General features: G+C 60.3%; 171 protein-coding genes, 1 other RNA gene and 9 pseudogenes (1 of these 181 cut by a window edge). 75 read left to right on the top strand and 106 right to left on the bottom strand.

The annotated features are described in order from the left end of the window. Positions 1 to 87 precede the first annotated feature (87 nt). From EHF33_RS16185 to EHF33_RS16105, 19 genes are all read right to left on the bottom strand, one after another. Positions 88 to 312 carry a hypothetical protein gene (locus EHF33_RS16185; RefSeq protein WP_124874022.1) on the bottom strand — a complete coding sequence of 75 codons (225 nt, stop codon included), beginning with the start codon at positions 310 to 312 and terminating at the stop codon, positions 88 to 90. Further along, entirely contained in the window at positions 293 to 763 is a 471-nt protein-coding gene (locus EHF33_RS16180; RefSeq protein ID WP_124874020.1) for a hypothetical protein, read from the bottom strand. Before EHF33_RS16180 ends, EHF33_RS16185 begins: the two co-directional genes overlap by 20 nt. Beyond that, positions 721 to 927: an NADPH-dependent FMN reductase gene (locus tag EHF33_RS21585; protein ID WP_277425539.1), complete on the bottom strand. Its 207-nt coding sequence runs from the start codon at positions 925 to 927 to the stop codon at positions 721 to 723. The genes EHF33_RS16180 and EHF33_RS21585 overlap by 43 nt, the downstream gene beginning before the upstream one ends. Positions 928 to 1,426: 499 nt before the next feature. After that, complete coding sequence (locus tag EHF33_RS21985) at positions 1,427 to 1,885, bottom strand: transposase family protein (protein ID WP_241191350.1); 459 nt, start codon at positions 1,883 to 1,885, stop codon at positions 1,427 to 1,429. Beyond that, positions 1,822 to 2,127, bottom strand: a complete 306-nt coding sequence (locus EHF33_RS21980; protein ID WP_241191349.1) for a helix-turn-helix domain-containing protein — start codon at positions 2,125 to 2,127, stop codon at positions 1,822 to 1,824. Before EHF33_RS21980 ends, EHF33_RS21985 begins: the two co-directional genes overlap by 64 nt. 322 nt (positions 2,128 to 2,449) lie before the next feature. Beyond that, positions 2,450 to 2,584, bottom strand: coding sequence for a DUF1211 domain-containing protein (locus EHF33_RS21570; protein WP_241191348.1), 135 nt, complete (start codon positions 2,582 to 2,584; stop codon positions 2,450 to 2,452). A 2-nt stretch (positions 2,585 to 2,586) separates the two neighbouring features. Beyond that, a complete protein-coding gene (locus EHF33_RS16165; RefSeq protein WP_124874018.1) occupies positions 2,587 to 3,249 on the bottom strand; it encodes an alpha/beta hydrolase in 663 nt (220 codons plus the stop codon). Between the two features lie 12 nt (positions 3,250 to 3,261). After that, complete coding sequence (locus EHF33_RS16160) at positions 3,262 to 4,230, bottom strand: ring-cleaving dioxygenase (protein WP_124874016.1); 969 nt, start codon at positions 4,228 to 4,230, stop codon at positions 3,262 to 3,264. Between the two features lie 201 nt (positions 4,231 to 4,431). Beyond that, complete coding sequence (locus EHF33_RS16155) at positions 4,432 to 5,970, bottom strand: MFS transporter (protein WP_164473573.1); 1,539 nt, start codon at positions 5,968 to 5,970, stop codon at positions 4,432 to 4,434. A gap of 230 nt (positions 5,971 to 6,200) precedes the next feature. Beyond that, positions 6,201 to 8,603, bottom strand: a complete 2,403-nt coding sequence (locus EHF33_RS16150; protein ID WP_124874012.1) for a phosphoketolase family protein — start codon at positions 8,601 to 8,603, stop codon at positions 6,201 to 6,203. Positions 8,604 to 8,649: 46 nt separating this feature from the next. Next, on the bottom strand, positions 8,650 to 8,958 hold the full coding sequence (locus EHF33_RS16145; protein ID WP_124874010.1) for a ubiquitin carboxyl-terminal hydrolase 14: 309 nt from the start codon (positions 8,956 to 8,958) through the stop codon (positions 8,650 to 8,652). A gap of 135 nt (positions 8,959 to 9,093) precedes the next feature. Next, positions 9,094 to 10,071 (bottom strand): DUF5996 family protein, encoded by a 978-nt coding sequence (locus EHF33_RS16140; protein WP_124874008.1) that lies wholly within the window; start codon positions 10,069 to 10,071, stop codon positions 9,094 to 9,096. A 95-nt stretch (positions 10,072 to 10,166) separates the two neighbouring features. Then, complete coding sequence (locus EHF33_RS16135) at positions 10,167 to 10,772, bottom strand: NADPH-dependent FMN reductase (RefSeq protein ID WP_124874006.1); 606 nt, start codon at positions 10,770 to 10,772, stop codon at positions 10,167 to 10,169. 24 nt (positions 10,773 to 10,796) lie between these two features. After that, positions 10,797 to 11,186 (bottom strand): luciferase domain-containing protein, encoded by a 390-nt coding sequence (locus EHF33_RS16130; protein ID WP_124874004.1) that lies wholly within the window; start codon positions 11,184 to 11,186, stop codon positions 10,797 to 10,799. 5 nt (positions 11,187 to 11,191) lie between these two features. Next, positions 11,192 to 11,737: a hypothetical protein gene (locus EHF33_RS16125; protein WP_124874002.1), complete on the bottom strand. Its 546-nt coding sequence runs from the start codon at positions 11,735 to 11,737 to the stop codon at positions 11,192 to 11,194. Between the two features lie 208 nt (positions 11,738 to 11,945). After that, positions 11,946 to 14,633 carry an ATP-binding protein gene (locus tag EHF33_RS16120; protein WP_124874000.1) on the bottom strand — a complete coding sequence of 896 codons (2,688 nt, stop codon included), beginning with the start codon at positions 14,631 to 14,633 and terminating at the stop codon, positions 11,946 to 11,948. Between the two features lie 132 nt (positions 14,634 to 14,765). Beyond that, positions 14,766 to 16,103, bottom strand: a complete 1,338-nt coding sequence (locus EHF33_RS16115; RefSeq protein WP_164473572.1) for a LysR family substrate-binding domain-containing protein — start codon at positions 16,101 to 16,103, stop codon at positions 14,766 to 14,768. A 56-nt stretch (positions 16,104 to 16,159) separates the two neighbouring features. Further along, positions 16,160 to 16,861, bottom strand: coding sequence for a tetratricopeptide repeat protein (locus EHF33_RS16110; RefSeq protein WP_420889967.1), 702 nt, complete (start codon positions 16,859 to 16,861; stop codon positions 16,160 to 16,162). 87 nt (positions 16,862 to 16,948) lie between these two features. Next, positions 16,949 to 18,874, bottom strand: a complete 1,926-nt coding sequence (locus EHF33_RS16105) for an ATP-binding protein (protein ID WP_124873994.1) — start codon at positions 18,872 to 18,874, stop codon at positions 16,949 to 16,951. A gap of 232 nt (positions 18,875 to 19,106) precedes the next feature. On the opposite strand from EHF33_RS16105, the gene EHF33_RS16100 reads away from it, so the two are divergent. From EHF33_RS16100 to EHF33_RS16075, 6 genes are all read left to right on the top strand, one after another. Continuing rightward, positions 19,107 to 19,565, top strand: a complete 459-nt coding sequence (locus tag EHF33_RS16100) for a carboxymuconolactone decarboxylase family protein (protein WP_124873992.1) — start codon at positions 19,107 to 19,109, stop codon at positions 19,563 to 19,565. A 139-nt stretch (positions 19,566 to 19,704) separates the two neighbouring features. After that, positions 19,705 to 20,415: an alpha/beta fold hydrolase gene (locus EHF33_RS16095; protein ID WP_206431640.1), complete on the top strand. Its 711-nt coding sequence runs from the start codon at positions 19,705 to 19,707 to the stop codon at positions 20,413 to 20,415. A gap of 30 nt (positions 20,416 to 20,445) precedes the next feature. Continuing rightward, complete coding sequence (locus EHF33_RS16090; RefSeq protein WP_124873990.1) at positions 20,446 to 21,288, top strand: alpha/beta hydrolase; 843 nt, start codon at positions 20,446 to 20,448, stop codon at positions 21,286 to 21,288. 57 nt (positions 21,289 to 21,345) lie between these two features. Then, entirely contained in the window at positions 21,346 to 22,110 is a 765-nt protein-coding gene (locus EHF33_RS16085; RefSeq protein ID WP_124873988.1) for an alpha/beta hydrolase, read from the top strand. Between the two features lie 30 nt (positions 22,111 to 22,140). Continuing rightward, positions 22,141 to 22,458: a hexameric tyrosine-coordinated heme protein gene (locus EHF33_RS16080; protein WP_206431639.1), complete on the top strand. Its 318-nt coding sequence runs from the start codon at positions 22,141 to 22,143 to the stop codon at positions 22,456 to 22,458. 100 nt (positions 22,459 to 22,558) lie between these two features. Further along, positions 22,559 to 22,969 (top strand): hypothetical protein, encoded by a 411-nt coding sequence (locus tag EHF33_RS16075; RefSeq protein ID WP_124873986.1) that lies wholly within the window; start codon positions 22,559 to 22,561, stop codon positions 22,967 to 22,969. 286 nt (positions 22,970 to 23,255) lie between these two features. On the opposite strand, the gene EHF33_RS16070 is transcribed toward EHF33_RS16075, so the two are convergent. Further along, entirely contained in the window at positions 23,256 to 23,774 is a 519-nt protein-coding gene (locus tag EHF33_RS16070) for a hypothetical protein (protein ID WP_124873984.1), read from the bottom strand. Between the two features lie 37 nt (positions 23,775 to 23,811). Between EHF33_RS16070 and EHF33_RS16065 the strand changes: the two genes are divergently transcribed. The 3 genes from EHF33_RS16065 to EHF33_RS16055 all read left to right on the top strand — a co-directional run bounded on the left by EHF33_RS16065 (position 23,812) and on the right by EHF33_RS16055 (position 27,289). Continuing rightward, positions 23,812 to 25,038, top strand: a complete 1,227-nt coding sequence (locus EHF33_RS16065; protein WP_241191347.1) for a flavin-containing monooxygenase — start codon at positions 23,812 to 23,814, stop codon at positions 25,036 to 25,038. 365 nt (positions 25,039 to 25,403) lie between these two features. Then, positions 25,404 to 26,375 (top strand): aldo/keto reductase, encoded by a 972-nt coding sequence (locus EHF33_RS16060; protein WP_124873982.1) that lies wholly within the window; start codon positions 25,404 to 25,406, stop codon positions 26,373 to 26,375. Next, complete coding sequence (locus EHF33_RS16055) at positions 26,369 to 27,289, top strand: NAD-dependent epimerase/dehydratase family protein (RefSeq protein WP_241191346.1); 921 nt, start codon at positions 26,369 to 26,371, stop codon at positions 27,287 to 27,289. Before EHF33_RS16060 ends, EHF33_RS16055 begins: the two co-directional genes overlap by 7 nt. Positions 27,290 to 27,642: 353 nt before the next feature. On the opposite strand, the gene EHF33_RS16050 is transcribed toward EHF33_RS16055, so the two are convergent. Together EHF33_RS16050 and EHF33_RS16045 are read right to left on the bottom strand one after the other, a co-directional pair. Beyond that, a complete protein-coding gene (locus EHF33_RS16050; protein ID WP_124873980.1) occupies positions 27,643 to 28,359 on the bottom strand; it encodes a VIT1/CCC1 transporter family protein in 717 nt (238 codons plus the stop codon). Between the two features lie 272 nt (positions 28,360 to 28,631). After that, the gene (locus tag EHF33_RS16045; protein ID WP_124873978.1) at positions 28,632 to 29,369 is read right to left on the bottom strand and encodes an MIP/aquaporin family protein; all 738 of its coding nucleotides are present in this window, start codon (positions 29,367 to 29,369) and stop codon (positions 28,632 to 28,634) included. 245 nt (positions 29,370 to 29,614) lie between these two features. On the opposite strand from EHF33_RS16045, the gene EHF33_RS16040 reads away from it, so the two are divergent. Next, positions 29,615 to 30,844 carry a glycosyltransferase gene (locus EHF33_RS16040; RefSeq protein WP_124873976.1) on the top strand — a complete coding sequence of 410 codons (1,230 nt, stop codon included), beginning with the start codon at positions 29,615 to 29,617 and terminating at the stop codon, positions 30,842 to 30,844. Positions 30,845 to 30,902: 58 nt separating this feature from the next. On the opposite strand, the gene EHF33_RS16035 is transcribed toward EHF33_RS16040, so the two are convergent. The 3 genes from EHF33_RS16035 to EHF33_RS16025 all read right to left on the bottom strand — a co-directional run bounded on the left by EHF33_RS16035 (position 30,903) and on the right by EHF33_RS16025 (position 32,894). Further along, entirely contained in the window at positions 30,903 to 31,370 is a 468-nt protein-coding gene (locus tag EHF33_RS16035; RefSeq protein ID WP_124873974.1) for a glycosyl-4,4'-diaponeurosporenoate acyltransferase CrtO family protein, read from the bottom strand. 396 nt (positions 31,371 to 31,766) lie between these two features. Then, on the bottom strand, positions 31,767 to 32,270 hold the full coding sequence (locus EHF33_RS16030) for a Rieske (2Fe-2S) protein (RefSeq protein ID WP_124873972.1): 504 nt from the start codon (positions 32,268 to 32,270) through the stop codon (positions 31,767 to 31,769). Positions 32,271 to 32,300: 30 nt separating this feature from the next. Further along, the gene (locus EHF33_RS16025; RefSeq protein ID WP_124873970.1) at positions 32,301 to 32,894 is read right to left on the bottom strand and encodes a ferric reductase-like transmembrane domain-containing protein; all 594 of its coding nucleotides are present in this window, start codon (positions 32,892 to 32,894) and stop codon (positions 32,301 to 32,303) included. Positions 32,895 to 33,026: 132 nt separating this feature from the next. Between EHF33_RS16025 and EHF33_RS16020 the strand changes: the two genes are divergently transcribed. Beyond that, on the top strand, positions 33,027 to 33,722 hold the full coding sequence (locus tag EHF33_RS16020; RefSeq protein ID WP_241191334.1) for a response regulator transcription factor: 696 nt from the start codon (positions 33,027 to 33,029) through the stop codon (positions 33,720 to 33,722). Then, positions 33,719 to 35,005: a HAMP domain-containing sensor histidine kinase gene (locus EHF33_RS16015; RefSeq protein ID WP_124873968.1), complete on the top strand. Its 1,287-nt coding sequence runs from the start codon at positions 33,719 to 33,721 to the stop codon at positions 35,003 to 35,005. Before EHF33_RS16020 ends, EHF33_RS16015 begins: the two co-directional genes overlap by 4 nt. Before the next feature lie 49 nt (positions 35,006 to 35,054). On the opposite strand, the gene EHF33_RS16010 is transcribed toward EHF33_RS16015, so the two are convergent. Both EHF33_RS16010 and EHF33_RS16005 read right to left on the bottom strand, forming a co-directional pair. Then, positions 35,055 to 35,591 carry a Dps family protein gene (locus EHF33_RS16010; protein WP_124873966.1) on the bottom strand — a complete coding sequence of 179 codons (537 nt, stop codon included), beginning with the start codon at positions 35,589 to 35,591 and terminating at the stop codon, positions 35,055 to 35,057. Positions 35,592 to 35,762: 171 nt separating this feature from the next. Next, positions 35,763 to 35,978 carry a hypothetical protein gene (locus EHF33_RS16005; RefSeq protein WP_124873964.1) on the bottom strand — a complete coding sequence of 72 codons (216 nt, stop codon included), beginning with the start codon at positions 35,976 to 35,978 and terminating at the stop codon, positions 35,763 to 35,765. Positions 35,979 to 36,217: 239 nt separating this feature from the next. On the opposite strand from EHF33_RS16005, the gene EHF33_RS16000 reads away from it, so the two are divergent. Further along, complete coding sequence (locus EHF33_RS16000; protein ID WP_124873962.1) at positions 36,218 to 38,878, top strand: PcfJ domain-containing protein; 2,661 nt, start codon at positions 36,218 to 36,220, stop codon at positions 38,876 to 38,878. A 189-nt stretch (positions 38,879 to 39,067) separates the two neighbouring features. Here EHF33_RS16000 and EHF33_RS15995 read toward each other — a convergent pair whose 3' ends face one another. From EHF33_RS15995 to EHF33_RS15950, 11 genes are all read right to left on the bottom strand, one after another. After that, a complete protein-coding gene (locus EHF33_RS15995; protein WP_124873960.1) occupies positions 39,068 to 39,541 on the bottom strand; it encodes a DUF4262 domain-containing protein in 474 nt (157 codons plus the stop codon). Between the two features lie 271 nt (positions 39,542 to 39,812). Continuing rightward, positions 39,813 to 40,496 carry a hypothetical protein gene (locus EHF33_RS15990; protein ID WP_124873958.1) on the bottom strand — a complete coding sequence of 228 codons (684 nt, stop codon included), beginning with the start codon at positions 40,494 to 40,496 and terminating at the stop codon, positions 39,813 to 39,815. A 37-nt stretch (positions 40,497 to 40,533) separates the two neighbouring features. Continuing rightward, complete coding sequence (locus EHF33_RS15985) at positions 40,534 to 41,175, bottom strand: hypothetical protein (protein WP_124873956.1); 642 nt, start codon at positions 41,173 to 41,175, stop codon at positions 40,534 to 40,536. Positions 41,176 to 41,308: 133 nt separating this feature from the next. Continuing rightward, entirely contained in the window at positions 41,309 to 41,452 is a 144-nt protein-coding gene (locus EHF33_RS21205) for a hypothetical protein (protein ID WP_164473570.1), read from the bottom strand. A gap of 200 nt (positions 41,453 to 41,652) precedes the next feature. Next, entirely contained in the window at positions 41,653 to 42,384 is a 732-nt protein-coding gene (locus tag EHF33_RS21975; protein WP_420889966.1) for an HNH endonuclease, read from the bottom strand. Positions 42,385 to 42,444: 60 nt separating this feature from the next. Continuing rightward, a protein-coding gene (locus tag EHF33_RS15975) for an IS3 family transposase (protein WP_124873932.1) occupies positions 42,445 to 43,604 on the bottom strand; the annotation gives its coding sequence in 2 pieces (ribosomal slippage) (positions 42,445 to 43,337 and positions 43,337 to 43,604; 1,161 coding nt in all). A 512-nt stretch (positions 43,605 to 44,116) separates the two neighbouring features. Next, the gene (locus EHF33_RS15970; protein WP_124873954.1) at positions 44,117 to 45,382 is read right to left on the bottom strand and encodes a DUF790 family protein; all 1,266 of its coding nucleotides are present in this window, start codon (positions 45,380 to 45,382) and stop codon (positions 44,117 to 44,119) included. Beyond that, the gene (locus tag EHF33_RS15965) at positions 45,369 to 46,778 is read right to left on the bottom strand and encodes a DEAD/DEAH box helicase family protein (protein WP_124873952.1); all 1,410 of its coding nucleotides are present in this window, start codon (positions 46,776 to 46,778) and stop codon (positions 45,369 to 45,371) included. Before EHF33_RS15965 ends, EHF33_RS15970 begins: the two co-directional genes overlap by 14 nt. A 56-nt stretch (positions 46,779 to 46,834) precedes the next feature. After that, positions 46,835 to 47,854 carry an excalibur calcium-binding domain-containing protein gene (locus EHF33_RS15960; protein ID WP_124873950.1) on the bottom strand — a complete coding sequence of 340 codons (1,020 nt, stop codon included), beginning with the start codon at positions 47,852 to 47,854 and terminating at the stop codon, positions 46,835 to 46,837. Further along, entirely contained in the window at positions 47,851 to 48,141 is a 291-nt protein-coding gene (locus EHF33_RS15955) for a DUF3006 domain-containing protein (RefSeq protein ID WP_124873948.1), read from the bottom strand. The genes EHF33_RS15960 and EHF33_RS15955 overlap by 4 nt, the downstream gene beginning before the upstream one ends. Positions 48,142 to 48,640: 499 nt before the next feature. Further along, complete coding sequence (locus EHF33_RS15950; RefSeq protein ID WP_124873946.1) at positions 48,641 to 49,939, bottom strand: amylo-alpha-1,6-glucosidase; 1,299 nt, start codon at positions 49,937 to 49,939, stop codon at positions 48,641 to 48,643. 366 nt (positions 49,940 to 50,305) lie between these two features. Between EHF33_RS15950 and EHF33_RS15945 the strand changes: the two genes are divergently transcribed. From EHF33_RS15945 to EHF33_RS15925, 5 genes are all read left to right on the top strand, one after another. Then, positions 50,306 to 51,403 carry an ROK family protein gene (locus EHF33_RS15945; RefSeq protein ID WP_164473569.1) on the top strand — a complete coding sequence of 366 codons (1,098 nt, stop codon included), beginning with the start codon at positions 50,306 to 50,308 and terminating at the stop codon, positions 51,401 to 51,403. Positions 51,404 to 51,478: 75 nt separating this feature from the next. Continuing rightward, positions 51,479 to 52,702, top strand: a complete 1,224-nt coding sequence (locus EHF33_RS15940; protein WP_124873942.1) for an ABC transporter substrate-binding protein — start codon at positions 51,479 to 51,481, stop codon at positions 52,700 to 52,702. A gap of 77 nt (positions 52,703 to 52,779) precedes the next feature. Beyond that, a complete protein-coding gene (locus EHF33_RS15935; RefSeq protein ID WP_124873940.1) occupies positions 52,780 to 53,658 on the top strand; it encodes an amidohydrolase family protein in 879 nt (292 codons plus the stop codon). Continuing rightward, positions 53,655 to 54,542 carry a carbohydrate ABC transporter permease gene (locus tag EHF33_RS15930; protein WP_124873938.1) on the top strand — a complete coding sequence of 296 codons (888 nt, stop codon included), beginning with the start codon at positions 53,655 to 53,657 and terminating at the stop codon, positions 54,540 to 54,542. The genes EHF33_RS15935 and EHF33_RS15930 overlap by 4 nt, the downstream gene beginning before the upstream one ends. 93 nt (positions 54,543 to 54,635) lie before the next feature. Further along, entirely contained in the window at positions 54,636 to 55,475 is an 840-nt protein-coding gene (locus tag EHF33_RS15925; protein WP_206431638.1) for a carbohydrate ABC transporter permease, read from the top strand. Positions 55,476 to 55,972: 497 nt separating this feature from the next. Here the strand turns inward: EHF33_RS15925 and EHF33_RS21790 are convergent, their stop codons facing one another. Next, positions 55,973 to 56,098: a hypothetical protein gene (locus EHF33_RS21790; RefSeq protein ID WP_277425538.1), complete on the bottom strand. Its 126-nt coding sequence runs from the start codon at positions 56,096 to 56,098 to the stop codon at positions 55,973 to 55,975. 39 nt (positions 56,099 to 56,137) lie between these two features. Here EHF33_RS21790 and EHF33_RS15920 point away from each other — a divergent pair, with 39 nt between their 5' ends. Together EHF33_RS15920 and EHF33_RS15915 are read left to right on the top strand one after the other, a co-directional pair. Next, on the top strand, positions 56,138 to 56,326 hold the full coding sequence (locus EHF33_RS15920) for a hypothetical protein (protein ID WP_124873936.1): 189 nt from the start codon (positions 56,138 to 56,140) through the stop codon (positions 56,324 to 56,326). A gap of 19 nt (positions 56,327 to 56,345) precedes the next feature. Beyond that, entirely contained in the window at positions 56,346 to 56,657 is a 312-nt protein-coding gene (locus EHF33_RS15915; protein ID WP_124873934.1) for a hypothetical protein, read from the top strand. Between the two features lie 300 nt (positions 56,658 to 56,957). On the opposite strand, the gene EHF33_RS15910 is transcribed toward EHF33_RS15915, so the two are convergent. From EHF33_RS15910 to EHF33_RS15900, 3 genes are all read right to left on the bottom strand, one after another. After that, positions 56,958 to 57,803 (bottom strand): IS3 family transposase, encoded by an 846-nt coding sequence (locus tag EHF33_RS15910; RefSeq protein WP_124867809.1) that lies wholly within the window; start codon positions 57,801 to 57,803, stop codon positions 56,958 to 56,960. Further along, positions 57,800 to 58,099 carry a transposase gene (locus EHF33_RS15905; RefSeq protein WP_124867807.1) on the bottom strand — a complete coding sequence of 100 codons (300 nt, stop codon included), beginning with the start codon at positions 58,097 to 58,099 and terminating at the stop codon, positions 57,800 to 57,802. Before EHF33_RS15905 ends, EHF33_RS15910 begins: the two co-directional genes overlap by 4 nt. 323 nt (positions 58,100 to 58,422) lie before the next feature. Beyond that, a protein-coding gene (locus tag EHF33_RS15900; RefSeq protein WP_124873932.1) for an IS3 family transposase occupies positions 58,423 to 59,582 on the bottom strand; the annotation gives its coding sequence in 2 pieces (ribosomal slippage) (positions 58,423 to 59,315 and positions 59,315 to 59,582; 1,161 coding nt in all). Positions 59,583 to 59,721: 139 nt separating this feature from the next. On the opposite strand from EHF33_RS15900, the gene EHF33_RS15895 reads away from it, so the two are divergent. Beyond that, entirely contained in the window at positions 59,722 to 59,901 is a 180-nt protein-coding gene (locus EHF33_RS15895; protein WP_124873930.1) for a hypothetical protein, read from the top strand. A gap of 57 nt (positions 59,902 to 59,958) precedes the next feature. Here the strand turns inward: EHF33_RS15895 and EHF33_RS15890 are convergent, their stop codons facing one another. The 5 genes from EHF33_RS15890 to EHF33_RS15870 all read right to left on the bottom strand — a co-directional run bounded on the left by EHF33_RS15890 (position 59,959) and on the right by EHF33_RS15870 (position 62,416). Next, positions 59,959 to 60,432 (bottom strand): hypothetical protein, encoded by a 474-nt coding sequence (locus tag EHF33_RS15890; RefSeq protein WP_124873928.1) that lies wholly within the window; start codon positions 60,430 to 60,432, stop codon positions 59,959 to 59,961. Between the two features lie 67 nt (positions 60,433 to 60,499). Then, positions 60,500 to 60,841 carry a hypothetical protein gene (locus tag EHF33_RS15885; RefSeq protein ID WP_124873926.1) on the bottom strand — a complete coding sequence of 114 codons (342 nt, stop codon included), beginning with the start codon at positions 60,839 to 60,841 and terminating at the stop codon, positions 60,500 to 60,502. Continuing rightward, positions 60,838 to 61,035 carry a hypothetical protein gene (locus tag EHF33_RS15880; protein ID WP_124873924.1) on the bottom strand — a complete coding sequence of 66 codons (198 nt, stop codon included), beginning with the start codon at positions 61,033 to 61,035 and terminating at the stop codon, positions 60,838 to 60,840. Before EHF33_RS15880 ends, EHF33_RS15885 begins: the two co-directional genes overlap by 4 nt. After that, a complete protein-coding gene (locus EHF33_RS15875) occupies positions 61,032 to 61,547 on the bottom strand; it encodes a hypothetical protein (protein ID WP_124873922.1) in 516 nt (171 codons plus the stop codon). Before EHF33_RS15875 ends, EHF33_RS15880 begins: the two co-directional genes overlap by 4 nt. Before the next feature lie 83 nt (positions 61,548 to 61,630). Then, positions 61,631 to 62,416, bottom strand: a complete 786-nt coding sequence (locus tag EHF33_RS15870; RefSeq protein WP_164473568.1) for a M15 family metallopeptidase — start codon at positions 62,414 to 62,416, stop codon at positions 61,631 to 61,633. Positions 62,417 to 62,529: 113 nt separating this feature from the next. Here EHF33_RS15870 and EHF33_RS15865 point away from each other — a divergent pair. Continuing rightward, positions 62,530 to 63,398, top strand: a pseudogene (locus EHF33_RS15865) (IS6 family transposase). Positions 63,399 to 63,779: 381 nt separating this feature from the next. Here the strand turns inward: EHF33_RS15865 and EHF33_RS15860 are convergent. From EHF33_RS15860 to EHF33_RS15850, 3 genes are all read right to left on the bottom strand, one after another. Continuing rightward, positions 63,780 to 64,580: a hypothetical protein gene (locus tag EHF33_RS15860; protein ID WP_124873918.1), complete on the bottom strand. Its 801-nt coding sequence runs from the start codon at positions 64,578 to 64,580 to the stop codon at positions 63,780 to 63,782. A 99-nt stretch (positions 64,581 to 64,679) separates the two neighbouring features. Further along, positions 64,680 to 64,934 carry a hypothetical protein gene (locus tag EHF33_RS15855; protein WP_124873916.1) on the bottom strand — a complete coding sequence of 85 codons (255 nt, stop codon included), beginning with the start codon at positions 64,932 to 64,934 and terminating at the stop codon, positions 64,680 to 64,682. Positions 64,935 to 65,036: 102 nt separating this feature from the next. Continuing rightward, positions 65,037 to 65,315 carry a hypothetical protein gene (locus tag EHF33_RS15850; protein ID WP_124873914.1) on the bottom strand — a complete coding sequence of 93 codons (279 nt, stop codon included), beginning with the start codon at positions 65,313 to 65,315 and terminating at the stop codon, positions 65,037 to 65,039. Positions 65,316 to 65,514: 199 nt separating this feature from the next. On the opposite strand from EHF33_RS15850, the gene EHF33_RS15845 reads away from it, so the two are divergent. Both EHF33_RS15845 and EHF33_RS15840 read left to right on the top strand, forming a co-directional pair. Then, positions 65,515 to 66,825: a hypothetical protein gene (locus EHF33_RS15845; RefSeq protein WP_124873912.1), complete on the top strand. Its 1,311-nt coding sequence runs from the start codon at positions 65,515 to 65,517 to the stop codon at positions 66,823 to 66,825. A 166-nt stretch (positions 66,826 to 66,991) separates the two neighbouring features. Further along, positions 66,992 to 67,285, top strand: coding sequence for a hypothetical protein (locus EHF33_RS15840; protein ID WP_124873910.1), 294 nt, complete (start codon positions 66,992 to 66,994; stop codon positions 67,283 to 67,285). A 147-nt stretch (positions 67,286 to 67,432) separates the two neighbouring features. Here EHF33_RS15840 and EHF33_RS15835 read toward each other — a convergent pair whose 3' ends face one another. The 3 genes from EHF33_RS15835 to EHF33_RS15825 are packed head-to-tail and all read right to left on the bottom strand — an operon-like array spanning position 67,433 to position 70,903. Continuing rightward, a complete protein-coding gene (locus EHF33_RS15835; RefSeq protein WP_124873908.1) occupies positions 67,433 to 68,017 on the bottom strand; it encodes a hypothetical protein in 585 nt (194 codons plus the stop codon). Further along, a complete protein-coding gene (locus tag EHF33_RS15830) occupies positions 68,014 to 68,886 on the bottom strand; it encodes a CapA family protein (protein WP_241191344.1) in 873 nt (290 codons plus the stop codon). Before EHF33_RS15830 ends, EHF33_RS15835 begins: the two co-directional genes overlap by 4 nt. 10 nt (positions 68,887 to 68,896) lie before the next feature. Beyond that, positions 68,897 to 70,903, bottom strand: coding sequence for a DUF3160 domain-containing protein (locus tag EHF33_RS15825; RefSeq protein WP_241191343.1), 2,007 nt, complete (start codon positions 70,901 to 70,903; stop codon positions 68,897 to 68,899). 223 nt (positions 70,904 to 71,126) lie between these two features. Here EHF33_RS15825 and EHF33_RS21970 point away from each other — a divergent pair. From EHF33_RS21970 to EHF33_RS15815, 3 genes and pseudogenes are all read left to right on the top strand, one after another. Next, positions 71,127 to 71,822 (top strand): annotated as a pseudogene (locus EHF33_RS21970) (IS4 family transposase); the annotation flags it as partial. Between the two features lie 119 nt (positions 71,823 to 71,941). Continuing rightward, on the top strand, positions 71,942 to 72,115 hold the full coding sequence (locus tag EHF33_RS21555; protein ID WP_241191341.1) for a hypothetical protein: 174 nt from the start codon (positions 71,942 to 71,944) through the stop codon (positions 72,113 to 72,115). 204 nt (positions 72,116 to 72,319) lie between these two features. Then, positions 72,320 to 72,553: a hypothetical protein gene (locus EHF33_RS15815; RefSeq protein ID WP_124873902.1), complete on the top strand. Its 234-nt coding sequence runs from the start codon at positions 72,320 to 72,322 to the stop codon at positions 72,551 to 72,553. A 116-nt stretch (positions 72,554 to 72,669) separates the two neighbouring features. Here the strand turns inward: EHF33_RS15815 and EHF33_RS15810 are convergent, their stop codons facing one another. The 5 genes from EHF33_RS15810 to EHF33_RS15790 all read right to left on the bottom strand — a co-directional run bounded on the left by EHF33_RS15810 (position 72,670) and on the right by EHF33_RS15790 (position 78,278). Further along, complete coding sequence (locus EHF33_RS15810) at positions 72,670 to 74,085, bottom strand: glycoside hydrolase family 32 protein (RefSeq protein WP_124873900.1); 1,416 nt, start codon at positions 74,083 to 74,085, stop codon at positions 72,670 to 72,672. A 5-nt stretch (positions 74,086 to 74,090) separates the two neighbouring features. Next, on the bottom strand, positions 74,091 to 74,915 hold the full coding sequence (locus EHF33_RS15805; protein ID WP_124873898.1) for a carbohydrate ABC transporter permease: 825 nt from the start codon (positions 74,913 to 74,915) through the stop codon (positions 74,091 to 74,093). A gap of 7 nt (positions 74,916 to 74,922) precedes the next feature. Continuing rightward, positions 74,923 to 75,846, bottom strand: coding sequence for a carbohydrate ABC transporter permease (locus tag EHF33_RS15800; protein ID WP_241191340.1), 924 nt, complete (start codon positions 75,844 to 75,846; stop codon positions 74,923 to 74,925). Between the two features lie 59 nt (positions 75,847 to 75,905). Beyond that, a complete protein-coding gene (locus EHF33_RS15795; RefSeq protein ID WP_124873896.1) occupies positions 75,906 to 77,177 on the bottom strand; it encodes an ABC transporter substrate-binding protein in 1,272 nt (423 codons plus the stop codon). A gap of 66 nt (positions 77,178 to 77,243) precedes the next feature. Beyond that, entirely contained in the window at positions 77,244 to 78,278 is a 1,035-nt protein-coding gene (locus EHF33_RS15790; protein WP_124873894.1) for a LacI family DNA-binding transcriptional regulator, read from the bottom strand. Positions 78,279 to 78,586: 308 nt separating this feature from the next. Between EHF33_RS15790 and EHF33_RS15785 the strand changes: the two are divergent. Continuing rightward, positions 78,587 to 79,497 (top strand): annotated as a pseudogene (locus EHF33_RS15785) (IS6 family transposase). Between the two features lie 261 nt (positions 79,498 to 79,758). Here EHF33_RS15785 and EHF33_RS15780 read toward each other — a convergent pair. Beyond that, positions 79,759 to 80,382 carry a TetR/AcrR family transcriptional regulator gene (locus EHF33_RS15780; RefSeq protein WP_124873892.1) on the bottom strand — a complete coding sequence of 208 codons (624 nt, stop codon included), beginning with the start codon at positions 80,380 to 80,382 and terminating at the stop codon, positions 79,759 to 79,761. A 55-nt stretch (positions 80,383 to 80,437) separates the two neighbouring features. On the opposite strand from EHF33_RS15780, the gene EHF33_RS15775 reads away from it, so the two are divergent. After that, the gene (locus EHF33_RS15775) at positions 80,438 to 80,866 is read left to right on the top strand and encodes an ester cyclase (RefSeq protein ID WP_124873890.1); all 429 of its coding nucleotides are present in this window, start codon (positions 80,438 to 80,440) and stop codon (positions 80,864 to 80,866) included. A gap of 407 nt (positions 80,867 to 81,273) precedes the next feature. Here the strand turns inward: EHF33_RS15775 and EHF33_RS21200 are convergent, their stop codons facing one another. The 5 genes from EHF33_RS21200 to EHF33_RS15755 all read right to left on the bottom strand — a co-directional run bounded on the left by EHF33_RS21200 (position 81,274) and on the right by EHF33_RS15755 (position 83,968). Next, positions 81,274 to 81,438 (bottom strand): hypothetical protein, encoded by a 165-nt coding sequence (locus EHF33_RS21200; protein WP_164473567.1) that lies wholly within the window; start codon positions 81,436 to 81,438, stop codon positions 81,274 to 81,276. An 11-nt stretch (positions 81,439 to 81,449) separates the two neighbouring features. Continuing rightward, the gene (locus tag EHF33_RS15770; protein ID WP_124873888.1) at positions 81,450 to 81,668 is read right to left on the bottom strand and encodes a hypothetical protein; all 219 of its coding nucleotides are present in this window, start codon (positions 81,666 to 81,668) and stop codon (positions 81,450 to 81,452) included. Continuing rightward, positions 81,665 to 81,997 (bottom strand): diguanylate cyclase domain-containing protein, encoded by a 333-nt coding sequence (locus EHF33_RS15765; RefSeq protein ID WP_124873886.1) that lies wholly within the window; start codon positions 81,995 to 81,997, stop codon positions 81,665 to 81,667. The genes EHF33_RS15770 and EHF33_RS15765 overlap by 4 nt, the downstream gene beginning before the upstream one ends. 67 nt (positions 81,998 to 82,064) lie before the next feature. Then, on the bottom strand, positions 82,065 to 83,339 hold the full coding sequence (locus EHF33_RS15760; RefSeq protein WP_124873884.1) for an AAA family ATPase: 1,275 nt from the start codon (positions 83,337 to 83,339) through the stop codon (positions 82,065 to 82,067). Beyond that, positions 83,336 to 83,968: an RNA ligase family protein gene (locus EHF33_RS15755; RefSeq protein WP_124873882.1), complete on the bottom strand. Its 633-nt coding sequence runs from the start codon at positions 83,966 to 83,968 to the stop codon at positions 83,336 to 83,338. The genes EHF33_RS15760 and EHF33_RS15755 overlap by 4 nt, the downstream gene beginning before the upstream one ends. 339 nt (positions 83,969 to 84,307) lie before the next feature. Here EHF33_RS15755 and EHF33_RS15750 point away from each other — a divergent pair, with 339 nt between their 5' ends. The 5 genes and pseudogenes from EHF33_RS15750 to EHF33_RS15730 all read left to right on the top strand — a co-directional run bounded on the left by EHF33_RS15750 (position 84,308) and on the right by EHF33_RS15730 (position 90,722). Continuing rightward, the gene (locus EHF33_RS15750) at positions 84,308 to 85,537 is read left to right on the top strand and encodes an MFS transporter (RefSeq protein WP_124873880.1); all 1,230 of its coding nucleotides are present in this window, start codon (positions 84,308 to 84,310) and stop codon (positions 85,535 to 85,537) included. Positions 85,538 to 86,051: 514 nt separating this feature from the next. Further along, positions 86,052 to 86,812, top strand: a pseudogene (locus EHF33_RS15745) (IS6 family transposase). A gap of 60 nt (positions 86,813 to 86,872) precedes the next feature. Beyond that, positions 86,873 to 87,115 (top strand): annotated as a pseudogene (locus EHF33_RS15740) (IS6 family transposase); the annotation flags it as partial. 210 nt (positions 87,116 to 87,325) lie between these two features. Beyond that, the gene (locus EHF33_RS15735) at positions 87,326 to 88,477 is read left to right on the top strand and encodes an ATP-binding protein (protein ID WP_124873878.1); all 1,152 of its coding nucleotides are present in this window, start codon (positions 87,326 to 87,328) and stop codon (positions 88,475 to 88,477) included. A gap of 7 nt (positions 88,478 to 88,484) precedes the next feature. Beyond that, entirely contained in the window at positions 88,485 to 90,722 is a 2,238-nt protein-coding gene (locus EHF33_RS15730; protein WP_164473566.1) for a vWA domain-containing protein, read from the top strand. A gap of 275 nt (positions 90,723 to 90,997) precedes the next feature. Here EHF33_RS15730 and EHF33_RS15725 read toward each other — a convergent pair. Continuing rightward, positions 90,998 to 91,764, bottom strand: a protein-coding gene (locus tag EHF33_RS15725; protein ID WP_124873874.1) for an IS5 family transposase whose coding sequence is annotated in 2 segments (ribosomal slippage) — positions 90,998 to 91,422 and positions 91,422 to 91,764 — 768 coding nt in all. Because the reading frame shifts where the segments join, the coding sequence is not laid out codon by codon here. Between the two features lie 400 nt (positions 91,765 to 92,164). Here EHF33_RS15725 and EHF33_RS15720 point away from each other — a divergent pair. From EHF33_RS15720 to EHF33_RS15700, 5 genes are all read left to right on the top strand, one after another. After that, positions 92,165 to 92,779: a gamma-glutamyl-gamma-aminobutyrate hydrolase family protein gene (locus EHF33_RS15720; RefSeq protein WP_164473565.1), complete on the top strand. Its 615-nt coding sequence runs from the start codon at positions 92,165 to 92,167 to the stop codon at positions 92,777 to 92,779. Beyond that, complete coding sequence (locus EHF33_RS15715; protein ID WP_124873870.1) at positions 92,776 to 93,405, top strand: gamma-glutamylcyclotransferase; 630 nt, start codon at positions 92,776 to 92,778, stop codon at positions 93,403 to 93,405. Before EHF33_RS15720 ends, EHF33_RS15715 begins: the two co-directional genes overlap by 4 nt. Next, complete coding sequence (locus EHF33_RS15710) at positions 93,402 to 93,650, top strand: hypothetical protein (RefSeq protein ID WP_124873868.1); 249 nt, start codon at positions 93,402 to 93,404, stop codon at positions 93,648 to 93,650. The genes EHF33_RS15715 and EHF33_RS15710 overlap by 4 nt, the downstream gene beginning before the upstream one ends. Next, positions 93,643 to 94,641: a GIY-YIG nuclease family protein gene (locus tag EHF33_RS15705; RefSeq protein WP_124873866.1), complete on the top strand. Its 999-nt coding sequence runs from the start codon at positions 93,643 to 93,645 to the stop codon at positions 94,639 to 94,641. The genes EHF33_RS15710 and EHF33_RS15705 overlap by 8 nt, the downstream gene beginning before the upstream one ends. A gap of 184 nt (positions 94,642 to 94,825) precedes the next feature. After that, the gene (locus EHF33_RS15700) at positions 94,826 to 96,094 is read left to right on the top strand and encodes a hypothetical protein (protein WP_124873864.1); all 1,269 of its coding nucleotides are present in this window, start codon (positions 94,826 to 94,828) and stop codon (positions 96,092 to 96,094) included. A 7-nt stretch (positions 96,095 to 96,101) separates the two neighbouring features. Here the strand turns inward: EHF33_RS15700 and EHF33_RS15695 are convergent, their stop codons facing one another. After that, entirely contained in the window at positions 96,102 to 97,508 is a 1,407-nt protein-coding gene (locus tag EHF33_RS15695; RefSeq protein WP_124873862.1) for an HsdM family class I SAM-dependent methyltransferase, read from the bottom strand. A 1-nt stretch (position 97,509) separates the two neighbouring features. After that, on the bottom strand, positions 97,510 to 97,740 hold the full coding sequence (locus EHF33_RS15690; RefSeq protein WP_124873860.1) for a hypothetical protein: 231 nt from the start codon (positions 97,738 to 97,740) through the stop codon (positions 97,510 to 97,512). Between the two features lie 179 nt (positions 97,741 to 97,919). On the opposite strand from EHF33_RS15690, the gene EHF33_RS15685 reads away from it, so the two are divergent. Next, positions 97,920 to 98,717, top strand: coding sequence for an IS3 family transposase (locus tag EHF33_RS15685; RefSeq protein WP_338135040.1), 798 nt, complete (start codon positions 97,920 to 97,922; stop codon positions 98,715 to 98,717). A gap of 180 nt (positions 98,718 to 98,897) precedes the next feature. Here EHF33_RS15685 and EHF33_RS15680 read toward each other — a convergent pair whose 3' ends face one another. Then, positions 98,898 to 99,914 carry an NADP-dependent oxidoreductase gene (locus EHF33_RS15680; RefSeq protein WP_124873856.1) on the bottom strand — a complete coding sequence of 339 codons (1,017 nt, stop codon included), beginning with the start codon at positions 99,912 to 99,914 and terminating at the stop codon, positions 98,898 to 98,900. A gap of 371 nt (positions 99,915 to 100,285) precedes the next feature. On the opposite strand from EHF33_RS15680, the gene EHF33_RS15675 reads away from it, so the two are divergent. Continuing rightward, positions 100,286 to 100,513: a hypothetical protein gene (locus EHF33_RS15675; RefSeq protein WP_124873854.1), complete on the top strand. Its 228-nt coding sequence runs from the start codon at positions 100,286 to 100,288 to the stop codon at positions 100,511 to 100,513. 70 nt (positions 100,514 to 100,583) lie between these two features. Then, positions 100,584 to 100,916 (top strand): hypothetical protein, encoded by a 333-nt coding sequence (locus tag EHF33_RS15670; protein WP_164473564.1) that lies wholly within the window; start codon positions 100,584 to 100,586, stop codon positions 100,914 to 100,916. Between the two features lie 710 nt (positions 100,917 to 101,626). Here EHF33_RS15670 and EHF33_RS15665 read toward each other — a convergent pair. The 5 genes from EHF33_RS15665 to EHF33_RS15645 all read right to left on the bottom strand — a co-directional run bounded on the left by EHF33_RS15665 (position 101,627) and on the right by EHF33_RS15645 (position 107,674). Continuing rightward, on the bottom strand, positions 101,627 to 103,351 hold the full coding sequence (locus tag EHF33_RS15665; RefSeq protein WP_124873850.1) for a glycoside hydrolase family 125 protein: 1,725 nt from the start codon (positions 103,349 to 103,351) through the stop codon (positions 101,627 to 101,629). Continuing rightward, positions 103,348 to 104,214, bottom strand: coding sequence for a carbohydrate ABC transporter permease (locus EHF33_RS15660; protein ID WP_206431636.1), 867 nt, complete (start codon positions 104,212 to 104,214; stop codon positions 103,348 to 103,350). The genes EHF33_RS15665 and EHF33_RS15660 overlap by 4 nt, the downstream gene beginning before the upstream one ends. Continuing rightward, a complete protein-coding gene (locus EHF33_RS15655) occupies positions 104,211 to 105,113 on the bottom strand; it encodes a carbohydrate ABC transporter permease (RefSeq protein WP_124873848.1) in 903 nt (300 codons plus the stop codon). Before EHF33_RS15655 ends, EHF33_RS15660 begins: the two co-directional genes overlap by 4 nt. Positions 105,114 to 105,156: 43 nt before the next feature. Next, positions 105,157 to 106,389, bottom strand: a complete 1,233-nt coding sequence (locus EHF33_RS15650) for an extracellular solute-binding protein (protein ID WP_124873846.1) — start codon at positions 106,387 to 106,389, stop codon at positions 105,157 to 105,159. 184 nt (positions 106,390 to 106,573) lie between these two features. Then, a complete protein-coding gene (locus tag EHF33_RS15645; RefSeq protein WP_124873844.1) occupies positions 106,574 to 107,674 on the bottom strand; it encodes an ROK family transcriptional regulator in 1,101 nt (366 codons plus the stop codon). A gap of 406 nt (positions 107,675 to 108,080) precedes the next feature. On the opposite strand from EHF33_RS15645, the gene EHF33_RS15640 reads away from it, so the two are divergent. From EHF33_RS15640 to gabT, 3 genes are read left to right on the top strand one after another with little or no spacing between them, the layout of a single operon-like run. After that, positions 108,081 to 108,926, top strand: a complete 846-nt coding sequence (locus EHF33_RS15640; RefSeq protein WP_124873842.1) for a PIG-L deacetylase family protein — start codon at positions 108,081 to 108,083, stop codon at positions 108,924 to 108,926. After that, a complete protein-coding gene (locus EHF33_RS21965) occupies positions 108,923 to 109,216 on the top strand; it encodes a Gfo/Idh/MocA family oxidoreductase (protein WP_124873840.1) in 294 nt (97 codons plus the stop codon). The genes EHF33_RS15640 and EHF33_RS21965 overlap by 4 nt, the downstream gene beginning before the upstream one ends. Continuing rightward, positions 109,213 to 110,520, top strand: coding sequence for a 4-aminobutyrate--2-oxoglutarate transaminase (gene gabT / locus EHF33_RS15630; protein WP_124873838.1), 1,308 nt, complete (start codon positions 109,213 to 109,215; stop codon positions 110,518 to 110,520). The genes EHF33_RS21965 and gabT overlap by 4 nt, the downstream gene beginning before the upstream one ends. 226 nt (positions 110,521 to 110,746) lie before the next feature. On the opposite strand, the gene EHF33_RS15625 is transcribed toward gabT, so the two are convergent. Beyond that, the gene (locus EHF33_RS15625; protein ID WP_277425546.1) at positions 110,747 to 111,064 is read right to left on the bottom strand and encodes an SDR family NAD(P)-dependent oxidoreductase; all 318 of its coding nucleotides are present in this window, start codon (positions 111,062 to 111,064) and stop codon (positions 110,747 to 110,749) included. 55 nt (positions 111,065 to 111,119) lie between these two features. On the opposite strand from EHF33_RS15625, the gene EHF33_RS15620 reads away from it, so the two are divergent. The 10 genes and pseudogenes from EHF33_RS15620 (at position 111,120) to vapC (ending at position 116,621) form a co-directional block, all read left to right on the top strand. Next, the gene (locus EHF33_RS15620; protein ID WP_164473562.1) at positions 111,120 to 111,677 is read left to right on the top strand and encodes a TetR/AcrR family transcriptional regulator; all 558 of its coding nucleotides are present in this window, start codon (positions 111,120 to 111,122) and stop codon (positions 111,675 to 111,677) included. Positions 111,678 to 111,786: 109 nt separating this feature from the next. Continuing rightward, positions 111,787 to 112,839 (top strand): medium chain dehydrogenase/reductase family protein, encoded by a 1,053-nt coding sequence (locus tag EHF33_RS15615; protein ID WP_124873834.1) that lies wholly within the window; start codon positions 111,787 to 111,789, stop codon positions 112,837 to 112,839. A 71-nt stretch (positions 112,840 to 112,910) separates the two neighbouring features. Beyond that, positions 112,911 to 113,054, top strand: a complete 144-nt coding sequence (locus EHF33_RS21195; RefSeq protein ID WP_164473561.1) for a hypothetical protein — start codon at positions 112,911 to 112,913, stop codon at positions 113,052 to 113,054. 55 nt (positions 113,055 to 113,109) lie between these two features. Then, entirely contained in the window at positions 113,110 to 113,634 is a 525-nt protein-coding gene (locus EHF33_RS15610; protein ID WP_124873832.1) for a nuclear transport factor 2 family protein, read from the top strand. A 342-nt stretch (positions 113,635 to 113,976) separates the two neighbouring features. After that, entirely contained in the window at positions 113,977 to 114,225 is a 249-nt protein-coding gene (locus tag EHF33_RS15605; protein WP_124873830.1) for a hypothetical protein, read from the top strand. Then, positions 114,222 to 114,401 carry a PIN domain-containing protein gene (locus EHF33_RS15600; protein WP_124873828.1) on the top strand — a complete coding sequence of 60 codons (180 nt, stop codon included), beginning with the start codon at positions 114,222 to 114,224 and terminating at the stop codon, positions 114,399 to 114,401. Before EHF33_RS15605 ends, EHF33_RS15600 begins: the two co-directional genes overlap by 4 nt. A 593-nt stretch (positions 114,402 to 114,994) precedes the next feature. Further along, positions 114,995 to 115,273 (top strand): annotated as a pseudogene (locus EHF33_RS15595) (DDE-type integrase/transposase/recombinase); the annotation flags it as partial. 116 nt (positions 115,274 to 115,389) lie between these two features. Then, positions 115,390 to 115,633 (top strand): annotated as a pseudogene (locus tag EHF33_RS21550) (hypothetical protein); the annotation flags it as partial. Positions 115,634 to 115,962: 329 nt separating this feature from the next. After that, complete coding sequence (locus tag EHF33_RS15590; protein ID WP_124873824.1) at positions 115,963 to 116,199, top strand: antitoxin; 237 nt, start codon at positions 115,963 to 115,965, stop codon at positions 116,197 to 116,199. After that, complete coding sequence (vapC, locus tag EHF33_RS15585) at positions 116,196 to 116,621, top strand: type II toxin-antitoxin system tRNA(fMet)-specific endonuclease VapC (RefSeq protein ID WP_241191339.1); 426 nt, start codon at positions 116,196 to 116,198, stop codon at positions 116,619 to 116,621. Before EHF33_RS15590 ends, vapC begins: the two co-directional genes overlap by 4 nt. A 177-nt stretch (positions 116,622 to 116,798) precedes the next feature. On the opposite strand, the gene EHF33_RS15580 is transcribed toward vapC, so the two are convergent. After that, a complete protein-coding gene (locus EHF33_RS15580) occupies positions 116,799 to 117,536 on the bottom strand; it encodes a hypothetical protein (RefSeq protein WP_124873822.1) in 738 nt (245 codons plus the stop codon). 415 nt (positions 117,537 to 117,951) lie between these two features. Here EHF33_RS15580 and EHF33_RS15575 point away from each other — a divergent pair, with 415 nt between their 5' ends. After that, positions 117,952 to 120,291: a COG1470 family protein gene (locus EHF33_RS15575; RefSeq protein WP_124873820.1), complete on the top strand. Its 2,340-nt coding sequence runs from the start codon at positions 117,952 to 117,954 to the stop codon at positions 120,289 to 120,291. Between the two features lie 86 nt (positions 120,292 to 120,377). Here the strand turns inward: EHF33_RS15575 and EHF33_RS15570 are convergent, their stop codons facing one another. The 16 genes from EHF33_RS15570 to EHF33_RS15495 all read right to left on the bottom strand — a co-directional run bounded on the left by EHF33_RS15570 (position 120,378) and on the right by EHF33_RS15495 (position 139,815). Beyond that, a complete protein-coding gene (locus tag EHF33_RS15570) occupies positions 120,378 to 121,970 on the bottom strand; it encodes a hypothetical protein (protein ID WP_124873818.1) in 1,593 nt (530 codons plus the stop codon). Then, the gene (locus EHF33_RS15565) at positions 121,967 to 124,330 is read right to left on the bottom strand and encodes a prepilin-type N-terminal cleavage/methylation domain-containing protein (protein ID WP_124873816.1); all 2,364 of its coding nucleotides are present in this window, start codon (positions 124,328 to 124,330) and stop codon (positions 121,967 to 121,969) included. Before EHF33_RS15565 ends, EHF33_RS15570 begins: the two co-directional genes overlap by 4 nt. Positions 124,331 to 124,342: 12 nt before the next feature. After that, on the bottom strand, positions 124,343 to 124,723 hold the full coding sequence (locus EHF33_RS15560; RefSeq protein ID WP_124873814.1) for a prepilin-type N-terminal cleavage/methylation domain-containing protein: 381 nt from the start codon (positions 124,721 to 124,723) through the stop codon (positions 124,343 to 124,345). Next, the gene (locus tag EHF33_RS15555) at positions 124,719 to 125,261 is read right to left on the bottom strand and encodes a prepilin-type N-terminal cleavage/methylation domain-containing protein (RefSeq protein ID WP_124873812.1); all 543 of its coding nucleotides are present in this window, start codon (positions 125,259 to 125,261) and stop codon (positions 124,719 to 124,721) included. Before EHF33_RS15555 ends, EHF33_RS15560 begins: the two co-directional genes overlap by 5 nt. A gap of 9 nt (positions 125,262 to 125,270) precedes the next feature. After that, the gene (locus tag EHF33_RS21545) at positions 125,271 to 125,675 is read right to left on the bottom strand and encodes a prepilin-type N-terminal cleavage/methylation domain-containing protein (protein ID WP_124873810.1); all 405 of its coding nucleotides are present in this window, start codon (positions 125,673 to 125,675) and stop codon (positions 125,271 to 125,273) included. Continuing rightward, entirely contained in the window at positions 125,672 to 126,886 is a 1,215-nt protein-coding gene (locus EHF33_RS15545; RefSeq protein ID WP_124873808.1) for a type II secretion system F family protein, read from the bottom strand. The genes EHF33_RS21545 and EHF33_RS15545 overlap by 4 nt, the downstream gene beginning before the upstream one ends. Further along, positions 126,886 to 128,085, bottom strand: coding sequence for a hypothetical protein (locus EHF33_RS15540; RefSeq protein WP_124873806.1), 1,200 nt, complete (start codon positions 128,083 to 128,085; stop codon positions 126,886 to 126,888). Before EHF33_RS15540 ends, EHF33_RS15545 begins: the two co-directional genes overlap by 1 nt. Then, complete coding sequence (locus EHF33_RS15535; protein WP_124873804.1) at positions 128,082 to 130,868, bottom strand: type II secretion system protein GspD; 2,787 nt, start codon at positions 130,866 to 130,868, stop codon at positions 128,082 to 128,084. The genes EHF33_RS15540 and EHF33_RS15535 overlap by 4 nt, the downstream gene beginning before the upstream one ends. Positions 130,869 to 130,974: 106 nt before the next feature. Beyond that, a complete protein-coding gene (locus EHF33_RS15530) occupies positions 130,975 to 132,117 on the bottom strand; it encodes a hypothetical protein (protein WP_124873802.1) in 1,143 nt (380 codons plus the stop codon). Further along, a complete protein-coding gene (pilO, locus tag EHF33_RS15525) occupies positions 132,114 to 132,650 on the bottom strand; it encodes a type 4a pilus biogenesis protein PilO (RefSeq protein WP_124873800.1) in 537 nt (178 codons plus the stop codon). The genes EHF33_RS15530 and pilO overlap by 4 nt, the downstream gene beginning before the upstream one ends. After that, positions 132,647 to 134,128 carry a hypothetical protein gene (locus EHF33_RS15520; protein ID WP_124873798.1) on the bottom strand — a complete coding sequence of 494 codons (1,482 nt, stop codon included), beginning with the start codon at positions 134,126 to 134,128 and terminating at the stop codon, positions 132,647 to 132,649. The genes pilO and EHF33_RS15520 overlap by 4 nt, the downstream gene beginning before the upstream one ends. A 164-nt stretch (positions 134,129 to 134,292) precedes the next feature. Next, the gene (locus EHF33_RS15515; RefSeq protein WP_124873796.1) at positions 134,293 to 135,468 is read right to left on the bottom strand and encodes a type IV pilus twitching motility protein PilT; all 1,176 of its coding nucleotides are present in this window, start codon (positions 135,466 to 135,468) and stop codon (positions 134,293 to 134,295) included. Further along, the gene (locus tag EHF33_RS15510) at positions 135,465 to 137,846 is read right to left on the bottom strand and encodes a GspE/PulE family protein (RefSeq protein ID WP_124873794.1); all 2,382 of its coding nucleotides are present in this window, start codon (positions 137,844 to 137,846) and stop codon (positions 135,465 to 135,467) included. Before EHF33_RS15510 ends, EHF33_RS15515 begins: the two co-directional genes overlap by 4 nt. Positions 137,847 to 138,239: 393 nt before the next feature. Then, entirely contained in the window at positions 138,240 to 138,476 is a 237-nt protein-coding gene (locus tag EHF33_RS21960) for a DUF2227 family putative metal-binding protein (RefSeq protein WP_124873792.1), read from the bottom strand. After that, positions 138,476 to 139,300 carry a hypothetical protein gene (locus EHF33_RS15500; RefSeq protein WP_124873790.1) on the bottom strand — a complete coding sequence of 275 codons (825 nt, stop codon included), beginning with the start codon at positions 139,298 to 139,300 and terminating at the stop codon, positions 138,476 to 138,478. Before EHF33_RS15500 ends, EHF33_RS21960 begins: the two co-directional genes overlap by 1 nt. A gap of 143 nt (positions 139,301 to 139,443) precedes the next feature. Then, complete coding sequence (locus EHF33_RS15495; RefSeq protein WP_124873788.1) at positions 139,444 to 139,815, bottom strand: hypothetical protein; 372 nt, start codon at positions 139,813 to 139,815, stop codon at positions 139,444 to 139,446. A gap of 262 nt (positions 139,816 to 140,077) precedes the next feature. On the opposite strand from EHF33_RS15495, the gene EHF33_RS15490 reads away from it, so the two are divergent. Beyond that, complete coding sequence (locus EHF33_RS15490) at positions 140,078 to 142,249, top strand: AAA family ATPase (RefSeq protein ID WP_124873786.1); 2,172 nt, start codon at positions 140,078 to 140,080, stop codon at positions 142,247 to 142,249. On the opposite strand, the gene EHF33_RS15485 is transcribed toward EHF33_RS15490, so the two are convergent. After that, positions 142,246 to 142,848 (bottom strand): IS3 family transposase, encoded by a 603-nt coding sequence (locus EHF33_RS15485; RefSeq protein WP_277425545.1) that lies wholly within the window; start codon positions 142,846 to 142,848, stop codon positions 142,246 to 142,248. The two genes, EHF33_RS15490 and EHF33_RS15485, sit on opposite strands and share 4 nt — an antisense overlap. Between EHF33_RS15485 and EHF33_RS15480 the strand changes: the two genes are divergently transcribed. Further along, positions 142,847 to 143,964 (top strand): IS3 family transposase gene (locus EHF33_RS15480; RefSeq protein WP_124873238.1). Its coding sequence is split into 2 segments (ribosomal slippage): positions 142,847 to 143,099 and positions 143,099 to 143,964, totalling 1,119 coding nucleotides; the frame shifts between segments, so codons are not numbered across the junction. The genes EHF33_RS15485 and EHF33_RS15480 overlap by 2 nt on opposite strands. A gap of 24 nt (positions 143,965 to 143,988) precedes the next feature. Here the strand turns inward: EHF33_RS15480 and EHF33_RS15475 are convergent. Then, entirely contained in the window at positions 143,989 to 144,318 is a 330-nt protein-coding gene (locus EHF33_RS15475; RefSeq protein ID WP_124873782.1) for an IS3 family transposase, read from the bottom strand. Continuing rightward, positions 144,315 to 144,614, bottom strand: a complete 300-nt coding sequence (locus EHF33_RS15470; protein ID WP_124867807.1) for a transposase — start codon at positions 144,612 to 144,614, stop codon at positions 144,315 to 144,317. Before EHF33_RS15470 ends, EHF33_RS15475 begins: the two co-directional genes overlap by 4 nt. A gap of 128 nt (positions 144,615 to 144,742) precedes the next feature. Here EHF33_RS15470 and EHF33_RS15465 point away from each other — a divergent pair, with 128 nt between their 5' ends. Then, positions 144,743 to 145,708, top strand: a complete 966-nt coding sequence (locus tag EHF33_RS15465) for a hypothetical protein (RefSeq protein ID WP_124873780.1) — start codon at positions 144,743 to 144,745, stop codon at positions 145,706 to 145,708. Between the two features lie 122 nt (positions 145,709 to 145,830). On the opposite strand, the gene ssrA is transcribed toward EHF33_RS15465, so the two are convergent. From ssrA to EHF33_RS15445, 4 genes and pseudogenes are all read right to left on the bottom strand, one after another. Next, positions 145,831 to 146,193, bottom strand: a transfer-messenger RNA (tmRNA) gene (ssrA, locus tag EHF33_RS15460). A 33-nt stretch (positions 146,194 to 146,226) separates the two neighbouring features. Beyond that, positions 146,227 to 146,796: a hypothetical protein gene (locus EHF33_RS15455; RefSeq protein WP_124873778.1), complete on the bottom strand. Its 570-nt coding sequence runs from the start codon at positions 146,794 to 146,796 to the stop codon at positions 146,227 to 146,229. A gap of 425 nt (positions 146,797 to 147,221) precedes the next feature. Beyond that, positions 147,222 to 147,809 (bottom strand): annotated as a pseudogene (locus EHF33_RS15450) (IS6 family transposase); the annotation flags it as partial. Between the two features lie 286 nt (positions 147,810 to 148,095). Further along, a complete protein-coding gene (locus EHF33_RS15445) occupies positions 148,096 to 149,328 on the bottom strand; it encodes an MFS transporter (protein ID WP_124873774.1) in 1,233 nt (410 codons plus the stop codon). A gap of 73 nt (positions 149,329 to 149,401) precedes the next feature. Here EHF33_RS15445 and EHF33_RS15440 point away from each other — a divergent pair, with 73 nt between their 5' ends. Beyond that, entirely contained in the window at positions 149,402 to 150,028 is a 627-nt protein-coding gene (locus tag EHF33_RS15440) for a helix-turn-helix domain-containing protein (RefSeq protein WP_124873772.1), read from the top strand. A 425-nt stretch (positions 150,029 to 150,453) separates the two neighbouring features. Here the strand turns inward: EHF33_RS15440 and EHF33_RS15435 are convergent, their stop codons facing one another. After that, a complete protein-coding gene (locus EHF33_RS15435) occupies positions 150,454 to 151,473 on the bottom strand; it encodes a sugar-binding transcriptional regulator (RefSeq protein WP_124873770.1) in 1,020 nt (339 codons plus the stop codon). A gap of 480 nt (positions 151,474 to 151,953) precedes the next feature. Between EHF33_RS15435 and EHF33_RS15430 the strand changes: the two genes are divergently transcribed. The 11 genes from EHF33_RS15430 to EHF33_RS15385 all read left to right on the top strand — a co-directional run bounded on the left by EHF33_RS15430 (position 151,954) and on the right by EHF33_RS15385 (position 161,951). Next, positions 151,954 to 153,015 (top strand): ABC transporter substrate-binding protein, encoded by a 1,062-nt coding sequence (locus tag EHF33_RS15430; RefSeq protein WP_124873768.1) that lies wholly within the window; start codon positions 151,954 to 151,956, stop codon positions 153,013 to 153,015. Positions 153,016 to 153,099: 84 nt separating this feature from the next. Next, entirely contained in the window at positions 153,100 to 153,918 is an 819-nt protein-coding gene (locus tag EHF33_RS15425; protein WP_124873766.1) for an ATP-binding cassette domain-containing protein, read from the top strand. Next, complete coding sequence (locus tag EHF33_RS15420) at positions 153,915 to 155,171, top strand: sugar ABC transporter permease (protein WP_124873764.1); 1,257 nt, start codon at positions 153,915 to 153,917, stop codon at positions 155,169 to 155,171. Before EHF33_RS15425 ends, EHF33_RS15420 begins: the two co-directional genes overlap by 4 nt. A gap of 26 nt (positions 155,172 to 155,197) precedes the next feature. Continuing rightward, on the top strand, positions 155,198 to 155,926 hold the full coding sequence (locus EHF33_RS15415) for an SDR family oxidoreductase (protein ID WP_124873762.1): 729 nt from the start codon (positions 155,198 to 155,200) through the stop codon (positions 155,924 to 155,926). A gap of 485 nt (positions 155,927 to 156,411) precedes the next feature. Next, the gene (locus tag EHF33_RS15410; RefSeq protein WP_164473558.1) at positions 156,412 to 157,485 is read left to right on the top strand and encodes a zinc-dependent alcohol dehydrogenase; all 1,074 of its coding nucleotides are present in this window, start codon (positions 156,412 to 156,414) and stop codon (positions 157,483 to 157,485) included. A gap of 223 nt (positions 157,486 to 157,708) precedes the next feature. Then, entirely contained in the window at positions 157,709 to 159,223 is a 1,515-nt protein-coding gene (locus EHF33_RS15405) for an FGGY-family carbohydrate kinase (RefSeq protein ID WP_124873758.1), read from the top strand. Between the two features lie 318 nt (positions 159,224 to 159,541). After that, complete coding sequence (locus EHF33_RS21190; protein WP_164473557.1) at positions 159,542 to 159,697, top strand: hypothetical protein; 156 nt, start codon at positions 159,542 to 159,544, stop codon at positions 159,695 to 159,697. Positions 159,698 to 159,795: 98 nt separating this feature from the next. Then, the gene (locus tag EHF33_RS15400; protein WP_124873756.1) at positions 159,796 to 160,335 is read left to right on the top strand and encodes a redoxin domain-containing protein; all 540 of its coding nucleotides are present in this window, start codon (positions 159,796 to 159,798) and stop codon (positions 160,333 to 160,335) included. Next, positions 160,332 to 160,769 carry a hypothetical protein gene (locus tag EHF33_RS15395; protein ID WP_124873754.1) on the top strand — a complete coding sequence of 146 codons (438 nt, stop codon included), beginning with the start codon at positions 160,332 to 160,334 and terminating at the stop codon, positions 160,767 to 160,769. Before EHF33_RS15400 ends, EHF33_RS15395 begins: the two co-directional genes overlap by 4 nt. Before the next feature lie 35 nt (positions 160,770 to 160,804). Further along, positions 160,805 to 161,212 carry a thioredoxin family protein gene (locus EHF33_RS15390; RefSeq protein ID WP_124873752.1) on the top strand — a complete coding sequence of 136 codons (408 nt, stop codon included), beginning with the start codon at positions 160,805 to 160,807 and terminating at the stop codon, positions 161,210 to 161,212. A gap of 1 nt (position 161,213) precedes the next feature. After that, positions 161,214 to 161,951 (top strand): cytochrome c biogenesis CcdA family protein, encoded by a 738-nt coding sequence (locus EHF33_RS15385; protein ID WP_124873750.1) that lies wholly within the window; start codon positions 161,214 to 161,216, stop codon positions 161,949 to 161,951. Positions 161,952 to 162,068: 117 nt separating this feature from the next. On the opposite strand, the pseudogene EHF33_RS15380 reads toward EHF33_RS15385, so the two are convergent. Further along, a pseudogene (locus EHF33_RS15380) lies at positions 162,069 to 162,783 on the bottom strand (IS6 family transposase). Positions 162,784 to 162,959: 176 nt separating this feature from the next. Here EHF33_RS15380 and EHF33_RS15375 point away from each other — a divergent pair. The 3 genes from EHF33_RS15375 to EHF33_RS15365 all read left to right on the top strand — a co-directional run bounded on the left by EHF33_RS15375 (position 162,960) and on the right by EHF33_RS15365 (position 169,627). Further along, a complete protein-coding gene (locus EHF33_RS15375) occupies positions 162,960 to 166,097 on the top strand; it encodes a hypothetical protein (RefSeq protein ID WP_124873748.1) in 3,138 nt (1,045 codons plus the stop codon). Between the two features lie 626 nt (positions 166,098 to 166,723). After that, the gene (locus tag EHF33_RS15370; RefSeq protein WP_124873746.1) at positions 166,724 to 167,278 is read left to right on the top strand and encodes a cupin domain-containing protein; all 555 of its coding nucleotides are present in this window, start codon (positions 166,724 to 166,726) and stop codon (positions 167,276 to 167,278) included. Between the two features lie 90 nt (positions 167,279 to 167,368). After that, positions 167,369 to 169,627 (top strand): hypothetical protein, encoded by a 2,259-nt coding sequence (locus tag EHF33_RS15365; RefSeq protein ID WP_164473556.1) that lies wholly within the window; start codon positions 167,369 to 167,371, stop codon positions 169,625 to 169,627. An 898-nt stretch (positions 169,628 to 170,525) separates the two neighbouring features. Here the strand turns inward: EHF33_RS15365 and EHF33_RS15355 are convergent. Together EHF33_RS15355 and EHF33_RS15350 are read right to left on the bottom strand one after the other, a co-directional pair. Beyond that, positions 170,526 to 170,744, bottom strand: a complete 219-nt coding sequence (locus tag EHF33_RS15355) for a hypothetical protein (protein WP_124873740.1) — start codon at positions 170,742 to 170,744, stop codon at positions 170,526 to 170,528. A gap of 116 nt (positions 170,745 to 170,860) precedes the next feature. Further along, positions 170,861 to 172,204 (bottom strand): TrkH family potassium uptake protein, encoded by a 1,344-nt coding sequence (locus tag EHF33_RS15350; RefSeq protein ID WP_124873738.1) that lies wholly within the window; start codon positions 172,202 to 172,204, stop codon positions 170,861 to 170,863. Between the two features lie 192 nt (positions 172,205 to 172,396). Between EHF33_RS15350 and EHF33_RS21185 the strand changes: the two genes are divergently transcribed. Continuing rightward, the gene (locus tag EHF33_RS21185; protein ID WP_164473554.1) at positions 172,397 to 172,543 is read left to right on the top strand and encodes a hypothetical protein; all 147 of its coding nucleotides are present in this window, start codon (positions 172,397 to 172,399) and stop codon (positions 172,541 to 172,543) included. A gap of 15 nt (positions 172,544 to 172,558) precedes the next feature. On the opposite strand, the gene EHF33_RS15345 is transcribed toward EHF33_RS21185, so the two are convergent. From EHF33_RS15345 to EHF33_RS15330, 4 genes are all read right to left on the bottom strand, one after another. Then, on the bottom strand, positions 172,559 to 172,810 hold the full coding sequence (locus EHF33_RS15345; protein ID WP_124873736.1) for a hypothetical protein: 252 nt from the start codon (positions 172,808 to 172,810) through the stop codon (positions 172,559 to 172,561). A 25-nt stretch (positions 172,811 to 172,835) separates the two neighbouring features. Next, positions 172,836 to 173,060 carry a hypothetical protein gene (locus EHF33_RS15340; RefSeq protein WP_124873734.1) on the bottom strand — a complete coding sequence of 75 codons (225 nt, stop codon included), beginning with the start codon at positions 173,058 to 173,060 and terminating at the stop codon, positions 172,836 to 172,838. A gap of 16 nt (positions 173,061 to 173,076) precedes the next feature. After that, on the bottom strand, positions 173,077 to 173,274 hold the full coding sequence (locus EHF33_RS15335; RefSeq protein ID WP_124873732.1) for a hypothetical protein: 198 nt from the start codon (positions 173,272 to 173,274) through the stop codon (positions 173,077 to 173,079). Positions 173,275 to 173,373: 99 nt separating this feature from the next. Beyond that, positions 173,374 to 173,705, bottom strand: partial view of a sensor histidine kinase KdpD gene (locus EHF33_RS15330; protein ID WP_124873730.1) — the 3' portion only. Its footprint extends 826 nt past the window's final position; the window shows 332 of its 1,158 coding nt (coding positions 827-1,158); its start codon lies off the right edge, out of view; it ends in the stop codon at positions 173,374 to 173,376.

Raw genomic sequence — 173,705 nt, 5'->3', positions numbered from 1 at the left:
CCGGCTCAAGACCGCTTCGAGCAGACACGCTGGGGTCTGCCTTGGGTCTGCTGGAGGCTGAGCAGTCTGAACGCGGTCGGTGGCCGCCTAGATTAAGCGGTGCTGGAATTCGGTAAAGGGCTGCTGGCTCCATCCAGCAACATGAAGTTGCTCCAGCATCGCGGGAAGTGTTGAGCCTGAAGGTCTGGTGGTGCCGAGAAGTTTACCGCTGGGCATCTGCACCATCAGCAGCTTACCGCCAAGTGGGATAAGGCCGAAGGTGCGAGGAGTGGCGGTCAGAAGAAAGGTCAGGTCAAGCGGCATGGTCGTCATAAGCTCCTTGTGGCGCGGCGAGGGGTTGGACGCTGAGGGCGCGGACAGCATTCAGATAGGCGTGCATCCCCTGGAGACGGGCGAGCATCGTGTGAACGTCTGGGTCATGACACAGGGTCACCGGGTCGAGGTCTTGCAGCGGCACGAACACGCCGCCGTTCGGCAGGCAGATTCCCCGGACTGCTTGATAGCCCCAAGTCCACAGCACAGGCTGCGGGGCATGGCAAGTCAGCCACGCCTCCCAGACCGGACGTGCAGCCAGGTGGCCCGGTAACTCGGCTGTCAACGCACCGAGATGTTCGGGTTGGGTGTAGAGGTCCAGACGATGGGCCGCCGTGCCGATCCGGCCCTTGAGATGCAACGGCGCAGGCCCCCACTGGCAGTGCGCCAGGTTCAGACCTAGGTGCGTCAGCGACGGAAGTCTCGGGTGGAGCAGGGGAGGGGAGAGCATCGCCCTGCCTTACCCGACTCGTTCGGGTGAGGGTCTGACATTGATCGGACATGGAGTAAAGCGCAAGCACCGCCGGGAACGCTGTAGTTGTACTCGGGTGTGGCAATCAGCAGGGCGTCGGTGGCCTGAGTGGCGTCTTTCAGCGCATGCACGCTTTCGGCCACGCCCTCGGCCTCGGTATAGGCGTTTTAGAGCGAGATGTCACCCAGCCGCTCAAAGAATCGGATGTTCAGCCCATCCGGGGCGACCTCCTGTGCCGCATGGAGCAGAGCGCAGTTATAAGAACCTTGGCGGAGGTAAGAATGGTCGCCCAGTACAGCCACGGAATCAGCAGGATCACACATTCCAGAGAACCACCAACAGCGCGGCGACGTAGGGAAAGAACCACAGTGCGTCCGTCCGCCCGATCTTCCTGACCTGATCTGCCGGTGTGTTACTGGACAGCAGGTGACGGTGGGAACTGACGGTGAATCATGTCAGGTTGAAGCCGAGGTTGACCAGCATGGACAAGCCGCTGTAGTAGACCAGACCTGCCACTCCACCGGCAGGCTTACGGAGATACGCGGTGAGCAGCGTAGTGGCGAATGGAACAGCCGCCCCCAGAAGCATTAACAGGCCATTTGCCAGCAACAGGGCCTCGTTGCAGTAGACCTCTTGCGAAAGTCATGATTGGCAGGCTCGCGTGAGGTTGCAGAGGGCTGCAATGAGCTGAGCTTGGAGAGCAAATCGACGACGTCGATGTCGATAAATGCCCTTCAGAACGCGAAAAACTTTCATGCGACGGATCACGTGCTCTATCCCTTGACGGGTATGTGTTAATTCCCGGTTCTCTTGACGCTGTTCAGCAGAGAGAGGCGACGCCCGCGTCGCCTTGTGCGTGGTGATGGCGTGCCCGTGGCTTCTCCACAAGCCCTGATACCCGGCATCTCCGACCAAGGCCGTGTCGTGAGGAAAGCGCACGCCAGATTGACGGAAAAGCTTCAGATCATGAATCGCCCCAGCACTCGTGGCTACGCCTAGGATCTGCTGCGTCACGGTGCAGATGAGCAGCTGAAACTTCAGGGTGTGCTGCTTTTGCTTGCCGCTGTACCAACGACGCTGCTGTCTTGTGCAGAACGGCACCTATCGGGCCTGCACGCTTTTTTAGGTCGTTCGCACGGCACTTCAGAGGCATCGACTGCGACAATGCTACAGACGATCTGCGCTTCTTGAAACACGCGCTTTTTGGGCATTTGGAATTGGGCGCTGGTGATCAGCGCTGCTTCGACACGCTCCACCGTGCACCGCACGGTGGGTTCATGGACACCCCAGTCATTGCCCAGGTGCGCGAACGTACGGTATTCACACCAGAATTCTAGAGTCATCAGGAGTTGCTCAGCTACGCTGAGTGCCGCTGGGCGGCCAGATTTCTTTTTCCGTCCCTCTCATTCAGTTAGGACGGCTTCCATCTCAGCGAAGGTCTCAGGATATACCCCAGTGTGACGACGGAATTGCTTGCGGTTCATCTTCAACGTGCGTGTCAGGCGTTCTCGCTCCACCCCGCAAGCTTAGCCTGCGACTTTCGCAAGAGGTCTAGTGAATCCGCCAGAAGATCGCGTGGTGGTTGATTCAGATGATCAAGACCGAGAGAAAGCTTAGCGCGTAAGCCAGGTCGACTGGTCACTGTGCACTCAGAGGGTTGGTCAGTCAGCGGACACTGACATTCCCCCACAGTTCTGGCACGGTCAGATCCAAGCTGAGCAGCGTGATCACGGTGGCAAACATGCCGTCGCTGAACACCTCAATCCGCCCAGTTCCTTTCTCGTCATTCCGGCGAGTCACCCTCATGTTCGCTGTGGATGTGTGGCCAGGCGCAGCGTCTGGTCTCGGAGCCACCCGGCGGTCACTTCAAGGTCTTGCGGCGTCAGCTCATGTCCCGCCTCAAGCCAGTGCTCCTGAACATCGGCATGCATCCGGCGCAGGTAAGGTGTCAGCGACTCCGCCAGGGGCCGGAAGGGATCGCGTTTGCCGTGCACGAGAAGTACCGGCATCCCCTTCAGGTCGATCTGTGGTGGGGCGTCAAAAGGCATCACCGGGCGCAGCAACACCGCTCCAGCAAATGCGGATGGCCAGCGAACGAGACTTGCCAGGGCGATATTGGCTCCATTGGAGTACCCCAAGGCGATGACCTGCCGTCCATCTAAGCCGTAGAGGATGACCGCGTCCTGCACGAACTGAGCCAGTGCATCGGCCTCATCCATAAGATGTGTCTGGTCATACTGGGTGGCGCTGAAGCGGCGGAAGAATCGGGGCGATCCCTCCTCCAGCGACCGGCCCCTGACACTGAGTAGATTCGCTCCCGGGGCGAGTTGCTTTCCCAGTGTGAGCAGCGACATTTCATCGCCGCCAGTGCCATGCAAAAGCAGAAGGGTCAGGGCGTCGTCACCAGATTCAAAGCGGTGAATCCAGTTCAGTTCGGCGGTCGTCTGGTGCACGCTGCTGGTCATTTCTCAACCTCCTCAGTCGACGGGCTTGAGACCGGCCAGGATCTGTGCCCGTCTGCTCTCGAAACGGGGCGGTAAAATGGTCTTCTCTCCCAGCGTCGCCATATCCTCGTCCACCCCGAAGCCAGGGCCATCGGTGGCAATCTCGAACAGCACACCGTTCGGTTCGCGGAAGTACAGGCTGCGGAAGTAATAGCGGTCCACCTCACCGCTGCTATGCAGACCGAAATGGCTGAGGTGCTCGTTCCAGGCATGGTATTCCTGTTCGTTGGGCGTCCGGAAAGCAACGTGATGTACCCCGCCCGCGCCGGATTGAACTGGAGACATATCAGGGCGCACTGCCACGTGCAGTTCTGCGTGCGGGCCACCTGCACCCATCTCGTAGACATGCACGGTGTGCGCGGGACTCGTCGGATCCGGGTATTCGCGTACCGGACGCAGATGCATGACCTGTTGCAGCACTTTGTCCGTATTGGCCAAAGTCGGAATGGTGATGGTGATCGGCCCTAGACCGCGTACCTGATACTCGGCAGGCACCGGGCTGCGCTCCCAGGGAACAGGCGGATCGCCTGCCCCACCGTCCACCACGAGAGCCAGCCGCTGGCCCTCCGGATCCTCAAAATCGAGGGTGAGCCGCCCGCCGCGTTCGGTGATCTCCGCGTGCTGAATACCAAGCTCCTGAAAACGGCCCTGCCAGTACCGCAGACTTGCCTCGTCCCTGACGCGCAGGGCAGTACAGGTCACGCTGTGGCTCCCCCGGCGCTCGCGGCCCACCGACCAGTCGAAGAAGGTAAGGTCCATACCAGGCGTACCGACTTTGTCAGAGTAGAAGAGGTGGTAAGCGCTGGTGTCGTCCTGATTGACGCTGCGTTTAACCAGGCGCATGCCCAGATCCTGGGTGTAGAAGCGTTTGTTTTCACGAATGTTGGCGGACACGGCGGTCAGGTGGTGGATGCCGCTGAGTTGCAATTCGGGAGTAGGCATGATCAGGCTCCTTGATAGTCTTTCGATGAACGTCGTTGATTGTGTTTCCGAATGGAACTGATTGAGGAAGCGTCCATGTTAGCCTGACAACCGCCGTCTGCTTTGTCCAGCTGAAACCGCATTCCGTCCCCGAATGCCGTTTTGCTTTGTGCAGCGGCGCTGAGGTGTCGAATGCCATATGAAGCACCGACAGATCTCGTTTCATTCTGATGGTCGAGCCATGCGCCTGCGCCCAGCCAAGAAGAAGAACCCAGCTGCCCCGCCTAACACGCTGAGCGCTCCCGCTGAGAACGTCACATTGCGAAAAGCGTCACCAAACGCGGCATTGACGGCCCGTCTGGTCGATGGGGCCGCGCTGTCCGGTAATTTCAGATCGGTCAGGCGGCTGGCCTGCTGTACGGCGCTCTGGCGAGTTTCGGCGCTCGCTCCGGCAACTTCCAGACGGGTGGTTAGGGCGCTCCGGTAACTGCTCACGAGCAGCAGTCCCAGTGCGGCCACGGCCAGCAGTCCGGCGGCGCGCGATACGGCGTTGTTGACCCCACTGGTCACGCCGCTCAGCTCGCGTCCCGCGCTTCCCATGACCGCGCTGGAGAGCGGCGCAACCGTCAGTGACATGCCCAATCCCAGCACCAATGCTCCTGGTAAGATGGCCGTCCAGTAACCGCCGCCGCTCCAGTTGCGCCCGAACCCCAGCAGCGCGAAGCCCACCCCAGCCAGAATCGGCCCGGCGGTTAGGAAGAGTCTCGGGCCGTGCTTATCGGCCAGTCCTCCGAACCACCCGGACAGGCCAGCCAACAGAAGAGACAACGGCAGCAGCGACGCCCCAGCAGCGGTGGCGCTGTAGCCCAGTGAGCCGATCAGGTACAGCGGCAGATAGAGCCCCACCGCTCCTAACGCTCCGTAAAGCAAAAAGGTCAGCAGGTTGGTTCCAGCGAAGACTGGATTGAGAAACAGCGTCAGTGGCAGCATGGGTTTCTCAGTGTGCGCCTCGTGCCACAGGAAGGAGACAAAACCCACAGCGGATACGCCCAGCGAGATCCAGGTTAGAGCGTCCCAACCGCTTGCTCCCGCCCGCGTCAAGGCGTACGCCAGCCCGCCCAACCCCGCCGTGATGCTCACAGATCCCAGCCAGTCCGGACGTGCGCCGGGGGTCTGCGTTTCAGGAACGCGCCGCAGCAACCACAGCACCATCACGGCCAGCGGCAGGTTGATGAAAAACACCCAGCGCCACGAACCCGCGTCCACCAGCAGCCCGCCAATCACTGGTCCCAGCAGGGTCACCACTGAGCTGGCCGCGCTCCACAGGCCTACGCCTCGCCCGCGCCGTGCCGGGTCAAACACTGCCCCAATCATGGCCAAGCTGCCGGGCACCAGCAGCGCCGCGCCGATCCCCTGGAGTGTCCGCGCTGCGATCAAGGACGGCAGATTGGGAGCCAGGCCGCAGGCCAGCGAGGCCAGTGAGAAGATCACTACCCCGATCCCGTAGATTTTCTTGCGCCCGTAAGCGTCCCCCAGCGCACCCCCGGTCAGGGTCAGCGCCGCCAGCAGCAACGCGTAGGCGTTGACCACCCACTGCACCCCCGCCGCCGTGGCATTCAGATCGGCCTGAAGAGACGCCAGGGCGACGTTGACCACACTGCCGTCCAGGAAAGCCAGGCTGGAGCCCAGCACCGTTGCCGCCAGTGTCCAGCGTTCCGCAGAGGTGAGCGGGGTGGGTCGGGCGGCGGTCTGCTCAGTCATGACGGCTCCTGGGTAAAGATGAGGTGGGGGCGCGGCAGTTGACAGTTCGGTCAGGTTCATCAAACTCTACGATCACGAACGGCTCGGAAGGCTAGGGAAGACAAGTTCCCGCCCCCCGCTCACAGATACGGCCAGACACGGCACCCTGACGTGGTACCCGCATTCCCACATGTACTGAACGCCAAGTTGGGGGAGCACAACCGGTCCAGCAACTGGCCTGGCCCGCGCCTTCATCCGCTGCGCTCACCTGACCCAAACGGCCAGCGCCAGTTCAGCACTTCGGGTATGTCCTGGCCCGTCTCACGCACGTACCGGCGGTGCTCGGTCAGCTTGTCCTGAAAAAGCTGTTTGACGTCTGCTCCGATTTCTTGGAGTCTCGGTACATGGTCAATCACGTCGGTGGCCAGATGAAAGCGGTCAAGGTCATTGAGCACCGTCATGTCGAAGGGCGTGGTGGTGCTCCCCTCCTCCTTGTACCCGTGTACATGCAGGTTGGCGTGTCCGTGGCGTCTGTAGGTCAGGCGGTGGATCAGCCAGGGATAGCCGTGATACGCAAAAATGATGGGTTTATCCCGGGTGAACAGGCTATCGAAATCAAGATCGGACAGGCCGTGGGGATGCTCGCTCTGCGGCTGCAAGGTCATCAGATCGACCACATTGACCACCCGGATGCCCAGATCGGGGAACTGCTCGCGGAGCAGGGCCACAGCGGCCAGTGTTTCCAGGGTCGGCACATCGCCCGCGCAGGCCATCACCACGTCAGGTTCCACCCCCTCACTGGTTCCGGCCCATTCCCAGATACCCAGTCCGGCGGCGCAGTGCTTGACTGCCGCGTCCATCTCGAGCCACTGTGGGGCGAGCTGTTTGCCAGCCACCACCACGTTCACGTACTGGCGGCTGCGCAGACAGTGGTCCATCACCGAGAGCAGGCAATTGGCGTCTGGCGGCAGATACACCCGCACCACACCTGCTTTCTTGTTCATCACGTGGTCGATAAAGCCTGGATCCTGATGCGAGTTGCCGTTGTGGTCTTGCCGCCAGACGTGCGAGGTCAGCAGAATGTTGAGTGACGGGACAGGCCGCCGCCAGTGCAGGGCCGAGCTGGTCTTGAGCCACTTGGCATGCTGGTTGAACATCGAGTCGACGATGTGAATGAACGCCTCGTAGCATGAAAACAGGCCGTGCCGCCCGGTCAGGGTGTAGCCTTCCAGCCAGCCCTCGCACAGATGCTCGCTCAGCACTTCCATCACCCGCCCGCCGCGTTCCAGATGCTCGTCGGTGGGCAGCAGGGCTTCCTCCCAGGTCTTGCCACTGACCTCGTACACGCTGTCCAGGCGGTTGCTAGCGGTCTCGTCCGGTCCGAAGAGCCGGAAGCGGGTCATGTTGGCCTTCATCACGTCCCGCAGGAAGCCGCCCAGCGTGCGGGTCGCCTCGCCGTCCACACTTCCAGGGTGCGGCACCGCCACGGCGTAGTTGCGGAAGTCCGGGAGTTCCAGACCGCGCGTGAGCAGACCGCCGCCGCCGTTGGCGTGTGGATTGGCTCCCATCCGGCGCTCCCCGCTGGGGGCCAGGGCGGCCAGTTCAGGGATCAGGCGACCTGTTTGGTCAAAAAGTTCTTCCGGACGGTAGCTCCGCATCCAGGCTTCGAGTTGCCGCAGGTGTTCCGGGTTCTCGGCCAGATTCGCCAGTGGCACTTGATGCGAGCGCCAACTGCCCTCGGTCGGCTTGCCGTCCACGGTCTTGGGTCCAGTCCAGCCTTTGGGGGTTCGCAGCACAATCATGGGCCAGCGGGGACGCTCAGCGCTCCACTCACGCCGCGCCCGCCGCTGAATCCCCTGAATATCGGTCCAGACCTGCTCCAGGGTGCGGGCCATCTGCTGATGCACGTCTGCCGGATCTGAACCCTCCACGTAATAGGGCTGGTGACCGTAGCCGCGCAGCAGGGTATCCAGTTCCTGAGGCTCCAGCCGGGCCAGAAGCGCCGGATTGGCGATCTTGTAGCCGTTCAGATGCAGAATCGGCAGCACCGCGCCGTCGGTCACGGGGTTCAGGAATTTATTGCCGTGCCAACTTCCGGCCAGCGGCCCAGTCTCCGCCTCACCGTCGCCGATGACGCAGGCCACCAGCAGGCCGGGATTGTCGAACGCTGCGCCGTAGGCGTGTGCCAAGCTGTAGCCCAGCTCGCCGCCCTCATGAATTGATCCCGGCGTCTCAGGCGCGACGTGGCTGGGAATGCCGCCGGGAAACGAGAACTGCTTGAACAGCCGCCGCATGCCCACCTCGTCTTGTGAGACGCCAGGATAAATCTCACTGTAGGTGCCTTCGAGGTAGGTGTTGGCGACCATGCCGGGGCCACCGTGGCCGGGACCGGCAATGTAGAGGATGTCCGCGCCCTGCTCGCGGATTAGACGGTTGAGGTGGACATAGATGAAATTCAGTCCCGGTGTGGTGCCCCAGTGCCCCAGGAGGCGGGGCTTGATGTGTGCGAGGGTCAGCGGCACATTCAGGAGTGGATTGTCCAGCAAGTAGATCTGCCCCACCGAGAGGTAGTTGGCCGCCCGCCAGTAGGCATCAAGCAGGTGAAGTTCCTGCGGGCTGAGTGGGTCTGGATCGGTGATCATTGGACTGGTCATGGTGGCCTCCTTCAAAGAACGCAGTACAGAGGGGGCGATCGTCACGTCATCGGGGCGTCACATGCCAGTCACCGCTCCACAGCGCTCCGGTGCCGGGTTCCATCGTGAGTTCGTCGACATAGCAGTAGAGCCAGTCCTCGCCGGGCTCGGCGCTCTGAACCAGCGGATGCCGTGTGGCGTGAAAATGGGCGGTGGCGTGCTTGTTTTTGCTGGAATCGCAGCAGCCGACATGTCCGCAGATCAGGCACAGGCGCAGGTGAATCCAAGTGTCGCCCAGTTTCAGGCATTCCTCGCAGCCATCGGCGCTGGGTGTCACGGAGCGGTCAATTTGATCGAGGTGCGTGCAGGTCATCATGGGTGAAGCCTCCAGCGGCGGAGTGCAGTGGTCTTGGGCACCAGCCTTGACGCGTTGCCACGCTCCATCTTGTCTGGTGCGGAGATGTTCAGCAGATTGGTTTTTCGCAGAGCGGCAGCTCCACTCTGGGAAAATTCAGGTTTGGTGGTGGCTTGCGCCTTGCCCAGAAATCACCTGCCGTACCGTCGCAGCGGGCCAGGGCGTGTAGTCCAGCGCCACGCGGTTCCAGCGGCCCAACTCCGCCGCCGCCACGTAGGTGCTTTGCAGGAACTCCAGCAGCGCCGCGTCCGGGTCCGCCGCTAAGCGCACCGTCTCGTAGGGCAGGATGAACTCGCCCAGCCCCGCGTGATACACCGCCCCCACCGGACCCACCCGCGCCGTTTTAAAGCCGGGCGGCTCAGGATAGGCGTAAGCGTAGAACGCCGCCTCCCCCAGTCCGGTGCCTGGCCAGAACCCCGCGCTCGATAGCTCGTGGGAGTAGGCTTCTTCCATCACCCAGTCCGGGCAGTGGGGAACGCCGCCGGGATACTTTGGGGCCGTGCGACCAGAAAAGCGGGTCACGGCCAGATCGAAGGCCCCCCAGAAGAAATGCACCGGGCTGACCTTGCCACAAAACCCCGCCCGAAAGACATTCAGCACGCGGTGGACGCTCAACAGGGCCTGCCAGTAGCGCGTCACGGCCTCAGGGTCATAGGCCGCGTGCTGCTCGTCTTCAGGAAACGCCAGGATGGGATCGGGCAGTTCGGTGGGGCTGGGCCAGATCTCGACGCCCAGGCCGAGTTCGTCCAGGGTGTCCATCAGCGTCTGATAGAACCCGGCGACTCTTAAACCCTGGAGAGCAAAGGATCGGCGCTCTCCCGCTCCCGTCACCACCAGGAGGCAGTGACGCCGGAAATCGAACTCGATCTCGAAGGCCCCGTGCGGGTGGTGGATGAGGCCGGTAGTCAGGCCGCGGGCACTGAGGCTCAGCGTGAGATGCCAGGAATGGTTGACCCAGGGGGTCAGGGCCAGACGAACCTTGCCGACGATCTGGGTCCACAGGTGCACGGTCTCCAGGGTGTCCTGCCAGGGGGCGAGCGGGAGCGGCGGCCAGGCGTCGTGATTTGAAGTCATGCGTCCTCCAGAGCGTGTACCCAGCAGAGCATTCCTCTGCAGCCTCGTCCTGCATCGCCCAGAACAAAAACCAGGAGCGCCGCTACAGACAAGGCTCAAGCAGGGGTCAGATTCGCTTGCTCCGTGGTCACCGGGGGACGGCCCACCCGGTGGGTCCAGGCAGCCAGCGCCACCAGCAGGCCGTGGACGAAGGTCCGGGTCGCTTCATCGACAAGGTGGCCCTCCGCATCAAACTTGCCGGTGGCGTTGGCCACCAAGACTTCGGGCTGAGACAGCACCAGGGCGCTGGGGAAAACCAATGTCTGCCGGAGGTGCGCCTGGGCGCGGGCGGTGCCCCAGGTGTACGGACTGGCACCCATGATCGCCACCGGCAGGCCGCTGAGTGGCTGGTGCTGGGGCGGGCGTGAGGCCCAGTCCAGCGCATTCTTGAGGACGCCGGGAACGCCGTGGTTGTATTCGGGTGTGGAAATCAGCAGGGCGTCAGCGGACCACAGTGCATCCCGGAACGCTTGGACAGCGGGTGGGGCGGCCTCCGTGTCGATGTCTTGGTCATACAGCGGCAGCGGCGCGAGGTCAAAGATGTCGAGCGTCACGCCGCCTGGGCACAGCTCCCGTGCGGCGGCCAGCAGGGCGCGGTTGTACGAGGCGCGGCGCAGGCTGCCTGCGATGCCGAGAAACTTGAGGGGGGTGGGCTGGGTCATATCCGTTCTCCTTAAATGTGATTCTCAAACCTGAGTCGAAAGGGGCGAATCCATACTTGGATAAGCTATTCGCTGCCGTTGACCGGCCTGGCACTGCCACGCTTCCCGCAGCAGCCTCGCTGCCAGCGCAAGATCGGCGGGGTGGTCGAGGGTCAAGATGATCCACGGCGCATCCGGGTTGTCGTGGTGAGGGCGAACCAGTCCTTGCTGAATCAGGGTGTCCCGCACCGCAACGGAGCAGGCGAGACCCACCACACCGCTGCGGTGCAGATGCCCGATCAGGAGGCCCTGATGGAAAACGCCCTCCTGACCGTAAGCGTAGGGGCTGATCTGAACGTACTTCAAGCTGAGGGCTGTGCGGCGCAACTCCTCCAGGGCCGAGTCGCACGGCCCGCTGTGATCTGGGATCGTCATGGCGATCAGGGCAGTGCGGGCCGCGCCGCCGTGGACGCACCGGGCCAGTACGGCAGCGGATCGCTGGCGAGAAAGGTCTCTTCCAGTGCCTCGTCCAGATCCACCTCACGCGGTTCGGTGCCGGGTTCAGCCTCGGGCAGGTCAGCGCTGTTGATCCGGTTGTTCTCCGGCAGTAGATCAGGAAAAAAAAGCTCTAGGCGGCCTCCTCCCGCATGCTGCTGGACTTCCTCCACGGCGCGCAGCAGCCGTGAAGCCACCTGGACGAACGCACTGGGCGTCAGCGGGATCAGGGCCACCACTGAAACGGCGGCGTTGATCCCCCGCCCTGCTGTGCGCAGGGCGGCGAACGCGATGGGCAAGCGGTGCGCTTCTTCGAGCACAAACAGTTTCGCGCTGGGTTCGCACAGCGCCGCGAGCTGCTGGGCCGCGTCACTGCCCACATCCAAGCTCAGGAATGCCTCGGCCTGGATGTGGGCGACGAGATGCAGATCTTCCGTCGGCCCGGTTCGCAGCATCCACGTTTCCGGCGGGGTCAGGGAGCGGCCTCTCATGGTCGCCGCTGCACGGTAGGACAGGGACGAGCAGGCAGCGCAGACGAAGTGTTCATCTTAACCTCCAGTAAAGTGGCCTATTAAACGGGCCAATGGTCACGCTCCTGACCCCGAATGATCAGTGCTGCACAGAGGTTCGCACTGACCCCGTGTCCTGGCCGTGTCCGGCGGTCAGCTCTATAAATGGAGCACTTGCGGCAACTCCGAATCAGGGTTGAAGTTCCAGCGCATACGCCACCGCCTGCTCCAGCGTCATGGCGTGGCCCTCGTTCCAGGCGTCGGCAAAGCTCATTTCACCTAACGCGGTGCGGATGGGCGTCAGTTCCTTCCCGAACTCACTCCATTCGTCAGCAGTTAAGCTTACATTGAGCGCCTTGCGTTGAGCTTCAGTTGCGCCCCACAACACAGCTGCGCGGCGTACGTTTTTCTGCCTTGCAAAGACGAATCCAAAACCCTCCAGAGCGTCTGGAATCAGTGAGTAGTGCCCTGTTTCAAGAAGCCCTTTCAGGGCCTGGGTGAGGTAATCCGCTGACAGCACCTCGTTGTTCAGTTTCTGGTGCAGGGTCGCCAGGTTGATCAATGCGGCCTCGACATCTCCACCCAACTCACGCTTCAACCGAAGGGATTCTTCAAAGGTGTTCCGGGCACCGCTGAAATCTTTGAGCTGCATCTGAACAGCCCCGAGATTATTCAGACTGGACGCGACACCCGCCTGTTCTCCAGTCACGCGAAATTCTTCCAACGCCCGCCGGTAGTAATCACGTGCTGCTTGAAGATCGCCGAGACCGGACGCAACCAAACCCAGATGCAGCGCGGTCAGTGGAACGACTCCTCCACGTGACTCGGTGAGTGCCAGCGACGCCTCCAACTGCCGTTTGGCTGCGGCGTAGTCATGCATATTGCGGGCCATTTCACCATCCGCGTGTAGTGCTTGCTCAAGAGCTTCAGGGCCAAGGTCACCACGCGAGAGGCCCAGCGCATACCACCGCCGGGCCTCATGTGTTCTCCCTGTCCTGATCCAGAAATTCCGAAGCTTGCTGACGCAGTGCAGGGCCACCTCCGCCTGCCCGCGCTCAAACCAGCGCGTCAGCGCTCCCCGAATATTCTCTACATCGTCATCCATGCGCTCCAACCAGTGCCTGCTGTCCTGATTCTGTCGGATGGCCGTTTGGAACTGGTGACAGACACCCAGGACATACCCTCCACGTGCACTGAGTGTTCGTTCCTCGTCTTGGGCCTGCCCCGCCAGCCGCTCGCGGGCGAACTGCTGGAGCAGTGCGTGAATGTCATAGCGGCCATGCTCAGCCACCCGGATCAGCGACTTATCCACCAGGGCCGCGAGCAGCGGCAGGTTTGTTCCAGCCACTGCGCCTGCCGCCTCGCGGGTAAAGCCGCCGCGAAACACCGAGAGCCGGGCGAAGGTCTGCGCTTCGGCAGGAGTCAAACGCGCCCAGGTCTGCTCGAACACGGCCCGCACGCTGTGATGCCGGGCGGGGATATCTTCTCCTGCCGCTTCCAGAAAGTCCAGACTGCGCCCGATCTCTCCGGCAATCTCAGCAGGCGACATCAATTTCACCCAGGCGGCAGCCAGCTCCAGCCCCAGGGGGGAGCCGCCGACGAGTTCCCCGATGCGGCGTACCGGAGGGAGATCATCTGGCGTCAGGTCAAAGCTCAAACGGGCACGTTTGGCCCGCTGCGCGAACAGGTGGACAGCCTCGGTCTCACGCGCCGCCTCAAATGATGTATTGACCTCAGGCAGGCCCAACCCGCTCAGGGTCAGCGCCCACTCCTCCTCCAGACCCAGCCGCTCGCGGGAGGTGACCAGTAGCTTGATCCTCGGACACGCCAAGAGCAGCGTGGTCAGGTACGGTGCGCCTACCAGCAGGTGTTCGGCGCTGTCTAGAACGATCAGAATGGGCCGCACACCCAGCGCCGAGAGCAGCGCTTCAAAGGGCGGCTGCTCGGCGGGCAGGATCAGCCCCAGGGCGTCGGCGATGGATCCCGGCAGTGAAGCCAGAGAAGCAGTGGCCTCCAGCGAGACGAAGACCACCTCCCCCTGTTGCTGCGCTACCTCCAGCGCTAGCCGGGTCTTGCCAATCCCGCCTGGCCCCACCAGGGTCAGTAGGCGCACTTCGGGGCGAGCGAGTGAACGCAGAATCTCGGCGCGTTCTTTCGCGCGCCCCACGAACGATGTGCCGCGCAGGGGCAGGCCTGGACGCACCAGTGCTGCCGAAAGTTCCGACTTGAACAGGGTCTGACGCGCCTCTTCCAGCGTCAACGTCAGCTCGATCTCATAGTCGCGGGCCTGCTGCCGCAGCCGCCCGAACAGCGGACTCTGTCCGGCCAGTAGCAGGGTGAGCAGCCGCGCGAACTGTTCGGGTTCCGGGTCTGCCGCGCCGGGCAGCCAGCAGGCGCGTTCGGCCAGCGTTGCGCCCGCCGCAAAATCGCCCCGCGCCGCCCCACGTTCGGCCAGTGTCATCAGCGCTCCCCGCACCTGAGCGGCGATAAATTCGCGGGTGGCAAAGATCCATTCCTCCAGCTCCACACCTGCGTCCGGCAGATGAACGCCTGCCAGGAACGGCCCGGTGTACAGGTCCACGCTGACCTCCAGTTCGCCCTCGTCCAGATGCGAAAGCACCCTGGAGGCGTCGCAGGTCACGCAGGCCCGCAGGCGATCACCGTCTGCCTCCAGGGTACCGGGCGCTTCCCGCCGCAGCCGACGCAGAGTGGACCGCAGGCTTCCCAGAGGATCGGCGGCCTGACCAAAAAAAACTTCACTTAGAACGTGGCGGGGACGCTCGCCTTCCAGCCCCAGGTAGGCGAGCAGCAGCAGGGATTTGGGCCGCGAATACGCCGCTCCCTGCAATGCCAGTCCCCCCAGAGTTTTTAGGTGCATGACTCATTTTAGGCCCGCCGACTCCCTGGAAGTGTCATGGCCCGGAGCGTAGAGAGCCACGCTCAGCATGCTCTGAACACGCCTTCAACCGGGCGTATCAGGCAGCGGGAGCAGCGCTGTGACTTTTGCAGATCAATCTCTACTCGCGCCAGACGTCCCCAGGGCCAGCACGATCTCGACGAATGCGGCAGCGTGCGCAGAGAGGCGGGTGCGGTGCCAGGCGACTGCGCCGTCCATGACCATCGGCTGCTGATGGTCGGCGTAACGGATGGGTCGCCGGACCAGTCCAGGTAACTCTGCGGGCCATGAGGGCAGGGCCAGGGTGTAGCCGAAGCCTCCCGCCACGAACTGATTGCGCGTTTGTGGAATGGCTCCCTCCAGCAAGCGCGGCGGCACAATGCCGTTCTGGCCCAGCAGCTTCAGCACATGGTCGTGTAGTGGCGGATTGATCGGGCGTGGGTGGATCACCAGCGTCTCACCGGCCAGCGCCGAGAGCGGCACCTCGCGCTGCCGGGCCAGGGGATGGCTGGCGGGCAGCAGGGCGATGTAGGCCTCGCGCCAGAGCAGCGCCCAGGCGATCTGATCATCCTCGATTGGAAGGGTGACAAAGCCCACATCCAGCGTGCCGCGTGTCAGCGCCTCGAGCTGGGCGACACTGAACAGTTCCCTGAAGGAAAGCCTAGCCGATGGATACCGCTCGGCGTAGCGCCGCAGCGCCCTGGGAACCACCGCGTGATTGAGAAATCCATTGGTGCCCAGTACCAGGTCTCCGGCTCCAAGGGGGTCGGCAGTGCTGGGTCTGGGCAACGCAGTCGGCTTGAGCGGCAGCGGGGCGCTGAGCGCACGCTGGGCTTCTGCGACGGACCAACCAGAGGGGCTGAATGGCGGCCTGAGCTGGCCGAGCAGCACGCTCTGCCCGGCGGTCAGGAGGAGCAGCAAGCGCTCGAGGGCCTCGCCGCTGGGTGCGGGGGCACCCGTCAGGGAGTAGGCCTGCTCGGCCAGGCTGCCCGCCTGCGCAAATTCACCCCGCGCTGCCGCACGCTCGCCCAGGGTGACGAGACTCCTCCGCACGCGCTGAGCGATGATGGCGCGGCGGTCATACACCCAGTCTTCGAGCAGCCCGCTCCAATCCGGCAGATGCACCCCGGCCAGAAACGCGCCCGTGTAGAGCGCCACGCCGCCGGGTAAATCACCCGCATCAAGGCAGTTAAGGAGGCGCTGGACGTCGCAGAGCAAGGTGGCCCGCACGCGGCTGCCTTCCGTCTGGACGGCACCGGGTACCTCGCGGCGCAGCCGGTGCAGGGTGGTCCGCAGACTGCCCAATGGATTGACGGCTCGCCTGAAAAATAGCTGACTGAGGTGGGCACGTTCCTGCGGGCCTTCCAGTGTCAGATAACTGAGCAGCAGCAGCGACTTGGAGCGTGAGGAACTCCCCCCTTGCAGCTCCAGTTTCCCAAGCGTCTGTAACACCACACCGTATGTTAACGCCGACGCAGACCAGCCCATTCCCAATTGTGTTCCAAGATCTAATTCGTGTCGCCCTGAACATAAGCCACGGCCTGCTCCAGCGTCATTGTCCGCCCGGTTGTCCAGGCGGCCTCGAAGGCGGCGTCCCGGCAATCTGCCCCGCTGCCCCAGATCCGGCACTGCTCAAGGTGGGGGATATCCAGTGAAATGCGGCGGCCCAGACGCTCTTCGAGGGCCGTGGCCGCACCCAGCAACACGACGCCCCGGTTGCCCTGTCCCAGATCGATGAAGAGGCGTCCGAGGCCCTCGAGCACGTCCGGAATCAGCAGGGAGGAGCCGCGCTCCAGCAGCCCACCCAGCGCGCGGAGAAAATAGGTTTGGGCAGCCTGCAACTCCCCGCGCTGGCGGCAGAGGTCGCCGAGGTTCTTGAGCAGCCCGTCGATGTCGCCGCCGATTTCGAGCTTGTAGCGCAGTGACTGCTCGTAAACGGCCTGCGCTCCGGCAAAATCACCGCTCAGTAACATCAGGCTGCCGAGGTTTTTGAGGCTCGAGGCCAGGCCGTGCCGTTCATTCGCGGCCTGGAAGCCAGCCTTTGCCTGCTCGTACCATCGGCGGGCCTCGGCCAGTTCACCCGTTTCCATGGCGACGTTGCCGAGGTGCAGCCAGGTGATCGGCGAGGCCAGGCCGAGCTGCTCACGCAGCGCCAGGGACGCTTCGAGCCGCCGCCGGGCTTCAGCGTAGTCGCCCATGTCCATCGCCAGTTCGCCCTGGACGGCAAGCGCCTGTTCCCGTACGTCGGGGGGCGTGTCCTGTCCTGCCGCCAGTCCCAGAGAAAGCCAGCGGCGACCTTACCGCGCCCGGCCTGTACGGCCCCAGTAGACCCGCAGCCGGGTCACGCAGCGCAGGACTTCTTCCACTTCGCCCCATTCCAGCCAGGCATTCAACACCACGCGCAGATTGTCGAGTTCCAGCGTGAGGCGCTCCATCCACTGCTTTTCGCCGTGCAAACTCAGAAAGGCCCCGTTGGCGTGCTGGGTCAGCGTCCGGTAAAACCCGGTGTGGGCGAGCTGGGCATGGCGCTTTTCGCGAATATCCTGTCCCAGCCGCTCCCGGGTAAATTGCAAGATCAGGGCGTGCAGGTCGTAGCGTCCCGCGCCCATCACGCGGATCAGGGATTTATCCAGCAGTCGGGCCAGCACCGGCAGGGTGGCTCCCGCCACCTCGCCCGCCGCCTCACGGGTAAAGCCGCCGTGGAACACGGAGAGACGCGCCATCACCGCCTGGTCACCCTCGCTGAGCCGCGCCCAAGTCTGCTCGAAGACTGCCCGCACGCTCTGATGCCGCCGGGGTACACTGGGGCCTTCAGCCTGAAGAAAGTCCAGACTGCGCTGGGTTTCGCGGAAAATCTCGCCTAACGGCATCAGCCGAATCCAGGCGGCAGCCAGTTCGACTCCCAGCGGTGACCCACCGACCAACTCAGCAATCTGCACGATGACCGGCCAGTCCGTTTCACCCGGCATAAAGTCCAGTGAGGCCCGCCTGGCCCGCATCACGAAGAGGTCTACCGCATCTGAGTCCTTGATCTGCTGAATGGACGCGCCCAGCGGCGGCAGATTCAGTCCGCCGATGGTCAGCGCCCACTCCTCTTCCAGGCCCAGCCGCTCACGTGAGGTCAGCAGCAGGGTCAGGTTGGGACAGCCCTGAAGGAGGGTGTGCAGTGCGCCAGCACCGTCCAGCAGATGCTCGACGCCGTCGAGGATGAGCAGCAGCGGCGGCCCCTGCAGGCAGGCTTGCAGCGCGGTCAGCGGCGGCTGATCGTCAGGCAGGTTCAGACCTGCCGCCTGCGCGATCACGCGTGGCAGATCGCGCAGCGCCGCCACCGGCTCTAATGAGGCGAAGGCCACCGCCTGCTGCGCCTGAGCGGTGCGGGCCACCTCCAGGGCCAGGCGGGTCTTGCCGATGCCGCCGGGGCCGACCAGGGTCAGCAACCGAACCTCGGGGCGCGCCAAGGCCCGGACAATCTCGCCGCGCTCCACGCTCCGGCCCACGAACGCTGTGGCCCGCTCTGGCAATCGGAGACGTCCGTCCGTACCCAGACTGTTGACGGCGGTGGCGGCTTGGGCCAGCAGCGACCGTCGGGCGTCCTCAACCGAGTGGCGCAGCTCGAGGCCAAACTCCTCGGCCCGCTGCCGCAAGCGGGTCACCAGTGTGCTGTGTCCGGCAACCAGCAAACAGTCCAGCCGCTTAAAGGTCTCAGATTCCGGTTCAGCCGCGCCGTCCAGGTTCAGGGCACGCTCGGCCAAATCCGCCGCCGTGACGAAACTGCCGTTGGCCGCCTGCCGCTCGGCCAGGGTCAGCAGGGCGCTGCGAATCCGCGCGGCCAGGTACTCGCGGGTCGAATAGACCCACTCTTCCAGCTCGATGCCCCAGTCCGAACTGTGCAGGCCCGCCAGGAACGGCCCGGTGTACAGCGCCGCGCCCTGCTCTAGTTCGCCCGCATCCAGCTGGGTCAGCAGGGCCTGGGCGTCGCAGGTCAGGGCCGTCCGCAAGAAATCACCGTCCGGCTCCAGACTGCCCGGCGCTTCTCGCCGGAGTCGCCGAAGGGTGCTGCGGAGGCTGCCATGCGGGTCTTGGGCCTGACCAAAAAACACCTCGCTCAGGTGACGGCGGTCACGGGCACCTTCCAGGGCCAGGTAGCACAGCAGCAGCAGCGACTTGGGCCGCGCGTAGGTCGCACCCTGGAGTTCGAGTTTCCCCAGCGTCCGGAGATACACCTTTCAGCTTAGATCCAAGTGCGGCAAGGCATGTTCAGCGGACACGCCCAGGACACGCCTCCAAGCCCAAGGTGGCAGACAGGGGCAACGACAACGCCCTCTCCACCGCCACGCCGCCAGGGCACATCTGTTCAACAAGGAGCCACTCATGAACTGTCCAGACCGCGTCCAACCTGCCATTGTGAGCCTTTTCGCAGCAGCGACTATCAGCCGCCAGGGGAGGAGATAAACGGTGGGCGTGCCGATTGATTACGTCCGAATCGAGCCGGGGATCGGCCAAGCCCTGGGGGCACTCCACACCTACGTTCGCAAAACGGCCCTCGATCCCCGGCTCCTCCACCTGATTGACATCCGGGTCTCGCAGATCAACGGCTGCGCCTACTGCCTTGACCTGCACTGTGAGGAGGCCCGCCGAGACGGTGAAGCGCAGCAGCGACTGGATGTACTGGCGGCGTGGTGGGAGACCGAGCTGTTCACGCCAACCGAGCAGGCCGCTTTGAGATTCGCCGAGCACGTCACCCGAATCCCGACGGATAAAGGTACAGACGAGTCGTACGCCCAGCTCAAGGAGCTGTTCAGCGACCAGGAAATCGTTCAGCTCCTCGGCGCGGTCATCGATATCAACGCCTGGAACCGCCTGGCGATCACCACGAGTCGCCAGCCGAAACGCCGGAACACCGCTGGAAGCTGAGGAGTGGGGCCACTGCCGTGTTTGAGAGACACGCCCAGGACACGCGCCCCGGCGCACGCTTCAGAAGCGCGGGGCAGTGGCACCGGCCACACCCGGCGCACAGGGGAGGCGCGACACACATGAATTGGCAGGTTGCCTGGTGACTGAGTCCGGCGTGGGTGAGCCGCTGACCGCCGTACTGGTTCACGGAGCTTTTACGGACGCTTCGAGCTGGGCCGCCGTCACTGACCGGCTCCAGAGTGCCGGGGCCGCCGTGTGGGTTCCGGCCAACCCACTGCGGGGCCTGAATCGCGACGGCGAGTCCATCGCCCGTCTCGTTCGTCAGATTGCGGGGCCGGTGCTGCTGGTGGGCCACGCTTACGGTGGAGCGGTGATCACTCACGCAGGGAGCCGGGCGGGCAACGTGCGCGGTCTGGTGTTCGTCGCTTCCTACGGCCTAGAGCGGGGACAGAGCATCGCCGGTTCAGCGGCAACCTGGCTTACCTCGCTGGAATGGGCGACGGACGCTGCAGATGGAGCTGCGGAACTGCTGATCCCACTGGCCCGCTTCGGGGACATGTTCGCCGCTGATCTGTCTCTCCACCGCCAAGACGTGCTGGCCGTCAGCCAGCGACCCATCGCCGCGGCCGCCTTCACCGAAGTCCTCGGACTTGCACCTGCCTGGAAGTCGCTGCCGTCCTGGTTTCTGATCACCACTGAAGACCGGATGATCCCGCCCGCTGCCCAGTGGACCGCCGCAAAACGTATGGGCGCAACCACGCTGGAAGTGGCCGCCTCACACGCCGTTCTCCTGAGTCAGCCCGAAACCGTGACGGTGTTCATCCTCAAAGCGCTCGCCGCCCTTCGCTAACCCGCCATCACTCACGGTAAGGAGGCTTTTATGACCGCACCCAGAACGCCCGTTCTCTTTATTCACGGTTTGTGGCTGCACCACAGCAGCTGGCAACCCTGGCTCGACCTGTTCCGGTCACGCGGCTACGAACCCGTCGCCCCCGGCTGGCCTGACGAACCCGGCACTATAGAGGAGGCCAGAGCCCAGCCCGAGCAGGTCGCCAACCAGAGCCTGAAAACGGTGGTGGAGTATTTCCGAGAGGTGGCCGCCTCTTTGCCGTCCAAGCCCATTCTGGTCGGCCATTCGTTCGGCGGGTTGATCGCCGAGAAGCTGCTGGGCGAGGATGTCGGCATTGCAGGCGTGGCCATCGACCCGGCCCAGATCAAGGGTGTACTGCCGCTTCCGCTGGCCGAGTTGCGCTCCGGCCTGCCCGCCCTGGGTAACCCGGCCAACATCTCGCGGGCCGTGGCGCTCACCAGCAAGGAATTCAAGTTCAGCTTCGGCAACGCCCTGGAGCAGAGTGAATCTGACGCGTTGTTCGAGCGCTGGACGATTCCTTCCCCCGCCCGCCCGCTGTTCGAGGTCGCGATCGCCAACTTCAATCCGCACGCCGAATCGAAGGTCAACACCCACAACGACGGGCGTGGGCCGCTGCTGCTGATCTCCGGCACGGCCGACCACACTGCGCCGGATGTGGCGACGCGGGCGGCCTTCCGGCTCTACCGCGACTCACTGGCGGTGACAAATCTGGAGACGTTTGAGGGACGTGGGCACGCGCTGGTCATCGATCACGGCTGGCAGGACGTGGCTGAGCGGGTGCTGAGCTGGCTTGAAGAGCAGCATCTGGGGCCGTCCAGTCCGTCCCCAAGACTGGTGGTCGGAACCGACTGACCTGGACTGCGCACGACCGAACCAGATCAATGTTCCCGCCACTCAGGAGGTCTACTCATGAACCGTTCCCGTTTCGCCGCGCTTGCCCTGAGCGCCCTGCTGTCCTCCGCACTGGCTGCACCTGCCGGAGCTGTCAAGAACGTTGTGCTGGTTCACGGCGCATATGCCGACGGCTCCGGCTGGGCCGGGGTCTACCGCATCCTTAGCGCGGACGGCTACACCGTCACGGTGGTGCAAAATCCGCTGACCTCGCTGGAAGACGACGTGGCTGCTGTGAACCGCGCCCTGGCCCGGCAGGACGGCCCGGTGGTGCTGGTGGGCCACTCCTACGGCGGAGCCGTCATCACCCAGGCCGGTGTCGATCCCAAGGTTGTGGGGCTGGTCTATATCGCGGCCTTCCAGCCTGACGTGGGTGAATCGGCCCTGCAGTGGGCGGTCTCGGAGCCGCCTGCGCCGGAGAACGGCACCCTGCCGCCCGACGCCTCGGGGTACTCGTATTACGACGTGGCCAAATTTCATGTGGGTTTTGCCACGGGCCTCTCCGACGAGCAGTCGGCTTTCATGGCCGCGTCCCAGATTCCGGTGGCCGCCAAGGCGCTGGGCACACCGCTGACCCAAGCGGCTTGGAACAGCAAGCCGTCGTGGGGCGTCGTGCCGATGGATGACAAGAGCATCAATCCGTCCATCCAGCGCAAGATGTACGCCCGCTCGAAGACCGACGTGACAGAACTGCCTGGCGGGCACACCATCTACATCGCCCAGTCCCAGGCTGTCGCCGACGTGATTGAGCGTGCAGCGCAGCAGCTCTCGCAGGGCAAGTAATTCTCTTTCGATTGACCAAGGAGATGGTTTATGACCGACATGCAGACGACCCAGACCGCCGCCCAGCCTCAGCCTGCTCCCGCTTCGACCAGTTCATCTGGCTTGGTGCCCGGTAACACCCTCATCACCGCGACGCCTGATGAGGGCCGGGTATTGGCCGTGCGGATGGCCCAACTGATCATCAAATTTACCCAACCAGACGCGAAGGTACGCGAGACCATCCGGCCCGGTTACTCCACCAATGCCGCCGATCTGATCGCCATCACGCACACTGTGGCGCTGGAATTCGCCACCATTGCTGCTGCAAATCACTACTGGCGTCCGTTGGCCAATCTGCCGCAGGGCTGAGTCTGTATGCCTCTTCACTCAGCCAGGAGGCACACCAATTCGGGGCGAAGCTGAAGATAAGTCGTTGGCTTCTCTCCTTCAGCCGCACAGGAGGATCATCATGTCCGTTGACGTTAACCGGGGCCGCTTCGCGTTTTATCCGGAGAACCAGCTCATCGGTGTGACTGCTGGAGAGCAGCCTGCACGCACTTTACTGAACGAACTGGTCGCCTTAGGTATAGCCGAAACGGACCTGAGTGTGTTCTCCAACGAGGCGGGCCTGCGCCTGCTCGACGAAGAGGGTTTCGAGCACGGCTGGCTGGGTCATTTCAGGCGCTGGATTCAATCGCTGACCGACGAGCGTGAGGAGTGGCGCACTTATGGGGAGGCCCTGGCCAGCGGACAGTCTCTGGTTACCTTGCAGATCGACCGTCGGAGCGCCGCTTACCAGGACGCCCTCGACGCCTACCACCGGGCCGGGGCGACCCTGATCCGCTACTTCGGCCCGGCAGTTATCGAGGAAGTTGATTGATCTGACTGCTAGAAAGGCTAGGCGACGCTGCCGGGCGGCGAATTGTCACTCGCCTTAAGGTCAGGTCGTCGGCGAATTGCCCAGTGCATGACCTGGCGGAGTTCTGGCAAGTTGACAGAGGTAGATGAAAAACAGGAAAAGCAGGTGGCCTGATATTCAGGCCACCTGCTGCACAACGGTGTTCCAGCTTCGCGGTGCGGTTCTCAGAGAAAATCGGCAGTCGTTGGCGGGCACCTCAAGCCCTTGACCAGATGCGGGCCGTTCCGGCTGCCTTGCAGGGGCACACTCACCGCACAGTCCGCACTGCCAGAAACACTCCGTTCAAGACCACGATGCTCACCAGCAGCACCCCCCAGACCGCCAACGTATGCTTGAGCGCCGCACCGAAACGCGTGCCGTTCGCCAAACTCAGGCCATGCGCGAAGACGGTGGTACTCGCCACACACGCCACCCCTGCCCACAACGGCACCCACCCCAGCGTCCCCAGCAGCGTTCCGAGAATCACCGGCATCAAGCTCAAGGCACTGATCGACCGCACCTCGGCCAGCAACGTCTCGGCCCCGAACCGGCGACTGAGCCACGTAAAGACCAGCGGAAAGAGCAGCAACGCCAAACTGGCATTCACGATCCCCGACAGGCCACTCAGCACCCACAAGCCCGTGTTGAGGCTTCCCAACCCAGCCGCACGGGCTTCCAGCCCCACGTAGACGCTCACCAACGTATACGCCCCAAAGGCCATTCCGGTCAGGAGATTGCTTTTACTCTGGATCAGATACAACTGATCATCCTCTGGAATCATCATCATGACTCCACCTTAAGCAGGGTCATGGCGCAACACGTCATTGCCCAAGTCGAGTGAATCGAAGATCGCCAAGAAATCCCCGAAGTGCCTCCGACTGCTTTCAGGCCTGGCCCTGATCCGTCAGCAGCGCCAGCAGCACACCCATGTCGGCGTGGTAGCCCGTCCAGACGCTCTGCGCGCCAATCGCCGCTTCAACCTCAGAAAAACTGCCGACGAGCAGGGCTTGCGCCCGCACATCCGCTTCAACACCGAGATGGAGGAGGCCCGCTGGGACGAAGAGGAAGGTTTGTGGCGTATCCGCACCAGTCGGGGCGATTTCACGACCCGCGTCCTGATCTCCGGTCACGGCCCCCTGATCGAGCCGAAATGGCCGGACATTCCGGGGATGGAAGATTTTGAAGGCGAACGCTTTCACTCCGCGCAGTGGAACCATGCTGTGAACCTGAGCGGCAAACGGGTGGCGGTGATCGGCACTGGGGCCTCGGCCATTCAGTTCATTCCTGAAATTCAGCCGCTCGTGGGACAGCTGAGCGTCTTTCAGCGCACGCCGCCTTGGGTGATGCCGCGCATGGACGAGGCCATCACGCCGCGCCGCCGCGAGTTGTTCCGGCGTTACCCAGTGTTTCAGCGCCTGGCGCGTCAGCGGGTGTTCCTGAACGCGGAGGTGAGGCATCTGGGGTTTTCCAACCCGAGGGTGGGCGCACTGATGGAGAAGTTCGGCCACCAGCACCTTGAGGGGCGGGTAGCAGATCCGGAGCTGCGCCGCAAACTGACGCCTGACTACCGTCTAGGCTGCAAACGCATCCTGGTCAGCGACGACGACTACCCGGCCATTCAGCAACCCAATGTGGAACTGGTGACGGAGACCATCACCGAGATTCGCGGCGACGAGATTCTGACAGTGGATGGCCAGGTTCGCGCTTTCGACGTGCTGATCGGCGGCACCGGCTTCAACGCCACGCAGCCGCCGATGGCGCGTCGGATATTCGGGAGAGGCGGCCTGCGTCTCGCGGACGCCTGGGACAGCCACATGGAAGCGCTGCACGGCACGGCAGTCGCTGGATTTCCGAACTTCTTTTTGCTGGTGGGGCCGAACACCGCGCTGGGCCACAACTCCATCGTGTACATCATTGAGGCACAAATCGGGTACATCCTACGGACGCTGAAGTACATGGACGCCGCGCACCTGCTGAGCCTGGAACCTACCCCAGAAGCGCAGCGCGAGTACAGTGACGCCCTGCAAGACAAGCTGCGCGAGTCGGTGTGAGTGAAGGGGGGCTGCACCAGCTATTATTTGGACGCAGGGGGGCGCAACAGCACCCTGTGGCCGGAGCGGACAGCCAACTTCCGGCGCACGCTGGGCCGGTTTGATGCCGCGCTATACCGCGTCCGCCTCAGCCTGCGTCTGCTGCCGCCGCCGCTGAATGGGGGAATCAATCATTGAAACCTTTCCTTCTGATCACGGGGCAAGCCTAATTGCTGGGAACTCCAGGAACTCAGTGAGGACTGACCAGAAGCGGCCTAGCTACTCACCCCTCGCTGCTGAAACCATGAAGACTGTCCCAGGGTGACGCCGCCAGGTCTGCGGGTGTAGCGTCGGAAGCAGATAAAGCATTCAAGGAGGCGTCAATCATGGACTACCGTCATTTAGGCCGCACCGGCCTGCAAGTCAGCCCACTGTGTCTGGGCACGATGAACTTTGGCCCCGAAACCAGCGAACAGGATAGCCACAAGATCATGGACGCGGCACTGGCAAAAGGCGTCAACTTCTTCGACACCGCCAACGTATATGGTCGCCAGCCCGGCGAGGGCGTGACCGAGCAGATCGTGGGCCGCTGGCTGGAGCACAATCCTAGCAACCGTGAGCGCATCGTGCTGGCCACCAAGGTCTACGGGAAGATGGGCGACGGCCCCAACGATCAGAAACTCTCGGCGTACCACATCCGTAAGGCCTGCGAGGATAGCCTGCGCCGCCTCAAGACGGACCATATCGATTTGTACCAGATGCACCATATTCACCGGGCCACTCCCTGGGAAGAAATCTGGCAGGCGATGGAGCAACTGGTGCGCGAGGGCAAGGTGCTGTATGTGGGCAGCAGCAACTTCGCGGGCTGGAACATCGCGCAGGCCAATACGCTGGCCGCCCGGCGCCACTTCATGGGCCTAGTGTCCGAGCAGAGCCTGTACAACCTGTCGGCACGGATGATCGAGCTGGAAGTCATCCCGGCCTGTCAGGCGCTGGGGCTAGGCCTGATTCCCTGGAGTCCGCTGGGCGGCGGCCTGCTGGGCGGGGCTTTGCAAAAAGCCAGTGAAGGCCGCCGCGCCAGCGAGAATATGCAAAAGCAGATCGACAAGTACCGCCCGCAACTCGAGCAGTACGAGGCGCTGTGCAAGGAACTGAGCGAGTCCCCAGCGGATGTGGCGCTGGCCTGGCTACTTCACCAGCCAGCCGTGACCGCCCCGATCATCGGGCCGCGCACCGCTGAGCAACTGGACGGGGCGCTGAAGGCCATCGAGATCAAGCTGAGCGACGAGACGCTCAAAAAGCTGGATGACATCTGGCCCGGCCCCGGCGGACAGGCCCCCGAAGCCTACGCGTGGTAAACGCGACTACCCAGATACATTCAGCAGGGTCACCTCCAACCAGTCCAGTGGTGCTGACCGGTGCGGCAGGCCGGGCCGGACGCGCGGTTCTGAAGCATCTGCTGGAACACGGCTTTGAGGTCATTGCCGTGGACATCCAGCCTATCCTCAAGCCAGACGGCGATTTTCCCGGTTCACTCAAGGCTTCATTACGGGTCGATCTGACCGATCTGGGCCAGACGCTGGAAGTCATGCAGGGGGCGGGCAGCGTGATTCATCTGGCCAATATTCCTGCCCCTGACCTTCAGGCCCCACACCATACTTTTGTGCAGAACGTGACCATGAACCACAGCGTCTTCACGGCGGCCACCCAGCTCGGTCTGGAGCGGGTGGTTTGGGCGTCCAGCGAAACCACGCTGGGCTTGCCGTTCGACGTGCCGCCCCAGTACGCCCCGGTAGACGAGGCGCACTATCCACATCCGGAGTCGTCGTATGCGCTGAGTAAGGTGGTCACCGAGACGATGGCGCAGGATTTCTCACGCCATTCGGGCATTCCCTTCGTGGCCCTACGCTTTTCCAACATCCTGGGGCCGGACGAGTACCGCCGTTTTCCGGAGCTGGCCTGGCCGTCCCTGCACGCCCGTAAGTGGAATTTGTGGGGCTACATTGACGAGCGAGATGCCGCGCTGGCCTGCCATCTGGCTTTGGGTGCCCCGTTGACGGGGGCGAGCAGTTTCATCATCGCTGCCGCCGATACGGTGATGCCAGTGCCTTCACGCACGCTGATGGAGCAGGTCTTTCCGGGGGTGCCGCTGCGTGAATCGCTGGACGGCTTCCAGACCCTGCTCAGCATCGAGTCCGCCCGGCAGCTTCTCGGCTTTGAACCTCAACACCGCTGGCGGGATACGCTGGACGAGTACGGTGCAGACGTTTAGGGCGGGAGGTCATGCAAGTCCTCTCTGCCGTGTCCGAACGCCACATGAGCGTGGTACGGCGGACTGAAGCGCTGGGCCTCGCCGTCTCCGTGGCCCTAAGTCTGGGCACGGCTACACTGGCCCATCCGGGCGTCGAACGGATGACTAATTGTTAGTGCTCGGCCGCATCGCTCTGGCACTCGTACGCGGCCTGACTGAGTGTGACCCAGTGTTATGCGAAGGATCAGGTTCAGATGCACGCCTTTAACGACGGAAGCCAGCCCCTGACACGGCAGGCGGGACGTTGGCAGGCGGCGAACGCCATTTGTGAGACGCACCAGTGAGGCGGCGGTATACATCCAGAGCCGCAGGATCTACACTCTGCCCGAACCGGACACCAGCCTCGCGATCAGGAAGGCCGCGCCGGAAGCCACCGCACCCACGAACATGGTCTGAACGGCACTTTTGAGCACCGACGAACCCGTGAAGCGGCCCTTGAGCGCTCCGAAGGCAAATAGGGCGATGAGGGTCAAGACCACCGACAGCAGCAGCGCTCGACTGAGCGTCAGGTTGAGCGCGTAAGGCGTCAGCGGGATGATGCCGCCCGCGATGTACGCCAGCCCGATGGTCAGGGCTGACCTCAATGCCCGTTTCGGATCCGGTTCCTCTAGGCCCAGTGCTTCTTTCATCATGAAACCGACCCAGGTCGTGCGGTTGCTGGTAATGGCGGTGGTGGCCGCCTCCAGTGCATCGCCGCTCAGCCCGTACTTCTGGAACACGGCCCGCACCTCTCCGGTCTCTGCATCTCTCTTCCCGTCAATTTCCTTCTCCTCGCGGGCACGTTCCGAGATGTAGGACTCGTTTTCGCTGCGGGCCGCCAGGTACCCACCCAGGCCCATGGCAATGCTTCCAGCGGCCATCTCGGCGATCCCGGCGATCGGCACCACATGTCCACTGGCAACTGCGCCCGACAGTCCGGCGGCCAGTGCGAAAGGGACGGTCAGGCCGTCACTCATGCCGATCACGATGTCGCGCACCATCTCCGAGCCGGTGAAATGGGTTTCTCTGTGACTGTTGACCGCTCTGTACATGGGCCTCTGGTGCCAGCGCAGTGGAGCTGATGTGAAAGATGATTCTTCCCTTTGCAAGCTTGGTCGGTCTGATGGTCGGCACCACAAGGCTACGGTGGATTAGGGGAAGATCCGGTGTGCTATTCGACTTCTTGCGAGAGTGTCCGGGGAAGTTGGCAAAAGGAGTTGGCGCGAGATCAGCAGGGGTGACTTGAAATGGCCTCTATTCTATCGGTACAACTGTGAGCGTGGAATTTCCCTATCAACGGCTTCTACGCGGATCGACTGACACATCAAAACTTAACTGAACTGCTCCTCCCCTTTTTCTGCCTGTTCTCCTCCTCCGCCTTACCGTTGGCCGTTTCGGCTTCCTGCGGGTTAAGCGGGCCGCGCAGCAGATAGGTCAGTCCTGTCGCCAACGCACCACCCGCAAACGGCCCCAGCAGATGTGGCCAGGCCGCCAGCACCGTGCCGCTGAACAAAGCGGCGGCCAGCGTGCGGCTGGGGTTGACGCCGATGGTGGAAATGCTGCCCGCCGTGAACAAGCACAGCCCCAGCGTTCCGGCGATCACCAACCCCGCCTGAGAGCCGACCTCGGCCTTGCGCTTGGCGGTGGCCAGAATCACCAGCAACAGCAGCGCGGTGCAGATCGTCTCTAGCTCGAACGCGCCCCAGGGTCTGACCAGCTCATGTGCTTTGGGCAGCGGTACGCAGGCCGCCACCAGCCACACCCCGCCGCAGGCTCCCAGGAACTGCGCTATTAAGTAGCCCGGCACCCGCGCCCACGGAAAGCTGCCACGCACCGCGAAAGCTAAGGTCACAACAGGATTGAAGTACGCCCCGGACAGATCGCTCAGACCGTAGACCAGCGCCAAGATCACCAGGCCCGGCACCAGCGCGTCGGCAGCCAGGGCAGGCAGCACGCCGAGCTGGGCCAGCACCGCTGCACTCAGACTAAAGGTCACGAAGACGGCGAGGCCCAAGGCTTCGGCCAACCAGCGACGCAGCGTGGCCAGGTGGGATTCTGACATTGCAGGGATGCTGCATGTCTCCGGTGGTCAGACTGAACGCTATACGCAGCTTGCAGGTCTGCCCATCCGCATCTACCCTTACACCGCTGCGTTGACCACCGATCTTAAGTGGGCCACCGGGGCGTCAGCTGTCTGACCGAGTCAACGGGTACACTATCCGCTGACGGCCAAAGACACCCACTCCCTTTAGAGAGGCTCTCCTGACCAATATTCTGATCGCCTCACAACCCATCGCTGGACACATCATGCCCCTGGTTCCGATTGTCCGCGAATTACGCTCGCGTGGGCACGCCGTGCGCTGGTATACCGGGCGTAAATACGCTCAGGCAGTGGAGGCTAGCGGCGCTGCCTTTGAGCCTTTCGTCCATGCCCGCGATTATGACGACGCCCATTTCGAGGGCGCGTTTCCAGGCCGGAACGGGCGAGCGGGGCTGCGGCAGATTCAGTTTGATATGGAGCACATCTTCGTCGGGCAGATCGAAGGGCAACTTCAGGACCTGCGGAACGTGGCGCGGAGCTGGCCCCATGACCTCGTGCTGGCCGATCAGACCGTCGCGGCGGCGCTGCTGCACGAAGAACTCGGCGGCCCTCCCTGCGCTCTGCTGGGCGTCTTGCCGCTGGGCATTCCCAGCCGGGAGACCGGCCCCTTCGGCCTGGGTCTCGCTCCGGACGCCTCGGCGCTGGGCCAGCTCCGGAACGGCTTGCTGTCCTGGGCGGCGCAGCGTGTGATCTTTGGCCGCATCTCACGCGAACTGCAAGCGGTCTGCCGCCGCATCGGAGTGCGTTCACGGGATTTTGAGTTCGCGGTTGCGCCTACCCTGATGCTGCAACCCAGCGTACCCGCCTTCGAGTATCCCAGGAGCGACCTGCCCCCGCAACTGCATTTTATCGGCCCGCTGATCCCCGAACCGCCCGCCCGGCCCCTCCCCACCTGGTGGCCGGACGTGCTGGCCTCACAGCGTCCGGTGGTTCTGGTGACGCAGGGAACGCTCGCCACCAACCCCCGGCAGCTCATCATCCCGACGCTGGAAGCGCTGGCGAATGAAGACGTGCTGGTGATCGCAGCAGGTGTGCGGGACGCAGCTGCGCTTGGCCCACTGCCAAAAAACGTGCGGGTCGCGGATTTCGTCCCCTTCTTTCAGCTGCTCCCGCATGTCTCGGCGTACGTGACCAATGGCGGGTACGGAGGCGTGCAGCAGGCGCTGACGTGCGGCGTTCCCTGCGTGGTGGCGGGCAAAAGTGAGGATAAGGCCGAGGTAGCTGCCCGCGTCGCCTACGCTGGGGTGGGCCTTAACCTCAGAACTGACCGCCCCAGCCCGCAGCGGCTGCGCGGAGCGGTACGGACGCTGCTGGAAGACGCACGTTTCCGTGAGCAGGCCCAGAAGCTGAGCGCACACTTGCGTTCCCATGACGCCCCGCGCGAGGCGGCGCAGCTTCTGGAGGCGCTGATTGTGCGGGGAGAGAGAACAATCTGACTCAATCCACAGCAGCAGGTGTAGGGGGGTTCTACCGTTTCCCGAAGTTGCAGATTTGTCAAGACGAGCCTGGAATAACCAGGCGCTGAAGGCGTTCACGGAGGGTGCGCTGAAGCATGACGGGGTAAACGTGCAAAAAAAGGCCAGTGGCCAGCAGCCAGCCTGCCGTGTCCACCTGTCCACGCAAGTTGCTGATCAGTATGAGCATCAGGTTGACCCCGCTCAGCAGGACGTGGCTGAACTCGGCCTCGCGGGTGCGGCGCTCGTAGGGCTGCAGGCTGGCCCGCGTGCCATCAAAACCCTGAGCCTGACGGCGTAGGCGTTCCCAACCCATAACTCTCAGCAAATCTCTGTAGGCGTAGATTCCCAGGCGGCGGTAAAGCGGCGTTTCCCAGGGACGCACCCGGAACCAGTCCACACGCAGCGGTAGCGGCATGGCCCACAGGAGATAAAGTGCCCACCACATCAGCAGCACCTGCACGGTGAGGGCCAGCGGCAGGCCGTGCCAACCGAGACATCGCTGCATCCAGTCACTCGAAGCCAGGACGACAAGTAGGCTGAGCAGGACACCCAGAATACGCGCGATCAGGGCTGCCTGACTGGTTGCATGACGCTCATCCGTAGCAGGCCAAGTGACAAGATCAGCCACGACAACAGGGATGTAAGAGTTGCGCCGCCAAATGCAGCGATCTGCCGCGTCATCCTGTTCATCGTTCCAATACCTGACCGACTGAGGAACGCGCCTGTAAGCGGTAGGAATCGCCTCCATACAATTCTGGCGTAGAGAGAGAAAATCTGCTTGATCGGGGTGGCCATCAGGGTGATCTTAGCAACACGTTGCGTCAACGACTTGGGCAGTTCGTCAGGAAAACACTCAACTTCTCGAAATGCCCACGGATACACTTAACCCGAAAAGCGCAGTTCACCCCGCTTGCGGACGAATCAGTCCAGTGATCCAGACCGACTGATCAGGTCTTACCTGAAGACCGTACTGAGCCAGCGGGTCTGAAGTACGGTGGACATAGCCTGTCGGTTGCCCAGTGGCGAGGTCGTATGCTTGATGATGTTTGGGGCAGGTCATGACCTGATTCTGCGGCGGATCAATCACCACGGTACTGCGGTGTGAGCAGATACGGGAATAGACGGTCAGCCAGACCTGCCCCCGCTTCACGCCGCCTACGATTTGGGTTTTGCTGGCATACAGAATCGCCGGATCACCCGCCACTGACATCAGCTTGAACTCGTCAGCGGCCAGCGTCTCAGTAGGCTTGAGAAGGTTGAGAGGCGCACTCAACGACTGGGCCTGAGCCTGTGACCAGACGGCAGGTACGGCAGCAGCACACAGCAAGCAGCCGATCACGCGCAGAGCGTCGCGGCGGCCCAAGTCAGCTTCTGTCATCTGATCGATCTGTGGAGACTTGAACATATCTTTTCTCCTTGGCGGTGAATCTGTGCTTCAGTTGCGATTAAGCAACTTGAAGGTGAGCGGGCGTTGGTTTAGCAAGCGGCGCATCGGCGGGAGGCGCATCAGCAGCCCGGCCAGCAAAATCAGTGCGAAGAGTTGATACTCGACTTTGATGTGCGGCAGCAGCAACAAGTGGGCGATCAGCAAGCCCACCACCGCATACGAGGCTTGCTGAAGGCGCTTCCAGTTGCGCTTGAGCAGTTTCATCGCCGCTTTGTTGGAGGTCAGCGCCAGCGGCAGCATCACCAGCAGGGCCGCCAGACCCCACAGGTACGAGGGCTTATGAAGAGTTTCGTTCACACTGTCTTGGATGGTGCCCAGATCCACAGCGTAGGCCAGCAAGTGCAGTGCGCCGTAGCCGAAGGCCAGTACCCCCAGAGGGCGTTTGAGTTTGAGCAGCCAGGCCTGACGAATCAGCAAATACAGCGGCGTACACGACATACAACCCACAAACGCCAGCGTGGAGAGGGTTCCAGCCGGGTTCATGATCTCAAACGCGCCGCCCTGATAAGCCCGGAATGCCAGGACTGGCAGGGGCAGCAGACCCAGCATCAGCAGCCAGTAACGTAAAATCCAGTTCTTCATCTCGTCTCCTTGATGGTCTTTCTGGAGCAACCGTAAAACGCGGCGGTTATAGCCTGGTTACGTTTAACCCCTTACATTTAACCCAGTCGTAACCCCACCCGCGCATGCTGAACAGGTGAACAGACATGCCAGGTGTTGCCGGAGATCAGGGTGCTGATCTTGCTGGTAGAAGATGAGGAGGCGATTGCCTTGCCGCTGCGGCGAGCACTGGCCGCGCAAGGTTACACGGTAAACTACGCCGCTGATCTGACCCACGCGCGGGCCGCTGTGCTGACCCTGGAACCCGATCTGGCGGTGCTGGATGTGCAGCTCCCCGAAGACGAGGCCGGCGGGTTTGTGCTGGCCCGTGAGATGCGGGCAGCGGGCTACCGGGGCAGTCTGCTGTTTCTGACGGCCCGCGACAGCCTGGATGATCGCCTGGAGGGGCTGGATCTCGGTGGCGACGATTACCTGACCAAGCCGTTTCATCTCTCCGAACTGCTTTCGCGGGTTCGGGCGCTGCTGCGGCGGGTCAGCGAGGCCAAGACCGATCTGCTGAGCTACGGCCCGTTGTCGCTCGATTTGGTGACGCACCGAGTCGAATGGGAGGGCCGCACCGTGATGCTCAGCTTGCGGGAATACGACGTGCTGGAACGTCTGGCCCGCGCACCCGGACGCGTCTTCTCGGCAGAGGAACTGATGGATGTGGTCTGGGGTGAGCGGGCCAGCGACCCCGGCGTGGTCAAAGTCTGTGTTCATCATCTGCGGGCCAAACTCAGTCCCGAGGTGATCCAGACGGTTCAGCGCGGCTATCAACTGGGCCTGGCGAATCTGGAGCGCCGACCATGAAGCTGGGCGTCCGACTGGCGCTGCTGATCGCCCTGATTGTCACGGGAGCGCTGTTGGCTCAGGGCTTTTTCGGTTTCCTGACCTTCCGCCAGACTGCCAATGCGGCCCTGCGCAACGACCTGAGTACCTACCTTGCCGCGCTGGCCCATGATCGCAAGGAAGGGGACACCCCGACCTACCTGCCCAACGAGAACGGTATCCGCGCCCGCTTGATCCGGCGTGAAAAGGTGATTCAGGAATACGGCGGTCCCTTTCCCCAGACCGCCACCCAGCACGGCGACGACGACAAGCACAGCGACGAGTGGTTGACCCAGCAACTCGCGGTGCCAGATCTGGGAGCAGGGACGCTCTTACAGGCCAGTATTCCGCTGCGGTCTTACCATCAGGGCTTGGCCGCTTATCTGGCCACCGTCACGCTGTCGGTGGTGGTGATGTCGCTGCTGGGTGTGGCGGCGGCGCTGCTGGTGAGCCGGAGCATGGTGCGGCCCATCAGTGATCTCTCGCGGGCCGCCGAACGGGTAGCGCAATCTGGGCAACTGGATGAACGGGTGGACGCGCCACAAGGTCAAGTCGAAATCGCCCGACTGGCCCGCAGCTTCAATACCATGCTCCAGCGGCTTTCAGCCTTTCGGCAGCGTGAAACAGAATTCGTGCGCCACGCCTCCCACGAGTTCCGCACGCCACTTGCGGCGCTGCGGGCGCAGGTGGACGCCAACGCCCAAGGCTGGATCAGTGACGCCGAACTGATCGCCACGGTCGACCAGCAAGTCGAGCGGCTCGCCGCCCTGACGGGAGCGCTGCTGCTGCTCTCCCGCGAGAACAGTGCCGAGCATGAAATCTTCGACCTGGGCGAGATCAGCGGTGCACTGGCCCAGCAACACGGCGCAGCGTACTGCGGCCCGGCCCACCTGCCATTTTCCGGAAGTCAGGCGTTGATCAGTCAGGTTCTGATCAATCTATTGATCAACGTCAATAAATACGCGCCCAGAGCGGCAGCCACCGTAGGCTTAGCTGCTGCCGATCAGCAGATCGTTTTGTCGGTCAGCGACGCGGGCCCCGGTGTGCCACCGGACGCGCTGCCCCGCTTGATGGAGGCGTTTTACCGTGTGCCCGGCACCCGTGAGAGCGGGAGTGGCCTGGGCCTGGCCATCGTGCAGCGCGTCGCGGAGGTTCACGGCGGTACGGTGCGACTGGCGTCCAATTCACCTCAAGGCTTAACGGTGCAGCTGCACTTGCCTAACATTCCGGCCAACCTCGAAGGTAGCGCAAAACCGCCGAGTTGATGGTTCTCCTGGGCGGTTATGGTCTAGAACAAACTTAAAAGAAAGGGTGTTAGCGGGTCTGTTCGCCGCCCTGCACCACCTCAAACAAAAACCAGGTGCGGCGCTCGGTCTCGTCGATCAACACTTCCAGCAAGCTGGAGGTGGCGTAGTCACGGGCGTCGTCACACACTTCATGCGCCTTTCGCATGCTGGCGGCGATGCTCTGGTTATCGGCCATCAGTTCGCGCAGCATATCTAAAGGAGCCACGAAGTCGGCGTTGTTGTCTTGCACGGTCTGGAGGCCCGAGATGTGCGAGATGGATCGAAGCGTAGTGCCGCCCAGCTTGCGAACACGCTCGGCCAGCGGATCGGTGCTGCCGATGAGCTGGTCGGCCTGCTCGTCGAGCATTAGGTGATAATCGCGGAAGTGGCTGCCAGACAGATGCCAGTGAAAGTTCTTGGTCTTCAGGTAGACCGCGTAAGCGTCAGCGATGATCGGATTGATAGCTTCGACAATCTTCTGAATCCCCTCGGCCTTCAGGTCGGTTGGGGTCTTCAGGGCTTCTGGGGCGGGATAAGCAGCGGTCTTGGGGGTGGTCTGGGTCATGGGATTCTCCCAAAAAATCAAGAAGGCGAGCGTGTTGGACTTCAAACACGGTTTTTCATGGTCTTCCTCTTTGATAGGGGACAGATGGAAGTGGGCGCAGAAAACTTCATGGAGCTGATGTGAATGTCTGGTCGGATAGCTTGCCAGCCACCTGGTCAGCACCACTTTCAGTCAGCACTTGCCGCGCTGCTCACGCAGATGAAAGCACCAGCCGCGTTCCTGCTGGACAACGATGGGCTGTATCGTCCTAGACTGCTCAGTGCGGTGCTGGAACCACGTCTCGTCCGTTTCCTGCTCCAGACGGATAACGTCCTGTACCGTGCACTTTTCCTGAAGTTTGAGCGCTGGGACAAAGGCGTGGAGCGGCATCAGCATTGGTTTGATCATGCTGTTGCTCCCCCCCAGCGTCGTTCTGGGGACGGGCAAACGTCTCCAGATCGTAACTACTCAGCGGCCCCCTTGCGGAGCAGGAGCAATGACTGCTTGACACGTCTTGATTCGTGCTGAGCAGTTACGTTTCACTTACTGCCAAACTGGGCCATCTAGCGGATGTCGGGGTGCTAGGTTGGCCAGTAAACTACGAACAGATGCCTGCTGCACCTCCTCTCCCAGAATCTTCGTCTCCCATGCGGGCCTGGCCTGACGCGCCGCAAGTGGTTCAGGCTCTTGAAGTACAAGTCGCTCTAGGACGCAGCGCCACCCACGTGGTGATTGGCTCAGGACCGGAGTTGCCAGCAGGCGCGGTGCTGCATGCCGGGCCGCGCGCGGTTCGCGTGACGTTCGGGCAGGAAGCGCCGCTTGCCTGGCAACGCGCTGATCCTCAGCAACTGGACGCAGCGCTGGTAGCGCTGCACGGGCAGATTCTCGAAGAGGCCGACCAACTTCCTGAGCTGCTGGTGCGCGAGCAAACTGCTGAACAGCGGGGTAGCCGGGCTGTGGAACGCCGGTTGGGACGGATGTTAGCGTTGCGGGGGGTACTCGACCTCTCGGCCGCCTGGGATGAGGGCAAGGGCTGGGACGGAAATCCCAAACGAGCCGCTTGCACCGCCCTCCCCTGGCATCCGCTCAACAGGGCCTTCGGGGCTCAGGCCACACTCAGCGAAACCTGGCAACTGCATGACCTCCGCCGTTGGTCGCTCCCTCACCCGCAGCAGGCGTTGGCCATCACCGCTCATGTGACGTGTGCGGCGCTCCTGCAGCAGTCCAGCTTCGGATCATCACAGTTGGTTCCGCCTCCACTGCCACGTGACCCGGCAGCACGGCTGACGTTGCGCCTACGACTTCAAGACCAGCTCTTCAACACCCACTCGAAGGTGAAGCAAAGAATGGCTGCACCGGCCCTCTTGAACGTCGATCCAGATGCTGACTCATTCGTCCGCCGGGTCCGCTGGGCGCTCGCAGCGGTGCTCGACCCGGCCCTATTGGCGTTTGACGAAGCGGACGTCCGGCAAGCCGTGCAGGGTGCCCTGGGCGCTTCGGTGGCCCTGAGGCGGCTGCTGCCGAAGGTGCATCACGGGCCGGTGGCGGCCCTAGCGGTAAAGGTGCGCCGAAACCTGCAGGAGGACCTTTTCTTCGAGGCAGGTAAGGGAAGCCTCCCCGCCAGAAGGGCCGGAAAGGAAGCGGTGCGCCGCAGCTGCTGGACGGCTGCGTGGGCAGCGGACGCTCATCTCCAGGACTGTCTGGCGGCAGAAGCCATCGGCGGACCACTGCATCAGCTGATTCCAGGCCTGGATACGGCTGGGCCGACGTGGTTACCGGTGCGCGAGCGAGTGCTGGACCGAACCTTCGAAGAACTCAAAGATCTGTTCGCTGCGGTGCTGGCACTGCTGGAAGAAACGCGCCTTCCCCTTCAGGACTTGAGTGCGCTGCTGACGGGCCGTGGTGTCTTGCGCCTGGGAAGTGCCGCTTCAGCAGGCACCCTTCAAACGGCATTTTCTGAGCTTCAGACCGCTCTGGACGCCTTGCCTGACCACGCCAAATCGAGTCAGGCGCAGTCCGAAGTGCGCTGGGCCTGGAAAGAGCAATTGGCGCTGCGGTGCGCTCCAGGTCTTGAAGAAGCCATTTCCAATCTCAAAAGCGTGATGGCTGAGCACCACCGGCAACTGAGGCGCCTGAAAACCGAGGTATGCCAATCGACTGGAGTGAGCGAATCAGCCTTGGAGGAGGTGCTCGGCGGCGAAGAGCGCTTCACGTTGGATGCTGCGGACCTGGCACTCGAACGCCGCGTGGTCTGGGCAGACGGCTGCTGGGACGTCCGGGTGGCACGCCATCCGCAGGAACTGGTGGAAGACGGTCAGCTGCTGGGGCACTGTGTCGGCTGGGGCGGGTGTGCCCAAAGCGTGCGGGCCGGGCACATCCGAATTATCCGCATCCTCGAACAGCTGCCAGGCGAGGTGATTCAGCCCCGATTGACGCTGGAATTGACCACTGAACCGAATCGGGTTGGATGGACAATCGTTCAGGCACGTGGATTCAAGAACCGCTCCCCCACCGTAGAAGAGCAGGCGCTCCTGAACTTATGGAGCCAGACAACCGGCGTGCAGCCAGAGTGCTCTCCCGTGCCTGAACTGCAGCGGGCCCTGCAGCGGCTGAATGCACGCACCGAAGCGCTGGAGGGGCTTGAGGAAGGCGCACTGGTGTGCCCTCCTCAATTAGTGAAGGAAGCTGCGATACAATTCGAAGCGGCTTGCGCTGCGCAGTGGACCCACGTAGCCACTCGCCAGCACCAGGAAACGCTGCGGCGCATCGCTCGTCTGAGGGGGCGTGCCCAGGATCATCTCGAACAGGAGCTCGCTCGTCTCCACGCTGCCGGTGATCCTGGCTTGGTTGGGACGCTTCACGATTCGTATCTGCTTCCGGGCGTGCCTTCGTTGCAGTTGCCTGTAGATCAGCGCTCTGTGATGCAGCCGGAAGCGAACGGCGTGGGGATCCAGATCGCCCACCGCTCCGAACTGACGCTCGGCCACTTCCTGGAGGCGTACGAAGTCTGGCAGACGCTGACTGTGAGAACAGTGAAGCGCTCAAGCAACCTGGGGTTGCTGTTCAAGTACGGGACGGGTTCAGAGCAGCGCTTTGTCCTGACCCCGCAAATGTGGCGCTCCGAAACACTGCCACCGCAGGGCCAATCCGCATCTACCCGGCGTCAGGAGATATTCTGGCAAGTCCTCGAGATTCTGAAGGCCGTGATGGACGTCCCGCTTGGGCCACTGGAAGCGCCTCTTAGCGCCTTGACGCGGCGGTCAGGAGCAACCTTGAAGGCGCAATTCACCGCCTGGTCGTTCTGCTGACTGCCCGGAAGCAGACTTGTCCCTCCTGCACGTTTGGAGAAAGCAGACGAGCGTCTCTTTAACGTCCATGTTTCAGGAGCTCAGTGGAGTGGCAGACGGACGGCAGCAACACCTGATCATTAATAGAAGGTGACTACGTAGCACGATCTTACCCTGTGCTGCGTAGTCACCCTCATTGAAAAGTAGGAGTCAGTTTCTCCCGAGAATAGGCTGGTGACTACGCAGCTCTTCAAGGAAGCCAGCGTGCCAGGGAAAGAAGCCCTGACGGTCCGGCCACACGCATTGCAGCACTGGAAACATCTGCTTGCGGTACAGCCACTGGGCGTACCCAAGGTACTCATCGTATGCCTCGGAACCGACATCCATGAAGGTGCAGGAGTGATCCTCTATGAGACCCTCTGCCTGCTGACCGGACTCAAACCGGCGCATTTTACGGCTGACTTCGTTCCCAGCGAGATTGAGAATCTCGTGCATGACCTTAAGACTGAGGCCAAACATGATCAGTTCAGGATGCAGGTAGTTCGCCCAAAGGCCGACGGTGAAGGCGAAACCTGGATCTTCGGCATCTTCAGGCACTTTGAGTACGAACCATCCGTACTCTTGAATGCCACGAAGGACATCCACATCGAAGTCGTTCTCTGGTTCAGGGAACTGCGGGTTCATACCATCAGTTTCTCATGGCTTCGGCACGACAGGTGTGAGGGTGAAGGTGACTGCTCAGCACAACCAGCTCCTTGCTGAGCAATCACTCCAGATCTTGGTCAAGCAGAAGAACGCACTGGCGCGTTCCTGGTTCCGTGCCCCGCGCAGGGCGGGGGACCGAATGAGGAACGCGGATCCTGAAGGCCGCGTTCGCCGCCCGCCGGGGCGGCTTAGCTGGCCTTGAAGAAGCGGCCCAGCCAGCCGAGCCGGATGGTTTTGGCTGGTTGGGCGGTCAGGGCCACGTAGACGTGCTTGGGGGTGACGCGCCTGTGGGCAGACGCAGGTTTGCCAGGCGTTCAATGTGCTGCGCGACACGAATCGCCAGTTGAGGGCAGAGCCACACCGCTCTCTGATTCTGGCCTTCCAGAATGATGGTCGCGCCGCTGCTGAAGATCGGGATGGGGGTCGTTTCGTCGAGATTGTGCCCGGCGGCGGCGCGGTGGAGGTGATCGGCGAGGAGCAAGGCTTCGGTGACGCTCAGGGTTGCGGTGGCGAACCCGAGTTCGAGCGTGAGTTGCGCCGCTGCATTCATGGTGAGGGTGACCGGCAGGGTCAGGGGCAAGGGGGCAGAGACCGACTGGCTGGGCTTGAGCCAACTTAACGCCGCCGCGCGGCAGGCGTGCGGTGCAAGTTCCGCCACCCGCTTCGCCTGCTGGCTGGGGAAGATAATCCACACATGCAGCACGTCATCCTGCGACTGCTCGGCGAAGATGACCTGGTACCCAGCCTTCAGGTAAGCCTCGACCTCTTCCCGGCAGGGCGTCGACTGGAAGTGGCCAATGCCGGACGCGTTCTGTACCCAGCTGCGCCAGGTCATCCTGGCCGCTGCATTCGGGCAGAGCGGGAGGTCGGCGAGCAGTACTCGCGCTTCTTCGCGGGAGAGCAATGTTAAACCAATCTGGGTCGTCTCATTCATGACTTCATCCTGGGAGGGGTGATGGTTGAACATCAATTCAGGCCAGAACCGCGCTGCTGCGAGCTTCGAGAACCGTGAAGTAACGCTTCTTCCCGTCGATCATGGCGCTGTCGGTCTTGACGAGCACTTCCGCGACGGTCACGACGCCTTTGGCCTGACCACTCATTGGGGTGTGTCCCCAGCTCTCGACCTTCAGATAGTGCGGACGGGTCGCGCTGCTGCGCCCTTCGGGAAGGTTGACAACGATGGCCCCTTCGGTCACAGTCGTTGCGCCTACCGTTTTCATCTTGGGTGCGTCAGCGAGGCGGCCCCGGATGGTGAAACTGTTCACCGCTTGCAGGAGCACGCGGTGCTCACCCATCATTTTGCTGGTCGTGCCGCGCAGACGGGTCATGCTCAAGCCCCGGACGACCAGCTGTGCGCGTGGTTCATTGCTGGCGCGTTCCACCCAGGTCTGCTGTTCAATCACCGCCTGGTCGAAGAGCACGGCGTCACCCGACTGGAGGGCCAGGGCAGCGGTGGCGGTGTGGCCGGAGACGCGGATCTGCTCGAAGTACACCAGCGGCTTGTTCTCCCGGTGCGTTTCGCCCGCGATGGTGACGATGCAGGCGGGGAAGCCTGCGGCTTGGCTCTTATCTTCCACACGGACGATGCTGCCGCTGATCATGCCTTGATTCATGGTGGTTCTCCTTGATGGTCCGCTGTGTTGGGCGGTAGGGGAGGGCGTCGCTTAAGGGGGTGGACCCGATGTTGAGCAAAGGGTTCTGTTCTGCTGTGCCCCGGCGTTGTTGGCCGGGGAGGGCCACGGTCGTTTAGGTGAGGTTGACGGCCTGGCCCTGGTGGGTGGCGCGGGTCGTTTCGGCGTGGTCGAGGACGCGGCAGGTGACGCCGCCGCCGATGAGGATGTCGCCGGGCAGGATGCGGAGTCTGTCGGCATTCGGTTGCGCGTGAAACAACAAGAGATCCGGCGCGAGGGTGGGGCTGATGTTCAGTCCGAGCGCCGCACGATCCATTGCCTGCCGGGGTGACGTGCCGAGGCAGAGGATGGTGGCCAGTGGTAAGAGCTGAGAGCCGACACCGCGCAGCAGTTAAAAATCATACAAACCTCCGAGATACCCCAGAATTTATTCTGGGGAGGAAAGGAGCCATGCCAAGGCTAAAAACCATAGCTATAGCCGTCTTGTCTTTGGAGTGTTCTGAAGAAGCGGCGATGCAGTCCATCTTTTTTCTCCTTTTTTCCTTCCGTGTCTCGCCCAATGCTCAGGCAAAATTGCCCGCTCTTCCGCATAGAAACCCGCCCTACATACACGCCTGTATGTTTTCCCGTCAGAACATGTGCGATCACCATGTCGCCCGTCTGGAAGCCGAAAAAGACTTTCTGCCGGGTCCGCCATTTGTTCGGAAACCCGTATTTGTCTGTCTTACACGCCTTGCGATTTCCACGTTCCATGCACTTGATCAGCAGCGGTTTGAGGTGAGGGATGGCGACGTGTTCGCCCGACTCGCCAACGCAGGCCGCGTCAATCCAGTGGGCCTTCTTAAAGCCCTGAGTTCGGCGGTTGAACTTGGTGCGTCCACCTGTGCCAATCTCAACCGGAAATCCGTAAGATTTCAGCGTCTCATACAGCTTCCAGCGTGTTGAATTGACCGCTGCCGCGTCCCGCAGAGAGGCTTTGGCTTGACCCAGAATCTTCTTGAGGATTTCCGGTTTCTTTGCTAAGAATTCGTTGACGTCCCGACTGCTTTTCTTTTGGTTGCAGGGAACGCAAGCCAGTGTCAGATTGTTGACTCGGTTGGAGCCGCCTTTGCTTCTGGGGATGATGTGCTCAATCTCTAAGGGGGTCTGTTCAGCGCCGCAGTAAGCACACTTGCGACCCCATTTCTCCAGCAGATACTCGCGTACCTCGTAGTTCAGTAGTGGGCTTGCCCCGATTTTGCGTAGTTGAGGTTAAGCGGCTGTAGCTTGGCGTTCGAAGTCAGCGGGTGTCAAGTAGCCTAGAGACGAGTGGCGGCGCTGACGGTTATAAAAGACCTCAATGAACTCGAAAATGGCTTGTCTGGCAACTGCTCGGGTCTCGAAGATCGTCTCCTCGAACAGCTCCCGTTTCAGGGAGCTGAAAAAGCTCTCCACAACGGCGTTATCCCAGCATTCCCCTTTGCGGCTCATACTGCACTTCGCCTGAATCTGTGCGAGTGCAGATTGAAACAGATGGCTCGTATACTGACTTCCTTGGTCGCTGTGATGCAGCAAACCTGGTGGTGGATTTCGGCGCTGGACAGCCATGTGCAACGCTGCCAGTGGCAGCGTTGCAGGCATGTACGCATCCATTGCATACCCCACTACCGTTCGGGAAAACAGATCGAGGGTAACAGCCAAGTAGAGCCAGCCTTCTTTCGTGGGAATGTAGGTCAAATCGGCGGCCCAGATCTGGTTGGGCTGCTGGACGTTGAACTGGCGATCAAGCAGGTTTGGGCAGACTGGATCGCTGTGATTACGGTTGGTCGTGCGTACTGAGCGGTGCTTTCCTTTAGCTCGCAGCCCACCAATACGCATCAAACGGGCAATCCTCTTCTTGGAGACCGACAATCCTTCGGCTTTCAGCTCCGCATGAATCCGTGGGGCACCGTAGCGTGCCTTGCGGTGGTGGTAGACATCGTGGATGCGCTGCTTCAGCAGCGCGTCCTGTTGCTGCTGATTGGAGATGGGCCTTCTTCGCCAACTGTGGTAGCCGCTCACTGAAACCTCCAGCACCCGACACATGATGTCCAAGCGGTACTGGGATCGGTAGTCATGAATGAAGCGGAATCTCAGTACGTAGTTTCTTTGGCAAAGAAGGCCGTCGCTTTTTTCAGGATTTCACGTTCTTGGCGCAGGACTTTAACTTCCTTGCGGAGCCTGCGAATCTCTTGTTGGTCGGCGGTCAGTAGTTGCTGACCATGACCGGGGAATGCGGCATGGCCAACCTCTTGCTCAGCGCTCATCCATTTACGGATGAGCGAAACACTGACGCTCAGGTCGCGGGCGGTACTGGAGACGTTGCCGTTCGTTCGGGCAAGCTGCACGGCGTCTCGTTTGAAGTCAGCGGTATGGATTCTGCGGTTTGTCATGATGGGCCTCCTATTGTCGAGGCTTATCTCCATCTACGCAAAACTGGGCCACTCTCAGTAGTCACTATGGCCTCGAATAGTCGCTTTGGCCTCCTGCCGACGTCAGCCCGTATCTCCACTTGCCCGGTAATGCGACTGGTGGGCTTGCCCCGATTTTGCGGCTCTTCCGGCATTTCCGTGCAATGGTGAGGTCTGAGGCTCTATCGCAGTTTCAAAACCCGAAGACATGACGTCGAAGACGGCGTTGCGCCACCGAAGTTCAGCGAACTTACCTCTGGAATGGCCTTAATGCACGGAATCAGCGGAAGAGCCAAACTGGGTCACCTTCACTTCGATATTGTGACGGCCCTGCGGATCAGCGAACTGAACGCCCGGCGCAGAGGGGCAGGGGAGACCAAGCAGGCTGAGAAGCTCGCCAACTGCACGCCTGCTCGCGAGGACAGCTTGCGCATCCGCCAGTGGGCATGGTTGCGGCCATCTGAAGAACAGTCCTCAGAAGATGGAGAACGGATTCATTGGAGCTTCCCTTTGATCCGTTTCTTCTTTGCCCGTTCGGTTGGCTGCACCGCCAATACCTCAGCCAATTCCAGCACCCGCTTTGGATCTAGGACGCCCTTAAATGAAATGACCTGCTCACTGAAAGCGTCCAACTTGATCCCGGCTTTCTCCAGATTCAGCCGCTCGCTGATTGCCACGATGATGTCCATCCGGCCCGACTTCTTGAGCCGGTCAAACTTCTTGGTCAGGTAATCAGGCCGCCAGTAGCCCACGATCTCCAGCAGCACGCTGCGCCCGTCTTCGTGCAGCAAGCGGAAATCGGGAATGATCACGCCGCCGGGGATGGGCACCAAGTCCACCTCGCGTTCCAGTGTCCAAGGTGACTTGAGTTTGGCAAAGCGGTCAGCAAAGCCCGACTCCAGAGCTGAATCGAACTCTTTAGGCGGCGGGTAGTGGCTGACGTAACCGTCCTCGCTGGTGAGTTGAAACGACCACTCGGTATCGGTGGGATCGATCCACGCCAGGTCTTTGCGGGGTTTGAGAGCGGCAGATAAATCCCACTCGGTCACGTGAAGCAGCGCCGGTAGAAACTTAGCCAAGCTCAATCCGTAGCGGGTCGTGCCGCCAAACAAAGACGTCGGGCCGTCGAGGGTCAGGGTGAAGCCGTAATCCGAATCCCCTTCCACCGTGACCATCAATCCGAAGAACTTGACGTAGGAGATCAACTGCCGGTACCGGGCTGGTTCGTTGCGGCGGGCGGTGATGATCAGGCTGTAAGCGCGGTAGAGCAGCCCCTGTGCCTGTGCCAGGTTGTAGCGGTCGAGCAGTATCTGAGGGTCAGGGGCTTCAAAGCTTACCAGCGTCTGCTGATCCGGCAGGTCGGCGTACAGCGCGTCGGCCACCTCCTGCGGGTCAGCTCCCAGACTGCGTCCCACCTGTTCGAGGAGGTCTTGACGGCGAAACCGTGCCGGTGGGTGCGCCTGGCTGAGTTCGAAGAGTCGGGCCCGCACCAGTGGCGGGGAGAGAACCCCCCCGGTGGCAAAGGTGCTGTGATCCCCAGCGAGGATGTGCGCCAACCCACGCACCACCCGGTAGTCCCGGCGACCTTCCTCCAAAGTCTTGAGTTCCTCGCTCAGTTCAAAACGCCGCTTGCCCACGCTGGTTTCAAACAACTCGATCAAGCGGGCGATCAGTGCGGTGTGGGTCGGGTTAGGCTTGAGTAATCTCGGCTCGACGATCCCGGCCTTGACCTTGAACATCAGCAGCTCAGTGGGGAGCATTCACATCCTCCCAGGTGGCGGTGGGGACAGACGGCCCGCGTTGGCTGTTCCACTCGCCCCGGCGCTGCTGGCTGACCCGCTCTTCGCTGGTGCCCTCGGTGACGACTTCGTACAGCACCGCTTTCTTTCCTTCCGATTTCCGCAGGATGCGCCCCAGCCGCTGAATGTACTCGCGCTCCGTGGCTGTGCCGGAGAGGACGACAGCGATGCTCGCTTCCGGAACGTCGACGCCCTCGTTTAGAACCCGGCTGGCCGCCAAAATGCGGTAGGTGCCTGCCTTGAACTGCTGCAACAGGTCGTGGCGCTCCTTGACGGGCGTATGGTGCGTAATCACTGGGATGAAGAACTCGCGGCTGATCCGGTAGACCATCGCGTTGTCGTCTGCAAAGATCAACGTGCGCTCGGTCGGGTGGTTGGCCAGCACTTCCTCCAGTACCCGTAATTTGCCGTCGGTGCCGAAGGCGATAGACCGCGCTTCCCGGTGGGCCAGCATGGCTTTGCGCCCTTCCAAGGTACCGCTGGCGTTGATGAACTTCTGCCAGCCTTCAGGCGAGCCGAGTTTGATATGCATCCGCCACAGGAACGCGTTGCGCTGGGCAATCAGCTCGTCGTAACGGGCCTGCTCAGTGGCGCTCAGGCGAATCCGAATCTGCACTTCCTGATAGTCGGCCAACGTGCCGCCACCCAGCTCGGCGGGGGTCTTGTGGTAAACGACTGGGCCAACCAGGGCGTCCAGATCTGCCTCGCGTCCGTCGCCGCGCTTGGGCGTCGCGGTCAGGCCCAAGCGGTAGGGAGCCAGGCTCATGGTGGCGATGGTGCGGTAGTAATCAGAGGGTAAATGGTGAACCTCGTCAAAGATGATCAGCGCGTACCGGGTGGCCAGCTCCTCGGCGTAGATAGTTGCGGATTCATAGATGGCGATCAGAATGGGCGTCTGGTCTTTATTGCCGTCACCCAGCAGGCCGATGTTGGCGTCGGGAAAGGCGGCCAGCAGCCCCGAATACCACTGGTGCATCAACACTTTGGTGGGAACGCAGATGAGCGTGCTGCGGGGCGTGTCGCGCATCGCCAGCTGAGCGACAAAGGTTTTCCCCGACCCGGTGGGCAACACCACCACCCCTTGCCGCCCGGCCTGCTTCCAAGCGGCCAGCGCTTCGGTCTGATGGAGGTAGGGCTCGACTTCCCGGCTGACGCGCAGCTCCAGAGTTTTGAACTCAGTCGCCTCGTCCTGGTGCTTGACGCCGTGCGCCCGCAGCGTCTCGACGACTTGCCGGTAGCACTGCCCCGGTGCCCGGTAGAGCTGTGAGCGGTCGTCCCAGGTGAACAGCGGGGCGATCACCTGGGGGGTTTCCCAGGTGATCAGCGTTCCCCGGTCATATTTGAGTTTCACAGTCACGGGCGCATGCTAGAGGAAGCGAACTGGAGTAACAGTCATTCTCGTCAGCAGGTCGGTCACTCGCACCCGATCCCGTCTCCGTCACGGTCAAGCTTGCGGCTGTAGCCCGGCTCGCCCACCCGGATCGGCGCTTTGCCCGCCGCCCGGACTGCCGTACAGTTTGCATAACTGACATTGACACCTGCCGGTGGCGTGGCGGGGATGACCAGTGGAGTGGATTGAGATCGTGGCTGGGTAGTGGGCGTCGGCGTACTCTTCCCGCGCTCGGTCTTGATGGTGTACTGGCCGCCCGGCTGCACCGTCACGGTCACGGTGCCGTTTAGGTCGGTGCGGTAGACCGCTGCGCCTGCTTTGGCGTAGAGAGCGAGGGCTTGCGTCGTCGGATGGCCGTAGTTGTTCGGGCCGACGCTGATCACCACATTGCTGGGGCGCACTGCCGAGAGCCAGGCCGGGTGGTCACCGTTCTTCGCGCCGTGGTGAATGGATTTGTACACGTCGATGGGACCGAGGGCACTAGCCGGATACGTTTTGAGCCAGCCTTCGGTTTCCGCCGTCTCGGAGTCGCCCGTCATCAGCGCTTTGAAAGTGCCGTACTGGATGAGCAGCCCGACCGAATGGGTGTTCTGCTCTCCGGCTTTCATGCCGGGTGGCGGGGGAATGACCGTCACCTTGACGCTGCCCAGGTTGATGACCTGATCCTGTGCCACCAGCCCCTTGGTTCCTGCTTGCTGCGCTGCACTGGTGAGCTTGCTCCAGATCCGGGTCGTTCCAGCCAGGCCATTATTCAAGAAGAGCTGGGGCCTGAACTGCTCGACCACCGGCACCAAACCGGTGATGTGATCAGCGTCGGCGTGGCTGGCCGCGACCAGCGAGACGTTTTTGATCTGGTACTGCTGGATCAACTCGCGCATGCGGGTTTCGCTGCGGCCCCCGTCATAGATCAGGCTCTTGCCTTCCGGGGAGGTGATGAGCACCGCGTCACCCTGACCGACGTCAAGGAAGCGGATGATCAGATTGCCTTGGGCAGCAGCAGTGGAGGCCAGCAACAACAACCCCGTTGTCAGCCAGCGCGTCACAGGTCAATCTCCCCACTCGGCGCTTGGGCATTCAGGGCGTCAAGCTGGGTCTGGGCACCCTCGCGGCGGCGCTGGGTTTCGGTATGGTCGATCACTGCGCCCGCCTCGGTGACGAGCAGCACGTCACCTTCCTTGAGGCCAGCGGGCAATTGACTCAGCACAATATCTTGGGTACCGCCGTTGGGTAACTCGACTCGGGCGAGGTCTCCTTCGAGGCCGTCGATGATCAGCAGCCCGAGGGGCAAGGGGTCAGGGTGAGGCGCTGACTTGCGTTTGTGGCGAGACATGGGGATCAGAGTAGCGTGCTCACCGTCAGGAAAGCGCAGAAACGACAACTCAGGCTTCAGCGAGTGAAAACGCTGGAGTGTCCGCTCTTCATTCAAGGCTGGCCAGGAAGGGCTTACACGGGGCTGCTACGCGTTGAGATCAACTTGACTACTCAACCGTCGTCCTGAAGGCTTGCCAGGAGTTTTAGCTCTCCCACACCATCATCGGCGCAGCCGCCTCACTCGGCCGCCTCGTCGGTATGAACCCTGCGGCGCACACTGCCCTCATCGGATGAGCAGCTCAGCCCGTCAGCGAGGCTGGTTGCGGTCTAGCACTCACCTGCCTGCTGAAAGCGGCGTGATCTGGAATTCAAGACGAGCAACATAACCGCTGGAGGACACCGCCCAGCGTCGCCATATCCCCGAATGTCATTTCTAACCCACTGCGCGGAGAACCATAAAAACGGGTTAGGCCCACTGTGACCTGCTCCTGATCTCCGCACGGCTTAGGCCGGGATTTTTAAGGCTCGAAACTGGGAATCTGCCCGCCCAGTTGCGTTGAATGGAGATTGAGGGGAAGTGCTGGAATTTTCCCGAGTCTGACCGCTTGGTAGGCGCAGACGTACATCCCTGCCGACCAAGCCTGCAGGGGATGCCCCATCGGCCTGCCGGAGCGTCCGTGCAGCCATTCGTTGAATTCCCAGGGGCGGGTGCGGCCTTTTTCGTTGGCCAGCGCCAGACTATGCAGCGCTTCCTCTGCACGGCCACGCATGCCGACTTGTTGCAGGGTCAGCACGTAGAATCCGCCCAGAAATGGCCAGATGCCGCCGTTGTGGTACTGATCGGGCAGGTTCAGGTTGCGGCTGCGGAAGTGCTCTCGCCAGTCGCGCTCACCGGGATAGATCGGCGGAAAAAAGGCCTTCAGTGGAGCAGGATCGTCGGTGCCCGCCGCGTGGGCGTAATCCAGAATGCTGCTCGTCTGCTCAGAATCAGCCACGCCGAACAAGATGGCCAGCATGTTGCCAAACCCGTCGAAAGTGTTGCCAAATTCGCGGAAGCCTGCCCAGGACAGGTAAAACGGCTTCTCGGTCAGGGTGGCGGTATTCTGATAGAGGAAAAACCATTCCAGCCGCATGGCCCTGAGTTCCTCGAGTTGCTGCCCGAACTCGTGACCATTCCAGGGCCGGTCCAGCCACAGCAGCAAGTTGATCTTGCGCCGCACGTCGGCGGCCTGTTCCCGGAGCTGCTGACCCTCGCCTGATGCGCTGTCCAATGCAGCGCTGAGCTGCGCGGCGGCTTCCAAGGTGCCGACATAGAGCGCATTGGCATACAGCGTGTTGTAACGGGTCGAGTATAAGTCGGCCCAGTCGGCGGCCTCCGGCGCTTCGAGCAGGCCGCAGCCGTTCATGTCCTGGTACGCCAGCCAGGTCAGCGCCGCTTGAAGGCGCGGCCAGGCTGCCCGCAAAAAAGCCGCATCGCCGGTGGTCTGGTGATAAGCGAAGTGGCCCAGCACAAACCACATGTTGGCGTCGATGGCCCCGGCATTTTCGGTGGTCACTTCCCCGGTGCGCGTGTCTACATTCAGTGGAATCATGCCTAGTGCGCTCTGATGTGCGCCCAGCGTCTCTAAGCTGACCCGTACCGCCTGAATCAGCTCCTCGTCCCCGGTCATCAGCGCGCCCAGAGCCGTGATCGGCGCGTCTCTGGCCCACACCTGTGGATAGCCGCTGCCCAGCGAACTGGCTTTGAGGCCTAGCGGAGAGGCGCAGCCGCGCAGCACTTGAAGAGCTTCTTGGTATGCCTGCTCAACTTTGTCCATGTGATCCTCCATCCTCTGATCGCGCTGGGCGCAAATCTGCTTCGGAGCAGGCCGCCAGACAGGAAAAAAGGCAAATACACCCAGTCATCGTGCTCTGCTTTGCTCCTCTGACGCTCCCACAAAAATCCCTGAAGTGTGCCCCGCCCTGACGCTGATTTGAAGTGGCCTAACTATAGACGGTTATCCGCAAAGGGCCAATCAGGAGACATGCTGAGGATGCACTCGGTACAACGAACAAACAGGCCACTCTTGCTTGACTTGCCCGCACTTCAGGGCTACGCTTTCAGGTATCTCACCTAACTAAAGGCAACGTTGTCACGCTCCTCTCTGCAGATTGTTGGTTCGTTTGGACTCCACTGGAGGACTGTGAATATCGCTCAGCAGGTCTGGCTTCACATTCAGCAGTACGGCCCAGGTTCGCGCGCAGATTTGGCGCGGCATCTGCGGCGCTCCAAGCCTGCAACTTCAGCGGCCATCGACACGCTGCTGCAGCAAGATCTGCTGCTGGAACTGGGTCAGGGACGCAGCACACTCGGCAGGCCGCCCAAGCTGGTGAACCTCAACCACCGCTCCCGGCTGGTGGTGGGCGCGGAAGTGGACGTGCATGAACTGCGGTTAGGTCTGGGCGATTTGCGCGGCGACTTGTTGGAACAGCGTTCAGTTCCCTGGCGTGGCGGGGAAGCCAGCGGTGAACTGGGGCCAGCCTTGAAACGCGCAATCGACGCTCTCTGCGGGCCACAGGGCCAAGTCCCGCGTGCGCTGGCCCTGGGTCTGCCGGGTGTGGTCCGGGACGGCGTGGTGAGTCACGCTCCCAATTTGCCTGAACTCGAAGACCCCGCCACGCTCACGCGGCTGCGCAGTGAACTGAGCTTCCCCGTCTTGCTTTACAACGACGTCAATCTGGCCGCCGTCAGTGAAGCGCGCCCCGGTGAGTTGCTGGCCTTCGTCTCAATCGGCAGCGGCTTCGGTGTGGGCATCACCCAGGGCCGGGAGCTGCTGGACGGCCATCAAGGCAGAGCGGGAGAGCTCGGCTACCTGCCCGGCGCGGGCGGCGAGAATCTAGAACAGTTGCTGTCTGAAACCGGTTTGGCCCGTCTGCTGGGTTTGCAGGCCACGCAGCTGCTCCCGCTGCTGGCGGGGCGCTCCCCGGCCATCCTGGAGCGCGCGGCCATGCGCCCCTTCCTGAGCGCCCTTCTGAGCGCTCTGCAGGTGCTGACCCTCACGCTCGATCCTGCCCGGATCGTGATCGGCGGCAGGATCGGCAGCAAGTTGCTGGCGCAGCTTCCCAGTCTTCAGCGTCAGTTGCAGGAGAGCTTGCCGTTCGCGCCGCAGTTGTGCATTTCGCAGTTTCCAGACAGCGCGGTGGTGCAGGGAGCCGCACAGATGGCTGCCGCGAGGGCCAGCGCTGATCTGCTCGAGGAGTTGAGTGACCGTGCAAGACCACACCAGTCCGCCCACGCCTGAAAAGCGTACCGCACTCCCGACCGCGTTTAGCCGCCCGCTCATGCTCTCACGCCCGTTGCGGGCCGGAGGTTCCAAATGAAAAAAGCCACCTTGACGCTCCTCGCCAGCTTGATGCTGACCTCATCGGCCTCAGCGGCCACCAAGCTGGTGTTCTCGTTCTGGGGCGATCCCGCTGAAGCGCCGCCCTTTTTGGAGATCGTCAAGAATTTCAACGCCACCCATCCCGATATTCAGGTGGACTACCAGCAGACCCCTTGGAGTGGATACTGGACGAAACTGGACGCTCAACTGGCCGCCAAGGCTGGGCCGGACGTGATGTTCATCACCAACGTTCCCACTTATGCCAGCCGCGCTCAGTTGGAGCGCCTGGATTCATACATCGCTAAGGACAAATTCCCTATCGCGGACTACAACCCCGAATTTCTGGCGATTCACAAGTATAAAGGCGGCCTCTTTTCCATTCCGCGTGACAACGACACCATGGTGTTGTATTACAACAAAGACGCCTTCGACGCCGCCAAGCTTGCCTATCCCACCGACAAATGGAAGTGGGCTGATCTGCGGACCGCCGCCCTGAAACTCACGCAGCGCAGTGGCAGCCGGGTCAGCCGCTACGGCGTGATCCTGGAGAACAACAAGTGGCCGACGTTTGTGTATCAGAACGGCGGCAAGGTCTTCGACGATCCCTTCAACCCGACCAAATTCATGCTCAATGACCCCAAAGGCGTGCAGGCCATTCAGTTCCTGGGCGACCTCATCAACAAAGACAAAGTGGCTCCAGCGTTCCAAGAGATGGCGCAGATTGGCGACAGCACCCAACTGTTCAGCAGTGGTCAGGCGGCGATGGTGATGACCAACGCCGCCCGCCTGACCACTTTCAAGACTGCGCCGTTCAAGTGGGCGGTGGCTCCGCTGCCCACCGGTCCCAGCGGCCTGCGGGCCAACACGGTGGGCGGCGCGGGCTTCGCGATGAATGCCAACAGCCAGCACAAAGCCGAAGCTTGGACATTCCTTCAGTATTTGGCCGGTCAGCAAGGGCAAATCATCTTCGCCAAAGCGGGCGGGGCCGTGCCCGCCATGAACCGCGACAAAGCCGTCGCCGCCGCTTTCGATGTGCCATTCAAATCTGTTTTTCTGGCCGAGAGTGACCGTAAGGGCGTCTATCCCAACTTCGCCGCTTATGTCCAGATCACCAACACCATGCTCAACCCAGCGCTCGACACGGTCTGGAACGGTGAAAGCACCGCTAAAGCTGCGCTTGATAAGATCGCGCCCGACGTCAACAAGATGCTCAAGTAAACCTGAGCGGGGCGGTGGACTGGGGAACGCTCTCCGGCCACCGCCCCGATTCCTTTAATCCACAGGAGGTTTTGCCCTTGAAGATTATCGACGCACACGTTCACTACGGCCACTGGGATCGCCTGACGACGCGCGGCGCGGAGGACGGCTTTTTAGAAGAGATGGCTGAGGTCTGCGAGCAGGTGGGCATCGTCAAAATCGGGCTGCTGGCCAATCCGGGACGGGGCAACGACGCACTGGCGCGGGCGCTCGAGCAGCGGCCCGATCTGGTGATCGCCATGGGCCGACTCGACTTAGACCGCGACCCGGTCAGCACCGTCGAGGACTTTTATCAACGCGGCTTTCACGGCATCAAGGTGATCGGCGTGTCCAAAAACTACGACGATGAAGCCTACTACCCCTTCTATGAGCAGGCCCAGGCGCGGGGACTACGGATTCTGTTTCACACCGGGATTCTGGGCGGCCCGGTGGACTACCTGATGGGGGCGAAGGAAGACGCCTGGAAAGCGCCGCCCGAAGGTGAGGCAGAGGAGAAGTTGGTTCAGGAGCTTGGTCGGCAGATTCGCACCCGGCCCTACGGCTTTTCCAGTGCCCGGATGCAGCCGATCTACCTGGACACCATCGCCTTTTACTTTCCTGAGCTGTTCATGATCGGCGCACATCTGGGATGGCCGGATTACCGCACCGCCTGCGCGATCGCCCGCTGGCGGCCCCGGCTGTACTTCGATGTCAGCGGCGGGGACGTGGTGCACCACCACATCGTCGAGGGAGGCTACATTGGCCGCGAGATCTCGCCGCGCAAACTGGTCTACGGCAGCGACAGTGATCTCAACCGCATCGCCGGAGACGTCAAGCGCTGGAGAGACGCTTTTGACGCCATGGGGTTGAGCGCCGACGATCAAGAGCAGATCTTTTACCGTAACGCTGCCCATATCTTTGGTATCGGCGGCGCATGAGCGGCAGGATGGCCCGTGAGGAGACCCGCAGCGCGTGGCTCTTCTTGGCCCCCAGCCTGCTGCTGTTCATGGTGTTCGTACTGCTGCCGGTACTGGCGGCCTTCGGCATTTCGTTTTCCAGCTGGGATCTGTTTACCGCGCCGCACTGGGCCGGGTTGGACAATTACCGCCAGTTGCTGTTTGAGGACAAGCTGTTTCACAAGGTTATGCGCAACACCTTCTTCTACGTGATCTGGACGGTACCGGTACAGATGATCTTGGCGTTTTTCGTGGCGCTGCTGCTCAACCGGGGCGTCTGGGGCCAGAACGCCCTGCGCGTCATCTATTTTCTGCCGGTGGTGTCGTCCACGGTAGCAGTCGCGCTGATCTGGTCGTGGATCTTTAACAGCAACTTCGGCGTCCTTAATGCTCTGCTCAGTGCCGTGGGCGTACAGGACTTGCCGGGCTGGCTGAATTCGTCGAAGTATGCACTGCCTGCTTTGATTATCGTTGCCATCTGGCAGGGGCTGGGCTACTCGATGGTACTGTTCTTGGCGGGTTTGCAGGGCATCCCCCGCGAGGCTTACGAAGCGGGCGAGATCGACGGCGCGGTGGGCTGGAAAAAGCACCGCTTCATCACCCTGCCGCTCTTGTCACCCACCACTTTTTTCGTCGCCATCGTCAGTTTGATCGGCTCGTTTCAGGTGTTCGATTTGGCGTTCGTGATGACCCAGGGCGGCCCCGCGAACGCCACCAACACCATCGTGTACTACGTCTACCAGAACGCCTTCCAGTTTTACCGCATGGGCTACGCCAGCGCCGCTGCCATGATCTTGTTCGCTATTATCTTGGCCTTTACGCTGGTGCAGTACCGCTTGCAACATCGGTGGGTTCATTATGATTAAGGCTTGGATAGAGAAGCAGACCCGTTTTATTTGGGGAGAAGGGGGCGTCTGGTGACGGTAGAGACCACGCAACCACCTCAGACTCAGCTTCAAGTGAGCGGACGGCGCAGCCGGAACCCTACGCTCAACTGGGTCATTTTCGGCGTCCTGCTGCTGGGAGCACTCAGCATGTCCGCACCGTTTATCTGGATGATCTCCAGCAGTCTTAAAGCCCCCACCGAAATCTTCAAGTACCCGCCCGCGCTGCTGCCTGCCGAGGCGCAGTGGCAAAACTACACCCGCATCTTCAGCCTGATTCCATTCGGGCGGTTGATGCTCAACAGCTTGTTTGTGTCGCTGGCCGTCACGGCTTTGCAACTGCTGGTGTGCAGTATGGCCGCCTACGCTTTTGCCCGCCTGCACTTCCGGGGGCGTGAACTGCTGTTCTTGCTGTACCTCAGTGCCCTGATGATTCCCTCGCAGGTCACGCTGATTCCCAATTTCATCCTGGTAAGGCAACTCGGTTGGATTGACACGTACGCTGCGCTGATCTTGCCATTTGCTTTCAGCAGCTTCGGCACATTTCTACTGCGTCAGGCGTTTCTGACCATCCCCAGAGAGCTGGAGGAGGCCGCCCGCATCGACGGCGCGAGTTACGCGCAGGTGTTCTGGCGCATCATGCTGCCGCTGGCGCGGCCCGCGCTGGGTGCATTGGGGATTTTTACCTTCATCGCGCAGTGGAACAATTTTCTGTGGCCGTTGATCACCACCACCAGACCGGAGATGCAGACACTGACGGTGGGCTTGGCGGGTCTGCGTGGGCAGTACAACACCGACTGGGCGCTGCTGATGACGGGCAGCGTGCTGGCAATTTTGCCCATCTTCGTGGTGTTCGCCGTCGGCAACAAGTCCTTTATCCAGGGCATCACCGCTGGGGGATTCGGCGGACGCTGAAACCCCCTAGCCAAGTCATAGCTTTATCTGCTGGGTGCAATGGTTATGGTCTGAAATGCAGATGAAAGTCCGCAACTTTAAAATGCTCCGGGTTCGGTGCATCCTTAATCCATGAAGACCTACGTGCCGTTTGGCGCGTTCTCACGCCACCTCTAACCGTTCCAGCCGCTCTTCGGTGACCGCCGTTTGTTCAAGGGTTTCTCGAGTACCCTGCACGGCATTCTCGGCTCTGGGACTTCGTATCTCGCAGATCGCCCGTTGTGCGCCGACAACCACCCGCACCGAGCATGCCGAACGCTGTTTGCGCCGCTTGGTCCACAACCAAAATGCCTGTGCCCATCTGCGCAGGCCGCACAGTGAATGGACCGATTCTCTCAACCGGGTACGTTCACTGGACGGTCTTTCCGTGGTTTCCACGCCTGCGCCTTCCCCTCTTCAGTCATTAGTCCCCGTAGCAGGTGCTCGAGCACGTGGTGCTTTTGCAGCCCGCGCCAGCCTTAGCTCTGCAACTCAGCAACGAACGCTTCCAACTCCGAGCGGAACACAGGCTGCACGCGGACGCTCAACGTCTCGCGGGGCGGCGGCTGGACAGCCCAGGCGGCGGGGACTTCATGGGTGGTCATGACCTGAAATTTACCACGCGCAACTTCTATCTTTGATTCATGCCCCGCACTCAGCTCATCGACACCATTACCGGCGAGATCGGCTGGTTCGATATGGCTAGCCAAGCCCGCATTGCCTGCGCCATGCATGCCAGACAGATGCTGATCTGGGAACGCAGCCCGGATGACGTGTGGATTGCCGAGGGTGAGGAAGAGGCGTACCACGTCGAAGCGGACGCGCCGGAGTAACCCTTGCTACCATTACGTCATGTCCAGAAATGTCCTTATCCGTTTTGTTCGGCCACCACCCGTCAAAATCTCTGTGAGCAAAGCCGTCACCCGGACTCGCCAGTGGGACGGCGAGAAGATGGCCGCGTTCCTGCAAGAGGGCCTAGAGATCTGGGCAGCCGACAAGTATCCAGAATTCGAGATGCGAGTGGCTACATCACGCCAAGCCGAAATCCGCTTTGAGAACTGGAAGCCAGAGAAGAAAGACGCCGAGGAGCTGCGTGCTGAGATCGGAGAGCAGATCGGCTTGGTGATGGAAGGGATCGAACCGGAAGATTACCTGAGCGAGTGAGAGGAAGGTCACCTACCTGTCTCGATCGACCCTATGTTCTAACGCCTGCGGTCTATCTAAGCTTTTGACGACCGTTTGACGCTCCTCCTCTTATTCTTGCCTCTCAGATGTGAAACTATTCGTCCATTCGAGTTCAAGACTTTTTGGAGGTTGATGATGCAACGCAAAATGATCATGCTCAGTCTGCTTGCGCTCTGCGGTTTTTCGCAGGCCGCCCAACCCTGGTATGTCGGTGACTGGAAGTGCAACATCGATGGTCTGGAGTGAACCCAAAGCGCAGGACCAGCAGGCAAGTCACTTCTAGGCTGGATGATAGCGGGCGGCGAACTCGGCAGGTGGGACGTAGCCGAGACTGGAATGCAGGCGTTCTTGGTTGTAAAGCTTACCGATGAAGTGGTTCACATGGCGCTGTGCATCGTCCAGATCAGCATAATCTTGAAGATCAACCTCCTCTGTTTTGAGAGTTTTGTAGAAACTTTCCATGCGAGCGTTGTCGTAGGGATTGCCTCTTCTGGACATACTTGGCGTGATACCCATCGCCCGCAGGCGGGCGATATAGAGCCGGCTGGCATATTGGACACCTTGATCAGAGTGATGAAGGAGTCCAGGTGCTGGATTGCGAGCAGCAAGCGCGTTATTCAGCGCGGCCAGTGATAGGTCGGCGTCGATAAACTTTGACATTGACCAGCCCACGATCTCACGCGTGAAACTGTCCAGCACGCATGCCAAGTAGACGAAACCCTGCTTCACCCTCACATACGTCAGATCAGCTTGCCAGACCTGATCTGGTTGGGTTGGAATCACTTGTGGGAGCAGATTGGGGAAGCGTTTCTCGCTGTGAGTGGAATCGGTGGTGCGCTGGTAACGCCGCTTGGGTCGACACAATAAGCGATGTTCCCGCATGACCCGCAGAACGCGTTTGTGATTGATGGACTGCCCGCTGCGTGCCAGTTCGCGAGTGACCCGCCGATACCCATAGCCGTTCCACTTCAGCACCACTGCTTCAATGTCAGTAGCGAGTCGTTGATCTTGGTCGATGACTGCGCGGTTTCGTTGACGGAGGTACCACGACCGACTGACCGCATGCAGCTCACACAGGCGACGCACCGACACCGTGGGATGCGCGTGTCGCGCATCCGAGATCATTTGGTGCCTTTGTTCAAGCGGTACGTCGCCAGCGATTTTTTCAAGATGGTGTTTTCTAAGGCAAGTTGGCCGCAATACCGCTCCAGCTCAGCAATCCGCAGCTCGGCGCTGCGATCTGTGGCCACGCCGTCGGTGAAGGCGGCTTCTCCGCGCGCCTCGACCTCTTTGCGCCAACGGTGGATCAGGCTGGGCACTAAACCATGTTCCCGGCTGAGTTGAGCGGTCGTTCGCTGGCTTGAATTGATTTGGTTGACGACCTGAAGCTTGAATTCACGGCTGTGATTGCGTCCTGGCATGAATGCTCCTTCGCGCTGTGATCAGCCTAACGGCTGGTCGGGGCAAAGTGGCTTGGCCGTTGGTCCTCTCTAGGGGGTTCATTCCAGTCGAGCGGGTTGGATGGTCTGGCACGCAGAAGATAGTTCTCAGCCAGTGTGCAGCAAGGGGTCGTGCACCCGCATGGTCTACGGTGCGTTTAAGGATAGTCGAGGCCCAGGCAGCTGGATCAAACTTGCCGCTGGCAGTCAGTCTACGAACGACCTGCATTTCATCTACATGGGTGACCTGATGCCCTGGTTTCTGAGATACGACCTGGGCTTGCCCCGATTTTGCGTAGTTGAGGTTAAGCGGCTGTAGCTTGGCGTTCGAAGTCAGCGGGTGTCAAGTAGCCTAGAGACGAGTGGCGGCGCTGACGGTTATAAAAGACCTCAATGAACTCGAAAATGGCTTGTCTGGCAACTGCTCGGGTCTCGAAGATCGTCTCCTCGAACAGCTCCCGTTTCAGGGAGCTGAAAAAGCTCTCCACAACGGCGTTATCCCAGCATTCCCCTTTGCGGCTCATACTGCACTTCGCCTGAATCTGTGCGAGTGCAGATTGAAACAGATGGCTCGTATACTGACTTCCTTGGTCGCTGTGATGCAGCAAACCTGGTGGTGGATTTCGGCGCTGGACAGCCATGTGCAACGCTGCCAGTGGCAGCGTTGCAGGCATGTACGCATCCATTGCATACCCCACTACCGTTCGGGAAAACAGATCGAGGGTGACAGCCAAGTAGAGCCAGCCTTCTTTCGTGGGAATGTAGGTCAAATCGGCGGCCCAGATCTGGTTGGGCTGCTGGACGTTGAACTGGCGATCAAGCAGGTTTGGGCAGACTGGATCGCTGTGATTACGGTTGGTCGTGCGTACTGAGCGGTGCTTTCCTTTAGCTCGCAGCCCACCAATACGCATCAAACGGGCAATCCTCTTCTTGGAGACCGACAATCCTTCGGCTTTCAGCTCCGCATGAATCCGTGGGGCACCGTAGCGTGCCTTGCGGTGGTGGTAGACATCGTGGATGCGCTGCTTCAGCAGCGCGTCCTGTTGCTGCTGATTGGAGATGGGCCTTCTTCGCCAACTGTGGTAGCCGCTCACTGAAACCTCCAGCACCCGACACATGATGTCCAAGCGGTACTGGGATCGGTAGTCATGAATGAAGCGGAATCTCAGTACGTAGTTTCTTTGGCAAAGAAGGCCGTCGCTTTTTTCAGGATTTCACGTTCTTGGCGCAGGACTTTAACTTCCTTGCGGAGCCTGCGAATCTCTTGTTGGTCGGCGGTCAGTAGTTGCTGACCATGACCGGGGAATGCGGCATGGCCAACCTCTTGCTCAGCGCTCATCCATTTACGGATGAGCGAAACACTGACGCTCAGGTCGCGGGCGGTACTGGAGACGTTGCCGTTCGTTCGGGCAAGCTGCACGGCGTCTCGTTTGAAGTCAGCGGTATGGATTCTGCGGTTTGTCATGATGGGCCTCCTATTGTCGAGGCTTATCTCCATCTACGCAAAACTGGGCCACTCTCAGTTTTGCTTAGGTAAGGATACGCACCGCTGGGCTGATTGGATTCACCCAGATGATTTGTGTAAAGCAGATTCGCTGATTGGCATGAACCTCCAGTTGTGCCGCCCTCTTTCCGGCCCCATCATGCTGGTGCCGACCGATGAAGATCTGCAGGCCCGGCGGCAGTGGCAGACGCACGACTTCGGGCGGCTGGACGCGCTCGCCCTGAGCCTGAGCAGTGAGGAAGAGGCAAGGCTGGGATTCATGATCGACGTCAGAAACTGAAGGCGACAAGAAAAGCCCCCGCTCGGCTCAGGCTGGTGCGGGGGCGCTTTTGGTGATTCACTTCGGCCAGACCACTTCCCCCCGCACGGTGATGACCGCACTCACCGGCTCGACAATTCCGGCCCGCTTCTGCACGAGGATCAAATCCTGCTCGCCGACTTTTTGCGGTGTGGTCTGCCCAGCCAGTGCCACGTAGACCGTCGCGGTGCTGGTTTCGCCGCAGTTGGCCGCGCGGATCGTCATGCTCTTGTCTTCGCCCTCACTCGCCATTGCTGTGCAGCCTGCGCCATTGCCGGGTGAGCGGCCCGCTTCGAGCGCCGTGACGTAGAGGTAAGGCGCTGAGGTGCTGGTTGGGTTACCGATCACCGTCACGCTCAGCGGTGCTGGTGCAGGAGTGGCCGCCGGGTAAGTCACGACCACCGGCTCGGCTTTCGTCGGCGGGTCGGTGCGGGTGGGGACGGGCAGCGGAGCAGAGCAGGCGGCGAGAGCGATCACTCCGGTCAAGGCCAGCAGGCCAAGGTTCTTTTTCATGGTGCTCCTTTGAAACGACATCGACCCGCCGAATGTCACGGGCGAGCCGACAGTTGAAGGATTAGATTCAGCGGTTCAGCAAGGTGGCCCGGAGTTTGCCCTTCGGCGTTCGCCAGGTCGCATTGGCGTCCACGATCTTGCCGGTGTACGTCAATGAGGCGGCATTGTTCGCCGGCACATCGCCGAGTTTGCAGACCGTAATCCCGTCGCGTGGAAGGGCGCAGCGTGCGTCACTGAATGACGCGCCGTCCACTGCGATGACTACTTTTCCGGCAGTCTGCGAGTCGCCATTGCTGAAGGTCAGGGCGGTACCGGAGGCAGTGAGGGTCGAGGCCGTACCCTGAGCCGCGCTGATGATCGGGGCGCAGGAAGCCAGCAAGAGGAAAGGCAAAATCAGAAGGCGTTTCACTTGAACTCCCTCTGGAGCCGGAGAACCGCGCCTTGTGCCGCGCCGCGCTTGGACTCATCATCTGGGGCAGCTGCAACCTCAATTGCACTCAGGGCAAAGCGGGCCAGGAAGATAGGATCAGTGAACACGTGCTGGGCGTGACTGAAGGCGCTCAGCACATCGTTGGCAAAACCGGACGCGGCGGCAAGATTCATGGCTGCTCCTTTGGCGCTGGATTGATGACGACTTCTGCCGTTGGTGGCAGAGCGGGCGAGGTGTCGGTGGCAGGCTGGGCGGCAGTCGCGGTGGCCGTGACAGTGCGGCTGTTGGTTTTACTGAGCAGCTGCGCCAGCACCGCGTACCCACCGGACGCGATCAGGAAGGCAGAGAACCCGAACAGAATCCAGATGAACGGTGGCTGATAGGCGGCGTAGGTCTGGTCAGTCAGCAAATTGGCGGCGTAGAGAACATAAGAACCCACCTCAGAGAGTGCCAGCGAGACCGCCAGCACCCACCAGCCACTGAGCGCCGGGAAGCGGGCCTTGATCAGCGTTACGGCCGGCGCAACGCCGAGCGCAGCAAAGACGGCAGCACTTGAGCCCCAGGCTCGGAAATCAAGGCCGCTGCCGAGCTGTACGTCTTGGGCGAAGGCAGAACCGCAGGCCAGCAGCACCACGGCCACGAAGAATCTGAGATGAATGTCAATCAAACGAAAGAATTGGCGCATCTTGGCTCCATGAACGGACACGGCCTCGCTGGTGAAGGCAGGGCCGGAAGAGGGTGGATTTTCAGCACCGAAGTGCGGCGAGCTTAGGTCGGGGTAACGCTCAGATCGAAGGTGCTCGGATCGAGATTCAGCAGCAGCCCCCGGTAGACAGCGTGGCCTGAGAAGGGCGTCCATTCCCCAGCCTGGTCTTGCAGGGTGACCCACCCACTGTTGCCGGTCACGGGCTCACCTGGTGCAATGGTGCCTTGCTGCTCGGCCAGGTTGGCCGGACGCATCCAGATACTGCCGTCGGCCTGCACGGCGGTGCGGGCCATCGCATCCTGCCAGGGCTGAACGGCGGTACCGGGCAGCGGGTCGCTCCACTGGAAGTGCATCCCGTCGGCGTATGGCCCACCCCACGTCCAGCCGCACTCCTCCACGCAGCGCACGAAGTCGCGGTCAATCTGCATCCGGGCGAAGGGCAGCCCATAGCCGTTGGTGCTGGCGTCGAAATCAATCGCCGCGCCCCACGAATGCATCGAGAGCGGGCGGCCCGGTGTCCAGACCATGTGGCGCGGCACGTAGCAGCCGTTGTATTCCTGCAGCTTACTCAGCAGGCCGCTCCGCACGGCTTCCTGCATGGTGGCGATGAAGACCGGCGCGACCTGAACGTGCATCCACAGGCGTTTGGCGGGCTTGCCCCCGGGCGATGGCAACCCAGCAAACTGTGTCAAGTCGACCTCGACCAGGTGGGTAGCAGCCCAGGCGGGATCGGGAATCACGGCTCCGCGCTGCTCGGGGTTGTCACGGTATGAAAAGCGCCCCAAGGCGAACGGGAGTTCGGTATCCGAGGGGCGCTGGGCAATGGCAGCGGCAAAATTAGACGTCATGGTGTTCCTCCAAATGGGTGAGCAAGGTCTCATGGAGGTTGTGTTGCCTTAATCGGGTGGGGGTAGGCTGAATGTCCGTGACTGACGCCAAGCCATAGCGCCACCGTTTTCGCATGATCATCATCCAGCACGCCGTCTGGCTCTATCACCGCTTTCCTTTGAGTGACTGGGACGTTCAGGAATTGCTCCACCAGCGCGGTATCCAGGTCAGTATCGTCGTGAACGGACGCCCTTGAGGACGCCACTCCTCCACGAAACCCTCCGCGAATGGTGCATAAAATTCGAATCTCTCTTTGCCGAAGACCTGCGCCATCCGGAACCCCGTCGGGGTTCTCGATGGCATCTCGACGAGGTCTGTACGAGCGTCGATGGCGCTTCGACACTGGCTCTTCTTGGGCAGAACGGACGCGCCTGGGCACGCCTGCCCGCTGGAGGGCCGTGGACGAGTACGGTTTCGTGCTCGACATCTTTCCTCCAGCGTCACCGTAATACCGAGGCCGCGAAGACGTTCCTGGCCCGACTCTTGGGTGAATACGATGTCCCAGAGGTCATCCATACCGACCAGCTCAGGAGTTCCGGAGCCGCGATTCGAGAGATCCCCGGCCTCGCTGACGTCGACCACCAGCAGGTGATCTCCACGGCACGTTGCAACAACGTCATTGAGCAGCGGGCAGGCCCCATACGGGTGTATCGTCATGAACGGACACCCGTGTGGGGCCATTCCTCCCGTTCTGCCCAAGACAAGAACACCGATCCACACGGCGACAAGAGCGATCCCAGCAAGGATTCAAAAGGCAAAAACGCACTCAAGAATTCCTGAGTTTACATGCTCGAATCAGCGGGCAAGCGTCGTCATCGGCGCTGTTCTGCCCAAGACGCCAATCTTCACCATTATTCCCGCACTCGCGTCACCGCCGCCACCCGAAGAAGTGGGCAGGCGTCCTCATGTGCGTCCGTTCTGCCCAAGAAACAACCAAAATAAAGCGTTCCAGACGTGGTCAACTGTCGCGGCAGGGGTGATCTGAACTTCAGATCGCCACTTCAGATCGCCCCTGCCCTCAGCCTGCCGTGCCGCCAGTTAAGGCAACACAACCTCCATACGAGATCTAAAGTGGATCCCACTGTGAGAACGTTCTATCTTGCGCTTGGCAACGATGCTTTTAGACCGTCGTCAGTATTTGTGATAAGTGTCGACCTGGGGTATAGCCCAGGTCGACACTGGGCTAGGTCGCTCCGATCCTGCCGAGCGTTAGGCCCTTCTTCCTGTCACACGGCTCCCAAGTAGCATTCGTGTCACCAAGTGCAGAACTCCATCGGAGATCAGTCAGATTTATCTAGTCAGGGGGATTCTGATCATCGGATCCTATTCAGCGGAAAACGTCGCGTCGCCGATAAACAGATGCTTTTTGTCCTTCTCCCAGAAAAAGAACAGCAGCCGCTGAGTTTTGCCGCTGGCGTCCCGGAATTCAGCCGTGTAGCCGTCCAGTTTGTAGCGACCTTGGTTGTCTTTGCCGCAGCTTGAGTTGCTGTTGCTGCTGCCCCCTGCGGCGGCGGTAGAGCTGACGCTGGTGGCACTGGAGCAGCCATCCTTCCCTGAGGTCTTGGTGCTGGCCACCGAGACACCACCCGTGGCCTGTGCGCTGCCGCTCCCACCGACGGTCATCCCTGATCTCTCGAAAGTGCCATCCTTGTTGAAGATCAAGGTGTTGAAAGAGCTGAACCCACCAAATCCACCGAAGCTGACTGAACTGGCCGCCTGCGCCGTGATCTTGATCCGCTCGTTCGGAGCGGCAGGGACGACCTTGAAGCCGGAAATCTCATCCCACTTCCCGGTATCGGGGTCTTGAACCAGTACCTTCTGCCCCTGCCGTTTCCATTTCCCCCACTCGTCCGGTTCATTCTTGCGTGAGGCGGCCACGTTCAAGTCGGCGGGCGACACCTGAAGCCCGGAGTAAAACGTGCCGTCCTTCAGGAGCAGCATGGTGTCTTCCTGGAACATGGTTCCCGTTACCGTAGTCGTCAGATACCCGTCGTAATAAATGCTGTCGATCTGGGCCATCTGTAGGCCCTTACCAGGTTTGGTCACCCATTTGAAGGCGGTATCGTCCTGAGCGGCGACGGTCTCACACCACAACAGCGCGGCGAGCCAGGCTGATTTGTTCATGTCCTCACCTTACCCCTGCGCCAATGAGATGAGCTATAACTCTCCAAAACCAAATCATTCACCTGAGTCAGACCCCAATTGAACAGACGTGCAGATTCCTTACTTACACTTCAGCGCAAATTCCATGTTGCTGATGGGCGCAAAGGGCAGACCGTCTTTCCGGCCATTTTTGAGGGTATCTTCGTCGGGACGGTACAGAATACGGGTAACCTTGAAACTGGGCGTGTCGGAAAGTACAGCTTCCTCTACGACGTTAGCTCCCGGTGTAACATTCACGTTGCCGTAAAGAGCGGAGTTATCCCCACTGGGAGCGCCAAATTGCAATACCTGCCCATCGTCACTGGCAGCGTACATACTGTCGTAAAAAGCACCGGCATCGCCGTTTGGATTGATGGTTTTCTGCGTTCCGTTGGCAACTTTGAACTTGATAGTGTATTTGTCTCCTTTGAGTTTGGCTTACAGCAGGGTGATTCTGACCACGCCATTGAAGAGTGTCTGATTGATACAGCCCTGAATAGCCTTGACCGGCGCTGAGCCGCCCGATACCAGTGCGCCAGACTTTTGCAAGTCGGTCAGCGGAAGCTGCACCATCTGTTTGCCGCCCACCGTGACCAACGTGCCCTTGATCGGCTGGCCGTTGATGTACACGGTGGGATTTTTGGCGCTCTGGGCCAGGGCCGCTGCCGAAAGCGAGAGCCAGGCGGCCAGTGACAGCTTGATCAGGCGGGAAGTCATTTGCCAAGTTTAACGGATATCTTGCAACTGACGTGATGAAGATACAGACGTGTGCTGGAAGGCGTTTCTAGGAGCTGACTCCATTTGAAACGCGCGACGATACTTCTGGGGACAGACGAGAACTGAAGGTGATCCAGTAAAGTTCAGTCACCGTTGCTGTATAAGACATCCCATCCTTACTCTGTCAGGAGGAGAATCCATGCCACTGCCAAACCGCCGGATCGCCCGCACACTGCTGCTCGCCACGCTGACCCTGCCCGTCTGGGCACAGGCCGCCACGCCCCGTTATGCGGGCGTGACTTGGACCGCCCCTGCCGACATGAAGCTCTCGGACAGGAACCACGATTGCCCCAGCCGCTGTGTGGTGTACGAGGACAAGGATCATGAATTTCCGCTGCTGCGTGTGCATGAAGCCGTGGTCGGCAGCGCCCCGCAGACCCTGAAAACCTTAATGGCTTGGATGAAAAACAGCCGGGGAGAGACGGTCACAGTCGTGAAAAATGCTCTCGATCAAGAGGTGACCAAGGATGGCCCCAACACGGTGTATTTTTATTTTCTGGAGCGGGGCGACAGTCCCGACGACAGCAGTCCAGACTATTCGCTTTTCCTGCTGGTAGAGAATGGCGGCGTGACCCTGCCGCTGGAGCAGTTTGGTCTGAGTCGGAGCCAGATGGAGGGCGGCATTCAGGCGGCGGTGAAGTTCTACAATTCCGTCAAACTTGATCCGGCGGCCATCAAGAAAGACCTTGCAGCCCGCACCCAGGTATTTACCCAGGCAGCCCAGGCCATTAAAAACGGGTATGCACGCGGCGAGAAGGTCAGGTTATACACCTGGTCTGAATCTGGTGTCAGGAACGTCTATAAGCCCAATGGCATGCAGCTTCAGGCCTTCAACAACACCGGCAGTCTGGCCTTTTTGCCTGGCGGCGTTTTCCTTGAGGATTCCAGGGCGGATTACCGTTCGCCAGACCTGAAGGCAGTTGACAACGGCGAGTTGCCTGCCCGTTGGAAGAGCGTGGGCGGCGGCTATCAGGTGACATCGCCGAACGGTAAAACCAAGTTGTACAAGATCGAAAAAGGCACCCAATCTCTCATTCGCGAAGGCGACCGCAACTATCAGGAAATCCCCGCTTTGACTGCCAAAGACGTGATCGGTACCTTCAGCACAAAGTATTCGAATACTTCCGGGATAGGCGAGACGGCGGTCAATTCCAGTGGTGATCTGGACTTGAAGCTGCTGCTTGACGGGCGCTACGAAGACAGCAGCCAGAGCTTTACCGCCGTGACCAGTCCGAATATCACGGCGGGTTCGGGCAACAAGAAGGCGACAGGCGGCAAATGGAGCTACGACGCGGCCTCGTATACGCTGACCCTTAAGCCAGACGGCGGAGGCGTCCGCAGCGGTCCCACCTACACCCAGGTCTTTACCCCGGCGGCGCGGCAGATCAAGGGGGCCAAAAGTGTGGACTGGCTGGTACTTGGCAACACCGCTTGGTGGAAGAGCAAATAGGAGCGCATCAAAAAGCGGGGGGGAACACTTTCCCAGGGCGAATGGGCAGCACAATGTGGCGTGTCGAATTCGACTCTTCTGCTGATGCCCCCATACTCGATGAGTGGGATTTCGCACGGCTGACTTATCACCAGGTCACTATCCACTGGGTCGGGGTACTGCCCCAGTGGATAGTGACATCTGCCTAAAGCACAACGGCGAGTGGGGCAGCATTACCGACATCAAGGATCAGAGAGTGAGCATCCTCAAAGACGATGGTTCAATCCCGGCATTATCGCCGTGGAATGTCACGAAAGGCAACGACTTTCAGGTGTCGCAGGACGACGCGCAGTTCGCCGAAGCTGCGGCATTCAGCACACCGATTCTGAGCATAGCCCAGAACGCTTCAGTGTATGTGCTGGGTATGTGCTGGACGCCCGACGGGTCAATCCGCTGCCTAAAAACACCCAGGTCGCCGTGACCTTCAGCGTCCAGAACGGGTGGGTGACATGCAACTGCACCCTGAACCGAACCTGGGCGAGATCTGCACGAGTGTTAATGGCGTCCGGTATTGTTTGTGAAAGGCTAGTGAAGTTGCCCTACCTCTAATCCCAAGCTACCATTGCCGTCAACGTACGGCGGGTTGCCCGGCAGCGTCGACGCTGAGCTGTTTGGCGCTCAGCAGCACGCGGCGTTCCAGCCGGAAGCCGAAGCCGGTCCAGCTCCACTCGCTCAGGGCCACTGCTGGCGCGTTCCGTCCGTTGGCGTAACGACCCTCCAGCGTCACCATCCGTCCACCCGGCAGCACGGTCAGGGCCGTGACAGGTTGGAGCAGCGCACTGCCTACCCAGATTTCACGGTAGCTCCCGCCCGACTCAGGCTTGAGAACCGCGACGTGGGCGCTATAGCCGCGTGCGTCGTGGTTGGCGGTGATAGGCGAGCCAGAAGAAGACCAACGCGTGATCGGCCAGTCGTGCCAGGGCCGCCACACAGCCAGGACGCATTCGGGACTGCCGTCACCCGTCACGTCGGCGTAGACCTGCGAGCGCACGTCCCAGGACTTCGGCAGCTTCAGAGGAGGGCAGGCCAAGGGAGGACGCAGCGCCCCTGTAGAAATGAGCGTGCCATCTGCCCGAAGCGTGTACCAGCCGCCCTTAGCCCCACCGGCCAGCGCTACACCGATCAGCAGCAATGTGGGCAGAAAGGGCTTCACCCGCAGCCGTCCAGCCCCAGCCGGGCGAGAATCCGGGGGCGCTCCTTCCCGTTGGCGGGCGAGATGCGGCCTGCCCGGTAGCGGGTGGGGACGGCGCAGGCGCTCCAGCCTGCCAGTTCCCGCGTGACCCGCACCACCGCCCCCACCCGCGCGTCCGGGTAAGGTTGATCCAAGAGCAGGTTGCCCAGGCTATACAGCACCAGGGTGTTGCCTATCCGCTCATGGCCTTGCAGGACGTGTGGCCCGCTGCCTACGATCAGGTCTGCCCCCGCTGCGGCCAACGCGTGGGCCAGCCAGCGCTGCTGCGCCGTGACCGGGCCATATTCCGCTCCCCAGTGAACCCCCACCACCACTATCTGTGCCCTCCGCCTACCCTCCCGGATGGCGGCCAGGGGGGGCAGTGTGTGGCCGTCGTCAAAGAACGCTGTCCAGGCGACGGGAACGCCGCGCACCCGCGTTACAGTCAACCTACGCGTTACCGGGGTCACACCGTTTTTCTCAAGCACCGTCCGGGTCTGCGTCTGTCCCGCTACGCCGCCGTCCAGCGCGTGATTGTTCTCCACACCCAGATGGGTGAAGGCGGCCAGGGCAGCCACCCCGGCAGGTGGCGCACGCAGATCCAGGCCGCTTCCCCGGTGAGGCTGCGTGGTCAGAGGCGACTCGAGGTTGCCGAAGGTGGCGTCGGCCTTGAGCGCCGCCTGAACATCTGAAAGAGCAGCGCCCCAGTTTGCGGCGTTGATCTGAGCCACTCCACGCCCCACGCTCACGTCCCCCACCAACGCGAACGTCAGCGGTATCGTGTTTTCCCGCCCGCCAGAAGTCAGGGCCAGCAGGCCGAGGACAGACAGCAGCGTGGTGCTGGCATTCACGTCACGGCCCTCACTTCACCACGATACCGTCCAGCCACGGGTGCGTCGGCGGCAGTTTTCCCTCTTTCAGCCGCGCCCGCCACGTCTCGTCGGTCAGGCGCTGAGAAACAGGAACCGTGAACTCGTACTGCGAATACACCCCGCCCCGCGCGATCTGCTGCCCGCCGCGCCCGTCCGGCACGACAGCGTACAACTCGTGAACGGTGCCGGTGCCCTCCTCCAGAGCCACACCGTTCGCCGTCGCCACGTCTGCCACCACGCCCGCATAGGGCTGCTCATCGAAGGAGGGCGTACCACCGTCATCGCCACCCTCGGGATCGGTGCTGGCAATTTTGAGCTGCTCCAGCCAGCCGCCGAAAAAGTGGATGCGGTCATAACTGTCGCGGCTCAGCGGCTGTCCGGCCAGTTGTTTGGCGCTGACCGTCTTCAGAAACTCCAGCATGTCGCGGAGTTCCGTCAAGTTGTTATCGGTGCGCTCGGAAAGAATCTTCTGATTGGTAAGCACGCGGCGGGTCAGGGCTTCCAGCGCCAGTAACCGGGTCCAGACCTGGGCGTTTGGCTCCACATACCCGTGCGGGTGTTCGGGTTCCTCGCCCCCACCCATCTCGACCATGACCTGTTTGGCGTACAGCAGTGTGTCATGCCGCAGTTCAGTCCACGATCCCAGCGCGGTGAGCATCTCCTTGCGCGTCCACGCCGGGGTCCGCATGAAGGCCGGATAGCGGCTGTCTCGCGCTTCCGGTTTCGCCAGCGCCTGTAGCACATATAACCAGCCGCTGTAGACGTTGGCGTTCCAGTCGGCGGGTTGCAGCGCCGTGAACTGGGCGCGGGTCTTTTGCATCTGCGGCCCGTAGTTGGCATAGGCCGCGTCGCCCAGTGTCCGCAACTCGTTCAGCGCGGGGTCGCTGCCCATGGCGGCGAGCAGGTCCAGCCCGCGTGGGAGGACGCGGGGCTTTTGTTCGGTGCCGACCTCGCGGTAGATAAGCTGCTGCAGCGCCGCGCCGTCCAGCGTGAAGCGCTGCCCCATCAGCCGGAAACCCAGCGTTTCGCGCTGGCGAACGTCCGCGCCTTCGCTGGGTTTCGCCACCACGAAGACGCTGTTGACGCGCGGTGGTGGCAGCTTGGCCAGACTGGCCTGGAACGCTTCCAGAGTGGCCGGATCGCCCAGCTTGCGGATGTTCCCGCCCGTGACCTCCTGGAGGGCCTGTGCGTACTGCCGGTAATTCAGGTCGTCGCCCGCGCCGATCAGCAGCGCTGTGGGATCGTACAGCCTCGCCCACAGTTTTTGCGCCTGCGCGTCTCCGGTCATTAGGTGCGTGATCAGGGCCGCCGTGCGCGTCTCGCCGGGCTTTGTGACCCGCAGGTTCATGCGGCCCAGCCAGGTCAGTGTGCGGAAATAGCGTTTCAGTGTCTCGGAGCGGGTGTAATGGCCGCGCGGCACGTACTGTGAGTAATCCTCCAGCATCTCTGAAGCCGCGAAGATGGGCGAGGACGCGCTCCCGGCGTGGGCGTCGATCAGTTTCAGTTCCGCCGCCACCAGCGCCGCGACTTCCACCGGGACCGGAGCCGCTGGATCTGCCAGTTTCTCCGCTACCGCCAGATAAGCCAGCGCCCGCCGCGCGTCTTCTTCCAAAGGCGTGCCGCCCAGCGCCTTCAGTTGACGCTGTGCGCTCACCACCAGCCGCGCCGTGAGCTGCCGGGCCGTCGGCGCGAGCGTTTCGCGTTCCAGGTCGCGTAGCATTTTGTCGAAGACGAGGTGGTAGATATGCAGCACCGAGTCCGTGGTCACGAAGACTGGCTGCTCGGCGTAGCGGGTGGCCTCGTAGAGCGCGTCGAACTGCCGCCACCTGGCAGGCGCGATCACAAAGCCTTGGCGGGCGAGGGCCGTTCGCTGCGCCGCGTTCAGGGCAGGCAAGCCCAGGTCCGGGTTGCCTTTGAGCAGGCCGGGGTTGCTGAGCGCACCGAGGTTGATCGGCAGCGTGGAGGCTGCCACCCCCGCACCAGCAGAAAGAGTCACGAGACAGGTGAGGACTGTGATCAGGCGGGAAGGTGTCATGGTCTCCATACAGTACACGAGGTGTAACTGGCATTGAATTCCGGTGGTCGAGTCACGGTTCCATCAACTTCGATCTGAGCAGTTTTCCCGCCACGCTTTCAAGCGCTACTGGATCTATTGTCTCAACTGCAATGCCAGTAAGTTAAGGGGTTCGGGCGGACTAACGATGGTATCAAGATGAAGGATGAATCTTGGCACCCCATTCCTGACCACGGCCCGCAATCAGCCACTCGATCATCTCGCCACCTTCGCGACGAGCCTCAATGCTACGTTGGTGACGCAAGCCCTTGAGGCTACGGGGACCGCTTCAGTTCGTCGCCGAAAGCTCCCCGCAGAACGGGCCGCATGGCTGATGCTTGGCATGGCGCTCTTGCGTGACCGGTCAATTCAGGCGGTGTGTAACCATTTGCATCTGATCCTCCCTGATCACACCGGAAAGACGACGATCAGTTCGGCGGGCTTGGTACAGGCACGCGACCGACTGGGAATCGCCCCCCTCAAACACCTGTTCGATGCTGTTGTCACTCGTCATGGTCGCGAGCAGCTTGACGCCAACCGTTGGCGGGGCCTGGCGGTACTCGGCATTGATGGCACGACTCTCCGGGTACCGGACAGTGACGAGAATCGCGCGCATTTCACTCTGCCTTCGAGTGGTGCACACCGCGAGAGTGCATATCCGCAACCGAGGGTCGTTGGTCTGATGGCGCTCGGGTCGCATTTCCTGCTGGATCTGAAGGTCGGCGCGTACACGGAGAGCGATTCCTCGCTCTCCAGCAGCTTCGATGAACATCTGCCTGACCACTGTGTGCTGATGGTCGACCGGGGGCTCTTGGATTACAGGCGGTTTTACCGCCATCAGCAGCGGGGCGAAGAGCGCCACTGGCTCGTACGAGCTAAAAGCAACTTGGTGTGGACGGTGTTGGAAATCCTGGGACCGAATGAGGTTATCGCTGAAGTTCCCTTTCGCAGACCTGCGCGCAGATCTGACCCTACGAGGCATTGCGCTCTCAGACGCCAGACCGAATTCGCCAAGAACTGTTCGCGCTGGCCGTGGTGTACAACTTGGTGCGTCTGGAAATGGCCCGGGTGGCCGGTCACTTGGAGGTCAGTCCTTTACGAATTTCGTACTGGATCAGTCTGCTGCTGATCCGGACGTTGTGGCTCAGCGCATAGGTGGTGGCAGCGGGTCGTCTTCCGCAGTATCTGGAGCAACTGACCAGTGACATCGCGTTGCTCGTACTTCCAGCAACACGACCTCGCTCGTACCCTCGAGCCGTCAAAATCAAGATGACCCGCTATCCAAAGAAAGTACGTGCCAGTGCCCCTCTCCCTTCTTAACTTACCGGCATTGCAGTTAAGGCAACATAACTGTTCCAGATGCTGCTGGTGACTGTAAGGCACATGTCGGAAGCGTTCGAGTTCATCGAGAGCGTGCTGGCGCATAGCCCGGATAACTGCACGAATATTCCAGATGTAGTAATTAAAAAATCGGCTGACTGCCGAGGGAGATTTGACAGTGGCCAATTGGGGGAGCGGTTGGCCTTGACCAGCCAGAAAGAGGTTCATCACGACCTCGAACGTCTCGCGGTGCTGCTTTCGCTGAAATGTTGACAAGATAGCCGAAAAAAGCTGTCCAGCACACTGCTTGCCTAAATCCATCTATGAATTCTGCACTGGAAAACCGTGCTGGACAGTATTTTGCTGATCTGACTGAAAACCGCAAGATCTCAGGTACTGAAGTCGGCTTGGCTCAACGGCCAGAGTGCTCCCGTGAAGGACCCATGATCTAAACCTTTAATGGTGCAGGTCGCCTCACAAATGGGCTGAGCAGGAAACAGCAGGTCGGTGATAATTGCCCGTCCACCCCCAGCAAATACTTCCAATGAGCTCGCGTCCAGGAAAAGATGCAGGTCATACGCCCCCAGCGGCGGCAACGGTGCGCGGTGTTCCCCTGCATAGCCGTCCAAGCCGGCCGTGACCACCGTCTTGGGACGGCGCACGACGACCTCTTCTGGCGTGACCTCCACGCTCACCTCGATGCCTGCCTCCGAGCGGAACTCCAGCCGCACGTGGAAGGATTCGGCTGCGGACCAGTTCAGGAGAAATTCATGTGCCTGATCAACTTGCAGGGATGTCACTCCCAGATGCAAGGGACGCAGCGTCTGCCTCAATATCTGCAATTCAGGTACCGGTCGCTGAACCAGTATCGGTCCGTCTGCGTCAACGCTGACGCCCACCTCACGGGGCAGGCTCATGGCCCCGCGCCATCCCTCAGTCGCAGTTGGGACATGATGGGCATACTGCCAGTTGCTCATCCAGCTGAGCCAGACCCGGCGCTCCGGAAGATCATGCCACGTGATCGCTGCGTAGAAGTCCTGGCCATGATCCACCCACCGGGAAGGCGTGCGGGTTGTGAAACGCTGACCATCAAAGTCCCCCAACCAGTACTGCACCCCTGAACCGCCATACGGCCCACCAGGATTCAGGTCCACTTTCAGCACCCAGTGCTCCTGCCCATCATCATCCAGTACCGGAAAGAGATCCGGCACCTCCCAGATGCCGCCTGTCTCACCTGTTGGGCCAAAAACGCTCAGCGACGTCCAGGTATGCAGATCTGCCGAACGCAACAGCTCCACTTCCCGCTCAATCGGATGAACCACCGTCATGATCCAGGCGGCCGACGGCGCATGCCAGAACACCTTCGGATCACGGAAGTCCTGCTTCCCCCGGTCCAGAACCGCATCTGGATGAAGCGTCCAGGTTTCCCCTCTATCCTGGCTACTTGCAAGGTATTGCGCTTGGTGGGTCTCGGTGTGCCCGGTATAGCAGGCCACTAAGAAAGGAGACGTGCCGTCACCTAATCCGCTGCTGTTCTTCCAGTCCACCACAGCGCTGCCGGAGAAGATCTGGTGTTCCCCTTCTGTCAGGGCAACACCCCGCTCTTGCCAATGCACCAGATCTGTACTGACGGCCTGCCCCCAGTGCATATGGGCGTGGGAACTGGAGTAAGGGTTGTACTGATAGAACAAGTGGTACTGCCCGCCGAAGTACACCAGCCCGTTCGGATCGTTGATCCAGTTGGCAGCCGGCGTGTAATGCACATGTGGACGATAAGGATCCTGACGGACGGCATTTCTGCTCATGACACTCAACCCTTCACGCCGGAACCGATCACAGAGGCAACGAACCAACGCTGGAAGATCAGGAAGACAATGATGACAGGCAGCGCCATCAGCACCGCAAAGGCAGACACATTACCCCAGTAAGATTGCTGACTGCCAAAGAACGCGGCCATTGCCACACTCAGTGGGCGGTATTCCACACCACGCGTCACCATGCTCGGCCATAGGTAACTGTTCCATACGTCCAGGAAACCCAGGATGGCAGTTGTGGCGATCACTGGCTTACTCAAGGGCAGCGCGATCTTCAAGAAGATGGTCGGCAGATGGGCACCGTCAATGCGCGCAGCCTCAATGAGTTCAGCGGGAATTTTCGAGAAGAACTGATAAAAGAGAAAGATCGAGAAGGCGCTGGCAATGAAGGGCACAATCTGCACCTGATAGCTGTCCAGCCAGCCGAGGCGGCTCATCATTAGGATGAGCGGAATGAGCAGGCCCTCCCCGGGGATGACGAAAACGGCAATGATCACTGCCAAGTAAAACTTGCGGTACGTTCCATGGCCCCAGGCGAGAGCGAAAGCAGCCGAAGAATTAACCAGCACACCCAGTCCCACCGTGCAGATCGTCACGAATAGCGTGTTGAAGAGGTACCGCATAAAAGGCTGGTACGGATCGGTAATGACCTCCTTGTAATTTTGGAGGGACAGAGCCGTCGGAATAAACGCCTTAGCGGTGCCCAAGATAGCGTTGATGGCAGCTTCATCCGGATTGAGGCTGATAGAAATCATCATCATGAGCGGCCCAAGTATCAGGAGGGTCAGAAGCACACCGAGAATCATTCGTACTAATTTCATGAGCCACCTACTCGTTTTTGACTAGGACGCGCTGGAAAATGGCCAGAGCACCAACGATGATCACGAAAATCACGGCCATCGCCGAGCCGTACCCAACTAACTGGCTGGAGTACCCCTGCTGAATCATGTACCGAACCAAGGTGTTGGTCGAGCCGATCGGCCCGCCCCGCGTCAGGATGTCCACCTGCGTGAATAGCTTGAACGCTCCAATGGTCGTGGTGATCAGGACCAGGATGTTGGTATTGCGAAGACCAGGGAAAGTGATGTACCAGAACTGCTGCCAGCCGTTGGCACCGTCAATACGGGCCGCCTCGTAGCGCTCGCTGGGAATGTCCTGAAGGCCGGCGAGGTAGAGCAGCATTTGAAAGGGGAAGGTAGCCCACGCAGAGAGCAGCACGATGGCCGGCATGGCCCACGCAGCGCTCCCCAGCCAATCCACATAAGTCGACGCACCGAAAGCTTTGATGAGGTTGTTGAACAGGCCGTCTGGGATGCGGTAAAAAGCAGACCAGATGACGATGACCACAGTCATGGGTGTCATCAGCGGCAGGATGGCCATGCTCCGGAAGAAAGACCGGAGTGGAAAGTTGGAATTGAGAAAAACCGCGACCAACAGAGAAATTCCACACTGAAACGGAACAACCAGCAGGGCAAAATACGCGGTGTTTCTGAAAGCTTGCCAGAACTCCGGATCGGTCAGAATCTGGACGTAATTCTGAAAGCCCACCAGCCCTGTAGGCACCGGATTGGGAATCAGACGCTGGTCAGTGAACGACAGATAGATGGCCATTACGAAGGGCACGATCAGAAAGCCCACCAGCAGCACGGTGGCGGGCAGCAGTAGCAGCAACTCTTCGCTCAGGGATTGACGTTTATCTTTGGATTTGCCCTTGGACTTGGCCACGAGCACTTGGGGAGACTGGCTTTGCACGGTCGCTCCTTCACTAAAACAGCAAAAAGAGAGGGCCAATACGCCCCCTCTGGCTCAAATTATTTGCCGAACGGTGGGTAGCCCTTGTTTGCAGCAATGTCTTTGTCAATGGCTGCCGCTGCTTTGTCGAGTTCTGACTTAACATTTGCGCCGTTTAAGATGTTCAGCACGGCGTCCCCGAAGGACTTGGAGATCACCGGGTAGGCTGGATACACCGGGCGCACCACAGCGATGGTGGCAGCCTGTTCGGCCATCAATTCACCCTCGCCACCCTTGCCGTACACCTTGCTTAGGGGCGTGGCAGACTTGCGGGCAGGAATATAGCCGGTGATGTCCGCGTACTGCGCCACCTGGCGCGTGGACATGGCGAAGTTAATGAAAGTGCCAGCGTCCGCCTTATTCGAAGAACTGGCGGGAATGGCCCAGCTCCAGCCGCCGTTAGGCGAGACTTGCTTATTCCCGCAGAACTTCGGCGCGGGAATAAGCACCAGATCGTCCTTGAGGCCAGCTTTGTGATCGCGCCACATCCAGTTGCCGACCCACGCGAGGGCAGCCGTTTTATCGCCGTAAAAACGGTTGTCACCGCCACTCTGTGGCACGATCCATTTCTTGTTCTTCCAATCCTGCAAGGTGGTAAGTATCTTGACCGACGCCGGGGAGTTCAGGGTGCCAGTAGCCTGCCAGGTCTTGCGGTTGATCAGGTCAGCGCCGCAGGATTGCAGCAAAGGAGCAAAGCCGAAACTGAGCCACTCGCCACTGTAGTTCAGCTTGAGATCCAGGGGCCATGTGACGCCCTTGACCTTGCTGAGTTTACTCAGGGCATCTTGGAATTCAGTCAAGGTCCATGCATCGTTGACGTTCTTCGGAATGCGGACGCCAGCAGCTTTGAGGTACTTTTTATTGCCCCAGAGCAGCACAGTGGAGTCGTAAGGACTGACGGAGTACATCTTGCCGTCCGGGCTGTACGTACCCTGAGCGCGGATGGCAGGAAGCAAATCACTCAACATGGCCTTGTCGAGGTAGGAATTGAGAGGGGTGAGCTGGCCAGACCAGACGTAGTTGGCCATGTTGGGGCCGTCGAGCATGATGACGTCGGGAAGTTTCTTGCTGAGAAAGCCGGCCTTGAGAGCGTCGTTGATGTTGGGGATCGGGGTGACCTTGGCGGTAATGCCTTTGCTGGCGTTTGCGGCGTTGAAGGCCTTTTCGAGCTGGAGGAAATAGGGGCGCTCGGAGGTTCCGTCGATGACCCAGACGGTGATGTCTTTAGCCTGTGCAAGAGAAAGGGCGAGGGTGGCGGCGAGAGCGGCAGTGAGGGTCAGGGTACGGCGCATAGAGTCCTCCAGGACAGAGTGATGGTGAATTCAGATGAGATAACGTTATCTTGGGGCGATAAAAAATTAGGGAGCCATAGTGGGAACCTCCTGCGGGGGTGCTGTTGAAGAACGCACAATGAGTTGCGCCGAGAGTCGATGAACACGGGAACCAGCGGGAAGTTCCGCTGAGTCGTCAAGGGTCTGGATAAGGAGCTGTCCGGCCTGATAGCCCATGTTGTATGCAGGCTGTACGATGACCGTGAGTGGTGGTTCCATCAGTCTTGTCCAGCGAGCGTCATCCATTCCGATGAGGGAGACGTCGTTGGGGAGCCGAAGCCCGAGAAGTCGGATCGCCTGAACAGCGCCGGCCAGCATCTCGTTGGTGGTGACGATCAGGGCGGTCGGGGGCGTGTCTTGCGTGAGTAAAAAAGTGGTGGCGCGCATGCCGCCAGCTTCAGAGAACACGTCAGAGACGAGTCGCCCTGGATTGATGGGTAAGCCGTGAGCAGCCAGACTCTCCAGAAAACCGGCATGCCGTTCGACTTCCGTACTCACTGGTGCATCACCGTAGATCAGCCCGATGTCGCTGTGGCCGAGCTGGACGAGATGATCGACCGCCTGGGCAATGGCGTTGCGGTTGTCGAGAAGCACTGCGTATCGGCTGAAATCACCGAGCGTGCGGTCAACTTCAACGATGGGCATTTGACGGGATAGGGATTCTAGGTACGGATCACTGTCTGAGGACGGTATGACAATTAGCCCGTCGACGTGGTAGCCCTCAAAGATCTGAGCGTACATAATCTCTCGCTCAAGAGAACTCCCATGACCAGTAATGACGGCGTAGCCTCGTTCAAGAGCAGCGTCCTGAATTCCCTGAGCAAGAATGTTATGGAATGTGGCTGTGTTACCGGCGGAGAGGTACCCGATGATATTCGTTCGTTGTTCGCGAAGACTTTTAGCGAGACGGTTAGGCCGGTAGCCCAGTATGGTTACGGACTGATCAACCCTGGCCTTGAGTTCAGGGGCAACGTTGGGCACGCCCCGGAGCACACGGCTCACTGTCGGAACCGAAACTCCAGCGTGGTGCGCAACGTCAGACAACTTAATAGTCCTAGACATCTTCACCTCAGATAACGTTATCTCGTTTGAATGAAGTGTTGCATGGAGGCTAGTCGCTGTCAAGTAACTTGTTGGTTCCTGCGAAGGCGTTCGCCTTTCAGCGCCAGCCTGATGGTTTCGATGGTCTGCTGTTGCAGATCGCGGGTGCCCTCGCCCAGCAGGTTCAGCGGGTGCTTGGGGTCGCCAGTGTACCCGCGAACTCACTCGCAACCCGGAAGTGCAGGCTCGAAACTCTGCTGACCTACTCAGCGTCTCGTTTTCTTCACACGCGACGGTTGTGTTGCCTCAATCGGGTGGGGGTAGGCTGAATGTCCGTGACTGACGCCAAGCCATACCGCCACCGTTTTCGCATGATCATCATCCAGCACGCCGTCTGGCTCTATCACCGCTTTCCTTTGAGTGACTGGGACGTTCAGGAATTGCTCCACCAGCGCGGTATCCAGGTCAGTATCGTCGTGAACGGACGCCCTTGAGGACGCCACTCCTCCACGAAACCCTCCGCGAATGGTGCATAAAATTCGGATCTCTCTTTGCCGAAGACCTGCGCCATCCGGAACCCCGTCGGGGTTCTCGATGGTACCTCGACGAGGTCTGTACGAGCGTCGATGGCGCTTCGACACTGGCTCTTCTTGGGCAGAACGGACGCGCCTGGGCACGCCTGCCCGCTGGAGGGCCGTGGACGAGTACGGTTTCGTGCTCGACATCTTTCCTCCAGCGTCACCGTAATACCGAGGCCGCGAAGACGTTCCTGGCCCGACTCTTGGGTGAATACGATGTCCCAGAGGTCATCCATACCGACCAGCTCAGGAGTTCCGGAGCCGCGATTCGAGAGATCCCCGGCCTCGCTGACGTCGACCACCAGCAGATGATCTCCACGGCACGTTGCAACAACGTCATTGAGCAGCGGGCAGGCCCCAAACGGGTGTATCGTCATGAACGGACACCCGTGTGGGGCCATTCCTCCCGTTCTGCCCAAGACAAGAACACCGATCCACACGGCGACAAGAGCGATCCCAGCAAGGATTCAAAAGGCAAAAACGCACTCAAGAATTCCTGAGTTTACATGCTCGAATCAGCAGGCAAGCGTCGTCATCGGCGCTGTTCTGCCCAAGACGCCAATCTTCACCATTATTCCCGCACTCGCGTCACCGCCGCCACCCGAAGAAGCGGGCAGGCGTCCTCATGGGCGTCCGTTCTGCCCAAGAAACAACCAAAATAAAGCGTTCCAGACGTGGTCAACTGTCGCGGCAGGGGTGATCTGAACTTCAGATCGCCACTTCAGATCGCCCCTGCCCTCAGCCTGCCGTGCCGCCAGTTAAGGCAACACAACCGTCGATCTCACCCACGTCAAGTTGTCTTCCCATATCAGCGATGCTGGTGGACGATCTCCATCACGGTGTTTTTGCCCAAACTCAGATCACGCGCGATCTGGCGGCTGCGAGCCGCCTGCGGTCTGCAAGTTGAACACTCCGGCCGCACATCAGTCCGCAGTCCTGGACTGATGGAACTGCGATTGTAGGACATCGGCCAGCCACCGCTCGTACCGCTGGGGTGTCCAGCCCCACTCGCCAACCAGTTCCTGGTACACCTCGGCGCGCGTCAGGGCCAGGAAGCTGGCGGCGGCCTCTTCCGGATCAAGTCCGAACTCCTGTGCCCAGCGCCGCATGGTCTGGCCCAGAGCGGCGCGTCTGCCGCTCATGGCCTCTTGAAGTTCAGCAGCCGCTTCCAGATCCACAGCCGCCGCCGTGGTGTAGACCCGGATCATCTGTCCGCCAGTTTCCCACTGTCGCCGGGTGGCGTGTGCAGCCAACTCAAGGCGTTGTGCGAGGTCAGGTTTGGTGCTGGCCTGTGTGTACAATGCACGTTGCTCAGAGTCCTGATGCCAGTTCTCCCGAATGGCTTGAAGCAATCCCCGTTTGCTGGTAAAGGCGCTGTACACGGTACTCACCGCCACCCCAGCCTGGGTAGCAATGGACTCCATGGTGGCGTTGCCATAGCCATCCTGAAGAAACCGCTCGGTAGCGGCCTGCACGATTAATTGTCGGGTCTGGAGGGCTTGGCGCTGTCGGTGGGTCAGCTGAGGAACCGCCTTGATTTCGGACATTGAGAGGAGTATAACATGGTTAAGTGTAGTTAAGCTCTATCGAAGGAGGTTTAGCATGTCGGGCAACGCGCATGAAGAAGTGGTTCGTCAGATAATCGAGCGAGCGTTTAACGGGGGAGACCTGAGCGCTGTCGATGAATTGCTCCAGCCAGAGGCCGTTGATCATCAGGAAGCGCCGGGAGCAAACTTTCCCACACACCTGAAACAGGTCATTTCAATGCTGCGAACCGCCTTCCCCGATCTCCATTTCGAGATTCAGCATTTGATGTCCAGCGGAGATGTCGTGGCGATGAATTCGGTCATGACGGGTACGCATCTGGGGCCTTTCCGTGACCTGCCGCCCAGCGGACGGCAGATCCAGGTGCGGCACATGCATTTTGTCCGGGTGGTGGACGGCAGGGGCGACGATCTGTGGCATCTGTGGGACATGCCCGGACTGCTGAGACAACTTGCGCCTGCGCGGAGTGCCGAGCCTGCTGCTTGATCTATGGCGCACATCTTTCTGACCTGCAACACGGGTCTTTCCCAAAACTTGAAGCGAACAAACTTCACAGACAGAAAGGAAACAAGTTCCCCTTCCAGAGGATGGAGATGACATCCTACTTAAGCATGTGTCCCGGCTGGGCTGGGGACACATCGGTCTAACGAGGGATTATTCCTGGCAGACGCAAGAAGTTCCTGCTCCTGGGCTGTTCAGGCCCTTGCGGAAGCCAGCAGATTGAACTCGTGCTGAACGTCTTTTAGCCCTTAGCGTAGCAGGGCGCACGAATCTTGAAGTGACCCGATTCACGGCAAAGCACTCTGCGATACATTTTAGCTGAATTTAGCTTTGAACGGTCTTGAATTGCATCCTGATCTTTGCTGCTTTCAGGACAATCTTAAGATTTAAACTCAACTGAAACTTTTCGGCATCAGCCGCATTTCTACGTCCATCTCCAGCACTTTGGCCATGCGGCGCAAAGTTTCCATACTTTTCGCGTGGTCATCGAGACCGAGCCGGTGTGACACCACCGGTAGTGTCACACTGAGTGGCGGGGCCACCTGAGTGCCACTCATCCGCCGCAGTCTTAGTGCTCGCCGTAGCTCCCCACGACCGGATCAGGAGCAGAGGCGAGCACTGCGTACTGGAGTTCCAGCACCGGCGTGTTCGGCGCGGCGGCCTCAACAGCTTGGGCCATCAGGAGATCCAGATCGCGCATCACTTTGAGATCAAAACCGAGTTCCTCCTGACCCAGCACCTTTTGCAGCAGGTCTACTGCTCGGCCACTCGTGCCACAAGGGTTCAAGTTGGCGTGCGGAAACGGCGACGTTCCTGAGTGGCCGTCGTAGGAGCGTCAGCTTTCTTGACCGCGTACATCCGCTCATCTGCCAGCCCCAACACCGCCCGGACATTCTCACACTCATGCCGCCACGCAATCCCAATTGCTGCACTCACGTCGTCGACAAAAGGAATTTGCAGACGGTTCATCGCCCAGGCTGAGAACGCTTCCGGCGACAGCAGCGTGTGACGCACCAAGACGACGAACTCATCGCCTCCCAGGCGGTAGACCTGAGCGCGTTCATGCGTCACGCGCGAGAGCCAGACTCCATAGCCCCGCAGGAGCGAGTCGCCCATGTTCGGAGCGGCACCTCAAGGGTCTGTGCCACCGTACGGCGAGGATTGGGTGAGTCAGCAGATGCGCTTACAGGCGACCCACTGCTGATAAGGAAAATCCTGCCTGCCCCGTGATCCGGTGGTCTTCGTCGAGCAAGAGGGTACGGTGCGCCTCGGGCAAGTACGGAAACTCGGCATTCTCGACCTGCTGGGCCAGTACTTGCGGTGGAACAGCGTGCAGGCGACCTGGATTGCGCCCGAATACAGCACTCACGGGCGGCTGAAAGACCACCAGGCTCGTGAGTGCGCCGTAGTCGAAGCCCAATCCTAGGGGCACTCTCCGAAAGTCACGCCGGGTGTTCGTTGCGTCCCAGACGACCTTTCCTTTGCGCCGCAGTACGCTTCGCAACCGCTCCTTGGCCTCCTGAAGCACGTGTCCGTTGAGTGATTGATCGGCCCGCTTTCCAGCCAGCTCGGCTCTCAGGGCGTCGAGCGAGACCACCGCATGATCGGGCAGCTGTTCGGCGATCCAGCTGCTTTTCCCCGATCCGCTCGGCCCACAGGTCACCACCAGTTCCGGAAACCCGGCGCGGGCAGGGTAGGATCGGGCGACTGCTTCCTGAGGCGTCTGGATCAGCCCAGCCTCGAAATCGAGGATGCCTTGCTGGAGCGTGAGGTCGGTCAGTTCAGAAGAGCCATCATTCAAATCGCCCTGAATCAGGGCCAGCCAGCCGCTGTACGGGTCTTCTCCGCTCCAGAGACCATACTCCTCGGCCTGAAGGCGGAACAGTTCCAGGTCTTCAAGGCGGGAATCCTGATCAGCGCTGATGCGTCCACGGAGATCGGCCTGCTCGAGCAGATACAGCAGCCGCAGATCAACCTGCCGGGCCAGTCGGCGGTAAGCAGCCAACGTTCCGGCCTCGTAGGTGCGGCCCAGGTTGTGGTGGTGACCGACCAGAGCCATGATGCCCTGCTGTATTCCGGCCGGCAGCTCCAACTCTGGCAAGCGGTAAGCCAGATAAGAGCGGCCCCGGTCAGCGTGGCGCGGCGAGATGATGCGTGTCTGCCCGTTCAGGTCTTCTGAACGTCTGGTGGTCAACGGCTTTCCGATGTCGTGCAGCAGGGCCGCCAGAATCAGTGTCAGGCGCGTGTCCGAGTCCAGTCCTGCCGTTTCAGCGACCCGGTAAGCCTCTTGCAGCACCTGGCTGGTATGCGCGGCCACGCTTCCCTCGGCGTGCCAGAGCGGTTCCTGCTCAGTTCCCGCCAGCTGGTCGAGTAAGGGCAGCACGTCGCCCAGGGCCGCCTGAAAGACGGCCAGATCAGGTGAAGCTCCGCGCCGGAGGCTTTCCAGTAGCGGTCTCATGGTTCTTTCCTCAATCTGTTGGGCGTGACCGCCTGATGCATCCAGTGTTCGTCCGTCTGAACATGGCCCGCGCGCACGTATTTGGCGAGGTGATCCTGAAAGGCGGCGTAAGCAAAGCCCCGCACCGTGCGAACCACGTAGCCTTCCATCACCTCCGGATCTACTGGCAGGGCACGGATCAGCCGTTCGTCCCAGAATCCCCGGTAGAGCTGGCGAGGGGTAGGCACACCGAGACGTTCGGCCCAGGCGAGGGTCTCATCCCAATTCAGGCTCGTGTTGGTTTCATCCCAGATGCTGAAAAGGTAGAAGTGGCTGTCCAGCTCGTGGTAACCAAGCGAGTGCCGGGCGTAAAGGTTTTCGCCGCACACCCGCCACCCATCGGGAATCAGGTAACCGACTCGGCTCTGAAGTCCCTTCACCCAGTCGCGCGACGGGTGCGGCCTGGGGTCGAGCGAACGGGCATGCAGACCACGGCGGTAGAGGGTGGTGTTCTCGCCGTCGAGCTTCTCGGTCACCACGACCTCCTGACCGACGAAGGCGTGGGTATTTGGCAATGAATCGTCGTCAGTGCCCACGCCTGACGACCAGGGCAGGTGAGGTGTGCGAGGGTATTTGCGCCGGGCGTCCATACGTATCGGCCACAGGTTAGCGGCTTGAGACGTGGCAACACAGCGCCATTTGAACAGGCCGGGGTAAGCTGAAGTACTTATGGCCGGCAGATGCTTCCCCGCTTTACGCTGTGATCTGGCAAGCTGTTTGCACGCTACCTGGAACGTCTTCTGCAATGCTCTTCGTTGTCAGAGGTATTTGCTGGACGTGGCCTGACGCTGGAGCAGTTCAGAAACTTTGAGCTTGGTCTCGGCGAAGACCGAGTGTCCGTTGAGGCCATCTTGAGATTGCTTCTTCTATCGGCGAGCTATAGGTGCTAGAGGCGCTCCAGCGCAATGTGGAGCTCTATGCTGGAATCCATGTCCGTAACTTCTCCTCCACATGTAGCATCTGGACGCTGGTCGGCGCTCGCCGGGCTGGCCACCGGTTTGTTCTTCACCATGGCACCGTGGTTCTCAGCGGCGGCACTGTTGCCGCAGTTGCGTGAGCTGTGGACACTGACTGATGTGGCTTCGGCATGGTTGACCTTGGCCGTCCAACTGGGATTCGTGCTGGGTGCCGTGCTCAGCGCTGCCTTCAACCTCGCTGACCGGGTGACGCCTCAACGATTGATTCTGGTGGGTGGCCTCCTCGCCGCCGCGAGTAATTTAGGCCTGCTGTTTGCCAGCGGTCTCGGCTCTGCCACGCTGCTGCGCGCGTTGACTGGGGCCGCATTGGCACTGGTCTACCCTTCGGCGCTGAAAGCCATGTCGGCCTGGTTTGTCACTGGGCGTGGGGTCGCGCTCGGCGTGATGGTCGGAGGACTGACACTCGGCTCGGCCTTGCCTCATTTGATCAACGGCTTCGGCGGTGCCAATTGGCGCGTGGTCATCGTGGCTACCAGTGTGCTGGCAGCGCTCGGCGGATTGATTGCCGTGCGGGTGGGAGAGGGGCCTTACCGGTTTCCGGCAGCTGTTTTCCAGCCGTCTCAGGCTTGGAAGATGCTCAGCGGGCGGGGCATGCGGCTGGCCACTTTGGGCTACCTGGGCCACATGTGGGAGTTGTATGCCATGTGGGCCTGGTTCGCCGCTTTCTTCAGTCAGGTGCTTGCAGGCCCCGCTGATTCTGAGCACCGTGAAGCGGCGTTTGCCACCTTCGCCGTGATCGGTATTGGCGCGCTCGGCTGCGTTCTGGGCGGTGTTCTCGGTGATCGGTGGGGCCGGACTCGCCTCGTGATTCTGGCGTTGGCATGCTCGGGTGGTTGTGCATTGGTTCTCTCCGGGCTGCTGTTGCTGGGCGCTTCACCGATGGTTCTGCTGGCCGTGAGTCTCATCTGGGGGTTCTGGATCATTGCGGATTCCGCTCAGTTCTCGGCTATCACCAGCGAGATCAGCGATTCTGCCTACGTCGGAACGGCCCTGACCGCGCAGTTGGGACTGGGCTATACCTTGACAGCCGTGAGTATCGCGCTGGTGCCCATCTTGGTGCGTGCGAGCGGTTGGCCAGCGACGTTTGTGTTGCTGGCCCTGGGACCGGTGGTGGGTATTTTCGCTCTTCGTCTGTTGTCCAGGCTGCCTGAGGCCACTCGAATCGCCGGTGGACGTGGCTGAACGTTTTTCCCCTCAGCGAGCGTAAGGATTCCTCCATCAGCGCGGGATTATTCCTGGTCACGAAGGTTGCGCTGCCTTGATCAGGGGGACAGACTGTGCCGACGATGATCTGGCCAGCCGTGTGTGAATCTCTGCGACTGAGGGGTGCTGCTAATCCCATGGCGTACTAATCAGCGTCAGGATGCTCAGGCAGTATCTGGTGTGGAAGCGGTAGTGCCTCTCGGGCAGAAGGGGTGGCTTGCACCTGGGGCCCACGGCGTGCCGGAACGCCGAATCTTGATAATGCAGTGTAGGCTGCTGGTCAAGAGGATCAGGCGGGCCTGCGATATTCCGGCAAGCCCATTTTGTCGTCGTGGAATCGATCAGAATTGATGCGGCTAGCCAGTCCCGGTCGTCAAAGATGATGCGTCAGCGACGCTGGCGCTCAAGCCGATGTTGCTCGGCCTCGGCTTGGCTTCACAGTCGGTATGGTCTACTGATGGTTCTGGCAGGCTAACCGGTATGGTGGTGGTCAGTGACTGACCGTAAGCCCTACCGACACCGTTTCCCGATCAGCATCATCCAGCATGCAGTTTGGCTGTACCATCGCTTCCCGCTGAGTTACCGAGATGTACAGGAACTGCTTCAGGAGCGTGGTATTGAGGTTCGCCACGACACGCTTGGCGAGTGGAACATCAAATTCTCGCCGCTCATCGCTGAAGATCTGCGCCACCGGGACGAAGTCTGTACCACGGTCGGCGGTGTCCGTCACTGGCTCTTCTTGGGCAGAACGGACGCGCCTGGGCACGCCTGCCCGCTGGAGAGCCGTGGACGAGCACGGGGGCGTGCTCGACGTCTTGCTACAGCGCCACCGAGATACCGAAGCGGCAAGAACGTTCATGACTCGCCTGCTCGACGAATATCACGTCTCAGAGACGATCTGTACCGACAAACTGGCCAGTTATGGGGCCGCGATCCGAGAACTTCCAGCCCTTCAGGAGGTCGATTATCAGCAAGTGATTTCGACCGCCCGCTGCAATAATCTCATCGAGCAGCAGGCAAGCGTCGTCATCGGCGCTGCTCTGCCCAAGACAATCACACCGTGCCACACGACAACAAGAGCGGAGTCAGCTTAGTTCTAGAACACTCGAACGGATCCAAGAATTCCTGAATCTTCACGCCCGAGTCACCAACCTTCACCGCCATGTCAGAACTACGGTTCCCGCCCACATCAGAAGAAGCAACCAACACCGGGCATTTCAGATGTGGGGTGAGGTTGGCGCAGGGATAGCCTGAACTTCAGGCTATCCCTGCTGTTCGTCTGCCAGCAACACGACTAACCTGACAGAACCCCGCCAAGTCATTTCCTCTGCGCGCTGCAACAATTTGATTGAACAATCGCATCGCCCGACCCGGGAACAGGAGCGAGGTCAGCTGGGCTTCAAGAAACCGCGACGAACGCAGGAATTTCTGGCCCTGCATGCCCGCGTTTCGAACCTTCACCAGCACACCCGAACCACTGTCACCGCGCACAATCGAAGAACGCATCAGACGAAGGCCCACCTAGCTTGGCACCATGCCGTTAATGCGGTGGTCTGAATGTCAGACCGCCGCAGGGTAGATTCGGCTCGCTCGCGATTAAGTCGCTCCGACTTACAATTGATATTGGCCGAAAACACGCGCTTTAAGGCGGTTTTCTGACGCTCATCGAGGCGCTGTTGGCGTAAGGGCAATGGCGGATGCGTTCATGCTGCTGCGCCCTCAGAATGGACTTCTGGGCAATGACGTTACTGCCCCGCTTGGAGCCACATGATTGATCTCAACAAACTCCCCGCCGTCGACCACGACAGCTTCGGTGAGCTGATGCTCGACCTCGGCGATCGCCAGTCGGTGATGCTGTGGGGGCCGCCAGGCCTGGGCAAGACCGAAGCGGCCACCCGTTTCGCTCAGGACTACGGTTATCACTTCTTCAATCTGGTCGCGCCGATGATGGACGCCACCGACCTGCTGGTGCCCAGATTCATGCCCGGCACCAACACGACGGTGCGCTGCCCACCGCACGAACTGGTTCACCATCCACTGCCCGGCGAGGCGCAGCAGCCCAGCTTCGTGCTGCTCGATGAACTCAACGCCGCTGAGGTCAGCACCATCAAGGCACTGTTCTCATTGATCAACGAGCGCCGACTCGGCAACGTGGTGCTGCCCGAGCATTCCATTGTGGTATGTATCGGCAATCCGCCCGAAACCAACTCGGGAGCCAGACCACTGCTTGCGCCGATCATGAACCGGCTGCTGCACGTGCAGTTCCGGTTGAAGAACACCCACAGTTGGCTGACCTGGTTCGCCGAGCGTCAGGCGCGCGATCGGTTGGAGCCGCTGATCGCCCGTTACATCCAGGAGAGCGGCCTGACTAAACTCGTCGGGCGGCCCGGCGATGACGGCGAGATCAGCACCTCGCCCCGTGCCTGGACGATGCTGGCCCGCGCCCTGTCGGCACAGAGTCTCGGCTGGCCCGCCGCGCTGGAACAGGTGGCCCTCGGTGACGCCGCCGGTTTAAGACATGCCAGCGACACCCTGCGAACCATCGCCAGCGGAGCCGTATCAGAGAATGACGCCGTGCTGCTGGCCAACTGGTGGATGACGCAAGCCCGCAGCATCCGGCTGGAACCAATCTTGCGCGGCGAGTTGCCCGCTCCCTTTGACGCTGCTGACCGCCTGACGTTGTTGACGGTACTCAGTCAACTGCGGGTCAAGCTGGTGAGCGAGTTGCCTGCTCTGGAAACCCAGCTCAATGCGGGCAGCCGCCTGCTGGCTGAGCAGGCCGTGCGCGTGCTGCGGCAGACTGAACTGCGGGCACCGGAGGCCCTGCAAGCCTTCTTGGTCGGTAAGGAGCACGAAGCGCTGCTGCCCGGCTGGTTCCTGGACGATCTGCTTCAGACCACCGCCAACAGCGGAAACTGAGGCCCGTATGACCCTGCCGAAATTTAACTTGCCCAGGCTCAACATTCGCCAGCGCCCGGACGGAGCCACCGCGCTGGGCGACGGCCAATTTCAGGCCATCATCCAGCTTCTGAGCAGTCAGTGGCCGCATCAGCGCAACGCCACACGCCGCTTTGGTCAGCAAACACTCAAACAACTCAAAGCCTCAGACCGCGAACTCATCGACCTCTTGCCCATCAGCGGCCCCATCCTCGTCTCGCCTTGCGGGTGGAGTGTGGTTCCCGCCTCTAGTGAAAATGTACTGCCGAGAGTGGCGGGTTTAGACATCACCGAGTTGGCCGCTTGGAGTCACTGGATGCGGGAGGCTCATCTGGCAGCAGTGCGCCGTAACCCGGCGTTGATCGCGCAGGCCAGCGACCTCTTGCTGACGAAACTGGAGGCGCAAGGCTTCCAGACGCAGGAACAGGCCTTAAAAGCAGGGCGGCTGACAGAGCCGTTGCGACTGGTATCGGCGGCGCTCAGCCTCAGCGTGTACGCCAGTTTTCCAGGCAAAGCAGCCATTCAGCCGTTGCCGCCCGCACGTCTCAAGCTGACTGACAACCTCAAGCGGCTTGAAGCAGGTGAAGTGACTTGGCAAGAAGTGGAGCCTTGGGGGCCAGCGTTGTGGCCGTTTGCCTGGCATCCCGTTTTGACTCAGCTTGGCCGCGACGAGGACGCCAACCAGTTGCGAGCACTGCACAGTCTCGGCGGCGCGGTGTGGCATCACCCAGACATGAAAGCGCTGATGGAGAAGGCCGCACAGTTCCAACAGCAGCAGACTCTGGAGCTGCTCAAGTACCGTGCCGAACAGCGCTTACAAGACACTCAACTCACCGCTGGCCTGCTGGGAGCGGCAAACGATACGATCATCACCAAGTCCAACTCCCGCGCCAATGCCCTGCAACTCAGTCTTCAAGAAACCGCCGCTGCCATTCAGGCCGCCGTGCTGGGCCACGAGCATCCTAAAAAGACATCGGTGGAATCCAGCGTTCAGAAATGGCTCTCGGCCTGGGGCCAGCTGGATACGCTGCTGCCCGAGCTGCGCCACCTGCGCTCCATGCTGCGCCTCGACCTTGATCCCCGCACGGCTGAGCGGCTGCACGTCCGGCTGGCGGCGTATGATCCCCGGCCCCGTTCAGGTCGGCCCTGGGGTGAGATTGTGGTCAATGTCATGAACGCTGAGCGCGGCCAGGGCAGCGACCTCGCCCGCGTGCTGTGCCGATTGGTGGTGTCGGCGGCGCTGCGGCAGCCCGAACGTGGGCAACGTCGCCACGCCGTGCTGTGGTCGGCGGCCTGCGCCATGATCAACGAAGCCTGGTTTGACGAACTCGGCTTGCCACCGCTCAGCTCACAGCTTGACCCTCAACCCAACCGTGACACTGAACTGGAGCGCTTGGGCAGCGCGGAAGCCATCTACGCCGAACTCCTGAGGCGGCAAGGGCGGGAACGTTCGCTGAGCGGCTCACGCGGCGCAGGGCTAAGCGACTTTATTGCCGATGACGAGAATGCTTCGGCGCTGAGTGAAGCCGAAGAAGGTGCACTGCGAAAAGCCATTGGGCGCGGCTTGGAGGAGGCCGTCTTTTTACGGAGCGCTGGGGAAGGTCACGGCGGACTGGTGCGCGAACTGCGGGCGGTGGCCGCCGACCCGGTGGCCTGGCGACCCAAACTGTTGGAATGGGCTTCACCGCATTACCCCAGACCTCAGCGCAAGGCACGCTGGGACCGGCTGTCTCGGCGCACGCCCTCTGATAGCCAGATGGCGCTGCCGAGCTTCCGTGGTGAGGAGCGCAGCGGCGTGCAACTGGTGGTGATTGCCGACACTTCAGCCAGCATGGACGACGAGACGCTTGAGGAAGGGCTGGGGGCCATCGTGCAAACCTGCGCTGTGCTGGAAATTGGGGCGCTGCGGCTCATTTCCTGTGACACGCAGGCCACCGACCACGGAGTGATGAGTCCTTGGCTTCTGAGGCAAGCAGTCAAACTCAGCGGCGGGGGCGGTACTGAATTGCAAGACGGTGTAGAACTGCTCAATTCGCTTTCAAGGCCATCTTCAGATCTGCGTTTCCCGTCCGTGCCGCTCTCGACGCCGCTGCTGATTCTGACCGATGGCCTATTCTGGAAGAAAGTAGAGATCAAGTCTGGCCGTCCACACGCCTGGCTGCTGCCCAGGAACGCCCGTCTGCCTTTTCATACCACTGCGCCGGTGTTCACGATCCGCAAACGGTAGTGGAGAGTCAGGCAAGGCCGTGGGCGAGTCATGGGGTTGAATCCGCCGAAGGTGATCTCGAAAGCTGAGGAGAAAAACAGCACCCCACGCACAGTGCCGCGTACTTGGTTCCAGCAGAGCGGTAGCTGGAGATAACGGCAGCCAAAGAATTCAGTGCGTCTACAGTCGGCGGCGGTGGCGCTGATTTCTCACGTGGGAACTTCACCTCAAATGTCGTCTGCAGTCCATGAAACATCGAAGGAGTACGCCAAGTACTTTGATTGGTAGTCTAGAACTTATCCGGAAATTCTGCGAAGGAGCAGGAGGACGCAGGCAAGCTGAACAAAGCTCAGGAAGTGCTCGGCAAGACGTTCATATCGGGTCACGATTCGTCTAAAATTCTGAAGCCAAGCAATGGTTCGCTCCACTTTCCAACGTTTTCGATATCGCCGCAGTGGGCGACCATCTTGGGTTTGACGACGGTTGCGCCGGTTCGGCGCAATCATCTCAATGCCACGGTGTGCCATCTCGCTGTCTAAGCCGTCACTGTCATAGGCCTTATCGCCAATAAGCCGTTCCGGGTAATCCCAACCGAACATGCTGTCCAGTGTGTTCTGGACGAGCGTGACTTCACTCGGACTGGCGCTGGTGGTGAAGACGCTGATGGGCAGGCCACTGGCCTCGACCATCAGCATGACTTTGGTTCCTTTGCCTTTCTTGGTCTTCCCGACATCAAAGCCCCCTTTTTGGCGGCACTGAAAGTGCCGTCAATAAAGCTTTCGCGGAGATCGAGCAAGCCTTGATCATCAAGCTGTTCATACAGGGCCTCAAGCAGCGCCGGAAAGATAGTTCTGTTGTTCCATTCCTGAAAACGCTCAAAGCAAGTGGACTTCGGCGGGTACGTCGTGGGCAGCTGATTCCATTGGGCACCCGTATGGAGCACCCAGAGGATGCCTTCGAACACTTCGCGGTCTGGTCTTCTGGGTCGTCCACGCAGCGTCTTCTTCTCCGGGGGTGGAATGAGTGGGCCGAGGACGGCCCACTGTTCGTCCGTCAATCGCATCCCGCAAGTATTTCAAGCCTTCACGAACCAAACTGGAATTTCCGGATCACTTCTAGCCTGCGACTTTCGCAAGAGCTCTAATGATGAATTCGCGGATCTGCTGTAAAGGTTTGAGATTTAAAGACCTGTATCAGCTGATATATCTTCGTTTCAGCGAAAATATTCCCTGAAATACATAAACTAGCCGAAAACTCGTCCAATCACCTGTGTTGACAATGCTATGAACAGTGGCGTTCTTTCGAGTCTAGCGGCCTGAGAATCCAGAGGAGCGGGGATGGATCAAGCAGTCGTTGATCTTGTCGACCACGCCTGCTTTGGCTGCCTTGCCTGTATCTCGCTGCACATAGATTCTTGAAACTTTCACTTGACGAACATAATGTATACCTTTATTCTGTCAAGTATGAAAATGCAGATAGGGATTCTAGAGAGCAGTCGGAAGGATGATATTAGGGATCTGTTCGGCACCCACTATCCACAGATCACCTGCCGAGTAATCAATTCACACTTGACAATCGGCGAGATGGATGCTGTTCTCGCGGGCGGTGGCCCTGACCTGACGCCCAGCCTCTACGGACAGGAGAACCGTGCCAGCCGCGGAGTCAATCCCAAACGCGACATGGGCGAACTGGCGATCATAGAGGCGGTCCTCGCCGCCAGGGTGCCCTTTCTCGGACTCTGCCGGGGTGCCCAACTGCTCAACGTCGCCCTCGGCGGGACGCTCTGGCAAGATCTGGAGACTGAACGCGGTTCCCCTCATCCTGAGAGGCATCTGGTGAGGTTCAGTGGTAGAGGAGCACAGCGCCTTGGTGATGAAGCCCAGGTCAACTCCACCCATCATCAGGGGATCGACCGGGTCGCTTCCGGCTTGGAAATCATCGCTACTGCCGAAGATGGTCTGCCGGAAGCCTGGTACCGTCCGGGAGCCATCGGCGTCCAGTTTCACCCGGAGACACTGATCAAGGACGATCTCCGCTGGCTCCAGCTCTTCGACTGGTGGTTGGGAGGCGCGGCATGAAAGGCCTGCTTGACGGCCAGGAGATCCGGCGCAGACGCGAGAACCTCGGCCTTACCCTGCAGGAGGTCGCAGAAAAGGCAGGCGTGACCCGGCAATACGTCAGTTCCGTTGAGAGCAACAAGATCCAACTCATTCCGTCCGGTGTGGCGCGCATCATCGAAACGGTCGGCCTGATGGTCAGATTCGAGCAGCCGGGGCAGGGTGACTTTCCCGTTCACTTCTTCACCTACGGCAGCATGAAACCCGGCTTCATCAGGTACGGCTTGGTGGAAGGCAGCCTCCCGGAAGGTCATCGCTCAGCGGTGCTGGCCGGGTATCTGCTCTACGACAGCGGCATGGACTATCCCTGTCTGGTGCGCGGCGCGCGTGCGACTGACACTGTAGAGGGGGTCGTTTTCGAGTTCACTGGAAAGACCATCTTCAAGGCGTTGGAGCTCTTCGATGTCATCGAAGGAACGCAGAACGACCCACCGCTGTTTATCAGGCACCGCACTGTGGCCCTCGTCAACGGGGGGAGCGACCAGATGACCGTGCCGTGCTGGGTCTACCTCTATGGACAGTCCGTCGAGGGTATGAAGCCCGTCAAGGGCGGGAACTGGTTGAAAGAGAAAGGGAGGAGAAAATGAACGGCCAAAACAGTTTTCAATACGGCCTCGTCGTTGAGATCAGGCTGGCGGCTCTCAAACGCCGCTGGGGCACGCCACGTCAGGAGATCCTGGCACTCGCTCTGCAGGCGTGCCGTGGCGTCCGTTCGGAGCTGGACGCCACGCTCAAAGCATGGATGTACCCGACGCCCGATGTACTACGTCAAGAAGGCGAACGACTGTTCGGTGAAGGCGGCTGGACGATCCGAAGGAAGACCCATGTCTGACCATCTCCTGGCAGAACTCGGTTTCCCGGCCTTTCATGACGTTGTGGGGCAGGCTTCAGTTGCTCGCCTGTACGCAGCCGGACAGCGTTGCGGAATCTACGTTCTCGGATTCGCGGACGGCGAACGGTATGTCGGTCAGGCGCTCGATGTCACCAAACGCTATTTGAACCACCGCAAGACCTACGCCGACTTGATTCAGCTGAGCTTCAAGCGTGTGTCCGCAGAGGCGTTGGATGCCGAAGAGCAGCGCTGCATCCATACTTTGGAGGCTGGAGGCATGCTCCTGCGAAACTTCACGCACATGAGCGTAGTTCGCGGTAGCCGGGCGTTCGACGAGGTGGTCACGCCCGAGGAACAGGCAGCTTGGCTGCGGAGCGATCCAGATTTTCAGGATGATGAAGCGCACGTCCATGACGAATCGCTCAGGCGACGGCAGCGCCACAAATTCGAGCAGTTCATGACTTTGCCGCACGCGCAGGAGGCGCTCACACTCCTGGGCCTCTATTTGATGTCAACGTTGCCCTTCCCGCGCCGCACCGAACAGGACTTCTGGATCGTGAGCTGTCTGCCAGGGGGGGTCGGCAAGGAGTACAGCCTTTACTGCCGGGTCACGGTCAACATGCAGGAGAACTTTTCCATGTACGGCAACGAGAATGGCCTCGAATCATCCTTTCATATGGCCATCTCTCCACTCAAGGAGCTGCTGGGTGAGGACTGGCAACGGCAACTTGAGGAGAACGAGTATGAGGTTTCGGGTCACCGTTACAAATCTGGTGGGCACGATCAAACTCAAGTCTCTGCCTTCGAGTATGACCACGCGAGAGTCCTGCTCACCTCAAGAGAGACATTGCAGGCCATGGCCATTCTGAACTCCAGATTGATGCGTAGAGGCGGAACTCACCAGCCAGGTTCGCACTGCCCGCAACTGGTTGATGCGGCGATCGCTGCTGCCAGACAGGCCCTCGAGATGGAGATGAACCAAGGGGAGTAAGCACAGGCTCCAACTTCGTTTCTCATATGCTGTGAGATGGCCACACAGCTGCCCAGTGAATACAGCTGGAACGTGTGCCTTATTTGACGGCACTGGTACGGCTCCACGGTTAGCGCGTGATGGTCTCCAGTCGCTTTTGGCATCTGTGATGCTCTCGTATGAAGTGCCCCACTACCTTACTGGCATGACTGAGCGTTCTGAACTGATCTTGACCAACGGTCTGGGCGATCCCCTGATCAAACTCCGGGAAGCCCAATCCATCGATCTCCTAGACTGCCAGCCGTTTGCCTTATCCGCAGAGCAAAAACAGCAATTGGGCAACGCCATTCAGGGGGCCGCGCGGGCGGCTGTCTCCTCCGCGCCCGCTTTGGCTGCCGCCAACACGTACCGGCTGGTGTTGAGTCCGGAGATGCACTCCGCTCTGCAAAAAGGTGTTGGCGAGTTCATGCGTGTCGACGGGGGCTTGGTCGGCCACGTGCGCAACATCGAGACCGGCAAATTGATCGGTGCCGGCCACTTCAAGCCGCTCCAACTCACAAGGTTTGCCGCGGTCGCGACGATCGCGTTTCAAGTCGCCTCGATGGTCACCGCCCAGTACTACCTACACAACATCAACCAGAACCTGAAGTCCATCAACCACAAGTTGGACGGGCTGCAGGAGTTTCTCGAGACCCAGGCGACCGGGCGCATCATCGCGCTGCTCAAGGCGGTCGAGCGCAACTTCAAATTACTGCAGGCTCGGCCCCTCGACGTCGAAGAGCGGCACGCAACCTTCGAGGACATCCGGCACATCATCCGTGAGGCCGAAGGCCAGATGGCCCAGCATTCCATGCCGCTTCAGAACCTCCAGGCGGCCCTCGAAACCAGCACGCAGTTCAATCTCGAGGCGGCCAAGCAGTCTCTGGTCGAGCACAGCAAACACATGAACACGGCGCTGTTCGCGGCGCGGGCAAACCTGATGGCCCTGCACGTGGGTCTCCAGGCCGGCTGGGCCCTCGACCGCCTCAACCTGCACCGGGAAAGTCTCAGCGAAGCGCTCAGCGTGCTTGATGCGGCCACGACCACCTTCGACCGCGCACTCAAGCATGTGGAATCTCGAGTCGAGACCAAAAAGGTCGTCGGCGATCAGCCGTCGTTCTGGGTCTCACTGGCCATGGTGACTCCAGTGGTGAGCGCCCTGTTGATGGGAACCCGGATGGTCCAGGAGCACCAGAAGAAACGCACTGGGCAGCAGCGCGATCAGTTCGTGACCGAGCGGACGCCCGCCCTCAAACTGCACCGGGAAATGATTGCTCAGCTCCGTCAGGATCTGGAAGGTCTCCAAGAGCACGCCGCCAAGATGCAGGAGCGGAGTCGGCAGCCCGTGGCACTGGTGGCCCATATCGACAACAGCGGCGTGATTACCCAGGCCTACGAAGTGATCGACCGAGAAAAAGTGACGGTCGCGGTCTGAGTAGACGTCAGGCGATCAGTCCTCGGGGCAGCGCGTCGAATGCCTGTTGAAGATCCTGTTCTACGGCCTTCAGGTGTTCCAGTTGTTGCTGCAGATCGGCTTCGATGACCTTCAAGTCGCGCGTCTGGTCGGGTTCGAAATCCAGGTACTGGTTGGGTTGCCAGGCGTCTTTGTTCTCGAAGATGCGCTCGGATTCGACCAAAGCCGTATAGGGCTCACTCGGGGCGCGATCCCGAATCAAGGTGGTCAGTTGCTGGCGGACGTTTTCCGAGAGAACGTTGATCCGTGCTTCGCGGGTTCCCGAGGTGCTGGCGTCGATCATCAAGACATCCTGGCGACCGCGCGCTCCCTCTTCAGGTCGCTCAAAGATAGTCATGACCAGCGGCAAGGCCAGATTCGGGTACAGGGCGCTGGGCAAGGCGAAGACGGCACTTACCCAGCCTGCACTCAGGATGTCTCGGCGAATCGCTGCCTCGGCACCGCTCCGGAACATGGAACCGTGGGCGGTGATGAACACCGCACGGCCGCCTGGCTTGAGGGCGACGAGGCCGTGCTGCACAAATAACCAGTCCGCCGTTTTCGGCAGCGGCGCTCCACCAAAAGTGAAACGCGCGTCTCCCTGCAAGTCAGAAACAAGGTGGGGGATGGCCAGAGCGACGGGCGGATCGCCAGCGACGCGGTCAAAATCTTCGGCCTTGAGGGTGGACTGCGTCAAGCTGTCTTCCACTTGGATCTGAAAACGAACCACCCCGTGAAGCATCAAGTGAAGCGCGCCCAGCAAAGCCGCGTTTGGATCGATTTCCTGGCCGACATATTCCAGATCGTTGGGATCTTTGTGCTGCTGGACTTGTTCCTTGACCACTTCGACCAGAACACGCGCCACTCCACAAGTGGGATCCAGAACGCGCATGCCAGCCTGAGCGTCCAGCTGCGCGGCCATCAGCTTAGCGACACTGCTGGGAGTCTGACTGGTAACAACTGAGCGTCCACCATGATCGAGCAGGTCGCTACAGGCTTCTCCAAGTTCAACCAGGGCGTTCTGTGCAGATTTACCGCTGCTGACTTGCGCGACGAATAAGACAATCTTGCGCGAACTGCGGGCAATGGCCGCAGGATCGGTGGCCGGCACCGTGACCGAACTCCAACCTGTTTTAAGGCGCTTGTGGAACTTGAGGCGCTGGCCGAGTACGGTTTCCAGGCTCTCAAAAACGTCGTGTGCTGAGAGCTTGAGCTGGGTCAACTGACTCGCCGCCGCTTCGGGGAAGGGAACCCCCAGTTGCCCGAAGTGATCTTCAAATCGCCGGATGGTGTGTAGCAGGAGCAGGGCGCTCACCAAGGGGACGGCGTTGTTGAGCCCATCGTTACGCAGCTCATTCACCGCGTTGGACAAGGTACTGGAATAGGGCTGTTCCATCTTAGCCACGCTCCTTGACGATAAAGGCGGTCAGACGAGCGCTCAAGCTTTCGCTTCTCAGCGCAATGACCTTCTCGACCGTTTCCCGGTAATCGGCGGCGGCTTGAAAAGCTGCCGCGTAGTCCCGCTGCACCGCGAGCGGCGGCAGCTGAATCTGGATGTCTTTGAAGCGGTGGAGCGGAATGCCCTGCACGGTTAACCCGGTGAAGAGTGGCGCGACTTGGGTCTGCATGGCCTCTGAAGAGAATAGCCCCGCCAGGAACCTCGGATCTGCCAGTTCTGGCCGTACCTCGAGAATGGTTAGGCTGCTGCTGATCACGGCGTCTCTCAAGCCATCAGGAACAACGGCCCAGGTACGTTTTGAGCCAGCCTTCGGTTTCCGCCGTATCGGAGTCGCCCATCATCAGTTCAGTGAGCGGCGGGCGTACCGGGTGCTCAAAGTGGTGGCGCTCGGTTCAACGCTATCAACCGCTGGTGGACGCCCAGGAACCGGTCATCTTGAAACGGATGACCGGAATCGCTCAAACGAGGGTACGGTACGGCTACCGCCGCATTCATGTCCTAATGGCCCGTGAGGGCTGGAAGATCAACCACAAGCGACTTCACCGGCTCTACCAACAGGCCGGATTGAATCTGTGGCTGAAGCGGCTCCGATGCCGGGTATGTGCCGCGCACCGCGCGGCGCGTGAGCAACCCACTCAGGCCAACCAGGTCTGGGCGATGGATTTCGTCTCAGACGCATTGTTTAATGGGAAACGCTTTCGAACCCTGACCTTAATCGACATTTTCACGCGGGAATGTCTGGCGATCCACGCGGATCAGAGCATCAAGGCTGAGCGGGTCGTTGAGATCGTCACGGAGGCCGCCAAGGGCCGGGGTACCCCTGGCAAGATTCGAGTAGATAACGGCAGTGAATTCATCAGTAAAACGCTGGATCTGTGGGCCTATCAGCGTCAGGTCACTCTTGATTTTTCTCGTCCAAGACGTTCTCAAGACAACGGCCATATCGAATCGTTCAATGGGAGTTTCAGGGATGAATGCCTCAACACCCACTGGTTTTTGTCGCTAGACGACGCCGCTGAGAAGATTGAGAAATGGAGGATCGACTCTAATGACGTCAGGCCGCATTCGTCGCTGGAAAATCTCGCTCCAAAAGCGTTCGCAGCGCAGTTTGCCTTGGCCCACCGCCCGCCGAAGGCTTCATCCTGACACGGATCGGTTTTTGGGAGCACCTCAGCTGCATCGCCGCTTCTTCAGAACACTCCAACGTCAAGACGGTTAGAGCTATGATTTTTAGCCTCGGCGTGGCTCCTTTCCACCCCAGAGTAAGTTCTGGGGTATCTCGGAATTTTGTCTGATGGTTGGTCAGTGGCTTTTCTCAATTCTGAGTTAGAGCTTGATCACCATTTTTCCGGTGTTTTGGCCATCTAGCATTCCCATGAAGGCTTCCGGCGTATTCTCAATTCCCTCTACGACCGTCTCGTCATGGTGCAGTTCACCGGACAAGAGCCAGCCGCTGACGTCCTTCGTAAACTGCGGAAACAGGTGGCTGTAGCTGCTGACGATGAAGCCTCTGAGCGTTAATTGCTTGCCAATGGCTAGCGCTAGATTGCGCGGGCCGCTGGGCGGCTGGGCTGCGTTGTATTGGCTGATGGCTCCGCACAGCGCCGCGCGACCAAAAGGGTTGAAGGCAAAGAGTGCCGCTTCAAGGTGATCACCGCCTACATTGTCGAAATACACATCAATGCCGTCCGGAGCAGTTTGACGCAGTTGCTTAGCAACCGAACTGTCTTTGTAATTAAAAGCGGCATCAAAGCCTAAGACGTTGGTCAGGTGTGCCACCTTCGCAGCTGACCCGGCACTGCCAATCACCTCCCTAGCTCCCTTGAGTCGCGCGATCTGCCCCACCGCGCTGCCGACGGCTCCTGCCGCGCCCGACACGAACACCACATCGCCGGGTTTGAAGCTGGCAACCTCAAGGAGCCCGGCGTAAGCGGTCAGGCCGGGCATCCCCAGAATGCCCAGATACATTCTGGGAGAGAGGCCACTGTGGACTTCTACCTTGCGGGCCGCCTGTGCAGGAAGAAGCGCATGGGTACGCCAGCCCTGATCGTGAAGAACCAAATCACCGACGCTCAGGCCATCCGCGCCCGATGCGATCACTTCGCCCACTGCACCGCCGGTCATGGTTTGGTTGAGTGCAAAAGGTGGGGTGTACGACTTGACATCGTTCATGCGTCCGCGCATGTAAGGATCTACGCTCAGATACAGATTGCGAACCAGTACCTCACCCGCACCCGGCTGGCCCAATTCGCGCTCCACCATCGAAAAATCGCTGTCTTTTGGCGCTCCTTGAGGGCGGGCGGCGAGTTGAACCTCACGGGAAAGGGTGCGTTGAGCAGTCATGTAAGTATTGGGCCGCCTGAGTGACCAGCCAAATGTGATTTGAGACATAGTGACAAGCGAGGGATATGCGAGCTCCGCTGACCAGACGTGGCGGGCCGCTTGTCCTGTTTGGTCGTCTGGGCCAATGGGCGGGTGTCTGCTCGCGGCGCGCCTGAGAGCGATTGGCTGCCAGGTGGGCCGAAACCACAACTCGAAACGGCGCTTGAGATCGCTGAGCAAATCGCTGGCGCGGACGTAGGCAAGCTGGCCCCAGTTAGCTGATTGGGCGCGGAGGATGCTTGAGTTGGACAGAACACCTTAAGTAGAAGGCGTGGGCACCCCTCGCCGAGGCCCACCCGAGTTGCAGCTGGCTTTGGCCTTGCGCCACGTCCATGCCCGAGCTTGCCGTCTTCTGGCCGCTCTCACCCACCGCCCGTAGTCTGGGCCTGTTGCTGCTGCGCTGCAACGACTGGGTTTCTCCCATCCGCGCTGAAGCCCGCGCTGCTCTGGACGTCTACGATCAGCCTGCTCTGGCCTTCTGGTGGATCGAGTACCTGCCTCTGGTTCTGAGGTTCGGGCCCCCTTCCCCGCACTATTCGGGCGGGTTCAGACCCTGCTGAAAGAACTGCCGGGGCCCCACGGGAAGGCTGGCACTTCCCAGATGTGGCCGTGCGCCGTGCACTGCTCCAGATGCTCGGCTCCCAAGGGGTGAGGGCTGAGGTTCAGGTACTGCTTATCGGCGATCCAGAAGTGCGTATCTGCCGGGTGCTCGCGCCGCTGATCTCCTTAGACGCCTCGAGGGGGCTGCTGTGCGACCCGGACGCGGGGGTGCGCTCATCGGCTCTTATCCGTTCGCTTCCTACTTTGATCACTGACTCCAAAGCTGGCGAGATCCAGTGGGCGCTACTGGACACGCACAACAGCGTCCGTTTACAGGTGCAGTACACCCTAAGGCAGGCAGGCCATGACGTCCGGCAGATCTACCTCGACATAGTGGACTTAAGGCTGTCGCCGCGCGAGTAACTGGAGTTCTTTAGGAGGGCTGGCTGACATTGGTAAACCCGTAGACAGTGAGCGCGTGCTGCCCTACCTGAACTCGTCCGGGTTGGTGAGACTGCGGGCAGAGGCGCTGGGAGCCCTAGCGGCGCTGGATGTTGGGAGAGCGAACCCGCTGCTGTGGGAAGTGCTCTTCCAGACGGGCTAGGTGGCCCGGCAAGCCGGATGCAGCATCAAACAGCGTGATCTGGTGACGCAGCCGCTGCTAAGGACATTCTGGGAAGAGAAGCAGTCCAACGTCCACAGGCAATGCGCCCTCCACTTGGTGCTGCATCTTCCGTTTCGAGGCGGCGGTACTGCTGGAGTGGCGGCACACTGCGCTCAATCTGGCTCTTCCTTTAAAGAAGATCAATCAAGCCAGCTAAGCGCAGAGGAAGACTCGGAGAGACTCCTGCTCTGATCCCCTCCAGCAGCGCCACTCCCGGATGCGTGAAGTACGTCGCCCCGAATCCTGCCAGCAAGCTCTCTAAGTGAGCGTCAATCTGAGGTGGCGGCAGAACCCTTATAATTACAGAGGAGCGCCGATTAGATAGTGCCAGCAGATTGCGGCGGTCATCTCTCTTCTCGTCAGGACTCAAATGCGCTCTGAGAACCGTTTCTTAGCGTGTTTGGTCTCCGATTGGTAGGTGTGGAACATCCACTGTGCAGACGAACAAATGCGCTGAGCTACATCAAACTCAGCGCATTTGTTCGTCAACCGCCGCCCACGCTAGAAATCCGCTGCACGCCGCAAACCCCGCTCCGGTTCTCACCTCGCCGCTGTTTACGTCGTAGCCTTCACATGCCAGTCCGGCGTCCAGCGGCGCACGAACCAGCACGTCTTGGGCCACTTCCCCCTGGCCAGATAACAGCATGTTGGCCAGCGAAAAACAACTCGGATACGGAAAGTGCGGACTGCCTTGACCTGAAAACGTCCCTGAATAGTGGTAAGGATTTTCATTTGTAATCCAACGCTCCGTCTGGCGGTAGACGTCATGTTCAGCGTTACAAAAGCCCAGATGCGGCAGTAAGGTCAGGCTGCCCGCCGGTTCGTCATGAAGCTGATACTGCCCTGCGCCGTCTGTGGCCCAAACGAATTGCTGGCCATGGAGACCATCCCCTACGCAGCGCTTCCAAATGGCTTGTTCCAATGCGCCCGCCTGAGTACTCAGCGCTTCCTTTTGGTACCCAAGTCTGGCCAGTCCGCGCCAACCTGAGGCCAGCAGCACATTGTCATAGGTCAGCAGTGGATAAGTTACCGGATCGTCGGTGGGGCCGAGCATGGTGGCGTAAAGGCCGCTGGGATGCGCTGCCCGCCCGATTCGGCGGTGCACCCGCTCAAGGGCGCGGCGCACTTGCGGATCTTGCAGGAAATCAAACCGCTCGGTGTGCTGCACGAAGCGGGCCACTGCCCAGGGAAAAGCCGCCGCCTCGTCAAGTTCAAACCCCGGATAGAGTGGACGCCCGTTCAGGTACTGCGCGTGTTCGCCCGGCGTCCAGGTGTGGCGCTCCAGCGCCGTAAGCAGCCGGGACTCCGCCGTATCCACGTCGGCGTACAGAACGGCTGGGAAGCTCCACAGCAGCGCGTCACGTGCCCAGAATGCTCCGGCCACGTAATAGCGGGGGCTGCGCGAAGTCATCAGCGCCTGACCCACACCGTCTACCTCATCGCCTGCTGAGAAGAAATAGTTATGCAGCGCATGCCGCTTGACCAATGGAGGAAACGGCCCGGCCAATCGGGCCAGTTCGGTAGCGCTGCGCTCCAGTTCAGCCTGAAATCCCAGTCGGGCCAGGTGGACGCTGGTGGTTCTCGCGCCATCAGCGTCAGCGGCCACGCCCACGTAGACGGTGCAGTCGGCGCTCTGCGAGATCAGCAGGTTATCTTGCCGGGTCAGGGCAGATTCGCCGCGTAGGCCTAGGGCCAGCAAGGGCACGCCTGCCCGAACTTCCAGAACATATGCGCCTGTCCAGGAGTCAAACGTTTCGGTCAGGCTGACGTCCAGCGGATCGTTTCGGAAACGCTGTAGATGCACGGTGGTCGGGCGAAACCGTAAGGCTGCCTGGGCCTCCGGATGGCCGGTTACGCTGAGATGCAGCATTAGGCCCTGCTCGCCCGGAGGCGTGAGGATGATCCACTTCACCGTCAAGTCCCCAGCTTGGGCGCTGAATTCAGGAATCCAGCCCTCGCGCAAGTTGACCTGCCAATTCTCGAGCGTAACCACTTGACCGCCTAAGAGAACCACCGGTTCAAAGAGCGGTTCTCCCAGCAGAGCCAGTAACCCGCTGACGCCTTGATGCGTCACGTTCAGGCTGCGAACCTGACCCTCGAGCGTGATATCTGGCAAGGCTACCCAGGTATTGCCCGTTGGCACAACGGGGCTGCGGTCAGTGACCGGAGGTGCGAAAGTCGTCGGTCCACTCATCCTTTCACTCCCGTCAGGGCAATGCCCTCGATGAACTGCTTTTGCAACAGCAGAAATCCAAGAATTACCGGCAAGGCGGCCAAGGTACTGCCCGCCATCTGAAGGTCAATCCGAGTACCGTACTGCTCGGCGAAATACTGTAGTCCGATGGGGATAGTGCGGGTCGCGTCACTGGAGGTGATGATACTCGGCCACAAAAACTCCTCCCAAGCGGAGCTAAATTCCAGAATGGTCAGGGCCGCCAGCGCTGGCCCCAGGAGCGGCAGGATGACGCTCATTAAAATTCTGGGTTCACTGGCTCCGTCAATCCGTGCCGCTTCGATCAGCTCGCTGGGCAGATCAGAAATGAACTGCCGCATCAAAAAAATTCCTGTGGCGCTGAATAAAAAGGGATACACCACCCCCGCGTAGGTGTTGACCAGATGGAGCGACACCATCAACTGATAGGTGGGCACCATCAAGCTCTGAAATGGCACCATTAGGGCCAGTAAAAACAGAATCAAAATCACGTGCTGGCCTGGCAAGCGGAACTTCGCCAGCGCGTACCCGCCACTGACACTGCTGATCAGCACGCTGAGGATGATCAGCAGTGTCGTGACGACGCTGTTGAGAAAGTAGCGGGCGAATGGGAACTCGGCGAACACCTGCTGATAGTTCCTGAAGGTAAAGTGCTGCGGAATCCAGGTTGGAGGTACTTGGATGATCTCACTCATCGGCTTGAAGCTGGCCGAGACCATCCACGCCAGTGGCAGCATCATCACCACGCCCCCAATGCCGATCAGGAGGTAAGCCAGTAGGGTTAATGGCGGCAGGGAGGAGCGGGTACGGGGATGTTCTTGGGCATTAACGTGACGGGTGATCACTCTGCACTCCCAGGACGTCCGACCAGACGAAACTGAAGCAGCGTCAGCAGCATGGTCAGCAGGAGCAGGGCCACCGCCGCTGCGGACGCCGCGCCCATTTGATGGGCTTTGAAGCCGAGATCGTAGATATGAATCGCGAAGACGCGGGTGCTGTCCAGCGGCCCGCCCGGCGTGCCGTAGGTCAGGCCACCGGCGCTCATCACGTAGGGAATGGTAAAGACCCGGAAAGCGTTGACCGTCAGCAGCACCAGAACGAAAATCAGCGTGGCGTTGAGGAGGGGCAGCTTCACGAACCAGAACGCCTGAGATGAGCTGGCCCCATCAATGCGGGCCGCGTCCAGCACCTCGCGGGGCAGCCCCTGCAAACCAGCCAGAAACAGCACCATGGCAAAGCCCAACTGCTTCCAGATGCCCACCACCATCATGGCGCTCAGGGCGTACTTCGGATCGGCCAGCCAGCCGGGCTGAGCGAGGTGCAGCGAAGCAGCAAAATAATTGACCACGCCGTTGGTCGGCTCAAACAACCATTTCCAGACGAACGAGGCGGCCACCATGTTGGTCACCACCGGAATGAAGTACACCACCCGGAAAAAGCCGGTGAAGCGGGCTGCGCCTTGATTGAGCAGCAGGGCGACGAGCAGGCCGAGCACCAGCGTGAGTGGTACGACCCCCAGCGTCCAGATCAGCGTGACTTTGAGCGACTGGTAAAACTGAGGTTGCTCCAGCATCTTGACGTAATTGTCAATCCCGACAAAGCGCGTGCCGGTAAATAAACCGGACTCAAAAGTGCTCAGGCGAAACAGATTCAGCAGCGGATAGGCCACCACTGCCGCGAACAGCAAGACGCTCGGCAGTAAGAAGGCGTAGCCCCATAAACGCAGTCTGGTTTGGTACCGCATCGGCCTCCTTCAAGAGCGGCTTAGCGCTGCTCGGCTCGGCGCTTTACTTCAGGATGCTTTGGATAAGCTGCGTTTCTGCTCCGCTTTGCTGCTTGACTAGGGCCGCGAGATCAATTTTGGCATCGGACGTCAGCACCAATTTGTCCCAGATCTCTTGCCGGATGGCGTCCACCGGATCACCGCCCACTTCCTGCGGCGTATAGACGTATTTGAGCGATTGCTGCACGACTTTAGCGTTGGCATCTGGGAAGAGCGCAGGGTCATTGACCAACTTCTTGAGGCCCGGTAGGTCGCCGCCGTCCTTAACCCACTGGCGCTGCGAGGCTTCGCTGGAGATGTACATGATCCACTTCCAGGCCGCGTCCACGTTCTTGCTGCGGGCATTGACCATGTACACCCAGCTTGAGGCGATGGTGCTGGGTTTGCCGTCTGGACTGGGCGGCAGTGCGATGGTGTATTTCAGATCGGGACTCATGTCGCTGAGGCGTGAGCGGGTGGTTGGGTGATTGAAGTAAAAGGCGGCCTTGCCCAGTTCGAATTTGAATTGCCCGGTCATGAACGTAGGCAAATCTACGGCTTGGGAACCTGAAAACAACGTCTGCATCAGGTTCCATGACTTCATGCCGCCCGCGCTGTCCCAGAGTGCTTTCTTGGCCGCCGGGCTGACCACTTTGCCGCCCGTTCCTTGATACAAAAAGGTTGTAAACAAAGCCCATTTGTAGCGGGTGTCGACGCCTGCCTGTGTCATCTTGCCGCTCGCGTCGCGCTTGGTGCAGGCTTGAGCGAGTTTGGTAAAGGCTGCCCAGGTTCGCGGCGGCTGGGCGGCGTTTCCTCCGCAGGCCTTGACCAGATCGTTGTTGATGTACATCACGACGGTCTGCACATCAGTGGGCAGGCCGTAGAGTTGGTTATTCTGCACAGCCGGATTGACGGCCCAGGTCAAGTAGTCTTTCTTCGCCTGCGCGGCGGTGTAGAGATTGGTCGGTGCTGGCGCGGCGAGGCCCGCTTTGATGAACTGATACGACATGGTTGACGGCACCTTGAAGATATCCGGGCCGTTGTTGCTGGACAGGGCGGTGGTGAGTTTATCGAAGTACGAGTCGTAGGGGATGGCCTCAAATGTTACGCTGTCGCCACTGCTTTTTTGATAAGCGGCGATCATGTCCTTGAGTACGGCGGCGCGGGGCGCGTACTGGTGCTCCCAGTGGGTGAGGGTGACGGCCTGTGCGCTGGACAGCAGGGCCAGGGTCAGGGCGGCGCAAGCGAGGTGCTTCATGAAGTCTCCTTGGCGCACAGCCGCGCCGGGGCAGGGGAGGGGGGGATGTCTCGGGCCGGTTGATGTTGCCCGCGCAGAAGGCAGGCCGAGTCGACCTGCACTTCTACGCGCCTTGTACTGCGTGTCTGATGTTGAGACCGCCGGGCTTGAAATTTGACGCAGCTCGAAGTGTTTGGTCTGTGCATCAGGCGTTCTCCAAAGTACTCAGAATCTGCTCAGCACTGACGCGTGCCGCTTTAATCAAGCCGCCGCACAATGCCGCGTCATCACCCAAAGAACTGATGGCCAGTGGAACGGTGAAGGGAAACTGCTTAAAAATTTGAATAGACACCGCATTCAGGTCGACGGGGAGGTGTAGGCCGACCCCACCGCCGAGGAAAATGCATTCTGGATCGTAACTGACGCTCAGTAGCCCCAGCAGCCAGGCCAGCCCGGCGAGAAACGTGTCAGTCACGGCTCTGGCGTCAGCGTTGCTGTTCGCCGCTCCGAGAATAAAGTGGGCGTCGCGCCACTGACCGGTGCGGGCCTGATAAGCCGCTTGCAGTCCTGCACCGGAAACGATGTCCTCGATGGTTCCGTGTCCGTACGGAACGTAACCGATCTCGCCGGCCCGTCCACGGTGCCCACTGTGAACTTCGCTGTTGAGTACCACTCCAACGCCCAGACCAGTGCCGATGCCGAGGAAGATAGAAGAGCGCAGATCCCCAGATTGAAGGTGTTGCCCGTAGGCTGCCAAGTTCACGTCGTTCTCAATTAAAAAGGGAAAAGGAAAGTGTCGGGACAGCAGTTCAAACAGGGGCACGCCCTCAAGGTGGGGTAGGTTGGGGACGAAATTCAGCGCTCCGGTGTCTGGATCGACCACGCCGGGCAGACCGAGCACTACAGTCTTAAGCGCTTCAAACGGAATGGAAACTGCCGCCACCGCTTCACGGAGGCCGCGCTGAATCAACGCTATCAGTTGCTGTGCGGTCAGCGTGGCGTTCGTTTTGAAAGCCAGGCGGTGCAGATGCTGCCCGGACGCGTCACCCACGCTCAAGCGGATCTGGGTGCCGCCTAAGTCGATGGCGGCCACGGCCCACTGTTTGGAATTGAGGCGCAGCAACGTTCTGGGACGCCCGACCTGTCCCTGGGACAAGGGCAGTTGCTCGACGACAAGGTCGCGCTGGTAGAGCCGCTCGATGGTATGGGAGATGGTGGGCTTGCTCAGGCCAGTCACGCGTGACAAGTCTGCGCGGGAGAGGGCTCCGTGACGTTGAAGCGCTTGAATGACCGTGTCGAGTGACATTCGTTCCCCTAAAAGCACGGCGGGTACCACGGCGAATTTGTTTGGAAAGGTACCTAACAAATTAGGCGCTGAGTGGTCTCTTGTCAAGCGGCCATCAGCACCGTTCGAAAGCAGACCAACCGCAACCAACTGAGATTGACAAACCCACCGCAGCCTCTACAGTGAGTTGAGGAGTAACGAAATAGAAAAGAGTGAATGTCATTGACGCGCGTGGCCCGTAAGCTGTTCGCCGCTGGCCTAATCTGTGAGCAGGCCGAAGACGATAAACGCCAGCACATAGTCACACTTCCAGCGTCTTGGTGAGTGCATCGACTTGGCTATCAGCCTTAAGACGCAGTGATCGCCCTCGCCTTCAATGTATGCCCCGCCCTGCTCTCACTGGAGACTGCAATGCTGAAAAGATCACATGGCTGAGACTTCCGCATTTTCCCTTCTCGTGATCGGAGCGCATCCGGACGACTGCGAGTTCGGTGCTGGTGGACTTGCGGCGCTGTGCCGCCGGGCCGGACACCAGGTCATGTTCATCTCCGTGACCAACGGCGACGCCGGGCACCACCTTGAAGGAGGCGGCCCGCTGGCGCGGCGACGACTTGCCGAAACAAGGGCGGTTGCTGAACTGATGCAGCTTGACTATCTCGTCCTTGACCACCACGACGGCGAACTCGAACCCAGCCTTGCCAACCGTTGGGAGCTGGTGGACATCATCCGGCGCATTGCCCCTGACTTGGTCTTAACTCACCGGTTGGGCGATTACCACCCCGATCACCGGGCCACGGCTCAGTTGGTTTTGGACGCCTCGTATTTGGCCAAAGTTCCTAACATCCGGGCGCTCACACCCGCACTCCGGCAAAAACCGGTGATCGGCTATCTCTACGATGACTTTCAGCGGCCCGTCCCCTTTCAGCCCGATCTAGTCATTGACATCGGCTCAGTGGTTGAGCAAAAACTTCAGATGCTGGACGCCCACACTTCACAGGTCTACGAATGGTTGCCCTTCGCGTCTGGCCAAGCCGAGCCTGTCTTCCCGGACGCGGCGGCCCGGCAGTCCTGGCTTCAAAGCACCTATCTGGATACCGATCAACGCCTTGCCGAGCGCTTGAGGCCGCAACTGGCGGTTCGTTACGGCGAAACTCACGCGGCTCAGGTGCGCTTTGCCGAAGCGTTTGAGATTTCAGAGTACGGCCAGCCTTGGTCAAAAGAGCTGGAGGCCAAGCTTGGCTCAGTGCTGCCCACCCCAGCCGGTCAAGCATGATTCGGATTGGTCTGTTAGGCGCTGGAACGATGACGGTGGTTCATAACAAAGTCTGGCAGGAGGCGAGCTTGGCAATCACGGCCGTCTGGTCACCTTCACGGCGCAGACAACGACTGGCCGAACATCAACCTCCTTATCGTCAGCGAGGCTTCGGAGCGCTTTGCCATCATGCCAATATTCTTAACATTTGTACACCGATGAGCAGCCACCAGGCGTATACCGTGTGCGCCGCTGAAGCTGGCTTACACATGGTAGGCGAGCGGCCTACTGGTAAAAGGACTTCATCATGACCCAGCTCCAGCAGCCCCACGACTGGCTCACCGACCGTCAAACCTACGTCGCACGGGGCGTGAACAACGCCCATCCGGTCGTGATAGCCCGAGCCGAGAATGCCCGGGTGTGGGACATCACGGGCCGTGAATACATTGATTTCGTGGGCGGGATCGGCGTGCTCAATGTCGGACACAACCACCCCCGGGTGGTGGCGGCCATTCAGGCCCAAGCGGAGCAGTTCCTGCACCCCTGTTTTCAGGTGGCGCTCTATCCGGGATACATCGAGCTGTGCCGCCGCCTTTGCGTTCGTGCGCCCATCCGAGGTCCAGTCAAAGGGGCGCTGTTTTCTACCGGGGCCGAGGCCACGGAGAACGCCGTCAAGATGGCCCGCAGCTACACGGGTAGGAGCGCCGTCATCTCCCTGACCCATTCGTTTCATGGACGCACCTTGATGGGGATGTCGCTGACCGGAAAAGCCAGCACTTACAAGCAGAATTTTGGCCCTTTCGCTCCGGAGGTCTACCACACGGCCGCGCCCTATTCCTACCGGGGTGTCAGCGCCGAGCAGGCCCTCGACCGACTCGATGAGCTGCTGATCACCACTGTCGGTGCCGATCAGGTGGCGGCCATTATCGTGGAGCCGGTGTTGGGTGAGGGAGGCTTTCTGCCGCTGCCCGCTGCTTTTCTGCGCGGCCTGCGCGAGCGGTGCACGCAGCACGGCATGGTGCTGATCGCGGACGAGATTCAGTCCGGTGTGGGCCGGACTGGAACGTTCTTTGCCATTGAGCACAGCGGTACCGAACCGGACTTGGTGCTGGTTGCCAAGAGCCTCGGTGGGGGACTGCCAATTTCAGCAGTCATTGGCAAAGCGGACATCGTCGACGCGCCTGCTCCTGGTGGGCTTGGGGGAACTTACGCGGGTAACCCGCTGGCCTGCGCCGCTGCCAACGCCGTCCTCGACCTCTTCGACGATGGTGAACTCCTCCCTCAAGCGGCGGCCCTTGGTGAGCAGTTGCGGGCGGGGTTAGACAAGCTGGCAGTTGGGTTTCCTCAAATTGGAGAGGTGCGGGGAATCGGCGCGATGTTGGCGCTGGAACTGGTTGAAGACCCGCTCACCAAGACGCCCGCGACTGCCCTGACCCAGCGGGTGGTGGAACAGGCCCGTGAGCGAGGGCTGCTGCTACTCAAAGCTGGGCTGTATGGCAACGTGATTCGGGTGCTGGTACCGCTCACGGCCACGCCGCGCGACATCCATGAGGGCCTGCTCAGGCTAGAAGCTGCTCTGGAAGCAGCGGTGGAGCGCCGACACGTGGTGGGATAGATAGCTCAACATCGTCTCGGGTAAGGGCTACAGCACCGACGAAACCGAAGGGCGAGCGCTCTATGACCAGGTCGCTGAGCGTCTGCGCTTGCAAGCCACCGACCCGGCACCGGCCACCCTCGCCGCCATCGCGACACCCCGCTACGGTCAGCCGCAGCTCGTCCAACCCCTACTGGGCCAGTGCAGCTTTCCGTGCCCTTGTCACTGAGGCTCACAGACACCCTATTTACCGAACATAGGACGTGCCGTTGATGTCCAAAGTTGTGCCCGTCATGTGCGGCACCATGCCTGAAGCCAAGAAGACCACCGTGTTGGCGACGTCTTCTGGTGGCGCGGCCTGCCCCATAGGCAATTCCCGGCGCAATTCCTCTGCGTGCTCTGCCAGATACGCTTCGGCCATCTCAGTTTTGACCCAGCCGGGTGCGACCGAATACGCCAGGACACCCTGGCCAGCAAAGCCCCGCGCAATCGATTTGGTCAGGGTGATGACGGCTCCTTTGGAGGCGGCGTAGTGCATTGCGTCAGGGTTGGTAACTTGAGGAATCCAAGTACAAGCCTCCTCGCTTGACTTCTATATTGAGTGAGCGTACACTCACCTCGTGCCTTCCCCGCTGACCCTTTCCACTTCAGAAGCCCGGCGTGAGACAGTCATCTCCAGTGCCCTCACCGTCTTTGCCCGCGCGGGCTACCTCGGTACGCCGGTCAGTGCTGTGGCCGAGCACGCCCAGATCTCGACGGCTTACGTCTTCAAGCTCTTTCCTCGCAAAGAAGAACTCTTCGTCGCCGCCCTAGAGCGCTGCTTCGCGCTGATTCGGGTGGCCCTCGAAGCTGGAGCCAAGATAGCCCCAGATGAGTCTCCCGAAGTTGTCCTGAAGGCGATGGGGGCGGCCTACGCCGCCCTGATCGCCGACCGCTCCCTGCTGATGCTTCAGGTGCATGCTCAGTCTGCTTCAACAGTGCCAGAGATCGCTGCCGCCTTACGAGACGGCCTGGCCCTGATCGTCACCTTCGTCAAAACCCGCTCCCAGGCTCCAGACGTCGCCGTGCAGCAGTTCATCGCTTACGGGCAACTGTGTCACCTGATCACGGTCGCCGGACTCGATGACGACGCCACCGACTGGGCCAGACTGCTCACGAACGGCATCCAACACTTCTGATTAAGGGAGGAGAGGAGGAAAGCGATAAAGAGTTATCTCCGAAAGTGAGTGAGCAATCAAACATCCATAAAACACACGACTATGCCTCTCGACCACAAGGAGAATTATCATGACCCAGACTTTACCCAGAACACGCACCATACGGATCACCGAGATCGTTTTGCCAGGACTCGTCGAACCTTCCGGCCTTCAGGTTCAGCAGCGGACTCTGGCCGCACTCGCTGCAGGCCAGGCGCTGGTACAGGTGGAGGCCAGTGGCATCTCTTTCGCCGAGCAAGGGATGCGGCGGGGACGTTACCCCGGTCAGCCGAAGTTTCCGTTCGTGCCCGGCTACGATCTCGTCGGAACGGTTCAGGAAGTCGGGACTGGCGTCGATCCAGCACTAATCGGTACGCGGGTCGCCGTCGCCACCAAGATCGGTGGCTGGGCCAGCCACGCCCTGGTAAATGCTGCTGACTTGGTCGCGGTTCCCGCGTCCGTCGATTCCGCTGAAGCTGAGACGGCCATCGTCAACGGCGTCACCGCCTGGCAGATGCTGTACGGCAGTGCCCGTGCCAAACCGGGTCAGACCATCCTGGTTCACGGTGCGAACGGCGGTGTGGGCACTGTGCTAGTGCAACTGGCTCGGCACGCCGGCATACGGGTCATCGGCACCGCTTCGCCACGGCACCACGCCGCGCTGCTTGAACTGGGCGTGGAACCGCTTGATTACCACGCCCCCGACCTCACAGCCCAGATTCGGCGACTGGCCCCAGGCGGCGTGGACGCCGCCTTCGATCACTTGGGACTTGAAAGTGCCCGGCGCTCGTTCGATTTGCTGGCTAAGGGCGGCACATTGGTCGCTTACGGTATGGCCGCCGACCTGAATGAAGCTGGCCCTGTGCTCCCGATGTTTCTCAAGATGGTCGTTCAGATCATCGGTTGGACTGCGTTGCCGAATGGTCGCCGGGCTTCCTTCTACGATTTCTGGAGCGGCAAGACAATCAGCCCCAGAAAATTTCGTCAGCGCCAACACGAAGCGCTCAGCCAGGTGCTAGACCTGCTCGCTCAGGGCGTCATCCGGCCTTACGTTGCGGCCCGATTTCCCTTGAGCGAAGTGCGGCAGGCCATGGAACTCGCCGAGTCACGCACCGTGATGGGCAAGGTGGTGCTGATCCCCTGACACAGAGGACTGATGAACAGACCTGCTTCTCTGTCCGCTAACCACTCGACCTAAAGACCAAAGGAATTGGCATGACTGACCTCGAACGCACCCAGATGAAATTGCAGCACCTCCAACTCGGCACCCTGCTCGGCCTGCTCATTCTCGTCCCTGCCCTACTAAGCATTGGTGCCGGGAGAGAGCGCCGTTCTCACGGAGGAACACTGCGCCGTTGAAAGCTCCTGCAAACTCGACCCTTCGCTCTCACCCGATCCATCCAAGGAGAACACCATGTCCACCCTGCGCACCCTGACCGCTCTCGTCGCCCTGACCGTCCCTGGCCTGTCGCTGGCTCTTCCTTATCCGACTGGGTCTACACTTCCAGTTGCCACCAGTCGCCCGGTGCCCCCAATTGTCCAGCAGTGGGCAGACGCCTGGAACAAAGCCGACGCGGCGGGCATGGCAAGGTTGTTTACCGAGGACGGCGTGTATCAGGATTTTGCCTTCCAGGCCAAAAACACCGGGAAAGACGGTATCGCTGGCTGGGTAACGCTGACCCTGAAAAGCATTCCCGATGCCCACGCGGTCTTGCTGGACGCCTTTCAGATTGGCGACCGTGCCGCCGTCCAGTGGGTATTTAGCGGCACGCCCGTCGGCTTCGGTGATCTCGGCGGAAAATCGTTCTCGGTACCAGTCAGCTCCGTCTTTGAACTCAGAGACGGAAAGATCGAGCAGGTCATTGATTACTACAACCGTGCCGACCTGTTTCACCAGCTCGGCTTGCCTTCCGACAACTGGGCCGCTCCCAAACCGTAAAACGCTGTAAACAGACGTTGCGGCATTGAGTAACTCAACATCGTCTAGATTCGCTCAGCGTGGTCAGCCACCTGAGCGTGGTCTGGTTCAAGGTTTGATGCGTGCATATGTTGGATGTTTCGGCACCAGCTGCATTTCCACCTCATCTCCGCTCAGCTCGCTGCAACCCTGCAGCGCAGGCCCACTGACCACGTTCTTCACTCGAGCTAAGGCAGCAGCACTGGCGTGTGCAGAGAGCCTGGGAGCAGCTATTGGGCCTGCGGTGCGGGGGAGAAGAGCGAATGAATGGACGTACGGGTCTGGATCACGGCACAGACCCGAGAAACAGGCAACACTCTGTCTATGACCAAGATCTGGAGCCTAGAGGATGCACAGACGTACTTTGAGCAGCTAATCAAGGCGGCCCATGACGAGCCGCGGCTCATCACTCAGTGCGGCACGCCGCTGGTCACGGTTCAGCGGGCCCCCATTGCCCACCCCGCACCGCACAACGCCCTGGAGGCCATCACAGGCAGCTTCGACTGGAGCGACCTGCCGGACGAGGATCTCTTTGAGCTCCACCCCAGCCCAGGACGCACGCTAGACCTGTGAATCCACCAGCGGCGCGGGTGTTGCTCGATATCAACGTGATCAGCGAGCCAACCCGCTCACGACCCAGCCCAGCAGTTCTGGCTTACCTGGCCTCACTCCCAGCAGACGCCTCGTACCTCAGCCTGATCACCCTGGGCGAGATCGAAACCGGGATAGTGCTCGCCAAAGATCCCTGACGCGCGATCAAGCTCAGGCGCTGGCTGGACGTCCAGAGCAAGCCCGTTTACGCTGGCCGCATCTTGGCACTGGACGACACGGTAATCCAGTGCTGGGTCGATTTCATGGCTCTGCTTGCTGTGCGTGCGCGTCAGACTAGACCGGTTCTTACTGCCTGAACTACAGCCCAGTAGGGACCGCTTTCGAGCAACACCCCGAATTCCGGCTGCTGACGTGTCTGAAAGATCTCTTAGCTTGGCTTGTTCCACCCGCTCTGATCGCCTCCATGCTGCTCTCGCTGATGCAGCGCCGCTGGAGTGTTTGGCAAATCGTCGCCCTGGTTTTGCTGCTGTTGTTGATCAGTCATAGCGTGAGGATGGGCCTGCGGAAGTAATCCAACTCCTCCACAACGCACTGTGGAGGTTGTTCTGAGGCAAAGGATGGTTCTTAACTTTAACTGTTTGCTGCCTGCGCCAGAGCTTTCAATCGGGTCCTGTAACTGTACCTGTGGGGTTGTGTTGCCTTAACAGGTCTGGGGTAGGCTGATCCGCCGTGACTGACCTTGAGCCCTACCGCCGCCGATTCCCCATGACCATCATTCAGCACGCTGTCCGTCGATGAAATGTGCACGACTGTCGATGGTGTCAGGCACTGGTTGTGGCGAGCTGTCGACGAGCACGGCTTCGTGCTCAATATCCTGCTCCAACGGTATCGAGATATCGAGGCTGCAAAGACCCTTTCGAAGCGACTCTTGGCTGAATACGACGTCCCAGAGGTCATTCACGCCGACCAACTTCGCAGCTACGGAGCCGCGATCCGCGAGCTTCCCAGCTTAGATGGGGTCGACCACCAGCAGGTGATCTCGACCGCTCGGTGCAACAACATTGTCGAGCAGCGGGCAGGCGTCCATCCGGGCGTATCGTCATGAACGGAGCGGCCAGGCCCCATACGGGTGCCGTTCTGGACAAGAACACCCGTGTGGGGCCATTCCTGCCGTTCTGCCCAAGACAGTCCCACCGAGCTACACGACGTCAGGAACGAGGCCAATTGGGATTTCGACAGGTCAAACGAACCCAAGGATTTCTCGACCTGCACGCGAGCATCAGCGGGCAAGTGTCGTCATCGGCGCTGTTCCACCCAAGACACCAATCTTCACGGCTCTACCCGCTCGACCATCCCCGCTCACGACCGACGCTCTTTGCTAAGAACCGCACTGCGAAGCTGGAAGGCCGTCATGCAGCGGGTAGCCTGAACTTCAGGCCACCTGCTGCCGCTGCTCCTCGGGTTTACCTTGTCAGCAACAACTTGCCAGAACCCTTCCGGGACAGTTGTTTGATTCCACTTGGATGCTCTCGCGGGATGGCAGGGTGAACCAAGGCTACAGCGCATTGGAGACGGATACCGCAGTACGAGTTTTCGCTGGATGGCGGGGTGAGCTGGTTCGTGGCCGAGTGCCAGAAGTAGCCTTGAGCGCCGCGTTTGGCCCCACTGATTGGCGGGGCCTTTTTGTGCAGTGTGCAAGCTTTTGTGCTTGGCATTCACCGATTTGTATATACTGAAGTGTATCTACGGAGGTGGAGTGTGACCACGGCAAAAGTGTTTCAGAGCGGCAATTCCCAGGCCATACGTCTCCCACGCGAATTGAGGCTGGATGTCAGCGAGGTTGAAGTGATCCGGCACGGCGAGACCCTGATTATCAGGCCGATTCACCCGAAAATGACGCTGGCTGGGGCCTTCGACGCTCTGGTCTGTATCGGCGACGATTTCCTGCCCGCTGGACGCCAACAGGACATGGCACAGGAGCGGGAAGCCTTTTGAGTCTGCCCCTGCGTTTTTTGCTTGATACCAACATCTGTATCTTCATTATCAAACACAAACCCGCCGTTGTGCGCGAACGATTCGCGGCACTCACTCCCGGCGAAGTCGGCCTCAGCGCCGTGACAGAAGCAGAATTGCTTCATGGGGTTTACAAGAGTGCGCGTGTTGAACACAATTTGGCGGCGGTGTTGGCCTTCGCTTCCCAACTGGTGATGTTGCCGTTCGATTCGCAGGTGACTGAGACTTACGGACGGATTCGGGCTGAGCTGGAGCAGGCAGGGCGACCCATCGGCCCGCTGGACTTTCAGATTGCGGCGACGGCACTTGCTTATGACCTGACCCTGGTGACGAACAATACCCGCGAGTTCAGACGGGTTGCGGGTTTAAACGTCGAGGACTGGTTGAACTCGCCTTCATCTTGATCTGAAGTCGTGTATCTCTGGAGAGTTGCCGTCCTGCTTGCCCTCGAGTGATGCTGGATTTATCGCAGACGCCGGTCATTGGACAGTTCCTTCAGCTCGAACCAGTGGCGCGGCGTCGCTGAGGCTACTGTCAAGATTTTACGCGCCATTGAGCCAGCCGGAATGCCAGGTATTCGCCTATCTCCCACTGATGATCAACCTCCGACATACCAGCAGCCGTTCGTTGCTCTCGCCCATCTCGTACCCATCTGGGTGCTCGATGTCACTGCGGGCTGTGCCCACCCGGATGACCCGGCACAGCGCGTTGTAGAGCTTGACCACATCCCCGACCACCAGTGGAAGCACAACTGGCTTCTTTTCCTTCGGTGCGCGTGGCACCGGCTCTTTGGCCAGTTCGACGTCTTCGTTCTGGCGTATTAGGTGGGTAAAGAAGCCACCGGGATTGCTGATGATGGTGTGCTGCGTCAAGCGTTTCATGTCTCTCAGCCGCTGGGTGACCAGTTCAATCGGGTTGCGGTACTTGACCACGGCCTTGATCGCTGTTGTCGGACTGACCCGCGCAGCCACCGCCGCCGCGACGACTGGGTGTAACTCTTCCGGCAAGAAGGTTTTAGCAGCTATCCGTTCCACAGCTGGGAGGGCCAAATCGTTGCTGTCCGCATGTCGTTGTTTTTTTGGTTCTTTCACTACCGTCAAATACATGTGGACACCATCCGGGACAGCGACGACAGGCAACGCTGAGATAACCCGTCTCAGCGTCCGGCCATTCATGGCAGGCAGGGCTTGATACGCCCCGCAGCGGTCGATGCCAAATAGACCGAGGGTGACCTGGGCGATGTCGTAGGCGTTGGCGCAGAATTTGACTTGTTCGAGGGCTTGGGCAAAACGAATGTCGGGCGTGACTTCGGTGCTCACGGTAAGTCGCCGGGCAGGGGTCTCGGGTCTGCCAGATCCCGCTCCGGACGGTTGACCGGAGACGCCCGCACGGGTAGATTGAGGCGTAGGCGAAAGCCTCCTGCTCTGGGCAGACAGGAACTTTTTTGAGTTTTCTAGCACGGCACCCTCTGCGAACAACGGTCTTGAGAATCGCGCGGGGGGTGTTCCTATTGATCAGATGCTCAGTTGACCTCTGGGTTAAGTGCAACGTAACAGGATTTTGACCGGGGGTTGGATGTCCCGCTGGTGTGGTGGGTGTGTTTGTTGGGTTTTCGGCGTAAGTACCATCATCATGTTCTTTATCGTGGTGGGGAGTTGACGTGAGGGCGTGTTCTGAGTATTGTGCAGCATCTCAGGATTACGCCCACAGCGAAATAAATACTCGGAGCTACGCATGAAACTAATCAATTCCTTGCCGTTCATCCTGATCACCACTCTCCTCCTCGCCGCCTGCGGTGCAACCATCCCGACCACCAAGCCACCCGCCACCGTCACTGCACCGACCATCAGCGCCACGCCCACCGCTCTAAACGTGCCGACGGGTCAGCAGCAAACGGCCAGTCTGAGCGTCACGAATACCACCGGCGTCACCGTGAGCGCCGCCCCTACTGGTGGCCTGAGCGCAACGATCAGCGGCAACAGCTTGATCGTGACCAACACCGCTGCGGCCCAGGGCAGCTATCCACTGACCTTGACGGCTACTGGCCCTAGCGGTACGGCGAAGACCACCGTGACGGTGACGGTTCCAGCGGTGAGCGTGCCGATCGCGGGGGATTTCAGCTTCAACCTCGACCCGAGTGAACTGAACTTGACGGCTGGGCAGTCTGCGGTTGTCTCTGCCCTTGTGACGCCGAGCGGAGGTTTCACGGGTGACGTGACGTACAGCGTGAGTGGCGCACCCGCTGGGCTGACGGCGACGGTGCGGAGTGCGAAGTTGAGCTTCACGAACGTCAGTGCGGCCACGGGGACTTCGACGGTCACGGTGACAGCAACGAGCGGCACGCTGATCCATACGGCGCTGCTGCGCGTCACGACGCAGGCGGCTCCTCCCTTGCCGCCCGGCACGCCAGATTTTTCTCTGAGTGCGACGCCAAGTAGTCTTTCCCTGGCGACGGGTGCTCAGAGCACGGTGACGTTGAGTACGAGCGCGGTGAATAACTTCAGTGCTTCTTTGACGTATAGCGTGGATGGGGCACCCGCTGGGTTGAGCGCGACGATCAGTGGGACAACGTTGACGGTGAAGAATACGGGGGCTGCGCCGGGGAGTTATCCGTTGAGTGTCACGGCGTCTGGGGGTGGGGTGACGCATGGGACGACGGTGCTGGTGACGGTGCCGGGAGTTCCAACTTCGACACCTGATTTCACGGTGAGCCTGACGCCGAATGCGTTGACGCTCGCTCAAGGGCAGTCGGCCACGTCGAGTGCGAGCGCGTTACCAACCAATAGCTTTGCGGGTAATGTGAGTTATAGCGTGAGCGGTGCGCCTGCGGGCCTCCAGGCGGCCTTCAACGGCGCGACCCTCACGGTAACCAATGCCAGTGCCGCCGCAGGCTCCTATAGCCTTACAGTGACCGGCACTAGCGGTACGCTGACCCATACCACCACCCTGAGTGTGCTCGTAACAGCGGGCAACCCACAGCCACCAGCGGGCAAATTCTATTTATCGGACGATAATAGTCAAAAGGTTTTGCCTGAAAATGGCAGCATCAGTATTCAGTTATACTATCTTGACCAAATCAAAAATAAAGTTGACCTGACGCGGCCTTACACAGGTGCATTGGATTTGATGCACCAAGATGAATTACTTGCTCAGGGTATTACGATCAGTCAACAAGCAGGCAAAGTGATTTTGACTGATAACGGAAACACTCAGCCCAACACTTACAGCATTAAAGTCAAAATAGCAGGTGCGCCTGCGGATGAAGTCTTAGATTTTGGCGTGGATTTCATCGCTACCAATTCTGCCCATGTACTCAAATCCGCAGGCGTGGCCCTCGACACGACGGGTCAGTCCTTCGCCAGTTATACGGTAGACGGCAATAACATTGGCTCTATCGACGCACTGCCGCAGTATTTGCCCTTTCAAGGTCAAAACGGTGCTAACCCTGTTGATATCACGTACAACCGTCCTGGCCCCAGAAACCGTTCAGTGACGGTGACATTCGGATTTGGCTTCGCGGGATTTGACACTCCCCCATTGCCTTTTGAGCTGCTCATCAGTTACAAAGACGGCACGACAAGTCGCATCCCCGTCACTTTGCAGTATCAGGGTAGCGGCCACGTACCCATCCACCGTTACCTTGATGTCATTCACTCGCGTACTGCTCAGGAGCAAGCGGGACTCGACGAAATCAACCGCATTCGGGCCTCTGGCAACTGCAATGGTCAGAAGTATCCGATCCTGCCCCCCATAGCCACCAATGCGAATTTAGACAACGGCAATCGTGAATACGCTGCCTATATCTCTCAAACCTCGGCAACCAGTTTTAGTCGGAATGACTTGCGGCTCTACGCCATGCTCAACGGCTACGTGGACGACTTTTTCAGCTTTGGGTTGATGCAATATGTCTACGGCACCAATACCCCCAGTTTGGCGGATGGCCGCACGGCTGCGGGCCAATTGAACTGCGAGCAGTTCATGGTGAACACGTCCAATCTGATTGGTTCGTTCGTCTATGTACCGTATGGCAGCGCAGATGGGTTCTGGAGTTGGACAGTCGAACAAGTCCGCTGAGCAGTTACCAATGCCAGCAAAAGAGGCCCAGCTTAAAGCTGGGCCTCTTTCTCTTTGCCTGTATGGGTGCGGCTGGCTACTGCGCCCTAGAACTGCGAATCGGCGTTGAGCATTCCGTCGGTCTCTAACCGGATAGTCGGGGGCGTCATCCCCATCGGCAGCAGCGGAAAGGCGGGTGGATTCAGGCCGCGTGCGTCTTGAGCCAGGTGCATCCGCACGTCCGGCGTGAAGCTATGCGCGGCCACGCTTCCCACCCACTTGACGAATTTCAGGTTGGCGGCTTGAATGCTGACGCTGCCTGACGGCGCAAGGAGGCTGGCTTGCAGATTCAGCTCGGTTTCATCTGCGGCGCTGCTCAGATCAATGTTGCCGCCCAAAGAAGCCAGTCCGAGCAGATCGGGCGTGATCCCATTGCACGTTGCGGGCGTCAGGCTGCCATCGTCGTTGCGAACGGTAAACGTCGAACACAGTGGCTGTAGCGCATTCAAGCTGCTTGTGACGGTCACCGTCCCGGTGGCGGCCACGGTCAGGGCATTTTGAAAGGCGGGGCCGTTGGGCGTCAGGGCACGGACCGACACGTCACCATTGACCAGCAGTAAACCCGAAGCTGAGTCGCTGAGCTGCGTCCAGGCTTGTTGCATCGGATCAGTGGGTTCTGGGGGCGTGAAGGTCAGGCCGTCTAAGGGTGGAACGGGACTTGTGAGAATGTGTTTGAACAGGAGATGCTTAGGGCCGTACCAGTACCGGTCACAGGCCGATGCCGTGCAGGCATACACAATGGTTCCCCGTTGGGGTGAGGGGGCCAAGACCAGTTCCTGAATGCCGTTGAGCGTGATGTCGGGGCTATCCGTCAAGGTTGGAATGATGAGTCTCGGCGCACTCAGACTCAGTCCTGCGTTGAACTTGGGGCAATCACCACTGAGCTGTTCACACGGGAAGGCCACGCTCGGCGCGAATCTGGTGGGTGTCAGGAGGGTGTCGCCAAGCAGCAGACTGGGTGTGGCGCTGCTGACGCCGCCTAGAAATTCACTGCGGCCCAAAGCGAATTTCAAGCTGCCGTTGATCTGCACTGGGCCGTCAAAGATGAGTTTCTCAGGAATGGGCAAGCCGAGCTGGTCACTGATCACTTGAAAGGTGGTGATAGGCAGGGCGTTGGCCGACACATTCTGGCGGTAGACCGCTTCGCCGCGAGCTTGCCGGGTGCTTTTGCCCAGGGAAGAGGACGCGGTGACATTGAGCAGCAACGGCAGGCGAACCTCCTGCACGTCATGGGTATTGATCTGACGTCTCATCACCGCGTTGGGTGATGGCGCACCGACCGCTTGCAGACCACACGAATATTGCCCTAGATACACGTTCGTCACGACAGGGCCAGATAAGCTGCACTGCGCCCAGTCCTGATCCAGCGTGCGTTGAAGCGTCTGGCTAAAGTTGCTGCTCGTGGGACTGGTGTTCGGCACGCGCAAACTCAATTCGGTGGGTAAGCGGGCGACGACATCTCGCATGGCATCGGGGGTACTCAAGATGGCCTGCACGTCGAGCTGGGCACTGACGGTGGCGTTGGTCACGACCTTGAGGTTGTAGCGAGTCATGGTCACTTCGGCGGCCAGCAGCGCCATCAGGATGACGCTGACCATCAAGACGAGCAGCAGCACGCTGCCGTCCTCGCGGCGCTTCACCACCACTTCCCGTAGCGCGCGTAGTCGCTGATGCAGTCCTGGAAGGTCGTGCCGGTTTTGGTTCTCGAACAGAAGTCGTGCTGGGTGACGGGGGACTGGACGCTGTTGTTGATGTTGTCCTTGATCGGCTGGTAGTTTTCGTAATCGACGTTCAGGCCCTGATTCTGGAGTTGCCAGAGGATACCGGTCGGGCCGTCTGAGACGCCGAACGATCCGACGTATTGCAGCAAGCTCTGATCGAAGTTGGTATGAACGACGCGGTCGTTGGGCGTGGTGATGGTGGTCTTGAGCGGGCGGTTGATTTCGTTGGTGGCGTAGAAGACGAGGTTGCCGGTGGCGCTGTCACCAACGTAAAGCGTGTCGAGATACGGCATGGGGGCGCTCTGGATGGTGTACTCGGGGCCGGTGGTGGTGAGTGAGAAGGCGGGGGTCTTTCCGATGTAGGTCACGGTGCGGTAGAGGATGGTGCCGTTGGCCGAGTCGGTGACGAGAATGGTGTACCACCCGGCAGCTACGCGCACGGCGTCGAGGTTGGACATGACATAGGCGGTCATGGGGGCAGGGGAGGGATTCTGGTGGTCTTCCAGACCGGGGCGCAAGTAAACGACGGCGGTGGGGAGGGTTCTGCCGATGGCTCCCCAGACGAGGAAACTGTCGGCACCGCCGCTGGGTGGGCCGGAGGAGGGCAGGGCATAATTGACAGTGACGAGGGTGGTCTGGCCCGGCCCGATGGGAAGGCGCGCACCGTTTTCCCCCAGATCGCTGCCGGACTTGCTTCCGAGCTGCCATGAGATCGTGGCGACGTAGCCGTTGGTCGTCTTGAAGGCGAAGAGATCGTAGTTGCCTTGCAGGATCTGGCCGATGGTGACGTCCCCGTTGGGTGAAGTGAAGTCTTTAAGGAAATAAGGGGAGCGCCCGTAAAACTGGAAGGTGGCCGATTGGTTGGCGGGCAGGCCTTGGATGTGAATGAGGGCCGTGCCGGTGGCGGGCTGCCACTGGACGTGGACGGTGGTGAGCTTGCGGGCCGTGATCGTGACGCTGATAGGCGTCGCGGTGAAGGTCTGACCGTTGACGGTGATGTCCTTGCTAAAGGAGGTGAGCGTGTACGTTCCAGGCAAGAGCTGACTGACGAGTGCTGTCAGGTAGGCTTTTTTGCCGCGTATGGTGGGAACAGCAGAGTAAAGCTTTGTTCCATCAATCTGAGCACTTCTGCCTGCGGGTAAGCCGTCTTCGATGATCTGTAAGGTGCCTGTAGCTTCCTGATAATCCACATTGATGGTGGCGTTGCTGCCGTCGCCTATTGTCGCGGGACTGCCGGTGATGTGAGGGTCATACGAGGTGCCGTTCATGTCCAGCGGTGCGGCGCTGGCGTTGTACTGTCCAGGCATCAAATCGGGGAAAAGGGACTTAGCGAAGGTGGTGATGCTCTGAGTGCTCGTGGCACCCACCACATCAACTCGCGGATTGCCAAGCGCCTTTGGATCATGTTCGAGCATGGTGTTGACTTGTAAGGTGCCTGTGCTATTGGGCGGTATTCCGGCTTTTTGTCCACAGGCCCACTGCGTTTTTCCAGCCAGGCGCACGCGAACGGAACCGGCATTGGTCACGCTCAATCCGGAGCCGAGGGCGGTGATGGCGTAATTCAAGCCGGTCATCGGCTGCGAACGGCCCGCGACCATGATGCTCGCCAGGGGCGGCTGGAAGGTGATGCCGAAGTCTCCCAGCGTCTGTCCATAGACGGGGGCGAACTGGACATTTTGAGCTTTGACGGACTCGGGATCTGAAATGCCAGCAGAGCCAGCGAAGTTGCTGAGCTTTTCCGTGCGTGAGAACACGGGTGAAGCGAAGGTGTAGCGCACGCGGGTGTAGGTGTAGGCCTGCACTTGACCGGGTAAGTTCATGGCGCATGCAAAGCTGAGGGTCTGATCTGAGCTTTGGTAACTTTTGACGGTGGAGAGCAAGTAATCGCCCGCCGTGTTGAGGAAAACGTACTCCACGCCCACGGGGTTGGTGCTGAGTATGGGCATGTTGAAGGTGTCTTGACCTTGTGTGGGCGTGCCGTCGAGCGTTTGGATGTGTTGGGGTTCGCCGAGTTGCAAGAATTCCAACTGGGTGCGGCTGGCTCTGAGTAAAATGATGGGTCGTGAGCGGTCGAAGGAGGCATTTAAGGTGCCGACCACGTTGGTCAAGACGGTATTGGTGGCTGCGGTGAGGGTGTCGGTGCGGCTGAGGGCCATGGAGCGCGGCAGGATGGTGGCCAGAGCGCTGACGATCAAGACGGTCAGGGCCAGGGTCACGAGGAGTTCAACCAAGGTGAAGCCAGCGCGGTGGTGGGCGGTGGGCGGTAGGAGATTGGGCATGCGGGTGTCTCCTTAGCGCTGTTGCATGACGAGATTCAAGGTGTTGGGATCAGGGTGAACGTCGAGGCGAGCGATGGTCAAGGTCAGTTGATTGCTTGTGGAAGAGAGGGTGTAGCCGAAACGACTCATCAAGTTGCGCTGCTCTTCACTCAGGTCGTTGAGGGCGATGATCCTGCTGACTGGTCCGCTGAGCACCTGCCCTGGTGTGGGGAGTGTGGCCGCAAAGTGCAGCGCGACGGCGCGAGCGGCGGAGACTTCTAAACTCTGTAACTGAGTGCGGGCATTGACGTTACTGAGATTGACGCTACTGATGATTACGCTTCCGACCACCAAGCCCACCAGCACCACAGCGATCAGCACTTCAATTAAAGTGAAACCCTCGTCGCGGTTAATACGTCCTCACCCCCAAGAATGGACTGACGGCCACGAAGTAGCCGGTGAGTCGGGAATAATCGTTTTCTTGACCAGCGATAAACGCATTGGGATAGGTATGGCTGATGATGTGGCCGCTTTGGTTGAACGTCACCGTGCGAACTGTGCTGTCCACATAAGCGGGCATGTTCCCGCATTGGACTTGCGAGCGGGGTGCAACATCTAACTTGTCAGGCACCTTCAGGATGGAATCCGCTACTATTTTGCTTTCTTCGTAAGTTCCCGTGACACTAGGATCTGTTGATGTGAATTGTACCCAAGAGAATTCTTTTTTACGGCAATTATAGTTGACCAGAATTTTTTCTTCTTGGGTTCTGGCCAATTGTTGAGCGTCTTCAAGGTAAGACGAGAGCTGGAAGGCGAATAAGTCAACATCGCGGTTATCGTTATGTAAATTTGGCAGGGTCAGGCTCAAGATCAGGCCGATAATGAAGATCACCACCAACAGCTCAACGATTGTGAACCCCGCGGTCAGGGGAGGGGCGAGACTCTTAGGCATAGAGACCTCCTACGGCGTTTCGCCGTTGATATAGCTGGTGTCGGCGGCGCTGGTGGCAACCTGAACCGTGCGGCCCTGCGCGTGAATGACGCACGTGACCTGTGAACTGCTCGGCGCGGGCCAGCCCAGATCGCCTGCGTGATAGCTGCTGACGGTGCCTTCTCCGACGAAGGAGGTGGGTTTAGTGCAATCGGCGTTATCGAGGGTATCGGCGGTGCGAATGGGATTCTGAGAGAGCCACTGCGTCACGGCCAGGCTGGCGATGCGCCCGTGATTCTGGGCGACGCTCCGCTGCCCCCGTTTGAGGACACCACCGTAATTGCCGATCAGGACGGCGATGAGGATGCCGATGATGGCGATGACAACCAGGATCTCAATGAGAGTAAATCCAGCGGCGGCGGTGGGGGTTTTCATTTGCTGAGTGCCGCGATCATGCTTGACAAGGGAGACATGATGGCCAAGACGATGCCGCCGACCATGACGCCGATAACGACGTACATTAGCGGCTCGATGGTCTTGGTGAGGTTCTTGGCGTCGTTTTCGACCTGGCGTTCGTAGAAATCCGCGACGCGGTCGAGCATCGGAGCGAGTTCGCCTTGCTGCTCGCCGGTGCTGACCATGCCGGTGATGGTGGCGGGGAACTGTTTGGGGTAGCGCTCCAGCACCTGGTAGAGCAGGCCGCCTTGCTCGATGTGGGCGCGGCCTTCTTGCAAGATGCGCTCCAGTACGGCGTTGCCGCTGGCTTTGGCGGCGATGTCGATGCTGTCGTTCTTGGGGATGCCGTTACTGAGCAGGGTGCTGAGGGTGCGGTTGATGCGGGAGAGCGAGCCGAGCAGAATGAGGCTGCCGACCTTGGGGATTTTCAGGAGGAACTCGTCGACTTTGCCTTTGCCGTGTTCGGTCTGATGAAATCGCCGGAAGAGAACCCCGCCGGTCAGGATGATGGCAGTGGGAAAAATGACCAGCCAGCTCCGCATGAATTCGGACGTGGCGATCAGCGCCTGGGTATAGATCGGCAGTGGGACGTTCATGCCTTCGAGCATGCTTTTGAACTGCGGGATGACGAGGATGCTCAGCACGAGGACGACGACGAGGGCCAAGATGATGGTGATGGCAGGCTGGACGAGGGCGCTCTTGACTTCCTGCTGAACTTTGACGTTGCGTTCGTACATCATGCTGAGACGATCCATAGTGCCAGCGACGGTGTCGGTACGGATGGCGGCCGTCATCAGGGCGATGAAGCTGCGATCAAAGATGAGAGGGTGTTCGTTCATGGCGCGGGTGATGAGGATGCCGCCGTCGACTTTCTGGCGCACGTCTTCGAGGGCAAGTTGGAGCTTGCGGTTGCTGGTGGTGCGGGTGAGGGCTTGGAGGGTTTCAGTTTGGGAGACGCCAGCGCGGGCCATGAGGGCGAACTGGGAGCAGAAGAGGCTCATGTCCATGCCGTTGGGACTGGGGTTTCTGAGTTGGATGTTGCCAGTGAGGGGGCTGGTGGTTTTGAGATCGATGATCCGCAGGCCGCGCCGTTTAAGGTCTTGGAGGGCGGCGGCGCGGCTGAGGGCGCTGAGTTTGCCGGTGGTGACGGCTCCAGCGTCACTCTGGGTGGTGTAAGTGAAGATGGGCACTACTGGACACTCAACGCGTCAGATTGTTGGGCGGTGGTGGCCTTGAGGGTGTAGGTGTGTCCGGCGTTGTCGGTGATGAGCCAGGTGAGTTGGACGTCGGCGCTGGTGGCGCGGTTGACGGTGATGGTGCCGATTTCGCCTTTACCTGGGGCGAGGGTGCCGGGGGTGAGGTTACCGTTGCGGCGGTCCAGGCGGGCACGGACGCCGAGGCCGTCTTGGGTGAGTCGTAGGGCGGTGGGGTTAAGGGTGTAGGTGGTGGTGCTAAGGCTGGTGAGGGTATAGCTGAAGGTGACTTTGTTGCTGTGCTGGGTGATGGTTACGCTGCCGGTGAGGTCGTCGGGGAGGCCGGGGAGGCGGGGCAGGCGGGTGGAAGACTTGACTTCGGTCGTGAGGGGGGCGGCATCCTCGCCACGTTCACGGGGAAGGGCGGCGATGAACGGGGCCTTGGGTGCATCCGGTGTGGTGGCGACAGGAGCGGCCTTGGGTGCGTCCGGCGCAGGTTTGGGGCCTGCTGGCGTCGTGCTGGCGGCAAAGGTGGCCTTTGGTGCGTCTGGCGTCGTACTGGCGACGGATAGGGCTTTCGGTGCGTCCGGTGTGGTGGCGACAGCGGCAGGCGTGGCCTTCGGCGCAAGCGATGTGGCGGTGGGTGCTGGTGTGTCCTGAACGGCCACGGCGGTCACCATTTTGGTTGGTGTTGGCTGTGGGAGGGCGGCGGTAGGTGGCTGCTTGGTGGGTAGTGGAGGTAAAGAAGCCGTTGTGTTGGTCTTGGCTTCGAGGGCGGCGATAGCCGGTGCGGGGCTTGGCGTGGGCGTGGCCGTTGTGGGGGGATTCACGCCGGGCGTCTGGATGGCGAGCAGTGAGGCAGCGAAATTCAGAGGCGTGGCACTGACGACGAGGGCCATTACACCGGGCATGACGGCGGGAATCATGTACTGCGAGTCGTTCATCCGCACGGCTCCGAAGGGCAGCGGGCTGAGACTCAGGGTGGCTTTGGGCGTGAGGGTCTGGCCGGGGGGCGAGAAGGTCAGGGGGGCGCTGCTGTAGAGCAAGACGTTCATGCCGCCGATGTTCGGAATGAGGTACTGGTTGTAGGCGAGTTGGATTGCGCCGTAAGGCAGGGGATCAAGGGAGACGAGGAGGGGTTCGGCGGCGGCACTGCTGATGGCGAGGAGCAGCATCACACTCAGGGTTTTTTTCATTTCTTGTCTCCTGCGGCGGGGATGTCGACCGTTTGCCTTCCATCACTGGGGGCGGGTTGAGCGGTGACCTGGGTGGGGGCGTCAGTGGGTTGGGTCGTGGTGGGCGATGGTGTGGGCAGTGCGGGGGTTGAGCTAGGGGTCTGAGTGACAGGCGGCGTGGGCGGGGTCTGACTGGGAGCGGCTGCGGGTACGGTGGGCGGGATAACGGTGACGGTGGGTGGGGTGAGGGTGACAGTCTGGGTGCCAGTGGGGCGGGGATCAGGGATGGGGTCGGCATTGATGACGAACAGCAGGGTGTTTTTGCTGACACTGGCGCTCTGTTTGCCGAAGAGCGCACCGAGGATGGGGATGCGGCTGAGGCCGGGCACGCCGGATTTGCTGGTGCTGTCGGTGTCGGTCACCACGCCGCCGAGCACCACGGTCTCACCAGGGCGAATCTGGACGGTAGATTTGAGGCTTTGCTTGTCTTGCTGGATGCTGTTCTGGGGGCCTGCACTCGGGGTGTTGCCGATCTGGGTGTTGAGGGTCAGGACGATGGTGCCGTCAGCGGCGAGGCGGGGCGTGACGGTGATGTTCAGCCCGTACTGGTAGGTCTGACCTGGGATCGTGGTGTTCTGCCCGTTGACGGTGGTGGTGGTGGCCGGGAAGAGGAGTTCTCCGCCGTTGGTGAAGTCGGTCTGCTGGCCGGAGAGGGCGAGGAAGTTGCTGTTGATGATGGTGCGGGCCTTGCCGGAGTTCTGAGCGGCGTTGAGGCCGACCTGGACGCTGGCGGGGGAGACGCTGGGGGCGTAGCCGACGCTGAGGGTGCCGTCCTTCTGGCCGAGGGTGACGCCCCCTAAACCCAACTGCCAGTTGATGCCGAGGTCGGAGCCGTCACTGTCGCGGAGTTGTTCGACGCGGAGTTTGACGCGCACGCTCTTGACGGGAACATCGAGGCTGCTGATGGCGGCGAGGAGTGGGGTGACGAGTCCGCGTGGGCCGCTCAGGAGCAAGCTGTTGGTGCGGGCGTCGGCGAGCACCGAGACCTTTGCGGCGGTGGCTGCCGTGGCGGGGCTGGGGGTGATCCCGGTGAGAGGCAGAAGGGCTGGCGTGGGGGTGAAGGTGCTGAGGTCTTTGGCGAGACTGACGGCGTCGCTGTAGCTGAGCGTGACGGTGCGGGTGATGGAAGTCTGGTCATCGGGGATGGCTTCAGGCTGGGCTTGGAGGTTACGGATGACGCCCGCGAGGCGGACTTGCTCCTCGGGGGCGGCGCGGACGGCGATCAGGTTGCGGCCTTCGACGGTGTCGACGCGAGACTGGGGGGATTCGCGTTTGAGGGCGGCGGCGACGTCGCTGGCTTTGCCGATGACGGGGTAGTAAACGGTGATGCGGCCCTGGTCGCGGCTCTGCTGGTCGCTGAGGATCTGGCTGGCCTGCTGCTGCTGAGCGTCGATGCCGTCGACGATGATGATGGCTTGGTCGGGGAAGGCCATGACCTTGGCATCGCCGAGGAGGGCGGTCAGGAGTTTGGCGTCGCTGTCAGGATCCGTGCTGGGGTAAGACAGGCGGTGGGTGACGAGGGGTGCCGGTGCGGGCGTGGGGGGGGGTGGTTTGGGCAGCGCGTCCAGCAGAGCGCGGGCGGCTTGCTGCTGATCCGGGGTGCCTTTGACGACCAGCGCTTGACCGACGATGGTGAGGGCGGCCCCGGTGCTGTCTTTGATGGCTTGAGCGATCTGAGCGACGTCGCCTTGCACGGGGTAGGTCTGGATGAGTGGAGCGGGCACAGTGACCGGGGTGGGTTGGAGGAGCGCCGCGAGGAAGGTTTTGATGCGGTCTTGCTGCTGGCTGGTGGCGTTGACCACGAGGGTCTGTCCGACGATGCTTGGGGTCGTGCCAGTGGCGTCTTTGACGGCCTGAGCGACTTGGGTGGTGTCGCCCTGCACGGGGTAGGTACGGGTGATGAGGGTGGACGGCACAGTGGCCGGAGTGGGTTGGGGGAGGGCAGCGAGGAGGGCTTTGACAGTGCTTTGCTGCTGCTCGGTGCCTTTGACGACGAGGGTGGAACCGACGGGGGCGATGGTCGCGCCCGTGATGTCCTTGAGGGCCGCCGTGATCTGAGCCGGGTCGCCGTTGACAGCGTAGGTGAGGTTCAGGAGCGGCGCGGCGGGCGCGGTTGGCGTGCTCTGAGGTTTGGGGAGTTGGCTAAGCAGACCGGCGGCGGCTTTGAGTTCGGTTTTGGTGCCGGAGAGGATGATGGTGCCCGTGTCGAAGAGGACGGCTTTGGCGGCGAGGATGGGGGCGAGTTTACTGAGCTGATCGGCGGTGAGGCCGGGGAGGCTGAACACCCGGGTCTGTTCGTCGCTGGTGGGGGCGGGGGCGTTGTTGACGCGGTTGATGTTGGTGGCGTCGCCGATGATGATGAGCTTGCCCCGGACGGTGGCAGCGCTTTGTGGGGCGTAGAGGTTGAGGAGGGTGGTGAGGGCGTCCCGAAGGGGCATGGCTTTGAGGCCAGTACGGAGGGTGACGGCGGGGAGGCCCTGGGTGAGGACTTGAAACCCGCTGGCTTTGGTGAGGGCGGTGAGAGCGTCGTCGAGGCGCAGGCCGCCGAAGGGGACGGTGAGCGTGACAGGGACGCTGAGGGCTCTGGTGTCGGGAAGGGTGACGCTTTGTGCGGCGGGGCCGGTGGTGGGTGCGGGCGCGGCCAGGGCGGGCAGGGTGGTCTGTGCGAAGGCGGCGCTGCTGAGAGTGACGGTGAGGATCAGGGCGGCGGTGAGCGGGGTACGGCGCATGGGGGTTCCTTTCATAGCTTCATGGTGGTGGGGGTCAAGGGTGGTCGCGGGCGAGGAGTGGCGTCCCTAGGGGCGTCCGTTCACGACGAGGGTGGTCGGTGGAGAGCGACTGGGCGCAGCTTCAGGGTTGAGGGCTGTTGAGGTTGAGGGTGGTGGTGGAGGTGTCGAGCGTGAGGTCGACGCTGGTGGGGGTGGCGTGGGTGACGCGAACTTCAGTGCCGGGGATGGTGGCGTTCAGGTCGGCGTAGACGGGGCCGGAGCTGGTGTTGAGGATGGCGATGCTGGTCTGGCCATCGGCGCGTCCGGCGTAAGTGACGGTGTTGTTGCTGACCCATTGCTGAGCGGCGTTGAGCGGTGCAGGGCGTGCGGGGGTGGCTGGTGCTGGTGGTGTGGCTGTTGAGGTTTGGAGCGGTGCGGGGGTGGACAGCTGGCGTGGTGCGGCTGGCGCTGGTGTTGCTGGGCTGGGTGGGGTGAGCACCAGGCGGGGTGCGGGTTGCGCCGCTGCGTTGACCTGTGGCAAGGGCCGGATCTGGGCTTGCGGAGGCTGAGGGGCGGGGATGGGCGTTACGGGAAGGGCGGTGGGGGTGTTGTGTGGAAGGGAGGGCAGGGCCGTAAAGGTTGGAATGGGGGTGATGGGGCGTGGGGCTAAGGCGGTGATGGGTGGCGCGAGAACGGTGCGCTGAGCAGCGCGGGGGGTCTGCCGTGGCGGTGCGGGCAGCGCGGGTGTCGCAGCAGCAGCGGTAGCGGTGGAGGTTGCGGGCAGTGGGGGCAGGGCAGAGAGGCCTGGCGCGGCAGCGTTCGAGCTGGAGGGCAGGGTTGCTTTGTCTTTGGGCGCGACGAACGGATCTGGGATGGCTGGGGTGACGTCGTAGGGATTGACGGTGGCGAGGTGCTTGGGGGTGAGCGTGCCTGCGGTGGTGCTGGTCGGGCCGGTGAGTTTGGCAGGAGCGCCCGACTTGGGTTTGGTTGTGGTTGTTTTGGGTGTCGGTTGCGGCTTGGCCGTTGTGGTGATGGTGGTTTGGGTGTGGGTGATCGGAACGGAAACCGGGAGGGGGGCGAGGGTGGTCAGGGGAGCAGGGGTACTCGCCGGGCGGGTCTTGAGATACGCGGCGGTTCCGGCAGCGAGGGTGGCCAGGAGCAGCAAGGTCAATGGGAGAGGCCGCACGCGCGTCAGGGTCCTGAGCGGACGGGACGGTGCGGGCGTCGGCGCGGGGGTGAGGAGGTCAGGCTGAATCGGCTGGGGGTCGGGCTGGGTCGGGTTCACGGCGTCCTCCCGGTGACGGTGGTGGGATTGCGGGTGTAACCGATGACTTGCAGGGTGTGCGTGAGGGCCTGATCGGTGCTGGTGGAGGTGATGTCGGTGACGTTGAGGACGCGTTTTTCGTCGTGGGTCCAGGTGAGGAGGCGGTAGAGGTTGGGGTAGGAGCCGGTGAGGTTGAGGGCGAGGTGAACTTCAGTGAAGCCCGGTAGGGGGCTGGGCTGGGTGCTGCGGGTGAGCTGCGTGAAGTTGAGCTGCTGCTCCTGGGCGGCTTGCTCGATGCGGGCGATGAGGATGCCGAGGTTTTCTTCAGCGGGGAAGGCGGCGGTGATGCGGTCAAGTTCAGCCTGGCTGGCTTTGACGCGCAGGCGCAGGGCGGGGAGGGCGTCGATTCTGCTCTGGGCGGCGTCGAGCTGAGCGCGGATGTCCTGGCTTTGGGTCTGGAGGCCTACGTGCTGCTGCCAGGTGGTTTTGGCGAGGGTGGCGTTGCCCGCGATGGCGAGGACAGCGGCGAGGGCGAGCATCAGGGTGCGGTTCATTGGGCCGCGCCTTGGGGGTTGAGGGTGGGTTTTTCGGTGGCGGTGGCCTGCATGACCCAGACGCCTTGCTGAGCGGTGGTGGGGAGGGTTTTTCTTAAGGTGGTGAGGTTGAGGGCGTAGCGGCTTTCTAAGGTGTTGATGGCGTCGTTGATGGCGGCTTTGTTGGTGGCCTGGGCGGTGAGGGTGTACGTGATGGTGGGTGCGGGGAGGGTGAGGGGAGCGCTGATGGGAACGGGCGTGCCGCCGGGCGTGGGCGGGACGCTGGCCGTGGGCGGTGGTGGTGGGGCGCTCTGGATGGCGGTGGCCTGTAAGGTCTGGAGTTTGACGGTGAAGGCACCGTTCTGGGTGGGGAGTTGGTCGGTGAGGGCGGTGAGCTTCTGGGGCCAGTTCACGCGGTTGCTGAGGATGGTGTTGACCTGCTGCTGGGCGGCTTGCCCGCGGGCGATGCTGGTGTTCAGGGCGGCGTACTCGTTGAGGGGCGCGGAGAGGGCCGTGAGGGCGACCTGGTCGCCGCTGATTTGGCGCTGGGTGGCCTGATTGAGGAGGGTGAGGGCGAGGAAGGGAAGGACGGCGACGGCGAGGCCGATGGCGAGTGGGAGGTAGGCTTTGAGGTCGCCGCGCTGGACGGTGCTGGTTTGCTTACCGGGTTTGAGTGGGAGGGTGGGGGCGAGGAAGCCGAGTTGGGCGAGGTCGGATTGGGTGAGGATGTCGAGGGTGAAGTCGGGTGTGCCGTGCATGGTTTCGTCATGGAGTCGCTGGGCGCTTTCGGGATCAGCGATCAGGATGATGTGATCCAGGCTGGTGTTCTGACCGTGGAGGATGCTAGTGATGGAGGTGAGCATGTCAAAGAGCTGGTCGAGGCGTTCGCCGATCTGCTGACTGGCAGGCTGGCGGATGCGTCCGATGATGCGGGTGTCGTTGGCGATCAGGGCGACATGCTGATGTTCGGTACTGGTGATAATGGCCCCGCCACCTTGTTTGGGGAGGCGGTGCAGGGCGGTGAGGGCGGCATTTTCGACACTGAGGAGGCTGAGTCCTGCGGCAGAGAGGGCGCGGGTGAGGTCGCCCATGGCCTGTTTGGAGGTGTAAGTGATGAGGGCCGCGTTTTCACCTTGGTCGTCGATGGTGGGGAGGACGCCGAAGATGGCGTCTTCAGCGACGTGGGCGGGGAGGTAGGTTTCGGGGCTGAGGGCAATGGCACTGCTGGCCTGCTGGGGGGTGAGGCCGGGCGCGGGGGTGAAGGTGATGTCAGCCAAGCCAGTGAGGTCAACGACGTGGACGGTGCCGCGCAATTTGAGTGAGGCGAGGGTGTCGGGTGTGACGGTCTGAACGTGACCTTTTTTGTCGCTGAGAGTGTTGTCGGTGTCGGTCATGACCAGGACGTACTGGGGCGTGTGCTTGGCCTTGTGGCGTGGTTTTGCGGGTGGGGCGGCCTTGGGGTTGGGGGGCTTGGGTGTGGAGGTGGGCGGTGGATTCATGACTGACCTCGCTAAGCTGCACGATGGGGCGCGGCTGTGTATTCCAGTGTGTGGGGGTCAAGGGTGGGCGGCTTCGCGCGGTGAGTTGTGGGCTTGGAAGGCCATAGGTGCAGTGAACGCGTCGGCCTGTGACGGGCTGCGCGGGTGGTTGGATTGAGGGGTGACTAGCGGCGGGTGAAGGGGTTGGCGCGGGTGGTGGGGGTTTCGCGGATGTTGAGAGTGGACATGTAGCTGTCGTAGCGTTTGCGTTCAACGACACGGGATTCTGCGCTGGCGGCGGTGACGCGGCCCATTTTGACGGCGATGGCGAGATGGCGGTCCATCATGGTGTTGCCGTCGTCCGCGTGGGAGTGCATGTGGTCGTAGTAGGCCGCGAGGGTGTTTTTATTGTCGGAGGTGATGAGGCTGCCCAAGACCTTATCGACGATCATGATTTCCAGCACGATCTGGCGACCCTCCCCGGTGGCTTTAGGGACGAGCTGCTGGGTGATGACAGCTTTGAGGGTGGCGGCGAGTTGGGTCTTGATCTGATTTTGCCGGTCGCCGGGCATGACGTCGAGGATGCGGCTGATGCTCTCTGGGGCGCTGTTGGTGTGGACGGTGCTGATGACGAGGTGTCCGGTTTCGGCGGCGGTGATGGCCGCTTCGATGGTTTCGGGGTCGCGCATCTCGCCGACGAGGATGACGTCTGGTGTTTGGCGTAAGACGCCTCTGAGGGCCTGGGAGAAGCCGTGGGTGTCCTGGCCGACTTCGCGCTGTTCAATGACGCAGTTGATGTCGGGGTGGAGGAATTCGATGGGGTCTTCGATGGTGATGATGTGGCGTTTTTGGGTGTGGTTGAGGTGGTTGATCATGGCGGCGAGGGTGGTGGATTTTCCGCTGCCGGTGGGGCCAGTGACGAGGATCAGGCCGCGCGGGAGAGCGATGAGGTTTTTGAGGACGGCCAGGATGCGGTCTTCTTCGAGGAGTTGGAGATCGTCGAGATTGGGGGGTAAGGCGGGGATGGGGCGGAAGGTGAGGAAGGGGCCGCCGCGTTGGAGGGCGGCGTTGACGCGGAAGCGGCAGGTGGGGGTGCCGAGCTGGAAGTCAGCTTCTTTGGTGCTTTGGAAGGCGGCGTAGCGGTTGTCGCCGATGATGAGTTTGAGGACTTCTTGAACGTCGTTGATGGTGAGGGGTGGGAGGTCGTCGATGCGGTGCCAGTGGCCGTGGAGTTTCATGATGGGTTTGGAGAGGGCTTTGAGGACGATGTCGCTGGCTCCGAGGGTGACGGCGTCTTCGAGGATGGCGTTCAAGTCGTCGATGGTAGGGATGAAGGGGATGGGGGTGGAGTGGGTGGTCATGGGGTGGCCTCATCTTTGGGATTGAGTTGGGTGTTGACAGCGGCTTCGAGGTCCTGGACGGTGATGAGGCCTTGCGAGGCTTTGAGGTAGCCGTCGGTGAGGAGGTCGATCATGCCGGTGGCGCGGGCGGCATTGGCGAGGGTGTCGGTGGTGGCCTGGGTGGTGATGAGGTCGCGGAGGTGTTCGTCGACGATGAGGAGTTCGTGAATGGGGACGAGGCCTTTGTGGCCGCGTTCGCAGGCGTTGCAGCCGTTGTGGTTGGGGGTGCGGCTTTCGTCGGTGAAGCTGAGGCGGGCGTGTTTGAGGGCGTCTGCGGCGCGTGGGGGGAGGGTGGTGGGGGTTGAGCAGATGGGGCAGAGTTTGCGGATGAGGCGCTGGGCGAGGACGCCCCGGAGGGCGGGGGCGATGTTGTAGTTCTCCAGGCCGATGTTTCTGAGGCGTTGAATGGCGCTGGCGGCGTCGTTGGTGTGGAGGGTGGAGAGCAGGAGGTGGCCGGTGTTGGCGGCAGCGATGGCGACTCTGGCGGTTTCTTCGTCGCGAATTTCGCCGAGGAGGATGATGTCGGGGTCCTGGCGCATGGCGCTTCGGAGGGCTTTGGCGAAGGTGTAGCCGATCTCGGCGTTGATCTGGGATTGATTGAGGCCCTGGAGTTGGTATTCGACGGGGTCTTCGATGGTCTGGGTGTTTTTTTCTGGAGTGGCGATGCGCTTGAGAGCGCTGTAGAGACTGAAGCTCTTGCCTGATCCGGTGGGGCCGGTGACGAGGACCATGCCGTCAGCGAGGTGGATGAGGTGGGAGAAGCGAGTGAGGGTCTGGGGGGTCATGTGGAGCCCCTCGATGTCGGGGATGTCTTTGGCTTCTCTGAGGACGCGGCAGACGATTTTTTCGTGACCTTCGGTCTGGGGGAGGCAGGAGACGCGGAGGTTGATGCGGGCGGTGCCGACTTTGAGGGTGATGCGGGCGTCCTGGGGTTCGCGGTTGTTGCCGAGGTCCATACCGGCCATGAGCTTGAGGACGCGGATGATGTTGTCGGTACTGGCTTTGGGGAGGGCCTCGGTGGCGGGCCTTAGGTGTTTGTCGATGCGGTACCGGACGCGCAGGCCGTCTTCTTGGGGTTCGAAGTGGATGTCGCTGGCGTTTTTGAGGGTGGCGGTGAGGATGGTGTTGCGCACGAAGCGTTTGACGGCGTTGTCGGTGTCTTCGAGGTCGATTTCGGGGGTGGTGTGTTGGCTGAATTCGGTGTGGAGGTCTTTGAGGGCGGTGGCGTTGGTGTAGTGGTCTCGGATGAGACGGTCGAGGGCGGTGGGGGTGACGACGTGGAGGGTGATGGGGTGGCGGTTGGTGCGTTCGGTGACGGCGGTTTTGATGAGGGTTTCGCGGGCTGGGCTGTCGGTGAGGATGTAGAGGGTGCCGTCACTTTCTTGGTGGTGGGGGTAGACGCGGTGGGTTTTGGCGGTGTGTTCGTCGATGAGGTGGGCGACGTCGGAGTGTGGGGGGTCGTCGGTGATGTCGATGTACTGGAGGTTTCTGGCATCGGCTTGTGCTTGAGCAGCCTGAAATTCGTTGATGCGCCCAGTTTTGAGGAGGGTGTCGTCGAGCTTGTAGTCGCTGAGTTCGTGGGTCTGGACGTCGCCGTAACCGAGGTGCATTAAGGCTTCTCCGATGGATTTGCGTTTTTGTCGGGTGTCGCGTTTTGGGGCGGTGGGGAGTGGCGCTGGGGTGGGATCGGGATTGGGTTGTGCGGGTGGTGGGGTGGGTGGGGTGGGTGGGGTGGTGATTTCTAGGGTGCTGACGGGAAGTTCGGGTGGCGTGATGGTGTGCGGGCTGGCGGTGAGTTCAGGTGCGGATTCAGGCGCGGTGAGGGGTTCGGTGAATGGGATGGGTGGCGCTTCGGTTTCGGTTTGGGGAGTGGGGTCTGGTGGGGTATCGAGGGCGAGCTGGACGAGATCGCGTGGGGGTTGATAGTCGGGGGTGGGTTGAGTGGAGTGTGTGGTGAGCCAGGCGGGTTCTTGGCTGGGGGTGAGTGTGGGTGGGGGGAGGAGTTCATCTGGGGGAAGGTAGTAGAGATTTTCTTCTTGGAAGGGATTGCTGCTGGCGCGGACGATGTGGGGTCCGGCTTTTGCTTCGCTGATTTGGTTTTTGGGGTCGAGGATTTGGGTGGCGACGTCGGCGCGGTGGATGCCGAGGTGGTTGAGGGTGGTGGTGATGTGGTGTTCGGTCATGAGGGTGCGGGCGCGGGTGAGGATGAGGTGGTATTGGGTGTGGGTGGGTTGTTTTTGTTCGGTGGCGTTGAGGCGTAGGCGGTTGTGTTGCATGAAGGAGAGTTGGGCGTGGGTTTTGAGGGTGGTGATGAGTTCTTGTGGAGTGGGTGGGGTCATGGGTTGGGGTTCCTCGTGGGTTGGGATATATACAAGGGTTGAAGGCGGGTGCGTTAAGGGTTCGGGGTGGTTTTCTGGCGTCTGCGTAGGCCTGAGCGTGGGTGTTGAGGGAGAGGGTGTTCAGGTTATATATCCATTCTGATTACCTATATATTCCTGGGGGTCTCACCAGCGCCGCCAATCCCAAGGCCGAACTCCATCCAGCACCAAATGAATCGCATGCGCGCTCACCAGTCCCAACAGCCCCCACCCCACCAGCACCATAGGAATCCGTCAAGACAGCGCACTCACCACCGGCCATGACATCACTCCCACCAGCAGCACCTTCACACTCAGGTACGCCAAGCAACACCACCGAACCACGCACAAACCTATGCGTCACCCCACGGTGCTTCACCAGCTTCCCAAACGGCATCCACAGCGTCCCCAGCAACCCCAGTTCTTCCGGGAGTCCACCCGCACCGACGCTGCCAGATCCAGATCCGGCGAGAACAGAAACGTGCTAAACGCACAGCCCAGGCTGAACGGCTGCCACGCTTCAGCCCGCAGCAACCCCAGCAATGCCCCCACGCCCAACCCAACCACTAAAGCGGCCAGGTTGACGCTGGTATGCACTTGGGCACTGGGCATCAGCGGACCGCCACCTGCTGATCCACCATCACGGTGTTCATCCCCACGCGGTACACCCAGTGAACCGGCAAGCTGTCCAGACTGGGCGAAGCGCCGATGGTGACGGTGCCGTAGCGGACTTGCCCGGCGTTCACTTTGAAGGTACTCAGCGTGGGTCTTACCACTGCACCCGTCACGCTTAATTGCCGCTCGTCAAACGTCGCATCCGCTGTGCTGGCTTGCAGGCGGTATTGCAAAACGACCGTGTCCTCATCCCGGCTGGCACTCAACCGCACGTCCACCGGACTGGCACTGCTGGGCATCGGCGTGCTCCTGACATCGCCTTGCGAGTCCATGATTTGCACGGCGCTGCGGGGTTGGTCAGGCAGGATGCCTTGACTTTGCGGCGTGACCACCCCCCGGTTGACGGGTGGAGGAGCAGCAGTGCTCGGAAAAGCAGGGGCACTCTGAGCTGGAGTGCGCGCGCTTGAAGGGTCAGTGATCGTGACGCTGACGATGCTGCCTGCCGCGTCACTGCTGAGCTGCACGCGCCAGGTGTAGACCTGCGTTTCGGTGGTGATCTGAATCGGCGTGTTGCCGCTACTGGCGAGTCCAGCAAGCAGGATGCGGTTGCCCACGATCTTCGTGTCAATCAAGCCGCTGCGGGTGACGGTGGCATCCGTGACGGCTTCGGGAAAGGTGAGGGTGGCGAGTGCACCGGGGCCGAGAGTGAGGGTGAGGTTTTGCCGGGTGGCCTGGGTGGTGGTGAGGGTGGTGCTCAGGTCATTGCGAGCCTGAGCAGTGAGGGGGGCGAGGAGCAGGGCGGTCAAGAGCAGTCGTTTCATGGTGTGGTGCCTCCGCTCTTGAGTGTGAGCAGGGTCAAGGGTGGTTCCTGCCCGGTTGAGGGTGGTCGGTATTACGGATGGGTGTGTTGAGGTGGAATGCAACGAGGCGAGAACTCACGCGGGTGCGTGAAATTGCTCGCCTGTCAGGGGTCGTGGATTTCTTGTGAGGCGGGTGCAGACTTGCAGTTCCACATCTGGCCAGGAATCAAGGCCCCAGGGGCATTGAGCGTCGGGATGTAGAGAGAATTGCTCACGGCATTGCGGAACACTTGATGGATTTGAGTCATGACCGACCTCCAGAGTGCATTGGTGCGGTGATACGGATTCTGATTGTTGAGTTGTGAAGTCACTTGCTGGGAGAGGGCATTGGGGAGGGCGTGTGACAAGCGGGTGAGGTCGGGTCTGGGAAACGGGCGCACGGACAGAACCGGAAAAAGCAGTTGGTAACCTGTGACCTTAAGGTAAATGGCAGTTGTAAATAGTTGTAAACCGCTTAACTTTGAATCATTTAACATGAAAGAAATCTGTCCTTAGAGCTGAGAGAAGCCCACCTCGAACGTCAGGTGGGCTTCTCTCTGAATGGTGGAGACGGCGGGAGTCGAACCCGCGTCCGGAGTCACTTCAAGCAAGCATCTACGAGTAGTCCGTCGTTCCCAAAGTGAACCGGCTCATACCGCAACGCCACGAGCGCCGCCGTCACCTCTTGCCACGCCGTCCGTGGCAGCGAACCACTCGCTTCAAAACGTATCCCATCAGGACAAAGAATGACGGCCCCAAATGCTGCATACGGTCTTTTCACCGCTGCATCCACGGCAATCAACGTCTGATTCGCTTCTTCCAGCAGTGAGCCTTGGAGACCCCAGCTTTGTCAGCATCAGGGAAGATGACCTCGCTTATGATGGCGAGATGAACGGTTCGCGGCCCGCTCGACGACGTGGGCGGCTTGAGACTCGCTTCTCGCCGCCCACCTCCTTTCCGACGGAGCTCGAACGAACCCGGCTTCTTGAGGCCATCGAGCAGCACACCCTGGCCAGGGTGATTGTCTTTTCAGGCCCTTCCGGGTACGGCAAGACCACCACCCTGGCGCAATACGCCCGCCGCCACCCGGAGAATACCCTCTGGCTGCGTCTGGGCGAGGATGACAAAGACCCGCGTTCGTTTTTGCGTTCCCTGGCGCAGGTCTGCAAACACCATAGGGTGCCGCAGTCCGCTTGGGAGCAGCTCGACGAGCAGCAAGACAGCCGCGACATCCTACTTGGTGCGATCACAACCGACCTCAACGACCATGAGGACGACCTGAACATCATTCTCGATGCCGGGGAATTCCTGAGCGTGGAATCTGGTCGGGTTTTTACCACCTTACTCAGTGCCGTGGGGGATGGTCACCGCTTCTTCTTGGCGCAGCACGACGAAGGCGCGTTCAACGCCGCGCCGTTCCTGGCGCGTGGAGAAGCGCTGATCTTCACCGTCAATACCCTGCCGTTCACGGAAACCGAAGCGCACAAGCTCGCTGACCAGCTGGGCGAGCCCAACGAAGCGATCCAGGCGCTGCAAGCGCAGTACCAGGGCTGGCCTGCGGCGGTCATGCTGGCCATCCACGGTCGACGCCAAAACGCGCCGCTCCCGGCCCGTCTGCTGGTCGAACAGCTGTTCATCCCACTGCCCGCACCGCTGAAAGAGACCCTGCTCACGCTGGCCATAAAGGACACTTGGACCCCGGAGGACTTCCCGATCTTGACTTCCGGTGTCAGCGGCTTCACCCTGATCCAGCAGGCCGGCGTGCCGCTTACGCCTCTCGAAGATCAGCGTTTTGTGCCGCACGACGTGGTGCGGGCATTCCTCAGGGCCGAACTCAACAGGAATCCGCATCGGGCGCGGGGAGTATACCTGCGCTTTGCCCGCTCTTTAGAGCAGCAGGACTTGCCGTATCAAGCGCTGCATTGGTTCTGGGAAGCACGCGAGATGGCCGACGTGATCCGGCTGGCCGAGATGCTGACGCCGCAGTGGATTCAGTACTCCGATTGGCTACTCGTTCGGGAAACGCTGGGGCCGGTGACGTTGACGCTCCTGTCACCTCAACTTCAAGCGCTGATGGCCGTCGCGTTGATCGAAACCGGCGAAGGTTCAGCCGGCAGGGAACTCGCGCTGCGCTTGATCGCGTCTCCCGAACTGGTCACGGCCATGTCCTACTTCGTATTGGTGATCAGTTCGTTCCGTGCTGGCAATCCACTCGAATCGGTAGCATACGCTGATGCGGGACTGGCAATCGCCACGGACGAAGCAGATTGCATTCGCCTTCTGCGTACCAAGGCCGGCGCGCTGTCGAGCACATCCCGCCTTGAGGAAGGGCTTGGCATAGCTCAGGAAGCCGTTGACCGTGCACAGCGCCTGGGGGACATCAGCGGCCTGCTGGCCTGCGTGACCACCAAAGCCTATCTGCTGGAGCAGCTCGGCCGAAGTGACGAGGCCCTCGAAGAGTACGAACGCACGCATGTTGCTGGGCGGCACCACGGTTTCCTGAACCGCTCTGTTCCCATGGTGGCCCACCTCGCTCCTTACTACGTCGCGTTGGGCCGCCTGGCAGAAGCAGACGCGATTCTGGACGAATTTTTGCTGATGTGTGAAAGTCGATATCCGCTCGGTACCTCGATGCTCTCCCTGCCCCTGGCCGGTCTCCGTCACGCTCAGGGACAAAAAGAGCTGGCGATCATGGCGGGAAAGCGGGCCTTTGAGCTGTTCCTGGCTGAAAAAAACATGCTCGGAGTAGGCGATAGCTTGTCTTATTTTGTCTACGATGAACTCCTGGACGGGAACATTCAGGATGCTCAGCTCATTTACGATAAACTGTTCTTTCAGGAGTACCCCGACGGCAATCCTATCAAGAGCACCCAGGTGACCTTGAAGTGGAGTGAACCCAAAGCGCAGGACCAGCAGGCAAGTCACTTCTAGGCTGGATGATAGCGGGCGGCGAACTCGGCAGGTGGGACGTAGCCGAGACTGGAATGCAGGCGTTCTTGGTTGTAAAGCTTACCGATGAAGTGGTTCACATGGCGCTGTGCATCGTCCAGATCAGCATAATCTTGAAGATCAACCTCCTCTGTTTTGAGAGTTTTGTAGAAACTTTCCATGCGAGCGTTGTCGTAGGGATTGCCTCTTCTGGACATACTTGGCGTGATACCCATCGCCCGCAGGCGGGCGATATAGAGCCGGCTGGCATATTGGACACCTTGATCAGAGTGATGAAGGAGTCCAGGTGCTGGATTGCGAGCAGCAAGCGCGTTATTCAGCGCGGCCAGTGATAGGTCGGCGTCGATAAACTTTGACATTGACCAGCCCACGATCTCACGCGTGAAACTGTCCAGCACGCATGCCAAGTAGACGAAACCCTGCTTCACCCTCACATACGTCAGATCAGCTTGCCAGACCTGATCTGGTTGGGTTGGAATCACTTGTGGGAGCAGATTGGGGTGACGTGCTCCCGGAAAACCGAGCCATATGAGAATGGAGTATCTGGCACACTGAGGGACGACGTCCCCGGAGGTCAGCATGAAGGGAAAAAAGTTCACCGATGAACAGATCAGCTTCGCGCTCAAACAAGTAGAAACCGGTGTTACTATCGGTGAAGTCTGTCGGAAAATGGGCGTCGCTGAATCGACGTTCTTCAACTGGAAAAAGAAGTATAGCGGTCTGGGTCTGAGTGAGTTACGCCGTCTGAAGCAGCTCGAAGAGGAGAACCGCAAGCTCAAAGCGTTGGTCGCCGACCTGAGTCTGGACAAAGCCATGCTCCAAGATGTGATTGCAAAAAAGCTCTAAAGCCCGTCCAGCAGCGCGTTTTAGTCACTCATCTGCGGCGGGCGTATCGGATCAGCGAGCGGCGAGCGTGTCGGGTGCTCAAGGTGTGGCGTTCCGTCCAGCGGTATCAACCGCTGGTGGACACTCAGGAGCCAGTCATCCTGAAGCGGATGACCGAGATCTCCCAGACGCGGGTACGATATGGCTACCGGCGTATTCATGTCTTGATGGCCCGTGAAGGCTGGAAGATCAATCACAAACGAATTTACCGGCTCTACAAACAAGCTGGGCTCAATCTGCGGATGAAGCGACCTCGACGCCGGGTATGTGCCGCGCATCGCGCGACGCGAGAAGAACCTATCCAGGCCAACCAGGTCTGGGCGATGGATTTCGTCTCAGACGCACTATTTAATGGTAAACGCTTTCGATCCCTGACCTTGATCGACATTTTCACACGGGAGTGCCTGGCAATCCACGTCGATCAAAGTATCAAAGCCGAGCGGGTGGTCGAAGTGGTGACCGAGGCCGCCAGGGGCCGTGGGGCCCCTGGCAAGATCCGAGTCGACAATGGGAGTGAGTTCATCAGCAAAGCGCTAGACCTGTGGGCGTATCAGCGCCAAGTCACCCTTGATTTTTCCCGTCCAGGACGCCCTCAAGACAACGGATACATCGAATCATTTAATGGCAGTTTCCGGGACGAGTGCCTGAATACCCACTGGTTTCTGTCGTTGGATGACGCCGCTGAGAAGATTGAGAAGTGGAGGATCGACTATAATGACATCAGGCCGCACTCGGCACTGGGAAATCTCGCTCCAGGAGCATTCGCAGCGCAGTTTGCCTCAACTCGCCGCCCGCCGGAGACTCCATCCTGACCCGGATCGGTTTTTGGGAGCACCTCAGGGGAAGCGTTTCTCGCTGTGAGTGGAATCGGTGGTGCGCTGGTAACGCCGCTTGGGTCGACACAATAAGCGATGTTCCCGCATGACCCGCAGAACGCGTTTGTGATTGATGGACTGCCCGCTGCGTGCCAGTTCGCGAGTGACCCGCCGATACCCATAGCCGTTCCACTTCAGCACCACTGCTTCAATGTCAGTAGCGAGTCGTTGATCTTGGTCGATGACTGCGCGGTTTCGTTGACGGAGGTACCACGACCGACTGACCGCATGCAGCTCACACAGGCGGCGCACCGACACCGTGGGATGCGCGTGTCGCGCATCCGAGATCATTTGGTGCCTTTGTTCAAGCGGTACGTCGCCAGCGATTTTTTCAAGATGGTGTTTTCTAAGGCAAGTTGGCCGCAATACCGCTCCAGCTCAGCAATCCGCAGCTCGGCGCTGCGATCTGTGGCCACGCCGTCGGTGAAGGCGGCTTCTCCGCGCGCCTCGACCTCTTTGCGCCAACGGTGGATCAGGCTGGGCACTAAACCATGTTCCCGGCTGAGTTGAGCGGTCGTTCGCTGGCTTGAATTGATTTGGTTGACGACCTGAAGCTTGAATTCACGGCTGTGATTGCGTCCTGGCATGAATGCTCCTTCGCGCTGTGATCAGCCTAACGGCTGGTCGGGGCAAAGTGGCTTGGCCGTTGGTCCTCTCTAGGGGGTTCATTCCAAAGGCTTACCTGCTGTTCGCTCAGAACAAAGAGCAGGAGAGTATGGACGTTGCTGTGGAGTTCCTCAGCACTCATCCTCCTGATGAGCGTCCAACGAACGCTCTCCTGGTTCTCCGAGCCGAGCTGTTGCGCCGCCGAGGCGAGCTTCGGCAAGAACACCTTGCTTTGAACTTCGCCTGGGCCGAAGGCAAGATCACGCATGAACACGACCTCTTCCGCGTCCTTGGTCTCTTCCCTGCATTGCTGGCCGTCGTCCTCACCGAGGGGTGGGGACCACCGAGTTTCCAGCGCCACCAGCACGCTCCTAAGGTGGCGCTCTCCAGAACTCTGCATCTCCGCACGCTCGGCCAAGTGTCCTTGACACTCAACGGCACGCCGGTGAACGCCGTCCTCGACAAAGCACTCCAAGCGCTGACGTACGTCCTGCTCGAACCCGGTACGCAGCAAGACAGCGTCGCTGACGCGCTGTGGTCCGACAAGGATTTACGGCGCGGTCGACAGTCAGCCAGGAGTGCCCGTCAGAGCCTCAACACCCAGATTAAAGCGCTACAAACTGACCTTGGCCTACCGGCCGTGCCGTTGATCGTCTCGCCGGGACGCGGACGGGAAAACTCTGCTTGGACAATCGCCAAGAACTTCGAGCTGCGTTGCGACGCCCAAGATGTCTTGATGCAAGTTGACCCAGCGCAAGTCGAACAGCTCTACCAGGGCCCGTTTCTTCCCGGTAACGACTCCGAATGGGCCGCTCACTGGCGCAGGAACATCGACGATCACGTCGCTGCCGTGCTGCGTCAGGGAATGAACGATCCCAACCTGACGCCTCGGCAGTCACTCGACCGGCTGCTGAGGATCGCTCGGATTGACCCTGGTTTCCAGGCGGAGCAGGATCTCCAAGCTCTGGCTTTGGAATGCCGGGATCCGGTCGTCTCCCGTACCGCTCAGGCAGCAATTTCTTACATTCAGCAAGGGGAGTGGGATCTGCTCCCCTCACTACGGATGGTGAACTAACACAGCAGGCTGCGGCTTTATCTCGAGAATTCCTGTTCCAATGCTAGTCAGACCCTAAAACAACGCACAACTTGAAATATGAAACAGGCCACATGGACTGAAGTCCGTGTGGCCTGTTTTGATGGTGGAGACGGCGGGAGTCGAACCCGCGTCCAATGTCGCTTCAAGCTAGCTTCTACGAGTGTAGTTCGTGATTTGTCTTACTCCCAAGCCGCACACGGACACGCTGCTCAAAGAGGCAACCTCACTTTATTTTCGCTTTAGGCCGTGAGATGCAACCTATTGCTAGCTATCTTTTGTGTCAGCTTCTACAACGCCAATAGCCGGGCTTTGCAGTTGCTGTGCAGGGGTTTAGGCCGCAAATTGGAACTGAACTTCGTTGTTGTTGCCATTTAAAAGGCTTGACCGATGATTAACGAGGCCAACGATCATCCTCGACTCGCTACTTCACTTTTCACCTACACTGTCGAGACCGGATCGTCCCCATCAGTACCGACCACTTTACCACGCTGAGGTCCTCACCTCAAGGCCAACTGTGCCTTCATGGCCGCCGCCGCCGCCCGCCTCAACGTCGCCAGTTGCGGCCCACTCGCCCCCCACTCCGGATCAACACTACGGCGATTGGCGTCTTGTGCCAACACCAACGCATACCCAGCCGGAATGACCTGCTGCGACGCCGCCCGCAGCACCCGACTGGTCAACGTCCGCGTCTGCTGACGTGCCACACTGTCCACAACGGTCTGCACTTTACCCTCAAACCAGAACGCAACGGCAAACACTGGGGCCTCCTGATCGACGCTACTCATGGTCAACACCGCCACCCCCGGACTCTGCACCGACGAAACCGCCGGACGCGGCGGTGAGATGGCATACCGGGCTTCACGGGCCAAGGTATCCGCACGGGCATGCTCAGCGGTACTGTTCCTGAGCACCTGCACCACAATCACCTTGGGGTACATCACGCACAGCACCGCCCGCAACTCTTCCACCTGGGCATCCACCACGACGGTCTTGAGAAACCACCCTACCGGAAGGTACGGCAACGCCGCCATCACTGCCGTTACCTCTTGAAAGCCGCTCCGCGGCATCCCACCACTCACTTCCAGCCGCGTTCCATCGTCAGCCAAGAATACTGCACCGTAAGCAGCATCCAATCCAGACGCGCTCGCGTCAACGGTTAAAGTCGCCTGAATCATCTCCAAGACAGTAGCAGAGGCGTAAGGGGACAACTTCATGAGCCGGTTCTCCGTCAGACGTTCCTTTTTCTGTGAGAGTCGCAGTTGGTACTGAGCGCTAATCTGGTCGACGGCATTTTAAGTTTGGCGAGAAGCAGTGATGACCCGATGATTATTCAGTTGGCGTTAACGGCGGTGCAGGGGTTCTGGCAAGTTGTTGTCGGTAAGGAAGAATGAGGAGCACCAGCAGCAGGTGATTTGAGATTCAGGCCACCTGCACGACGGCTCTCCAGCCTTGCAGGGCAAGGATCAACTCGTATCGGCGGTCAGTGGCAAATAGAGCGGACGGTACCGTGCGAATTGGTGATTCTGGCGTGTAGATCGAGAAAACCTTGCGCCCTTTTGACTTGCTGGAAGCCCAGTTGGCTCCGTTCCTGACGTCGTGTAGGCCGATGAGATTGTTCAATCAAGTTGTTGCACCGGGCGGTTGAGATGACCTGCCGGTGATCAACATCGTTCAGTAACGGAAACTCACGGATAGCCGCTCCGTCGCTTGCCAATTTGTCGGTGACAACTGTTTCTAAAACGTCATATTCATTTAGCAGACGTCGGAAAAATGACGTCGCCACTGAGGTATAGCGCTGCCGTTGGAGAAGCACATCAAGCACCGCACCGTGGTCGTCGGCAGCCCCCCACAGACAATGGGTCACCCCACCGACGACCACGTGCATCTCGTCCAGATGCTACAAGGAACCCCGGCGGGGTTCCTTGTAGCATAAATTCTGGGCGAATTCACTGCTGAAATTGATGCACCAGGTGCGGATCGACTCGCGAGACACCTCAATGCCCCGTCCGAAGAGCAGTTCCTCCACGTCTCGGTGACTCAGTGCATAGTGATGGTAGAGCCAGACGGCATGACCGATGATCGAAAGCGGGAATCAATATGCTGGGAGCTTCTGGTCGATCAGCACGGCCTCACCCTACGCCAACAACTTGCCAAAACCGTTTGGTATGCCCTCGCTGGGCGTGCTAGGGACGCTGCGCTGCTTCAGTTCACATAAGCTACTAAGTTGATCTGGAAGTAATAACAAATCATAAGGACTCCGGTTGAACAGTTTTGCAATATATGCGAAACCCGACCAAGGGGAGAAGGAAAAGTACGGATTTCAGAATGGTGCCGTCACAAAAGCTAACACCATTCTGGAATCCGTATCAGCCCACATGAACGCCCCGGGGTTCGGTGATCAGGTTCGGACTCTTGCGCTCGGACAGCGCCACGACTGCCCACGCCACCGTCATTAGCAGGGTTACGCTGCCTGCCACTGTGAAGAACAGGGCTGCCGGGTAATGATCGACTATAGGCGAAAGAGCAAGCAGCGTTAAAGGCATCCCCAGCGTGGAAACGGTGCCCAGTACACTGAAGGTGCGGCCTAGAAAAGCGGACGGAACCATCTGCTGCATCAGTGTAATGATGGGCGTGTTGGTGGCAGCGATGGCAACGCCCATCAGCGCAGCTACGCCTAGCAGGCTCGGAGGTGTGACGAAACGGGTTAGCAAGAACAGTGAAGCGCCCAGCAAGGCCAGCCCCAGCGCGACCGTGCGCCGTAGCGGCAGCCGCGAGCCGATCAGCGCCAGCAGTGTGGAAGCGGCCAGCATCCCGGCGCTCTCAGCAGCAAGATACTGCCCGTAACCTTCCGCTCCAGCGCCCCCGAGTAGCAGTTTGGGCAGCAGCACCTGCACCGGCGCGAGGCTGGCATTTAGTAGCAGCGCGATAAACGGAAGGAACACCAGAACCCGTGAGCGGCGCATCAGCCGCAGGCCGCTGGCAACGCTGCTCAGCAGGGATTCGGGCTGTTCGGTTTTCAACTCGCGCTTAGGCAGTTGAACCAGCAGCAGCAGCGCCCCCATTACCAGAAAACTCACGCCGTCCAGCACGATGGCGAGGGCAGGTGAGGAAGCTGTGACCAGATACCCGCCCACCAGCGTTCCCAGCAACCATGCACCCTGATTGACGCCGCCGATCAAGCCATTGGCCCGCGCCAGCTCCTTTTCTGACACCAGTGCGGGAACGGCAGCGCTACTGGCCGGTTCCGCAAAGATACCCGCCAGCCCGGTCAGCACGGCCGCTCCATTGACCAGCCACAGCGGCACTTCACCCCAGGCCAGCGCCAGCCCACCCACCGTCAGTTGCAGGAGGCCGCGCGCCACGTCCGCGCTGATTAGCGGCACTTTCAGATTCATGCGGTCAATGAGCGCCCCGGCGAGGGGCATCAATATATTAGGGGCCAGCGCACAGGCCAGGGTCAGCGCCATCTGGCCCGCCGAGCCAGTCTGGTGCAGCACCAGAAAACTCAGGGCGATGCTTGCCAGTGCCGATCCCAGCTGGCTCTGAGCCGTGCCGAGCAGCCAGATCATAAATGAGCGGTTCCAGAGATGGGGAGTCATTCAAAAAGTGTGTGCCAAGCCAACTCCAGATGGAATGCGATTTTTAAACAAGCGTTGGCTTAATCTCTACTGCATGGATGATGTGCGGACAGCCAACGCGGAACAGGCGGCCCTGCTGCTGGATATCAAACTGCGTCCACTCCTAGACTTCTTGATGCGTTCGGAATGTAGCGCATCGGAGGCAGCGGCGCATTTGAGCGTCAGTCTTCAGCGCGCCCATTACCTGCTAGGTAAGCTTGTACAAGCACAAATGGCTGTGGTCGAGCGACAAAATGCCAGTGCGGGCCGGGCCATCAAACGCTACAGTATGCCGGGGCGGTGGTTCATTCCCTACGAGGTCACGGGCGCGGAAACCCTCGAAGCTTTTGCCTCCGCCCAACTCATACCCCGGATCGAAATCCTGATCGGCCATAGTGTCCGCGTTTTGCGTGAACGTTCACCGCACTGGGGCTTCTGGTTGGAGAGCAGCGCTGGGAGCGTCAACTTTTTGATCGGCACTCAGCATGGTCCGGCCAACGAGCTGTTCTTGGGCGACGAGCCGTTCCTTTTGAACATCGGTCGCATCCACTTGAGCCGTGAGAAGGCCAGTGAGCTCAAGCGCCGGCTCTTAGCCGTGCTGGAAGATTTTGAAACTGAAGATACTCCTAGCGCTCCCGAATACACGACTGCGTTGATGTTCGTACGCGGCGCGGTGAATTGAGAGTTGGTCAGAAAGTCACTTCCTTCCAAGCTGTAACATCGTAAATGCCGAGGCTGGCGCTCGCGACAGATCAGGTTTCTCAAGTGCAGCGGCATTTCAGCGGTAATAAATGCAATGCGGCTCGACAGGTGGAGGCCGACCACATCAGTCTCCACTTCACGTCGCTCTACCACGACTTGGAGTTCTGCGGAAGATAGGCTAGCTGAGCACGTCGTCAAGTGTCTGCAGTTTCTCAGGGAGCGCATCCGACACGCTGCACCGCTGCACGGAAATGCCTGAAGAAACGCAAAACTGGGTCACCCTCAGTAGGGCGCACCAATTTTGATACTGGTGACGAAGTCAAAATCGCGCCTCTTCATCGGTAGAGGAGAATGGTAGACTTGCTACGCTGCCTGACCGTGTGCAATGGCCAAAGTCGAGCTTAGTTAGCTCACCCCGCTCACAATCGTCTGGCGTCCCAAGCTAATGGCCTCATCCATTTGTAGCAGGGTCGTAGCGTTTGAAACACTGGTCGCCAGTGTGTTGATTGCCCCAGTTCTAAGCGCTCCCAGAATAGCTGTTATCTTGGACGGCTCGCTCGCCATAGCGATCACATTTGGAATGCGTTTGAGATCACTCACGCTTAGGCCCACCACCCGGCCCTGAATCTGGGTGGCGGCGCTGCGGCCATGAATATCCAGAAAGTCGTAGCCCATCAAATCGCCCACCGTGCCGATGCGTTTGGCCTCAGCCAATTCGCTCGGCGAGAACCAGCCCATACGCACCATGTTGCTATCCGCCGACAGATCGCCCACCCCGACCAGTGCCAGATCAGCGCGGCGGGCCTTATCTAAGGTCTGACGCACAGTGAGATTCTCGGTGAGTTGCCGAACAATCTCAGGATTGCCCACCAGCGCGGGCGCATATAGGGTTTCGCTCTCACCGCCAAACTGTGCGGCCAGGCGGCGGCAGATATGGTCGGGGTTCATGGCCTCGCCGCCCAGGTACGAGCCGCCGATGGCGCAGACAAACGTGCAGCTTCTGGACGCAGTAGAAATAGCGTGGTCTGAGACCGCGTTGATGTTGCGGCCCATGCCCACTGCCACGATCATGCCGTCTTGCAGGGTCTTGTCAAGGTAGCCCGCCACTAAGCTTGCCAGCATCCCGCGCTGCTTGTCGGGGTCGGTATGGTCGGGCGTCAGGATGGCCCGCATAATGCCGAAGCGCTGTACCAAGGCGTGCTGGAGGTCATCACTCTGTTTGGGACTCTGGCGCACCCGGATTTCGACGATGCCCTCTTCCTGCGCCCGACGCAACATCCGCCCGATAGTAGCCCGCGACACCTCGAAGCGCTTAGATAGCTCCTCTTGGGTGAGGCCGTCAATGTAATACAGGGTGGCTAAATTGGTCAGCTCATCAGTGTTGTAGCGGTCGGGAGCGGCAGAGTGATGTGGAGTGAGCGACATGGGACTCCTGGGTAAAGAGGGAATGAAATTCGGAGAGAGTTTTCAGGGCCAAATGAACTAGACAACGCGAATGAGGTCAGGCATGCCGGAGCCTCAAACGGGCAAATTTGAGCATTTGTTCCAAGTATTTTCTCAGGTCGTGAGCAAAAGATCAAAGAACCTGCTTTATTAATGACTCACCACTCTTCGGAAGTCAAGAGGTGAGGCCTAGCCGCTTGATGATTATTCCCCTGAAAGTGCGGCCGCTCGGCACTTTTGCCTTTTATATTCGGAGATTTGGCAAAGCCTCGCGCAGACAAAACGCCTGATAAGGGCGACCGGGTTGACAGGGCAATTCGACCATGATTAACTATTGCTCAGCCAAAGCTCAAATGCTCAAGACTTCTGCGAGAATCACCTGTGCCGTTTCAGACGGCTCTGGCTCTCTTGCATGCTTTGGAAACTGCTCCCCGCACACCGTTTTTGTTCTGGAGGAATCCTATGAAACGTCCCTTTGCTCTTTCTGCCGCTTTGCTGAGTGCCTTTCTTGGCGCACAGGCCAACGCTCAAACCTTGAGCAATACGACTGTCGCGTTCCTCATGCCAGATCAGGCTTCCACGCGCTATGAGCAGCACGACTATCCGGGCTTTCTCGCTCAAATGAAAAAGCTGTGTCCGACCTGCAAGGTAATCTATTTGAACGCCGATGGAGACGCCACCAAACAGCAGCAGCAGTTCAATTCCGCGATCTCTCAGGGCGCAAAGGCAATCGTCTTGGACGCGGTCGATACAGCGGCGGCAGCTTCTCTGGTCAAGCGGGCCCAAGGGCAAGGCGTCAAAGTGATCGCGTATGACCGTCCCATTCCGAACGCGAAAGCCGATTACTACGTCTCCTTTGACAATGAAGCGATTGGCAGGCTGATCGCAACGTCCCTCGTCGACCACCTCAAGAAGATGAATATGCCGAGCGGGAGTGGCGTTTTAGAAATCAACGGTTCGCCAACGGACGCTGCCGCTGGCCTGATCAAGAAGGGCGTTCATGCGGGCCTCGCGTCCGGAGGCTACAAGCCCCTTGCCGAATACGACACCCCAGAGTGGGCACCGAGTAAGGCTCAGCAGTGGGCAAGCGGCCAGATCACGCGCTTTGGCAAGAAGATTGTTGGCGTCGTCGCCGCCAATGACGGCACGGCAGGCGGCGCGGTCGCGGCGTTCAGCGCGGCGGGCGTCAATCCGGTTCCGCCGGTCACCGGCAACGACGCGACGATTGCGGGGTTGCAGTACATCGTCGCGGGCCTTCAGTACAATACGATCTTAAAACCAAGTGAGATCGTGGCAGGCGCTGCCGCAGACGTGGCCGTAGCGCTCCTCAAAGGTGAGAAGCCGAAGGCCGATAAGACGCTCTTCAATACACCTTCTAAACTTTTCGTACCGACATTGATCACCGCCGAGAATCTCAAGGCTGAGGTCATTGATAAGAAACTCAACGGTCAGCCGATTATCGCTACCGCCGTGCTTTGCAAGGGTTACGAAGACGCTTGCAAGAAGCTTGGCATCAACCCGTAAACGTTGCGCAAGGGTCGTCCGCCTGACAGGTGGACGACCCTTGCTGCAAACCTCTTCCAATCAGCAAGGGGAAGGCCAGATGAAATGAGTGATTTTCCAGAAAATGCAGTCCCTCGCGGAGAGCCGGTGCTCAGCCTGCGCGGCATCTCCAAGCATTTCGGTGCCGTCTCGGCGCTCAGCGATATCGAATTTGACGTTCATGCCGGTGAAGTTGTTGCGCTTGTCGGTGACAACGGTGCTGGCAAGTCGACACTGGTCAAGGTTCTTGCTGGCGTCCATCAGCCGAGCGCAGGAGAGATTTTTTTTGCTGGTAAACCAGTAAAGCTCGTCGATCCGTCGACGGCCCTCAATCTTGGCATTGCGACGGTCTTCCAAGACTTGGCCCTGTGCGAAAATCTCGATGTCGTCGCCAACATCTTCCTGGGGCGCGAGCAAGGACCTTGGCATCTCGACGAAGTGGGGATGGAAATTCGCGCTTGGACGCTCCTCAACGAACTCTCGGCCCGCATTCCAAGCGTGCGGGAACCGATCGCCTCACTTTCAGGCGGCCAGCGCCAGACCGTCGCCATCGCCAGATCGCTGCTGCTCAAGCCAAAACTGATCATGCTTGATGAGCCGACGGCGGCCCTCGGCGTCGCGCAGACGGCGGAGGTGCTCGACCTCATCGAGCGGGTGCGTGCGCGTGGCCTCGGCGTGCTGATGATTAGCCACAACATGGAAGATGTTCGTGCCGTCGCCGACCGAATCGTGGTGCTCCGGCTCGGGCGCAACAACGGCATCCTCACGCCCGACGCTTCGAACGAAGAACTGGTCAGCGCCATCACCGGCGCATCTGAAAACTCCGTCACTCGGCGTGCCGGGCGTCGTGCCCAGCTCGAACATTCAAATGAGGCAAGGTCATGAGTCAGCCGCAAGACGGTTCTTCCGACACTCCACTGCTCGACCGCGCCGACGTCCGTGTCAAGCACGCGACCGGCATCGGCGGCGCAATCGAAGCCTTCATCACCCGGGTCAAATCGGGCGATCTCGGCTTCCTGCCTGTGATTGTGGGCCTCATCATCATCTGCACCGTCTTCCAAATCCTCAACCCGGTTTTCTTGTCGAGCAGTAACCTCGCCAATCTGTTGTTCGATTCCTCGACAATCGGCGTGATTTCGCTCGGTATCGTCTGTGTGCTGATGGTGGCGCAGATCGATCTGTCGGTCGGCTCGGTCAGCGGCTTCGCCTCAGCGCTCGTTGGCACCTTGTGGGTGAATCAGGGCTGGCCCGTGCTGTTGGCTATTGTCGCCGCGCTCGTCATTGGTGCGCTTATCGGCGCAGCCTACGCTTTCCTTTTCAATTGGCTCGGTATGCCGAGTTTCGTGTCGACTCTTTCAGGGCTGCTTGCCTTTCTCGGGCTGCAACTTTATATCCTGCGCTCGACGGGTTCGATTAACTTGCCTTTCGGCTCGCCGCTGGTTTCATTCGGGCAGCTCCTGACGGTGCCGAACTGGTTGGCTTACGCGCTCGTCGCTTTAGCTGCAGTGGGTGTCTTCGCGGCAGACTACCGAACGGAGCAGCGCCGTAAAGTGTCTGGTCTGTCGACGCAACCAGTGGTCGCCACCGCGACTAAAGCGTTGGCAATTTTCATCGGCTTGGAATTCGTCGTCTTTTATCTCAACAAGACGCGCGGTGTGCCGTGGATATTTGCGTTGTTTGTCGGCCTGGTTGTCGCGATGAATTACGCTTTGAAGCAGACGCAGTGGGGGCGTTCGCTGACCGCTGTTGGCGGCAATCCCGAAGCGGCGAGGCGTTCGGGCATCAATGTGCGCCGCATTTACATGAGCGCTTTCATGATCTGTTCGACGCTGGCGGCCCTTGGCGGCATACTGGCGGCGTCGCGGCTGGCTTCGGCGAGCCAACAGGCCGGAACCGGCGACGTCAACCTCAATGCCATTGCTGCGGCGGTGATTGGCGGCACCAGTCTGTTCGGTGGGCGCGGCAGCGCTTATTCGGCCCTGCTCGGGATCATCGTCATCCAAGCGATCTCCAGCGGCCTGACGCTGCTCGACCTGTCATCGTCGATTCGGTACATGATCACCGGCGCGGTTTTGGCGGTTGCCGTCATTGTCGATTCCTTGTCACGGCGCTCGCGTATGTCCAGTGGCCGCGCTTGACCTGCACTTCTGGGAGATGGTTATAAATGGAACAAAGACTTGCGGGCAAGGTGGCGGCAGTGACGGGTGCCGCCTCTGGGATCGGACTCGAATGCGCCAGACACATGGTCGCTGCGGGTGCTAAGGTCGTCTTGATAGACAGAGCGGAAGAAGCGCTTACTGAGCAGTGTGCCGAGATCGGCTCTAACGCCATCCCGCTTGTCATCGATCTGCTCGACAAGGCAAGTGTCGCAACCATGTTGCCGCAGATTCTAGAGGCGGCGGGCCAACTCGACATCTTTCACGCCAACGCCGGTTCCTACGTTGGAGGTGAGGTCGCTACCGGTGATCCCGACGCTTGGGACCGGATGCTCAACCTGAACGTCAACGCCACTTTCCGTACTATTCAAGCTGTGCTGCCTCATATGATCGAACGAAAGAGTGGCGATATCATCGTGACGAGTTCAGTCGCTGGCGTGGTACCGGTCGTGGTGGAGCCAATTTACACGGCGTCCAAATATGCCGTGCAGGCTTTTGTCCATACTGTACGCAGACAGGTCGCCAAGCATGGTCTGCGCGTCGGTGCCGTTTTGCCGGGGCCGGTCGTAACGGCGCTCATCAATGACTGGCCTCAGTCCAAACGCGATGAAGCTCTGGCGGACGGTAGCCTGATGGAAGCCAAGGAAGTCGCTGAGGCCGTCATGTTCATGCTGACACGGCCACGCAATATCACGGTCCGTGACCTTGTCATCGTTCCCCAGAGTCTTGATTTATAACCTGTGGGGGTTCTGGCGGTTCTGTCAAGTTAAGTGTTTAGGTACAACAACGTTTATCTTTAGGTAAACCGAGCGGAGCGGGCAGGCCCGATAGGTGCGGGCAGGCCCATGATGTGAGTCTGTTCTGCTCAAGAAGCCGCTTTGGAGGAGTGGCGTGCCCAGGCGCGTCCATTCCCGACGATGCCCAAGACGCGGAATTCCGAAACGGCAGTCTGGTTGTACTTAGTGACTCATACCACTCTACTTTTGTAATCCTAATAACGAATATCCGGTAGGTGATATTGTTTAAAACGTAATATTTGAGATGTCTGAGAACGGGTTGCTTGCACTAGGCCTCGAACTCAGGAGTATCTGGACTCACGCTCCATATGACGCTCAGTTAACCTGACAGAACCGTTTCAATAGATACCTTTTCTCTTTCAATGCCAGCTCAATACTCTCCTGTCTCTTTTCAAGTTAGGTGCCGTCCTTAAAGGGGAATGCCAGTGACGATCACTGATCCGCAACAACCCGCCGCTTCTGTTTCATGCATGATGCCCGCTGCGATCATGCGCGGCGCTCATCACATCGAGTTCGGGCAGATCGCTAGGCCCGTAGCCCAGCCCGGCGAGGTGCTTATCCGGGTACAGGCCAACAGCGTTTGCGGCTCGGACTTGCACTACTGGCATGAAGGCAAAATCGGCTCGGCGGTGGTGAGTGAGGCGTTCACCCCTGGTCACGAATTCGCGGGCGTGGTGGCCGAAGGCACTGGGGAGCCGTATGGTTTGGCTGACGGGACACTGGTTGCCGTCGATCCGGCCCAGCCGTGCGGTCACTGCTTCTGGTGTCACGAGGGCAACCACCATCTGTGCCCCAACATGATTTTTGTCGGCGGTCCGCCCTATCCGGGGGCGATGGCGCAGTACATCGCCGTGCCGTTCGGCACGGTATACCCGGTGCCGTCAACCTTCACGGCGGCTCAGGCAGCTTTGCTCGAACCGCTGGGCGTGGCCATGCACGCGCTCGACCTGGCCAAGCTGCGTCCCGGCAGCCACCTGGCCATTCTCGGAGCCGGAACCATCGGTCTGTATATTCAGATGCTGGCCCGCATCAGCGGCGCACTGACCATTGCCGTGATCGACCCGCTGGACTACCGCCGTGATAAGGCCCTCGAACTCGGCGCGACTTCGGTGTTTGCCGACGTGCCCAGTTACCTCGCCTCAGTCAAGGACACGCCCACACGCGGAGCTGACGTGGTGATCGAGGCCACCACCAGTCCCCTGGGGCCGCGCCACGCCACCGAGGCGGCCCGGATCGGCGGTAAGGTGGTGCTGGTGGGCATTCCTGATGGCGACGAGTTTACCTTGACGGGTTCACAGGTGCGGCGCAAAGGACTGACCATTAAACTCTCGCGGCGGATGGGCGACATCTATCCACGGGCTATTGAATATGTCCAGAGTGGGCGGATTGACGTGAACGCCATCGTGACCCATACCCTGCCGCTCTCGCAGGTCAGGGACGCCTTTGAAATGCTAGCTGATTATAAGGATGAAGTGATTAAAGTCGTGCTGCAACCATGAGTGGGTCACAAAACGTGGTGACAGTCGCCCGGGTATCCTTGGCAGCCAGAGATTCCCGCTTAAGTTCATCTCGCCCAGCAGGTGAAGTATTGCAATTCGGTAGACAAGTCCTTGATCTGAAACGGCTGCATTGCCGACATGCCGCTGGAACGCCTCCACCTTGTAGGAGTAGTACAGTGACTATGTTGAAACCATACAAAATTCAGCTTCATAAGAGCAACTTATGAAGTCAAGCGAGTCGGCGGATCTGCTGCTGGGCATCGATGTTGGCACTTACAGCAGTAAAGGCGTCCTCACAGACCTGGCTGGCACGGTCTTACGCTCAAAGGTGATTCCGCATGGGGTCTCATTTCCCCGCCCTGGATTTGTAGAGCAAGACGCAGACGGTATATGGTGGCGTGATGTTGTGCAGCTCATCCAAGCTTTGATTGAGGGCGAAGATGCTGCCCGCATCGCTGGAGTGGCGCTGAGCGCTATCGGACCTTGTCTGCTGGCGCTCGATGAGCACGGTGCCCCGCTACGCCCCGGAATTCTTTACGGCGTTGATACCCGTGCTCAAGCCCAGATGGCAGCACTCAATGATGAACTCGGTGAGTCTACTGTCTTCACACACAGCCGAATGGCGTTCACGAGTCAGGCAATTGGCCCGAAGATTCGTTGGCTGCGCGAAAATGAGCCTGAGGTTTGGGCTAAGGCGCACACGCTGACTACCGCTAGCAGCTATCTCTGTTACCGCCTGAGCGGCCAGTGGGTGATCAATCATCACGAAGCCAGCCACTTCATGCCGCTGTATGATCCCCAAACGCTGACCTGGTCTGGGCGCTTCGCAGGCGCGGTTCTTGGCGATAAGGAGCTGAGCGTACTGCCCCGTCTGGGTTGGAGTGATGAGTTGGCCGGATTCGTGAGCCTTCAGGCAGCGGCAGAAACGGGCTTACGCGAAGGCACGCCTATCGCAGTTGGTGCAGTGGACGCGCTCAGCGAAGCGCTGAGTGTTGGAGTCGTGAACCCGGGCGATCTGATGATCATGTACGGCTCAACCACTTTTTTCATTTTGGTGGAAGCCGCCCCAAGACCTGATCCCCGTGTCTGGACAGTGAACGGGGCTTACGCTGGACAGTTCAACTTGGCCGCAGGCATGGCGACCAGTGGCAGCTTGACTCGCTGGTTTGCCGATGAACTGGCCCGGGACTTATCTGAAGAGGACGCTTACAATCAGCTCTTCGCAGCGGCTGACAATGTACCGCCCGGTGCGAATGGAGTGCTGCTGCTGCCCTACTTCAGTGGTGAGCGTACGCCCATCAACGATCCGCAGGCGCGGGGGGTGATGGCGGGCCTCAGTCTCTCTACCACCCGCGATGACCTCTTTCGCGCCACGCTCGAGGGCGTCGGCTATGGGATCCGGCACAACATCGAAACCTTCCGCAATCTGGGGACACAGGTAAAGCGAATCGTGGCCGTTGGCGGCGGAGCCAAGACCGCAACCTGGCTTCAGATTGTTACTGACATCTGCGGCGCGGTGCAAGAAGTGCCCGCGCTGACTATCGGGGCCAGTTACGGCAATGCCTTTTTAGCCGGTCTGGCAGCAGGCAAATTGAAACGCGAGGACTTGCAGATCTGGGTCAAGCCGGGCCTCATCATCGAGCCGAACACTTCAAATCAGGTGGTTTATGAGCGTAATTTTGAACTGTTCAAGCGGCTGTATACCCAGACAAAGGACGTGGTGCACCAACTCGGTTGACCTCAAGGCTTGAGACTGCGCCCTTCAGTATGGCTTGAGAGAAACTGAAGGTGACCCAGTTTTGCGGTTCTTGATTCCGTACGGCATGTCAGGTGTGGCTTGAGCCGGGCAGTCAGCGCCTATGCTGCGCCTCATCGCCGAGGTCGCTGAACAGGCTCAGGTCGTGGCCATGCCGCTGATGCTCGAAACACTATAGCTGGGCGCGGCACTGCTTGAACCCGAGCATGACGAAGTGACCATTCATGGAGCGCGGGCAGTGTCAGAGATGGTCGCGGACATCTTTAAGATTTCTGCCGTCCCACTGTGTTTCTGGGCGGTGTGAAACAGGCCGGTTCTGCCACACTGTTTGAGCGCATCTGGGTGGGCACCGCTATGGGAGCACGCGGCGTCGTGGTGGGACGTAACGTCTGGCAAAGCCCCAAGATGCTGGAGATGATCGGATCGCTGCGTCAGGCTCTGGGTCAAGCAGGCTAATTTCAAAATCAGTCCTGTTGGAGGGCCTCGACTTCCGGCTGCCTGGCTCTTTGAACTCTTAACCGTCCGCCTGCGTACCTCTTACCAGGAGGACTTCCATGCCGATTCGTCAGTTTCTCATGGCCCCACTGCTCGGGGCGCTGCTGCTGGGCAGTTTTGGCAGCGCCTTAAAGACCGGGCAAACGCCCCCCAAACTTCAAGGTGGTCCCTGGCTCAACACTCCCACGCCTGAGGGCTACAGCTTGGAGAGCCTGCGCGGCAAAGTCGTGCTGGTCAATTTCTGGGTGTATTCGTGCATCAATTGCCACAACAGCCTCCCCACACTCAGCAACTGGTACAGCAAATACCACGATCAGGGACTGGAAATCATCGGTGTTCACACTCCCGAATTCGAGTCCGACAAGCCGCTCGAAAATGTCAGGGCGGCGTTGCTTCAAGACAAGGTGGTGTGGCCGGTTCTCCAAGACAATGCTCTGAGTAACTGGCAGGCCTGGAAGAACCAGTACTGGCCCGCCTTTTATTTTATTGACCGCAAGGGGACGGTGCGGGCGATTCACAACGGCGAAATTTCCAGCCGTTTTCCCGGCGCGATCCCAGGTTTAGAGGCGACGCTCAAGACGCTATTGGCCGAGAAATGAAGATGGCGCGGGCGGTCTGGAGTGTGGGGCTGCTGGCGCTGGGTGTGGGACTGGCCCAGTCGCCTCCTGCTCATGCACCGACTTTCCTGCAAGTCAGTTTCAAAGCGGTGCCCGGTGTGGCCTACAACCGCCTGGGTGATTCCACGCTCAGTGTCACCAGTGCTGGGCAGACCCAGATGCTCAAGCCCGTTCAGCTGCTCAAGCTCAGTGGCGTCCTCGATCCTAAAGATGACGACTACTGGACGGCGCTCCTGCCTGTAAAGCTGAATCTGGCTTTGTTGCCGGGCCGCCAAGTGCTTGTGCTCAGTACCCGCCTGTTCGTCTGCGACAAAACGCAGGGGCTGTGCAGCATTCAAGTGGCAAAACAGCGCCTCGAAGTTCAATCGGGCCGTCTCAATCAAGTGACGCTAGCCGCGCCCGTTTTTCGCCCTTGAAGTCCTCACTTCTCAGTCTCTTGGAGGAAACCACCATGAAGAAATTAACCGTAAATTGGCTGTCTGCCGCCACTCTTCTCGCTCTTACTCCCGCTGCTCTGGCTGCTGAAGCGCCCAAAGTTGGCGTTTATGAATCATACAGCCAGGTTGCCTTCGACGCGGCTAAAGATCAGCAGCGGGTCTTGTTCTTCGCCGCTTCTTGGTGCCCCAATTGCCGGGCCGCCGACGCTGACATCATGGCCAAGCTCAGCCAGATTCCGGCTAAAGTGGTGATTTTCAAGACCGATTACGATAAGGAACTCGCGCTCAAAAAGAAATACGGTATCACTGCTCAGCACACTTTCGTTCTGGTGGACGCCGACGGCAAGGCGCTTAAGAAATGGGCCGGCGGCGGCTTGAAGCAGATCATTTCCAAAACAGAACAGACCGCGCCCGCTCAGTGAAATGCTGCTGCTGCTGATCGCCTTTCTGGGCGGCGTGTTGACGGTGGCCTCGCCCTGCGTGCTGCCGGTCTTGCCGGTGCTGCTGTCCGGCACGGTGGGTGGCCGGGCTAGACCCGCCGGAATCATCGCTGGATTTATCAGCAGTTTCGTGCTGCTGACCCTATTTTTGTCGGCCATCGTCGCCGCGCTGGGCATCAGCGCCGACTGGCTGCGCTGGGGTACAATTGGTTTGCTGTTTTTCTTTGGTCTGACCCTGGCGGTGCCGAGCTGGCAGCGACGTTTCGAGGGATTGGCTGCCCGCGCCGTCCCGCAGAAAATTGGAGGCCAGCCCGACGGCTTTGTCGGCGGCGTGCTGGTGGGTTTGACCCTCGGCTTGGTTTGGACGCCCTGCGTCGGCCCGATCCTGGCGAGCGTAACGACCCTGGCACTCAGCGGCAGCGTCACGGCCTTTGCGGCGGCGGTCACGCTGGCCTACGCGCTGGGCGTGGCTGTGCCGATGCTGACGATCATGCGCGGCGGGCGGGCGCTCCTTCACCGTGTCCCGGCGCTGATGCACAACCTTTCTGGCTTGCAGCGGGCTTTCGGGGTGGTGTTGGCCCTGTTCGCGGTGGGCATGGCCTTCGGATTGGACCGCGCCGCCCAGACCTTCATCGTTGACCGGGTGCCGTACGTTCAGAAGCTGACCTTTCTTGAAGACTCTGATAGCGTGCAGCAGCAGGTGGACAGGTCGTTGCAGTGAAGCTGAGTGGTGTATGAGGGGCTCTGGATATTGGAGGGAGGAGGAGGCTCGGGCGAGAATGGTTCTGGCAAGTTGTTGCAGGTAAGGCTCAGCCGAGGAACACCAGCAGCAGGTGGCCTAAACTTCAGGCCACTGCTGCACGACGGCCTCCCATCTTCGTAGTGCGGCTCTCAGGAGAGAGCGTCGGTCGTGAGCGGGTATGGTCGAGCGGGCAGAGCCGTAGAGATTGGTAATTCTCGCGTGCAGATCGAGAAAACCTTGCGCACGTTTGAACTGTCGAAATCCCAGTTGGCTCCGTTCCTGACGGCGTGTAGGCCGATGAGATTGTTCAACCAGATTGTTGCACCGGGCGGTTGAGATCACCTGCTGGTGATCGACATCGCCCAGTATCGGAAGTTCGCGGATGGCCGCCCCATAACTTGCGAGCTTGTCGGTACAGACTGCTTCCGGGACGTCATATTCACCCAGCAGACGTTGGAAAAATGATGTCGCTGCTGAGGTGTCTCGGTGCCGTTGAAGGAACACGTCGAGCACAGCTCCGTGTTCGTCAATCGCTCGCCACAACCAGTGGGTTACCCCGCCCACGACCACATGCATTTCATCCACATTCCACCGGGAACCCCGGCGGGGTTCCCGGTGGCGTAAGTTCTGGGCGAACTCACCACTAAAATTAATGCACCAGGTGCGGATGGATTCGCGGGCCACTTCGATGCCTCGCGAACAGTAACCCCTCGACGTCCCGGTAACTCAGGCCATAACGGTGGTAAAGCCAGACAGCATGACCGATCACAGAAAGCGGGAATCGGTACCCTGGAAGCCTCTGATCAGTCAGCACGGCTTCAGCCTACGCCAACAACTTGCCACAACCCAACTGACCCGGCCTGCAAGTTACATTAGGATTTCCTTTCGATCAAAACGCTAGGATCAAGGTGAAAAATGAGTTGGTCGGTCAAGGCCCGCAGTGATAAGGACATCTTCTTTCGGTTAATGCGCCTTAGAATGTTGGCGATGCCCACACTGTCTCGCCCAGAAATTGAGCGCGACCTGTACAACAGGTTGCGCAGTGTCGCGCTCAGGCAGCGCGGCGCAGCATTAGCGCTGTGGGGTGAAGCTGGGATCGGGAAAAGTTACTTGGTGCAGGCGGCGTTACGTCAAACAGTGAGCCGCACGTTCACATTTCGTGTTTCGACACCACTGCCCACCATACTCAGCCATTTACCCCGACCAAGGAAGCTCTCGGTCTGGGTTGAGACGCATCTTGAACAGCTCCAAACGGGTGAATTGCTGGAACCTCAGCGAACAGCCAAAACGCTCGCCGCCCTCCTGTCAGGCCTCGCACCAGTGATTCTCCACCTTGAAGATCTGCACGAGGCGGGCGCTGACCGCTTGGCTTTCTGTACGGAGCTGGCCAAAGCGGTTCAGCGGCGCAGGGGCACCGGCCTGATGATCACCAGTCGTTTTTCGCCGCCAGATACCTTTGAAGCCTACCGACTCGGCCCCTTGGAACCGCCCGAGTTCAGAACGATGCTGGAGAAGATCAGCGACCTGAAGCTGCCTATCGACGCGCTGGACTGGGTCAGTTTGAGAGCGGGAGGCAATCCGCTGTTTGGCTTGGAGTCTCTCCGTTCGCTGACGCGTCAGGGTCACCTCTGGAATGATGGGCAGCAATGGCACTGGCGCGAGCCACCAGCAGGCTGGCTGCCCGTAACCGTGGAAGCCCTGCTGGAAGAGGCCATGCATGTGGCGCGGGGGGTGCCACTGGCTGACACGATGCTCAACACCGCCGCCCTCCTACCACCAGGTCTGGACAACGGGCTCCAGGCCGAAGTGGCGGGCCTCTCGCTGGCGCAGTGGCGCGAGGGGCAGGCCACCCTTGAACAACTTGGCACCTGGCATGACGGTGAGTTCAGTCATCCGCTGTTGCGAGAGGTGGCCGCTCGTGGCCTGTCCGAGCAGCAGCGCCAGCGGCTTTCCCGCCGCGCCCTGGACACCTTACAGGAGCGCGATCCGGCAGCGGCAGCGGCTTTTGTAGCAGATGCTGGCCTTGAACCACAAGACGCCCTGACGCTTCTGATAGCAGCGTCGCACCGGGCACGGAAAGCTGGAAACGATGTTCAGTCCGCTCGCTGGCTGGCTGCCGCTGCTGCCTATGCCGCAGGCGAGCAGCAAGCTGAACTGCTGCTGACCGCCTCCAGGGGGCTAAGCCGCGCCGATCTGGAGCAGGCTGCCCGACTGGCCGAGCAAGCCAGCCTCTCCCCGCGATACGGTTCAGAAGCCCGGCGACTGTGGGCCGAACTCTTGGCGACCCAGGGACAGCTGGGTGAGGCTGAACGGGTACTCCCAGCGGTGCTGACGGATGGTGATGAGGCCGCACACCTGGGGCAGAGGCTGATCCTGCGGATGCTGGCCCGCGATGTGGCGGGGGCGCTGTCCTTTTGGAATGAGCAGCCGGTGTTGGCACAAAGCTGTGAGGCGGCGGTGCTGATCGCGGGCGGCAGGGCGCTCACCAGCACCATGCACCTGAAAGAGGCCTCGGAAGTGCTGAACCGCGCCTCCTCCCTGCCGAATCTGAGTGCCGCCGATCAGCTCATGATAGAGACCCAGGCCGCCACGATCCTCTTGCAGCGTGGAGAGGCCAAGCCAGCCGCCGAACGCCTGGGAGAACTGGTACCCAAACTCCTGGCAATCGGCGATATATACGGCGCAGCGAGAGCGAGGCACAATCAGGCGGTGGCCAGCGAGCGTCTCAGCCAACTGCGCGAGGCGGCAGAGCTGGGATTGCAGGCGGCCACGCTCTACGCCGCCGCCGGAGATCAGCGCGGCTACGCCACAGTTCGTGCGGCGGTCGCCTGGGACTACTGGCATCTAGGCGAGTACCAGGAAGCTGAGGCGCTGCTGCAAGAATCGCGCGAACTGTTACAGGCGTCGGAGCCGACAAATCTGCTGGTCGAGTGCGAGGGCATTCTGAGCCTGCTGTACCTGGACTGGTCGCCGCCGCTGGCCGCCGAGCTGAGCAGTTTTCATGCCCAGAAGGCCCTGAGTGTCGCACGCCAGATCAGTGACCCGGTACAGATTGTGGCGGCGCTTTACGATCTGGGGATGGCAAGACTGCGCCAGGGACGGCCCGCTGAAGCTCTGGCAATGTCTGAGGAGATGAATCACCTATGCGGCGTTCACGGACTTGAAGGTCTGACCGTAGATACGCTGTGCTGCCGGGCACTGGCGCTGGAGGGATTGGGCCAGATCGCCGAGGCCCTGAAATTGTTGCGACAGGCAGAGGTGGACAACGAGGGCCGTTCAGTGATGTTCACCAAGAAGATCGGCATTGAGGTGGCGCGGCTCTCGTGCGATAGCCAGAAAGCCCACGACCTCCTGGATTGGTTTTCGGAGCGCGGCATGCAAAACGGCGTCAACGTGATTCGCCGCCATTTCCCTAATTTAGATGCAAATCAAGCAGATTTGGTTTCCACCTCACCGCAAGAGCCTGCGCTCCCCGCCCTCTTTGTGCTGGGGAAAATGCGCTTGGAACAAGCTGGCGTTATCCTGCCGCTTCGCGGCGCCTTACGCCGGGGTCTGCTGGCGCTGCTGCTGGCCGCCCGTTTGTCTGGCCACCGCGAAGTGTCCAGATCCGATTTGCTGGACTCACTTTATCCACAGCTGGATGAAGTTCAGGCCAGCGCCGCATTACGCGACCTGGTCTATGAGGTAAGAAAGCAGTGCGGCGTATCTGCGCTGCTGACCACAGAAGATGGCTACGCTTTGGGCAAGGTGGTCAGTGATGCTGAGCAGTTTTTAGAGACGGCTGACACCCGGCTGTGGCACGGCGCACTGTTTGAAGACGTCAACACACAAGGGCCTTTTGAAGCGCTGCGGGAGACCATGAGCGCTGCCCTGCGCACCCGCGCAGCAGGATTACTAGAGCGCGATCCTGCTGAGGCGGCCCGCCTGGGCCGGTTACTGCTCGGCAGCGAGCCTTATGACTTGGACCATCTGCGTCTGACGCTGCATGCCCTGCGGGCTGCATCTAATCACAAGAGCCTGAGCCGTGAGTACGCCGCAGCCCGCGCCCGCTTTCTGGAAATCGGAGAGCGGTTGCCGGAGCGCTGGACTGAATTTCTGGCGTTGCCCATCGGCACCACGGCCTGATCCTCTGATTGGCGTCTGACTGACCTTGCTGCACCCTGAGTGACAAAGGAGGTCAGACGTGGGCAAACTGCCCCCATCAGCGCGTCGTCTCGTCAGCGGCGACCAGCATTACCGCCTGTGCCCGCGTTGTGGACGGTCGATCCTGGCTACGTCACCGGAACGGTATTGCATCCATGACGGCACCTGGCTGCTCTGTCATTGCCCGTTGTGTGGTGCGGCGATCACCCACCCCGCTACCCGTTTTTGCGCAGGCTGCGGACTTGAACTCAGTGACCTGGAAAGCGGAGCGGCACCGTGAGCGCCGTCAGTTCTGCCCGCTGCCGTTTCACCTTATGAGCGACCTAACAAAAGGAGGAAGGCTACCGTCCATAGGCAAAGTTAGCCCGGCATTCGAACCCCTCACTCCGGCAGGTATGTGCGTCCCTGCTGTTTCCATACGGTGATATTGGAAGAGCAACCACAAATGATCCACGCCCCCGTCGGGTCGGATCAGGATCATCAGCAGGACGCCATGAACTCCAGTTAATCTCCGCACCTACTCACCCCACCTAGGAAGGCGTGGTCAGGACAAGATCACCAGGACAAGAAGAAAGATCCCAGTATTTCCAGCGTATTCAAGGAGTCGTATGCCCCATCAGCACACAGAGCACCATCCCGTCCCTGCTTTTTCCCGCCGCGAACTGATGCAGCGGGCTGCCGTTTTGGGTCTCGTCAGTTTGCCTCTGCTGCGGGGCGCGGCCCTGGCCCAGTCAACTCCTCCAGCGGCGACCCCGTCAGTCCCCTTACCCGCCACTAGAACGGCCAGCGACTACAAGTTGAGTCTGGCGGGCCTGCCTGCCGTTGCCATCCCCACAGACGTGAGTGCCCGCAAGGGCAACAAGGCGGCCTGGCCACTGCTGACGGGCGTGTCCATCGCCCAGGTGGAAATTCCGGAAGGTACATGGCGAGCGCCGCACTATCACACCAACACTTCCGAATTGGCGGTGATCGTGCAGGGAAGCGCCAAGGCCGGACTGCAAACCCCAGGCCAGGAGTGGATGGAACTGGAGATGGGGGCGGGCGACTGCGTTTATTTCCCATTGGGTTGGCCGCACTGGCTCAGAAACACCGGAAGCAGCGTGCTACACACCTACTTCAATTACGGCCACGAACAACCCGCCACCGTTGAAGTTCCAGGCTGAGAAAAAGACGTAGGTACGTCAGGTCAGGCGTCGGTACAACCCTCAGGCTCGCGTGGACAGGATGAGCGACGCTCTGTTCCTCTCACTTTCATGACAAGGATTGCCATGCACAGAATTTCCCTGATTCCGCTCCTCGCCTTCATGCTGTTCGCCTGCGGACAGCAGACGACTATACCTGCGCCGTCCAACGACGGTACCACCACGCCGCCTGAACAGTCCGCTCAGAATGACGTCATCATTCCCGACACCACCAAGGTGGCTGATGCGGCCACCCGTGCTGCGCTGACCACTTACGATTCGGCGACAGGCACGATGCGTTTTAGTCAGAACAGCGCCGCCCTTCAGAACCTCAAAGCTGGCGACGTGCTGGTCTCAGAACCGTCGAACGCCGCGCCATCTGGCTATCTGCGCAAAGTTCAGGCGGTGCGGCAGGAGGGCAGCGAAGTGGTGCTGGATACCACCCAGGCCAGACTCGACGAAGCCATCACCGAGGGCGAGCTGAAGGCCGACTTTCAACTGAGCGGCGACGACCTGCTGCGCACCGAAGGGCTACCTAAGGGCGTCACTGTGACCGCCAATCCAGCGAACAGTTTAAAACCTCAGGCGGGGGTGGGCGAAAATTACAGCTTCAACCTGAATTTTGATAAGACCTTCGTGCCGATCAAAGGCCCAAACGCCACTGGCACCATTAAAGTGAACGGCTCGGTAGCGTTCAACGTTGGCTACGGCGTAGACGTAGGCGTTCACGTCTGGTCCTCCCCGCACCTGACTTTCCAGGCGAGTGTTGGCTTTGCGCAGAGTTCCCATCTGAACATCACCGGCGACTTTCAGGGGGTGGTGGGCGACTCGGTACTGATCGGCACCCAGTATTTCAAGCCCACCAAGCCTTTCTTCGTCGGACCTATTCCGGTCACGTTCGTGCCAAAGGTCGAGTTGTATCTGACGGCGGGCGGTGAGATTACCGCCCACGTGAACTTCGCGGCCAGCGAATCCGTCACTGCTCAAGTCGGAGCACGCTGGACGAGCAGTGACGGCTGGAAGAACATCTCAGGCTTCGGTATCACGGGCAGCCTGCCGCCACCGACCTTCTCTGGAACCTTGAAGCCGCATGTCGGGATGCAGAGCCGGGCCAGCATCACCTTATGGGACATCGCCGGGCCGGAAGCGACACTGGAAGCTGGCGTGAACCTCGACGTGGCCTATCCCCGAAACCCGAACTGGATTGTCAACGGGTTCATGAAAGGTACGCTGGGTTTCCGGGTCAAGCTGCCGCTTCTGGGCACGCTGGCGAGTTACAACGCCACGATCTTTGACATCAGCAAAGAGCTGGGACGCTCAGGAAACACGCCGCCCGTGCTGGCGCTGACCAATCAGCCGCATTCGGTTGATGTGGGGACGCCGCTCAACTTCCGGGCGCTGTGTACCGCAAGCGGCCCGACCTTCGGGAACTTTGAGTTCTATTCCGTCATCGACGCCGAGGACGGCTGCCTGCCGATCATTGTCGTGTCGGACAGGGAGGGGTTGCTGACGCCGGACTACACGTTCACGACGCCTGGGACGCGTACTATTACGGTAGGAACTATCGACAGCCAGGGCGCGACGGCGAAACTGGCCTTCACGCTGAACGTGGTCAGTCCGCCACCGATCTTGACACTCACCTATACAGGCGATCCCCACCAAGGCGATCCATACTCAATGGCCGCTGTAATCAAAGACTCCACTGAACCGGCAGGCGGTGACCTCTGCAAGTTCACAACCTGGAAAGTAGACGCCCCAGATACCGTTGCCTACGCGCCAGGCTGCGTAGTCAGTGTGACGTTCGGAGCGGCGGGCAAGCGACAGGTGCAGGTGAGTACCCACAACAGCTACGGCGCTGTTACGTCTCAGACCGTAACCCTCAACGTATTGCCGCCGCTGATCAATCTAAACCCAGAGATCACTCTTGCTGGCGTCTACAATGGGGAAGATAAATCATTCGGTTTCTGCGCCCCATCTGCTGTCTATGTAAACAACGGGGCCATTATTGACTTGACATTGCGTTCGGGAACATACTGCCCATCTCGCGCTACATCGCCCTATTTCGCTGAAGCTGCTGTACATAATCCGCAGAACGAGGTTCTCAGTTTTGACTGGAAGTTGATCGGGCAATACGACGGAAAAGACACGGTATTTGCGGACTCGAACCAGCAGACCTTCAATCTACATGGCCCTGGCAGCGGCTACAACGCTGGCCCCACCACCACGGCCTGCCGCGTGACCCTCACCGTCGGCGCACCCGACCCCAGCCGCAGCAAGAGCCGGACGGTCTGGATTGGACAGTGTCGATACTACACTTCCAGACTGGCCTAAGCGACCGATTAGCACTCGTTTTACAGGCTTTTATCTTGACTGAGTACAATTATTCTGGCACTCAGTTCGACAGGCCTTCGATTCGCCGAGAGCAGAACTGCTGGGTGGAGTGATCGCAATACGCTTCGCTGATGAAAGCTTTACAAAATCGAATGGGCAAATGACATAATTAGACTGAGTCGAGATAAAAGCCTGTGAGAAGACGTCTCCAAAGTGGCACACTTTCGGTTTGTGATAACGGAAAATGCCTTCGGAGACGTCCCCCAACTTTACCAACCCATCAGACCTTTCCTGAATGATTTGTTCTGGAATGACGTTCGCAATGCAGATACCTGCGCTTAGCTGGTGGCTGGCTGCCTTCGCAACCAGCATTGCTCCTTACCTGACTGGGTGAGTGGATGACGCTCAAAAGCCCGGTACGCTCAAAGCCGTGAGCGTCAGGGACGACGTTTCCTGCAAAATCCTAGAATTGATCCCATTGAGGGGTGGTCCATCCACGCAGATAAGCTGAAGGCGAATCAGCAGGAGGCGGGCAGGCGGGAGTGAGACAGCAGTGGGCATGTGCCTAGGATAGCGGCCCGCGACATCAGCCCGCCTGGCCTGATGTCGCGCCTTGATTTAGCTGGCGACTGAGTGGCGTGCAGCCCGCTCCAGATTCAGTGCCAGCAGTCGCGAGAGCACCTCGTCTTCGGAGAGTGGCCACGCCCAGCCATCCTCACGCCGATCTATTGCAGCGAAACAGGTACAAGCCGGTGGAGAGGCAGACCAGGGACGCAGCGAGAAGAAACCAGGGACTACTCTGCGTCGGCCAGATAAATGCGCCGACGGCTTTGAACAGCAGTCCCGTGCCCGTACCAAGCGCCAGGTAACCCCATTGCTGAGTCGCAGTCAACTCACCTCACCTGCCATGTTTTTGAATATGCAGGACAAGGATCCGAGGTGATCGCACCTGCCAGATGGTCGCTCGGAAGGCAAGGGCCTTGCGCAATGTCGCGGCAACCAGCAGGGCGACCAGGATGAATAGAGCGAAGAGCCAGGCACCATCATCGCGAACCGAGCAGACCAGGGCTGCGAGCGTCATCACGACGAGGATTATCAGCGAGGGAAGCAGAGCCATATAGATACTCTGGGCCGCTGTGACCGCCGGGTGTACTGGTCTTTTGGTCGGTCACCGCGGCCAATTGGCCAGGGGGGCAGGATACCCTCAGCAGAAAATGGTGACGCTTCGAGCGATCAGCCCACCGTCAGTTCGTGCGTTTCCGGCAACTGTACTGCAAGCGACCTGGCCGGGCGAAAGGCCAGCAGCAGTGATAGAAAACCCACTCGGCCCAGGAACATCAGCACGACCAGCACCAGCTTCCCGACCGGCGAGAGGTGCGGTGTCAGATTGACGCTGAGACCGGACGTGGTGAAGGCGCTGAGCGCCTCGAAGGCCAAGGCCAGAGAAGGTTGTGCCGAATCGGTGAACATCAGCGCCAGGGTGCCGGTAACCACCGCCAGCAGGGCCAGCGTCACCACGGTCAGCGCCCGCATCAGGGTGGCCGGGGGAATGCGGCGGCCTGCCAGATGGGGATCGCGCTCTTGGCGCAGCACTGCACGCGTGGCCGCCAGCAGCACGGCAGCCGTGGTGGTCTTGATGCCGCCCGCCGTGGAGCCAGGGCTGCCGCCCACAAACATCAGCGCCATGATCAGCAGCAGCGTCGGCTCGGAGAATTTGCCGTAATCCAGCGTGGCAAATCCCGCCGAACGACTCACCGTGCTCTGAAAAGTGGCTTGAAGCAGTTTGTCGGGAATGGGGAGCAGACCGAGCGTGCCTGGCCTCTGCCATTCCAGCACAACGAATAGCACCGCGCCGCCCACCAGGAGTGCCGCCGTCATCTTCAGAGCCACGCGAGTCTGGATCGAGAGGGGAGGGGGTCGCAGGCGGCGCTCAAAGCGGCCCCGCAGATGCCGCTCGATCTCGTCAAGAGCCACGAAGCCGGTGCCGCCTAGGACAACCAGCGCCATAATAATGAACAGCGAGAAGGCATTGAGGCGGGCCGCACCGTCTGGCCACATTCCGAAACCGGCATTGCCAAAGGCCATCACTGCGTGCATCAGGGCGTACCGCAGGCCGCGTACCAAGCCTTCGAGCTGCACCATATTGGGCAGCAGCAGCACCACGCCCGCAAATTGAATACCGAGTGTGAGCAGCACCACACGCCGGATCAGGCCCCGGAAGTCTTGCCCCGCGCCCATCCCCAGGTCTGCCGAAATGCCCAGCCGCCCCACCAGGCCCTGCCGACCCAGTCCCACGAAGCCGAAGCCCAGTACCAGCAGGGCCAATGCGCCCAGCTCGATCAGCAGGGTCAGCCAGAGTTGCCCAGCGGGCGTGAGCACTTCGGCCACGTTGACGCTGCTCAGGCCGGTGGTGGCCACAGCGCTGGTGGCCAGCAGCAGCGCGTCTACCCAGCTGAGCGGCCCGCGGTGCGCGGCGGGGGAAAGAAGCCCCAGTGTGCCGACGATCAGTAAAAGGATCACTCCGACGATCAGCAGTTGGGCGGGATAGCGGGTTGTCAGGCGCAGACGGCGCGTCATCACCTGTAAACCTGCTGAGGAAGGCCGGACCAGGAAAGCCAGGTGAGCCGAGTGAAATGCAGGGAAGTCAAGCTTGACCCATGCGCGTCATTCTGGAGGAGGCCCACCGGAGTCGGCTACTAGCCTTCTGACCAGCTCAGGTAGCCACCTGACCAGGTGTGGCCCACACGTCTTCGGATCATGATCTGGAGCATGCGTTCCACTCCCAAACCGCCTGCTTTCTGGCAACTGATTGTAGAAACCTATCTGCTGATCCGTATGGGAGTGACCCGGTCGGTCCTGATCCTCTGGTCGCTGCTGTTCTCGTTCGTCACGCTCGCTATCGTCTTTGGGAAGTAAGAGGCTGTCTGAGGCTCAGGGAATTAAGCTGTCGAGATGAATCGCCCTGGCTATCCGAGCGATCTCACCGATGCTGATCAGACGATTAAGAAGTTGAGCGCTCAGCTTCGCCGCCTCATTGTCTGGAAAATCGTCCAACACAAGCACGACAACACAAGGAGGCGCGGTGCTTGTGTTGCCGTGCTGCTGTCTCCGTCTAAGGTCGATTCCACTGAGCCCCAAGACGAAGAGCAGTGCCAGCAGCAGCCATGTAAAAGACGGCTTCACTTCTGCTTGCCCAGTAGCGTCAGGCCTAGCGATTCACGGCAAACGCTAGAGCAGCACTGCGCCAAGCATCAGCGCCAAGCCCACCCAAACGCGCCCGCCCGGTGAAGAACAACAGACCTGCGAGCGTCAGGGCCAGACCGGTATGGTAGGCACTGCCCAGTTGCCATTCAGTCACGGCGACGGCCACGTACACCCCTATCCCCAGTACGGTCAGCGCCCGGCTCACACATGACGAAAGCAGCGTGTTCACTTCTCTCCTTCGCCGATCATGCCTGTACAGCCCACAGCAGCGCTGCGACACCCATGCACGCCATCCCCAGAATCAAAAAGGCATATGCAGCCCACCGCGTCCTGCGAAAGACAAAGTCCAGCAGCAACAGCAGCGCACGCAGCGCGAAGACTCGCCAGGGAAAGTCCGCGTCATAATTCACGATTACCACCGGCACAGTCCTGTTTGTGCTCACGTCTTCCTTTCGCTGGGCTTGTTCTCACGGGGCTGAGCGAGGTGGTTGAGGTAGTCCCCAATTTCTTCGAGGGTCAGCACCGCGTCCACCACTCTGTCCTTAATCCCGGCTGATCACATGCACATCCACACCCCGCGTGCCGCGCAGAACTTGTTTGATCAAATCGCCGCGCCAGAGTTCGGCCCAGCGTGAGCGGCTGGTTTCGCCCATGAAGACTTGGGTGGCCCGCGAGCGCCCGACATAGTCGATCAACGCGGCAGCCACCCCGCTCTCGCCGCCCAGCACTTCAAATTGGCCGCCCAGCGCTCCCGTCAGGGCGCGGTAGATGTCGAGCAGACGCGACTGCTCAGCCGTGATGCGCGGGCCGCGAATGGTGACCACATGCAGCGCACCGTGCAGCCGGGCGGCCAGTTGACCGCCCCGGCGAATCA

Origin of the sequence: Deinococcus psychrotolerans (assembly GCF_003860465.1) — a bacterium.
In the GTDB taxonomy this organism is placed as follows: Bacteria; Deinococcota; Deinococci; order Deinococcales; family Deinococcaceae; genus Deinococcus; species Deinococcus psychrotolerans.
The sequence above is the reverse complement of the archived record's forward strand: the minus strand, read 5'-3'. Positions and strand labels throughout refer to the sequence as shown.

What these genes read in the sequence shown, in the direction of transcription:
- EHF33_RS15930 (WP_124873938.1), top strand. Translation starts at nt 53,655, where the DNA reads ATGAGCGGCAGGATGGCCCGTGAGGAGACCCGCAGCGCGTGGCTCTTC.
- EHF33_RS15890 (WP_124873928.1), bottom strand. Translation starts at nt 60,432, where the DNA reads ATGAAAAAGAACCTTGGCCTGCTGGCCTTGACCGGAGTGATCGCTCTC.
- EHF33_RS15760 (WP_124873884.1), bottom strand. Translation starts at nt 83,339, where the DNA reads ATGAGACCGCTACTGGAAAGCCTCCGGCGCGGAGCTTCACCTGATCTG.
- EHF33_RS15385 (WP_124873750.1), top strand. Translation starts at nt 161,214, where the DNA reads ATGCTGCTGCTGCTGATCGCCTTTCTGGGCGGCGTGTTGACGGTGGCC.
- EHF33_RS15465 (WP_124873780.1), top strand. Translation starts at nt 144,743, where the DNA reads ATGGACGTTGCTGTGGAGTTCCTCAGCACTCATCCTCCTGATGAGCGT.
- EHF33_RS21545 (WP_124873810.1), bottom strand. Translation starts at nt 125,675, where the DNA reads ATGAAAACCCCCACCGCCGCCGCTGGATTTACTCTCATTGAGATCCTG.
- EHF33_RS16075 (WP_124873986.1), top strand. Translation starts at nt 22,559, where the DNA reads ATGTCCGTTGACGTTAACCGGGGCCGCTTCGCGTTTTATCCGGAGAAC.
- EHF33_RS21195 (WP_164473561.1), top strand. Translation starts at nt 112,911, where the DNA reads ATGACTGACCTCGAACGCACCCAGATGAAATTGCAGCACCTCCAACTC.
- EHF33_RS15575 (WP_124873820.1), top strand. Translation starts at nt 117,952, where the DNA reads ATGAAACTAATCAATTCCTTGCCGTTCATCCTGATCACCACTCTCCTC.
- EHF33_RS15940 (WP_124873942.1), top strand. Translation starts at nt 51,479, where the DNA reads ATGAAAAAAGCCACCTTGACGCTCCTCGCCAGCTTGATGCTGACCTCA.
- EHF33_RS15795 (WP_124873896.1), bottom strand. Translation starts at nt 77,177, where the DNA reads ATGCGCCGTACCCTGACCCTCACTGCCGCTCTCGCCGCCACCCTCGCC.
- EHF33_RS16185 (WP_124874022.1), bottom strand. Translation starts at nt 312, where the DNA reads ATGACGACCATGCCGCTTGACCTGACCTTTCTTCTGACCGCCACTCCT.
- EHF33_RS15375 (WP_124873748.1), top strand. Translation starts at nt 162,960, where the DNA reads ATGCCCACACTGTCTCGCCCAGAAATTGAGCGCGACCTGTACAACAGG.
- EHF33_RS15670 (WP_164473564.1), top strand. Translation starts at nt 100,584, where the DNA reads ATGCTCGGCTCCCAAGGGGTGAGGGCTGAGGTTCAGGTACTGCTTATC.
- EHF33_RS15645 (WP_124873844.1), bottom strand. Translation starts at nt 107,674, where the DNA reads ATGTCACTCGACACGGTCATTCAAGCGCTTCAACGTCACGGAGCCCTC.
- EHF33_RS15700 (WP_124873864.1), top strand. Translation starts at nt 94,826, where the DNA reads ATGACTGAGCGTTCTGAACTGATCTTGACCAACGGTCTGGGCGATCCC.
- EHF33_RS15535 (WP_124873804.1), bottom strand. Translation starts at nt 130,868, where the DNA reads ATGAAAGGAACCCCCATGCGCCGTACCCCGCTCACCGCCGCCCTGATC.
- EHF33_RS15350 (WP_124873738.1), bottom strand. Translation starts at nt 172,204, where the DNA reads ATGACGCGCCGTCTGCGCCTGACAACCCGCTATCCCGCCCAACTGCTG.
- EHF33_RS15875 (WP_124873922.1), bottom strand. Translation starts at nt 61,547, where the DNA reads ATGCGCCAATTCTTTCGTTTGATTGACATTCATCTCAGATTCTTCGTG.
- EHF33_RS15475 (WP_124873782.1), bottom strand. Translation starts at nt 144,318, where the DNA reads ATGATCTCGGATGCGCGACACGCGCATCCCACGGTGTCGGTGCGCCGC.
- EHF33_RS15855 (WP_124873916.1), bottom strand. Translation starts at nt 64,934, where the DNA reads ATGTACGCTGCCAGTGACGATGGGCAGGTATTGCAATTTGGCGCTCCC.
- EHF33_RS21965 (WP_124873840.1), top strand. Translation starts at nt 108,923, where the DNA reads ATGATTCGGATTGGTCTGTTAGGCGCTGGAACGATGACGGTGGTTCAT.
- EHF33_RS15810 (WP_124873900.1), bottom strand. Translation starts at nt 74,085, where the DNA reads ATGAGCAGAAATGCCGTCCGTCAGGATCCTTATCGTCCACATGTGCAT.
- EHF33_RS15395 (WP_124873754.1), top strand. Translation starts at nt 160,332, where the DNA reads ATGAAGATGGCGCGGGCGGTCTGGAGTGTGGGGCTGCTGGCGCTGGGT.
- EHF33_RS15485 (WP_277425545.1), bottom strand. Translation starts at nt 142,848, where the DNA reads ATGCTGACCTCCGGGGACGTCGTCCCTCAGTGTGCCAGATACTCCATT.
- EHF33_RS16025 (WP_124873970.1), bottom strand. Translation starts at nt 32,894, where the DNA reads ATGAAGAACTGGATTTTACGTTACTGGCTGCTGATGCTGGGTCTGCTG.
- EHF33_RS15920 (WP_124873936.1), top strand. Translation starts at nt 56,138, where the DNA reads ATGCCCCGCACTCAGCTCATCGACACCATTACCGGCGAGATCGGCTGG.
- EHF33_RS16120 (WP_124874000.1), bottom strand. Translation starts at nt 14,633, where the DNA reads ATGCACCTAAAAACTCTGGGGGGACTGGCATTGCAGGGAGCGGCGTAT.
- EHF33_RS21185 (WP_164473554.1), top strand. Translation starts at nt 172,397, where the DNA reads ATGCGTTCCACTCCCAAACCGCCTGCTTTCTGGCAACTGATTGTAGAA.
- EHF33_RS16155 (WP_164473573.1), bottom strand. Translation starts at nt 5,970, where the DNA reads ATGACTGAGCAGACCGCCGCCCGACCCACCCCGCTCACCTCTGCGGAA.
- EHF33_RS16090 (WP_124873990.1), top strand. Translation starts at nt 20,446, where the DNA reads ATGACCGCACCCAGAACGCCCGTTCTCTTTATTCACGGTTTGTGGCTG.
- EHF33_RS15365 (WP_164473556.1), top strand. Translation starts at nt 167,369, where the DNA reads ATGACAAGGATTGCCATGCACAGAATTTCCCTGATTCCGCTCCTCGCC.
- EHF33_RS16160 (WP_124874016.1), bottom strand. Translation starts at nt 4,230, where the DNA reads ATGCCTACTCCCGAATTGCAACTCAGCGGCATCCACCACCTGACCGCC.
- EHF33_RS16085 (WP_124873988.1), top strand. Translation starts at nt 21,346, where the DNA reads ATGAACCGTTCCCGTTTCGCCGCGCTTGCCCTGAGCGCCCTGCTGTCC.
- EHF33_RS15515 (WP_124873796.1), bottom strand. Translation starts at nt 135,468, where the DNA reads ATGACCACCCACTCCACCCCCATCCCCTTCATCCCTACCATCGACGAC.
- EHF33_RS16005 (WP_124873964.1), bottom strand. Translation starts at nt 35,978, where the DNA reads ATGATCAAACCAATGCTGATGCCGCTCCACGCCTTTGTCCCAGCGCTC.
- EHF33_RS15815 (WP_124873902.1), top strand. Translation starts at nt 72,320, where the DNA reads ATGCTGCTGGTGACTGTAAGGCACATGTCGGAAGCGTTCGAGTTCATC.
- EHF33_RS15990 (WP_124873958.1), bottom strand. Translation starts at nt 40,496, where the DNA reads ATGAATGAGACGACCCAGATTGGTTTAACATTGCTCTCCCGCGAAGAA.
- EHF33_RS21200 (WP_164473567.1), bottom strand. Translation starts at nt 81,438, where the DNA reads ATGAGTGGCACTCAGGTGGCCCCGCCACTCAGTGTGACACTACCGGTG.
- EHF33_RS15730 (WP_164473566.1), top strand. Translation starts at nt 88,485, where the DNA reads ATGACCCTGCCGAAATTTAACTTGCCCAGGCTCAACATTCGCCAGCGC.
- EHF33_RS15400 (WP_124873756.1), top strand. Translation starts at nt 159,796, where the DNA reads ATGCCGATTCGTCAGTTTCTCATGGCCCCACTGCTCGGGGCGCTGCTG.
- EHF33_RS15780 (WP_124873892.1), bottom strand. Translation starts at nt 80,382, where the DNA reads ATGTCCGAAATCAAGGCGGTTCCTCAGCTGACCCACCGACAGCGCCAA.
- pilO (WP_124873800.1), bottom strand. Translation starts at nt 132,650, where the DNA reads ATGAACCGCACCCTGATGCTCGCCCTCGCCGCTGTCCTCGCCATCGCG.
- EHF33_RS15500 (WP_124873790.1), bottom strand. Translation starts at nt 139,300, where the DNA reads ATGAAACGACTGCTCTTGACCGCCCTGCTCCTCGCCCCCCTCACTGCT.
- EHF33_RS15665 (WP_124873850.1), bottom strand. Translation starts at nt 103,351, where the DNA reads ATGAGTGGACCGACGACTTTCGCACCTCCGGTCACTGACCGCAGCCCC.
- EHF33_RS15850 (WP_124873914.1), bottom strand. Translation starts at nt 65,315, where the DNA reads ATGACTTCCCGCCTGATCAAGCTGTCACTGGCCGCCTGGCTCTCGCTT.
- EHF33_RS16030 (WP_124873972.1), bottom strand. Translation starts at nt 32,270, where the DNA reads ATGTTCAAGTCTCCACAGATCGATCAGATGACAGAAGCTGACTTGGGC.
- EHF33_RS15490 (WP_124873786.1), top strand. Translation starts at nt 140,078, where the DNA reads ATGCTGCATACGGTCTTTTCACCGCTGCATCCACGGCAATCAACGTCT.
- EHF33_RS15675 (WP_124873854.1), top strand. Translation starts at nt 100,286, where the DNA reads ATGCCCGAGCTTGCCGTCTTCTGGCCGCTCTCACCCACCGCCCGTAGT.
- EHF33_RS16080 (WP_206431639.1), top strand. Translation starts at nt 22,141, where the DNA reads ATGACCGACATGCAGACGACCCAGACCGCCGCCCAGCCTCAGCCTGCT.
- EHF33_RS15905 (WP_124867807.1), bottom strand. Translation starts at nt 58,099, where the DNA reads ATGCCAGGACGCAATCACAGCCGTGAATTCAAGCTTCAGGTCGTCAAC.
- EHF33_RS15455 (WP_124873778.1), bottom strand. Translation starts at nt 146,796, where the DNA reads ATGCCGCGGAGCGGCTTTCAAGAGGTAACGGCAGTGATGGCGGCGTTG.
- EHF33_RS15370 (WP_124873746.1), top strand. Translation starts at nt 166,724, where the DNA reads ATGCCCCATCAGCACACAGAGCACCATCCCGTCCCTGCTTTTTCCCGC.
- EHF33_RS16060 (WP_124873982.1), top strand. Translation starts at nt 25,404, where the DNA reads ATGGACTACCGTCATTTAGGCCGCACCGGCCTGCAAGTCAGCCCACTG.
- EHF33_RS15755 (WP_124873882.1), bottom strand. Translation starts at nt 83,968, where the DNA reads ATGGACGCCCGGCGCAAATACCCTCGCACACCTCACCTGCCCTGGTCG.
- EHF33_RS15680 (WP_124873856.1), bottom strand. Translation starts at nt 99,914, where the DNA reads ATGACTGCTCAACGCACCCTTTCCCGTGAGGTTCAACTCGCCGCCCGC.
- EHF33_RS16150 (WP_124874012.1), bottom strand. Translation starts at nt 8,603, where the DNA reads ATGACCAGTCCAATGATCACCGATCCAGACCCACTCAGCCCGCAGGAA.
- EHF33_RS16035 (WP_124873974.1), bottom strand. Translation starts at nt 31,370, where the DNA reads ATGCAGCGATGTCTCGGTTGGCACGGCCTGCCGCTGGCCCTCACCGTG.
- EHF33_RS15640 (WP_124873842.1), top strand. Translation starts at nt 108,081, where the DNA reads ATGGCTGAGACTTCCGCATTTTCCCTTCTCGTGATCGGAGCGCATCCG.
- EHF33_RS15405 (WP_124873758.1), top strand. Translation starts at nt 157,709, where the DNA reads ATGAAGTCAAGCGAGTCGGCGGATCTGCTGCTGGGCATCGATGTTGGC.
- EHF33_RS15655 (WP_124873848.1), bottom strand. Translation starts at nt 105,113, where the DNA reads ATGCGGTACCAAACCAGACTGCGTTTATGGGGCTACGCCTTCTTACTG.
- EHF33_RS15915 (WP_124873934.1), top strand. Translation starts at nt 56,346, where the DNA reads ATGTCCAGAAATGTCCTTATCCGTTTTGTTCGGCCACCACCCGTCAAA.
- EHF33_RS15720 (WP_164473565.1), top strand. Translation starts at nt 92,165, where the DNA reads ATGAAAATGCAGATAGGGATTCTAGAGAGCAGTCGGAAGGATGATATT.
- EHF33_RS15710 (WP_124873868.1), top strand. Translation starts at nt 93,402, where the DNA reads ATGAACGGCCAAAACAGTTTTCAATACGGCCTCGTCGTTGAGATCAGG.
- EHF33_RS16045 (WP_124873978.1), bottom strand. Translation starts at nt 29,369, where the DNA reads ATGTCAGAATCCCACCTGGCCACGCTGCGTCGCTGGTTGGCCGAAGCC.
- EHF33_RS16135 (WP_124874006.1), bottom strand. Translation starts at nt 10,772, where the DNA reads ATGACCCAGCCCACCCCCCTCAAGTTTCTCGGCATCGCAGGCAGCCTG.
- EHF33_RS16180 (WP_124874020.1), bottom strand. Translation starts at nt 763, where the DNA reads ATGCTCTCCCCTCCCCTGCTCCACCCGAGACTTCCGTCGCTGACGCAC.
- EHF33_RS15970 (WP_124873954.1), bottom strand. Translation starts at nt 45,382, where the DNA reads ATGCTCCCCACTGAGCTGCTGATGTTCAAGGTCAAGGCCGGGATCGTC.
- EHF33_RS21960 (WP_124873792.1), bottom strand. Translation starts at nt 138,476, where the DNA reads ATGCCCAGTGCCCAAGTGCATACCAGCGTCAACCTGGCCGCTTTAGTG.
- EHF33_RS15955 (WP_124873948.1), bottom strand. Translation starts at nt 48,141, where the DNA reads ATGTCTCGCCACAAACGCAAGTCAGCGCCTCACCCTGACCCCTTGCCC.
- EHF33_RS15520 (WP_124873798.1), bottom strand. Translation starts at nt 134,128, where the DNA reads ATGAATCCACCGCCCACCTCCACACCCAAGCCCCCCAACCCCAAGGCC.
- EHF33_RS21980 (WP_241191349.1), bottom strand. Translation starts at nt 2,127, where the DNA reads ATGACTCTAGAATTCTGGTGTGAATACCGTACGTTCGCGCACCTGGGC.
- EHF33_RS16125 (WP_124874002.1), bottom strand. Translation starts at nt 11,737, where the DNA reads ATGAGAGGCCGCTCCCTGACCCCGCCGGAAACGTGGATGCTGCGAACC.
- EHF33_RS15470 (WP_124867807.1), bottom strand. Translation starts at nt 144,614, where the DNA reads ATGCCAGGACGCAATCACAGCCGTGAATTCAAGCTTCAGGTCGTCAAC.
- EHF33_RS15860 (WP_124873918.1), bottom strand. Translation starts at nt 64,580, where the DNA reads ATGAACAAATCAGCCTGGCTCGCCGCGCTGTTGTGGTGTGAGACCGTC.
- EHF33_RS16145 (WP_124874010.1), bottom strand. Translation starts at nt 8,958, where the DNA reads ATGATGACCTGCACGCACCTCGATCAAATTGACCGCTCCGTGACACCC.
- EHF33_RS15565 (WP_124873816.1), bottom strand. Translation starts at nt 124,330, where the DNA reads ATGCCCAATCTCCTACCGCCCACCGCCCACCACCGCGCTGGCTTCACC.
- EHF33_RS15950 (WP_124873946.1), bottom strand. Translation starts at nt 49,939, where the DNA reads ATGGACAAAGTTGAGCAGGCATACCAAGAAGCTCTTCAAGTGCTGCGC.
- EHF33_RS15355 (WP_124873740.1), bottom strand. Translation starts at nt 170,744, where the DNA reads ATGGCTCTGCTTCCCTCGCTGATAATCCTCGTCGTGATGACGCTCGCA.
- EHF33_RS15775 (WP_124873890.1), top strand. Translation starts at nt 80,438, where the DNA reads ATGTCGGGCAACGCGCATGAAGAAGTGGTTCGTCAGATAATCGAGCGA.
- EHF33_RS16140 (WP_124874008.1), bottom strand. Translation starts at nt 10,071, where the DNA reads ATGACTTCAAATCACGACGCCTGGCCGCCGCTCCCGCTCGCCCCCTGG.
- EHF33_RS15995 (WP_124873960.1), bottom strand. Translation starts at nt 39,541, where the DNA reads ATGAACCCGCAGTTCCCTGAACCAGAGAACGACTTCGATGTGGATGTC.
- EHF33_RS15430 (WP_124873768.1), top strand. Translation starts at nt 151,954, where the DNA reads ATGAAACGTCCCTTTGCTCTTTCTGCCGCTTTGCTGAGTGCCTTTCTT.
- EHF33_RS15540 (WP_124873806.1), bottom strand. Translation starts at nt 128,085, where the DNA reads ATGAAAAAAACCCTGAGTGTGATGCTGCTCCTCGCCATCAGCAGTGCC.
- EHF33_RS15435 (WP_124873770.1), bottom strand. Translation starts at nt 151,473, where the DNA reads ATGTCGCTCACTCCACATCACTCTGCCGCTCCCGACCGCTACAACACT.
- gabT (WP_124873838.1), top strand. Translation starts at nt 109,213, where the DNA reads ATGACCCAGCTCCAGCAGCCCCACGACTGGCTCACCGACCGTCAAACC.
- EHF33_RS15615 (WP_124873834.1), top strand. Translation starts at nt 111,787, where the DNA reads ATGACCCAGACTTTACCCAGAACACGCACCATACGGATCACCGAGATC.
- EHF33_RS15805 (WP_124873898.1), bottom strand. Translation starts at nt 74,915, where the DNA reads ATGAAATTAGTACGAATGATTCTCGGTGTGCTTCTGACCCTCCTGATA.
- EHF33_RS15390 (WP_124873752.1), top strand. Translation starts at nt 160,805, where the DNA reads ATGAAGAAATTAACCGTAAATTGGCTGTCTGCCGCCACTCTTCTCGCT.
- EHF33_RS15650 (WP_124873846.1), bottom strand. Translation starts at nt 106,389, where the DNA reads ATGAAGCACCTCGCTTGCGCCGCCCTGACCCTGGCCCTGCTGTCCAGC.
- EHF33_RS15985 (WP_124873956.1), bottom strand. Translation starts at nt 41,175, where the DNA reads ATGAATCAAGGCATGATCAGCGGCAGCATCGTCCGTGTGGAAGATAAG.
- EHF33_RS15605 (WP_124873830.1), top strand. Translation starts at nt 113,977, where the DNA reads ATGACCAAGATCTGGAGCCTAGAGGATGCACAGACGTACTTTGAGCAG.
- EHF33_RS15705 (WP_124873866.1), top strand. Translation starts at nt 93,643, where the DNA reads ATGTCTGACCATCTCCTGGCAGAACTCGGTTTCCCGGCCTTTCATGAC.
- EHF33_RS15510 (WP_124873794.1), bottom strand. Translation starts at nt 137,846, where the DNA reads ATGACCCCACCCACTCCACAAGAACTCATCACCACCCTCAAAACCCAC.
- EHF33_RS16165 (WP_124874018.1), bottom strand. Translation starts at nt 3,249, where the DNA reads ATGACCAGCAGCGTGCACCAGACGACCGCCGAACTGAACTGGATTCAC.
- EHF33_RS15425 (WP_124873766.1), top strand. Translation starts at nt 153,100, where the DNA reads ATGAGTGATTTTCCAGAAAATGCAGTCCCTCGCGGAGAGCCGGTGCTC.
- EHF33_RS15895 (WP_124873930.1), top strand. Translation starts at nt 59,722, where the DNA reads ATGAACCTCCAGTTGTGCCGCCCTCTTTCCGGCCCCATCATGCTGGTG.
- EHF33_RS15765 (WP_124873886.1), bottom strand. Translation starts at nt 81,997, where the DNA reads ATGGGCGACTCGCTCCTGCGGGGCTATGGAGTCTGGCTCTCGCGCGTG.
- EHF33_RS21790 (WP_277425538.1), bottom strand. Translation starts at nt 56,098, where the DNA reads ATGACCACCCATGAAGTCCCCGCCGCCTGGGCTGTCCAGCCGCCGCCC.
- EHF33_RS15695 (WP_124873862.1), bottom strand. Translation starts at nt 97,508, where the DNA reads ATGGAACAGCCCTATTCCAGTACCTTGTCCAACGCGGTGAATGAGCTG.
- EHF33_RS16010 (WP_124873966.1), bottom strand. Translation starts at nt 35,591, where the DNA reads ATGACCCAGACCACCCCCAAGACCGCTGCTTATCCCGCCCCAGAAGCC.
- EHF33_RS15735 (WP_124873878.1), top strand. Translation starts at nt 87,326, where the DNA reads ATGATTGATCTCAACAAACTCCCCGCCGTCGACCACGACAGCTTCGGT.
- EHF33_RS16000 (WP_124873962.1), top strand. Translation starts at nt 36,218, where the DNA reads ATGCGGGCCTGGCCTGACGCGCCGCAAGTGGTTCAGGCTCTTGAAGTA.
- EHF33_RS15750 (WP_124873880.1), top strand. Translation starts at nt 84,308, where the DNA reads ATGTCCGTAACTTCTCCTCCACATGTAGCATCTGGACGCTGGTCGGCG.
- EHF33_RS15790 (WP_124873894.1), bottom strand. Translation starts at nt 78,278, where the DNA reads ATGTCTAGGACTATTAAGTTGTCTGACGTTGCGCACCACGCTGGAGTT.
- EHF33_RS15910 (WP_124867809.1), bottom strand. Translation starts at nt 57,803, where the DNA reads ATGATCTCGGATGCGCGACACGCGCATCCCACGGTGTCGGTGCGTCGC.
- EHF33_RS15555 (WP_124873812.1), bottom strand. Translation starts at nt 125,261, where the DNA reads ATGCCTAAGAGTCTCGCCCCTCCCCTGACCGCGGGGTTCACAATCGTT.
- EHF33_RS15880 (WP_124873924.1), bottom strand. Translation starts at nt 61,035, where the DNA reads ATGAATCTTGCCGCCGCGTCCGGTTTTGCCAACGATGTGCTGAGCGCC.
- EHF33_RS16070 (WP_124873984.1), bottom strand. Translation starts at nt 23,774, where the DNA reads ATGATGATGATTCCAGAGGATGATCAGTTGTATCTGATCCAGAGTAAA.
- EHF33_RS15420 (WP_124873764.1), top strand. Translation starts at nt 153,915, where the DNA reads ATGAGTCAGCCGCAAGACGGTTCTTCCGACACTCCACTGCTCGACCGC.
- EHF33_RS15845 (WP_124873912.1), top strand. Translation starts at nt 65,515, where the DNA reads ATGCCACTGCCAAACCGCCGGATCGCCCGCACACTGCTGCTCGCCACG.
- EHF33_RS15440 (WP_124873772.1), top strand. Translation starts at nt 149,402, where the DNA reads ATGGATGATGTGCGGACAGCCAACGCGGAACAGGCGGCCCTGCTGCTG.
- EHF33_RS16040 (WP_124873976.1), top strand. Translation starts at nt 29,615, where the DNA reads ATGCCCCTGGTTCCGATTGTCCGCGAATTACGCTCGCGTGGGCACGCC.
- EHF33_RS16015 (WP_124873968.1), top strand. Translation starts at nt 33,719, where the DNA reads ATGAAGCTGGGCGTCCGACTGGCGCTGCTGATCGCCCTGATTGTCACG.
- EHF33_RS16130 (WP_124874004.1), bottom strand. Translation starts at nt 11,186, where the DNA reads ATGACGATCCCAGATCACAGCGGGCCGTGCGACTCGGCCCTGGAGGAG.
- EHF33_RS15415 (WP_124873762.1), top strand. Translation starts at nt 155,198, where the DNA reads ATGGAACAAAGACTTGCGGGCAAGGTGGCGGCAGTGACGGGTGCCGCC.
- EHF33_RS15690 (WP_124873860.1), bottom strand. Translation starts at nt 97,740, where the DNA reads ATGCAGACCCAAGTCGCGCCACTCTTCACCGGGTTAACCGTGCAGGGC.
- EHF33_RS15495 (WP_124873788.1), bottom strand. Translation starts at nt 139,815, where the DNA reads ATGTTAAATGATTCAAAGTTAAGCGGTTTACAACTATTTACAACTGCC.
- EHF33_RS15610 (WP_124873832.1), top strand. Translation starts at nt 113,110, where the DNA reads ATGTCCACCCTGCGCACCCTGACCGCTCTCGTCGCCCTGACCGTCCCT.
- EHF33_RS15870 (WP_164473568.1), bottom strand. Translation starts at nt 62,416, where the DNA reads ATGACGTCTAATTTTGCCGCTGCCATTGCCCAGCGCCCCTCGGATACC.
- EHF33_RS15445 (WP_124873774.1), bottom strand. Translation starts at nt 149,328, where the DNA reads ATGACTCCCCATCTCTGGAACCGCTCATTTATGATCTGGCTGCTCGGC.
- EHF33_RS15715 (WP_124873870.1), top strand. Translation starts at nt 92,776, where the DNA reads ATGAAAGGCCTGCTTGACGGCCAGGAGATCCGGCGCAGACGCGAGAAC.
- EHF33_RS16050 (WP_124873980.1), bottom strand. Translation starts at nt 28,359, where the DNA reads ATGTACAGAGCGGTCAACAGTCACAGAGAAACCCATTTCACCGGCTCG.